The sequence below is a fragment of the Shewanella sp. 10N.286.48.B5 genome, assembly GCF_002874355.2.
Taxonomy (GTDB): domain Bacteria; phylum Pseudomonadota; class Gammaproteobacteria; order Enterobacterales; family Shewanellaceae; genus Shewanella.
The window spans coordinates 2,479,874-2,710,559 of sequence record NZ_MCVG02000001.1; the positions used below are offsets into that span (position 1 = coordinate 2,479,874).

Annotated in this window: 207 protein-coding genes, 5 tRNA genes, 1 pseudogene and 1 other annotated feature (2 of these 214 cut by a window edge); of the genes and pseudogenes, 84 read left to right on the plus strand and 129 right to left on the minus strand. The window is 40.8% G+C overall.

Going from position 1 to position 230,686, the window contains the following annotated elements:
* The 17 genes from BCU57_RS10575 to BCU57_RS10655 form a co-directional block, all read right to left on the minus strand.
* Positions 1 to 949: the 5' portion of a glycosyltransferase family 4 protein gene (locus BCU57_RS10575; RefSeq protein ID WP_102437588.1), read on the minus strand. It extends 218 nt beyond the left edge of the window; only the first 949 of its 1,167 coding nucleotides appear in the window; its start codon is at positions 947 to 949; its stop codon lies beyond the left edge, outside the window.
* A gap of 38 nt (positions 950 to 987) precedes the next feature.
* Entirely contained in the window at positions 988 to 2,616 is a 1,629-nt protein-coding gene (locus tag BCU57_RS10580) for a heparinase II/III family protein (protein WP_198589915.1), read from the minus strand.
* A 181-nt stretch (positions 2,617 to 2,797) separates the two neighbouring features.
* A complete protein-coding gene (locus tag BCU57_RS10585; RefSeq protein WP_102435840.1) occupies positions 2,798 to 3,256 on the minus strand; it encodes a serine O-acetyltransferase in 459 nt (152 codons plus the stop codon).
* Positions 3,240 to 4,376: a glycosyltransferase gene (locus tag BCU57_RS10590; protein WP_102435842.1), complete on the minus strand. Its 1,137-nt coding sequence runs from the start codon at positions 4,374 to 4,376 to the stop codon at positions 3,240 to 3,242. Before BCU57_RS10590 ends, BCU57_RS10585 begins: the two co-directional genes overlap by 17 nt.
* A complete protein-coding gene (locus tag BCU57_RS10595; RefSeq protein ID WP_133149348.1) occupies positions 4,373 to 5,521 on the minus strand; it encodes a hypothetical protein in 1,149 nt (382 codons plus the stop codon). Before BCU57_RS10595 ends, BCU57_RS10590 begins: the two co-directional genes overlap by 4 nt.
* A gap of 8 nt (positions 5,522 to 5,529) precedes the next feature.
* A complete protein-coding gene (locus BCU57_RS10600; RefSeq protein ID WP_102435846.1) occupies positions 5,530 to 6,834 on the minus strand; it encodes a hypothetical protein in 1,305 nt (434 codons plus the stop codon).
* 298 nt (positions 6,835 to 7,132) lie between these two features.
* Positions 7,133 to 8,293 carry a TDP-N-acetylfucosamine:lipid II N-acetylfucosaminyltransferase gene (locus tag BCU57_RS10605; RefSeq protein ID WP_102440719.1) on the minus strand — a complete coding sequence of 387 codons (1,161 nt, stop codon included), beginning with the start codon at positions 8,291 to 8,293 and terminating at the stop codon, positions 7,133 to 7,135.
* Positions 8,280 to 8,846: an acyltransferase gene (locus BCU57_RS10610; RefSeq protein WP_102440720.1), complete on the minus strand. Its 567-nt coding sequence runs from the start codon at positions 8,844 to 8,846 to the stop codon at positions 8,280 to 8,282. The genes BCU57_RS10605 and BCU57_RS10610 overlap by 14 nt, the downstream gene beginning before the upstream one ends.
* A complete protein-coding gene (locus BCU57_RS10615; RefSeq protein WP_102440721.1) occupies positions 8,846 to 9,922 on the minus strand; it encodes a DegT/DnrJ/EryC1/StrS family aminotransferase in 1,077 nt (358 codons plus the stop codon). Before BCU57_RS10615 ends, BCU57_RS10610 begins: the two co-directional genes overlap by 1 nt.
* A gap of 1 nt (position 9,923) precedes the next feature.
* On the minus strand, positions 9,924 to 11,354 hold the full coding sequence (locus BCU57_RS10620; protein WP_102440722.1) for a lipopolysaccharide biosynthesis protein: 1,431 nt from the start codon (positions 11,352 to 11,354) through the stop codon (positions 9,924 to 9,926).
* Positions 11,354 to 12,259, minus strand: coding sequence for a glucose-1-phosphate thymidylyltransferase RfbA (rfbA, locus tag BCU57_RS10625; protein ID WP_102440723.1), 906 nt, complete (start codon positions 12,257 to 12,259; stop codon positions 11,354 to 11,356). Before rfbA ends, BCU57_RS10620 begins: the two co-directional genes overlap by 1 nt.
* A 10-nt stretch (positions 12,260 to 12,269) precedes the next feature.
* Positions 12,270 to 13,358, minus strand: coding sequence for a dTDP-glucose 4,6-dehydratase (gene rfbB / locus BCU57_RS10630; RefSeq protein ID WP_102440724.1), 1,089 nt, complete (start codon positions 13,356 to 13,358; stop codon positions 12,270 to 12,272).
* The gene (gene wecC, locus BCU57_RS10635) at positions 13,358 to 14,623 is read right to left on the minus strand and encodes a UDP-N-acetyl-D-mannosamine dehydrogenase (protein ID WP_102440725.1); all 1,266 of its coding nucleotides are present in this window, start codon (positions 14,621 to 14,623) and stop codon (positions 13,358 to 13,360) included. The genes rfbB and wecC overlap by 1 nt, the downstream gene beginning before the upstream one ends.
* 15 nt (positions 14,624 to 14,638) lie before the next feature.
* A complete protein-coding gene (gene wecB, locus BCU57_RS10640) occupies positions 14,639 to 15,763 on the minus strand; it encodes a non-hydrolyzing UDP-N-acetylglucosamine 2-epimerase (protein ID WP_102440726.1) in 1,125 nt (374 codons plus the stop codon).
* 222 nt (positions 15,764 to 15,985) lie between these two features.
* Complete coding sequence (locus tag BCU57_RS10645; RefSeq protein WP_102440727.1) at positions 15,986 to 18,139, minus strand: polysaccharide biosynthesis tyrosine autokinase; 2,154 nt, start codon at positions 18,137 to 18,139, stop codon at positions 15,986 to 15,988.
* Positions 18,140 to 18,255: 116 nt separating this feature from the next.
* Positions 18,256 to 18,699, minus strand: coding sequence for a phosphotyrosine protein phosphatase (locus BCU57_RS10650; protein WP_102440728.1), 444 nt, complete (start codon positions 18,697 to 18,699; stop codon positions 18,256 to 18,258).
* A 35-nt stretch (positions 18,700 to 18,734) separates the two neighbouring features.
* A complete protein-coding gene (locus tag BCU57_RS10655; protein WP_102440729.1) occupies positions 18,735 to 19,856 on the minus strand; it encodes a polysaccharide export protein in 1,122 nt (373 codons plus the stop codon).
* 700 nt (positions 19,857 to 20,556) lie between these two features.
* Here BCU57_RS10655 and BCU57_RS10660 point away from each other — a divergent pair.
* A pseudogene (locus BCU57_RS10660) lies at positions 20,557 to 20,939 on the plus strand (transposase); the annotation flags it as partial.
* A gap of 17 nt (positions 20,940 to 20,956) precedes the next feature.
* On the opposite strand, the gene BCU57_RS10665 reads toward BCU57_RS10660, so the two are convergent.
* The 5 genes from BCU57_RS10665 to BCU57_RS10685 form a co-directional block, all read right to left on the minus strand.
* Positions 20,957 to 22,168, minus strand: a complete 1,212-nt coding sequence (locus BCU57_RS10665; RefSeq protein WP_413211429.1) for an IS256 family transposase — start codon at positions 22,166 to 22,168, stop codon at positions 20,957 to 20,959.
* A 142-nt stretch (positions 22,169 to 22,310) separates the two neighbouring features.
* A complete protein-coding gene (locus BCU57_RS10670) occupies positions 22,311 to 23,285 on the minus strand; it encodes a Wzz/FepE/Etk N-terminal domain-containing protein (RefSeq protein ID WP_102440611.1) in 975 nt (324 codons plus the stop codon).
* A gap of 115 nt (positions 23,286 to 23,400) precedes the next feature.
* Positions 23,401 to 26,157, minus strand: coding sequence for an SLBB domain-containing protein (locus BCU57_RS10675; RefSeq protein ID WP_198589991.1), 2,757 nt, complete (start codon positions 26,155 to 26,157; stop codon positions 23,401 to 23,403).
* Between the two features lie 421 nt (positions 26,158 to 26,578).
* Positions 26,579 to 27,070 carry a transcription/translation regulatory transformer protein RfaH gene (rfaH, locus tag BCU57_RS10680; protein WP_102440613.1) on the minus strand — a complete coding sequence of 164 codons (492 nt, stop codon included), beginning with the start codon at positions 27,068 to 27,070 and terminating at the stop codon, positions 26,579 to 26,581.
* A 265-nt stretch (positions 27,071 to 27,335) separates the two neighbouring features.
* Positions 27,336 to 27,896, minus strand: a complete 561-nt coding sequence (locus tag BCU57_RS10685; protein ID WP_102440614.1) for a DUF4136 domain-containing protein — start codon at positions 27,894 to 27,896, stop codon at positions 27,336 to 27,338.
* Between the two features lie 389 nt (positions 27,897 to 28,285).
* On the opposite strand from BCU57_RS10685, the gene yciH reads away from it, so the two are divergent.
* The 3 genes from yciH (at position 28,286) to ruvX (ending at position 29,874) form a co-directional block, all read left to right on the plus strand.
* Positions 28,286 to 28,615, plus strand: a complete 330-nt coding sequence (gene yciH / locus BCU57_RS10690; RefSeq protein ID WP_102440615.1) for a stress response translation initiation inhibitor YciH — start codon at positions 28,286 to 28,288, stop codon at positions 28,613 to 28,615.
* Between the two features lie 147 nt (positions 28,616 to 28,762).
* Positions 28,763 to 29,323, plus strand: a complete 561-nt coding sequence (locus BCU57_RS10695) for a YqgE/AlgH family protein (RefSeq protein WP_102440616.1) — start codon at positions 28,763 to 28,765, stop codon at positions 29,321 to 29,323.
* 128 nt (positions 29,324 to 29,451) lie between these two features.
* Complete coding sequence (gene ruvX, locus BCU57_RS10700; protein ID WP_102440617.1) at positions 29,452 to 29,874, plus strand: Holliday junction resolvase RuvX; 423 nt, start codon at positions 29,452 to 29,454, stop codon at positions 29,872 to 29,874.
* 69 nt (positions 29,875 to 29,943) lie between these two features.
* On the opposite strand, the gene hemH is transcribed toward ruvX, so the two are convergent.
* The 5 genes from hemH to BCU57_RS10725 all read right to left on the minus strand — a co-directional run bounded on the left by hemH (position 29,944) and on the right by BCU57_RS10725 (position 35,279).
* Positions 29,944 to 30,957 (minus strand): ferrochelatase, encoded by a 1,014-nt coding sequence (gene hemH, locus BCU57_RS10705; protein WP_102440618.1) that lies wholly within the window; start codon positions 30,955 to 30,957, stop codon positions 29,944 to 29,946.
* 145 nt (positions 30,958 to 31,102) lie between these two features.
* Positions 31,103 to 31,582 carry a glutathione peroxidase gene (locus tag BCU57_RS10710; protein WP_372000042.1) on the minus strand — a complete coding sequence of 160 codons (480 nt, stop codon included), beginning with the start codon at positions 31,580 to 31,582 and terminating at the stop codon, positions 31,103 to 31,105.
* Positions 31,583 to 31,807: 225 nt separating this feature from the next.
* On the minus strand, positions 31,808 to 32,929 hold the full coding sequence (locus BCU57_RS10715) for a hypothetical protein (protein WP_102440620.1): 1,122 nt from the start codon (positions 32,927 to 32,929) through the stop codon (positions 31,808 to 31,810).
* Between the two features lie 188 nt (positions 32,930 to 33,117).
* Entirely contained in the window at positions 33,118 to 34,230 is a 1,113-nt protein-coding gene (locus tag BCU57_RS10720) for a PilT/PilU family type 4a pilus ATPase (protein ID WP_102440621.1), read from the minus strand.
* Positions 34,231 to 34,241: 11 nt separating this feature from the next.
* A complete protein-coding gene (locus BCU57_RS10725; RefSeq protein WP_076542380.1) occupies positions 34,242 to 35,279 on the minus strand; it encodes a type IV pilus twitching motility protein PilT in 1,038 nt (345 codons plus the stop codon).
* Between the two features lie 35 nt (positions 35,280 to 35,314).
* Here BCU57_RS10725 and BCU57_RS10730 point away from each other — a divergent pair, with 35 nt between their 5' ends.
* The 8 genes from BCU57_RS10730 to BCU57_RS10765 all read left to right on the plus strand — a co-directional run bounded on the left by BCU57_RS10730 (position 35,315) and on the right by BCU57_RS10765 (position 42,903).
* The gene (locus BCU57_RS10730; RefSeq protein ID WP_102440640.1) at positions 35,315 to 36,010 is read left to right on the plus strand and encodes a YggS family pyridoxal phosphate-dependent enzyme; all 696 of its coding nucleotides are present in this window, start codon (positions 35,315 to 35,317) and stop codon (positions 36,008 to 36,010) included.
* Between the two features lie 138 nt (positions 36,011 to 36,148).
* Entirely contained in the window at positions 36,149 to 36,967 is an 819-nt protein-coding gene (gene proC, locus BCU57_RS10735; RefSeq protein WP_102440622.1) for a pyrroline-5-carboxylate reductase, read from the plus strand.
* 86 nt (positions 36,968 to 37,053) lie between these two features.
* Complete coding sequence (locus BCU57_RS10740) at positions 37,054 to 37,605, plus strand: YggT family protein (RefSeq protein ID WP_102440623.1); 552 nt, start codon at positions 37,054 to 37,056, stop codon at positions 37,603 to 37,605.
* A gap of 42 nt (positions 37,606 to 37,647) precedes the next feature.
* Complete coding sequence (gene yggU / locus BCU57_RS10745) at positions 37,648 to 37,947, plus strand: DUF167 family protein YggU (RefSeq protein WP_102440624.1); 300 nt, start codon at positions 37,648 to 37,650, stop codon at positions 37,945 to 37,947.
* 213 nt (positions 37,948 to 38,160) lie between these two features.
* Complete coding sequence (locus tag BCU57_RS10750) at positions 38,161 to 38,595, plus strand: DUF4426 domain-containing protein (RefSeq protein ID WP_102440625.1); 435 nt, start codon at positions 38,161 to 38,163, stop codon at positions 38,593 to 38,595.
* 308 nt (positions 38,596 to 38,903) lie between these two features.
* A complete protein-coding gene (gene rdgB / locus BCU57_RS10755; protein WP_102440626.1) occupies positions 38,904 to 39,503 on the plus strand; it encodes an RdgB/HAM1 family non-canonical purine NTP pyrophosphatase in 600 nt (199 codons plus the stop codon).
* Positions 39,504 to 39,508: 5 nt separating this feature from the next.
* Positions 39,509 to 40,660 (plus strand): radical SAM family heme chaperone HemW, encoded by a 1,152-nt coding sequence (gene hemW / locus BCU57_RS10760; RefSeq protein WP_102440627.1) that lies wholly within the window; start codon positions 39,509 to 39,511, stop codon positions 40,658 to 40,660.
* A gap of 353 nt (positions 40,661 to 41,013) precedes the next feature.
* Positions 41,014 to 42,903 carry a DUF885 domain-containing protein gene (locus BCU57_RS10765; protein ID WP_102440628.1) on the plus strand — a complete coding sequence of 630 codons (1,890 nt, stop codon included), beginning with the start codon at positions 41,014 to 41,016 and terminating at the stop codon, positions 42,901 to 42,903.
* A 673-nt stretch (positions 42,904 to 43,576) separates the two neighbouring features.
* Here BCU57_RS10765 and BCU57_RS10770 read toward each other — a convergent pair.
* The 5 genes from BCU57_RS10770 to trmB form a co-directional block, all read right to left on the minus strand.
* The gene (locus tag BCU57_RS10770; protein WP_102440629.1) at positions 43,577 to 44,518 is read right to left on the minus strand and encodes a LysR family transcriptional regulator; all 942 of its coding nucleotides are present in this window, start codon (positions 44,516 to 44,518) and stop codon (positions 43,577 to 43,579) included.
* 546 nt (positions 44,519 to 45,064) lie between these two features.
* Positions 45,065 to 45,874: a YggN family protein gene (locus tag BCU57_RS10775; RefSeq protein WP_102440630.1), complete on the minus strand. Its 810-nt coding sequence runs from the start codon at positions 45,872 to 45,874 to the stop codon at positions 45,065 to 45,067.
* Between the two features lie 398 nt (positions 45,875 to 46,272).
* Entirely contained in the window at positions 46,273 to 47,187 is a 915-nt protein-coding gene (gene glsB, locus BCU57_RS10780; RefSeq protein ID WP_102440631.1) for a glutaminase B, read from the minus strand.
* 8 nt (positions 47,188 to 47,195) lie between these two features.
* Positions 47,196 to 47,522 carry a 50S ribosome-binding protein YggL gene (locus tag BCU57_RS10785; protein WP_102440632.1) on the minus strand — a complete coding sequence of 109 codons (327 nt, stop codon included), beginning with the start codon at positions 47,520 to 47,522 and terminating at the stop codon, positions 47,196 to 47,198.
* 55 nt (positions 47,523 to 47,577) lie between these two features.
* Positions 47,578 to 48,294 carry a tRNA (guanosine(46)-N7)-methyltransferase TrmB gene (gene trmB, locus BCU57_RS10790; protein WP_102440641.1) on the minus strand — a complete coding sequence of 239 codons (717 nt, stop codon included), beginning with the start codon at positions 48,292 to 48,294 and terminating at the stop codon, positions 47,578 to 47,580.
* 163 nt (positions 48,295 to 48,457) lie between these two features.
* Here trmB and mutY point away from each other — a divergent pair, with 163 nt between their 5' ends.
* From mutY to BCU57_RS10820, 6 genes are all read left to right on the plus strand, one after another.
* Complete coding sequence (gene mutY / locus BCU57_RS10795) at positions 48,458 to 49,594, plus strand: A/G-specific adenine glycosylase (RefSeq protein ID WP_102440633.1); 1,137 nt, start codon at positions 48,458 to 48,460, stop codon at positions 49,592 to 49,594.
* Between the two features lie 9 nt (positions 49,595 to 49,603).
* Positions 49,604 to 49,882 carry an oxidative damage protection protein gene (locus BCU57_RS10800; RefSeq protein WP_102440634.1) on the plus strand — a complete coding sequence of 93 codons (279 nt, stop codon included), beginning with the start codon at positions 49,604 to 49,606 and terminating at the stop codon, positions 49,880 to 49,882.
* Between the two features lie 321 nt (positions 49,883 to 50,203).
* Positions 50,204 to 52,006, plus strand: a complete 1,803-nt coding sequence (locus tag BCU57_RS10805) for an aryl-sulfate sulfotransferase (RefSeq protein WP_102440635.1) — start codon at positions 50,204 to 50,206, stop codon at positions 52,004 to 52,006.
* A 388-nt stretch (positions 52,007 to 52,394) separates the two neighbouring features.
* Positions 52,395 to 53,792 (plus strand): MFS transporter, encoded by a 1,398-nt coding sequence (locus tag BCU57_RS10810; RefSeq protein ID WP_102440636.1) that lies wholly within the window; start codon positions 52,395 to 52,397, stop codon positions 53,790 to 53,792.
* Positions 53,793 to 53,808: 16 nt separating this feature from the next.
* Positions 53,809 to 56,208, plus strand: coding sequence for a GH36-type glycosyl hydrolase domain-containing protein (locus BCU57_RS10815; RefSeq protein WP_198589990.1), 2,400 nt, complete (start codon positions 53,809 to 53,811; stop codon positions 56,206 to 56,208).
* A gap of 140 nt (positions 56,209 to 56,348) precedes the next feature.
* The gene (locus BCU57_RS10820; RefSeq protein WP_241903597.1) at positions 56,349 to 57,221 is read left to right on the plus strand and encodes a CBM9 family sugar-binding protein; all 873 of its coding nucleotides are present in this window, start codon (positions 56,349 to 56,351) and stop codon (positions 57,219 to 57,221) included.
* A 73-nt stretch (positions 57,222 to 57,294) separates the two neighbouring features.
* Here the strand turns inward: BCU57_RS10820 and BCU57_RS10825 are convergent, their stop codons facing one another.
* Positions 57,295 to 57,882 (minus strand): YceI family protein, encoded by a 588-nt coding sequence (locus BCU57_RS10825; protein WP_102440637.1) that lies wholly within the window; start codon positions 57,880 to 57,882, stop codon positions 57,295 to 57,297.
* A gap of 129 nt (positions 57,883 to 58,011) precedes the next feature.
* Complete coding sequence (locus BCU57_RS10830; protein WP_102440638.1) at positions 58,012 to 58,563, minus strand: cytochrome b; 552 nt, start codon at positions 58,561 to 58,563, stop codon at positions 58,012 to 58,014.
* A 384-nt stretch (positions 58,564 to 58,947) separates the two neighbouring features.
* On the opposite strand from BCU57_RS10830, the gene BCU57_RS10835 reads away from it, so the two are divergent.
* The 4 genes from BCU57_RS10835 to BCU57_RS10850 all read left to right on the plus strand — a co-directional run bounded on the left by BCU57_RS10835 (position 58,948) and on the right by BCU57_RS10850 (position 59,392).
* Positions 58,948 to 59,023, plus strand: a tRNA-Phe gene (locus BCU57_RS10835).
* A gap of 39 nt (positions 59,024 to 59,062) precedes the next feature.
* A tRNA-Thr gene (locus BCU57_RS10840) sits at positions 59,063 to 59,138 on the plus strand.
* Positions 59,139 to 59,202: 64 nt separating this feature from the next.
* Positions 59,203 to 59,278: transfer RNA gene (locus BCU57_RS10845), tRNA-Phe, on the plus strand.
* A gap of 38 nt (positions 59,279 to 59,316) precedes the next feature.
* A tRNA-Thr gene (locus tag BCU57_RS10850) sits at positions 59,317 to 59,392 on the plus strand.
* 358 nt (positions 59,393 to 59,750) lie between these two features.
* Here the strand turns inward: BCU57_RS10850 and BCU57_RS10855 are convergent.
* The 13 genes from BCU57_RS10855 to BCU57_RS10915 form a co-directional block, all read right to left on the minus strand.
* Positions 59,751 to 60,134: a hypothetical protein gene (locus BCU57_RS10855; RefSeq protein ID WP_102440639.1), complete on the minus strand. Its 384-nt coding sequence runs from the start codon at positions 60,132 to 60,134 to the stop codon at positions 59,751 to 59,753.
* 322 nt (positions 60,135 to 60,456) lie between these two features.
* Positions 60,457 to 61,434, minus strand: a complete 978-nt coding sequence (locus BCU57_RS10860) for a transposase (protein ID WP_413211455.1) — start codon at positions 61,432 to 61,434, stop codon at positions 60,457 to 60,459.
* A 291-nt stretch (positions 61,435 to 61,725) separates the two neighbouring features.
* Complete coding sequence (locus tag BCU57_RS10865) at positions 61,726 to 62,271, minus strand: GNAT family N-acetyltransferase (RefSeq protein ID WP_102436172.1); 546 nt, start codon at positions 62,269 to 62,271, stop codon at positions 61,726 to 61,728.
* 131 nt (positions 62,272 to 62,402) lie between these two features.
* Positions 62,403 to 62,765 carry a hypothetical protein gene (locus BCU57_RS10870; protein WP_102436174.1) on the minus strand — a complete coding sequence of 121 codons (363 nt, stop codon included), beginning with the start codon at positions 62,763 to 62,765 and terminating at the stop codon, positions 62,403 to 62,405.
* Positions 62,766 to 64,198: 1,433 nt separating this feature from the next.
* Positions 64,199 to 65,503, minus strand: a complete 1,305-nt coding sequence (gene nagP, locus BCU57_RS10875; RefSeq protein WP_102439184.1) for an N-acetylglucosamine MFS transporter NagP — start codon at positions 65,501 to 65,503, stop codon at positions 64,199 to 64,201.
* Positions 65,504 to 65,820: 317 nt separating this feature from the next.
* Positions 65,821 to 67,032 (minus strand): acyltransferase family protein, encoded by a 1,212-nt coding sequence (locus tag BCU57_RS10880; RefSeq protein WP_102439185.1) that lies wholly within the window; start codon positions 67,030 to 67,032, stop codon positions 65,821 to 65,823.
* Positions 67,033 to 67,035: 3 nt separating this feature from the next.
* Positions 67,036 to 68,196 carry an N-acetylglucosamine-6-phosphate deacetylase gene (gene nagA, locus BCU57_RS10885; RefSeq protein ID WP_102439186.1) on the minus strand — a complete coding sequence of 387 codons (1,161 nt, stop codon included), beginning with the start codon at positions 68,194 to 68,196 and terminating at the stop codon, positions 67,036 to 67,038.
* 66 nt (positions 68,197 to 68,262) lie between these two features.
* Complete coding sequence (gene nagB-II, locus BCU57_RS10890) at positions 68,263 to 69,261, minus strand: glucosamine-6-phosphate deaminase NagB-II (protein WP_102439187.1); 999 nt, start codon at positions 69,259 to 69,261, stop codon at positions 68,263 to 68,265.
* A gap of 122 nt (positions 69,262 to 69,383) precedes the next feature.
* The gene (nagK, locus tag BCU57_RS10895) at positions 69,384 to 70,295 is read right to left on the minus strand and encodes an N-acetylglucosamine kinase (protein WP_102439188.1); all 912 of its coding nucleotides are present in this window, start codon (positions 70,293 to 70,295) and stop codon (positions 69,384 to 69,386) included.
* Between the two features lie 287 nt (positions 70,296 to 70,582).
* Positions 70,583 to 73,321, minus strand: a complete 2,739-nt coding sequence (locus BCU57_RS10900; RefSeq protein WP_102439189.1) for a family 20 glycosylhydrolase — start codon at positions 73,319 to 73,321, stop codon at positions 70,583 to 70,585.
* A gap of 674 nt (positions 73,322 to 73,995) precedes the next feature.
* The gene (locus BCU57_RS10905; RefSeq protein ID WP_102439190.1) at positions 73,996 to 74,700 is read right to left on the minus strand and encodes a SapC family protein; all 705 of its coding nucleotides are present in this window, start codon (positions 74,698 to 74,700) and stop codon (positions 73,996 to 73,998) included.
* A 284-nt stretch (positions 74,701 to 74,984) separates the two neighbouring features.
* Positions 74,985 to 76,517, minus strand: coding sequence for a tryptophan halogenase family protein (locus BCU57_RS10910; RefSeq protein ID WP_102439191.1), 1,533 nt, complete (start codon positions 76,515 to 76,517; stop codon positions 74,985 to 74,987).
* A gap of 122 nt (positions 76,518 to 76,639) precedes the next feature.
* Complete coding sequence (locus BCU57_RS10915; RefSeq protein WP_102439280.1) at positions 76,640 to 79,237, minus strand: TonB-dependent receptor; 2,598 nt, start codon at positions 79,235 to 79,237, stop codon at positions 76,640 to 76,642.
* A 438-nt stretch (positions 79,238 to 79,675) separates the two neighbouring features.
* On the opposite strand from BCU57_RS10915, the gene BCU57_RS10920 reads away from it, so the two are divergent.
* Positions 79,676 to 80,686: a LacI family DNA-binding transcriptional regulator gene (locus BCU57_RS10920; protein WP_102439192.1), complete on the plus strand. Its 1,011-nt coding sequence runs from the start codon at positions 79,676 to 79,678 to the stop codon at positions 80,684 to 80,686.
* A gap of 87 nt (positions 80,687 to 80,773) precedes the next feature.
* Here BCU57_RS10920 and BCU57_RS10925 read toward each other — a convergent pair whose 3' ends face one another.
* Entirely contained in the window at positions 80,774 to 81,112 is a 339-nt protein-coding gene (locus BCU57_RS10925) for a P-II family nitrogen regulator (RefSeq protein WP_102439193.1), read from the minus strand.
* Between the two features lie 233 nt (positions 81,113 to 81,345).
* Here BCU57_RS10925 and BCU57_RS10930 point away from each other — a divergent pair, with 233 nt between their 5' ends.
* On the plus strand, positions 81,346 to 81,870 hold the full coding sequence (locus BCU57_RS10930; protein WP_102439194.1) for a GspH/FimT family pseudopilin: 525 nt from the start codon (positions 81,346 to 81,348) through the stop codon (positions 81,868 to 81,870).
* Between the two features lie 138 nt (positions 81,871 to 82,008).
* A complete protein-coding gene (locus BCU57_RS10935; protein ID WP_102439195.1) occupies positions 82,009 to 82,533 on the plus strand; it encodes a GspH/FimT family pseudopilin in 525 nt (174 codons plus the stop codon).
* 78 nt (positions 82,534 to 82,611) lie between these two features.
* On the opposite strand, the gene BCU57_RS10940 is transcribed toward BCU57_RS10935, so the two are convergent.
* The 12 genes from BCU57_RS10940 to murJ all read right to left on the minus strand — a co-directional run bounded on the left by BCU57_RS10940 (position 82,612) and on the right by murJ (position 96,446).
* Positions 82,612 to 82,920: a TapY2 family type IVa secretion system protein gene (locus BCU57_RS10940; protein WP_102439196.1), complete on the minus strand. Its 309-nt coding sequence runs from the start codon at positions 82,918 to 82,920 to the stop codon at positions 82,612 to 82,614.
* Positions 82,917 to 83,312 carry a type IV pilin protein gene (locus tag BCU57_RS10945; RefSeq protein WP_102439197.1) on the minus strand — a complete coding sequence of 132 codons (396 nt, stop codon included), beginning with the start codon at positions 83,310 to 83,312 and terminating at the stop codon, positions 82,917 to 82,919. The genes BCU57_RS10940 and BCU57_RS10945 overlap by 4 nt, the downstream gene beginning before the upstream one ends.
* A gap of 13 nt (positions 83,313 to 83,325) precedes the next feature.
* Positions 83,326 to 86,838 carry a pilus assembly protein gene (locus tag BCU57_RS10950; RefSeq protein WP_102439198.1) on the minus strand — a complete coding sequence of 1,171 codons (3,513 nt, stop codon included), beginning with the start codon at positions 86,836 to 86,838 and terminating at the stop codon, positions 83,326 to 83,328.
* Between the two features lie 2 nt (positions 86,839 to 86,840).
* Positions 86,841 to 87,266 carry a PilX N-terminal domain-containing pilus assembly protein gene (locus BCU57_RS10955; RefSeq protein ID WP_102439281.1) on the minus strand — a complete coding sequence of 142 codons (426 nt, stop codon included), beginning with the start codon at positions 87,264 to 87,266 and terminating at the stop codon, positions 86,841 to 86,843.
* Between the two features lie 63 nt (positions 87,267 to 87,329).
* Positions 87,330 to 88,292 (minus strand): PilW family protein, encoded by a 963-nt coding sequence (locus BCU57_RS10960; RefSeq protein WP_102439199.1) that lies wholly within the window; start codon positions 88,290 to 88,292, stop codon positions 87,330 to 87,332.
* A complete protein-coding gene (gene pilV / locus BCU57_RS10965) occupies positions 88,289 to 88,846 on the minus strand; it encodes a type IV pilus modification protein PilV (RefSeq protein ID WP_102439200.1) in 558 nt (185 codons plus the stop codon). Before pilV ends, BCU57_RS10960 begins: the two co-directional genes overlap by 4 nt.
* Before the next feature lie 272 nt (positions 88,847 to 89,118).
* On the minus strand, positions 89,119 to 90,048 hold the full coding sequence (gene ispH, locus BCU57_RS10970) for a 4-hydroxy-3-methylbut-2-enyl diphosphate reductase (protein ID WP_198589266.1): 930 nt from the start codon (positions 90,046 to 90,048) through the stop codon (positions 89,119 to 89,121).
* A 31-nt stretch (positions 90,049 to 90,079) separates the two neighbouring features.
* Entirely contained in the window at positions 90,080 to 90,511 is a 432-nt protein-coding gene (gene fkpB / locus BCU57_RS10975) for an FKBP-type peptidyl-prolyl cis-trans isomerase (protein ID WP_277869093.1), read from the minus strand.
* 10 nt (positions 90,512 to 90,521) lie between these two features.
* Positions 90,522 to 91,019: a signal peptidase II gene (lspA, locus tag BCU57_RS10980; protein ID WP_102439203.1), complete on the minus strand. Its 498-nt coding sequence runs from the start codon at positions 91,017 to 91,019 to the stop codon at positions 90,522 to 90,524.
* Positions 91,020 to 91,031: 12 nt separating this feature from the next.
* Entirely contained in the window at positions 91,032 to 93,854 is a 2,823-nt protein-coding gene (ileS, locus tag BCU57_RS10985; protein ID WP_102439204.1) for an isoleucine--tRNA ligase, read from the minus strand.
* Positions 93,855 to 93,886: 32 nt separating this feature from the next.
* Complete coding sequence (gene ribF / locus BCU57_RS10990) at positions 93,887 to 94,822, minus strand: bifunctional riboflavin kinase/FAD synthetase (RefSeq protein ID WP_102439205.1); 936 nt, start codon at positions 94,820 to 94,822, stop codon at positions 93,887 to 93,889.
* 64 nt (positions 94,823 to 94,886) lie between these two features.
* Positions 94,887 to 96,446: a murein biosynthesis integral membrane protein MurJ gene (murJ, locus tag BCU57_RS10995; RefSeq protein WP_102439206.1), complete on the minus strand. Its 1,560-nt coding sequence runs from the start codon at positions 96,444 to 96,446 to the stop codon at positions 94,887 to 94,889.
* Positions 96,447 to 96,702: 256 nt separating this feature from the next.
* On the opposite strand from murJ, the gene rpsT reads away from it, so the two are divergent.
* Complete coding sequence (gene rpsT / locus BCU57_RS11000; RefSeq protein ID WP_076542960.1) at positions 96,703 to 96,969, plus strand: 30S ribosomal protein S20; 267 nt, start codon at positions 96,703 to 96,705, stop codon at positions 96,967 to 96,969.
* A 230-nt stretch (positions 96,970 to 97,199) separates the two neighbouring features.
* Here the strand turns inward: rpsT and BCU57_RS11005 are convergent, their stop codons facing one another.
* Positions 97,200 to 97,496 carry an ArsR/SmtB family transcription factor gene (locus BCU57_RS11005; RefSeq protein WP_076542961.1) on the minus strand — a complete coding sequence of 99 codons (297 nt, stop codon included), beginning with the start codon at positions 97,494 to 97,496 and terminating at the stop codon, positions 97,200 to 97,202.
* Positions 97,497 to 97,630: 134 nt separating this feature from the next.
* On the opposite strand from BCU57_RS11005, the gene BCU57_RS11010 reads away from it, so the two are divergent.
* Positions 97,631 to 99,067, plus strand: a complete 1,437-nt coding sequence (locus BCU57_RS11010) for a M20/M25/M40 family metallo-hydrolase (RefSeq protein ID WP_102439207.1) — start codon at positions 97,631 to 97,633, stop codon at positions 99,065 to 99,067.
* Between the two features lie 105 nt (positions 99,068 to 99,172).
* Here the strand turns inward: BCU57_RS11010 and yaaA are convergent, their stop codons facing one another.
* Both yaaA and BCU57_RS11020 read right to left on the minus strand, forming a co-directional pair.
* The gene (gene yaaA / locus BCU57_RS11015; protein WP_102439208.1) at positions 99,173 to 99,952 is read right to left on the minus strand and encodes a peroxide stress protein YaaA; all 780 of its coding nucleotides are present in this window, start codon (positions 99,950 to 99,952) and stop codon (positions 99,173 to 99,175) included.
* 165 nt (positions 99,953 to 100,117) lie between these two features.
* Positions 100,118 to 101,554 (minus strand): alanine/glycine:cation symporter family protein, encoded by a 1,437-nt coding sequence (locus BCU57_RS11020; protein ID WP_076542978.1) that lies wholly within the window; start codon positions 101,552 to 101,554, stop codon positions 100,118 to 100,120.
* A gap of 575 nt (positions 101,555 to 102,129) precedes the next feature.
* Here BCU57_RS11020 and BCU57_RS11025 point away from each other — a divergent pair.
* From BCU57_RS11025 to BCU57_RS11045, 5 genes are all read left to right on the plus strand, one after another.
* Positions 102,130 to 104,496, plus strand: a complete 2,367-nt coding sequence (locus BCU57_RS11025; RefSeq protein ID WP_102439209.1) for a phosphoketolase family protein — start codon at positions 102,130 to 102,132, stop codon at positions 104,494 to 104,496.
* 327 nt (positions 104,497 to 104,823) lie between these two features.
* Entirely contained in the window at positions 104,824 to 105,927 is a 1,104-nt protein-coding gene (locus BCU57_RS11030; protein WP_102439210.1) for an OmpA family protein, read from the plus strand.
* A gap of 305 nt (positions 105,928 to 106,232) precedes the next feature.
* The gene (gene tal, locus BCU57_RS11035) at positions 106,233 to 107,186 is read left to right on the plus strand and encodes a transaldolase (protein WP_102439211.1); all 954 of its coding nucleotides are present in this window, start codon (positions 106,233 to 106,235) and stop codon (positions 107,184 to 107,186) included.
* A 17-nt stretch (positions 107,187 to 107,203) separates the two neighbouring features.
* A complete protein-coding gene (pgi, locus tag BCU57_RS11040; RefSeq protein WP_102439212.1) occupies positions 107,204 to 108,841 on the plus strand; it encodes a glucose-6-phosphate isomerase in 1,638 nt (545 codons plus the stop codon).
* Positions 108,842 to 109,050: 209 nt separating this feature from the next.
* Positions 109,051 to 109,236, plus strand: coding sequence for a DUF3545 family protein (locus tag BCU57_RS11045; RefSeq protein WP_076542968.1), 186 nt, complete (start codon positions 109,051 to 109,053; stop codon positions 109,234 to 109,236).
* Between the two features lie 133 nt (positions 109,237 to 109,369).
* Here BCU57_RS11045 and BCU57_RS11050 read toward each other — a convergent pair whose 3' ends face one another.
* From BCU57_RS11050 to thrA, 4 genes are all read right to left on the minus strand, one after another.
* Positions 109,370 to 109,912 (minus strand): hemerythrin domain-containing protein, encoded by a 543-nt coding sequence (locus BCU57_RS11050; RefSeq protein WP_102439282.1) that lies wholly within the window; start codon positions 109,910 to 109,912, stop codon positions 109,370 to 109,372.
* Between the two features lie 186 nt (positions 109,913 to 110,098).
* On the minus strand, positions 110,099 to 111,382 hold the full coding sequence (gene thrC / locus BCU57_RS11055) for a threonine synthase (RefSeq protein ID WP_102439213.1): 1,284 nt from the start codon (positions 111,380 to 111,382) through the stop codon (positions 110,099 to 110,101).
* A 32-nt stretch (positions 111,383 to 111,414) separates the two neighbouring features.
* The gene (thrB, locus tag BCU57_RS11060) at positions 111,415 to 112,371 is read right to left on the minus strand and encodes a homoserine kinase (protein WP_102439214.1); all 957 of its coding nucleotides are present in this window, start codon (positions 112,369 to 112,371) and stop codon (positions 111,415 to 111,417) included.
* Positions 112,368 to 114,836, minus strand: a complete 2,469-nt coding sequence (gene thrA, locus BCU57_RS11065) for a bifunctional aspartate kinase/homoserine dehydrogenase I (RefSeq protein WP_102439215.1) — start codon at positions 114,834 to 114,836, stop codon at positions 112,368 to 112,370. The genes thrB and thrA overlap by 4 nt, the downstream gene beginning before the upstream one ends.
* Before the next feature lie 801 nt (positions 114,837 to 115,637).
* On the opposite strand from thrA, the gene BCU57_RS11070 reads away from it, so the two are divergent.
* Positions 115,638 to 116,189, plus strand: a complete 552-nt coding sequence (locus BCU57_RS11070) for an FKBP-type peptidyl-prolyl cis-trans isomerase (protein ID WP_102439216.1) — start codon at positions 115,638 to 115,640, stop codon at positions 116,187 to 116,189.
* A gap of 289 nt (positions 116,190 to 116,478) precedes the next feature.
* Positions 116,479 to 116,868, plus strand: a complete 390-nt coding sequence (locus tag BCU57_RS11075; protein ID WP_102439217.1) for a hypothetical protein — start codon at positions 116,479 to 116,481, stop codon at positions 116,866 to 116,868.
* 18 nt (positions 116,869 to 116,886) lie between these two features.
* Here BCU57_RS11075 and trpR read toward each other — a convergent pair whose 3' ends face one another.
* Complete coding sequence (trpR, locus tag BCU57_RS11080; protein WP_102439218.1) at positions 116,887 to 117,165, minus strand: trp operon repressor; 279 nt, start codon at positions 117,163 to 117,165, stop codon at positions 116,887 to 116,889.
* Positions 117,166 to 117,369: 204 nt separating this feature from the next.
* Between trpR and BCU57_RS11085 the strand changes: the two genes are divergently transcribed.
* The gene (locus BCU57_RS11085) at positions 117,370 to 117,819 is read left to right on the plus strand and encodes a c-type cytochrome (protein ID WP_102439219.1); all 450 of its coding nucleotides are present in this window, start codon (positions 117,370 to 117,372) and stop codon (positions 117,817 to 117,819) included.
* Positions 117,820 to 117,933: 114 nt separating this feature from the next.
* Here BCU57_RS11085 and BCU57_RS11090 read toward each other — a convergent pair whose 3' ends face one another.
* Complete coding sequence (locus BCU57_RS11090; RefSeq protein WP_102439220.1) at positions 117,934 to 118,614, minus strand: cytochrome b/b6 domain-containing protein; 681 nt, start codon at positions 118,612 to 118,614, stop codon at positions 117,934 to 117,936.
* 296 nt (positions 118,615 to 118,910) lie between these two features.
* Here BCU57_RS11090 and BCU57_RS11095 point away from each other — a divergent pair, with 296 nt between their 5' ends.
* From BCU57_RS11095 to pheA, 3 genes are all read left to right on the plus strand, one after another.
* On the plus strand, positions 118,911 to 119,051 hold the full coding sequence (locus BCU57_RS11095; RefSeq protein WP_157936440.1) for a hypothetical protein: 141 nt from the start codon (positions 118,911 to 118,913) through the stop codon (positions 119,049 to 119,051).
* Between the two features lie 162 nt (positions 119,052 to 119,213).
* The gene (gene hpf / locus BCU57_RS11100; RefSeq protein WP_102439283.1) at positions 119,214 to 119,567 is read left to right on the plus strand and encodes a ribosome hibernation-promoting factor, HPF/YfiA family; all 354 of its coding nucleotides are present in this window, start codon (positions 119,214 to 119,216) and stop codon (positions 119,565 to 119,567) included.
* Positions 119,568 to 119,698: 131 nt separating this feature from the next.
* Positions 119,699 to 119,814 (plus strand) — a sequence feature (Phe leader region).
* A gap of 62 nt (positions 119,815 to 119,876) precedes the next feature.
* A complete protein-coding gene (gene pheA / locus BCU57_RS11105) occupies positions 119,877 to 121,832 on the plus strand; it encodes a prephenate dehydratase (RefSeq protein ID WP_102439221.1) in 1,956 nt (651 codons plus the stop codon).
* A gap of 100 nt (positions 121,833 to 121,932) precedes the next feature.
* On the opposite strand, the gene BCU57_RS11110 is transcribed toward pheA, so the two are convergent.
* From BCU57_RS11110 to ffh, 8 genes are all read right to left on the minus strand, one after another.
* On the minus strand, positions 121,933 to 122,265 hold the full coding sequence (locus BCU57_RS11110; RefSeq protein ID WP_102439222.1) for a hypothetical protein: 333 nt from the start codon (positions 122,263 to 122,265) through the stop codon (positions 121,933 to 121,935).
* Between the two features lie 108 nt (positions 122,266 to 122,373).
* A complete protein-coding gene (tyrA, locus tag BCU57_RS11115; RefSeq protein WP_102439223.1) occupies positions 122,374 to 123,513 on the minus strand; it encodes a bifunctional chorismate mutase/prephenate dehydrogenase in 1,140 nt (379 codons plus the stop codon).
* A 25-nt stretch (positions 123,514 to 123,538) separates the two neighbouring features.
* Positions 123,539 to 124,612 carry a 3-deoxy-7-phosphoheptulonate synthase gene (locus tag BCU57_RS11120; RefSeq protein ID WP_076542582.1) on the minus strand — a complete coding sequence of 358 codons (1,074 nt, stop codon included), beginning with the start codon at positions 124,610 to 124,612 and terminating at the stop codon, positions 123,539 to 123,541.
* Positions 124,613 to 124,860: 248 nt separating this feature from the next.
* The gene (rplS, locus tag BCU57_RS11125) at positions 124,861 to 125,214 is read right to left on the minus strand and encodes a 50S ribosomal protein L19 (protein WP_076542580.1); all 354 of its coding nucleotides are present in this window, start codon (positions 125,212 to 125,214) and stop codon (positions 124,861 to 124,863) included.
* Positions 125,215 to 125,249: 35 nt separating this feature from the next.
* On the minus strand, positions 125,250 to 125,996 hold the full coding sequence (trmD, locus tag BCU57_RS11130; protein ID WP_102439224.1) for a tRNA (guanosine(37)-N1)-methyltransferase TrmD: 747 nt from the start codon (positions 125,994 to 125,996) through the stop codon (positions 125,250 to 125,252).
* A 15-nt stretch (positions 125,997 to 126,011) separates the two neighbouring features.
* A complete protein-coding gene (rimM, locus tag BCU57_RS11135; protein WP_076542574.1) occupies positions 126,012 to 126,542 on the minus strand; it encodes a ribosome maturation factor RimM in 531 nt (176 codons plus the stop codon).
* Between the two features lie 18 nt (positions 126,543 to 126,560).
* The gene (rpsP, locus tag BCU57_RS11140) at positions 126,561 to 126,812 is read right to left on the minus strand and encodes a 30S ribosomal protein S16 (RefSeq protein WP_102439225.1); all 252 of its coding nucleotides are present in this window, start codon (positions 126,810 to 126,812) and stop codon (positions 126,561 to 126,563) included.
* 216 nt (positions 126,813 to 127,028) lie between these two features.
* Entirely contained in the window at positions 127,029 to 128,402 is a 1,374-nt protein-coding gene (gene ffh / locus BCU57_RS11145; protein WP_102439226.1) for a signal recognition particle protein, read from the minus strand.
* A gap of 266 nt (positions 128,403 to 128,668) precedes the next feature.
* On the opposite strand from ffh, the gene BCU57_RS11150 reads away from it, so the two are divergent.
* Both BCU57_RS11150 and BCU57_RS11155 read left to right on the plus strand, forming a co-directional pair.
* Positions 128,669 to 129,457 carry an inner membrane protein YpjD gene (locus BCU57_RS11150; RefSeq protein WP_102439227.1) on the plus strand — a complete coding sequence of 263 codons (789 nt, stop codon included), beginning with the start codon at positions 128,669 to 128,671 and terminating at the stop codon, positions 129,455 to 129,457.
* 101 nt (positions 129,458 to 129,558) lie between these two features.
* Positions 129,559 to 130,842, plus strand: a complete 1,284-nt coding sequence (locus BCU57_RS11155) for an HlyC/CorC family transporter (protein ID WP_102439228.1) — start codon at positions 129,559 to 129,561, stop codon at positions 130,840 to 130,842.
* 78 nt (positions 130,843 to 130,920) lie between these two features.
* On the opposite strand, the gene BCU57_RS11160 is transcribed toward BCU57_RS11155, so the two are convergent.
* The 12 genes from BCU57_RS11160 to rpoE form a co-directional block, all read right to left on the minus strand.
* Positions 130,921 to 131,463: a DUF962 domain-containing protein gene (locus BCU57_RS11160; protein WP_102439229.1), complete on the minus strand. Its 543-nt coding sequence runs from the start codon at positions 131,461 to 131,463 to the stop codon at positions 130,921 to 130,923.
* A 158-nt stretch (positions 131,464 to 131,621) separates the two neighbouring features.
* Positions 131,622 to 132,002 (minus strand): holo-ACP synthase, encoded by a 381-nt coding sequence (gene acpS / locus BCU57_RS11165; RefSeq protein WP_102439230.1) that lies wholly within the window; start codon positions 132,000 to 132,002, stop codon positions 131,622 to 131,624.
* Complete coding sequence (pdxJ, locus tag BCU57_RS11170) at positions 132,002 to 132,739, minus strand: pyridoxine 5'-phosphate synthase (RefSeq protein ID WP_102439231.1); 738 nt, start codon at positions 132,737 to 132,739, stop codon at positions 132,002 to 132,004. Before pdxJ ends, acpS begins: the two co-directional genes overlap by 1 nt.
* A gap of 113 nt (positions 132,740 to 132,852) precedes the next feature.
* The gene (recO, locus tag BCU57_RS11175) at positions 132,853 to 133,560 is read right to left on the minus strand and encodes a DNA repair protein RecO (protein WP_102439232.1); all 708 of its coding nucleotides are present in this window, start codon (positions 133,558 to 133,560) and stop codon (positions 132,853 to 132,855) included.
* A 47-nt stretch (positions 133,561 to 133,607) separates the two neighbouring features.
* The gene (gene era / locus BCU57_RS11180; RefSeq protein ID WP_102439233.1) at positions 133,608 to 134,612 is read right to left on the minus strand and encodes a GTPase Era; all 1,005 of its coding nucleotides are present in this window, start codon (positions 134,610 to 134,612) and stop codon (positions 133,608 to 133,610) included.
* The gene (rnc, locus tag BCU57_RS11185) at positions 134,609 to 135,289 is read right to left on the minus strand and encodes a ribonuclease III (RefSeq protein WP_102439234.1); all 681 of its coding nucleotides are present in this window, start codon (positions 135,287 to 135,289) and stop codon (positions 134,609 to 134,611) included. Before rnc ends, era begins: the two co-directional genes overlap by 4 nt.
* The gene (gene lepB / locus BCU57_RS11190) at positions 135,289 to 136,203 is read right to left on the minus strand and encodes a signal peptidase I (protein ID WP_102439235.1); all 915 of its coding nucleotides are present in this window, start codon (positions 136,201 to 136,203) and stop codon (positions 135,289 to 135,291) included. Before lepB ends, rnc begins: the two co-directional genes overlap by 1 nt.
* Before the next feature lie 208 nt (positions 136,204 to 136,411).
* Entirely contained in the window at positions 136,412 to 138,202 is a 1,791-nt protein-coding gene (gene lepA, locus BCU57_RS11195) for a translation elongation factor 4 (RefSeq protein ID WP_102439236.1), read from the minus strand.
* A gap of 141 nt (positions 138,203 to 138,343) precedes the next feature.
* The gene (locus BCU57_RS11200) at positions 138,344 to 138,811 is read right to left on the minus strand and encodes a SoxR reducing system RseC family protein (RefSeq protein ID WP_102439284.1); all 468 of its coding nucleotides are present in this window, start codon (positions 138,809 to 138,811) and stop codon (positions 138,344 to 138,346) included.
* Positions 138,812 to 139,007: 196 nt separating this feature from the next.
* Positions 139,008 to 139,940, minus strand: a complete 933-nt coding sequence (locus BCU57_RS11205; RefSeq protein ID WP_102439237.1) for a MucB/RseB C-terminal domain-containing protein — start codon at positions 139,938 to 139,940, stop codon at positions 139,008 to 139,010.
* A 12-nt stretch (positions 139,941 to 139,952) separates the two neighbouring features.
* A complete protein-coding gene (locus tag BCU57_RS11210) occupies positions 139,953 to 140,567 on the minus strand; it encodes a sigma-E factor negative regulatory protein (RefSeq protein ID WP_102439238.1) in 615 nt (204 codons plus the stop codon).
* 24 nt (positions 140,568 to 140,591) lie between these two features.
* Positions 140,592 to 141,170, minus strand: coding sequence for an RNA polymerase sigma factor RpoE (gene rpoE, locus BCU57_RS11215; RefSeq protein WP_102439239.1), 579 nt, complete (start codon positions 141,168 to 141,170; stop codon positions 140,592 to 140,594).
* Positions 141,171 to 141,394: 224 nt separating this feature from the next.
* On the opposite strand from rpoE, the gene nadB reads away from it, so the two are divergent.
* Positions 141,395 to 143,005, plus strand: coding sequence for an L-aspartate oxidase (gene nadB / locus BCU57_RS11220; RefSeq protein ID WP_102439240.1), 1,611 nt, complete (start codon positions 141,395 to 141,397; stop codon positions 143,003 to 143,005).
* Positions 143,006 to 143,016: 11 nt separating this feature from the next.
* Here nadB and BCU57_RS11225 read toward each other — a convergent pair whose 3' ends face one another.
* The 9 genes from BCU57_RS11225 to rppH form a co-directional block, all read right to left on the minus strand.
* Complete coding sequence (locus tag BCU57_RS11225) at positions 143,017 to 143,448, minus strand: protein YgfX (protein ID WP_102439241.1); 432 nt, start codon at positions 143,446 to 143,448, stop codon at positions 143,017 to 143,019.
* 51 nt (positions 143,449 to 143,499) lie between these two features.
* Entirely contained in the window at positions 143,500 to 143,748 is a 249-nt protein-coding gene (locus tag BCU57_RS11230; RefSeq protein ID WP_102439242.1) for a succinate dehydrogenase assembly factor 2, read from the minus strand.
* 30 nt (positions 143,749 to 143,778) lie between these two features.
* Positions 143,779 to 144,711, minus strand: a complete 933-nt coding sequence (nhaR, locus tag BCU57_RS11235) for a transcriptional activator NhaR (protein WP_076542538.1) — start codon at positions 144,709 to 144,711, stop codon at positions 143,779 to 143,781.
* A gap of 28 nt (positions 144,712 to 144,739) precedes the next feature.
* Positions 144,740 to 145,126, minus strand: a complete 387-nt coding sequence (locus BCU57_RS11240; protein WP_102439243.1) for a hypothetical protein — start codon at positions 145,124 to 145,126, stop codon at positions 144,740 to 144,742.
* Positions 145,127 to 145,140: 14 nt separating this feature from the next.
* Positions 145,141 to 146,313 (minus strand): Na+/H+ antiporter NhaA, encoded by a 1,173-nt coding sequence (nhaA, locus tag BCU57_RS11245; RefSeq protein ID WP_102439244.1) that lies wholly within the window; start codon positions 146,311 to 146,313, stop codon positions 145,141 to 145,143.
* Between the two features lie 501 nt (positions 146,314 to 146,814).
* On the minus strand, positions 146,815 to 147,666 hold the full coding sequence (locus tag BCU57_RS11250; RefSeq protein WP_102439245.1) for a thymidylate synthase: 852 nt from the start codon (positions 147,664 to 147,666) through the stop codon (positions 146,815 to 146,817).
* 75 nt (positions 147,667 to 147,741) lie between these two features.
* Positions 147,742 to 148,545: a sulfite exporter TauE/SafE family protein gene (locus tag BCU57_RS11255; RefSeq protein ID WP_102439246.1), complete on the minus strand. Its 804-nt coding sequence runs from the start codon at positions 148,543 to 148,545 to the stop codon at positions 147,742 to 147,744.
* Between the two features lie 160 nt (positions 148,546 to 148,705).
* The gene (gene ptsP / locus BCU57_RS11260; RefSeq protein ID WP_102439247.1) at positions 148,706 to 150,940 is read right to left on the minus strand and encodes a phosphoenolpyruvate--protein phosphotransferase; all 2,235 of its coding nucleotides are present in this window, start codon (positions 150,938 to 150,940) and stop codon (positions 148,706 to 148,708) included.
* Positions 150,941 to 150,964: 24 nt separating this feature from the next.
* Positions 150,965 to 151,483 carry an RNA pyrophosphohydrolase gene (rppH, locus tag BCU57_RS11265; RefSeq protein ID WP_076542529.1) on the minus strand — a complete coding sequence of 173 codons (519 nt, stop codon included), beginning with the start codon at positions 151,481 to 151,483 and terminating at the stop codon, positions 150,965 to 150,967.
* A gap of 733 nt (positions 151,484 to 152,216) precedes the next feature.
* On the opposite strand from rppH, the gene mutH reads away from it, so the two are divergent.
* Together mutH and BCU57_RS11275 are read left to right on the plus strand one after the other, a co-directional pair.
* Positions 152,217 to 152,882, plus strand: coding sequence for a DNA mismatch repair endonuclease MutH (gene mutH / locus BCU57_RS11270; protein ID WP_102439285.1), 666 nt, complete (start codon positions 152,217 to 152,219; stop codon positions 152,880 to 152,882).
* Between the two features lie 181 nt (positions 152,883 to 153,063).
* A complete protein-coding gene (locus BCU57_RS11275) occupies positions 153,064 to 154,080 on the plus strand; it encodes an adenylate/guanylate cyclase domain-containing protein (RefSeq protein WP_198589262.1) in 1,017 nt (338 codons plus the stop codon).
* 39 nt (positions 154,081 to 154,119) lie between these two features.
* On the opposite strand, the gene oxyR is transcribed toward BCU57_RS11275, so the two are convergent.
* The 3 genes from oxyR to BCU57_RS11290 form a co-directional block, all read right to left on the minus strand.
* Positions 154,120 to 155,025: a hydrogen peroxide-inducible genes transcriptional activator OxyR gene (gene oxyR / locus BCU57_RS11280; protein WP_102439249.1), complete on the minus strand. Its 906-nt coding sequence runs from the start codon at positions 155,023 to 155,025 to the stop codon at positions 154,120 to 154,122.
* A gap of 164 nt (positions 155,026 to 155,189) precedes the next feature.
* On the minus strand, positions 155,190 to 155,555 hold the full coding sequence (locus BCU57_RS11285) for an Hpt domain-containing protein (RefSeq protein ID WP_076542524.1): 366 nt from the start codon (positions 155,553 to 155,555) through the stop codon (positions 155,190 to 155,192).
* 190 nt (positions 155,556 to 155,745) lie between these two features.
* The gene (locus BCU57_RS11290) at positions 155,746 to 156,666 is read right to left on the minus strand and encodes a TIGR01212 family radical SAM protein (protein ID WP_102439250.1); all 921 of its coding nucleotides are present in this window, start codon (positions 156,664 to 156,666) and stop codon (positions 155,746 to 155,748) included.
* A 515-nt stretch (positions 156,667 to 157,181) separates the two neighbouring features.
* On the opposite strand from BCU57_RS11290, the gene gltB reads away from it, so the two are divergent.
* From gltB to BCU57_RS11325, 7 genes are all read left to right on the plus strand, one after another.
* Positions 157,182 to 161,630: a glutamate synthase large subunit gene (gltB, locus tag BCU57_RS11295; RefSeq protein ID WP_102439251.1), complete on the plus strand. Its 4,449-nt coding sequence runs from the start codon at positions 157,182 to 157,184 to the stop codon at positions 161,628 to 161,630.
* A gap of 6 nt (positions 161,631 to 161,636) precedes the next feature.
* A complete protein-coding gene (locus BCU57_RS11300; RefSeq protein ID WP_102439252.1) occupies positions 161,637 to 163,049 on the plus strand; it encodes an FAD-dependent oxidoreductase in 1,413 nt (470 codons plus the stop codon).
* Positions 163,050 to 163,254: 205 nt separating this feature from the next.
* Entirely contained in the window at positions 163,255 to 163,947 is a 693-nt protein-coding gene (locus BCU57_RS11305; protein WP_102439253.1) for a 5'-methylthioadenosine/adenosylhomocysteine nucleosidase, read from the plus strand.
* A 97-nt stretch (positions 163,948 to 164,044) separates the two neighbouring features.
* Positions 164,045 to 165,052 (plus strand): cobalamin biosynthesis protein, encoded by a 1,008-nt coding sequence (locus BCU57_RS11310; RefSeq protein ID WP_102439254.1) that lies wholly within the window; start codon positions 164,045 to 164,047, stop codon positions 165,050 to 165,052.
* Positions 165,053 to 165,132: 80 nt separating this feature from the next.
* Positions 165,133 to 165,513, plus strand: a complete 381-nt coding sequence (locus BCU57_RS11315; protein ID WP_102439286.1) for a DUF2721 domain-containing protein — start codon at positions 165,133 to 165,135, stop codon at positions 165,511 to 165,513.
* Positions 165,506 to 166,132 (plus strand): trimeric intracellular cation channel family protein, encoded by a 627-nt coding sequence (locus BCU57_RS11320; RefSeq protein ID WP_102439255.1) that lies wholly within the window; start codon positions 165,506 to 165,508, stop codon positions 166,130 to 166,132. The genes BCU57_RS11315 and BCU57_RS11320 overlap by 8 nt, the downstream gene beginning before the upstream one ends.
* Positions 166,133 to 166,618, plus strand: a complete 486-nt coding sequence (locus BCU57_RS11325; protein ID WP_102439256.1) for a nuclear transport factor 2 family protein — start codon at positions 166,133 to 166,135, stop codon at positions 166,616 to 166,618.
* 124 nt (positions 166,619 to 166,742) lie between these two features.
* On the opposite strand, the gene tyrS is transcribed toward BCU57_RS11325, so the two are convergent.
* Positions 166,743 to 167,939, minus strand: a complete 1,197-nt coding sequence (gene tyrS / locus BCU57_RS11330; protein WP_102439257.1) for a tyrosine--tRNA ligase — start codon at positions 167,937 to 167,939, stop codon at positions 166,743 to 166,745.
* 123 nt (positions 167,940 to 168,062) lie between these two features.
* Between tyrS and BCU57_RS11335 the strand changes: the two genes are divergently transcribed.
* From BCU57_RS11335 to BCU57_RS11355, 5 genes are all read left to right on the plus strand, one after another.
* On the plus strand, positions 168,063 to 169,577 hold the full coding sequence (locus BCU57_RS11335; protein WP_102439258.1) for a peptidoglycan DD-metalloendopeptidase family protein: 1,515 nt from the start codon (positions 168,063 to 168,065) through the stop codon (positions 169,575 to 169,577).
* Positions 169,578 to 169,678: 101 nt separating this feature from the next.
* The gene (locus BCU57_RS11340; RefSeq protein WP_102439259.1) at positions 169,679 to 170,791 is read left to right on the plus strand and encodes an anhydro-N-acetylmuramic acid kinase; all 1,113 of its coding nucleotides are present in this window, start codon (positions 169,679 to 169,681) and stop codon (positions 170,789 to 170,791) included.
* A 247-nt stretch (positions 170,792 to 171,038) separates the two neighbouring features.
* Positions 171,039 to 171,743, plus strand: a complete 705-nt coding sequence (gene aqpZ / locus BCU57_RS11345; RefSeq protein ID WP_102439260.1) for an aquaporin Z — start codon at positions 171,039 to 171,041, stop codon at positions 171,741 to 171,743.
* A gap of 182 nt (positions 171,744 to 171,925) precedes the next feature.
* A complete protein-coding gene (locus tag BCU57_RS11350; protein ID WP_102439261.1) occupies positions 171,926 to 172,312 on the plus strand; it encodes a DUF2750 domain-containing protein in 387 nt (128 codons plus the stop codon).
* A gap of 119 nt (positions 172,313 to 172,431) precedes the next feature.
* Positions 172,432 to 172,857 (plus strand): hypothetical protein, encoded by a 426-nt coding sequence (locus BCU57_RS11355; protein ID WP_102439287.1) that lies wholly within the window; start codon positions 172,432 to 172,434, stop codon positions 172,855 to 172,857.
* Positions 172,858 to 172,926: 69 nt separating this feature from the next.
* On the opposite strand, the gene erpA is transcribed toward BCU57_RS11355, so the two are convergent.
* Together erpA and BCU57_RS11365 are read right to left on the minus strand one after the other, a co-directional pair.
* On the minus strand, positions 172,927 to 173,277 hold the full coding sequence (gene erpA / locus BCU57_RS11360) for an iron-sulfur cluster insertion protein ErpA (protein WP_055024237.1): 351 nt from the start codon (positions 173,275 to 173,277) through the stop codon (positions 172,927 to 172,929).
* 79 nt (positions 173,278 to 173,356) lie between these two features.
* On the minus strand, positions 173,357 to 174,070 hold the full coding sequence (locus BCU57_RS11365) for a DUF6776 family protein (RefSeq protein WP_102439262.1): 714 nt from the start codon (positions 174,068 to 174,070) through the stop codon (positions 173,357 to 173,359).
* A 67-nt stretch (positions 174,071 to 174,137) separates the two neighbouring features.
* Here BCU57_RS11365 and BCU57_RS11370 point away from each other — a divergent pair, with 67 nt between their 5' ends.
* The 4 genes from BCU57_RS11370 (at position 174,138) to nhaD (ending at position 179,786) form a co-directional block, all read left to right on the plus strand.
* Positions 174,138 to 175,862, plus strand: coding sequence for a chloride channel protein (locus BCU57_RS11370; RefSeq protein ID WP_102439263.1), 1,725 nt, complete (start codon positions 174,138 to 174,140; stop codon positions 175,860 to 175,862).
* A gap of 145 nt (positions 175,863 to 176,007) precedes the next feature.
* The gene (locus BCU57_RS11375) at positions 176,008 to 177,027 is read left to right on the plus strand and encodes an aspartate carbamoyltransferase (RefSeq protein WP_102439264.1); all 1,020 of its coding nucleotides are present in this window, start codon (positions 176,008 to 176,010) and stop codon (positions 177,025 to 177,027) included.
* A 27-nt stretch (positions 177,028 to 177,054) separates the two neighbouring features.
* A complete protein-coding gene (hemL, locus tag BCU57_RS11380) occupies positions 177,055 to 178,347 on the plus strand; it encodes a glutamate-1-semialdehyde 2,1-aminomutase (RefSeq protein ID WP_102439265.1) in 1,293 nt (430 codons plus the stop codon).
* 191 nt (positions 178,348 to 178,538) lie between these two features.
* Positions 178,539 to 179,786 carry a sodium:proton antiporter NhaD gene (gene nhaD, locus BCU57_RS11385; RefSeq protein ID WP_102439266.1) on the plus strand — a complete coding sequence of 416 codons (1,248 nt, stop codon included), beginning with the start codon at positions 178,539 to 178,541 and terminating at the stop codon, positions 179,784 to 179,786.
* A gap of 162 nt (positions 179,787 to 179,948) precedes the next feature.
* Here nhaD and BCU57_RS11390 read toward each other — a convergent pair whose 3' ends face one another.
* Both BCU57_RS11390 and BCU57_RS11395 read right to left on the minus strand, forming a co-directional pair.
* On the minus strand, positions 179,949 to 181,100 hold the full coding sequence (locus BCU57_RS11390; RefSeq protein WP_102439267.1) for a general secretion pathway protein GspB: 1,152 nt from the start codon (positions 181,098 to 181,100) through the stop codon (positions 179,949 to 179,951).
* On the minus strand, positions 181,100 to 182,716 hold the full coding sequence (locus BCU57_RS11395; RefSeq protein WP_102439268.1) for an ExeA family protein: 1,617 nt from the start codon (positions 182,714 to 182,716) through the stop codon (positions 181,100 to 181,102). Before BCU57_RS11395 ends, BCU57_RS11390 begins: the two co-directional genes overlap by 1 nt.
* Positions 182,717 to 182,858: 142 nt before the next feature.
* On the opposite strand from BCU57_RS11395, the gene BCU57_RS11400 reads away from it, so the two are divergent.
* Positions 182,859 to 184,088: a multifunctional CCA addition/repair protein gene (locus tag BCU57_RS11400; protein WP_102439269.1), complete on the plus strand. Its 1,230-nt coding sequence runs from the start codon at positions 182,859 to 182,861 to the stop codon at positions 184,086 to 184,088.
* Positions 184,089 to 184,364: 276 nt separating this feature from the next.
* Entirely contained in the window at positions 184,365 to 184,631 is a 267-nt protein-coding gene (locus BCU57_RS11405; RefSeq protein WP_076542485.1) for an Lpp/OprI family alanine-zipper lipoprotein, read from the plus strand.
* A 155-nt stretch (positions 184,632 to 184,786) separates the two neighbouring features.
* On the opposite strand, the gene BCU57_RS11410 is transcribed toward BCU57_RS11405, so the two are convergent.
* The 4 genes from BCU57_RS11410 to folB all read right to left on the minus strand — a co-directional run bounded on the left by BCU57_RS11410 (position 184,787) and on the right by folB (position 187,481).
* A complete protein-coding gene (locus tag BCU57_RS11410; RefSeq protein ID WP_102439270.1) occupies positions 184,787 to 185,614 on the minus strand; it encodes a methyltransferase domain-containing protein in 828 nt (275 codons plus the stop codon).
* A gap of 127 nt (positions 185,615 to 185,741) precedes the next feature.
* Positions 185,742 to 186,542 (minus strand): undecaprenyl-diphosphate phosphatase, encoded by an 801-nt coding sequence (locus BCU57_RS11415; RefSeq protein ID WP_102439271.1) that lies wholly within the window; start codon positions 186,540 to 186,542, stop codon positions 185,742 to 185,744.
* 17 nt (positions 186,543 to 186,559) lie between these two features.
* On the minus strand, positions 186,560 to 187,063 hold the full coding sequence (gene folK / locus BCU57_RS11420; protein ID WP_102439272.1) for a 2-amino-4-hydroxy-6-hydroxymethyldihydropteridine diphosphokinase: 504 nt from the start codon (positions 187,061 to 187,063) through the stop codon (positions 186,560 to 186,562).
* A 64-nt stretch (positions 187,064 to 187,127) separates the two neighbouring features.
* Positions 187,128 to 187,481, minus strand: a complete 354-nt coding sequence (gene folB, locus BCU57_RS11425) for a dihydroneopterin aldolase (protein WP_102439273.1) — start codon at positions 187,479 to 187,481, stop codon at positions 187,128 to 187,130.
* 241 nt (positions 187,482 to 187,722) lie between these two features.
* Here folB and plsY point away from each other — a divergent pair, with 241 nt between their 5' ends.
* Complete coding sequence (gene plsY, locus BCU57_RS11430; protein WP_102439274.1) at positions 187,723 to 188,331, plus strand: glycerol-3-phosphate 1-O-acyltransferase PlsY; 609 nt, start codon at positions 187,723 to 187,725, stop codon at positions 188,329 to 188,331.
* A gap of 89 nt (positions 188,332 to 188,420) precedes the next feature.
* Here plsY and tsaD read toward each other — a convergent pair whose 3' ends face one another.
* Positions 188,421 to 189,434 carry a tRNA (adenosine(37)-N6)-threonylcarbamoyltransferase complex transferase subunit TsaD gene (gene tsaD / locus BCU57_RS11435; RefSeq protein ID WP_102439275.1) on the minus strand — a complete coding sequence of 338 codons (1,014 nt, stop codon included), beginning with the start codon at positions 189,432 to 189,434 and terminating at the stop codon, positions 188,421 to 188,423.
* A 237-nt stretch (positions 189,435 to 189,671) separates the two neighbouring features.
* Between tsaD and rpsU the strand changes: the two genes are divergently transcribed.
* The 11 genes from rpsU to BCU57_RS11490 all read left to right on the plus strand — a co-directional run bounded on the left by rpsU (position 189,672) and on the right by BCU57_RS11490 (position 200,888).
* Complete coding sequence (gene rpsU / locus BCU57_RS11440; protein WP_055024252.1) at positions 189,672 to 189,887, plus strand: 30S ribosomal protein S21; 216 nt, start codon at positions 189,672 to 189,674, stop codon at positions 189,885 to 189,887.
* Between the two features lie 7 nt (positions 189,888 to 189,894).
* Entirely contained in the window at positions 189,895 to 190,338 is a 444-nt protein-coding gene (locus tag BCU57_RS11445; protein ID WP_102439276.1) for a GatB/YqeY domain-containing protein, read from the plus strand.
* An 84-nt stretch (positions 190,339 to 190,422) separates the two neighbouring features.
* A complete protein-coding gene (dnaG, locus tag BCU57_RS11450; RefSeq protein WP_102439277.1) occupies positions 190,423 to 192,150 on the plus strand; it encodes a DNA primase in 1,728 nt (575 codons plus the stop codon).
* A 144-nt stretch (positions 192,151 to 192,294) separates the two neighbouring features.
* Positions 192,295 to 194,124 (plus strand): RNA polymerase sigma factor RpoD, encoded by a 1,830-nt coding sequence (gene rpoD, locus BCU57_RS11455; RefSeq protein WP_102439278.1) that lies wholly within the window; start codon positions 192,295 to 192,297, stop codon positions 194,122 to 194,124.
* A 215-nt stretch (positions 194,125 to 194,339) separates the two neighbouring features.
* A tRNA-Ile gene (locus tag BCU57_RS11460) sits at positions 194,340 to 194,416 on the plus strand.
* Between the two features lie 880 nt (positions 194,417 to 195,296).
* Entirely contained in the window at positions 195,297 to 195,755 is a 459-nt protein-coding gene (locus BCU57_RS11465) for a hypothetical protein (protein WP_102439279.1), read from the plus strand.
* A 93-nt stretch (positions 195,756 to 195,848) separates the two neighbouring features.
* Positions 195,849 to 197,060 (plus strand): IS256 family transposase, encoded by a 1,212-nt coding sequence (locus BCU57_RS11470; RefSeq protein ID WP_102440683.1) that lies wholly within the window; start codon positions 195,849 to 195,851, stop codon positions 197,058 to 197,060.
* A gap of 147 nt (positions 197,061 to 197,207) precedes the next feature.
* Positions 197,208 to 197,594, plus strand: coding sequence for a hypothetical protein (locus BCU57_RS11475; protein ID WP_102437058.1), 387 nt, complete (start codon positions 197,208 to 197,210; stop codon positions 197,592 to 197,594).
* A gap of 421 nt (positions 197,595 to 198,015) precedes the next feature.
* Positions 198,016 to 199,193 (plus strand): IS3 family transposase gene (locus BCU57_RS11480; protein WP_413211430.1). Its coding sequence is split into 2 segments (ribosomal slippage): positions 198,016 to 198,283 and positions 198,283 to 199,193, totalling 1,179 coding nucleotides; the frame shifts between segments, so codons are not numbered across the junction.
* 53 nt (positions 199,194 to 199,246) lie between these two features.
* Positions 199,247 to 199,372, plus strand: coding sequence for a hypothetical protein (locus tag BCU57_RS11485; RefSeq protein WP_277869090.1), 126 nt, complete (start codon positions 199,247 to 199,249; stop codon positions 199,370 to 199,372).
* A gap of 622 nt (positions 199,373 to 199,994) precedes the next feature.
* Complete coding sequence (locus BCU57_RS11490; protein ID WP_241900957.1) at positions 199,995 to 200,888, plus strand: polysaccharide lyase family 7 protein; 894 nt, start codon at positions 199,995 to 199,997, stop codon at positions 200,886 to 200,888.
* A 132-nt stretch (positions 200,889 to 201,020) separates the two neighbouring features.
* Here the strand turns inward: BCU57_RS11490 and BCU57_RS11495 are convergent, their stop codons facing one another.
* Positions 201,021 to 201,746 carry a DUF599 domain-containing protein gene (locus BCU57_RS11495; protein ID WP_102438751.1) on the minus strand — a complete coding sequence of 242 codons (726 nt, stop codon included), beginning with the start codon at positions 201,744 to 201,746 and terminating at the stop codon, positions 201,021 to 201,023.
* A gap of 156 nt (positions 201,747 to 201,902) precedes the next feature.
* The gene (locus BCU57_RS11500) at positions 201,903 to 203,351 is read right to left on the minus strand and encodes an NAD-dependent succinate-semialdehyde dehydrogenase (RefSeq protein WP_102438753.1); all 1,449 of its coding nucleotides are present in this window, start codon (positions 203,349 to 203,351) and stop codon (positions 201,903 to 201,905) included.
* A gap of 298 nt (positions 203,352 to 203,649) precedes the next feature.
* On the opposite strand from BCU57_RS11500, the gene BCU57_RS11505 reads away from it, so the two are divergent.
* A complete protein-coding gene (locus BCU57_RS11505) occupies positions 203,650 to 203,994 on the plus strand; it encodes a DUF3634 family protein (protein ID WP_102438755.1) in 345 nt (114 codons plus the stop codon).
* A 91-nt stretch (positions 203,995 to 204,085) separates the two neighbouring features.
* On the opposite strand, the gene BCU57_RS11510 is transcribed toward BCU57_RS11505, so the two are convergent.
* From BCU57_RS11510 to BCU57_RS11570, 13 genes are all read right to left on the minus strand, one after another.
* A complete protein-coding gene (locus tag BCU57_RS11510; protein WP_102439149.1) occupies positions 204,086 to 204,613 on the minus strand; it encodes a DUF3833 domain-containing protein in 528 nt (175 codons plus the stop codon).
* A 65-nt stretch (positions 204,614 to 204,678) separates the two neighbouring features.
* Entirely contained in the window at positions 204,679 to 205,371 is a 693-nt protein-coding gene (locus BCU57_RS11515) for a chalcone isomerase family protein (RefSeq protein ID WP_102438757.1), read from the minus strand.
* Between the two features lie 84 nt (positions 205,372 to 205,455).
* Positions 205,456 to 205,980 (minus strand): DUF2878 domain-containing protein, encoded by a 525-nt coding sequence (locus BCU57_RS11520; RefSeq protein WP_102438759.1) that lies wholly within the window; start codon positions 205,978 to 205,980, stop codon positions 205,456 to 205,458.
* Between the two features lie 5 nt (positions 205,981 to 205,985).
* A complete protein-coding gene (locus tag BCU57_RS11525; RefSeq protein ID WP_102438761.1) occupies positions 205,986 to 207,263 on the minus strand; it encodes an SAM-dependent methyltransferase in 1,278 nt (425 codons plus the stop codon).
* Positions 207,264 to 207,453: 190 nt separating this feature from the next.
* Positions 207,454 to 208,242 carry a DUF1365 domain-containing protein gene (locus tag BCU57_RS11530; protein WP_102438763.1) on the minus strand — a complete coding sequence of 263 codons (789 nt, stop codon included), beginning with the start codon at positions 208,240 to 208,242 and terminating at the stop codon, positions 207,454 to 207,456.
* A complete protein-coding gene (locus BCU57_RS11535) occupies positions 208,239 to 209,507 on the minus strand; it encodes an NAD(P)/FAD-dependent oxidoreductase (protein WP_102438765.1) in 1,269 nt (422 codons plus the stop codon). Before BCU57_RS11535 ends, BCU57_RS11530 begins: the two co-directional genes overlap by 4 nt.
* Positions 209,508 to 209,590: 83 nt before the next feature.
* The gene (locus BCU57_RS11540; protein ID WP_102438767.1) at positions 209,591 to 210,373 is read right to left on the minus strand and encodes an SDR family NAD(P)-dependent oxidoreductase; all 783 of its coding nucleotides are present in this window, start codon (positions 210,371 to 210,373) and stop codon (positions 209,591 to 209,593) included.
* Positions 210,373 to 210,858: a nuclear transport factor 2 family protein gene (locus BCU57_RS11545; protein ID WP_102438769.1), complete on the minus strand. Its 486-nt coding sequence runs from the start codon at positions 210,856 to 210,858 to the stop codon at positions 210,373 to 210,375. The genes BCU57_RS11540 and BCU57_RS11545 overlap by 1 nt, the downstream gene beginning before the upstream one ends.
* Before the next feature lie 365 nt (positions 210,859 to 211,223).
* Positions 211,224 to 212,543, minus strand: coding sequence for an ammonia-forming cytochrome c nitrite reductase subunit c552 (locus tag BCU57_RS11550; protein ID WP_241903534.1), 1,320 nt, complete (start codon positions 212,541 to 212,543; stop codon positions 211,224 to 211,226).
* Positions 212,544 to 212,730: 187 nt separating this feature from the next.
* Positions 212,731 to 213,942, minus strand: coding sequence for an NnrS family protein (locus BCU57_RS11555; RefSeq protein WP_102438773.1), 1,212 nt, complete (start codon positions 213,940 to 213,942; stop codon positions 212,731 to 212,733).
* A 320-nt stretch (positions 213,943 to 214,262) separates the two neighbouring features.
* The gene (locus BCU57_RS11560; RefSeq protein ID WP_102438775.1) at positions 214,263 to 215,759 is read right to left on the minus strand and encodes a cryptochrome/photolyase family protein; all 1,497 of its coding nucleotides are present in this window, start codon (positions 215,757 to 215,759) and stop codon (positions 214,263 to 214,265) included.
* Between the two features lie 75 nt (positions 215,760 to 215,834).
* The gene (locus tag BCU57_RS11565; protein WP_241903528.1) at positions 215,835 to 216,794 is read right to left on the minus strand and encodes a YbgA family protein; all 960 of its coding nucleotides are present in this window, start codon (positions 216,792 to 216,794) and stop codon (positions 215,835 to 215,837) included.
* 265 nt (positions 216,795 to 217,059) lie between these two features.
* Entirely contained in the window at positions 217,060 to 217,980 is a 921-nt protein-coding gene (locus BCU57_RS11570) for a DUF368 domain-containing protein (RefSeq protein WP_102438777.1), read from the minus strand.
* 342 nt (positions 217,981 to 218,322) lie between these two features.
* On the opposite strand from BCU57_RS11570, the gene BCU57_RS11575 reads away from it, so the two are divergent.
* From BCU57_RS11575 to BCU57_RS11590, 4 genes are all read left to right on the plus strand, one after another.
* Positions 218,323 to 218,799 (plus strand): hotdog fold domain-containing protein, encoded by a 477-nt coding sequence (locus tag BCU57_RS11575; protein WP_102438779.1) that lies wholly within the window; start codon positions 218,323 to 218,325, stop codon positions 218,797 to 218,799.
* Positions 218,800 to 218,884: 85 nt separating this feature from the next.
* Positions 218,885 to 220,084 (plus strand): DUF418 domain-containing protein, encoded by a 1,200-nt coding sequence (locus tag BCU57_RS11580; protein WP_241903529.1) that lies wholly within the window; start codon positions 218,885 to 218,887, stop codon positions 220,082 to 220,084.
* A gap of 76 nt (positions 220,085 to 220,160) precedes the next feature.
* Entirely contained in the window at positions 220,161 to 220,496 is a 336-nt protein-coding gene (locus BCU57_RS11585) for a DUF1294 domain-containing protein (protein ID WP_157936436.1), read from the plus strand.
* A 154-nt stretch (positions 220,497 to 220,650) separates the two neighbouring features.
* Positions 220,651 to 221,121, plus strand: coding sequence for an FKBP-type peptidyl-prolyl cis-trans isomerase (locus tag BCU57_RS11590; RefSeq protein WP_102438783.1), 471 nt, complete (start codon positions 220,651 to 220,653; stop codon positions 221,119 to 221,121).
* 245 nt (positions 221,122 to 221,366) lie between these two features.
* Here the strand turns inward: BCU57_RS11590 and BCU57_RS11595 are convergent, their stop codons facing one another.
* Complete coding sequence (locus tag BCU57_RS11595) at positions 221,367 to 222,581, minus strand: M24 family metallopeptidase (protein WP_102438784.1); 1,215 nt, start codon at positions 222,579 to 222,581, stop codon at positions 221,367 to 221,369.
* Positions 222,582 to 222,833: 252 nt separating this feature from the next.
* Between BCU57_RS11595 and BCU57_RS11600 the strand changes: the two genes are divergently transcribed.
* The 4 genes from BCU57_RS11600 (at position 222,834) to BCU57_RS11615 (ending at position 227,871) form a co-directional block, all read left to right on the plus strand.
* Complete coding sequence (locus BCU57_RS11600; protein ID WP_102438786.1) at positions 222,834 to 224,621, plus strand: aminopeptidase P family protein; 1,788 nt, start codon at positions 222,834 to 222,836, stop codon at positions 224,619 to 224,621.
* Positions 224,622 to 224,955: 334 nt separating this feature from the next.
* Positions 224,956 to 226,257, plus strand: coding sequence for a DEAD/DEAH box helicase (locus BCU57_RS11605; protein ID WP_076541129.1), 1,302 nt, complete (start codon positions 224,956 to 224,958; stop codon positions 226,255 to 226,257).
* A gap of 235 nt (positions 226,258 to 226,492) precedes the next feature.
* A complete protein-coding gene (locus tag BCU57_RS11610) occupies positions 226,493 to 227,128 on the plus strand; it encodes a peroxiredoxin-like family protein (RefSeq protein WP_102438788.1) in 636 nt (211 codons plus the stop codon).
* Between the two features lie 74 nt (positions 227,129 to 227,202).
* Positions 227,203 to 227,871: a DUF2913 family protein gene (locus tag BCU57_RS11615; protein WP_102438790.1), complete on the plus strand. Its 669-nt coding sequence runs from the start codon at positions 227,203 to 227,205 to the stop codon at positions 227,869 to 227,871.
* 132 nt (positions 227,872 to 228,003) lie between these two features.
* Here BCU57_RS11615 and BCU57_RS11620 read toward each other — a convergent pair whose 3' ends face one another.
* Positions 228,004 to 228,567: a DsrE family protein gene (locus BCU57_RS11620; protein ID WP_102438792.1), complete on the minus strand. Its 564-nt coding sequence runs from the start codon at positions 228,565 to 228,567 to the stop codon at positions 228,004 to 228,006.
* A 214-nt stretch (positions 228,568 to 228,781) separates the two neighbouring features.
* Here BCU57_RS11620 and BCU57_RS11625 point away from each other — a divergent pair, with 214 nt between their 5' ends.
* Positions 228,782 to 229,039, plus strand: coding sequence for a DUF2960 domain-containing protein (locus BCU57_RS11625; protein WP_102438794.1), 258 nt, complete (start codon positions 228,782 to 228,784; stop codon positions 229,037 to 229,039).
* A 94-nt stretch (positions 229,040 to 229,133) separates the two neighbouring features.
* The gene (locus BCU57_RS11630) at positions 229,134 to 229,643 is read left to right on the plus strand and encodes an RDD family protein (protein ID WP_102438796.1); all 510 of its coding nucleotides are present in this window, start codon (positions 229,134 to 229,136) and stop codon (positions 229,641 to 229,643) included.
* 348 nt (positions 229,644 to 229,991) lie between these two features.
* On the opposite strand, the gene lptG is transcribed toward BCU57_RS11630, so the two are convergent.
* On the minus strand, positions 229,992 to 230,686 hold the 3' portion of the coding sequence (lptG, locus tag BCU57_RS11635; RefSeq protein WP_102438797.1) for an LPS export ABC transporter permease LptG. 364 nt of this gene lie beyond the right edge of the window; only the last 695 of its 1,059 coding nucleotides appear in the window; its start codon lies beyond the right edge, outside the window; the stop codon is at positions 229,992 to 229,994.

The following is a 230,686-nucleotide window of genomic DNA, read 5'->3' on the forward strand; positions in this document are numbered from 1 at the left end:
AAATAGGTTTTCCTATCGCTGCATATTCGAATATCTTCGAAGGTAGCACTTTTTCAAACGCGGGATAGTCATTAAGGTGTAAAAATAGAATGTCTGCATCTAAATACTTTTCAACCAACTCATGACGCTTAACCGGAGGAAGCAATATTACATTAGACATACCAGCAACACTATCTCTTAATAGAGAATGTCTGCCTCCATCACCTATTATTGTTATTTGGTATTTCGAAGCAAGATTCTCAGCAAGTGCAGGAATTATATTGTGTAATCCTTGCCCTTCACCACAATTTCCAGCATAAAGAATATTAACTTTGTCAGCTATTACTTTTACGCTCGATTTATCAAGCTCTAAAAACTCTTTATCGATACCGTTTGTGAACCATGAATAACTAGGCTGACGAAATCTAGACCTAAAGTACTCTTCAAAACCTTTAGACACTAAGTTAATATGTGATGCATTTTTAAAGGCGTAATCTTCTACAAGTGTTAAAAAAGGTTTAGTTACTTTTGCCTGAGTCGAAGGTAACAAATCTTTAATTGTATCAACAAAGATATCTCTAATATCTAAATATAATGGTATTTTTTTAGACTTAGAGATTCTGGCTCCTAAAAAAGCGGTAAATAAACGAGAACTAGTTGCAAAAACCATATCATAATTTTCGTTTCTAACTAGCTTTTTAACTGCTTTATAATAGGCGTAGAATGATCGGATTTGATCAAGCATTCCACTTTTATGATGTGGTAACTGAATACGCCGAATTTTCGCTTGCCCATCGAATTCTTTACCTAGAGCACCAACTTCAAATGAAGCATAACGATTAGGCATTGTAGTTATAACATCCAACTCCACACCTTTTATCTCTTTAAGCTGATTTACCAATGATGTAGTACGAAATGATCCTGCACATAAATCAGGAGCATAATAAAAAGAAAGAACTAAAATTTTCATAAACGTTCCTGGCTTTATACACTTAGTAATAAAACCTATTAATTAACCATATTAATACTGAGTTTTACTTCAGATTTTTTAAAGTTTAAAACAATCTTTTTGTTAACAATAGAAACCCCAAATTCGGGGTGCCAAGTGCTATCACATATTTTAATATCAGCTCCAATAACTTCAATCATAAAATGTGTTCCATCAGGAGAGTATAAATTAAGCTGATTTTTACTACCATTAGATTGTTCTAGCTGAATGTCAGGGTGAAAATGATAGTGAGCCTGTGCAGAATTAAAACTGCCAAGTAATTTATCAGTGACAGAAAAGCCACTATCATTAATCATCCATTTTCGAGTATGTGTCACTTTGCCTCGCAAACGCATGTAACCATCATGCGAACATTCCACAAAGATTGAACCGCCACTTTCGGTGATAATTGGTTTACTTGGATAAGCTCGTCTAGCAACCCTAAAACCGCTCCAAACTTCTGAAGAATCTTCGTCATCTATTACTACTGTATTATGTGATTCAGTTTTACGCTGGCGCAAACGTTCTGAACCTAAACCATATACTGACGTACCACTATTAACAAAAACACGTTGCTTATCATAATTCCATTCAAAAGATAGTGTATCTGCGTGCGCGTGCCCCGGGATATAATCTGGGCCTACCTTTGCAACATCTAAAATTGTGCTTTCTTTTCCGTTAACCAATTTTATATAACCGGAATCTTTTAAATAGGTTACATTTTCTTCCTGTTTCATTTTCGAAAATATCCCTAACATATCTGCATAGTTACAAATTCTTTCTGCTGAAGGAGATATGTAAAAAGCGGAGTCATTGAAAAATGAAACCTCACCATCTGGATGAGTCATAGCCTCTCTCCATTTAAGCATTTTAATTATTACTTGACTCCAACGTTGTACGAGGTGAGGTGGAATAGAATTTGAATATGTATTGCCTAAATTAACCAAATCCAGCATATCTGACAAAATAATGTTGTGATACATGGGGCTAAGTTCAAAGTGCCCACCATCAGGTAATATTTGTTCTGGGATTTCTTTTTCTAGAATTTTTAACCCTTTAATCAACCAAATGTTTGCTTGCTCACCTTTAAAGTAACAACCTGAAAATACTAATGCTTTAGCATTTGCGAAGATATGATTCCCTAGTAAATGATATTCTAATTGCTGCTGAAGAGCTTGTGTCTGCAACGTAAGGCTAGCAAACCATTTCTCTTGAGCTGCATTACCAGATAAAAACCATTTTATCCAATTAACAATACGTAAAGACAAAGGATAAGGCTCCCAGCCATTACCGTGCATTAATGGGTTTTCTTCAATCCAGGTATTGATTAACGAAATATGCTTAACATTACGCTCTTGCCAATCAAGTCTATTTAGATCATCAAAATAATGTAGATTATAATTCCACAATTTAGATTTTTTTTCATCATTCCAATTGCTAATAACATCAATAACATTTAAAAATTTATATTGATTCCCGCCGATATAACAAGATTCAGATAGTGGGTAACTTAACCAATTCCTAGATAACTCTCTCTTATCTATTGGCTTTGCATCAAGTTTAATTTTTTTTATGACTCTATAAAAGCGATTAAAAATTTGAACAGGCCTAAGATATTTAACAGTATGATACAGTTTTAATATTTGCATTATAACTTTGCTGCTTATTAACTTTACTGATGAGATGTTTACAATAAACATCTTACGATTGAATCTCTAAATAGATTACTGTTCAATTACTAAAAATAAAGTAAGAAACAGAAGGGTAACCTATTAAAAATTAAATAAAATAAAATAAATACTATAAGAGTATAAAAAAACCAAAAAAAATTTAATATACATTTTCAAGCAAATCGTAAATACTACCATCCAAATTCCGAACAATTTTAGCTGGATTACCTGCCACAATGGTATTATCAGGTACATCAATTAAAACTACTGAATTTGCGCCTATAATGACATTATTACCAATTGTTATCCCACCCAAAATACGTGCGCCAGCACCAATATAAACATCATTTGCAATTATCGGCACCCCCTCAGGCGACAACTTCCTGCCTATGGTAGTATTTTGCCCAATAATAACGCGCTCCCCTATTACAGCTTTAGAGTGGATAACAACTCCAATACCGCCATAAGCCAGCTTAGATTTATAACCTATACGAGCGGAACCTGGTACGACACTATTAAAAATTAAAAAATTTATACCATCAAAAATTTTTGAAATAAATCCTATGTTTTTCCTATGGAAATAATTTGAGATCCTATACAAACTAATTGCATTCTTCACTTTTATACTCCTGCAAACTATAACGACTTAAAGGACCTACTTCCGGAGGAATAAAAGTATTATCACTTAATAAATTAGCCAAATTAAATGCAATACACTCCGCAGACCATAACTTACTAACTTCACGTGATGCTTTTGCCATCAATTGCAATTCCTCGCTACCCATAGTGACAAAATCATATAATGCGTTTGTTAGCTCATCTTTAGAAACGATTCTTCCGTTTTGGTTCTGGGCAATCAAAAAATCATTACCACTTCGAACTGAATCCAAACATAAACAAGGTAAACAGTAATGGATAGCGTTATTTAATACGACGCCCCAACCTTCATACAATGAAGGTAAAACGAATAAATGAGCCTTCTTGTAAAGTGTAGTCAATCCCGAGCTATCAATATGCCCGTGAAGTATTAACTCCACTTTAGGTTCTTTTTCGGCTTCACGTTTCAGTAGTTCTAAATCTTCTCCTTCTCCTGCAACATGAATGGTAATATTTCTATGGACACCTCTTTTTTTGGCAATTTCATTACATGAAGCGATAACTTGAGCAAAGTTTTTCCTAGAAATAAGTCTTCCAACAAGAAGTACATTAAAATCTGTAGAATTAAATTTAGCTAGTCCCCTTACAAACTCTTCTGTTGGATAAGGTAAATAATTTTCTGCAAATGCGAACTTGTAAAAATTACTCCTTTTAAAACCAGCATTAAAATAATCTTTATTACTATTATGGCCAATACATAAAATATTTACTTCTGTAAATATGGATAAACAACGAAATAAAGGAGAAAATAACTTCCTGAATCTAGAGTTATTTTTAAACCCTTCACTGGCTATAAAAACGCGTTTTTTTAAAATACAAGCCAAAGAAAACAATATCATCATTTTCGGTAATGGTGAGAAAACCCCTAAAAACACAGTTACATCGTTATTTAAAATCGATAACAAACTTTTAAAAAAACTAATAGGTTTATGTCTACTTGAATCTTCCCAATCACTTCCTTTTCTGAAGCTAGGTACTTTTTTGAAACAAACCATTTCAATGCTATAATTGTCTTTGTCAAATTCGTTAAAAATTGACCGGAAATGATAATTTGGATATGGCTCTATAATAAGGATCTTCATTTACTTTTTACATCTTTAATAAGTTCAACCAAAATATTATCGATTGAAAAAAAATTCAAGTCATCAAAGTTAAACTTAAACTTGAAATCTATATCCATTATGCTTTGCAAAGCATCTTGTATGTCTCTTTGATTATTGTTCACCACTATAAACCGGTTCGAACAAGGAATATCGCTTACTGAAAACTCTCCATCTAAAACTAAAATAACTACTCTATCAGACAGCATAACATCAAAAACCTTCCCAGGTAATTGACCACCACTGGAATTCATAATAACAACTTCAACATCTATACAACTCCGAAGCTTATTGAGTTCTACAGTTGAAATTCGCCCAAACTCTTTTACACAGCTATCAATATTAGCTCTTTCATAATCACCATTACCAGCAATGGCTAAATTAACTTTTAATTCACTACAAGCATTAATTAAAGCTTGAATAGAGCGATAATCACTTCGGTAATCTCCAGCATACAAAATTCTAATATTGTTCGTAAGAGTACATATTTTTATAGGAATTTCGGCTTGCGAAAGGTCTAAACCTCTAGGAAGGTAAAACATTTTACTTGATTCATTTTTAAAAAGGTTCTTTTGTCTTTTTAAAGTCAATTTTGAATTGTAAACCAGGTAGTCGGCTTTGCATATTAAACGTTGCTCAAGTATTTTTGTAATAAAGTTTGTAGGCCTAGAAATATCATCAAACCATGGGTCGCCCCAGTACTGTAGATACTTAAACTCCCGTTCCCCATAATAAGAAACATTCTTTTCTATTAATTTATGTAAACCCTTTGGCTCTGACGAGCTAATAATCAGGTCATAATAATTAAAATCGACCAAATCTGCTAGAGACATGTTTTTAACATAGAAGAAATCAGGAATATAAGGCTTGATCGCCATTTTCACTAACTTCTTAAACTTTGATAGAAAGCTAACCTCAGAGTTACTTTCGAAAGACTGAACGAATCCATCAACTTTGATGTGCTTATTAAATATATCGCTGCAATCCTTATCTTTTTCTATGCTCATTGGAAATTCTAAAACATCTAAGGTAGATATTCGGTTCAATCCAGAAAGCAAAATTCTATTTCTGATAGCTGCAGAGCTAGTGGAGTACTGTAATTCACTTGTGCAATATAAAATTTTCATCTAACACTCTAATATAAATATTTAACTGTAATGAGCAAGGCGAACAAACTTGATAACATAGAGAAACAAATAAATTTCTTTGTTTTTACATGAGAAACTATAGGGAAAAATGAAATAACCCCCAACCACAATATATACTTAACATACTCAACTTTATAATGTCTGATACCAAAAAACTTTATTGCATATATGAAGAAAACTGAGAACAGAACAAAAAACAATATAAAATGAAATTTAGATTTCTTGAATAACAACAGCTTTAATTTAGATATACTAGTCAGCAACGTCACTGTAATAGGTAAAATAAAAACTATATAAACAAATGAATAAACCAACTGAAAGCTATTTTCAATTACTTGAAAACCACTCCCTTTCGCTCCAAGAATATCCTTTAAAATAAACGCTGGTTGAGGAGTTACTATCATAGTAAAAAAGCCTAATATTATACGCTTTAAAATAGTAATCGGCGATATAGTATCAATATCATCAATTTCTACACTCAAGCTATTTCCTCCTAATCTTGCAGCATCATCTCCATGTAAAACTAAAATCCTTATTAAAATAGGTTTCAAATCAATAAAGACGATAACTAGAAGTAGAGATAAAAGGGACCAAAACATAGCGAACTTGAACTTAAAGCTGTTGAATAACAATCCAGTAAGTATAGCAAACAAGTAGAAACTTCTAGTGTAATAAAGCAATAAAGATAACAACAAAATGAGTAACGTATTAAATAAGCTCGTACGCCAAACATGAATTAAAAAAACAATTTCCACAACTAAAAAAATGGCGAATATGTCCCTTAAATAAGAAACCATCAACATTGCAGTTAACGGGCAGAGGACTATTAAACATTGAACAGCAACTCTATCATTACTATTAGATAAAGATACAATTCTTTTAGCAATCATAGCTACGAATAATAAATTCAACAGCAACATTAAACTTATGGCAAGCAAACTACCTGGTTCAATAACAATAAAAATTGGACTAATTATATTCAAAAATCCATTTTTATTATCTTCGGAAAATATCTCATAGTGGTAAGAGGTTTGTCCAGAGCTTATAATCTTTAAAAATTCAATAAACAAATCTGAATCACTTCCAGGACTATAGTACAAAAAACTATTTATTTCTCCTGATAAATAAACAAAAAATAATGATAAACAAGCTAAGAATAGGAAGCTTACTCCGGAGAAACGACCCATACTTTTTGTGTTACGTCTAAATCTAGCATCTATTAATAAATTAAAATTAATATAGGCAAGGACAAACATTAATACAAAAAGATAAAGAAATGCATTCAAACCCAAAGTTATACCTATACTTTAATTAAACACTACAGAAATTAATATAAAATAACGCCGACTAAAATTACATACCTTTAATATGTAAAAAAGGTAAGTGCTAAGCTATGTTACCTATGTTACCTATGTAATAATGTAATAATGTAATAATGTAAATTATTATCAAATTTATTTATAAAACATAAACAGTACCAATGTTAAACATTGTGCATCATATGGCTCGATTGTCGAGGCTCATCCGTAATTTTTAGCTTTACATCCAAAATTGAAAAAAAGCCACCACCAACCTTGTATAGCAAGAGTGTTAGGAATGAACCTCTCTAATAATCGTATTAATAAGGGTCTTTGTTTTAGAATCAATAACTTTCCGTGACCAAATGCTAGATAGAAGACGTCGATTTAATGAAACTTCATCATAGCTAAGCCTAGACTTTAAACTTTCAGTTGAGACATCATCCACTGAGTAAATAATAAAGCCTAAGTTCGTAAGGTAATAAAAAATAGGATTACGCTTTTGCAAGAATACCTTAGCACCCAAAAATAACCCAATAATAATATTCCCCAATGCCTGCTGCCTCAGATGATTCATTATTAATACAGAACAGCTTTGTATTACTTCTATGTAATCATCAATCGGCATAAAATCAGTTAATGGTATAAAGTCGATACTCAACTTCTTTTTACCAAAATCGCAAATATGTTCTTTATACTCTCGATTACCATAACTTAGTGGTGCCACGACTTTAACATCAAAACCCTTAACTTCAGCAATTAACTCGATAGCCTCAATATGATTATTACTCTCTGACGCACTATTTCCCAATAAAATATTATCACCAATTATATCTAGACCTTCAAACCCTCTAATGAAGTCATCTTCTAACGTTCCATAATTCCAGTCTACGACCTTACTTGGGAAGTTTTTAATTTTTATAAGACTGAACTCGTTTACTAACACCGGACAAAAATATTCAACTTTTGATATTACCTTTTGAACACCGAATTTAAAACTTATTCTATCAGCCAGATTTAGTAATAACCATTGAACATCAGACTTTAAAATAGGGATCCTTCCAAACGATTTCATTTCTAGCACATAATTTAAAGTTTTATTTAACAACAGGTTTCTTGAGTTACAAATATACGGATAATAATCAAAACCAAACCCAACCCATACCACTTTGACACTTTTAGGAAAACAAAATCTACTTGTAAACATAGAGTGAATAATAATTATATCAAACTCCGTCATTCTTCTTTTTAATAACTCAGCATCAAATGAACCCAATGGTAAAACTACTTTGCAATTGTGTTTAACAAATTTCACCTTGCCATCACTAAATACAATTAATTCATTTGCGACTCCAACACGCTGAAAACTGGCTAGTCCCATATCGATAAACTTTTCATCAGGCGCTAAATGTAGCACTCTAACTTTTGCCATAGAATCTTTATTTCTTACCATCCACTAAAGTCTCTTCAAGTTTCTCGCAACCACGTTTACGTTTATATAATTTTTGTGCTGGATTACCAATATATATATAACCCGGTTCAATTGACTTCTTAATAAGTGATAGCGAACCTACAGCAGAACACTTTCCAATTTCAACACCTGGTAAGATGACAGTTCCAGCCCCCACTAAACTATGCTTTCGTATAGTAACAGGTGCATGTGTTACATTTGTAAACTCTTCTGGTACAGTCGGGTTAGTCATAAAGTCACCTGAGTAATCGTCGTTGCTTGAATATATTGAGCACCTGCCAGATATACAAGTGTAATCTTCCAGTACAATCCTACCGCCTCCAATTATCGAGCAATATACAGCAATGTGAACATGTTTCCCTATTGAAATACCGCCTTCACCAGCAGATAAAACACAAAAATCATCTATACGGCTATTATCGCCTATTGAAATATTCTCAGCTCTGTAGATTGATGCTAATTTTGATAGCTGTACATTTGTACCTAAGTATTTAAACCCTAATGCTTTCAACTCATCACTAGTATAGAAGGCCATTAAACACACCCTTTTACATTTAATACCACGCGTTTAACATTTTCCCTTGTCAAATGGGCGTGCATTGGTAAACATAAAATACGCTTCGATGTAGCTACACTATTACGGCTGCCATAATTATGACTGTCAATAAACAGTTCATCTAGAGACGGCTCAAAATAATGCCGAGACTGAATTTTTTGAGCGGCTAATTTCTCAGCAACTAGTCTCATTTGTTTTTCATCTTTAAGTAATATAGGCATATAAGCCCCATTACTATTTGCTTGAGAGTGCCATAAAGGTAACTCCACAACATCTTTTAAATCTTCACGGTATTGATAGAACAGCGCTTCGCGATGTTGCAAAATATTGTCTATTTCTTCAAGATTCACTAGGCCTACAGCGGCTTGATATTCATTGAGTTTTGCATTTATACCTACATCAACCACGCCACGTCCTGGTCTAATTCCAAAGTTGATGATCTCTTCAGCTTTTTCAAAGTTAGCCCTATCTTTAAATACAATTGCCCCGCCCTCAACTGTGTGAAAGACTTTCGTAGCATGGAAGCTTAGGGTACTCGCATCACCATAGTTAAGAACAGAATTACTGCCAACTTTAACACCAAAAGCATGAGCAGCATCGTAGATAATTTGAAAATTATTATTTTGACTAAGTTTATCTAAGGCGTCAACATCGCAAGGATTTCCATAAACATGTGTGGCGACCAATGTATCGGCTTTACATCCCTTACGGTAAGCAAGGTTTACAGCTTCAGGTGACAAGTTTAGTGATTTATTATCAATATCAGCAAAAGCGACTTCATCTTTTTGCCATTTAAACGCACTTACCGTTGCGACGAAGCTAAAAGGGGTTGATATAATTGAACGAGAGCCAATGGTTCTACCTGCAACCTGTAATGCTGATGTGCCATTATTTGTTAATAGTAAGTTTTGTACACCTAAATAGTCTTCTAGCTTTTCCGTAAGCTCTTTATGCATAGGGCCAAAATTAGTGAACCAGCCATTGTCGTTTACTTTCTCTAGTAAATTAGCTAATTTTTTTATGTTCGGCTTAACCGGGCTATTTAATGCAATCAATTTATGCCCCTCTTAATAATTTTTTTGTCTCAAGGACTAGTGATTTTTGTAGTATGAACATCAATGTAGCATAGCAAGTTAACGCTACGGTTAGCATTAAAATAATACTTGCTATGTTTGAGCTGAATTCTGAACCCACTACATAACCAACCGTTGCTGATATTAGGGTAATAATAGCTATGGGTAATAAAGCTGCAAGTTGATTTAGTTGTGAAACACTAGATAATTGCCCTGCGTAATACGTGTTTACTATTAAGGCTAAATATGATGTAACTACCATACCAATACACATTTCAACAATTCCCATTGGGACCGTTATAACTAAAGAAATTGTAATAATTGCCTTTTTTATTATTTCTAGTTTTAAAAATAAGTCTGAACGGCCTTTAACTTGCAACATGTTTAAGTTAATTGCATGAATAGGATATAATGCAAGTGCCATTGTTAATATGCTAATAAGCTGTGCACTGTCCTGCCATTGTTCACCTAGTAATATCGCTATTAATGGCTTTGCTATGATACAAATACCAAACATAATTGGAAAAATAAGCATTGTCGCAATTTTCAAGGTTAACAAATATGCTTTATCCAACTGATTAGTATCACCCTGCATATTACTTAACATTGGATAGGTTACCTTTTGAATAACCCCTGTTATCATTGTTGCAGGCATCGTAGAAAGTGAATTGGCTTGGTTGAATATGCCTAATTGAGCCGCACTAAATTGCTTACCAATAATCAAACCATATAGATTGTTATAAATGGTATCAAGTAAACCAGCGGCAAGTAATTTAGACCCAAACCCGAATAACTCTTTAAACGCCTGTTTGCAAAATTTCTCTACCGGTTTCCATGGTGACAACAGGTTAAGCATAGCAACACTAATAATTGCATTCGTAAGTTGTTGGAATACAAGTGACCATACGCCATAACCGTTGAATGCCATGATTAAACCAACCGTACCGCTGCATACAAGGGCAACTACATTAGCTTTTGCTTGACTTTTAAAATTAATTTCTACCGTAAGCTTAGTTCTCGGAATAACTGCAAGCGTCTGAATAATAATGACTAATGCAATAACTCGAGTTAATAATGTTAATTCAGGTTGTTCATAAAAATCAGCTATTAATGGTGCACAAAAGAACAAGAGCAGATAACAGATAATGGATACTGCAAATGAGAAATAGAATGTCGTTGAGTAATCCTTTTCATTTCTATCTACTTTTCGTATTAACGCTGAGTTAAAACCACTGTTAACAAACACTGCTGCAATAGCGATGAAGATAGTCAGCATTGCTACTAAGCCATAAGCAGAGGGCCCTAAAAGGTTGGCAAGGGTTAAACTAATTACCAAACCAATAGCTTGATTACCAAAACTGTCTAAGGCGCTCCAAATAAAACCTGATTTTATTTGCTGGCTGCTGTGTCCCATTACTTAGTAACTAACTCTAATAAGTACTGCCCATATTCATTTTTAGACATAGGCTTGGCTAAATTAAGCACATCATCTTTAGTTAGCCAACCATTGCGCCATGCAATCTCTTCTAAGCAAGCGATTTTTAATCCTTGAACATGCTGTATTGTTTGAACAAAATTTGATGCCTCATGAAGGCTTTCATGTGTCCCAGTATCAAGCCAAGCAAAGCCGCGACCTAATAATTCAACACTTAATGCATTTTCTTCTAAATACATTTGGTTGATGCTAGTGATCTCAAGCTCACCACGATGGGATAGTTCTACTTTTTTGGCTTTTTCTACAACACTATTATCATAGAAATATAAACCTGTCACAGCATAGTTAGATTTAGGTTTAATCGGTTTTTCTTCTATAGATAATGCTTTAAGATCACGATCAAACTCGACCACACCAAAGCGCTCAGGATCTTTAACATGATAGCCAAAAACCGTTGCCCCGACTTCTCGTTTACTTGCCTCAGCTAAGGTTTCGGGGAAACCTTGACCATAAAAAATATTATCGCCAAGTACTAAGCAAACTTTACTATCACCGATAAACTCTTCGCCGATTAAAAATGCTTGTGCTAAGCCTTCTGGTTTCGGTTGTATGGCATAATCGATTGAAATGCCGAAGTCTGAACCATCGCCTAATATACGAATAAAACCAGCTTGATCCTCCGGAGTTGTAATAATTAAGACTTCTTTAATTCCAGCTAGCATTAGTGTCGATAATGGGTAATACACCATTGGCTTATCGTACAATGGTAATAACTGTTTAGATACACCGCGTGTTAGAGGATACAGCCTGGTTCCACTCCCGCCCGCGAGTATGATACCTTTCGTATTAGTTGTACTGACTTTATTTTTTGAAAATGATGGCATAATTAACCTCTTAAACACCTAAACGTTCACGCTGATATGAACCGTCTTGTACATTGCTACACCACTCTGAATTATCCAGATACCATTGAACTGTTTTTTGTAAACCCGTTTCAAAAGTCTCTAGGGGCGTCCAACCTAGTTCACGTTGCATTTTGCTTGAGTCGATTGCATAACGACGATCATGACCTGGGCGATCTTGTACATAGGTTATTTGTTCACTATATGGCGTTTCTTTTGGCACCAAGGTATCTAAAATATTACAAATCGTTTGAACCACTTCGATGTTTTTCTTTTCATTGTGGCCACCTATGTTATAGGTTTCGCCTACTTTGCCTTCTGTAACAACTTTATACAGCGCTCGAGCATGATCTTCTACATACAGCCAGTCACGAATTTGATCGCCTCTCCCGTAAATAGGGAGGCCTTTCTCCTCAAGTGCGTTTAGAATAACTAACGGGATCAACTTTTCAGGGAAATGATATGGACCGTAGTTGTTAGAGCAATTGGTCACGATCGTTGGCAAACCATAAGTTCGCAGCCATGCGCGAACTAGGTGATCGCTAGATGCTTTTGAAGCCGAATATGGGCTTGATGGTTCATATGAGCTAGTTTCCAAAAACATTGGCAGCTTTTCATTCACTGAAGGTTCCGTACCTTCCTCAATATCATCAGGGTGCGGCAAGTCGCCATATACTTCATCTGTAGAGATATGGTGGAAACGAAATGCAGCTTTACGTTCACCTTCTAATGAATTCCAGTAGTTACGCGCCGCTTCAAGCAAGATATATGTACCCACAATATTCGTTTGAATAAATTCTGCAGGGCCGGTAATAGAACGATCAACATGAGATTCAGCTGCAAGATGCATGATTGCATCAGGTTTATGCTCCACAAAAACTCTATCTAATTCTGCTCGATCACAAATATCCACTTTTTCGAATGCATAGCGCTGACTGTCCTGAACTTGTACTAGCGATTCAAGGTTTCCAGCATAAGTTAGCTTATCAACATTAACGACTGAATCTTGGGTATTATCTATGATATGGCGAACAACCGCAGAACCAATAAACCCTGCACCCCCAGTTACAAGAATTTTCACTACCAAATACCTTTTGTATCAATTAAAAGACCTTGTTGTGGTTTAGATTCTTTGAACTGTTTATGATCAACAAGCATGACATGAATATTTGCACTATCGAATGCCACTTGAGTAGATACAAGCTCAATTCCATTGGGCGATTTAGTTAGTGCTTCGATATTTGGTTCTACGGCCCAAATCGATCCTGTATGCATTTCTCTAATTTGCTTGGTTATACTCAAAGCTGGACTTTCACGTAAATCATCAATATCCGGTTTAAAAGCCAAGCCGTAACAAGCAATTGTCACATCCTTAGCTGTTTTAGTTGGATTAGCTTGTAAATAATCTGCAATAGCTAGCTTAACTTTATTAATAACCCATTCAGGTTTTGAATCATTCACTTTACGAGCAGTGTGTATCAATTGGGCTTCATTTGGTGTTTTAGATACTATAAACCAAGGATCTACCGCAATACAGTGGCCACCGACACCTGGACCTGGTTGTAAAATATTGATACGTGGGTGACGATTGGCTAAAGAGATCAATTCCCATACGTTGATGTCTAATTTGTCACAAATTACTGATAACTCATTGGCAAACGCAATCTGAACATCTCTACAACTATTCTCTGTCAGTTTGGCCATTTCTGCGGTACGAGCATTGGTAATAACACAATCACCTTGAACAAATGTTTTATATAGTTCAACAGAACGATCTGAACAGCTAGTTGACATACCACCAATAACACGGTCGTTTTCTACTAATTCACGCACAACATGACCAGGTAACACTCGCTCTGGGCAATGTGCAACATTCACATCTGCATTATCACCTGCTAATTGAGGAAAAGTTAAGTCTGGTCGAGCAGCAGAAAGCCACTCTGCAACCTGCTCAGTGGCGCCAACTGGAGATGTTGACTCTAGAATGACTAAATCACCTTTTTTCAATACAGGCGCTATACCATTACAAGCAGATTCAATGTAACTTAAATCTGGTTCTGGAATGGCACCTTCAGCGCAAGGCTTAAATGGTGTTGGTACAGCGATTAAAAAAGCATCCGCAGGCTCTGGTTTAGTCACGGCCTTTAAATAACCTTCAGTAACAGCCGCATGTACGATCATATCCAAATCAGGCTCAACAATATGAATTTTACCTTGATTGATTGTATCTACTGCATGTTGATTAACATCAACACCAATGACTTTCTTTTTGCGGGATGCAAACATAGCCGCAGTTGGTAATCCAATATAACCAAGACCGATTACTGAAATTGTTTCAAATGACATCTTACTTTCCTAATCTTATTTAACTAATTCGTTTAAAATTCTTTGGCAAGCCTCACCATCACCATATGGATTATGTGCGAAACTCATTTCTTTATAGGCTAACTCACTCGTAAGTAACTCATGCAAGTTAGATACAATTACGTCTACATCGGTGCCGACTAATTTAACTGTTCCCGCTTCTACAGCTTCTGGTCGTTCTGTTGTATCACGCATCACTAATACAGGCTTTCCTAGAGATGGTGCTTCCTCCTGAATACCACCAGAGTCCGTTAAGATAATATGTGCACGACTCATCAAGTAAATGAAAGGTAAATACTGCTGAGGCTCAATCAAATGAATATTTGAAACATCGCCTAAGATACGATTTACAGGCTCACGTACATTAGGGTTTAAATGCATTGGGTATAATATTTGGGATTCTGGGTGTGCTTTGGCTGTAATTGCAAGTGCTTCACAAATTCGTTCAAACCCACCACCAAAACTCTCCCTTCGATGACCTGTCACTAAAATCAATTTTTTAGATTCATCTAAAATTGGAAATTGATTTTTTAGTGCCGTGTTTAAATCTTCATCATTTTCAATTTTATCTTTAACCATCAATAAAGCATCGATAACGGTATTGCCCGTTACAATTATATTTGCTGGGTCAAAGTTTTCTTTAAGAAGGTTTTCTTTTGATGTTTCTGTTGGTGCGAAGTGATATTTAGTGAGTACACCTGTTAAACGACGGTTTGCTTCTTCTGGCCAAGGAGAATAAATATTACCTGTACGAAGCCCCGCTTCGACATGCCCTACTTCAATTTGTTCGTAATAAGCAGCTAGGCTTGCTGCAAAAGTTGTGGCTGTATCACCATGTACTAGCACCACATCAGGTTTAAAATCCTGTAAAACCGGTTTTAACTCTTGTACAATTCTTGATGTTACGTCATTTAATGTTTGACCTGCCTTCATTAAATTCAAATCATAATCTGGTGTTATTTCAAATAACTCTAATACTTGGTCAAGCATTTCCCTGTGCTGTGCTGTAACACAACACTTTGCTTCAAATCGTTCATCAGATGCTAAAGCGTGAACCAAAGGTGCCATTTTAATTGCTTCTGGTCTCGTACCAAAAACAGTAAGAACTTTCTTTTTCTTCATTACTTTCTGACCTAATATTGAACAATTTCTAGAACTAGAAATTGAATTATTGCACATATTCAACTCAGCCTTTAAAACCAAGCTGAGACACTTTTTATTCATTTTGAGACAGCGGCATTACCGCTATCCCCTATAAAACCTCGGTTTTACTGTTTTCTTGAAAACAGTCCCAATAGGCTCTTTTTTTTTCTTAAAATATTTTATTACCGAAAAATTCATAACTTACTTATAGCTATAATTGTAGTAGCCGTAGTTGTTATATCCTGAACCGGTTTTTTCAACCATATTAAGAATGCTACCAGCGACTTTAATACCGTCATTGTTAAAACGGTTATTGGCGACTTCAATTTCTTTGACTGAATTACCATCATATTTAATGACTATTAATGTCGTGCCTGATTGACTGGCAATAATTGAAGCATCGGTAACCGCTAAAATAGGTGGTGTATCCACAATTACAAAGTCGTAATTATCATTAGCCCAGTTTAAAAACTCAGTAAAGCGATTATGCATTAACAACTCTGATGGATTTGGCGGTATTAGCCCTCGCGTTACCACATCAAGGTTCTCAATCACATTTCTATCAATGACTTGCTCAATTGGTAACTTACCTGATAGGTATTCAGACAAGCCATTTTCGTATTTAATACCAAAGTGGCGCTGCATATAGCCCTTTCGCATATCGGCATCGACCACTAGTACTTTTTGGCCTGACTGGGCAATAATTGCCGCTAAGTTGGCAGATACAAATGACTTGCCAATACTCGGTGACGGGCCTGAAATTGAAATGATATTGTTTTTAGCTTCCATCATCGCAAAGTGTAGGCTAGTACGTAAGCCACGTAGTGCCTCAATGCTTAAATCTTCAGGGTTAGAGTAAGCGAGTAAGTTTTCTTCTAAGCCTTGTCTTGGGCCTTTCTTCATTTTGCTATTTCTAATATCACGCTTTGCTTGAATGTCTGATTTAGGCACTGTGGCATAAACCGCTAAGCCTAATGCTTCAATGTCATCGGGTGATTTAACACCGCGATTAAAGGCAGCTTTTACCAACACGCCAGCAATTGATAGCATAGCTCCTAGCATAGTGGCTAACACTACAATTAATGGTTTTTTAGGTTTGATAGGTAATAATGCAGATTGTGCATTATCCAAAATACGCACGTTACCCACCGTACCTGCTTTTAAGATATTCAACTCTTGTACTTTATTGAGTAACTGAATATAAATTTGCTGATTAACCTCAACATCACGAGTCATACGTAATACTTCACGCTGGGTTTTAGGTAGTTCTTGTATTTGACGATTTAAGCGTTCGCGCTCGCCTTCTAAGGTCAGTCGTTTATCAAGCAACGACAGGTAAGCGGGATGTTCTTTGGTAAATCTTTGGCTAATTTCGCTTTCTTTGAATGTTAGCTCGTTCATTTGTGCTTCAAGCTCAACCATTACTTTTAAAATTGATTGTGCTTCTAAGCCTAAATCAATTGAGTCGTTGTCTTGTCTAAATCCGTTTAACGTGTCTTCAGCGACGGTTAATTCACCTTTAATACCGGGTAAATGCTCATTCAAGAAAGTTAAGCTTTTTTCAGCCTCTGCAGAGTTACGGGCAATATTTTGTAAAAAATATCGCTGACTAATGTCATTTAAAATAGCTTCAATTTGGGCTCTGTCTTCACCGCTGTAAGATAATGATAAAATGCCACTTTGGTTACCACGTTCAGAAATCGCAAGATTACTGTTTAACTCTTGGATAACTTGCAAGCGATTACGCAGTGACAAAGTGAATTCATCTCCGCCTTTAGCTGATAAGTCACGGACAAATAATTTAAACCCATTATTTTCAGCTAGCTCACCAATAACGCCTGATAGCACTTTTTCTTGCAGTTCATCAAATACGTCATAAGCTTTATTATCAGCAGTGATTTTAACGATAAAGCTAGTACCTTGATGACTGCCTGGTATTTCAAAGCGTGCCACATTGATGCTATGTTGCTCACTGGTTAGTCTTGCTAAACCTTTGCCTATTACCGGTAAGTAGTTAGGCGTCGCATTAACGGTTAAGTTTAATTTATCAACCGTTTCACCAATAATCATCCGTGATTTAATAATCTCAATTTCAGTAGTTGCTGATGACTCTGAAGAAAACATATCCCCCATGTCACCCACTAACGCCGACATACCACTTTGCTTTTGTTCAACCTGTAATAACGCATCGGCTTTATAGATAGGTGTTGCTAACAACGCATAGACAATACCCAATAATGCAAAAACACCCGTAACCAAAATAATGGTCCATTTTGCACTTAGTAAGATATGCAATAATTTACCTAAATCTATTTCATCGTCGCTTTGTGGTTTACGGTTTTCGTTTGAACTCATTTTACAACCCTAATTTAATACTGACAGTACGGCGGACATTGAATATGTCGTCAGATGAAGTTTTTCAATCATTAGCTGGGGCTAATTTTTAGATGGGACAGTTTTCAGTTTTAATGCTATTTCAATTTCGTTGCCCAACCTTGGGCTGCTATATCAATGGCTTTAAACACTATTTCAAACAATTCTTTACTTTGCCTGTAAGGGTCTGGAATATCTTTTTGATTTTGCCAATGGCCAAATAACATGGTTTTACCTCTCGCCTCAGGTATCATGTCTGTTACTGCACGAATATGCCCTTTTTCCATCACCAGTATTAAATCATACTGCTGTGCAAGCTCTCGCGTTAACTGTTGTGACTGATGAGTAGATAAATCAAGGTCATAATTTTTAGCAATCTCGATTGCTGTTGCATCTGCAGGTTTACCCACTAGCTCACTTTTAAGTGACGCGATGCCAGCTGACGCCACGGTTTTATTGGGTAATAACTTTTTAAGTGCGGCTTCACCGGTTGGTGACCGACAAATGTTGCCAACACACACCACTAAGATTTTTTCAAACATAATTATTTATATCCATCGTTAGAGTGGTTAGGCCATTACCATGACCGTACGCGGTTAACACCTTCAGTTAGATCATTAAAGCCAGATATTGTTGGAATTAAAGTACTTATAACCCGATTCCAGCGGCTTATTGGCGCTGCTGTTACATAGACAATATCGTAAGGCTGTAAATCAAACTCTGTACCTAGGGCAAGTGAGGTAGCCTCAGTAACATCTAATTGATAAACATTGGCCATAGCGCCGTCATCAGAATCTGGTGTGCTGCGTATAACAAACACCCCTGTCGCATCAGCTTGGTATTCGTTTATACCACCCACTTCAGCTAATGCTTCGGTTAAGCTCATGCCCACACGTTCAATTTTAAGCATTTTCGGGTCGTTAACTTCGCCCAATACAAAAACTTTTTGATTGTCATCACGTGGTATATGTAAAATATCACCTTCACGCAGCAAACGGTTTTGCGTTAAGTCGCCTTGCTGCATTAATGCATAAAGCGATATTTGTTCTGTAGTGCCATTACGGGTTAACGATGCCTCAGCCCATGCAGCATTATCAGTAATACCACCTGATTGGTTAACGGCATCTAATAAGGTTAACGGAATATTGGTTACTGGCAGTACGCCGGATTTGTTCACTTCACCGGTGATGTAGACTTTTTGAGAACGAAATGCCGCCAAATTAACATCGACTTGCGGCGATTCAATAAACTTAGTTAATTTGTCAGTAATGTCTGCACGCACTTCACGTACTGTTTTCCCCTGGACTTTAACTATGCCTATATAAGGGTAAAATATTGTGCCGTCAGCATGTACCCAGTTACCTGATTCAGCTGAACTACGGTATGACCCCGCTGGAATAGTCAGTTCAGGATGGTCCCAAATAGTAATATTGAGTACATCACCTACCCCGACTCGGTATTCATACTGTTGAATTTCAGTATCAAGTAAGTCGTTTGACTGAGACGTGATTTCTTTTTGTTTGAATTGCGCAATGGTACCCGGTAGTAAAGGATAAACATTCACTTTTGCTTCTAGGTTGTCTTGTGATTGATTGCTTTCATCGTCATCAACTGAAATGTGGCTACCGGGGATCGCACAACCACTCAATAAAACAGTTAATAGTAGTGTTTTTATGATTGTTTTATTTGAGGGATACATATTTTTCTCGTTGGGGGGTATTGGTTTCAACAGTTACGAATTTGAAAGGTAGACAAACTCAATCTAAATGCATTGTAAATTAATGGCGAAAATCTGGATGTTATAACGGGAAGGTCATTTTTTATTTTATGATTATATAGATAAAACTTCTGACCTACATTAAACCAGTGAGCTTTTGTTTAAGACAAGCTACCGCCCTTGGATTGCGGCTTCCAAAGCGCCTTAAAAAAGTAAAATTTTATGCCTCACAAATATTGCACGCTATAATACAGACTAGGAGTGAGCTTTCACACCCTTTTTATATCAAATGACTAATAATGCTTTAAAGCTCACATTTTTGCTAAATATAAAAAATGCAACAATATAGATTATTACAAACTACAAATCAACATATTACGGCATTTAATTAACAATTTTAGCTGTCATTTTTTCATATTTATTCATCAATAAGCGTTTAAAAAGGCGCCAATATGTCAAAAAATAGTCTTAAGGCTTATTTCTGTATATAAATCAATTACCCTCTTAAGAGTACTCCTCTATTTAGTTAAGTAATCACGTGTTAAATACGCTTTAATAGATTGGTACTTCATTGTGTCTCTCCAAAATTTTGAGGAACACAATCCCTAGAGGGTGTGTTCTGGTCTAATTCCATCGAACACTTAATTTTGAGACAGTATGGTCAATAAATTAAGAGGTCTATATGAGTCAAAAAAAATCACATAAGAGTTATCCGCAAGCATATAAAGATGAAGCCGTCTTGATGGTGCTAGAGCAAGGTTATAGCGTTGCTGATGCAGCAAAGTCTCTTGGGGTTAGCACCAGTTTGCTTTACAACTGGAAGGAAAAATACCAAGCCCTACAACAAGGTATCGCTTTAGAAGAGTCAGAACGTGATGAGTTGAAGAGATTGCGTAGAGAAAACAAAGAATTACGCATGGAGAAAGAAATCCTAAAAATACCCAAGGGGCACACCGAGGCAAGTGCCTTCTTTGCGAGAGAAATGAAGTAAAATTTCGCTTCATCAAACAGCAATCAAACCTGTTTCCTGTAGCACTGTTATGTCGAGTAAGAGGGTGTAACAGATTCTGTGTAACTGCAATTTAGTTAATATGCTTCACAATTCTGTCTTCGAACTCAATAATAAATCGGCTCATCGCAGTACGCCAGTTTCGGATGGGCATGGTCCATTTTTTACTGGCTTCTTTTATCGCAAGGTAAATCATTTTCTTGGCCGAGTCATCATTAGGAAATACCTTACGTTTTTTCAACGCTCGTCTAATCACGCTATTTAACGACTCTATAGCATTGGTTGTGTAAATGGCCTTACGAATATCCTGAGGATAATTGAAAAACGTATTTAAGTTGTGCCAATGATTATGCCATGACTTGCTGATTTGGGGGTATTGCTCATCCCAGGTATCGCTGAAACGGTCTAATTCAAGTAAAGCTTCCTCCTCCGTTGTTGATTGGTAGATGCTTTTAAGGTCCGCAGTGACTGCCTTGTAGTCTTTCCACGATACGTACTTTAATGAATTTCTGACCATATGTACGATACAGAGCTGTACATGAGTATCTGGATAAACGGTATTGATAGCATCAGGGAAGCCTTTTAAGCCATCAACACAAGCGATGAGAATATCCTCAACGCCTCGTTGCTGTAGTTCAGTGAGGACACCTAACCAAAATTTAGCCCCTTCATTTTCAGCTATCCAAAGCCCCATTAGCTCTTTGTGACCTTCAAGGTTAATGCCTAACGCTAAGAAAATAGATTTGTTAATAACGCGCTTATCCTGACGGATTTTTACGACGATACAATCAAGGTAAACGATTGGGTAAATGGCATCTAAAGGTCGACTTTGCCATTCAATAACTTGCTCTAGAACGGCGTTGGTAACGCGAGAAACTAACGTGGGTGATATCTCTGCGCCGTACCATTCATCAAAGGCTTGAACGATATCACGAGTACTCATGCCTTGAGCGTAGAGCCACAATATTTTATCGTCCATAGAGGTAAATCTGGACTGGTGTTTTTTAACTAACTGAGGTTCGAAACTGCCTTCACGGTCTCGCGGCGTATCAAGCTCAAATTGACCATCTTCAGTTTGAATGCGCTTGCTGGTTTTACCGTTACGGCTATTAGCAGAAGTCGATTTATGGTGTTTCTCATAGCCCAGGTGGTCATCCATTTCGGCATTAAGAGCGGCTTCGACCGCTATCTTTTTGAGCATCTGACTGAATTGGTTTAAGTCTTCTGGTGTTTTAATGCTTTTAGCAGCTTCTTTAGCAAAAGCTTCAATATCTTTTTTGTTCATGAGTATCTGCCTATCCTTGACTCTCTATAGAGTACGTGTTGATAAGCAGTTACACAAAATTAGTTACAGTCTCTCGAGTAATGAGTGTGAGTAAGTCAGACTATTACGATTGGCTCTCTTTTTTCTTTTTTCTTTTCTTTGTTTAATATTCTTTTCTAACGAAATGCCTGATTAAAACAATCATTACCGCTAACATGCCGCCTAGCATTGTGCCTAATACACAAATCAAGGCTCGTTTAGGACCTGCTTTTTCTTCTGGGACTAATGCTGGGTCAATGGTTTTAAATACGTATTCTTCACGTACTTCAGCAAACATAATAGTTTTAGTTTGCTCTTCAATTAGCTGGTAAAGTATCGTGCGAATATCTGCAACATTAGTTTGGGCTATCTGAGTTTCTAGAAATGCGGTACTGCGCTGAGCTTCTGCCACATCGCGCTGTTTCATTTCTAAGTTGATATCTTCTACTAACCATTTAACCCACTGTTGGGCAACTGATGGTGATAAATGCTCTACCGACACTTTCACCATGCCGGTTTCTTTATCACTATTAATCGCTATCACTTTACTAAACGCTTTATATGCTTCCTGCATTGAAGGCTCTGGCTTAAATGGGGCTTTAACCTCACGAATCCATTTGTTGTTTTTAACATCAAACATATCTACATCATAAGCGAGTGTATCTGAAGCCATATCCCACTTTTCCGCAGCCATGAGGTCGGCAAGAATATTATGCTTTTGAATAAACTCACTGGTAAATTGACGTGATTTAACCACTTCTATCGCCATTTGAGTTTTGTCAACACCACCGCCACCACCAAGGTTGATGCCAGCCATACTTGCAAGACCGCCAAACTGTCCAGCAAGTGCGGCTAAACCACCGCCACCTTGTTCCCCGTCTGCCGGTGAAAGTAGCGCTTCTGATTTATAAGTATTTGGTTGACTAAGTGCAAACAAAACAGAACCAACAGCGAAGACAGCAGTTACTGCAATGATCAACCATTTGCCTTTCCAAATTACTGAAAATAGCTCTCGTAAATCGATTTCATCATCTGCTACTGATTGCGGATTCGAAGTGAAATTAGCATCTGTGTAATTCTGTGGTATTTGGTTATTCATTGTTTGTTGTTACTAGATTTACAGCGATGTTTTCATTGCATTAACTCAAGCTGTAAATCTAGTCTTATCCCTATTATTAATTTGTTTTACAAGGTTCTAGGATTAAAAACTAATTTTATAATCCAGAAATCGTCGCTAAGGCAACTGCTGAGTTATAAACAATTTGAGTAACTTGGGTCCATAGAGTTAGGTTGTCTTTGTATTCAGTATCAAGCGGTACAATAACAGTATCTCCGGCACTTAAAGCGGCCTTGCTGCTAAACCAGAAGCTTTGTTTTGGCAACATTACCGAGCCATCTGCTTTAATGATATAGGTTCTATCGTCATCAGCACGTTCTCTTGGGCCACCCGACATAGATAAGTATTGGTCAAGGGTTATACCTTCTTTAAATCTATGAGTCGATGGGTGCTGTACTTCCCCCATAACAGACACGATTTGTTTCGTGGTAGGCACATACAAAATATCTTTATCTTCAAGTTGTATATCTGCTTGCTCTATTCCCACTTGAATTGCATTTAGATCTACAACTAAACGGCCAACTGCTTGAATATTTTCTAAGTCCGTAAGCATTAGCTGTGCTTCAGAGTAATTAACTACCGTGCCGTCTTTCGACACACCACGGGTTGCAATATCACGACGTAATTGGTCAGCAAGCTTCTTAATTTCAAGTTGCTCTTGTTGCTTTACTGATTCTCTAACAAAAACCGCAGCAGTAGGGAAAGCGAAGTCAGTAAACCCACCTGCGCGTTGCATAACATCGGCAAGCGTTTCGCCTCTACGAATGTTATACATCCCAGGAAATTTCACTTCACCTCGGATTTCAATCGATTTACGCTCTTGCCATTCTGGAGTTGTTAGTACGACCAACATATCACGGCCTTCTAATAACAAATCATCAGATGGAAGGTGATTTATGGCATTATTAATATTGACGTGTATATGGTTGATGTCTGAAAGCGAATCAGAATTTTCAGTTCGGGTTAATTCAGCTCTATTTGTATAAGCACCTTCAACTAAACCACCTGCAGCAACAAGTAAATCACTGACTTTTGCATTAGTTGCTAATGGGTATATACCGCCATTTTTAACTTTGCCAGAAATGGCAACTACTTGAGCTTTTTCTAAAGGGCTACTTTGCTGTGATAACTTGCTAATAATAGGAAATAACAACTCTTCACGACTCATTGAGCCACTTAATTTAATTAAGTCTCTGTCATCAAATAAATTTGATAGCATTTTACTTACTTCATCACCGATAAGTTGCTCTTCTTCATCCAATTCATTATTAGAACCCGGCAGTACCACACCACCAATTGAAGCCTGTTGCATCATTGAACTGGCATTACCGATATTCATTGATTTAAAACCGGCTTTAAATAAGTCGGAGCCAATTAATGAGTCACTGCTTAAAGATTTTATCTTTTCAGCTCTTTTTTGAACTAATTTATTTAGTTCATAGCGATTTATCGATGAATCATCATAGTTGAATAAAATGACTTTATCTCTTGGACTTAAAGCAATATTTTCTGACTGAACCTGCTGTGAGATGGCTTTACCTGGTGAAAATTGTAGTACTTCAATTTTACCGAACTTATTCACTTCACGAATGATTAATGCATAGTTCAAGTCTGCCGATATGGCTAAGTCGCCCCAAATGGTAGGTAACAGATCGTTAACTTTTTGGCCTTGATACCACTGATATTTGCCCGGCCTTACTACTGCACCAACGAGAGTGATCGCATCTTCATATTGCGTTGATGCACTTTTAACCCGAATATGATCCCCTGCTTTCGCAAGTTTTTCAGCCGCTTCTGCAGTCGTTAAGTCCACATTGACAATGTTTTTCAAACCATTGTTATTATAACGCTCAATGCTGCTACGCTTTGGGTATGCTCCAGGGTTAACACCTGCAGCCATTTTGACCACATCATCAATAGTTTCATTGCTCTTAATTTCATAAATGGCCGGACGTCTAATTTCACCGGTAATACTTACTCGTCCACCGACTGATGGAATGAAAACTACATCTCCAGAACGTAAATTAATATCTTTTGATGCATCACCTTTTAGCAGCAGATCATATAAATCAAAGCTACCAACTAACTGCCCCTGACGTTTTACTTGAATATTACGTAAACTACCTATTTCATTTACGCCACCAGCTGCAAACAGAGCTTGTGTAATGGTAGATAAACTAGAGACAGTATACGAACCAGGTTTATAGGCATCACCAGCGATAAAAATGCGAATAGAACGTAATTCACCTAGGGTAATATTTGATTCAATACCGATCATTTGTTTTTGAATTCGCTCGCCTAGATACTCGCGTAATTCAGAAAACGTTAGCCCCACAACCGATATAGGCCCCAATTCTGGGAATTGAATATTGCCATCACGACCTATTGTTAAACTGTATTCTCGGTTGTCTTTACCATAAAGCTGTACATTTAATGTATCTCCAGGACCAACCATATAATCACTGGGGACCGGAATATCTGAAATAGGCGAAAATGTCATTGGCTCGCCAGCAAACATGTCATAACCAAAAAATGTTAATTCATCTTTTTTACTATCTTCTTCAAAGTTCAGGTTATTTTTTTCGTTTTCTTTAGCACTTAATTGCTCTTTGCTACTGGTATAGCGTTCAGGCATTTCGGTTGCTTGTTGAAACTGGTTTGATTGACTTGTTTGACCAGAAAGTGCAGAAGGGTCTATGCCGTATTGTTTAGCAAGCCTTTGTTGCTCAGAGGCAGGTAAGGTTTTAAATTGCTCTATCATTTGTGGAGAGGGAGTTACAGCTTGAACTGGCACACTGGTATATAACGCAGCATTCAACGCCACTATCGCGAGTAATTTAATCTTCTGTAACACCATGACTCTCCTGAGAAAATAGCAAAATAATATTTGAGCCAATTAAACACCTAACATACAGATAACATTCATATTCTGTTAGTGTTTTTGTTATTGGTTGATTTTAATTATGATTTGTTATGTTTCAGACACGCTACCGCCCATAGATTACGGCTTCTATAGTGCCCTTCAAGTAAATGAAATTCTATTTTTTATTTAAAGTCAGCACTAGGCTACGGCGGACTTCTTTCATATTTAGTAATGTTGTAGCTAAATGCAACGACGTTCAAGTCATCACCTTTGCATAACAGCATTGCATATTACCTTATTAATTCTCGCCATGAGCCAATCAATCCTGAAAAGCTAATCACCTGCAACAAAAAACGAGTCACTAAAACAAAATGCCAACACTATCACGCTAAATTTTAACGAATGAAACTCATTAAACTTTCTTAATAGCACTACTATCTACACACATTCTTTTTTGTTGCCCCATGATATTAAACAATACAAAACAGCGTTTTTGAGCATTTTTTTCTTCAAAAATCGCTTCTAAATCTACAAAAGGACCGTCAGTAAACTGCACTTTATCACCTGCGACTAAGTCGGTTTCGACAACGGGTTTATGGACTGAAACTCTGTTTTTAATTGCTTGTATAATTCGCTCATCAATAGGTGTCATGGTTTCACTACAACCAATGATACGACTGGCGCCACGGGTTGAATGTATACGGCTCACACTGACTTCTAATGGGTCAAAGTAAATGAATAGATAGCATGGGAATAGCGGGATATCGACGAGCTTGGTTTTTCCGTGTGAGGTTTTCTCTTCCTGGATGATAGGTAAGTAACTTTCGACTTGTTGTAATGCTAAGTTTTGTTGCGCTCTAACTTCACCGCGCGGCTTACAATATAACAAATACCATGACTTCATTTTACCCTCACTTAATATCACCCGAGGTGACGTCCGTTATCACCAAGCGGGGCATTTTATCAAAGCTAGTATACTAAGTGAAAGGTTTTTAGATTTATCTAATTCATTAGCTGTAAATTGATACAAAACATCTTATTTGTATGACTTTTTAAAGCGTGCTATGACATACGTCTCTCATCACTTTCCAATAAAAGCACATAAAAAAGCCGTATCAAAATACGATACGGCTCATTTTACAGCCTAACGTGCCCATATAAAAAAGGACTTATTTTGTTTCAGGCTGTGGCGGGAAATTGATCATCACTTCTGCAATCGCAGAATTAACGATTTGCTCGCGTTCTTCTGGAGTATTTTTACTGCGGATAGTATCTGCAACACTGCCGCGCCATACTAAATTGCCGGTTTTGTTATCGATTAAATCAACAATTAAGGTGCCGACTTCGTATTCACGTACTGTGGTTTGGGTGTTCATCCCTGCTCCGCCCCAGCCACGACGACCATAATATGGGTAGTAACCAAAACTGGTATTGAAGGTGTCGACATTAATTTTTTTATCGACTTTAGTTAAGTAGTTAACCAGTAAGTCAGCTTCAGTAATGTCTGCTTTTGTTAAGCCTTTTTGCCCAAGTTCGTTGTTAACAGCATCGCGAACACGTTGGTCCATTAAGCCATCCAGATGATAACTTGCATCTTGGTTTTTCTTTTCGACCCAAGAGTAGGTTTTATATTGGTCAAATGAAACGGCTGGATCAAAATCGGTATTGGTTTTTAAGGTACTACATGCACTTAATGCTAAAACCGCTGCAGCAACAAATAACTTTTTCATAATAACTCCGAATAACAACCCAAACTGGCTGTTTCTGTATTAAATACATTTTAATGAGGCTAATAAATAGCTTACCTAGCTAAACTATAATCATCAACTGATAATATTAACAATAGTCGCTTTAGCCAGTTTTCTAAATGTTTAACAGCAAGCTTTAGCCTTAACCACCGCGAAAATGATTCTTACCTAGTGAATGGGCTTAGTTAATGAGCTTAGTTAATGCGCTTAGTGAATGGACTTAATGAGTGAGCTTAGTGAATTCACTTAGTGCTCGCCAATAAGATAACAGCTAGATTATCCGCTAGAGGGGTCGTTTGCTGCTTTAGCCAACTCAGTTAGTTTGTTAAACTGTGTGTATTGATTATTTATTTTAAAGTACAAGTGAACCTATGCGTATTGATCCTAATGTTTCTTTAGTTTATAGCACCGATGGCGGTAAAATTGCTCAAGAAAAGCCAACAGAGCAAATTCCAGTAGGTGACGGCATTGTCCGCATCCATAAAGACAGTAAAGGCCGTAAAGGAAAAGGCGTTAGTATCATTAAAGGGCTTGGGCTTGATGCTAAAGCGTTAAAAGCCTTAGCGCAAAAACTTAAAAAACAATGTGGTTGTGGGGGTACGGTAAAAGAGTTCAATATTGAAGTGCAAACTGATGACCGTGAAAAAATCAAAACCTTGCTAGAGAAAATGAACTATACGGTCAAACTCGCTGGTGGTTAAGCCTACGCTAATACTTACATTCAATATTAGTATTTGCCTAAGTCTAAGTATTAGCAATCGCCAATCAAGCTTAAATCATAACCTCGGGTTTAAGGGCATTTAAGTATGTATGTTAAATTGACATGTAGTTTTTCAAAAGGATAAATAATGGACAGTTTACAAGGTCATCTGTTAATTGCTATGCCCTCTTTAGATGAGTCTTTTTTTGAGCGTGCTGTCATTTATATTTGCGAGCATAACGATAAAGGCGCCATGGGCGTAATGATCAATCGGCCAACCAATATCGTTATTGATGAGCTGCTAGAGCAAATTGGCTTAGCTAAAAAAGTGCAATTAAGCCTACCCCTTGAAGAATCGGTAGTTTTAGGCGGCCCAGTTGATACCGACAGAGGCTTTGTATTGCATACGCCACAAACTGATTGGGTCAATAGTGAGCCCGTAAGTGAATTTTGCATGCTAACCACATCACGAGATGTGCTTAATGCCCTAGGCACTGAAGAGTCGCCAAAACAATTTATTGTCGCTCTAGGCTATGCTGGTTGGAGCAAAAACCAGTTAGAAGAAGAGTTAGCTGAAAACACCTGGTTAACTATTGAAGCCACACCCGAACTCGTTTTTAACCAAGACTATAATCAGCTTTGGACTCAAGCCACCAAACAATTAGGCTTTGATATTTGGCAAATATCATCACAAGTTGGTCACTCTTAAGCTTTTAAAACTCGCTAATACACCAATTTATGTTTATAAACGCCAAGTATTTATCTTCAATTGCTGTCAGTTAATCAATTGGCTTTGCAACTGTCGATACTCATTATTACGATTATCCAGAGAACAACATGCAATCTAAAACAGTATTAGGCTTTGATTTTGGCACCAAAAGTATCGGTGTTGCGGTTGGCCAGGAAATCACGTCAAGTGCGGCACCAATTTCGGCCATAAAAGCCAATGATGGCATCCCTAATTGGGATGAAATTGAAGCGGTACTAAAAGAGTGGCAACCTGATTTAGTCGTTGTTGGTTTACCGCTTAATATGGACGGTACCGAACAAGAGATGACTCAGCGGGCGCGAAAATTTGCCAATCGCATTAGTGGCCGCTTTGGGGTAAAAGTGGTCACTCAAGATGAGCGCCTCACCACCACAGACGCCAAAGCAAGACTATTTGAATTAGGCGGCTATAAAAAGCTCACCAAAGGCCAAGTTGATGCAGTATCTGCAGTCCTGATTATCGAAAGCTATTTCGAAAACCAGTATTCATAACTAGCTTTAAATTCTAGACACAAAAAAGGAGTCAACTGACTCCTTTTTTATTGTTCACCATTGCATTAATTAAAGATAAGGCTTCACCAGATTGGCCATCATATTGATATGCTCATCATTATCATTTAAACATTCAATGTAGCGGAATTTTTTACCACCGGCATGTTCAAATACTTCGCGGTTCTCACCTTTTATTTCTTCTAATGTTTCTAAGCAGTCTGCGCTAAATGCAGGGCAAACAACTGCGATATCGGTAATGCCTTGGCCTGGTAACGCTTCCATGGTGGCATCGGTATAAGGCTGTAACCACTTGGCTTTACCAAAACGTGATTGGAAGGTCATCACATATTCGTCTTCCGTCAAACCTAGTTTTTCGACCACTAAGCGAGTACTTTTAACGCAAAAACAATAGTAAGGATCGCCTAAATGCAGATTACGTTCTGGCATACCGTGATAAGACAACACTAGCTTTTCCGGTTTTCCATTTGCGTCAAAATCCGCTTGAATTGATTTAGCTAATGCATCAATAAAGTTAGGATCGTCATGGTAGGTATTAATAAAATGCAGCGCTGGAATATAGCGCCATTTACATAGCTCTTTGGCAATAGCATCAAAGGCTGACGCAGTGGTAGGTGCGGCATATTGAGGATAAAGCGGTAAAACAATAATCTTATCAATTCCGTCTTTGTGCATTTGCTGTAACACACTTGGGGTTGATGGGTTACCGTAACGCATGGATAAATGCACTGATGCATCGACATCGTGCTGCTTAAACAAGGCATCAAGCTTGGCCTGTTGACGTAAGCTAATATCCATTAAAGGCGAACCATCTTTGGTCCACACTTCTTTGTAAAGTGCTGCAGATTTTGCTGGGCGCACTCTTAAAATAATCCCGTGTAAGATACACATCCACACTAATTTAGGGATTTCGACTACCCGAGGATCAGATAAAAATTCTGCGAGGTAGCGACGAACGGCTGAGGCGGTAGGTTCATCAGGGGTGCCTAAATTCATTAACAGCACACCGGTTTTGCCACGGGTTTTGTGGCCGACTTCTTTACTTAATCCAGAAAATTTGAACAAGTTTGACTCCGAGAAAAGTGATTATTGATGATGCCCGATTAAATATTTATTACTTAAGGCATCATCCAATAACGGCTATTTGTCATGCTAATAATAGCCACGCAAATTTATCTGCAAGCTTATGCTTTATTAGCAATATTATTATTTATAGCACTGACTCTATCGCTTTTTTCAACTCTTCGCTATCTGGTTTTACTCGAGAGTTGAATTGCTGCACACTTTCACCGTCTGCGCTAACAAGGTATTTATAAAAATTCCATTTAGGCGCTGCTGATTTTTCACCTAAATAAGAAAATACCGAGTTAACATCGCTGCCTCTGACTGCAGAGGTCGACACCATGGTGAATGTCACGCCGTAATTTAAAAAACACACATCTGCGGTTTTGGCTTCATCATCTTCTTCTTGAAAGAAATCATCCGATGGAAAACCAATGACCACTAAATCATCTTTATATTGCTGATGCAGCGCTTCAAGTGCTTTAAATTGCGGTGTAAAACCGCAGTTACTGGCGGTATTAACAATTAATACTGGTTTACCTGCGGTTAACTCACATAAATCGACCGTATCTTCAGAATGTAATTTTCTGGCTTCTACATTAAGGTATTCAGGACAGCTATTAGCCATTGAATTCGTTGAAAAAGTGCTAAAGCTTAAACCGATTAAGCCTGCTGATAATAAGAGTTTGTTCATTTTGATTCCTTTCCAACATATATCTAAAATAATCTATTTAAGGTAAATCATACTTGCGGCTTTTGCTTTAACGCCACTTTGACAAAAAGTTTTGACTACACAGGCCACAAGTACATATACGTTTTAATAAGCGTATCAGATCAAACTGATACACTGGGCTTAGAAATAAAAGCCAACATTAATATTGAGCCGTGAATGCCAAGCGGTATCACCATTATCAATGCCAATCCCATCGCCACCAGCAAACCACATATTCTTGCCAGCAATCCAGTCGACATATGAATAAAACTTACCGGCAGCAATCATACAACCGGTGACATTTTGAATAGAGTCATCTAAGCCTTCACCAGAAGCGACCACCTGACTGTAATCGTTGTAACAGTTTAATTGGCTAATCGGGCCCCAATCCACATCAATTTGACGCGATAAGTTCAACGTTACCACATCGGCTTTAGCGGCAATTTCAAACGGCGCGGCAAAAGCAGCTAAGGTGATGCGGTTGCTGTTGTCTAAATCATAGTCATAATGAATATACTGAGTTTGTAATTGCCATTGCTGCCAATCTAACTGCCAATGTACAGCTGCAGTAATACTTGTGGTATCTTCGCCTTCAGCTGCATTTTCAAAGCCATCTGGTACATATTCTAAATTACTATATTGAAATGACGCGCCAAGTTTACTCTTAAACTCATCACCTATGGTTTTTTCAATGCGTAAGTTTAATTGGCCGGCTTCTTGATAAGGAGACTCTTTTGTTGTGCCAACATCAAATGAGTAACGATCGAAGCGACTGCCATCACCATACTCATCATTAACAAAGTATGCGGCATCATAACGCCAGCCATTGCCTTGGTATTGATAATGAATACCGGCATCATAATCATCTTCTAAGCCTAGATAATAAGTCGCCCCAAACCAAAATGAGTGAGAAGCCACTGGCATAACGCCAAATGGCACTTGCGTGACGCCCACTTGCACCTTTTGGTTTTCATCAAATTGATAACCCATATAAGCATGGTGTACCACATCCATATACTCATACCAGCGGTATTGGGCTGAGGCAAATAAGCCACTGTCTGATTTGTAATTTACATCAGCTCTAAACAGTTCAAACTCAAGCGTGCCATTACCATCAGCGTAATCTTGCCAACCATAATTTACCCTTACTGCCCCACCAATATCGAGCTCATCATTAATACTGACAGCCTGAGCCGAAGATGACATAAGTGTAAATGCCGCTATTAGCGATGTTGCTAATACGTTTTTTTTGAAACAAAACATGGGATCCCTAGGGGGGTAGTTGGTTGGATTGTTATTATAGCAAATTAGCAGACTGTAAATGGTAAGTATTTGTAACGTTAAAAAAGGCCAAGGCTTACGCCTTGGCCTTTTTATAAAATATTTAATAATATCAATGGAGATTAACACTAATGTGAACACATAGTTAAAAGCACAACCAACATTAGCCGTTAATTCATATCAAATGTCACCCCATCCATCATGCCTGACGAGTTAGCTTCATTACTTTGCAGTTTAATCATTAAGCGTAAATCATTGGGTGAATCAGCGTGATGTAATGCATCGGCATAGCTAATCTCTTTTTCAAGATATAAATCCAACAAGGCTTGGTCGAATGTTTGCATGCCCTGCTCTCTTGATTTAGCCATGGTTTCTTTGAGTAAATGCAGCTCATTGTTAGCAATCAAACTGGCTATACGTGGAGTATTAATTAACACTTCGATTGCTGCCCTACGGCCACTACCATCAGATTTTGCCACTAATTGCTGCGCCACAATACCGCGAAGGTTTAATGATAAATCAAACAATAGCTGGTTATGCTTGCTCTCAGGCACTAAATGCATAATACGGTCTAACGCTTGGTTAGCGTTGTTAGCATGCAAGGTCGCCATACATAAGTGACCTGTTTCAGCAAATGTTAAGGCAAATTCCATGGTTTCTTGAGTACGAATTTCACCAATCAAAATCACATCGGGCGCTTGACGCAGCGAACTTTTAAGCGCGGCATCAAATGAATCAGTATCAATACCGACTTCTCGCTGGGTGATAATACTTTTGCGATGGTCATGAACAAATTCTACTGGGTCTTCTATGGTCAAAATATGCCCACGAGCATGGGCATTACGATAACCCACTAATGCTGCCAGCGAAGTTGATTTACCAGTACCAGTGCCACCCACCATGATGATCAAACCACGTTTACTCATCACTAAGTCTTTAAGGATCGGCGGTAGTTTTAAGTCATCAACTTCAGGAATTTTGGTTTCAATTCGGCGCATCACGCAGCCGGGTGATTCACGTTGCCAAAAAGCACTGACACGGAAACGGCCTAAATCTTTTGCAGCAAAAGCAAAGTTACATTCACGAGACTCGTGAAACTCCTTCTTTTGCACCTCTGTCATTAAGGATTCAACAAACTCTAATGACTGCTCAGGGTTAAAGCTATTATCCGATAGTGGTCTTAGCTCACCATCAATTTTGGCGCTGGGCGGAAAGCCTGCAGTAATAAATAAATCTGAAGCCTTTCTGTCAACCATTACCTTTAAAAAAGGATGCACATCCATTTTACTTTCCTTTAAAAGTTAGCTTGTTTGTTAGAGCTTTTTGACATGGCATCATCACGGCTAATAAGGCCGCGATTGACTAGGTTTTGTAGACACTGTTCAAGGGTTTGCATTCCATGAGACATACCCGTTTGAATAGCTGAATACATTTGTGCGACTTTATCTTCACGAATAAGGTTACGAATAGCTGGCGTGCCCATCATAATTTCGTGAGCTGCCACTCGGCCGCCGCCAACCTTTTTAATTAAGGTTTGCGATATAACCGCCTGCAAAGATTCAGACAACATAGTACGTACCATGTCCTTTTCGCCTGCAGGGAATACATCAACAATACGGTCAACGGTTTTAGCCGCTGAAGTGGTATGCAAGGTACCAAAAACTAAATGACCGGTTTCTGCTGCTGTCATTGCTAAGCGAATGGTTTCAAGGTCACGCATCTCACCCACAAGAATAACATCGGGATCTTCACGCAGTGCACTTCGAAGCGCCGCTTCAAAACTATGGGTATGTTTATGCACTTCACGTTGGTTGACCAAACATTGCTTATTTTGGTGCACAAATTCTATTGGGTCTTCAATGGTCAGAATATGGTCATGGCGTTCATTATTAATATAATCCACCATCGCCGCTAGTGTTGTAGACTTACCAGAACCTGTCGGCCCTGTTACTAAGACTAATCCACGAGGGAAGCTTGAAATCTTTTTGAAAATTTCAGGAGCGCCTAACTGCTCAAGTGATAATATATCGCTGGGAATGGTACGGAAAACGGCACCAGCCCCACGGGATTGGTTAAATGCGTTAACACGAAAACGGGCAAGGTTTGGCACTTCGAACGAGAAATCGATTTCTAAATGTTCTTCGAAGTCCTTACGCTGTTTATCATTCATGATGTCATAGACTAATCCATGAACAGCTTGATGGTCTAATGCGGGTAAGTTGATTTTTCTCACTTCACCATCAACGCGAATCATCGGAGAAACACCGGCAGAAAGGTGTAGATCTGATGCATTGTGCTTTACACTAAAGGCAAGTAACTCAGTTATTTCCATGACTAATGACATCCATTCAAACAAATCAAAACAATATGACAACAATAGCAGACCGAATATCAATCGCCCAGAGCCAAATTGCACAAGCGACGCAAAATTGTTCACGTAATAGTGAAGAAGTCACCTTACTTGCCGTCAGTAAAACTAAGCCAATATCGGCTATTATTGAGGCTTATCAAGCGGGCCAGCGCTGCTTTGGTGAAAATTATGTCCAAGAGGGCGAAGAAAAAGTCCTCGCACTAAAAGATGACTATTGTGATATTGAGTGGCATTTTATCGGCCCTTTGCAGTCCAACAAGTCGCGTATTGTTGCCGAGCATTTTGATTGGATGCACACTTTAAGTCGTGAAAAAATCGCTAAGCGCCTCAATGACCAAAGACCAGCAGGTAAAGCGCCGTTGCAAGTGTGTATTCAAGTTAATATCAGTGAAGAGGCATCAAAGTCAGGGGTGATAGCGACCGAGGTTAGCGCTTTAGCTAAGGTGATAGCATCGCTCCCTAATTTGACTTTAAGAGGCTTAATGGCCATACCGACTGCCACCAGCGATATCGCTCTGCAACGCCAAGAATTTGCCAAACTGCAACAGCTTTTTGCGCAGCTAAAAAGCCAATACCCTGACATTGACACCCTATCAATGGGCATGAGTAATGATCTGGCGGTGGCGATTGAGCATGGCTCTACCATGGTCAGAATTGGCACCGCAATATTTGGCGCTCGAGATTACCCATAAACCCTAAAGGCCAAAAACGCCAAATCATTAATTAAAATTTATTCGCTACTGCTTGTATTAGTAGGCATTAGCCCAAACATTAGTAAATAAGCAATTAGCAAATAACAGCCGACATAAAAATTAAAAGTGATCCTTAATATGACTCAAGCAAAAGTATGTTTTATCGGTGCAGGCAATATGCCCCGCTCAATTATCAGTGGTTTAGTCAGTAATGGTTACCCAGCAGATCGTATTCACGCCACCAATCCCAGTGTTGGTAAATTAGATGCGTTAAAAGCCGATTTTAATATTGGTGTATCTCACGACAATATTGCTGCTGCAGATGATGCAGATGTGATTGTACTCAGCGTAAAACCGCAGTTAATGCAAATGGTGTGTGAACAACTAAGTCAGTTAGATTTATCAAAAAAGTTATTAATCACTATCGCTGCAGGCATTCCTGCGGCGCGCTATGTCGATTATTTTAAGCAACCGATTAACCTTATTCGCACTATGCCTAATACACCAACGCAAATTGGCGTGGGTATGACAGGCTTATACGCCGATGAATCCATTTCAGCAGAACATAAACAAATTTGCGAAACCTTAATGATAAGTGGTGGCAAAATAGTTTGGGTTGAAAAAGAAGACGAGCTTAACCAAGTGATTGCATTAGCTGGCAGTTCACCGGCTTATTTTTTCTTGTTTATTGAGTCTATGATTGACCATGGCATTAAATCTGGCATGGATGAAACCACAGCAAGAGCGCTTGCCCAGCAGGCGGCATTAGGCGCGGCGCAAATGGTGATTCAAAATCCACAACTTTCATTAGCAACCTTGCGTAATAATGTTACCTCAAAAGGCGGCACTACAGCTCAAGCGGTTGAAACCTTCGAACAAGGCGATTTACGCGGTTTAGTGGATAAAGCTATGACAAACTGCATAAAACGGGCACAAGAAATGGCAAAAACATTTTAAACAAACGATATTTAATGGAAAATAGCCCGTGAAGATAATTTTCAGTTCAATTTTAGATCAACTTCAGATCAACTAAGGCACACTCAATGAATGCACTACATTTCTTAATCGATACCGTTTTTGGTCTTTATCTTATGATAGTCCTGCTGCGCTTTTGGCTACAATTAGCCAGAGCTGATTTTTACAATCCATTTAGCCAGTTTGTGATTAAAGCCACTCAACCTATCATAGCCCCAATGCGCCGTGTATTGCCGTCTATGGGCAGTATTGATACCGCATCAATCGTACTGGCCTTATTGGTGGTATTTATAAAATATTCAATACTTACCGCTATGACACCTGCTGCGCTATTTGACCCATTAATGCTTGGTGTTCTTACTGTGGTTTCAGTATTAAAAGAAGCTGGAGTATTACTGTTTTGGGTACTCATTCTGCGCGCACTGCTTAGCTGGTTTAACCAAGGTCACAACCCGATTGTGATGGTAATGGATCAACTTACCGAACCCTTTTTAGCCCCTGTTCGTCGTATCCTGCCTCCTATGGGTGGTTTAGACTTATCGGTGATGTTAGTGCTGATTGCAATGAACTTCCTTAATATTTTGTTAGCGCAATACATTCCATTTTGGGCTCAGGTTTAAATTTCATGTTTTCCGTTTTAACCTCCGAGCGAGCTTAAGCTGATGCCTGTCGTTATTCAGCAACAGAGTAACCTGTTGCTGAACCTTTATATTCAGCCTAAGGCCAGCCGTGATAAAATTGTGGGCTTACATGGTGATGAAATAAAAATCGCCATCACAGCCCCGCCAATCGACGGTAAAGCCAATAGCCACCTGATAAAGTATTTAGCCAAAGCCTTTAAAGTGCCAAAGTCTGATGTGATGCTTCTAAAAGGGCTTCAAGGCCGTCATAAGCAAGTGAAGATACTTAGCCCGTTAAAGATCCCGCCTGAAATATCGCAGATAATAGCCCAATGCAACTAAGCATCGATTAGTGAAATCATCCATTATTGAAATCATCCATCAAAATGATCCAATTACGGGTGATCTGGCTAAAAATTCTCTATACTTAAGTCTACATTCCAATTAGTGAATCAACTCTTTCGTCGCGACGATTAACTAACCTAGGGCTAAACTAACCCGCTAGGTCAATTAAGCCAGTTGTTAGCAACACAGAGTCGATCAAGGATTTAGATTATGTTTCGCACCCTTTTATGTAGCTTTGTCATTTTAATGAGTACCCTAACGACCGTTCAAGCAGAACAAAAACAGACTGTCGGTAATTATGATATTCATTATATGGCATTAGGTAGTACCTTTATTACCCCTGCTATTGCCAAAACCTATGGTATTGAACGCAGTAATTACAACGGTATTGTCAATATTGCAGTGTTAGATACCAGTCAAGAAGGTAATCCCGCCGTTGCTGTTGAAATCGCTGGCGTAGCCAACAACTTACTTGATGCACGAATGGATTTAGAGTTTAAAGAAATCCGTGAAGGCGATGCTATTTATTATATCGCCCAAGTGCCATACCGAGACGATCAACAAATCAACTTTAACCTGACGATAAAGTACGGCAATAAGCTCAATACATCGTTAAAGTTCAAACAAAAATTTTATGTGGAATAAGGCTAAACAGCGGCTTATTTCAAATGATTTTGCACTTTTAACAAGCTAAACCTCAAGGTTTAGCTTTTTATTTAGTTGCGCAAACCATAGCTATTTTATCCTTTGCTGCTGTCTATCAACTCAGTGCTTAGGTATCATTAGGCCAATTTCATTGATGAAAATTTAAATAGCCAGTCAAGGCGAAAACTAAGCCTTTTTTAAGGCTAGATGCCACTTATTTGATGTGAGTTTTAGTTTACTGCAAAGCCTGCTCACCCCATAAGCACTATTTAAAACATCAGCCCCCTTATTTAATAAAAAGGTATTCCATGCAACAGATTGTTTTAGCAAGCGGTAACAAAGGTAAACTAACAGAGTTTGATCAGATGCTAGCCCAATTTGATATTGAGGTTTTACCGCAAAACCAATTTAACGTTCCAGAAGTGGCTGAAACAGGCACCACCTTTATTGAAAATGCCATTATTAAAGCCCGCCACGCTGCAGAAATCACTGGTAAAGCCGCAATCGCAGATGATTCTGGTTTAGAAGTTGATGCCCTTCAAGGCGCACCGGGGATTTATTCAGCCCGTTACGGCGGCGAAGGCGCCAGCGAGCAAGACAATTACCTTAAATTACTTGCTGCATTAGCAAACAAAACACAGCGCAAAGCACGCTTTCAGTGTGTATTGGTTTATATGCGCCATGCTAAAGACCCAACCCCAATAGTTTGCCAAGCGGCATGGGAAGGCACTATAGGATTGAGCCCTCAAGGTGAGCAAGGCCATGGCTACGACCCTATCTTTATTCCACAGGGGTTTGATATTTCGGCTGCCGAGCTTTCAAGTGAGCAAAAAAACCAGTTGAGCCACCGTGGGTTAGCACTTACTTTGCTTGTAGACGCTATGAAAGCCAAAGGGATTATTAAGTAACTATCATGCAATCAGCGAAATTATCTCTGCCACCACTGAGCTTATATATCCATATCCCTTGGTGCGTTCAAAAGTGCCCATATTGTGATTTTAACTCCCATGGTCAGCATGGAGTATTACCGCAACAAGCTTATGTTGATGCACTTTTAGCCGATCTCAATCACGACCTTCACTATGTACAAGGGCGAAAACTTCACAGCATTTTTATTGGTGGCGGCACGCCATCTTTATTTGAAGCCACCCAAATACAGCGCATTCTAGCCGGTGCTGAAGCCGCCATTGGTTTTGAAGATGATATTGAAATTACCATGGAAGCCAATCCGGGTACGTTAGAGCATGATGACTTTGCCGCATATCGCGCTGCAGGGGTGACGCGCTTGTCCATTGGGGTGCAAAGTTTCTCAAAAGATAAACTCAACCTTCTTGGCCGTATCCATGATGAGGATGAAGCCGTTACCGCTGCTAATACAGCCCGTAATGCAGGTTACAACAGCTTTAACTTAGATTTAATGCACGGCTTACCTAATCAGTCATTTGATGAAGCCATGGCCGATATCGATACTGCTGCTGGGTTAATGCCACCGCATTTATCTTGGTATCAACTGACCATAGAGCCAAATACTTTATTTCATTCCAAACCGCCACAATTGCCTGACGATGAAAACTTGTGGCATATCTATGAGCAAGGACAGAAGAAGCTAGCAGCACTTGGCTATGTGCAATATGAAATATCTGCTTATGCCAAAGACGGATTTCAGTGCAAACATAATCTCAATTATTGGCAATTTGGCGATTACTTGGGGATTGGCTGCGGCGCCCATGGCAAGATTACTCAACCTGAGCTCAATAAGATTATTCGCACCGTCAAAATTAAGCATCCGAAGGGTTATCTAGCAACGTCAGATTACACCAGTGAAACTACTGAAGTGCTAGCTGAAGATCGCGCCCTTGAATATTTAATGAATCGACTCAGGTTAATGACGGCTATCCCTAAAACTGAATTTGAACTGCGCACCGGCTTACCTATGTCAGAGCTTGATGAAGGTATTGCCAAGTCTATTAAAAGAGGCTTATTAACCGAAACTGAGACCCATTGGCAATTAACCGCCAAAGGCCATATGTTTGTTAATGATATTTTGTCGCAGTTTTTAGATTAGCTACTTTATAGCTAGCTGATTTATTAAAGTTATTACTAGCCTATATAACTAGTCTACTTATTACTGGCATATTTATTACTAGCCTATTTATTACTAGCCTATATAAAAGCCTGATGGATTACCTTTATAAAACAAGGTTAATGCATTAGGCTTTTTTTGACTTCCTTTGCCCATTAAGCTTGGCGCTTTAAGCAAAGTACCTGCAAGTCACTAAATAAATCATTTCGCATTTACCCTGTAAATTCAGCAACATTTAAGACACAATTGCTAACATTTCACGTTATACATTTATGCTTGTGTCATTTAGGATATCAATCGATCTCCTGTTCTATTACTTTGCTAACGGAAACCCTATGCGACTAACAACAAAAACGACATTAATAGCCGTTGCTTTAACCAGCTTATTATCAAACGCCGCAATCGCCCACACTGCAGGGCACCAACCTTTAACCAATACAGTAGCCTCCACTAAAACAGCCACCACCGAGTCAGAAAAAGCCAATGAGCTGTTTGAAAGTATGTTCATGGAAAATGTAATGGCTAGCCCGATTTCCCAAACCTATTTACGCATCAAAACTGATTATGACAAATGGGGTGATTTTAGTGATAAATCTGCTGACGAAGACTTAGCCAGAGCTAAAAAGCATTTAAAACAACTTGAAACTATTAATGTTGCTAAGTTAGACAAGCAAACGGCACTTAGCTACAAATTAATGAAACAAGGCTTAGAGCAGCAAATCAGCGATGATAAATGGCGTTACCATAATTACCCTGTAAACCAGATGCGTGGTAGTCATTCGTTTATTGCTACCTTCCTTATCAATCAACATCAAGTTGAAAATGTCAGTGATGCACAGGCTTACATTAGCCGTTTAAACGGTGTAAAGCATGTAACTGAGCAAGTGATCGATGCATTAAAAATTCGCGCCGATAAAAATATTATCGCGCCAAAGTTTGTCTTCCCTTATGTGATTTCAGACAGCGAAAATATTATCAAGGGTGCACCTTTTACTGATACTGAAGTTAAAAGCACCCTATGGGGTGATATTAACCGTAAAATCGAGAAGCTAGATATTACCCAAGCTCAAAAAGATGAATTATTGGCGGCAGCTAAAACAGCCTTAATTAAAAGTGTAAAACCTGGGTATGACAATTTAATCAGCTATTTACATGAATTAGAAGCCAAAGCTGATAGCCGTGATGGGGTGTGGAAGTTACCTTTAGGCGAAGATTTTTATAATACTCGTCTAAATCGTATTACGACGACTGATATGAGCTCTGAAACAATTCATCAGTTAGGTTTAGCAGAAGTTGAACGTATTCATAATGAAATGCGTGCGATCATGAAAAAAGTAAATTATACCGGCAACTTAGCCGAGTTTATGGCTTTCATGCGTGATGATGAACAATTTTATTACCCCAACACCGATGAAGGTAAAACTCGTTACATTACCGAAGCTAAAGACCTAATTGATAATATGGAGTCACGCTTAGGTGAAGTGTTTAATATTAAACCTAAAGCCGGATTAATCGTTAAACCTGTTGAAGCCTTTCGCGAAAAGTCTGCTGGTAAAGCATTCTATGATCAACCCGCTCCCGATGGTTCACGCCCTGGTACTTACTACGCCAACTTGTATGACATGAAAGCAATGCCCACTTACCAAATGGAAGCCTTGGCTTATCATGAGGGGATCCCTGGGCATCACATGCAAATTGCCATTGCCCAAGAGCTGGAAGGTATTCCTAAATTTAGAAAATTCGGTGGCTATACTGCCTATATTGAAGGCTGGGGTCTTTATACTGAATACTTCCCTAAAGAAATGGGCTTGTATGCTGATCCCTACTCTGACTTTGGCCGCTTAGCGATGGAGCTATGGCGTGCTTGTCGTCTGGTTGTAGACACAGGGATCCACACTCAACAATGGACTCGTGAGCAAGGTATCCAATACTACGTAGACAACACCCCAAATGCTAAGTCTGATGCCATTAAAATGGTAGAACGCCACGTGGTGATGCCTGGCCAAGCTACTGCCTATAAAGTCGGTATGATTAAAGTGTTAGAGCTACGTGAAAACGCCAAGCTTAAATTAGGTGACAAGTTTGATATTCGTCAGTTCCATACCCTAGTACTGCAAAATGGCCCTGTACCATTAGATGTATTAGAAGCTGAAGTGGACAATTGGATTAATCAAACCAATAAACCTGAGCTATTAAGCCAATCAGCAGACTCAAATCGCGGTTAATCAACCAATCGATTAAGTTATCTAAGGCCACTTTTTAGTGGCCTTCTTTTTGGCTCGTACTAAAGCCTAAGTAATGAAATCTAAGTAATGAAATCTAAGTAATGAGCGCCACTCTATAAATTACCAAGGCAATAACAAGTTCAATAACGAGTGCATTAACAAATGCTATACCCGACAAATATATTCAATTGGCAGCTTAAAAGAGAACAAAAGTACAAAGGCGAGAGAGTAAACAAATTAAGCGGATATTATAGGGCAGAAAAAATAACCCCAGCACAATGTCTGGGGTAAACCAATTAAAACTAGGATGATGGTTTCAAAGCCGGCATTGTTCTGATTTTAAAACCTCTGCCAGCAGTGATTCAAAACTTGCGAAGTTGCTGATTTGCACAAAAAGCTGAAAAGGGGTCATTTCTCAACAAGATGCGTGACTCAAATCATTCCGAATCAACTGAAATCTATTGTATTGATTTAAGAACAGAGTTCAAGCAGCTTTTTATACTCCATTAATAACTCAGCACAGAAACAACCTGAGCGTTTTTCAAGCACAAGACAATCAAGTTATTGTTTTTATTGTGCAAATAAAAAAGCCGCAACTTAAGTTGCGACTTTGTTTTAAAATTCGAACAATGTTTCCAGTTTTAGTTACTGACTTAGAAACCCCATTGAATGGCTATTTACGTAATTTGTATAAATGATCAAACTTACCATCCCAATAAGGTGTAGTACCAATATGACCTTTAATAAATTCAATAAATGCACTTACTTTAGGGGCAAGGTGCTTACGTCTTGGGTAAACAGCCTGTAGCGGTAAGTTGTTGGTCAATTGCCAATCAGGTAATAACGGCACTAATGTACCTTGTTCGATTTCATCTTCAAGTAAATAACTTGCTAGGTAGGCAATACCTAAACCGCTAACCGCGGCCGATTTTAATGCTGGTGCATTATCAACCCGGAAGTTACCAGAAACACCAATTTCACAGTAATCATCAGCTTTCTTAAACTGCCACATGCTGTGCTCATGCCACTCACCTTGGTAGACTAGACAGTTATGATCAACAAGTTGTTCAGGTCGAGAAATATTGCCATGTTGGGCAATATATTCTGGCGATGCCACTAATAAGAACTGACACTTCATTAATGGTCTTGCAACCATACCTAATGGTAGCTGCTCAGACATAGTCAAAAGTAAATCTAAACCTTCACTAACCACATCGACTTTATGATCCAGTAAGCTAACTTGTAGCTCAAGCTCTGGATGTCGTGCCATAAACTCAGGTAATGCAGGAATAATATGCATGGTACCAAAAGACTGAGAAATACCGACTTTAAGTACACCACGGGTGGCATCATTTAGATTATGCACACTAGCAACGGCCTGCTCTGCATCACGTAATAACTCCTCACCTTGTATGTAAAGCAAGTTACCCGCTTCAGTTAAACTTAAACTACGTGTAGTACGTTGGATGAGTTGAACCCCAAGTTTATGTTCAAGATCAGCAACCTGAGTACTTACTTTGGACTTAGATATACTCAACCTTCTGGCAGCGGCACTGAAGCTCCCGGCTCTAGCAACATGAGTAAAAATAGCAATAGGTTCTAATAGTTCTAACATTGGAGTCGCCTTAAGCTGTTTACGACATTAAAAATATTTTTTGAGTTCCAAGTAATGTCGCTTATTACAGACAATGCTGCATAAACGCCACCTACTTTATATGGTTCTTTAAACGTTGCGCCACTCACCCAAAAAGAAATTAAATTTCGATAGTCCATTATCATGAATAGCCAACCAAAACTAAAACAACAAGTTAATTGGTTAACGCCATACAGTTTTATAGTTTTAGGAGTATACCAAAAATTGTATAAATGGCTCTATATTTATAATATACAATTTTTTTATCAGAACAAATCTACGATAAACTGTAATATTAATGACATTTTCTCAACTTGAACGGTGGCAATTAGACAAAAAACGACTAGCTCGGCTAGCATATCTCGCTACAAAGTAGCGCAAATAACAGATAGTTAACTAGAGCTTGATTGGCGGGTGAAGTTTTTGATTGGTAATTTAAGCGGGAATGGTTTAACCAAAAAGCCCCTGCACAAGGTACAGGGGAAGGTCAGGTGCATTTTGACAATGCTAGAACTTACAAGGTTACCGCTACTCAGTATCTGATAATGTCGCTAATTCATAAGAAGATAGCTGTGGGATGGATTGACGTAATTCACTTTCAAGCACCATTAACTGCTCAAAGTTACCGCAGACTTTTTTGGCTTTAGCTTCTATGGCCTCTGATTGCTCAGAAATCTGCAATTCAACATCTTCACCGATTCTTTCCATTTTGCTTGAAAAGGCAGTCATTTTTTCATCAAAGCTTCCGCCTTCTGAAGACATCATTTCAGCCCCTAGCGCCATCATAAAACTGCCCATGGAGTTTTTAATCATTTGCTCCATTTCTTGTTCAAACTCTTCATTAAATGCTTCTTCTAACGAAGACTCTGTCGCGCCAAGATAAAACTTATCCCCTTGTTGATATGCTGCTTGGTCAACACGGCTTTGAATTCCAGCTAAAAGCTCATCCAATTTAGCCGCGGTGGCATCGCCAAAAATAGGGGTTAATGCCATGCTCACTGCATCTGTTGCCAAAATAACAGCATCATCAACTAAATCAATTACCTCTGGGATCTGTTTAGATACTTGCTCCGAATAATCAGCTAACAAAGCTGCTTGCTTATCATTTAGTGCAACTTGGTTGCCATCAATATATAACTTTCCAAGTTCGACTCGGTAAACCTCAGCGCCTTTTTCGCTAAAGGATAATTTTTGTGGCTCAACGGTAACATCATAGTTTAGGGTCACGTTGCATTGATTATCTTCAAGGGACATTTTGGCCACCGCAGGCGTCATAGCCCCTGCGGTAAAAATTAAACCAGTTAGTGCAATACTTTTAAATAAACCTTGGGTATTCATTAGCTCTATCCTTGCTGTTAATCGTTATGTAGATAATCAATGGGGCGAGTGGCTAAACTGCTCACTAAGCTACTGCCAACGTTTTGATATCTAGTTTCAATGTTAATTAGACTGATACCAAGTTATTGCACAGGCTGTGCCAAAAACATAAATAAGCTTTTTATCAATAACTTAAAGCAGGTAATAACTAATAGGTTTAGCTTTTAGATTTGGATTTATATTAACTATGTGTGAAATAAGCCAAATGTTGGTAATTTTCATCATCGCTATTATATGGGTAGATTTAAGAATAGATGATTTTCAAACTCGTGGATGAGGATACTAAAAAGACAATGGATGATTTCAAGCTTAACATTTGAAAATGGGCATAAAAAACTTGCCCAGCAACATAAGCGAGTTTAAAAAATTGAGCGACCTAATGATTGTGATAAATGCTCAAGCATGCGAGTGCCTGCCAGTGAGTTGCCATTTTGATCAAGTTCAGGCGACCATACGCAAATAGACATGTCCCCAGGGATCACCGCAATAATGCCGCCGCCAACACCACTTTTACCTGGCATACCAACCCGATAAGCAAACTCACCTGCGCCATCATATAAACCTGAGGTAGCAAGCAGTGCATTTAGCTGTCTGGTTTGTACTGGGGTAACGATTTGATCCCCTGCTAGGCTTTTACCGCGATTGGCGAGATAAAACATCGCTTTTGATAAGTCAGCGCAATTCATTTTTAATGAGCAGTAATGAAAATAGCTCTTTAATACTGTATCAACATCGCCGTTAAAATTACCAAATGACTTCATTAAATAGGCAATAGAGGCATTACGGGCACTAAACTGAAATTCTGAATTAGCCACCACTTTATCAAAAAGTATGTGAGGGTTTTCGCTCAGGTTTCTAACCACTTCAAGCAAGTGATGCTTAGGTGCACCAAGGCGCGCTTGAATTAAATCTGCTATCACTAATGCACCAGCATTAATAAATGGATTTCTTGGAATGCCTCGTTCAAGCTCAACTTGAACCAATGAGTTAAACGACTGACCTGAAGGCTCTTTACCTACCCTGCTCCAAAGTTCATCTTCGGAGTACAAACTTAGCGCTAAAGTAAGGCTGAATACTTTGGAGATAGATTGAATGGAAAACGGCTCAAGATAATCCCCAGCGCCAATGGTGTGACCATCTGCGCCAGTGACTGCTATTGCTATTTTGTTTGGATCTACGTCAGCCAATGCTGGAATATAATCTGCGACTTTCCCTAAACCAATAAGTGGCCGAACCTTGTCGACCACTTCATCAAGCAATATTTGCTCAGGCATTAGCTATATTAGCCCCACCAGATGTCGTACAGTGCACTAACTTCAAGTTGTGGCACTTTTTTCGCTTCCCAGAAGGCTTTAACAGCAGCAACATCTTCTTCGGTACATTTACCGATCTCTTGTGTTGCAATAATGCCTTCCCACATTTTATGACCGCCGCCATGGAAACCTAGCTTACGAGGTTCAATGACTTGTTCAATGAACTCATCAACAGCTTTATCAATATCTGCTTCAGAAATTGACTCATCAAAAGTCCAGTTGATATCAAAACCAAATTCTTGGAATTCATCAACGCGTAGTTTCTTACGTAAACGGCGAGTTCGGGTCTTAGCCATGGTTATTTCCTAGTTAGTTGATTAAATAGCTTATTTTAACAATATTTTATTATAATTATGCAATACGTTCGAACATTATGTCCCAAACGCCATGACCTAAACGATGGCCGCGGGCTTCGAACTTAGTTAGCGGGCGATGATCTGGACGTTCAACTACAGTATTGGTTGCTGATTGGTTTTTATAACCTTCAGCCACAGACATCACTTCTAACATGTGCTCGCTGTAGTTTTCCCAATCTGTTGCCATATGGAAAACACCGCCAATCTTAAGCTTACGACGAATTAATTGCGCAAATTCAGCTTGCACAATACGGCGTTTGTGATGACGTTTTTTGTGCCAAGGATCTGGGAAAAATAATTGTACTCGGGCAAGTGAGCCATCAGCAATGCTGTTTTCAAGCACTTCCATCGCGTCATGATGATAAACACGTAAATTAGTAATTTCAGCTTCACCGGCATCAACTAAACATGCGCCAACACCTGGTTTATGTACTTCGATACCAATGTAGTTTAACTCAGGAGCCGCTTTAGCCATTTCAACTAAAGATGCACCCATACCAAAACCAATTTCTAATACGGTATCAGCATCACGCTTAAACACTTCAGCTAAATTAATCGCTTCTGGTGTGTAATCTAAACCCATTGCAGGCCAATGTGCTTCAATTGCGTTTGCTTGGCCTTTGGTTAAACGGCCTTCTCTTAATACAAAACTTCTGATTTTACGAATATATTTGCCATCTTCGTTAAATTCAGCGGTGGTAACGTCGCTCATGTATGCCTCATCATTTGAATAGCGTTTAAATTGCCGACTATTCAAAGTTTCATCTTTGTTCCAATAATAGTGGCTAAGTATATCTTAAAATCACCATGACTAAAGTATTTATCAGTTAACAGGCTCCCTTGTTTATAGAATATTCTCCATATACACTGCGCTGATGAAAAAAGTTAACTCCTTTTCTGAGCGGATCACCGCTTGGTACGATTTACACGGACGCAAGACCTTACCGTGGCAAATCAATAAAACCCCATATAGAGTGTGGATTTCAGAGATCATGCTGCAACAAACTCAAGTTGCCACTGTTATCCCCTACTATGAAAAATTCATGCAAAGCTTTCCCGACATTAAAGCCCTTGCCAATGCCAGCGAAGATGATGTACTGCATCATTGGACGGGGTTAGGCTATTATGCCCGCGCCCGTAATCTGCATAAAGCGGCTAAAACAGTTTGTGAGCAACATGCAGGCAAGTTTCCTGAAGCGCTAGATGAAGTCATAGCCTTACCGGGTATTGGCCGCTCGACTGCTGGGGCCATTTTGTCATTGTCCCTTGGTCAGCATCATTCAATATTAGATGGAAACGTTAAACGGGTACTTGCCCGTCACGGCGCAATTGAAGGTTGGCCAGGTCAAAAAGCAGTTGAACAACAATTATGGCACTTAACGGATAAGTTAACCCCGCAAAAAGATGTGGTTAAATTTAACCAAGCCATGATGGATATTGGCTCTGCGGTTTGCACTCGCAGTAAACCCAATTGTGCTCAATGCCCTGTTGCAATTGATTGTAAAGCGCAGCTTGCTGGCCGACAGACAGAATTCCCCGGTAAAAAGCCTAAAAAAACCATTCCTGTAAAATCTGCATGGATGCTAGTACTGCATAAAGATGGTGAAGTCATTCTTAATAAAAGACCACCAGCAGGCATTTGGGGCGGCTTATGGTGTTTTCCTCAATTTGATACTGAGGCGGCGCTGCTTGCACATATCAGTGCTAATGGGTTTAATCACAGCAGCAATGAATATGCCGCAGCAAAAAACAACAATAATGAACAATCACAATGGCTTGCAGGATTTAGACATACTTTTAGTCATTTTCATTTAGATATTCAGCCTATCTTAGTTAATCTCGGCGAAAATCAACAATCGCCTCAAATTGACTCAAGTGTAATGGAACAAAATCAGACACTCTGGTATAACATACATCATCCCGCGAAAGTTGGATTAGCCGCAGCAACTGAGCGGATTTTATCTAACTTAGCCGCTCTTTTAGCAGTAGATCCCGTCAAGGAATCCCTTTAAGGAATAATCATGGCTCGTAATGTTAATTGCGTATATTTAAAGAAAGAAGCTCCAGGTTTAGATTTTCAACTTTACCCTGGCGATCTAGGCAAGCGTATCTTTGATTCAATCAGTAAAGAAGCGTGGGCACTTTGGCAGAAAAAACAAACCATGCTAATCAATGAAAACAAACTTAACATGATGAATGTTGATGACCGTAAACTACTTGAAGAGAATATGGTTAGCTTTTTATTTGAAGGCAAAGATGTTGCCGTTGAAGGTTATGTACCTCCAAGTGAAGACGAGTAACTAAATAGCTAACCCCTTAGCTAGCTGAATAGCTTAAGAGCCTACTTTAAAACCGCTAACGGCGTGTTGATATAAAGTAGGCTTTTTTATTCGCATCAATTACCAATCACTTTTGAGACAATTGTAATAAGCTTCCCATCGGTTTTAAACAGTTGTTACTCCACAGCCTATTCACAAAAGTTCCCTAAATTTAGTTAAAAATCTTATTTCGTGAGCTATTAATCAAAAGTAAAAAATTATAACACTTTCTGTTAGTTACACTGCATTATTATCGATTATGCCAAGGTATACTGCCGCTATAACTAATTTCAGAGTGTGCCCATGCTAAAGCCAATACTTTATACAACATTGACCTTGTCACTGCTTTGTTCAATCAATAATGTTAATGCAGACCCCATGGGGATGAAGCCAATGCCAGTGGCAGATGCGCCATTGGGTTATATCATTCATAATCCCTATGAAAATGCCCCACTAACGGCTTTAGTGACTCTTAATGGCCATAAAATTTCCAATGTGGATGTCACCATACATGCCAAAGGTGAAACTGGTGTCAGCATAAACTATCAAGTTGATGATATGCGGGTAATGGATGAAGGTGGCGTACCCATTTTTGGTCTCTACCCTGCCTTTATGAACACCTTTACAATTAAATGGACTGAAAACGGCAAGCAGCGCAGCCACGAGTATCAAATGCTAACCCCAGACATTGATATGGGCTTTTCAGAAAGCCAGTGGGCTAAAGCGCCCATCGTCGAAGTAGAACATGTTGACGCTGACTTTAAAGACCGCCTTTATTTTGTAAACTGGACCAATCCAGACGGAAAGTCGGGTCAGTTATCCCACAATAATCCTGATGCACCTGGGGCGTTTTCTTGGGATGGGAAACCAGGGTTTTTCATTATCGATACCGCTGGTGATATTCGTTGGTACCTGAATCCTTACACCACCCATAACTCAAAAAATTATGACAGCGCAGGTTACGCCATGGGCATGAACGTCACTAAAGACGGCAACATGGTGTGGGTACAGGGGCAAGGCTGGAAAAAAATGTCACTGATGGGCAGAATGATTTCAGAGCACAATTTACCGGGTAATTTTATTGATGCGTCACACGAAGGGATTGAAGCTGCCAACGGCAATATCTTTATTCGCGCCGCCGCCAAAGATTATCGCCGCGCTGATGGCATGTTAGTCAACACCATACGCGATCAAATCATTGAGGTTGATAACACAGGTAAGTTAGTGGATTACTGGGACCTTAATAGTATTTTAGACCCACTGCGTGATGCAGCCTTATTATCCCTTGATGCTGGCGCAGTTTGCTTGAATATGAATATTGACCAAGCAGGTCATCAAACGACTCTGGAAGATTTAAAGAATGCCCCTTATGGCGACATTCATGGGGTTGAAACCGGCCGTAATTGGGTCCATGTAAACTCTATTGATTATGACCCTAAAGATGACAGCATCATTATTAGCTCACGTCATCAATCTGCGGTAATCAAAATTGGCCGCGATAAACAAGTTAAATGGATATTAGGCCCTGAAAAAGGCTGGAGTGACAAGTTCCAAGATAAGCTACTCTCGCCAGTTGATGCTACAGGTAACAAACTTAGCTGTAATGAAAAGGGTCGTTGCCGAGGCAGTGATTTTGACTTCTCATACACCTCCCATACCGCTTATCTTGTTCCTGAAAAGGGCACTTTAACGGTATTTGATAATGGCGATGGACGTCAGCTAGGTCAGCCGATGTTTGCCAGTGAAAAATATTCCCGCGCGGTTGAATACAAAATTGATGAGGCCAATAAAACCGTTACCCAAGTATGGCAATACGGTAAAGACGAGTTGGGTTATCAAGGCTACTCGCCAGTAACATCTATCGTTAAATATCAGCAAGATAAAGACAGCATGATGAGCTACTTTGCCTCAGCTGGTTTATTTGGTTTAGGTGGCGGTTATGGCAACTTAAAAATGGATGACACCACAGGTAAAGTTAAATCTATTTTAGTTGAGCATCGCTATGGTGAAACCAAACCCGCTGTGCGCATTAATATCAATAGTCACGATATGTTCGCAACGGGTTACCGCGCTCAGGTTATACGAGTAAACGAGATGCTTAAATAGTGAGTCGCTTCTTATTCAATAACAGTTACCCAGTAACAATTATCCAATAAGAATTATTTAGTAAATGTTATTCAGCCCTTTGATGGAAAAGGGCTGAATACCTTAGCCTCTTTATCCCAGATCAATAAAACGCTTCTACCCGCCTCTTTTCAAAAAATCATATTCAGTTTATTTAAATTAATACTGGTCAAAAAATGATTAATAATTTACATTAAAATCACAATGTAAGCGCTTACACTTAGGCGTGACTTAGGCGTGCTAAATATTAAAGCCTTACACTTTATCAGGTATCAACCCAGCGAAGATGTTGTAAATACAAGTGAATAGTGGGTTAGTTGTAAGTAATACCTTCAAGTTAGATTGCAACAATCAAGGTATAAAAACGATTATGGAACAATCAGCAACCAGCGTAAAAAACACATCGGTCACATTCGATAAGTTATCCTTTAAAGAAAAAGTCGGTTACGCCCTTGGGGATGTGGCATCTAACTTTTATTGGCGTGTTTTTGATGTGTTCTTATTTATTTTCTACACAGATGCATTTGGTATATCAGCTGCAGCTGTTGGCACCATGATGTTAGTGACTCGCATAATCGATGCGGTATCAGACCCATTAATGGGCGCCCTCGCAGATAGAACTAACACCCGCTTTGGCAAATTTCGCCCTTACCTCATATTAGGCATTATTCCCATTGCTGCAGCTGGTGTACTCACCTTCACAGTGCCCGATTTAGGTGATGATGGTAAATTGATTTGGGCTTATGGCACTTACATTTTCATGATGCTGGCGTACACCTTTATTAACGTGCCCTACGGCGCGCTATTAGGTGTGGTCACCAGTAATAGTCAGGAAAGAACCACATTAACCAGTTTTAGATTTATCGGTGCTTTTTCTGGCGGTACTTTAGTTGCTTATATGACGCCTGAATTAGTTACTTATCTTGGCGCGGGTAATGAGGCATTAGGCTGGCAACTGACCATGGCCTGTTATGGACTTATTTCAGCGGTGCTGTTTTGCCTTACTTTTTTTGCAACTAAAGAGCGCATAGCGCCACCAGCGAATCAACAAACCTCAATCAAACAAGACATAATCGATTTAACCAACAACAAGCCATGGCTGATTTTATTCTCTTTAGCGTTAATCATCATGTTTACCATTACTTTACGCGCCAGTACCGGCACCTTTTACTTTAAATACTATGTAAACCGAGAAGATCTTATAGGCACCTTTACTGCGGTTTATATGATCTCACTTGCCCTAGGCGCCGCCTCTACGCCTCTATTAACAAAATACTTTGATAAACGCAGCTTATTGATAGGTTTGATGACTTCTGTCGCCATATTGTCAGCAGCCTTTTACTTTATTCCTGCTCACAACCTTACCTTGATGTTTGTATTGCAGGCCTTAATTGGATTTTGCTTAGGGCCTAAATCGCCGTTGGTGTTTTCTATGTATGCCGATACTGCTGATTACTCACAATATAAAAATGGCCGCCGCGCCACCGCAATGATTTTTTCAGCAGCAGCCTTTTCGCAAAAATTAGGCGGCGCTTTTGCAGGCGCGATGATCGGTTGGATGCTGTCATCCATGGGTTATGTGGCAAATCAGCAGCAATCACCCGACTCGTTAATGGGGATTTTACTGCTCAATACCATCATCCCTGCAGGCTTTGCCTTATTAGCGGTTTGGGTTGTTAAACACTACAGCTTAGATGAACAAAAAATGCGCCAAATTAACCAGTCGCTTTATCAAGCTATTGATAAATCAGAGCCTGCAAGCGAGTAGTTAAGGAGTTTAAATAGTGATTACTTACCATCATAAAAATGGCAACGTCAGCTTGCATAGTCCAACCATTATGCCAAAAGCCTGTGGTTTTTTATGGAATAAAAACATGATGATTCAAATGAATTGTCGGGGTTTTGCGACTGCGCAATTTATGCAGCCAGAACCTGCTAAATATGCCCATGGGCCAGCATTAGAGGCCAAAACCTTTATGCAGCCAGAACATGCCTATTTTAGCCATCATCCTGGGCGATTTTTTTATATAAAAGATAACCTCACTAACGAACTATTCTCATTGCCCTATGAGCCAGTAAGGCAATCATTGGCATCATTTGAGTTTATCGTTAGCCAGCATCAAGTCAGTTGGCAAGTTAAGCACCTCAACCTACACTGCAAACTAAGCTTAACCTTAGCCACTGAAGATACCGCAGAGCTATGGCAGTTATCCATTGATAACCTAAGTCAAACGGCGCGAGATATCAGCGTTTATAGCTACTTTCCTGTGGGCTATATGTCGTGGATGAATCAATCAGCAAAATTTGATCGTTCACTTAATGCAATTTTATGTCACTCAATCACCCCCTATCAAAAAGTCGATCAATACTTTGTTCAACAAGACTTTAAAGACACCACAGTATTTCTAACTGACACAACCCCTGATAGTTACGAAACCCGTCAAAGTGTTTTTGAAGGCGAAGGCGGTTTACATAACCCAACGGCTATCAGTAATAACCGCTTAGAAAACATGCCCGCTCATTACCAAACCCCTGCAGCGATAATGCAATTTAATCGTAAGCTTGCCGCTTATGATGACGCTAGCAATAACATCAAGCCAGCAGTGGCATTAAAGTTTGTTTTTGCGCCGGTAAAAGATGCTCACGAAGCCAGTGAGTTAAAACAACGCTATTTGAGTTCAACAGCACAATTTACTCAAGCTCAAAATAAATACAAAGCGTATCTCAGTAGAGAAACTGGCTGTTTAAGCCTTTTATCCTCAACCCCTAAGCTTGATAACTTCATCAATCATTGGCTACCTAGACAGGTTTTTTACCATGGCGATGTCAATCGATTAAGCACCGATCCACAAACCAGAAACTACCTTCAAGACGCTATGGGGATGATTTATATCAACCCTAACAAGGCCAAAGCCGCCTTCGAAGCCGCCCTCGCCCAACAACATCGCAATGGTGAAATGCCGGATGGCATTTTATTGCACCCTGAATCTGAGCTTAAATACATCAATCAAATCCCCCACACGGATCATTGTGTCTGGCTAGTGATTTGTATTGAGGCTTACTTAAATGAAACCGCCGACTTTGATTTCTTAAATCAAACCATTGGTTTTGCTGACAGTGAAGAAAACCGTTCGGTGATGGAACACGTTTGTTTAGCGCTGGAGTTCTTATACTCTCAACGTGATAACCGCGGCCTTAACTTTATCAACCAAGGCGATTGGTGCGATCCGATGAACATGGTGGGCTATAAAGGCTTGGGTGTTTCAAGCTGGTTGACGTTAGCAAGTGCTTACAGCATGACACTGTGGGCAAAAGTTTGCCAGCAAATGGCCTGTGACAATAAAGCATCAAAATTTAGCCAACTTGCAACGCAATTAAATGATGCCGTAATTGAACATTGCTGGGATGGTGAATGGTTTGCCCGCGGTATTACCGATGCAGGTCACTGTTTTGGTGTAAGCGATAATCATCAAGGCCGCATTTATCTTAACCCGCAAACTTTTGCCATGTTGTCTGGCGCAGTTAATGATCAGCGCTGGTCACTGATGCAGCCGCAAATCAAGCAGCAATTACAAACACCTTTTGGGATGATGATGCTAGCTCCCGCTTATACCCAAATGGATGAGCAAGTGGGCAGATTAACCCAAAAGTTTCCTGGCACCGCTGAAAATGGTTCAGTTTATAATCATGCTGGGGCATTTTATATATACGCCCTATTTGAACAAGGCGAAACAGAGCAAGCATTTGAACTATTACAAACCATGATAACTGCTGAAGATGTGCAAAATGAGCTCACCCGAGGTCAATTACCCGTGTTTATTCCCAACTATTACCGCGGGGCTTATTTTCAATATCCTGATGATGTGGGTAAATCGAGCCAGTTATTTAATACTGGAACCGTCGCTTGGATTTACCGAATTATCATCGAGCAACTTTGTGGCCTAAAAGGCTGCAGCGACGGCTTAAAAATTAAACCGCAACTACCAAAGCACTGGCCTAGCCTAAAGGTAAGCAGACGTTTTCGCGGCGCAACTGTGGATGTATCAATACAAAGGCGAGCAGACATCATATCCCAGCAGGTTTTAGTTAACGGTAAAAGCTTACAGACTAATGCTGCAGGTGAGCATATTTTAGCTATCAGCACTAATACAAGCTATAGCATCAGCGTGTTGCTGGCTGAATAACGCAAGTTGAAAAATCAGTATCCTAGCTACTGATTAAGATAACGCTTTCGACTAATGTCAAAGCGTGTGAATATGCCCAATAATAAATGATTCTATAAGATACTGACTTTAAGACTTAAACATTAGGAGTTTACTGGACAATGGACTGCACTGAAAAACCAACTAATAAAGCGAGCCATAAACATAAGGCCAACGCCTCACTTAAAGGCCTAATACTGCCCTGCCTGTTGGCATTAAATTGCACCGCAATTGCTTCAATGGCGAATGCTGATACGTCTTCAAGCACAAACAAAACATCTGCCGAATATGTGCATGCCCCTATTGAAGTTAACTACGCTAATAAAGCCATTACCCTTGATGGCATTGCTGATGAATCTGATTGGCAACAAGCTAAGTGGCTACCGATTGATCAAATGATCATCGGCGATGCTATAACTGCCGATGATTTTAGTGGCCAATATAAACTGCTTTGGCGCGAAAATAAGCTCTATCTACTGACTGAAGTGATTGATGATGTGCTATTTGATCAAAGCGCTGATCCCACAGTGCGGTATTGGGATGATGACACCGTAGAGGTGTTTATTGATGAAGATGGCTCAGGTGGCGAGCATCAATATAGCCATAATGCTTTTGCCTATCATGTGGCATTAGATAAACAAGTGGCTGATTTTACCACGCAAAAAAAGGCCGCCACCTTTAATGAGCATATCACCACAGCATGGTCGAGAGACCCAGTTAACCCTCAAAAAATCTATTGGGAAATGGCGATAACGGTATTCCCTGACAGTTACAATGACAGCTTAAGCGCTTTTGATAAGCAGCAGGTTGCAGCCGTTAGCTTACAAGCCAACAAACAAATGGGTTTTATGCTGGCCTATTGTGATAATGATGGCTCCAAACAAAGAGAGAACTTTATTGGCTCCCACCCGATAAAGCCGCTAAATGGCGACATGAATCGCGGCTATAAACACGCTGATGTTTTTGGCAGTATTATTCTAAAAGCGGCACAATAATCATCATAAAAAGCCGCCAATGACTAATATCATTGACGGCTTTGTTGTTTTTAGTAAACCTGTTCAATAGGCGTTATTGCTTAATCCCTTCAATAACCAAATCTAGGCTAACATTGGCAGACGCTGGGCCTAAATCCATTTTAAAACCGAAGTCTTTCATGGCAAATTCTGTGGTACCAATAAAGCCAGCACGATAACCACCCCAAGGATCTTGGCCTTCACCAACAAATTCAGCGGCAATAGCCACAGGCTTAGTCACCCCATTTAAGGTCAAATTACCGTTAACCAATATCTTGCCATTGCCTTGGTCTTCAACACTAGTCGAGGTGTACTGCGCCTGAGGAAACGCGCCAGTATTTAAAAAGTCAGCACTGCGTAAATGTTTATCACGCTCGGCATGGTTTGAGTCAACACTCGTTGTATTGATGGTGACATTCAAATTAGTGTCAGCAATTTTTGCCGCATCGTAACTAAAATCACCACTGAAATCATTAAAACGACCAGCTACAAAGCTATAGCCTAAATGATTTACTTTAAATTGAATTGATGCGTGGGCACCTTGAGTATCTATCTTATAATCGGCCGCATTAGCGACTGATGGTAGTAACATTGCAGCGCCGATAACGCTAGATAATACTGTGGCTAAAAGTTGCTTTTTCATTGGTCATTCCCTTTATTATAAATTCAATATTATTGATATGTTCAAGTACTAATAAGTGTTGCTAGCTAATAATTAGCGTTCTCAGCTCGTCGAGTTACAGGCTCGATTCAAGTGCTGTAGGTGTTAAAACTATTTTGTGGCAGGTTTTATCATTCTTGATAAAGTGCCATCCTTATCAATCAATTGGTGTTTTACCGCGCCTGCAGCATGAATAATCACTAGGGCTATTAATGTATAGGCTGCATATTGATGAACTAAGCCAGCAATATCAGCTTGGTTGTTAATAAAGCTGCCCAGTGACGGCACTTCAAACCAATCAAATACCCAAATTCCGCGGCCATCAGCCGTTGAAATTAAAAAGCCTGTCGCCATAATGGCCAACATTAATAGATAAAGCATTCCATGAGCCCACTTAGCCGCCGTTTGCTCCCAAGCCTTGTGATTATTCTTTGCATGAGGTTTCGCAGAGCCTAAGCGCCACACTAATCGCACTAGCGTTGCCAGTAACAATAAAATGCCAACACTTTTGTGAATATCCGGCGCGGTTTTATACCAACTACTGTAATAAGTGAGATCAACCATCCAAAAACCTAAGCCGAATAAGCCAATAACGGTTAATGCACTTAACCAATGGAGACTAATACTCACTAAACCATAGCCATTTTTTGTATTTGCTAACATCAAGCTGTCCTTGTCAAAATCTATGTGAATGATTATATCGACACAAAACAAAAAGAATATCGCTAAAAATCGCCAAAATCATTCGATAAAATAGAACAATAAAACTAATTGAGTCCTAACTAAACCCAGCCAGTCTTACTCAAATAAGCATTCAATTTGAGATATCGATTAAACTCTCTAAAACCACTATCATTGGGCTTTAAACCAATTAAAGGTAAAAAATCGCTCAGTTTGGCCATTTACTAGCCGAACGATTAAAATCATTTAAAAAAGCACTTGCAGGATTAAAACCATCGCTATACTATGTGCGCACTCCAAACGACACAGGCTCTAACGATTAAGTTAGCACCCAGTTTGAAGTAGTAAACTAACGCTTAGTTAGTTGCCCGAATAGCTCAGTCGGTAGAGCAGAGGATTGAAAATCCTCGTGTCCCTGGTTCGATTCCGGGTTCGGGCACCATATTTAATTTAATAGTGTTATCACTGTTAAGAAAGATAAGCCGGCATAGCTCAGTTGGTAGAGCAACTGACTTGTAATCAGTAGGTCCCGAGTTCGACTCTTGGTGCCGGCACCATATACAGAGAAACCACTCAGTGAGTGGTTTTTTCTTGTAAGTTTCAAGCTAACGATAGTTAGTCGCCCGAATAGCTCAGTCGGTAGAGCAGAGGATTGAAAATCCTCGTGTCCCTGGTTCGATTCCGGGTTCGGGCACCATATTTAATTTAATGGTTTTTCACCGTTAAAGAAGATAAGCCGGCATAGCTCAGTTGGTAGAGCAACTGACTTGTAATCAGTAGGTCCCGAGTTCGACTCTTGGTGCCGGCACCATAAAAACAAAAAAGCCACTCAATGAGTGGCTTTTTTGTGTCTGAAATTTGTGGTCTTTATTAGTAACTAATCAAGGCTACTTGTTATTCGCCCTACTTTGGTCATAGCTGCGTACTAGATTTGAAGAATTTATTGATTCCCGACACCATAAGATGAGTAGGTATAACACGTAATTGGACAGAAATCATTTAGAGCTGAAACTCTGAAAGCAACGACTTCCATTAGGTAAAGTATGGCGACCTGATATGTGGTAACGCCTGCATTTGCGGCTTGGGTGAACTGTCACCTTTTTTTGCCGCGCAGCGCGAAAAAGGTGACAGTTTGCCCAAGTCCGACAAGATGCACTGGTTATGAGTTTTTAATGCTTTTTTGTATGCCAAAATGCAGTACCAAAAGTTGTGTAGTCCATTGCACGACTAGTAAGTGCGTAAAGCTCTTTGTCTTCTCGATCAAAAACTTTACCGAAGCCATTATCCATAAACTCTACCCATGACAAATTACTTGAATAAGAATTAAAAAGGTGTCGCAACTTTCTTTTTCTTGTCCACGGGAACCAACTCGGATTTTGATAAATCACTTCGTGAAGCAAACCTTCATAGACAGTTAGCAATGTATCGCCTGTGCCAACTTCCAGAGTATATACGACAGCCCCTTTTACTTTTTCATGGGGCGCTTCCGTAAACTCATAACTTTCCAATATTTGCGGATCAAATTTTGACCCTAATTCAAATATAGGCAACATATAAAACCCTTTTGACTCATAACAGCTTATTCAATAGCAGCACAATAATGTTCCAGGCTGCTCAATTCAAACTTCAAAGGTACCACTGAAAAATACATAGAAAAATACATAGCCACCCATTATTTTGAAGTTATAACATAACGCCTTTCATTTTGAGTTGCCAACACCAACATTCATTTACTGATGGGATTATTCCTGCCAAAGGACTGAATATTTCATCATTAATCACCAAAATTCACTCATAAACTAAATTCAACACAGCAAAAAAGCTTGATATCTATCAAGTGGAAAATGCTTTTATTTGAAATTAAGAAATGGTGTATTAAGCGCACAACCAGCGCTGACAGTTAGCTGCACCTTGTCGTCGTTTTAGGTCTAAATGCTCACAATAATCTGTTAATGCAGGCAACGCCCCCACCGCACCTTTGAATAAAGCGCCAAACTCAGTGGTGATTTTAAGCCAATTCTCTGCGGGAATGTTCAGCCTATTGAGGATATCCTGACTACTCGCGCTAATGACGCCGCGTTTATCTTCTCGAATAATCCGCCCTGTATCTTCAACCAGCACAATGTAGTCTTTAACACTAAACATCAGTCCATTAGGCATATCTAAACGTTCATTTCCTACAAATGGTAGTAACTCTTTTGGTTGCTCACCTTTAATCGCTGAATTTATGCGTCGTTGAATACTTGTGTAATCTGAAGTTTCAGGTGTTGCAGCCATTTGTGCGCGAATTGGATTCAAATCAACATACGCCATACAGGCGAGTACGGCCGCATCATCTAACAAGGCTTGAGATTTAAACCGCCCTTCCCAAAAACGGCCTGTACACTTGTCTTCTTTATTGGCCATTCTAGCAATCGGTTCACTCAAGGAACGCATAAACCAACTAATATCGGTTAAACGTTCTCGATATAGCCCAATACAATCATTAACCGTCTTTAATTCAAACTCATTAAGGACTTCAGCTTTAACAAATTTATGCGTCAACAGGGTGCCTTTAAAGCCTTTATGCCATTGGGTAAGCACATCTATATCAGACCATTCTTTGGCTTTATCCACATCGACTTTAAGCACCACATGTAAATGATTACTCATCACGGCATAAGCACAAATATCAATCGCAAAAATCGTCGCTAATTCAATAATACGCGAATCAACCCACTCTCGGCGATGTTCATAGTTATCACCAGTCGACTTATCAAATCCACACAAAAATGCTTTGCGCACCACCCGCGTACAGCAGTGATAGTAAGGGGTGTCTTCTAAGCTCACGAGTGTTTTTCTAGGTCTGGCCATCATCAACTACCTAATATTAAGTAATGACCAAAGCCTAGTAGAGTGTTTGATATTTAGCCACCTGGAATGGGTGGCCATGTTAATTTAGGAGGTGCTAAGGCATTGATATTTTAGGTAAAGAAATTAGCTGACGATGCTAAGGGATCTATGCGGCTAGTAAAAAATGTAACTGCTCTGCACACATCGAAAAAGCGTAAGATCTTACGCCGATATTTACACTATAAAGGTATCACTCGGGCTTGTTCAACACTTGGGATAAGGACGCGGCTACGCGCGGCCTATCCTTATCTGTTATGCGTAATTTTTGACGTACTTTGTCATTGCTGTTTCCGAGACTGACAAACCGTCGATTCTATATTGATCTTTGAACTCTCCAACAACATTGAACCCTGCTTTTAGGTAGAGGTTCTTTGCTGGGAAATTCTCTGATAATACACAAAGATCAAGCCAGTCAATTTCAGCTTTTTCTTGGCAGAAATTTATAACAGCATCAATGAGTCTTTGACCAAGACCTTGCTTCCGGCAAGAAACATCTACACCCATACCTAATAGAACTCTGTGAGAACGGTTTTCATCACTGTGGTGGCGAAGATCAATATGACCTTTAATATTTCCAGAGGTGTCTTTTACAACCCAAAGTTTTCTCCAACCTAAGTCGCCAAACTGATGAGAAAAGCCTTGGATAAACTTATCTTTTGTTGCTTCTGGAATTTCACTTTGCTCTCTGGACATTGGCTGGAAAAGAGGAACTTCTCCATTACCATTTTCAGACAGCTGATTTTCTAGATACACAAAGAATGAATCTAAATCCGATTTTTCCGCTTCTACTACTTCCATCTAATTCTCGGTACTCCATCGATTACGCATAACGCCCTGCTAATAAGTGAACCAAGTGCTGGCGGGCGATTTGCACAGAAAATGGCATGACAGCCTTGGTGAATCTGGATTTAGCAGCTTGTTAGGTATCCTTACGCTATATACCTACCCATGACTAAAATCGGCAACCATATTGAACTTGACACAAATAGTGAGCTTGTTAATAGGAGTGTTAAAGAAAAGGCAAAATAATGACCTGCAAACACTCGCGCATCACTTACGGGGTGCTGCTTTACAGCAAGTATCATCACACGGCTGAACTCTTTAATTTTAACTATCTGGCACTCAACCCAAAGCTTCATGGGCTTAATCATGATGAGGAGGCATGTAAAGGCTACTTCTACACCAGCAACATCCATAAACAAGAGTAATTCAGGTGCAAATGGAGTAAGGGCTAATATAACTAGCAGCATCAAAATTTTTTTGCTTTTGGGACTAAATTTAAAACCTTCCATAAGACTCCCTTCCTTGGCTACCTAACAGCTTATTCAATAGCAGCACAATAATGTTCCAGGCTGCTCAATTCAAACTTCAAAGGTACCACCGCTAAGTCCTTGTTGTAAATTGAATATTTTCGTGAAAACGTAAGTAATGCTCAAAATTCTGCCGCAGAAAGAATGCGTCTTTGTTTACGAGGTCTATACAACACTTTAAAAAATTTCGCAGTAGATTGATATGTATGGGTTTTCTCGAATGTTACAAAATTATCGATGCGTAAAAAGCTCATTTTACGCATCCTTTGCCGCCAGAATTATCTCAATTTGGAGAAAATCAGTTATACCTGTATAGGCAACCAGTCATTTGGACGACAAGTAAGGCGGTCATAATCGATTAGAAAAAGTAAGGTTATGCTGATTATCCCATTGCTAGCACCAACTCGTTTTGAGGCATGGACGTGTTACTGGCACCAAATTTATACTTCATTTTAATTGGCTCAGTTATGCTAGATCATCACTTCAATCTAATCCATTGTCTGCCGCAGGTAATGTATAGGATATACAAATGTCGCGATCACATGGTCAATGATGTTCCCGACATCATCATGACATTTCCCAAATCCCTATGGGTCAGATGTGAAAGAGCGACCTTATGTGCAGATACAACTGCGAGACGCTGCATTCTTTATATAAATCAAAAGGTCCCTGTAAGCTCTGCCAAAACAAATAACATCCATGTTAAACGGCCAGTTCGGCATCCATGCCTCTCGCTCAGAGCGCTTCACACTGTGAAACTTCGCCATGTTTTGGTCAAATTTGTTCCAGACAAATAATGACATTCCCACCATCCTTGGCGGTCAGAAGCTCGCTGCTGCATCTACACCGGGATTATTATCTCTTCGATTTGACTTTATTCGTGGGAATAAAAAAGCTAAAAAGCAGAAAATCTATTTGCCTCCGACTCAATATGAATTGAGGTCATCGAGAAAAGACCGTGAGCTTGGCATGGATGTCAAGCTAGCTTTCGTTAGGCCACGGACGGCCTATCGGAAGCGTTAGGGCTTTTCGACAATGACCGAAGCGGTCTACAAACGAAGTCCAAAGCTGGATCAATCCCCATCGAAAATTATGCGCTTTTCAGCATTTTTCGTTAGGGGCGCTGAGGGATATCCAAAAGGGGAACAAGCGCTTTTCCCCTTTTGGTCTGGTGTGGGCGAAGCACCACGACTTTGATTTTTCACATGCAAAATAAATTGAGGGCAAGCGTGAGTGTGGAAAGACACAATGTTAATCCAAACGGAGTTTGGAAATACACAAAGGAAACTGACGGTTTAAATCTGATCTGGGCGAAGCACCATGACCTTGATTTGTTCAAAATGGCAGTCTAGATTTGGGCATAAAAAAAGAGAGCCTATTGGCTCTCTTGATAATCCTGAAGGGGAGTAACAGGATTATTTCCAGCTTTTCATCTTATGGCCTTTAACGGCATAAAATAAAATGAATAGATAACATGGGATCATCACTAAGTAGCCGCCTTGCATGCCAAGGGAGGTTGCTGAGCTGGTTAAGCCCCAGAATACTGGGCCAAATGCGCCACCAGCAATACCCATGATGAGTAGTGCTGAACCTGTGCTGGTTAGTTTACCCATACCAGATAAGGCTAACGGCCAAACTGCTGGCCAAACAATTGCGTTAGCCAAGCCTAAAAAGGCAATTAACAGTAAGGTATCTGGCAGTTGTGCGCCGCCAAATGGCACCAATACAGTGTCAGAAATAGCCGTTGAGCTGCTATCACCAAATACAATACCAAAGGACAACACCACCCCAAGTATGGCGCTAATAAGTAGCGCATTAGGCTGAGATATAAACCGTGGAATACAAATAATCCCTAAGGTGTAACCCACTACCATGCATATCATGGTGTATGAGGTCATCACCCCATAGTTTTCAACCCCTAAGGTGAGTGCATACGTACCAATAGTATCACCAGCGATTACCTCAACAGCCACATAAACAAACAAGGCCACCACCCCAAGGGCTAAGTTGGGTTTTGCTAGTGCCTGTTTAATTTGACCTTTACTGGTGCCCTCTTCTGCTTCGTCTTGTTCAAGCTCTGGTAGCGGTGATTTCTTAACAGCATAGGCTAAAATACCAATGAAGATTGCCATGCCTAAATACGGCAGAATTAAGCTGTTAGCCATTTCATCAATTTGAACCTGACTTAGGGTGGTGCCGACGCGATCTTTAAAGCTATCAAGGATTAATGCGGTAAACACCATAGGAGCAATAACACCCGCGCCTTTATTCAAAATCCCCATAACACTAACGCGTGCTGCAGCAGACTCTTCAGGGCCTAAGCGAACCACATAAGGGTTAACAGCGGTTTGTAATAATGTTTGTCCGGTGCCCATAACCAGTTGCGCGAGTAAGAACAAAGCAAACACTTGGGTTTTAGCGGCTGGAATAAAGAGTAAACCCGCCACCATCATCACGCCCATACCCAGCGCCATACCGTTTTTATAGCCCACTTTACGGATGACCCAAGCTGAAGGTAGTGCGGTAAAAGTTACTGCAATATAAAAAGAGAATAGAATTAGTGACGCTTGAAAAGGGCTTAACTGAAGGATTTGCTTTAGATATGGCATTAACGAACCATTAAGCCAAGTCGCAAACCCTAATACGAAAAAGAGTATTGCCACAATGGCCATGGGCACTATGCTGCTTTTTTGCTGACTATTATTCATTGTTGTTTCCATAAACCCTGCTTCTTATTATCATTGATATTTCAGCACTGACTTCCTACTAGTGCCCCATATGAGTCTTATTATTATTGAGTTTTTATCAACAATTTGACCTAGCAATGTTGCTGCAGATCATAATCGTTGTGCATTTCATGTTAAAACATAAACACAGCAAAGACAACGCTGTCATTTCATTAACAACTAAACATCATTGATCACACCACAAGCCCCAAAATAAATCTTGCATGCAGTTCTTAGTGACAGTCCATAGTGACAGTTCTAATAAACAGCTCTTATAAACAGTTCTTAGTGACAGCTCTTATAAACAGCCTTTAGATGCGAATAAAAATTTTACGTTGATAAAGCCACAATAAAATTAGCCATTGCACTGTCAGTAAGCTCAGTACAAAGAGTAATGGTTGCCAGTCTGCTGAGGTGGCGCGAATAAAGCCGCCCAATAAACTATTGGCTAAGTATTGCCAATTAACCAGACTAGATGCGATATAGATGATGATGGCATTAGTGCCAATCACCACAAAAACAAAGGCCCATTTGTGCCATTTAAGTACGTCGATAATGGCGTAAAAAATGGCGAGTAAGATGATGCTCCAACCACTGGTTACCAACACAAAACTGCTGGTCCATAAGTCTTTATTGACCGGAATAATCAAGTCTAATAGCCAGCCTAATGACAATAACGCCGCACCAATAATCACCATACTCAAGACTTTTAGCCATTCACCCCTAAGCCCCCATAAGGGCGGCTTGGCTTTAACAATATAGTGACCGACAAACACACCGATTAAGCCATTTACCACCGCAGGCAGTGTGGATAGCACCCCTTCAGGATCTACGGCTCTATTTTGATATGCGCTACCAGGTAGCAGTATTGAATCCACGTAAGCGTTAATACTATTTTCGGCGCTAAAGCGGGCAAAGGTTTGGCTTGTTTGATTAACAGCTGCTTGAGCTAATTCTGGGTTTTGAACTAGCCCAGAATATAGCGTGAGATCGGGATAAGGAAGATATAACTGAATAAGCCCATAGCCAATTAATAGACTAATGGCGACAATAATTTGGGTTCTAAGGCTGGTATGCCACACCAACATCGCGCCTATAAACCATGCAAAACCAATACGTGCCAACACACTGGCATAACGCACACTGTCGGGATCTGCAGGCATACCAACGCCCCAACCATGATTATAAAGTACCCCTAAAAAAATAAGTAAACCAAGGCGCTTTATAGCATGACGATACAAGGGCAGCCGCTGCTGCATTGGTAGTTTATCTAAGCGTTTTGGTGACAGGCCTAAAGCCACACCGGAGAGGAAAATAAACAGCGGGAATATAACATCATAAAAGGTAAATCCATGCCATTGACTGTGATGCATTTGGCCGTCAAACCAATTCCACCCAGCCCAGCCGGTTAATATAAATAATCCAGCAAATAGGCCCTCACCGCCAAGGATCCAAAACATGTCAAAACCGCGCAGGGCGTCCAATGACATTAATCTTGGCTTCAAAGCGGTTTTAGTCGACATACATTAGCCTTTATCGCATCGGCTAAAAACCACATCGCCATTAATATAGGTTTGGTTAACTTGATAACGCGAGTTATCGTTTGCATTAGCAGCTAACAACACTAAGTCTGCGCGCTGACCTACGGCTATGGTGCCAAGATTAGCTTGCTGTAGATACTGCGCTGGATATAACGATGCCATTCTAAGGGCTTCTTCATAACTGAGGCCAAGCATGCTAACCGTATTGTTAACTGCGCCAACCATATCAAGTACGCAACCTGCTAGCTCACCTGATTTGGCATTGAGCCTATCACCTTGACGTATGACCTCGGTGCCAAACAGTTCAAAGCTGGCATCATCATCCAGTCCCACCGGTGGCATAGCATCGGTTACTAACATGATTTTGCCTTGGGGCTTAGCTTTAAGGGCAACTTTTGCAGTCGCACTGTGAACATGGTGGCCATCGACAATCAATCCGCACCATGCTGCATCACTTTCTAGCGCTGCGCCCACCATGCCCGGCTCACGAGAGCCAAAGCCTGACATGGCATTAAACAAATGTGTAAAACCGTTAGCGCCAGCATTTAACGCCGCCAGCACAGTGTCATAATCGGCATTTGAGTGACCTAAGCACACCTTTACGTCGTTAGCGATTAAGGTTTTTATCACCTCAACTGAGACATTTTCAGGGGCTAAAGTGACCACTTTTATACCAAGATCTTGTCGTGAAAATATCGCCAGTTCTTCATCTGAAATACTGCGAATAAACGATTGTGGATGCACGCCTTTTTTAGGCACACTTAAATGTGGCCCTTCAAAGTGAATCCCTAACACGCCTGCAGATTGCAGCTTAATAGCCTCGGCAACGGCATCAGCGGCTTGCGCCATCACCTCAACTTTATCGGTAATGAGCGTCGGCAGAAAACCGGTCGTACCAAATTGAGCATGTGCTCGACCTATGGTCTCAATACAATCAAGGGTTGGTGCGCTATTAAACAGTGCCCCGCCGCCGCCATTAACTTGAACATCAACAAACCCTGGCACTAACGTGCCTTGTAAACGCACTTCTTTCGCATTCGATACTGAATCTAAGGCGATGATGTGGCCGTCTTCAATAGAGATCACCGCATCTTGATGAAATTGCTGTCCATCAAAAAAACCGTCTGCTATTAGGGTTTGTCTCATAATGTTCTCTTTATATTGCGTTAATCTTTAACTGCTTACTTCTTAATGCTCACAGTCGAGTCAAACTTATAGTGTTTGGGTGACTTTTTTCAAACCTTCTGGCTGATCTGGGTCAATACCACGGGCAACAGCGACGGCGGCGACATCGATATAAAAACGTTGTAGCAATGCTAATGGCGCAACACGCGGGTGTATTTCAGATGATGTTTGATTTAAATGCACCAAGTCTGCGCCACGTTGTTTTACGTTTTCTATTTGCTCGATATGGCTTTCATAAGACTTATCATTAATGCAGGCATCGACAATAGCCAGTTTCTTTTCAACTAAAGTCACCGGCCCATGTAAAAACTCAGCGCTACTGAATGATTCGGCATGAATAGAACAAACCTCTTTCATTTTAAGGGCGATTTCTTTGGTTACCGCATAACCTAAACCACGGCCAAGCACCACAAGGTTATTAACCCCAGCTAAAGACTCGGCGGTTAATTGCGGCGCTGCGTCAACGGCGGTTTGTAATGCAGCAGGCATTGAATCAACGGCTGCAGCTAACGACTCACTTTGGGTCCACTCAGCAGTTAACTGCACAATGGCTGATAAAGTCGCTAAGTAGCTTTTGGTCGCTGCGACGGCTTTTTCTTCACCCGCTCTAAGCGGTAATACCACATCGACAATATCTTTAATTGGTGCTGTTTCATCGTTGACTAATGCGACACAAAAAGCGCCTGCTTCTTTAGCCATTCTCGCTTGAGCCAATATATCTGGGCTACGGCCTGATTGTGAAATAACAATTACTAATCCGCCTTCAAGTTGTAAGCTTTTACCATAAACACTGGCAACTGATGGCGCTGCAGCAAAAGTTGGAATGCCCACTTCAATTTCAAATAAGTATTTAGCAAATACCCCTGCGTGATCTGATGAGCCACGACCAACAATCATCACAAACTTTGGCTTAAAACTACGTAGTTTTTCACCAAGCTCTTTGGTTAAGCCAGCATTAGCAGCCAGTTGCTCAGCGATTTTCTGCGGTGCTGAACGCGCTTCACGTTCCATAATTGTATTTGTCATCGAGTTAACCTTAATTTATGTTCAAGTTGATCCATTGAGGTATCAAGTTACTGAGCAGTGCATGGCGATGAATTTATCGTTGACACTGAAAATTTTAAGCAAGTTCAAGATAATTTGGCGAGTTACAGACTCTTGCCGTTATCTGCGGCAAACTGTTGCTGCGCAAACAAGATAGCGCCGATTTCTGGTGGTGATAGCGCTTCAGCCACTTTGCTAGCCACATCAATGTCTAACCAATGTAATAATGGCTCTGCTAGGCCGCCAATCATCGAAAAACGACTAGGATGAATGGCAAATAACTTTCTGGCCATTTCACTAATATAACCCGCTCCCTGTTGCACAATATCAGTGGCAACCTCATCACCATTGTCGGCGCATAACAGCACAATACGGGCTAATTTGGCGTAGGTGCTTGAAGACTGTCCGGCAAGATGCTCGACAATGCCCATGGCATCATCAACATTAAAGTGTGCTAGTAATAATTGTGTTAGTGCGGTGTCGGCGGCAAAGCCGTCTAAATTCAGTAATACATGCTCAGCGGCTTTTTGGCCTAACCATGCGCCACTGCCTTTGTCACCTAATGCAAAGCCATGGCCGCCAATTAATAAACTTTGCTCGCCTACATGGGCAAAGCCACAAGAGCCAGTACCGGTAATAATCACGGCACCATCATCGCCGTTATGGGCACCAATACAGGCAGTATGTAAGTCTGTGGTGAGGTACATTTTGGCAAACGGGTGCTGCCAGTTGTTCACTTGGTCAAACAAACGCGGCACATTCACGCCAGCGAGGCCGACACCGGCGATTAACTGCTGAGCGTAGCTTGGTGCTAAGTTTGCATCTGCCAAGGCAAGCTTGGTTGATTCGATAATTGAATTAAAAGTTTGTTCTAGTCCGTGAAGAGGATTAGCTCTACCTGCTACACCAGTGCCAATTACACCTTTTTGTGGGCAAAATATGCTGGCGCGGCACTTACTGCCACCACCGTCAATTCCGATATAAAGCTGTGATTCATTTTGCTGATTAACGCTCATGACATCCCTCTTGTCTCTATTACCCAAGCCTTTTATAACTGATTTTTATAGGCTCTTTTGTAAGTTAACTTTATGTTACACCACAAATGACAGCGTTGTCATTTACTTTTTGTGGTGTTTATAAAACAAACAGCGAAGTAACTATTAAAGCTCTGATTTATATTGATTTTAGCTAGGTAATTAAATTGAAAGTTTTGGATGTTTTGCTGATTTTCTTTTAAAAAAGGACGTTAACCATTCGATTAACGTCCTTTGTATTTAGTTAACTGCACAGCAATAAAAGCCAGCTATAAAAACAACGAGCGCCCTTTGCGTTTTCCTGATGCGGAAATTGCTCTTATCTCAATATTACCTGATACCTTTACCGGAGCTTGGTATTCAAGCCATGATGCTGTTTCAGCAGCGTTATTGTCACTCTCTTCACTGAGTTGACGATACTCAATCTTAAGCCCTGGAAAGGCAATATTGGCATAAAGCAGTCCAGCTTCAATTTTTGCCCCAACGGTTGGCACCCGATATTCAATGTTAGCCACATCTAACTTAGCCAGCTCTTTATGGCCTAAGGTATTAGCGATGTCATTCCATTGCTGTTGCTGCTGCTTACGCATATCAGCAGTAAAGTAACCTGAGTTTTGATGATAAACCGCGCCTTGATACTGATATGGCACTTCCCACTTTGCTTTATGCCAAGCTTTTTCAGCTAGCATTAGCAGCCGTGGAAACATCATATATTCAGCGACTTCATCACTGCGAATAGTTTCACTCCAGATTTGACCTTGAATACCACTAAAGCCTTTACCTTGTTGTAATGGCGCTGAGGTCACCTTACCTTGCTCATCTTTTTTAACGCTATCGTCGGCAGTAAAGGGGTTATTTTCGATATCATTCCATTGTTCCGCATTCGCAGGTAAGTTATCTGGCATAAAACTAAACAATTTTTGGCTGTTTAGCGCTCGGGTCGCCCAGTAGTAACCATGCTCTTTAGGATCAGCCTCATAGGGGAAATCAAAGTACAACACTTCAGGGTTTGAAAGCACAGTATCCCAACCTAAATTGGCTTGGTTGTGGGCTCTTTGATAACCATGGTGTGAAATCACATCCCAAATGTTGGTTTGTGATTTAGCCGGCATATTGTCTGCATTAGTATGGCTCATACCATCGCTCCAACCTGCAGGTTCAATACCTTTAGCGCTGACCATATTGGCGACGCGCTCAATAAAATAAGCACCTAAATCATCGATCGATTTAACCCCTTTGTCATTGTTAGCAACAAAGTCTACGCATTGTGGTGATTGCTTCCACGCCCCTGCCGTTTCATCAGCGCCAATGTGGTAGCGTTTTAGCGGATGGCCTGCTTGTTGGTGCAATTTAGCAATTTCATCAATGACTTTATCGACAAAGTGATAGGTCGACTCCAAGCACACATTTAGGGTGTTATCGTTATAATACTGCACCGATGAATACACTGTGGTGTCGTTAGCATCTGTCAGTAAGTACTCATTGGCAGCATTATTTTCGCCACTTGCCATAAACTTACGGTAGCGGGCATCCATAGATTTTATCGCAGCACGTGAGTGACCAGGCATATCCATTGACGGGATAACCTCTACTTGGCGGGCGCTGGCATACTGCAAAATGTCTATATAATCGGCTTTGCTATAAAAACCATTTACACTGGCATCAGCAAAAGGGCCACTGCCCAGCTGGGGAATTAAGCAGGTGCTTTCGGTTAAATCATGGCAACGCTTACTACCAATATCAGTAAGCTCAGGTAAGCCATCAATTTCTAAGCGCCATGCTTCATCATCGGCCATATGTAGGTGTAATTTATTGAGCTTATAAGCTGCCATTTGATCGATTAAATCAAATATCAGTTGTTTACTGTGAAAGTTACGCGCGACATCAATGTGCATACCACGAAAATCATAACGCGGTGCATCATCAACAACCATAGTATTTATACTGAGTTCTCGAGTATCGATTAACGCTGCAAGTGACGAAAGACCATATGAAAAACCACTGTCGGTGGCGGCGGTAATGGTAATGCCGTCAATGGCCACCTTGAGCTGATAAGCGCCATCAATCCCTTGCTCGTCTGCTGTAACCTTGCTGTTTTTAACAAACGCTAACGACAAGCCTGTATCTGATTGCTTAACCCCAAGTCTCGCTAATCTCGACAAAGCTGCGGCAACTGCTGCTGAGTCAACTTGCTGGTAATTAACCTCAATACCTTGAGACAAATCTACCGGTGTATTACTTGATGTAACGCTAGCACTGAGCGGCGTTGGAATAATGCGATTAATGGCAGCCTCGCGATTAACTACAAGGGCATTATTGGCTTCAAATAACACCTCAGCACGGCTCCACGCTAAGTTATCGGTTGCGGTTCTGCGATATTGCCTTTTTTCATCCGTAAAGGCTTCAACATAGGGTCTAACTTCCATGCCGGTTTCTGCGTCAATACTTAATTGAGTGCTAGCTATCACGACAGGCTCTAAACCATCCACCACAATGTAATAGTTTGGCATTGGGTCAGTTTCAGATAATTGCCATAACTCGCCTCTAAAACCAATGCGTTGGGTTACGCCAGCGCTAAAGCCAGTGAATTGTTCGGTGGGGGCAATTTTATGTAAATCACCTTGTACTCGAGTGATACTAAACTGCGGATTTAACACCGCTTGTACTGGGCGCATTTGACTGAAATAAATTGCCCAGTCGGCATGGGGAATATTAACTGAACTGGTTAAATCAATTTCAGCGATAAAACATTGCTCATCAGGCTGTGTTGCTGAGCAACTTTCTTCAGGGACATTGGTCACCATGCGATAAGTGACTTTTAGATCTGCGGCAAATTGTTTTAGGCTTGCTTGAGTCCAAGCGCTATCAGCGGCTTGATTAGCCTTATGTTGCAGATCTGAACCATTAGCTGATTGAGCATCATCAGACGTAGAAGGAGCTGAAGAATACTGGCAACCCACTACGCCTATTGATAGTAATAATGCTGATGCAATGATGGTCTTTTTCATATATTCCTCAATTTATCCCTAAATGATCATCTGATGAGATGCCGCGCGTTGACTGACTACTGACGTTAGCCTATTTTAGCTAAATTACCGCAGCTAATTTTTAGCGGCAACAGTATTTAATTGATTCAATTTATTAGTGTATTTAGCCTGTTCAATATCTATGTCTCGTTAACTGCTAGGTTTTATCCTTACTAAGAAACCGGCAAAAAAATAGCTGGGAACAAAAATTGTACCCAGCTTATACTCGTTTCTGGGGAGAGACTAAAAGTATAAATTAATGCTATTTCGCCCGACCGAAATAGCATTAAGGCATGGATAATAGGGACCTATAAATTATCCATGTCGACCTTAAAACAACGATTCACACACAAGCAATGACAACGCTGTCATTCAATAATCTACCGAATATAGAACGAGATTTCTACATTTTTTTATGTTTTGACACAGGTTTGCAACAATAGACATTAAAAACAAATAATAACAGTGGCTTAATTGCTTAAATTAAGCTTAATTGGCTTAGTAATAACCAAGAATATTGGCATCTAGTGCTAAAGAAAGGATTGAATGAAGTAAAAAGCTTTAAGCAAAAGAATCTTATGCTAAATATGCTACTAATAAAAAAGGCATTATTTCAATATATGAAATAATGCCTTAATACGCGCGATACAATAAGATTAAGCTTTAGCCATGATCTCAGTGCGTGCTAGACGGTTAACTTGGTTTAACGATGCTAAATGACCATAGATAGGACCTAGTAAGCCGCGCTTTCTAAGTTCTAAGTAATCTTCATCTGACAATTCATTTAATTTAGCTTCATCAATTAAGTATAAGCCATTGATGTTGCGCTTCTCACCCGCTACATCAACCGTTAATGTTTGGGTTGTTAGTAACTCTTTTTCAGCCAAGAAACCAAGAATGTTGCGGCTTGCTTGATCTTGCTCAAAATGCGCGATTAAGGCTTTTTTGCGGTTTTCTAAGTAAGCAGACTCTTGCTCACCTTCAAATAATGCTTGGCCTTCAGTCTTGCTGACTTCAGCAGCAGATTCGCGAATACCAATCCATACTTTGTCTTTTACTTCTGGGTTAAGTACTAATCCAAGTGGATAGTCACGGACAACAGCAGGGATATATAGTCCTTGCCACTTGCCGTCTTTAATACTCAGGTTTTGACCAGGCTTAAGACCTAACATAGCAACAGCTTGGAATTCACCGCTATCAGTGTTTTTAACGAATACAATTGGGTATTCTGTAGCTGCACGAGCAATCTCATGCAAAGTTACTGGAACAATATGTTGATCTGCAACGTGTGCAAAATTAGTTGCGGTAATTTTTAAATCACCGTGCTTTGCGTGTTCAAGTAACGTAATTTGGTTAGACATCTTGGCTCCTTCAGGCGCTTCTAATCAATAATGATATACATAAAAATAGGGATTCAAATCCCTTTTGTTTTAAACTTTTGCTAGTAGATTAAAATAAAAAATCCCAAAATCTTTAGCTGATGACTTATTATAAAGCCCACTATCATTTAATCTGCAGCTTACGTTACCGTATCAAGCAATAAAGTACCACTAGCTATTCGCTGATATTTCACCTAAATCGTGCCAACTTTCATCTATAAGTATAAATTTCACTCAACTGGGTTCTAAGTTTATTAATCCTGTAGCTAAACCTTTTGTAAACCGTAACGGTTAATTTTATCAAGCAGTGCTCGATGCTCTGGTAAGTCTAGCGCCAGCTTGTGGCCTATTTGCTGTATTTTATTGGCCTGCTGCTGGGCACTTTTAAGGTACTGCGCCTCGAGCGACACGTTTTTTGTTTGATAATGCATCCCGTATAAGACATACAGGTAATTATCAATATTAAACACTTCGTAGCGTGAGAATAGATCATCGGTTATCGGGCTAAAGCTCTGCCATAATTGCAATTTTTGTTGCAAGGATTCAGGTATCGTTTCAGGCTTTTGATTATCTAACCAAAAATCACTGTCAGTTCTATCTGAAATGCAATAATGCAACTTAGCAAACTCCACTACTCGCTCCCACGCGTAACCTATAGTGTGATTAAAGCGCTCAGACAATGCTGGCATTTGCGCCAGTGTCTGCGGTAGTCGCTTAGCTAAGTAACCGGCGGCAAAATCAGTTAATAGTATTGAGGTTGCCTCGATTGGCTCTAAAAAGCCTTGTGCTAGGCCTAATGCTACACAGTTTTTTGCCCAAAATTGTTCGCGGTAGCCCACTTTCATGGGGATTTCACGATGGTGTAACTGGTTTAGTTTTCCGCCCAAATAACGGTTAAACTTTTGCTCAGCTTGTGCGCTTGTCATGTGGTTATCAGAATACACAAAACCAGTACCGCGGCGCTCTGGCAAAGCGATATCCCAAATCCAGCCTGCTTGATGCGCTGTGGCAATGGTAAAAGGGGCAATCGCTTCAGTAATGTCTGTCGGCACTTGGGCAACAATGGCTTTATTCACCAATAACTGATGGGATTTATCCACAAAGCCGACGTTAAGCTTTTTGGCTAACAAAATGGACTCAAAGCCACTGCAGTCGATATAAAAATCAAAAGCTAACTCGCCGAGCTTATCAGTTTTTAAGCGGCTGATATTGCCTACATCATCTATTGCGGCATCTAACACATTGGCTTTGATATGCTCAACGGCATATTTACTTGTGGCGTTAGTGGCTAATAATTGGGCAAATTTTGCCGCATTTAAATGATAAGCATAACTCACCGAGCCAGCGTATTCGGGGGTGGTGATGGATTTAGGTGCCTTTAATGCCTCACAAATATAATGCTGAGGTGAAACCATTGCACTATAAGCCATATCCTCAGTGGCGGTTTGGTTCCAAAAGGCGCTTAAGTCATCGCCTAATGGGCTTGGTACATCAAATAAGTGATGGTAGCGATTATCTGCGCCATGTTTGGTTTTATCGAGCCAGTTTCGAAATTGGATAGACTGCTTGAAGCTCACATCACACTGCTGAATAAACTCGGTTTCGCTTATTCCAAAGCTTTGTAATGACTGCCTAATCGCAGGTACAGTGCCTTCACCAACACCAATGGGCGGAATATCAGGAGACTCGATTAACGTAACGGACACATCAGCCAATGATTGCACCGCTTTACCAATATGATTTGCAGCAAGCCAACCTGCTGTGCCACCACCGATAATAACAATCTTCTGCACTTTCATATTACGCCTCTTAACTGTTAACTGTAGATAAGTCGCTAATTGGATTTTAACCGTATTTACCAGTGGAAAGTTAAAATCAAAAAGCCTAGCAAGTGCTAGGCTTTTTATGCTTCTAAATCAGATTAAAAACGTAAGTTTAAACCTAACTTATAACGAGCTTCACCTTCAAAGCTCCATGCTGGGTAACCACCTTTTAGCTCAGGCTTAACGTCAGCATCATCAGGTGCAACACCTAATTGAACACTGTCTTCTTCAAGTAAGTTAACTACTTCAAATGTGATACCTAAGTAATCAGTGATATTGTAGTTAGCACTTAAATCAAGTGTACCGAAGTCTTGATGTTCACGGTTACCGTAGAAACCTGGTAACTCACGCATCATGTATTCACTACGCCAGTTATAAGCAACACGTGCTGAGAAGTCATCCATCTCGTAGTAACCAACTAAGTTAACAGTGTGCTTAGAAGAGTCAGAAAATACGCTAACTTGATCAGGGTAGTTCTCAGCTGCAGCATCAGAATCAGCAAAGGTATAGTTAGCAGAGTAACCAAAGCCGTTGTCAAAACCATCTTGGATTTGCAGCTCTATACCTTGGATTTGACCGCCAGTACCATTTTTCTTCGTTGAAACAGTCCAGTTATCTTCACCTGAATTAGGATCAACAATACCAATGCTTTGATCTAGCTTCTGCTCTGAGGTGATAAAAGAGCTGATATCTTTGATAAAGTAAGAAGCACTCATTAACCCGTCAGGACTGAAATACCATTCCACACCTAAATCAGCTTGAGTCGCTTTAAATGGCTCAAGGGCGATATTACCGGTACTAACCACTTGGTTACCTGCAACGTCATCGTTGTAACCTTGCAGTGCCGAAGCTGCAAACATATCAGCATAATTAGGACGTGAAATCACTTGTGATGCTGAAGTACGGATAATGACATCTGGCGCCACATCAAATGCAACGTTGATACTTGGCAATACGTCATTATAACTTGCATCTTTAGTGCTTAAGTTATCGGCATAAGTACCATCAGCTTGCAGCGCGAAATAATCAGATGATGCATCTGTTGATATATAACGTAAGCCGAAGTTACCGCGCATACCGTCTGACTCAAAATTAGCCATTAAATATAACGATAGGTTTTCTTCGTTAATGGTGCCGTAGCCAGCCTTATATACGGTCCCTTCTGTCGAGAAACCATTAATTGCAGCCTTAGCATCACGTAACATGGCATCCATATCTGGCTTAGGTAAGGTATAACCTGCACCCGATGAAATTTGACCACTGTAATATGCTGATGCATCTTTTGCTGCTATATCAGCATTAACGATTGCAGGTAAAGTTAACATGCTAACATCATGATCTGCATAACGAACACCTGTTTTGAATGAGGTAATCGCACCTAAATCAGTCGGAATAGTAAAGTCTAATTGTGCGTAAGTTTCTTCATCTGAGTTTGGCTGCTTTTTAAGTGCCCAACCTGCAGGGGACAATTGACCACCAAAGTCATCTGCGGTGAAGTTTTTATTAGCAACATCTATTTTGATGATTTCACCAGTCGCATCATAAGTACCAGCATAATCAGCAGCGGTACCTAACCAGAAACCATAGTTAGAAGTTAAATCAGTACCACCTTCAGACTTGGTGTTACCCACACGACCTTCTACTTTAAACATGTCATTTTCGTAATCGAAATTGAAATCGTAAGTATTTGAGTCCATGCTAGCTTGGCGCGCCCAAGTTTGTGCCCAACCTGGGTTTTCACCATTACCATCACGGCGATAGAAAGTACAAGTGCCTAAAGAGTTACGCTGTTCACACGCTTCGTCTTTATCATCTGGGAACATCACGAATAATGAGGTATTTGCGTTGTTCGCTTTCATGTCCAGACTCATAATGTCTAAACCGAAATTTAAATTATCTGTTGGACTGTATTGGAATGAACCGTTAATAGCAGTACGTTCACGCTCTTGTTCAAAAGTCGTTGGAACAATATCACCCCAACCAATTAATGACTCAATACCATTGCGTTGATAAGTTGTTTCTGAGCCAGCTGCAGAAATTAAGAAACCAAAGTTCTCATCTTCATTTTTCCAGCTGTATAGGCCTGATAATTCAGGATCTGTTTCTTCAGAAATTGTACCGTAGTCGCCTTTAGCACTAAGGAATACAGTATTGGCATCTAAATCTAATGGCTTGCGGGTTTTAACGATAACGGTACCGCCAACACCACCTTCAGGTAAATCAGCCTGAGACGATTTATATACTTCAATTCCACCGACCATTTCTGATGGTAGTAAACTGTAGTTAAAGCTTCTGTCAATTGACTGTTGATCGTACCAACCGGTAGATGCAACTGAATGGCCGTTTAATAATGTACGAGTCAAGCTGCTAGAAGCACCACGAATCGAAACACCTTGGCCTTGACCAAATTGACGGCTCACAGCCACACCTGGTATACGCCCTAATGACTCACCCACGTCACCATCAGGAAATTTACCGATATCTTCAGCCGTTACCGCATCAACAACAGAGTTAGAAAAACGTTTATCATTAACTGAAGCCTTCATCGAGGCACGCATGCCTTTTACTTCAATTTTTTCGATATTTTCTTCTGTAGTTTCAGCATCTGCTGCAAACGCAGCAACTGAAACCATACTGCCAAGTAGGATAGCAATGTTAGTTGCTAAAACATTTTTCTTAAAATTAATAGGTCGCATCTTCATTTCCCTTCCATAACTTTATTATCGTTTTTGGATACATAACCATTCCAATCGGAATGACAACGCTGTCATGTCTAGAGCAAACATTACACAATATTTAACAGTCTTGCCACAACAAAATAACTTTATTGCAGACAAAATGTGCAAAGCCGGCTTATACAAAACAGATGCAAACACAATTAATAACTAAAAATCAAACACTTAAATGTTGACGATGTTTGTATCAAATTAAGAACAAATAGACTTTAAAGTGAACTCATCCAACCAGAAAAGTAATTCGAGATTGCCTATTAGGATAAAAATCAGCACTATTAGAGTTAAATCGGCTTAGCTTTTGTTTTTACCTACAATATTGATAACCTTCATTTGGGGATGATGGTTATCAATATAAATACAATGCTAAGTTCATCGCCTGAGTTTAAGAGTTAACAAATAATGAAAGTAACCATAAATGATGTTGCCAAACATGCTGGCGTATCAATTAAAACCGTTTCACGGGTCACCAATAACGAATCGTCAGTCAGACAAACCACGGTCGACAAGGTCAATGCAGCAATTAATGAGCTAAATTATCAACCTAACTTAGCAGCAAGAAATCTAGCAAGCACAAAATCCTATGTTATTGGTTTTATTTATGATAACCCCAATGCTTATTATATTATTGATATGCAGAACGGTATTCTTTCTGCCTGCCAAGATAAAGGCTACGAGTTGTTGATCCACCCTTGTAATGCTACCTCTGACACAATTTGTGATGAACTAACCAAAATGGTCAAACACTCTCGGCTATCGGGTTTAGTGCTCACCCCGCCAATGTCAGAAGACCCGAAGATACTTGCAGCACTTGATGAAATAGATGCTAATTATGTAAGAATTATTGCAGGCGAAAGCACTGATGCAGAAAATGGGCTTACTGTACTTGTCAATGATAAACATGGCGCTTTAGAAATCACCCAACACTTAATTAATATGGGTCATAGTGATATTGGATTTTTAAGTGGCGATCAGCAGCATGAATCAACCAAAGAGCGTTTAGCTGGTTTTAAAGATGCCCTTGAGCACAATAATCTTAACGTGAATAACACCTGGGTTTTAGATGGTAAATACTCTTTCGAATCTGGGGTAGAAGGTGCCAATAAATTGATTAACTTAACCAAACGGCCTACGGCAATCGTCGCCTGTAACGATGAAATAGCTGCAGGGGCTTTATTTGCTGCGCGTTTAGCTGGGCTTGATATACCAAAAGATTTATCCATTGTAGGATTTGAGGATAGCCCCTTCTCCCGACAGACGTGGCCCAAATTAACCACAGTGCATCAACCAAACGTGAAAATTGCCAAAGTCGCCACTGAACTGTTAATCGCCAATAGCAAAGAAACGACTGAGAAAAAATCGATGGTATTTACGCCTGAGCCGGTTATTCGGGACTCATCAAGCAAACCATGATGGCAATAGTGAGCTTATAATTTATCCCCAATAAAAAAGCCTCAATAAATTATTTATTGAGGCTTTTTTAATTTAATCTATTGTAAATTAAACAGCATCTTCGTTTTCTTCGCCAGTACGGATACGAATAACACGTTCAATATCGGTTACAAATATTTTTCCATCGCCGATTTTACCCGTACGAGCAGTATCAACAATAACCTCAATGGCTTGGTCTAATTGCTCATCTTGAATAACAAGCTCGATTTTTACTTTCGGTAAAAAATCGACCATATACTCAGCACCACGATATAATTCAGTGTGACCTTTTTGACGCCCAAAGCCTTTCACTTCAGAAACCGTCATGCCTGTTATACCTATTTCAGCTAATGTTTCACGCACATCATCTAACTTAAAAGGTTTAATAACGGCTTCTACTTTTTTCATTTATCCACTCCATTCACAGGCAATATGGTATATAAGCTAATCTACGAGTTAATAGATTTTAAGCTATATCGTTAAAATACAATACTATTTATTATACTACGCTAAAGCGCTTTAAGTTTCTGTAGCTATTTTACGTTAATTTTAAAACGTGCTTTTCGTGCAATAAATCAATCCCTGTCTATACTCAATATGCGCTGCAGGATGCAGCACTTAATAAACAAGGATTGTTAGATATGAATATTCACTATTATCGTCGTGGCTTTAATTTAGTCGAGTTAATGACAACAGTAACCGTTGCCAGCATATTATTGGCCATTGGTGTACCCGCCTTAAACTCAGTTCAACTTCAAATTAGAGCTAAAAGTAATATCAGCACTATTCAACACTCACTTAAATTTGCTAGAAACATGGCCATTAACTACGGTGCAAGGGTAACTGTGTGCCCATTACTTGATGGAAAATGCCATAAAAACTGGCAGGATGGCTACGCCATCTTTGTTGATACAGGCAGCGTTAATCAATTTAACTCTGGTGACATTCTCTTAAAGCAGATTGGCGCTTTTCATCGTGAAGATATCATTCAATATAATCGTAACGGAGTACGTTTTTTGCCTGATGGTTTAGCTTCAGGTACTAATGGCACGCTGACATATTGCCCTAAAAGCATTGATAGTGAGCATTCCAAAGCGGTTATCGTTAATCAAGCGGGACGAGCCAGAATGTCAAAGAAGAAAAATATTAAATGTAAGGCCATGTAAATCGTTTTATCTCTAATGATAATAGTGAGATACACAGTTTTAAGGGAATTTAATAACTAAACAATTAATAGACAATTAAACACTGTAATTCACATTGTACTTCGTTATACTCTTCTTTATATAGTTGAGGGCACACACATGAAAAAGTTACAGTCAGGATTTACCTTAGTTGAAGTTATGGTTACGGTTACTGTAGCGGCTATTCTTCTTGCAGTTGCAGTGCCGTCATTCCAATCTCTCTACGAAGGGTTTAGAGCAAAAAGTGCAATCAGCACAATAGAATCATCATTAGTTTTTGCTAGAAGCCAAGCTGTGAGTTATGGCAGTAGAGTATCTGTTTGCCCAATGACATCGACAACATGCGGCAGTGACTGGACACAAGGCTTTAGTGTATTTATTGACAACGGTACTATTGGTTCAATGGACACAACTAATGGCATAGCAGACATTGTCTTGCGGAAGGTTGATGGGTTCAATAGTAACGACTTTATTAAATCAGACCTTTCTAGATATAGTTTTAACCCTGATGGTATGGGCACCAATGGTGGTAGTGGCGTGTTTAGATATTGCCCAGGTAAAGTAACGAGCAGCTCTTCCGAAGCATTAAATATCAATTCCTCAGGGCGTATTTCAAAAGTCGCTACCACAGTGACATGTAGCTAACCGAAGTTTGGGTAACGCGAAAAAAGGCTTACTTATTTAAATAAGTAAGCCTTTTTGATCTACCTTCTTAATACAAGGTTAATAGGCTCTTTTTGCGTCAAGATCACGTACTAATATATCTTTAAATACTTTATCTTCCGTTAAACATTCAACCACTTTTTTGACGATCAGGCGCTCGTTTGAGATGGTTGGAACATACTCTGCAAGTAAAGCGCTTTGCTCTTGTATAAGGCGAGCTTTATCCCACTCAAATACTGCGATATTAGATCCATTAGGTGTTTCTATATGACACTTATAAGTTGTTAATGTCACTACATCCTCATCCACTGCAGAAGCATTAGAAGACATAAACATTGATAATAGGACCAAAGGTATTACTGTTTTCATTTCCAACACTCCGTAGGGGTTTTACTGCCTGTTGAGGTTAATGATATTGCAGCACAAGCACTATCACGAGTCGCTTGAACACCCACAGCAGTGGCTGTAACAGTGTAATCATCCCCACTTAATGTGGTATCAACTTTATAGTAAGTATTTTCTACAACCCAAGGATCTGCATTTAAACCAAGTTTAGTCATATCAGTTGTAAAAGTGCGATGGTCCAGATAATACTGCTCCTGTAAATTCGCCACATGCATAACCCCCGCTAAACCGTCACCTCTCGCACCTTTGGCGACAAATTGAGTATAACTAGGATAAGCAATTGAAGCTAAGATACCCACTATCACGACTGTGATCATTACTTCAATTAATGTAAATCCGAACTGTAACTGCTTCATTATTTACTCATTCCTACTCATCAATATGATAATAAATTTTATTCACACCTAAACCGCCACCAATACATTTATCATCACCAGCTGCACAGCCGTCACTTTCATCATCATCCACTTTCTCCATATCATCACCAGCAGAACCAATACCAATTAAATACATATAACTATCTGATGTACCATTTGGCGGTATAACTAACTGAGGAGTATCAGGAACTCGCGCGCCCATTTCCAAATACTCTTGAGTATATGAACGGGTACCTTTATGTAAATCAAATCCATATAATCTACCTTGACCAATGGCTAAACATTGATTTGCTGAGGTATTGTCCCCAGGGACATAAGAAGTAAAGTAAACTCTCCCCTGAATGATTGTAGAAGCGGATAAGCTTTTCTCTCCTTTCGCAGTAAAGCTATAGTACCAGCCTCGCTTAGCGCCAAAGGTAATATTATCTGCTTCAGTTGTTGGTGGTGCCGAAGAGACATCGTACAAATTAGACAACTCAAGTGTTGCTGGGATTTCCTTCCCTGTTGCGCCAGTAAATGACTTAGTGACAACATTTCGGTCCTGTAGCACAAAAAACTTATCTGAACGGGTTGTATCTAAAGGATGTGGTCGATGACCACTGCCCACAGTAACGGCATCATAAGGGACATTCTGATACGTCAAACTAGTCGTCGTATTACCACCAGTATCCGTCACTGAAACTTTAGATGTATTTGTGAATACAGTTTGTACAACTGCTGCCTCAGCAAAAAAACGTCTATCAGTTGCTTGTGTGGTTCCACCTAAGCTCGCAAACTTAAACGCCGTCCACGGACTGGTAGAGCTCGTCGGTGAAGCACTGGGTAAATCCATACGCCAAATATTACCGCCCGTATCTGTTGCATACAACCTGTCGGTTAATTTATCGCTATTGCTGTCTAATATTGCAATACTATTTGGAATGCTATCAACAATACCTGGTAGTTGTGTACCACTAGAGCCTGTACCAAATCGATACACAAGGGCTCCTGTTTCGGCATTTAATATGTAAACACTGCGACCCGTTGTGTCATCGGTGCCGACCCCAGCGCCATCTTTTGTTGAAGGGTTATATCCGCCGCCAATAATTACCACCGGAGATGCACTACTAGCTGAGGTATTTCCTGCGGGTACACCAGGTATATACGTGACCACAGGTTCAGACCAAGATTGGCCCATATCACTCATGCCTGTGGAACTCGGGTCAACTTTCCACATAAATTGTGGAGAATCCGGATTAGTAATATTAAAGGCATAATACGATTTTCCCCCACGACGCATACCCACAAATAACCAGGCTTTATCAATAGCACCTGAGGCATGACGTTTCACATATGCTACTGGCGGACTATCCATTCCATATACAGAATGAACGCCTGTTGGCACGTTTGCCCTTAATTCGCGAAGGTTGGGTAATAGCTCTTGCGGCATAAAGGCCCAAGACTCTTCAACACTCGCCCCCTTGTCTTTAAACATGTGTAAAAAGCCTGCATTGGTACCCAATAAAATTCGTATATCTGGGGAGGCATCAGTACCATAGTTAATGGCTAGCGGTTTAGAATGCAGTGGATCGCCCATAATATCTGATCGCTTATCGGTTATTGAGCCGTCTTTATCTTCATCATCGACATCGATACCAATCGTCCAATCAAATAATTTAGTTAGCTCCGTTTTATCAACCCCCATAAAAGTCGCTAACGCCGCTTCGCTACCAAGACTGGTTGCAGCATTTGACTTGGTGAATGGTTTTAGTGCACCGCCGGTACCAAAATTACCGTATAGAGTGCGACTTGACGTTGATTGAAGTTTGGTTAATGCACCACCGATTTCAACGTTATTACCATCACCGCCACCACTAGTTGCATTACAGACTGAATCATCTGTCCAATAAGAGCATGCCGACGATGCTAAATTACCATCATCACCAATGGCATCATTGCCGTTTTTATCGACTATATCCCCAGTTCCAGTCACCTTAAACTTTTTCAAATTCCCTACCCAACGAGGGCCCTCATTAGGTAAAAACATTGCGTAGTAAACTGAATCTAATGTTTGAGTTCTATCAAAATTGTTACTTGCAATAGATGGAGAAGTAAAACTAGAGTTTGTTTCTAAAATATTAGAGAAGATCGTTTGCAATGCTTCTTGTAATTTTTGAGCATCAATAGCTGAGTAATATTTACCACCGCCCCTAGATGCCGTTTCTTTCAAAATGGGGGCTGCACTAGCAGCACCTTCACTAAACCCAATAGTATAAGTTGAAACAGTCTGAGTACCATCTAGACTGGTATTGACATCATTTTTATTAAGCCAGCCAGCAAGTGCCGGTAAATAGTTACTTGAGTATCTATCTGCTTTGGTAATCCCCGAAAGAGCCAATACTTTATTATCAGCGTCTGTGTCCCTAGTAGGTTCTCCGTCAGTGATGTATATAACATAGGCTTTATCCTGACATTGTTTGCCTACAAAAGGAGAAATATAGTTTTGATCCTTTTCTATTGTTTTATCTCGTTCAGGGTCACGGTTATCGTCATCATCACCAAACCAAACCCCTTGGCCAGAAAAATAGCGATATGCCTCATAAAGATTTTCACATAGAGGAGTCCACCCATCGGCATTTAGTGAGTTAATTGTTGACAATAAATTAGTCTTATTAGACACATTATTTGTTGTTATACCGTAAACAATACGCCCACCACTATTTGAACTACCCGAGTTGCTATTAAAAACTGATAAGCCAAAGTCAACACCGGGAGTGGTAACAATGGTGTCTTCAATTACACGTTGTGCAATAGATAATCTAGAGTAATTTGCTTTAGACTTTGTACTGTAATACCAATTTATATAGTTTTCTGTGTAGATTGTAATTGGTTGCCCTATACCCAAATTAGTCAACTTAGCTTTATCTACCGCGGCTTCAATTTCATCAGTCGTTGATTTATTATTAATGGCAGAATAACGGATAGGATTGGAACTCGAACCTAAACCATCTACAGGGAAACCATTTGTTTCTTTCCTGTTCTTATAATTCAATTCAACTATGTCTTCATAACAATCTACATATTGGATACTACTTCCGTCTGTTAAAGGGAGTTCTGACCATTCACCATTTTCACCAATGTATTTGTGTTCACGCAAGTACCCTGTAAACATGCCATAATCTTTTAAATACTCATCACTAACACCGCAGCCATTGAGCTTAGCAAGAAAATATTGATCACTTGATGCTGATGGAATGTTACTACTGCTTCGAGTAAAAAATAATTTAGTAGAGCCTGTTAAGCGACCATTATTTAGAACATTTTCATTGCCTCTGGTATAAGGCTCGTCGGTTTTAAAACTGGTACTCATACTTCCGGACGTATCAAAAATAATCAATACTTGCGGTTTAGAACCTGTACGAGCAGTGGATTCAAGCACATACAACTCAGTGTCATCGGCGAAGCTGATGGATGAGTAAGCCAAAATTGCAAATAGCAATATGGATAATAATTGTTTCAAAAACATGACTAACTCCCTGTTAACACTTCTTGTTCAATACCTGCAACGACGGTGACAACCCCCATGTTGCTGCGGCCAAATGTTGCAGAACTCGATATTTCGACTCTACGACAACTGATTCCTGAACTTGCTTTTGTGCTGCGTTGACAACTCACATCGCCAACTACCATGGGTGTAATCGTATTAGACACACCGAGCGCGGCATCTACAGTTGTTGAAGGAGCAATCATTGTCGCCATCGTAGTGCCTTGATTAGCTAAAATAGCTTTATCTTGACCACCTTGAGCTGAAGCCATGGCTTCAATTCTTTCTGAACCTGCGCCAGACATTCTCAATGACTGTGTAGAGTTCACTGCCAGTGCCACACCGATCAAGGTCATTAGCACGAGAATAATTAATGAAAAAAACAACACGATTCCTTGCTGCTTCTTTATTGATTTGATCATTTTCCTGCCTTTTGATGCATCAACTCAAAAATTACGTAATGAGTTGCTAAATTATAGATTTATTAAAATTGGATTTTCTAAAACGATAGTACTCGATACGACTTTGCGTCGAAACTTGTCATTAAGAGGCCCAATAGTTTTGTCACCAAGGGTATAGGTATTGTCATTGGTATAGCTTCTGTCTTCCTCACTTGAACGAACCAATAAAAACACCCTTAAAGACACTAAACGTTGGAATAATTCATTATCCCACATTAACGTTGTTACATTTTGTGCTGGCATATAACTATCGGCAGTACCATCGCCATCACTATCAAAACCATACAAAATACGCATATTTTCTATGCCTTCTACTAGCTGTTCTTCATTATTCATTCCATTGTTTATTGATAGTGTGCGACGCCTTAAAACGGGTGTAGTACCGTCATCACTAATAAAGTAAACATGGTGTTGATACTCCCAAATCCGGCTATTGGCTAAACTGGGCACGGCTGCACTACCATTAAAAAATACAATCTCAGTTGACGTGGATGCTGCATAATAACGTGTTGCGGTAAGCACTGTGACTGAAGGCGCCATCAATCGCTTTATTTGAATCACATCTGTGCCATTATTAGGTGAAACACACGCTAATGATTCTGCACTTTTGCCTTGCTCATATCCCCATAGGCGTCTGAAATGAGAAGGTTGCGCGTTAGGAAAACTGGCATTATTCAACCCTGCACCCACACAATCAGCCGTGACAGCCGTGGCTGATAATGTTGTATTACTACCAACAATAAAATCAGTACCCGTAATATCGCCCATAAAACCAAGTTGGCTTAAGTCACGCTCCATAATAGCTAATGCAATACGACCATTTTCTTGTAATTGATTAAATTGACTTGTCGTTGTGACATTACTTGAAGACATGCTAAACATAGTAAAAAGACCAGCAGTTAAAAACAAACTGATCAACATCGCCACCATCAACTCTACCAGTGACATACCTTGTTGTTTTGTTAGTTTAATCATAATCTTATAATCGCCGTATCTACCTCTAATACACGCCGTCTATCACTACTGCTTCCACAACCTTTTACGAAAGTAGATTTAGCTTCAGCACCATCAGAGGTCGCGCGGATCCCTTTCCAGGTCATCACCACTGTGACATCTGTCCCAACAACACGGATACAAGCTGTTGCCGAATCGAGTCCACCAACATTTTGGCTATCTGATGACTTTTCATTTTCACCAGAAAAGGCACGTTCCCATTGAAATAAATCCCAATTACGGGTTTCTATATTTGTACACGTTGTATTTACACCCAAGGCAACATCACACGCTTTTGCTGAAGTAATAGATGTGCCAGTATAAGTGCCTGCATAACTCGCAAGTTGACCACTATTAATTCGCATACGATTAATAATATCATTAGCATAATATGAGGCTTGGGTTTGCTGAAAGGACTCAAAGCTACCTCTTTTGGCAACAATGTGAAGATTAAAAATACCAATAAGTCCTATCACCAGAATCACTAGTGATACCATAACTTCAATTAAAGAAAATCCATTCCTTTTAACAGGCATGAGTGTCAAATCTCCATTATTTGCCAATACATTGACGAATGTTAAATCACTATCTTTTTATAAATCCATCACTTAGCGGTTAATAATATCTGTTTACCTACACTTGAGCAAGATGTAACCGAAAGGTGTCTAGTTGTTTGCCAAATATAACTAAATCGTTAACTTAGACTGTTTCAAGAGTATAGTCTATTAGTTGCAGATATAAAAAAACCGTAAACCTTTACAGATTTACGGTTTTTTAGCTTTTAGTTAGTTTGCGTGTTTATTTAGTGCTAGCGCAATTCAGCGGGTACAGCGAAGACAGTATCTTCTTTACGACCTTCAACCTCAGTGATTACCGATGGCTCAAATTTAGCTATCGCGTCAACAACTTGTTGAACCAGCACTTCAGGCGCTGAAGCGCCAGCAGTCACTGCTACTTTTTTTACATCTTTAAACCAAGCTTCATCAACATCGGCAGCGGTATCAACTAAATAGGCTTCTGTACCAGTTTTCTCAGCGAGTTCACGCAGTCGATTGGAGTTAGAGCTATTTTTTGAGCCTACAACAATCATTAAGTCTGCATCTGATGACATATTGCGCACTGCATCTTGACGATTTTGAGTGGCATAACAAATATCATCTTTACGCGGCCCTTCAATGGAAGGAAAACGTTGTTGCAAGGCCGCAATAATATCTAGCGTGTCATCAACTGATAATGTGGTCTGCGTGACGAAACATAGGTTATCTGGGTTATTAACCTTTAAAGACGCTACATCTTCCGGGGATTCAATCAAATAAACCCCACCTTCAGTGTTGTCGTATTGACCCATAGTGCCTTCAACCTCTGGATGGCCTTCATGGCCAATCAGAATACACTCCACGCCTTTACGGCTTGCACGAGTAACTTGAAGATGCACTTTAGTGACCAAAGGACACGTGGCATCAAATACTTTTAAACCACGCACTTTTGCTTCTTTGCGAACAGCCTGAGAAACACCATGAGCACTAAAAATCACAATACTGTTATCAGGCACTTGCTCTAACTCATCAACAAATATAGCGCCGCGGTCTTTTAGGTTTTGTACCACATAACGGTTATGTACGACTTCATGGCGGACATAAATCGGTGGTTCAAATAACTCTAAAGCACGTTCGACAATGCTAATCGCCCGATCAACACCAGCACAAAAACCGCGCGGATTTGCCAGTAAGATGTTCAGTTCTGGCGATGTAGGATCAACTTTAAGCATTTTAAAGTACCTCTACCACTTCAAGTTCGAAAGTTAATTTCTGACCAGCTAGAGGATGATTCAAGTCTATAGTCACTGAATCACCAGCAACTTCGCGGATCATACCTGGGATTTCACTGCCGCCTGGACCACCGAAACTAACAATGACACCAGGTTCTAATGCCATATCAGCAGGGAATTTACTTCTGTCCATATGATGCACAGCATCAGGATTAGACTCACCAAAAGTATCAATCGCATCTAAGGTAAAGCTGTGCTTATCACCTTTATTCAGGCTTGAAATTTCTGATTCAAATGCAGGGCTTAAGCTCTCATCACCAACATTAAAACGCGCTGGTTTTCCTGATGCTTTGGTGCTTTCTGCCGTTGAGCCATCTTCTAAAATGATATTCATATGACACACTATGGAACGTGCAAGTTGTTGCTCAGACAAAATAGACTCCCTAACTTTCTGCCGCTTGGGTTTCGGGTTTAAACGCTTCCCAAATAATCAATGCTGCACCGATAAAAATAGCTGAATCAGCAATATTAAATGCTGGATAGTGGCTGGTTTTCCAATAGAAATCGATAAAGTCCACTACGTAACCATGCATTAAACGATCAACTAAATTACCAATGGCGCCACCAATAATGAGCGTATACGCAAGGTTGGTGCGCCACAGCGACGCTGACTGTTTACGCAGCCATATCGTCAGCAGTGTGCTAAAACCAACGGCTATGATGGTAAAAAACCACCTCTGCCAGCCACCGGCTTCACTTAAAAAGCTAAACGCGGCGCCGTAATTACGCACATAGGTGAAATTAAAAATAGGTAACAGCTGTATTGATTCAGACAGCTCAAAATTGGCTAACACCCATTGCTTAGATAGCTGATCGGCAATAAATACCAATACAGCTACCCAATACCAACGAATGCCGCTTTCTTTCCATGTTAGTGGCATCAAGCAAGTCCTTTATGCAAAGTCGCGATGTTCGCCATCGCCTTCGATGTTAGTTACGCAGCGGCCACATAATGTCGCATGAGACTCGACAGTGCCAACATCTTCGCTGTAGTGCCAGCAACGCTCACACTTCTGAGCTTCACTTGCTGCAACAACAAGCTTTAATGCAGCAAGCTCTGTTTCAATTGCATCAGCTGGCGCATCACTTAATGGGGCAACAATCGCTTTAGATGTTAACAATACAAAACGTAGCTCATCATTCACTTGAGCCAGTTTTGCCGCTAACTCTTCATCAGCATATAAAGTCGCTTCAGCTTGCAGTGAGCCACCAATACGCTTATCACGACGGGCTTGCTCTAATACTTTATTGACTTCGTTACGAACAGCTAAAAGTTGCTGCCAGTATTCATCATTTAAATCGTCAGCTAAGGTCACTGACTCTAGGCCTTGGTACCATTCTTGAGTAAACACGTATTGCTCACGTTCACCAGGAAGTAGCTGCCAGATTTCATCAGCGGTAAAGCTTAAGATTGGTGCAATCCAACGTACCATTGCTTCAGCAATATGGTATAAAGCAGTTTGGCAACTACGACGAGCGTGACCATCTGATTTAGCAGTATACTGGCGATCTTTAATGATATCTAAGTAGAAGCTACCAAGCTCAACAGAACAGAACTGCATTAGTTTTTGGGTCACTAAGTGGAAATTATATTGCTCGTAAGCTTCAATGATTTCTTCTTGTAGTGCTACAGCGCGGCGTACTGCCCAGCGATCCAGTGACACCATATCTTCAGTAGCAATCATATCCGTTTCTGGATTAAAGCCACTTAAGTTAGCAAGTAAAAAGCGCGCGGTGTTACGAATACGGCGATATGAATCAGCGCTGCGATTTAAGATTTCATCAGAAACCGTCATCTCACCACTGTAATCAGTTGCTGCAACCCATAAGCGTAAGATGTCAGCGCCAAGCTTATTAATAACTTGTAGCGGTGCAATCACGTTACCTACTGATTTAGACATCTTACGGCCTTTACCATCAACGGTGAAACCGTGTGTTAGTACTTGCTTGTAAGGTGCTTTACCATTCATTGCCGTTGAAATCATCAATGAAGACATGAACCAGCCGCGATGCTGATCGCTACCTTCAAGGTATAAGTCAATCTCGTGGCCTTGGAATTCAGGGCGTGATGCAACAACTGATGAGAAAGTAGAACCTGAGTCATACCAAACATCTAAAGTATCAGTCACTTTACGGTATTGATCGGCTTCATCGCCAATCAGTTCACTGATCTCAAGATCCCACCAAGCTTGAATACCTTGTTGCTCGATACGGTGCGCAACGCGCTCCATGATAGAAACGCTATCAGGGTGTAATTCTTCAGTTTCACGGTTAACTAATAACGTGATTGGTACGCCCCAGGTACGTTGGCGTGAAATACACCAGTCAGGACGGTTCTCAACCATTTTTTCAATACGGCTTTGGCCCCAGTCAGGGATCCACTGCGTTTGTTCAATTTCAGATAACGCCTGCTTACGCAAGCCATGGTTATCCATTGAGATAAACCATTGTGGCGTTGCACGGAAGATAATGGGCGTTTTGTGTCTCCAGCAATGTGGGTAGCTGTGACGATATGCCACATGACACAACAGCTGGCCTTTCTCTTCTAATAAATCAACAACACTCTTATTGGCTTTGAATACGTGTTGACCAGCAAAAAACTCAGTGTCAGCTTTATAGACACCATTGTCACCAACAGGGTTTGCGACTTCTAAGCCGTACTTTTGACCAACCACGAAATCGTCTTGACCATGACCTGGTGCAGTATGAACTACGCCAGTACCAGCTTCAGTTGTTACGTGGTCACCAAGAATGGCAGGCACATCAAATGCAGAAAGAGGATGCTTGAAACGCATTAGCTCAAGCTCAGCGCCTTTTGTAGTACCGATAACCTGATGTGACTCAGCTTCAAAGCGGGTTAAACAGCCTTCAACTAGCACTTCAGCTAAAATAACGGTTTTAGTTACGCCATCTTTAACGAGCTCAACTAGGCTGTAATCAAGCTCTGGGCTTAATGATAATGCACGGTTAGCAGGGATAGTCCAAGGCGTCGTGGTCCAAATAACCGCTGAAACCGTGTTTGTGTAACCTTCAACGCCAAATTTCGCTGCAACCGCTGCGCTATCAACGGCATTAAATGCCACATCAATAGCGGGTGAGGTTTTATCTTCGTATTCAACTTCTGCTTCTGCTAACGCTGAACCACAGTCAGTACACCAATGAACAGGTTTAACACCTTTGTGCAGGTGACCGCTTTCAATCACTTTAGATAAAGAACGTACGATGTTAGCTTCAGTGCTGTAATCCATGGTTAAGTAAGGATTATGCCAATCACCAAATACACCTAAACGAATAAAGTCTTCACGTTGACCGTCAACTTGCTTAGCGGCGTATTTACGGCATTCTTCGCGAAAATCAGCAGCTGAAATCTTTTGACCTGGTTTGCCAACTTTTTTCTCTACCATTAATTCAATTGGTAAGCCGTGACAATCCCATCCAGGAATATAAGGCGCATCAAAACCTGCCATTGTTTTAGACTTAACAATGATATCTTTTAATATTTTGTTTACCGAGTGACCAATATGGATATTGCCATTCGCATACGGGGGGCCGTCATGCAAAATAAACGGTTTGCGACCAATTCGACTGTCACGAATTTTTTGATAAAGTTCGTCTTGAGTCCAACGGTCTAACATAGCTGGCTCACGATTAGCCAGATTACCGCGCATCGGAAAATCGGTTTCCGGCAAATTCAAAGTAGATTTATAGTCGGTCATTGATCCTATACCATTATTTGGGCTGATTAATCTCAACCTGCATCATTGCTAAATAAAGCTTTTGCTTCATTTACATCATTCAAAATTTGTTTTTTTAACGCATCCAGTGACTCGAACGGATGTTCATCACGGATTTTTGCCACTAATTCAACTTCCACTCTTTTACCGTATAAGTCACCAGAGTAGTCGAATAAGTGCACTTCTAATTGACAGACTTGCCCTTCAACAGTTGGCCTAAAACCAACATTAGCAACGCCTTCATAAATATCACTGCCATCCCAATACATTTTTACCGCAAACACCCCTCTAACAGGTGATACTTTGCGCTTTAATGCAATGTTGGCAGTTGGAAAACCAATGGTTCGCCCAATTTTTTGGCCGTGGGCCACTTTACCTGACAGTAACACTGGGTGCCCGAGTAAACGCCTTGCTTGCTCTAAGTTCCCTAATGCTAACTGCTCACGAACCGCAGTGGAGCTCACTCTGGTCGAACCTAAGATAAAGCTTTGGGTACTGACCACAGTAAAACCGAACTTTTTACCCGCTTCAAGTAACATATCAAAGGTGCCAGTTCTGTTTTTACCAAAACAAAAATCATCACCAACCACTAGATACTTCACCCCTAATTTATTGACTAATAAATCTTCAATAAATTGCTCTGCCGGTTGATTAGCAAAACGAGTATTAAAATTAGCACACAGAAGACGATCAATATTGAGCTCTTCTAGCAAACTAATTTTATCTCTTAATAAGCTAATTCTTGCAGGGGCATCTTGTTGGCGAAATAACTCTTGCGGTTGTGGCTCAAAGGTCATTACTACAGCAGGTAGCTGAAAGTGTTTAGCTTTATTAACTAAATTATTAATCACTTGCGCATGACCACGATGCACACCATCAAAGTTACCAATAGTGAGCACGCATCCATTATGCGAAGGTAAAATATTATGTATACCGCGAATTAGTTCCATTACGCCAAACAACTGCTACTGTAAATCGGCTGATTATATACTAGATAGAATGGATAATCAGCATTCATGATCGACGTTTCATTGTCCAAGGTTTTAGCCCCATTAGCACTAAGCTGAATAAATAGGCTAATGCACCTAATATGATGAGTTTTAACAGGCTGTAAACCTTAACTTGCATTGCCATATCTAACCACATTTGCTGCTCTGGTAATAAGTAAACTAAAAGCGCTGCCATCACGAGTGTCGCAATGACCACTTTAGCGAAAAATACCATGGTTGAACGATTGACTTTATAGACACCAGCTAGGTGTAAGCCTCGATATAACAGGCCGGCATTAAGAAAGGCTGACATAGAAGTGGCAATTGCAAGTCCTACGTAGCCAAATGGAATGGCAAAAATGATATTGAACACCATATTGCTTACCATGGCGATAATACCGAATTTAACTGGGGTTTTAGTATCTTGGCGTGAGTAATACCCCGGCGCCAATACTTTAATCATCATAAAACTCAGTAAGCCACAACCATAAGCCACTAAACTGTACGATGCCATCTCAACATCAGATACTGTAAATGCGCCGCGCATAAAAAGCACCATTAACATCGGCTGAGCAAGAATGATTAATCCCAGCATGGCTGGCATGCCCAATAATAAAATGGCTCTTACTCCCCAGTCCATAGTGTCACTAAAACCACTGCCTTTATCATCAATATGCTTTCTAGATAAAGCTGGCAAAATAACCGTCGCAATGGCAATACCAAACAATCCTAAAGGGAACTCAAGTAAGCGGTCTGAGTAGTAAAGCCAACTAATAGAGCCTGTCATTAAAAAACTGGCAATAAAGGTATCGAACAGTAAATTGATTTGCGAAACAGAAACGCCAAATAATGCAGGGATCATTAAGGTTCTGATTTTCACGACCCCACTGTGGTTCCAGCCCCATGACGGTTTTACTAAGGCATTTTCACGTAGTAAAAACGGAATTTGAAACAAAAACTGCACTAAACCACCAAAAAACACCCCTAAAGCTAAAGCGATTTCAGGTTGTTCCATCTTGGGGGCAAACACTAAAGCGGCAATAATAATGGTAATATTCAAAAATACCGGCGTAAAGGCAGAAACTGCAAACTTACCGCGGGTATTTAATATTGAGCCAGCCAGTGCGGTTAAGGTAATAAACCATAAATAAGGGAAGGTAATTTTGAGCATCATAGAGGCAAGTTCAAACTTTGCCGCATCCGGCCCATCGTTCATCCAATCATAAAACCAGCCACCAGCAAATAATGCAGCAAGTATCGGTGAGCCGATAACACCAATTAAGGTTACAACGCTCACTATGCCGCCCAAAGTACCGGCCACTTTACCTATAAGCTCACGGGTTTCAGCTGGGGTTTTGTTTTGTTGGTATTCTGTCAACACCGGCACGAATGCCTGTGCGAAAGCACCTTCAGCAAATAATCGACGTAAAAAATTGGGAATTTTATTGGCAAAGATAAACACATCGGCACTACTACCTGCACCCATTAAGTTGGCAATGACTACATCTCTAACCAAGCCAAGCACCCGAGATATCAAGGTCATAACACTGACGATAGCACCTGATTTTAATAACGATTTACTCAAGCATCACTCCAAAGCCGCACACAAGCGTTTAAATTAAGTCTGATATATCTCAAATTTTCGATTCTAATGCTGTCTATGGGGTATAAGAACTGATAGAATTGCGCCACATCTTACACGAGTTGGGTTGAAGATAACCGAGCCAGGTAGTTTTATTTGTCTTTTCGACGTTATTTCTATCATATTCATTGACAAAATGAATAAAAGCAGGCATATTCCTCGCCCTCAAAGTATTAAACCCAGTTTTAGGAGTTGCACCTTGGCTAATAGCAAGTCTGCAAAGAAGCGCGCGCTTCAGTCTGAAAAACGTCGTCAGCATAACGCTAGTCGTCGTTCAATGTTACGTACATACGTTAAAAGAGTTATCGCTGCTATCCAGAGCGGTGACCACAAAGCGGCTACCGAAGCATTCGCAGCAGCACAACCAATTGTTGACCGTATGGCGACTAAAGGCCTTATTCACAAGAATAAAGCTGCTCGTCAAAAGGCACGTATAAACGCAAAAATCAAAGCACTAGCTGCTTAATTTTAGCGATTTATATTACAAAAACCGACTTAGGTCGGTTTTTTTATACCTGCAATAAAATAACTCACAAAAAATACTCTCTCCACTTGCCCTGCCTTCAAGCTTTTACGGACATTTTTGCGCTAAATATCAAATCCATATTTAAGACATAAAAAAACGCCTTAACTCGATCTTACTGTCATCAGTAGCAAGATATTGTTAAGACGTTATAGGTATCAAAATTATTGCCATTAATGGCAGTATAAATTATCCAATACTTTTATTAGCTCACGAACTTCATCACTTTTAAGTGAATAAAACACAGTTTGCGCTTCTTTACGTGTACAAACGAGATTGTCTTTTCTCAGCCAAGCTAAATGCTGCGATAACGCAGATTGGCTTAGACCTAGTTTTTTATTCATCTCACCGACACACATTTCGCCTTCATTCAGCAAATGGCACAAAATAAATAAACGGCGTTCATTTGCCAGTGCCTTTAGCATTACCACAGCATGATCTGCTCGCTGCTGCATCATTTCTATATTCATCACGCGTTAGCTCTCCTTAATCATCACTGAGACTAATATAGCCTTCCCTAACAAATCGGGCAGCGACATGAAGCACACTTTTTGGTAGATTGTTTTTAAAAATGAGACTTAGCTAATAAAAATGAAGGAAACTCATGAAAAACTATAAGAAATCAATTTTTACAGGGATAGTTTTAGCCGCTATATCAGGCTGTCAAAGCCAGACAAATGATACCCAAGTAACACAATTACCACAGTCTGCTAACGATGTAATTAGCCAGCAACTAGCCACAAAGGCGTTATCTTCTACTTTAGGTTATGACATTGTTGAATCATTGACAGTGGAAGTCGGCCCTCGACTCGCCGGTTCCGAGAAAGATCTCATCGCAGTCGAATGGGCGATGAATAAACTCAAAAGCTTAGGTTTTGATAAGGTCTATAAGGAATCTGTCCAAGTCCCAGCTTGGTCACGAGGCCATGCTCAGGCATCAATCGTCTCACCGTTTGAGCAACCGCTGGTCATTAGCGCTCTAGGTGGCAGCGTGGCAACGCCTGAGTCAGGTTTACAAGCCCAGATAGTGCGCTTTGACACCCTTGCTGCACTACAAGTCGCCGATCCAGCATTAGTCGAAGGCAAAATTGTCTTTATTGATCATAAAACCGAGCGCCATATTAGTGGTAAAGGCTATGGTCAGTCTGTTGGCGGCCGCTCAAGAGGCGCGGTTGCTGCAGCAGAAAAAGGCGCTGTCGCTGTGGTCATTCGCTCAATAGGTACCGATCATGACCGCATGGCCCATACCGGCATGATGCGTTACAAAGATGGAGTGGCAAAAATTCCAGCTGCTGCATTGTCTGCACCAGATGCTGATATGATTAATGCCATGTTAAAAAGAGATAAGAACATCAGCTTATCACTTAACCTCTCTTCAAAGAATTTAGGGGTCGCAACATCCTACAATGTTATTGCCGAGGTAACTGGCAGTAGTAAGGCTGAAGAAGTGGTGCTGATTGGCGCTCACCTTGACTCTTGGGATGAAGGCACGGGTGCAATTGATGATGGTGCAGGCGTTGCGATTGTGACTGCAGCGGCGAAATTGATTCAAGATTTACCTCAAAAACCAGCGAGAACCATTCGAGTGGTATTATATGCCGCAGAAGAAGTGGGATTAGTTGGCGGTAAGGCTTATGCAAAGCAACATGCTGACGAGCTGGTTAATCATTATATTGCCGCAGAATCTGATTTTGGCGCAGGCAAGATTTACCAAATTGATTTCAACGTTAATCCACACGTATTTGAGCAAGTTAAAACTGAGCACAGTTCAATGACCATCAACGGGGTTAAGTTAGGGAACAATAACGCTTCTGGTGGCCCTGACGTGTCTATGATGCCCTCTCTAGGTGTCCCTGTGGCGTCCCTTCGACAAGATGGTACTGATTACTTTGATTATCACCACACCCCTAACGACACTTTAGATAAAATCGACCCTACCGCATTAGCGCAAAATGTCGCTGCTTATGCGCAATTTGCTTATATCATGGCGCAATCAGAACTTAACTTACGCCCATTAGCTAAAAAGGCCGATAAGAAATAATCTATCAGCCTTTTATCGCAAAAAAGCAGTTAAGGAGTTCAAACCTTAGCTGCTTTTTTATTAAGTATTTTTTTACCCGTTACATTACACTGAAACTTGTAGTGGTTACTTAATTTGCTCTTCTCTTAAAAACACTGGCGCTGCAGGTGTCGATAAGTCTTCACTGTAATAATAGCCATCTAAGTCAAATTGCTGCAATTGTGCCAATGACGTCACATCGTTTTGGATAATGTAACGCGCCATCAAGCCGCGGGCTCTTTTGGCATAAAAACTGATCACCTTGTATTGACCATTTTTGCAGTCTTTAAATACCGGGGTGATTAAAGTGGCCTTAAGTAGTTTGGGTTTAACCGCTTTAAAATACTCATTTGAGGCTAAATTAATGACGATATCATCGCTTTGATTAGCAACAGCTGCGTTAACTTCATTGGTGATTGTCTCGCCCCAAAATGCATAAAGATTTTTACCTGCGGGGTTTACCAAGCTGGTGCCCATTTCTAAACGGTAGGCTTGCATCAAATCCAGCGGCTTCAGTAAGCCATACAAACCAGATAAAATTCGTAGGTGCTTTTGAGCCTTATCGATTTCAATATCAGACAGTGAGTCAGCATCAAGGCCGGTATATACATCGCCCCTAAAGGCAAACATACCTTGCTTGGCATTATCTAGAGTAAAACGTGGTTGCCACTGTGCAAATCGAGCCGCATTCAAACCTGCTATTTTATCGCTCACTTTCATTAAAGAGGCAATATCCATTGGCGTCAATTCACGACATACGTCAATCAATTGTTGGCTGTAATCTAGCAAAGTCGGTTGAGTAAACTTCTTGGTTGATGCAGGCGTTTCAAAATCAAGTGTTTTGGCAGGAGAAACTAATACTAGCATTGCTGATAATCCTATTTTATAAAATGGACTCTAATTCATGCTATCTATCATACTGAGCTTCATAAAAAAAACCATGCAATTACTGCATGGTTTTTTAGATTGTGCTAAATGCTTTTTTCAGATTTGATTAATCTGCAATTAACATTCGCGATTAAGTAAAGTGAGTTACTTGGTCACTTCAACTTCTTTATTGATCCAAATCCCATCTTCTATCTGACCTTCAAGCTCTGGGAACTTAGTCGTATCAAATACAGGATCTTCACCCTTATTAACTTGTTGGCGGTAATCATTAATAATTCTCACCGCTAAACCTGACAATAACAGCAGGGCAATCATATTAACTAACGCCATCAAGCCCATAGAAACGTCGGCTAAATCCCAAACGATGCCAATCTTAGCCACTGCGCCAAACATAACCATACCTAATACTGCGATACGGAAGATTGGTAGTGCACCTTTTTTATTGCCAGATAGAAACATCACGTTAGTTTCTGCATACGAATAGTTAGCAATAATTGACGTGAAACAGAAAAGTAAAATAGCAAAGGCAATAAATGCCCCACCCCAGTCACCCACATGATGCGTTAATGCATTAATGGTTCTTGCAATACCATCACCAGAGCCGCCACCATCACCAGACAATAAGATAATTGCCGCAGTAGCAGTACAGATAACAATAGTGTCCACAAACACACCCATCATTTGCACAAAACCTTGTGACGCTGGGTGATTAGGATTCGGTGAAGCACTTGCTGCAATATTGGCGGCACTACCCATACCTGCTTCATTAGAGAACAAGCCGCGAGCAATACCCGCCTGCATTGCTTGAGCAACACTGTATGCTACACCACCAGCAGCGGCCTCTTGCCAGCCAAATGCACTGTTAATCACCAACATAAATACGGCAGGCAATTGCTCAACATTCATTAAAACAACAACCAAGGCAATCGCAATGTAGGCTAATGCCATAATCGGAACGATAATTTCTGACACTCTAGCGACCTTTTTAAGACCGCCCATAATCACGAGGCCACTCAATAGCGCAATCCCAAGACCGACATAAATTGGATTTAAATCAAATACGGCAGTCATTGCACCAGAGATAGTATTTGCTTGAACAGCATTAAACACTAAGCCAAAACAAATAATCAGTAGGATTGAAAATAGAATCCCCATCCAGCGTTGGCCAAGGCCTTTTTCCATATAATATGAAGGGCCACCACGATACTGCCCGTCAACGTCTTTAACTTTATAAACTTGCGCTAACGTTGACTCGATCATTGCCGTCGCCATACCGAGCATGGCAATGGCCCACATCCAAAATACTGCCCCAGGACCTGCGGCACCGATTGCAACCGCAACACCAGCCATATTTCCGGCTCCGACACGGGCAGCCATACTGGTACAAAAAACTTGAAATGAAGATAAGCCATGCTTACCAGGGCGGCGGCTAATCGCTAATACTTTAACGCCGTGTACGAAATGAGTAATTTGAATACAGCCAAGACGAACAGTAAAAAAGATACCTGCGCCTACCAGCCCATAAACTAACAATTTACCCCAGAGTAAATTGTTCATGAAACCAACAATTGTTTCTAACATTGCCATTTGCTTAATCTATTCCTTGGAATAACTTTATTTTGTAAAAATATGCTTAAACCGAGCAACACCTTCAGACAAAATAAAATTATCGAATTATTATAATGAGCTCATCAAAATCTAAGTTCGCAGCCTCAGCATGTATTCGTAAATAGCCAAGCTGTTACTGTTTATTAAATTCAGTGAGCGAATATATTAGTTAATTATTATTTAGCATTATTCAAGTTAACTTTACTGACTTTAACCAGTAAAGCCCAGCAAACATTACCACTCTTTACCACTTATCGCTTAGTTATAGGTGTTCTCAAAAAAATGCGAGAAAAAACTAGCATAGAAAAACTTCAAGCATAGGTGACAGTGATCACATTTATTTAAATAGCCGCCTAAAGCCCCATCTAGAATAACAATTGCAAATCGCCTAACACCAAGTGACTCAACAATTTCTTAACCTAACATCATTTTATTAATGATTTTTTTTAATACAAAGTTAGATCAATAACACATTATTGGTTCAATTTAGGGGATACAGTGTTCTCATTAAAAGCTAAATCAATCTTATCTTTCATAATGAGGTCACTATGACACAGCAAAATGAAATCACTGCTCTTAAAAAATATGTTAGAGCAACTAACTTCCTCGCTACCTCACAAATCTATCTTAAGCAAAATGTGCTTTTTAAAAGAGAGCTACAACATACAGACATTAAACCTCGACTTTTAGGTCATTGGGGTACCTGTCCAGGTATCAATTTTGTGTATGCAAACGTTAATCGCTTAATCGTTAAGCATGAAAGAGAATTCATTTATTTAGTCGGTCCTGGTCACGGCTTCCCAGCAGTTCAAGCTAACCTGTTTGTTGAAGGTTCTTTAAGCCATTTTTATCCAGAAACCATCCCCTATAACGAATCAGGTATTGAAGATATCTGTAAAAAGTTCTCAGCAGCATATGGCTACCCTTCTCATGCAAACCCTGAAGCCCCCGGCCAAATTTTAGAAGGTGGCGAATTAGGTTATTCATTATCCGTTGCTTGGGGCGCCGTTCTTGATAATCCAAACTTAATCGCAGCTTGTTTAGTTGGTGATGGTGAGTCTGAAACAGGGCCATTAGCTGCATCATGGTATGCCAACCGGTTAGTCGACCCTGCAACCAATGGTGCGGTACTGCCCATTGTGCATATTAATGGCTATAAAATCTCAGGCCCGACTCGTATGGGACGCATGAGTCATGAAGAGTTAGATCTTGAATTTCGTGGTTTAGGTTATCATCCCATTATTGTTGATGATCAACTTGAAGAGGATGTGTTTGTTCAAATGAAAGAGGCTATGGACTTAGCTTACGAGATGATCAATGATATCCAAACTCGTGCCCGTCGCGGCGAAGATGTTTGTAAGCCTCGCTGGCCGGTTATTCTTATGCGAACAGCTAAAGGCTGGACAGGTACATCTGAGTTTGGCGGTAAGAAGCTAGCTGGCAACTGCGAATCTCATCAAGTCATCGTCAATAAGTGTGCAACAGATGCAGGTCACCTAAAAGCGCTTAATGACTGGTTAGCAAGTTACAAATTTGATGAACTGTGCAGTATCAATGCGCAAGGTGAAATTACCTTTGATGAAGAAATTCAATCTTTGATTCCACCTAAGCAGTTATGTTGTGGTCGCCAACACTTAAGTTATGGCGGTGAAGTAGTCCGTGCACTTGCTCAACCAGATCTTAAAAAACTAAGTTATGGTCCAGAAACCCCACGTGGTACTCGCGGCGTATCAATGTACAAAATGGGCGAGTGGATGCGTGACGCATTCAAATTAAATCGAGATCAACGTAACTTACGTATCTTCAGCCCAGATGAAACATACTCAAATCAACTGCAAGCGGTATTTGAAGAAACAGATCGTGCATGGCAATGGCCGATTGAAAGCTGGGATCAAGATATGGCGCGTGATGGCCGTGTTATTGAACTGCTATCGGAAAACTTACTTTTCGGTATGATGCACGGTTACACAGTAACAGGTCGGCATGCCATGTTCCCAACCTATGAAGCCTTCTCTCAAGTAGTTTCATCAATGGCTGATCAGTACTGTAAATATGTGTATGCCAGTCAAGGGGTTCACTTCCGTAAACCTGTACCTTCTTGTAATGTTGTTTTGTCTTCTTTATTAGAGCGTCAAGATCATAATGGTTATTCGCATCAAAACCCTTCATTTCTAGGTGCTATGTTAGAAAAGCATCCAGATATTATTTCTGCATATTTACCTGCTGATGGTAACAGTACACTCACTTATACAGAGCGTGCATATGAAGACCGCGACAAACTCAACATTTTAGTTGCAGGTAAAAAAGAGTTACCTCAATGGCTATCACTAGATGAAGCCCGTAAGCAAACTAAAGATGGCGTGATGGTATGGGATTTTGCATCAGATGATAATCCTGATGTAGTACTTGCAGGTTGTGGTGATTATGTCACTCAAGAATGTATGGCGTCATTAGTACTCATTAGAGAACTACTGCCAAGAGTGCGTATTCGTTATGTCAGTGTAACTGAACTTAATAGTAACGGTTTAGGTAGTCGTAAATTCCAAAATAAGCCTTGGTTAATGGATGAAATATTTACTGAAGATAAAGGCGTGGTATTTAACTACCATGGTTATCCAAATACCATCAAGAAATTGGTATTTGATTATAAAGGCAGTAAACGTTTCCGCATTAAAGGCTATGAAGAAGAAGGTTCAACTACAACACCATTTGATATGGGCGTTCGTAATGGCACATCACGTTATCACCTTGTGATTGATATGGCATACAAACTATTCCAACAAGGTGTTATTGATGAAACTCAGCATGTTCAAATCACAACGGATATGCTCCAAAGATTAGTAGAACACCGTAACTACATTAAGGCCAACGGTGTTGACCCAGTAGACATTGAAAATTGGGTTTGGACTCGGTAATTAGATTAGAGTTCAAAAAACAAACTACAATCGTTTATAACGAGTTAAAGCGCCTTTGGGCGCTTTTTCTTTATACCACGGACAACAAAGCCCATCGTCAATTCATTAGAAAAAACCAACACTGCAACATCTTGCGCGGATTCGTTAGGTATTTGTTGGTAATATTTTAAAAATATTCGTAACTACTATGGAAAACCATTGAATTTAAGACGATAATTAGCTTGCCAGCTAAATCATAATAGGAACGCCAAATAAGTGCTGGTGACACTTAAGGTAAACAATCGGTTTACATGTGTTTTGGTGACATAAAATAACAATGGACTATATATGATGAAAAACACCTTAAAAGTAGTATTACTCACCTCAATGTTGCCTTTTGCCGCTGTCGCAGAACAAGAGTTAACGCCATGGTATGTCGGTGGTGGTTTAGGGATTAATAATTACGAACCACATTGCGACCTTAAAACAATGACCCAATGTGAAGATGATGACCCTTATGCTTGGGATGTCTTCGGTGGTTACTTATTTAATGACTATTTTGGTATTGAACTCGGTTATAGAGACTTAGGTCGTATTCAATGGACAGATTTCAGTAATAAACGTAATGATGTCGGCGCTAGAGGCATGGCATTAGGTTTAGTCGGTTTTTATCCTTTCGCTGACAAGTGGAGTTTGTCTGCTGAGGCTGGCGGAATGAACTACCTTTTAAAGAACATAAAAAATTATGGCACTGAGTATTACAGTGACAGCGGTATTGCGCCCTATATCGGTGCTGGTATCGGTTATAATTTTACCGAAAACTTAAAACTGCAGGCTAAATATCGTCGCTACGAAAACTTAGACGATGATAAATATAATACCCTTGAAATGGAAAGTAACTATTGGGGCTTAGAATTAAGCTACCGCTTTGGTAAAGCTAAAGCAGCAGCTCCTGTTGTTGCAGCTGCTGTTGCACCAATTGATTCCGACAACGATGGCGTAATGGATGATCAAGATAGCTGTCCAGATACACCAGCAACTCACAAAGTTGATGCCAATGGTTGTACTGTCTACGAATTTGTAACAGAAAATCATGACTTAGGTGGTATTTTATTTGATAACAACTCTTCTGTTATTAAGTCAGCTTCTTATGCTGACATTGAAAAATTAGCTAATTACTTGAAGAAAAATCCTGAGCATACCGTATCAATCGAAGGTCACGCTTCTAATGTTGGCAAGCCTGCATATAATATGACCCTTTCTGAGAGTCGTGCTAAATCAGTCGCTGAAGCTTTAGCAGCTAAATATGATATTGAAGCAAGTCGTATTCAAGCTATTGGCTATGGTATTACTAAACCTATTATGGAAGGCAATACCGCTGAAGCCCATAAGCAAAATCGTCGTATTGAAGCTATCGTAACCGGCACAGAAAAACGTGCGGTTCTAAAATAATCAACTAATTAAGCTGGTAATAAAAAGTCGCTGCTTGCAGCGACTTTTTTGTTTTTGTAGCCATCAGCTAAAAAATAAAAACCCTTACCAATAAAGAGATGTTATCGGTAACACTTTTATTTCAACAATAAAAACAACTTAAACAACTAATAAATCAGGCATTAAATTACACAATTAGTTGCTTATGAGCTCATTTCACGTTTATTTGCGTTATTTTTTTACAAATGTTGTTGGAAAATACAGTAAGATCGCATTTAATAACTGTATTGAACAAAATAACTTTGTTACTTGAGAGGGAAATTTCCATGGCGAACACGTTAGCTCAACTAAAAGCACTAACCACAATCGTTGCTGATACCGGCGACATTGAAGCAATTAAACGCTACCAACCAGAAGACGCAACCACCAACCCTTCTCTAATTTTAAAAGCGGCGCAAATTCCTGAATATGCCCCATTAATTGATGATGCTATTGCTTGGGCAAAACAGCAGTCAAATGACACAGCTCAGCAAGTTGAAGACGCAGGTGATAAATTAGCCGTCAACATCGGTGTAGAAATTCTTAAGATTGTTCCAGGCCGCATCTCAACAGAAGTCGATGCCAGACTTTCTTTTGATAAAGCAGGCTCTATCGAAAAAGCCCATAAGCTAATTAACCTATATCAAGCAGCCGGTATTGATAAATCTCGCATTCTGATCAAGTTAGCATCTACTTGGGAAGGGATCTGCGCAGCAAAAGAGCTTGAGCAACAAGGCATCAACTGTAACCTAACGCTATTATTTAACTTTGCTCAAGCCCGAGCTTGTGCTGAAGCAGGTGTTTACCTTATTTCGCCATTTGTTGGTCGTATTTTAGATTGGTATAAGAAAGACACAGGTCTTGATTACACCGCTGAAACCGATCCTGGTGTGGTATCAGTAACCGATATCTATAACTACTATAAGCTTCACGGCTATAACACTGTGGTAATGGGTGCAAGTTTCCGTAACACTGGCGAAATTATCGAGCTTGCGGGCTGTGACCGCCTAACGATAGGCCCTGCGCTATTAGAAGAGTTAGCCAATAGCGATACTGTTATTAGCCAAAAGCTAAAACCTGCAACAACAACGGTTGCCGCGCCAGCACCATTAACCGAAGCACAGTTCCGTTGGGAATATAACCAAGACCCAATGGCTGTTGATAAACTTGCTGAAGGCATTCGCAACTTTGCCATCGACCAAGGTAAACTTGAGGTTATGCTAAACGCAAAACTTAGCTAATCAACGGAGTGATTTGCATGACTAATTTAACTCAGAGTAATACTTGGCAGCAGCTAAAGAAAAATACAGCAACGCTTCCCCATATGCGGGAGCTATTTGCTAATGACCCTAAACGTTTTGAGAAGATGAGCCTCAAAAGCTGCGGTTTATTATTAGATTATTCTAAAAACCGTATCGATAAGGAAGGCTTAGGATTATTGTTTGCATTAGCTGAAGAAACCCAGTTATCAGCTAAAATTTCTGCCATGTTTAATGGCGATATTATCAATAACACCGAAGGCCGTGCAGTATTACACACAGCGCTGAGAAGTAATCCTGAGCAAGTAATTATGGCTGAAGGGGCGAATATCGTCCCTGAAGTGCAGCAAACACTAGCAAAGATGACTCAGTTTGTGGCGTCTGTATCTCAAGGTGAATGGAAAGGTTATACCGGCAAAACCATTACTGATATTGTCAGTATTGGCATTGGTGGCTCATTCCTGGGGCCGAAGATTGTGTCTCAAGCATTACGACCTTATTGGCAAAAAGGCCTTAATTGCCATTTTGTGGCTAACGTTGATGCAAGCTCAATCTGTGAGAAGCTTAAAAACTTAGATGCTGAAACAACCTTATTTGTTATGTCATCTAAGTCATTTGGCACCCAAGAAACACTGACCAATACCCTAAGCGCTAAAGACTGGTTCCTCGAGCAAGGTGGTAGCCAAGCCGATGTCGCCAAGCACTTTGTCGCAGTAACATCAAACGTTGCTAAAGCGACTGAGTTTGGTATTGATGCTGACAATATTTTCCCGATGTGGGATTGGGTGGGTGGACGTTATTCATTATGGTCAGCCATTGGCTTACCCATAGCGTTATTAGTGGGTATGGATAACTTCAAGCAACTGCTTGATGGTGCCAACCAAATGGATCAACATTTTGCCCAAGCGCCACTTGAACAAAATATGCCTGTGATTATGGGCATGTTGTCAGTGCTTTATAGCAATTTTCATGATGCACAATCCCATGTAGTTTTGACCTATGATCATTATTTACGTGGTTTACCCGCTTACTTCCAGCAACTTGATATGGAAAGTAATGGTAAGTCGGTCATGCTTGATGGAACTCAGGTAGATTTCAATACCGGCCCAGTGATCTGGGGTGGTGAAGGCACCAATGGTCAGCATGCATATCACCAGTTGTTACATCAAGGTACAGCACTTATCCCAGCTGACTTTATTATGCCACTGCAAAGTCACAATCCATTAGGTGAACATCATAACCAGCTTGCTTCAAACTGCTTTGGCCAAACCCAAGCATTAATGCAAGGTCGCACTTATGAAGAAGCTTTAGCGGAATTGGCAGGCAAAGATACGCCTGATGCTGATAAAGCCCTTATTGCTAAGCACAAGACAATGGCAGGTAATAAGCCAAGTAATACCTTATTAATGGATAAGCTAACTCCAACGACCTTAGGTTCGTTAATTGCCTTATATGAACACCGCACGTTTGTTCAAGGCGCTATTTGGCAAATTAACTCTTTTGATCAATGGGGTGTGGAATTAGGTAAAGTCCTTGGCAACGATGTCCTAGACCGCATCGGCGCCAAAAATGATGCCACAGAGCTTGATAGCTCCAGTAATTCATTAATTAATTTATACCGTCAAGGTCAGATTTAAACACTAAAAAAGCCAGCTAAAGCTGGCTTTTTTATATACACTTTCATTTCCTCATAGCACAAGCCTCTAAATACGCCAGCAAAACACCACTTGAACATCACTTAAACATCACCTCCCATTAACAATATTGAAACATAACTATTGCACTATAGTGACGGAATATGATATTTATTTGAATAGAGACATCATAATAACAAGGGAGGTTTACCATGGATCGTTTAGACTATGGTGGTGCGCTAGACCAAGTTGTTGAAAGACCAACTCGCTCAAAAAGCTCAAATAAAAAACGTAAATGGCGAGAAATAGAAGCGTTAAAGGATAAACAGCGCTTACTTAAGGAACTTCAAGACATTGACACAAGTTTCGATTTTGATTTCGATGCGATGCCATTGTAAGCAAGATAACTAACTGAATAGTTATTCAAAGGTCTATATATAAAAAGAGCGCTTATAGCGCTCTTTTTAATTGCAATGCTTTTAACTGTAACTCGTTATCATTAATCCTTTAGGGGAGATAACACAGAGTCAGCTACTGTGGTTCAACTTCAGCAATATGCTCTTTAAGCTCTTCAAAGATATTATCATCACTATCGTTAAATAACGGATCATCAACTAAACGCTGCTCACATTGTTGCCATATTTTATCCCAATCACTGCCCTGCATGTGCTTAGCAAACAGAGGAAATAGCTCTTTTTCTTCATATTGCATATGAGCCGTTTGGATTTCAACATACGCTTTTAAGTCGGAAACCAACTTTTCTCGGGAAATCACCACATCTGAAAGTATCAAATTCAGACTATACATCAATGCACCAGATGACTCTGCTAGACTGCTATGTTCATCATGAAGCCTGGTCGTACTAGGGCTAGGAAAGTGCTTAATAAAGTAATCAAAAGTAATATCTTCTACCGGATGGTGACTATGCTCAGCATAAACCTGCATATATTCGACGACATCACGAATAAGCGCAAAATTAACTGATTCACCCTGAGAAAGTTTGTGATTTTTCTTGGCTAGAATATTCAATAATATGGCTATGTGTTTGTGATCATTCATTAGCCTTTTAAGTATCATCTTCTCCATTACCACAATTCCTTCATGTCTAAAAAGTTTAAACCTCTAGTATTATTAATCTACACTATGGATTGCGCAGATGTTATGACCGAGATCATAAAATACAAATCTGAAACATTCAGATGAGTTTAAATAACAAAAAAGCACCCTAAGGTGCTTTAGTAAGCTGATATTAAAGCTTTATTATTTAAGAATGTTAAATAAGTGCTCTTTCAGCTTGGTAAAATCAGCGCTCAGTTCTGCAGATAAAATCGGCTTATTCACTACAGCTTCAAGCTCTTGGGGTAATGGTAAATCGATTTGTAATTGCACATCGACCACATCTTTAAATTTCGCTGGATGCGCCGTTCCTAAGAAAATACCGGTTTCACCACTTTTAAGCTCATCAGATAAAGCTTGTGCGGCAATTGCGGCATGAGGCTCAGATTGATAACCCAGCTGATATAACTCTTTTAACGCCGCAGTTGTTTGCGCTTCATTAAGCGCCACCCCTGTAATAGACGATAACGGCCAATTTAACGCCTCACAAATGGCTTCGACTCTTGGCCAGTTTGATGGCTCGGACACATCCATCGCATTAGACATAGTCGCAACGGTAGTATTTGGCGCCCAATCACCTGCAGCAAGGTAACGTGGCACAGTATCGTTTGAGTTAGTCGCCGCAATAAAGCGCTTAATAGGTAAGCCCATCGCCTTGGCAAATAAACCTGCGGTTAAATTACCAAAGTTACCGCTAGGCACTGACAGCACAATCTCAGCATTGCTGGTTTGCTTCATTTGAGCTACCGCTTCAAAGTAGTAACAAATTTGCGCCAATAACCGACTAATATTGATTGAATTAGCCGAGTTTAAGTGCAGCCCATCACGAACATCACTATCATCAAATGCCTGCTTAACCAGTGTTTGGCAAGCATCAAAATCTGACGCAACAGCGACAGTATGAATATTCTTACCTAGAGTCGTGAACATCTTCTCTTGCAGCTCACTGATTTTTCCTTTGGGGTACATCACCATCACTTGTACAGATTCAAGCCCGAAGAAAGCATCAGCAACAGCGGCGCCGGTATCACCAGATGTCGCCGTCAAAATAGTGAGCTTTTCATCTCCTGCTAATAAATTAACGCATTGCGCCATAAAGCGCGCGCCAAAGTCTTTAAATGCCAATGTAGGCCCATGAAATAACTCTAAACACGCACGTTTATCATCAGCTTTCACTAAAGGCACATCAAAAGTGAATGCTGCATTAACTAACTCATTAACTTTATCTTGACCAATTTCATCAGCAAGCCAAGCCCCTAAAATACGCTGACTTCTTGCAACAAAAGGTAACGCGAGTAGCTCATCGATATTATCAAGCACAGGAATAGATTTTGGAAAAAAAAGCCCTCTATCTTTACCTAAACCTAATTTTACCGCTTCACTAAAACTGACCACTTGTGATGGGTGCTTTAAATTATATAATTCCATTTCTAAACGCCTTTAAAATTAAAATGTGGTGACTAAACTCGACGCGTACCTTGCTCATCAAGTTGACAGACATGGGCAAACCCACCAGCCTGTGATAAATAATGCTGCTCTAACCATGCTTTAGCAGCTTTAGCAGTTTCTAGATTATCGGTTACAGAAAACAGCGTTGGGCCACTTCCTGATATGCCGGTGGTTAACATGCCTAACGTTTCAAGTTCTGCGCGCGCATGGCTATAACCCGGAATCGCATCGGCTCGATAAGGCTCAGCCATCACATCCTTTAAAACGCTAATAGCAAGCTTTGGATCTTGCTGATAGCTTGCATGCACAAATGCACTTAAATGACGGCCAAAATCGATGGCTACCGCTTTATCGTATTGCTGTGGTAATAAGTCGCGCATCTTGGCCGTTGACAGTGAGATCCCCGGATAGGCCACCACCCAATACCATTGCTTAAACGTAGGAATACCAGCGCACACCTTATTGGGAGTATTTAGCATCAACTGCATGCCGCCTAAATAACAAGGGGCAACATTATCAAAATGAACACTGCCTGAAATCATTCCTTCAAACTCGCCCATTAAAAGCAATAATGCTTGTTCATCAAAAGGCTGCTCAAAATGCTCATTTAATGCATAAAGTGCTGCAACCACAGAGCTTGCACTAGAACCAAGCCCACTGCCAACTGGTAAATTTTTCTCTAAACAAATAGCCACACCTTGTTTAGCATTAAGTTTTTCAAGAAAAAACACAGCACATTGATAGACGATATTCTGTTTACCATCTTCTGGTAACTTATGCGCCCATGGACCCGTTTGAGAATAATGAACACCAGCATCAGCCGCTTCAATCATCACTCTGTCACCCAGTAAACTGCCATCAATTGGCGCAAGCGCAGCGCCGAGTAGATCAAATCCAACACCGACATTACCCATTGAAGCAGGAGCATAAACAGTTATCGCTTTATCCGAAGTGACTTGTTTGCTCATAGCCCCACCTCGCGAGTCCAGTTTAAAGTTCTTAATACATCCGCAAACGCGCCAGCTGCAGTCACATCAGTACCCGCACCATAACCGCGTAATACAAATGGAATAGGCTGATAATAACGGCTGTAAAATGCCAGTGCATTCTCGCCGCCTTTTACGCTGTATAACGGATCTGATGAATCAACCTCTACAATACGTACATGACACTTACCTGCTTCAATCTGACCCACATAACGCAGTACTTTACCTTGCGCTTTTGCCGATTCAACTCGCGCACTGACTTGCGCATCAAGTTGTGGTAAACGATTCATAAAGGTGTCTACATCGCCTGAATCATCAAACGAGCTTGGCAGAACTGATTCAACATTAATATCATCAAGTTCTAATGGCATGCCCACTTCACGAGCAAGAATTAGTACTTTTCGCGCCACATCCAAACCACTTAAATCTTCACGAGGATCCGGCTCTGTAAAACACTTATCACGAGCGATTGAGGTGGCCTCTGATAAGCTCATGCCTTCATCTAACATGCCGAATATATAAGATAATGAACCAGATAAGATCCCATTAAATCGCTGTAACTTATCACCGGCATATAGCAGTTTCTTTAAGTTATCAATCACTGGCAGGCCAGCACCTACGGTTGTTTCATACAAGAATTGTCTGCGCTGCAATAACGCCGTTGTGCGCAATTGTTGGTAGTAAGCATAATCACGAGTGTTGGCTTTCTTATTCGGGGTGACGACATGGTAGCCAGCATTCATCACATCAAGATAACGATCTGAAACCAACTCACTTGAAGTGCAATCAACTAAAACAGGGTTTAGCAGTTGCTGTTCTTTACCCCAGGCCAGCATCTCTGCGAGATCATAGCTTGTATCGCTATCAGCCAATAAAGCCTGCCAATTATTTAAATCTAGCCCAGCACTGCTCAGAAGCATTTTACGAGAATTGGCAATACCACATACTCGCATGGTTATATGCTGCTCTTTAAGCATCGAGGCTTGTTGTTTGATTTGCTCTAATAGCCCTGCCCCCACATTACCACTGCCTACTAAAAACACATCTAAATACTGCTGAACATCAAAGAAGGCTTGATGACAGGCGGCAATGGCATGCTTAGTTTTACGTTGCTCAATTACAGTAGAAATCGAACGTTCTGACGAGCCTTGGGCGATGGCGATAATATTAACGCTGGCTTTAGCCAGGGCGCTGAAAAACTTAGCAGCGGCGCCTTTATGGGTTTTCATGCCATCACCAATAAGCGACACAATTGCTAAATCTTGTCTTAATTCGATAGGCTCGAGTAACTCAGACTGGATTTCTAACTCAAATTCAACTTCTAATGCTTGTTTTGCTTTATAAGCTTCATTAGAGCTAACACAAAAGCTAATACTGTATTCAGACGAGCTTTGAGTGATTAATGAAACTGAAATACCACTGCGAGAAATCGCTTCAAGGGTACGACTGGCCATGCCCACCATGCCTTTCATGCCAGGACCTGAAATGTTAAACATGGTTTGTTCATCAAGGTTAGAAATGGCCTTGACCTGCAAGCCTGTTTTGTCAGGCTGATTAGACACTAATGTGCCAGGCGCTGATGGGTTAAAACTATTTTTGATATAGCAAGGAATGTGATACTGAGCAATCGGTGCAATGGTTTTAGGGTGCAACACCTTAGCACCAAAATAAGAAAGCTCCATAGCTTCTTGATAGCTAAGTTGTTCAAGTAATTTAGCGTCTAATACCACGCGTGGATCCGTGTTATAAACCCCATCGACATCAGTCCAAATTTCACAGCTTGAGGCATCAAGACAAGCTGCTAAAACCGCTGCAGAGTAATCTGAGCCATTTCGCCCTAAAGTCACTGTTTTACCTTGCTCATTAGCAGCAGTAAAACCTGGCATAATCCATACCCGTGCTTCATTTAATGAAAGCGCAGCAAAACGCGGTTTGCTTTCATTGATATCAACAATAGATTCAAGTGGCTTACCATGGGCTAAGAATAATTTTCTTGGGTCAAATTGCGCTGCGGTAAGTGATTTTGCTAGCATCACTTGTTCCATTAAGGCTGCCGATAAACGCTCGCCAGAGACGATAACCTGCGCTTGAACATGATCGGGGCATTCGTTAAGCAGCTTTATTCCAGTGACTTTGTCATTCCAGTCAGTTAATTGCAGCGCCAGCTTTTCATCCAGTAGCGCTTTTTGCTGCGGTGAAATTAACGCTTGTTCAGCGTCACTAAAAAGGCCACTAAAAACCGACTCAATATGGGCTAATACCGCTGCATAGTCTTGATTGGTTTGTGCGAGACTTACTAACTCTAACAAGGCATTGGTAACAGTTGCAGGCGCTGATAACACAGTCGCAATAGCCTCTTCAGCTGCAGCTTGTTCAATAATGTCTGCTGCCATCAAAAAACGTTGCCAATTGGCTAACGAGGTTCCACCAAACTTCATCACTTTCATATTCTTCTCCCTTAACTCGCTAGCACTAAATATTAATTTTAAATCTGAAAACAAAAAGCCCGCTTCTTTGTGGGAAGCGGGCTTGTCGTTATAAATCTTTAGGGTGTAATCAGCCCGCCCCCACAATGTTAATTGTGGTGGTTGTAATAATGGTAACTACAACATGGTTAACGGATTTCATCATTACACTCGATTTAATATGTGTTTGTTTTGAATTGATAACAGAATTGCTTTTTTTAAGGTAGGTTGTCAACCCCTAATTAGTGGTTTATTTTTAAGCACTCTATTGATAACAAGCTAAATCACTGCTGAAATCACAATAATCGCAGCTATCACACTAAAAAACGCCTCCAAAACAAGTTTTTAGTATGTTTACGTAAACGTAACCCAAAAAAAGATATACAAGAATAAATACTTACAAGTCAGAGACTTACTATTATTATGATTTTTATATGGTTATTCAAAAGCGCCAAAAGTCATCTTGCATTAAATTTCAGTGCCTAAGCACTAAAATTAGCATTTTCATAAACATGGCAGCGCAAATCACCATGAAAATGATTCATCTAATCTATTTAAAAACAGTGACCTGTGTACTGCGCGTAAATTTAGTCACAGCAACAATGGTAAAAACATCCATTGTCAAAGGATAAGTAACCGGATGCGCCACGATTTAAAGCAAATGTCAGCCAGCGAGATACTTGATTTAAAAACATGTGATTGAATAAGCAAAAGCTGATACAAATTATCGCGACTTTGTAAAAACAATAGTATTATGCCGCCACATTCAGAATTGGAGTCGTTATGAAAATCACAAAACATGCAGCAGTAACTATTCACTACAGTTTAACCGATCAAGAAGGTCGATTAATCGAAAGCTCATTTGAAGCTGAACCTATGGTTTATCTACACGGAACTGAAGGCTTAATTCCAGGCTTAGAAACTGAGCTAGAAGGTAAAGTTGTTGGTGACAAATTTGACGCGAATATTCCAACTGAACAAGCATATGGTGAATACCATGACGGCCTAAAACAAGAAGTCCCTCTTGAAGCATTCGGCGATATCGAAGACATCGTGCCAGGTATGCGTTTTATTGCTGAAACTGAAATGGGTCAACGCCCAGTTCAAGTTACTGAAGTAAAAGATACTGTAGTCGTTGTTGATGGCAACCACCCTTTAGCTGGTCAAGCATTAAACTTCAGCGTTGAAGTGATGGATGTACGTGAAGCAACTGCCGAAGAAATTGCCCATGGTCATATTCATGCTGCTGGTGGTTGTGGCAGCGAGCACGCCCATGAAGCTTGTGGTACTGACAAACCGGGTTGTGATGGCAATGGCGGTTGTGGCTGCCACTAAAGTCTAATAAACAATTTTTGTCCTAGACATTGATTCAATAACTTAGACTGGATTAACTCAGCCTAAAGTTTGAATTATTAAATACGTTAGCCTTTTTTAGGTTGACGTATTTTTTTTACGTTATTATTAATCATAGATAGATTGTCTGTGAAACTTAACCACAAGCATTACTGGGCACAGGTTTTGTTTCTTTCTCTGTGCTTTGGTAACTAGAAAGCAGCTGGGTTTGAAGGTTATAGAGTTAACCTTTGTTGCTGTTTGAAAATTAATTTAAAGCGAAGGAGTGCTTATGTTAATTAAACCGCTATACGAAATCTTACCTTACGCCTATATGATTGTCGGCGCAGCTAGCGTACCTTTCATTGAACAACCCTATATTGTCGTTGCTTCAATATTAGTCTTTTTTTACGGCGCTCATGTCTGGAACCTACGCTCTAGAAACCGCCGAACGGATAAGAAAAGAAAACGAGTCGAGGGTTACCTACCCGATTCAATATATGGCTTTATGCCATTCATTTACATTATTTCGGCCGTAATCACCTTTCGTTTTTTCCCTCAAGATTCAGCACAGTTACTGTCGATAGGGCTTTTTACATACGGAGGCTATATATTACTGCGCCGTATCAGCTATCGATGCCATAAGCATCCCTCAACGAACATTAAAGCTAAATTTAGATAGCTAGCGCGACATAAGTAACTAGTCCAGTATCAGCTGCTGGACTTTGTCTTTTTGCGCCTGAGGCATATTTTTTAAATAGTTTGAACAGCGAGTAATGGTCGCAATGCTCACTTGATATTCTGCAGATATTTGACGCTGACTTAGCTCACCTTGCAATAAAAGTTGAAAAACCTTTAACCTACCAGCAACTGCACTACGCTCTTCTTCTGTCATTAATAACTGAAATAAAATGCCTAATTCGTCAGAATTTGGATAGCTTAGTACCTTTTCTACAACTGAATCCCAATTAGCTCGCATAACGCTCTCTTTTAGTAATGCCTCGACAGTACAAAGTGTAGCAACAATTCAGCTTTTACAGAAATCATATATGCAAAATATGCCTGATAATTATTGTAAAAATCAAATTTACAATTAAACACAAAACTAGACTCGCACTTGGTTCAAATTTATGCTTAAAATGTGACAAACACCTATAAATCAATAAATAAAAAGAGATCTGTCATGAAAAATAAAATATTGGCCTTAGCTGTCAGCGCATTGCTTATTCCAACTGTCAACGCACATAACTTTGAAGATGCCAATGACGCTATCGATTATCGTAAAGCAGGTTTTAGTTTAATCCGCTACCAATTTGGCGATATGGCTGCAATGATGAAAGGCAAAAAAGAGTTTGAATTAACAGTATTTCAAACTCGCGCTGCTAATTTAGCGGCACTAGCTAAAATCCCTCATGAAGGTTTTATTGCAGGCTCTGATAACGGCGATACAGAAGCTTTAGCAAAGATCTGGTCAAATAAAGCAGACTTTGATACTAAGATGACCGAATTCCAAGAAAATGCGGTTAAGTTAGACTTGGCAGCCCAAACAGGTGATAAAAAGCAAATCAAGCAAGCATTTGGTAATACAGGCAAAAGCTGTAAAGGCTGCCATGACATGTACAAGAAAGACTAACCATAAAACATTGTTAAAAATTCAGCGCCTTAAATATGCTATTCATATTTTAGCTCGCTAATAAAAAGCCCACTGAAGTGGGCTTTTTTCTGACAGTCTCTTGAATTAATTCAATCACATAAACGCAATGATAGGTGCAATAAGCCATACCCAGACACCTGAACCAAGTATCATGACAATCCCAAAAGCAAGTAACGGTGATTTCATTTTAGGCTCAGCGCTCAGTAATTTATGTTCCTCATGGGTTAAGGTTTTTTTACCCGAAATCATCGCACCTACTAACTTGTGTCCTTTAATGGCATAAATCGTAATCGCGCAAAGATGCAATGCGATGCACCCAAGGATAAAATTGAAGTTCATTTTGTGTAACCATGTCATAAATGAAGCAGTATCAGAAGACACCATGGCGTAAAGCGGTCCTTCGGTAAAGATATCATCTGTAGCGAATAGGCCCGTTAGCAACTGCAATGTGAGCACAAATAGCATTAGCATCACCATATAACCACCCATAGGGTTATGGCCAACAACAGGCTCTTTTAACGGCTCACGTAAATAACCAATAACTTTTTTAGGTCCAGCGACAAAGTCTTTGAATTTTGCGGTATCACTACCTACAACCCCCCACAGTAACCTAAAGACAATCAGCACTAAAAAGCTATAAGCACAAACTTGGTGCCACTCCATCTCTCCTGCATCTGCTGTCCACCACAAACAAATCAGCAACGCCACCGTAAACCAGTGGAATAATCGAGTGGGTATATCCCATACCTTAATTTTTTTTTGTTCTATACTCATAGATGTGCCTTAAGCTTAGTTCTTTTAATATGCTTGATTATAAAGAGCAAATTCTTGCACTCATAGACCCTTAAGGTAAAGAAAAGTAATTAAGTATTACAGCGTTTCATCAAACAAGTGCAAACTCTAGCACTTGTGGAGCAATTAGCATCAACAGCTTACATGTTTCTGTATTATTGGATTAAAACACAAGACTTGGGTTTATTTAATCAGCTCTGAAAATAGGGCTTTGCCTATAAGTGCGGCCTTAAATCTGGATATGAGTGTCAAACTTAGAAAGATATTTGGAGCCAGTGATGACAAGCAGTATAAACGTTGGCAGCAAACATGGTTTCAATGACGTTGAACCGCTGCATAGAATGGAGTTGGTGAACAAAAATCGTTCAAAAATGGGAGGTAAGCTAGGTTGTTATCCATTCAAATATGCGCCTATTTAGATTGAGTTTCAAGACTTTTTAAGCGGTTTTTTAGCTAAATTGTCTAAGCGATCAAATATGAATCAAACAGTCTAAAAAGGCCTATAAAATGTGATTCAGATCACGATTTTTCTTTCAGAGCTTGGTAATCTGAACTTAAGCAAACAACAGAAGGTTCGAAATATGCTGAAAATCACTAGCAAGCAACTTGAAGTAACTGCACCGATTCTTGAACGTATCGAAGGACAAATTGAAAAACTCGCAAGACATGATCTACAACTCATTAACCCGCATGTAATTATCACTCAGGAAAAGCAGCTCTTTAAGATAGAAGCGTCAGTAGGCTTGCCAAGTGGAGAACTATTCGCCCAGGCGAAAAATGAAAACCTTTACGCAGCAATAACTGCAATGGGTAAAAAGCTGGAAAAACAGCTAAATCGCCTGACTCATAAACCCCAGGCTCAACGTCACGTTTCACCAACAACTGAAACCGATAATGATTTTGAGTATGTCTACAAGGAGGAAACCGCAGCTTGATGTTTTTTATTACTCTTAAACCAAAGCGCGCCCTCGGGTGCGCTTTTTTATGCAAACCATAAACAATGGGCAAACTTGATCATTATTTGATTGACACTGATAGCTTAGCGCTTTAATTTTACAGTATGAAAAATATCACTAGCCGCAATTTTATTTTCTTTTTTATTCAGCCCCCATATTGAGGCCGATTTTTTGTGTAAAAACGAAAATGAAATTTAGAGCCTCCCAACTGGGGGGCTTTTTATTATTAAATATTTAATGCTCGCTGTTCAACACCACGTCAGCTAAGCAGTCGTCATTGAGGCTATTATGAAAAAAGCGCCAGAATTGAGTCAGACCAGAGAACAAATTACCTCACTAGATAAGGACTTATTAGCCTTACTAGCCAAAAGGCGTGAATTAAGCCTTGATGTCGCCAGAAGTAAAGAAGTCGATGTTAGGCCCATCAGAGATACGCAGCGGGAAAAAGAATTATTAGAACGCTTAGTTCAACAAGGTAGAGAGCAAGGTTTAGATGCTCACTTTGTTATCTCACTTTATCAAAGCATTATTGAAGATTCAGTCTTGAATCAACAAGCCTTTTTACATGGCCGTGCTAACCCTGAAATCCAGCAACAACAATCGACCATCGCCTACCTAGGTGCTAGAGGCTCATACTCTTATCTCGCCGCCAGCCGTTTTTGTCAGCGCCGCCAAGTAGAAATGATTGATTTAGGCTGCCAAAGTTTTGATGAAATTATCAGTTCAGTTGAACTCGGCCATGCTGACTTAGGTTTTTTACCTATTGAAAATACCTCATCGGGTTCAATTAATGAAGTGTATGACGTGCTGCAACACACCTCTCTTTCAATTGTCGGAGAAACAACCATTGAAGTGGGCCATTGCTTACTCACCAAAAATAATGCTGAATTAGAACAAATCAAAACCGTATTTGCTCACCCACAGCCCATTAGCCAATGCAGTCAGTGGTTATCACAACATCCAAACTTAACGCTGGCCTATTGCTCAAGCAGTGCTGAAGCCATGCAGCAAGTCATTGACGCAGATGATGACAGTGTTGCCGCTATTGGCAGTGCTGAAGGCGGCGCCTTATATCAATTAAGTGCCACAGAAAAAGGGTTAGCCAACCAAAAAATTAATCAAAGCCGCTTTATTGTGGTTGCACGCAAAGCTGTAGCAGTGCCGTCACAACTGCCGGCAAAAACCACCTTGATTATGGCTACAGGACAAAAGCCCGGCGCGCTAGTTGAGGCGCTACTCGTATTAAAAGCCCATAACATTAATATGAGTAAGTTAGAGTCTCGCCCAATCCCTGGCACCCCGTGGGAAGAAATGTTCTACCTTGATGTTGATGAAAATCTTGCAAACCATGATATGCAGCAAGCCTTAAAAGAATTAGAAAGACTGACACGCTTTATAAAAGTGCTGGGCTGTTACCCTTGTGAAACCGTCAAACCAACTCAACTTAATAGTAGTCAGCTAGTGATTGAGCCAAATAGCTCTAAAGCCCCCAATAAAACTGCCAGTGACAATCTTGATGCCCCTAAGCATTCGAAGTTGTATCGACAAGAGCAGACCATTATTGAAACCAAACAGTGTGCCATTGGTGAAAAGGACTTAGTTGCGCTGCAACAAATGACCCTTACAGACACCGATGACTTATTTGCCGCTAAGGTGAAGCAGGTGAAAGAGTCTGGTTATCAAGGGGTATTGCTACAAGCTCCATCTACAGATAACTTATCGCCGTTAAACCTTAAAAACTATTGTCATATCGTTGAGCAAGCAGGCTTGTTCAGTGCCATTGAAGTTGACTCAGTAAGCAGCTTCGATATCGCAGTAAAGTCGGCCGATATGGTTTATCTTGCCGGTAAGGCGATGTTTGATAAAGAACTGTTAGATGCAGTTGGCGCTATCAGTAAACCGGTATTGCTTGAGCGCAATACTATGGCAAGTACCTCTGACTGGCTTACTGCTGCAGATAGAGTTTTAACCACGGGTAATCAACAACTGATCTTGGTTGAAGCAGGCATTAGAAGCTTTACTAATCCTGAGCAACTGTCATTGGATTTAGCCGGATTAATTGCAATAAAGCATCAATGCCACTTGCCAGTTATTGTTAATACCAGTTACGCGGTTAACAGCCCACTTTTACATCAGCAAGCCATAGCGGTTAAGCAACTACAGGCCAACGGGCTGATTCTGAATGAGCAACAACTGGCAGAGGCAGATGACCAACATCACTTGCTACACGAGCTTCATCAATAAAACCAGCAACCAACCGCATCATTTATCCAAACCATGCGGTTGCTTTTACCCCAATAAAAAACCGAACTTTAAGTTCGGTTTTTTATTGGTTAATCAACAATTAATACATGCTGACATTATCATTTAACCCAAGCCATCCTTTAAAAATACGATAACTAAACCAGCCTAAAGCTAATACAAATATCGGGACACTAAGCCATAATTGAGGAGTAAAATAGCCTAAGATCAATAATGGCATCAAACCTGTCATGCTATTACGTTGCCATCTTAAATGAGAGCCCAGCAAAGAGCTTGCTGGAATACGGTTTTGGGAAATATTAATTAATAAACTAAAAAACACTGGTAAAAAAAAGAGTGGAAAGGCGCTCATTAGTGCATATAAAAAATGCCCAAGCGATAAATCTTCTGCGGTGTAAACCTCAGTATTTGTCATTAGATTATCACTCCTATTAGTCCGAAAAAAAGAGCTACTTAAAAGCAGCTCCCTTTAACCTTAATCCCTGTTTGATGATTTCGCAATATTATTCAGCGTTAACTCGGCTTAATTGGTCTTCATATCATTGACAGACTGTAGCATAGCGCGGCTTTCTTGCTGAAATTGTGGCGCAAAATCCCCAAACCATTTTGCAACTTGCTCAAATTGAGACACGAATTCATCTCGATTGCCGGTCTTAAGTAGTTGAAGCGCTTGACCATAGTTATCGAGATAATCACTAATGGCGACTTGGCTACCTTCTTGGGCAAAAATAATATCAGCATACAGCTTTGGATCTTGAGCAAACAAACGCCCCACCATAGCCAACTCTAAACGATAAATAGGCGAACTAAATTGTAAAAGCGTCTCAATATCGGCCTGCTCTTTACATAAGTTCAAACCATAAACAAAAGTTGAAAAGTGACGCATGGCTTGCACTAGTTGCATGGCTTTATCATGCTTTTGTGCATCTTCGTTAACAATGCGTGCACCCCAAATAATAATTTGATCGAGCAACCATTGATAAGCTTGGGGTTCACGGCCATCACACACCACCACAACCTGTTTTGCTAAACTGCCCACATCAGGGCCAAACATTGGGTGTAAACCCACTACAGGGCCATTGTGAGCGGCAAGCATGGCATTTAAAGGCTCAGTTTTAATTGAGGTCAAATCAGCAAGAATACAATCATCAGCTAAATTGTTTAATTGATTGCTGATCACCTCGCAAGTGACATTAATTGGCACGGTAACGATCACCATGCCAGCGCCATCAAATAACTCGTCTGCGCGATGCCAGTCGTTTTTATCAAGGCTTTTTACAGTATAGCCAGACAGCGTCAGCATTTGACTAAATAAACCACCAAGTTGGCCTTCACCACCAACAATGACAATATGACCAAGATCCGTTTTTACTTGCTTAAATCCGACATCTTTTTCATTCAAATAGGACTCACGCATTAAACGACGTAAAATATCTTCAATAAGTTGCGGTGAAACATCCATCTCACTGGCTTCTTTACGGCGTTTCGCCAACATTGACGCTTCACGCTGCGGTGCGTAAATCGGCACCCCAGCAGCATGCTTAACCGCCCCGACTTGAGCAACAAGATCTAATCGCTTACGTAATAAATGCAGTAGTTGCTGATCAACGCCGTCAATGAGCTCACGCAAATTGTCTAAATCTAAAGTGGTTTTTTCATTCATCGCTTAAATCCATCCATCGCCGCGTTTATGCTGCGAATCGATTAGGTAATACTGTTTTAAGTAAATTAGCATTGCTACGCAACAATGTCTCAGTAGTTTGCCAATTTATACAAGAATCGGTTACCGATACCCCATAAGCCAGTTCTGACAGAGGCTTATTACTGGATTGATTACCTTCATTTAAGTGACTTTCAAGCATCACCCCAATAATTGAACGGTTACCTGCATGTATTTGTTTAAATACATCCTCGCAAACTAGTGTCTGTCTTGTATAGTCTTTTGATGAATTGCCATGACTACAATCAATAATCAATCTGGCATTTAATTTGGCTTGATGTAACTGCGCTTCACACTCTGCCACACTGTCAGCATCATAATTAGGTGTTTTGCCACCACGTAAAATCACATGGCCATCGGGGTTACCTGCAGTTTGCAGTAATGACACTTGCCCTTGCTGGTTAATGCCCATAAAGCGGTGACTGCTTGCCGCAGATTGCAGTGCATTAATCGCCACTCCAAGTTTACCGTCAGTGCCGTTTTTAAATCCTACTGGCATGGATAAGCCAGATGCCATTTCACGGTGAGTTTGCGACTCTGTGGTTCTGGCACCTATGGCCGACCAAGTCACCAGCTCTGACATATATTGTGGGCTAATGGGGTCTAACGCTTCAGTCGCTACCGGCAGCTCGAGCTCTGCAAGCCAAATCATCAACTCACGCGCCATTCTCAGTCCCTTTTCAACATCGAATGACTCGTCCATATCAGGATCGTTGATAAGGCCTTTCCAACCTACTGTCGTGCGTGGTTTTTCAAAGTAAACCCTCATCAAGATATAAAACTCATCACTGAGATCATCATGTAATTTTTTAAGCTTTAGGGCGTATTCTTTGGCAGCATCGATATCGTGAATAGAACATGGGCCAGTAACGATTAATACTCGATTGTCACGTTTGTGGACAATATCGGCAACGGTTTTACGTGCGTCAAGAATGTACTGATAAGCGTGATCAGACAGCGGCAATGCTTTTTTTAATTCTGCTGGGGTGACCAGTACTTTCTCTGAACTAATATGAACGTTATTAATCGTATCTTGCTGCATGATATTTCTCACTTCTTAAAAAATTATTTCTGTCTTGGGGCTATCGCGTAAACCATGACTGCACTAACTGACCTTACCAAAAAGTAACACCGTACCGCTACACCATTACAAGGTTGAGCTAACTATGCCTTGGATTAAGCCACTAATCAACCACTAAATTTAATTTTCTCCAAAAACACAAAAACCCGCCATAAAGGCGGGCTATTGTGCGAACACTGCATCTAATTTTTTTAAGCGGGTAACTAGTCTTACTTAGTTGCCAACTTTTCACGGATACGTGCAGATTTACCTGAACGATCACGTAAGTAGTAAAGCTTAGCACGACGAACACGACCGCGACGCTTAACTTCGATGCTAGCTACTAGTTTACTGTGCGTTTGGAAACCACGCTCAACACCTTCGCCATTAGAGATTTTACGTACTGTAAATGCAGAATGAAGACCACGGTTACGCTTAGCGATAACCACACCTTCAAACGCTTGAAGACGTTCTTTGTTGCCTTCAACTACACGTACCTTAACTACTACTGTATCACCAGCACCAAATTCAGGTACATCTGTTTTCATTTGCTCTTCGTTGAGCATTTTAATGATGTTGTTCATAACTTACTCCGTTCTAGAAATAACTGGGCTTATGACTACACAGGTTTGTCTAAATTTTTGACAAACTCCGCTAAAAGAGTCTTTTGTTCGCCAGTCAGAGCTAGATTTTCAAATAATTCTGGTCGTCTTAAAAAAGTCCTACCAAGACTTTGTTGCAACCGCCAGAGTCTAATTTTTTTGTGGTCACCGCTTAAAAGCACTGCTGGTACACCGACACCATCTAAAGTTTCAGGGCGTGTATAGTGTGGACAATCCAATAAGCCATCAGAGAAAGAGTCTTGCTCTGCTGACGCTTGCTTACCTAGTACACCAGGTACTAACCTTGCAACTGAATCAATTAAGGTCATCGCCGGTAATTCTCCGCCCGAAAGCACATAATCACCAATTGACCACTCTTCATCAATTTCAGATTGAATAATACGTTCGTCAACACCTTCGTATCGACCACATACCAACACTAAACTTGTTGATTTACTTAACTCAGAAACGCCTTGCTGATCCAGCTTACGTCCCTGAGGTGATAAATAAATCACCTTTGCACCGTCACCTGCCGCAGCTTTCGCTGCATGAATAGCATCGCGTAACGGTTGCACCATCATCAACATGCCTGGACCACCACCGTAAGGTCGGTCATCAACAGTGTTATGTCGATCATAGGTGAAATCACGAGGATTCCACGTTTGCAACTCTAACAGGCCGTTTTTAACGGCTCGACCCGTGACTCCAAAGTCTGTAACGGCACGAAACATCTCAGGAAACAGGGTTACTACCCCTAACCGCATATGATGTACCTCGACTTAAAAGTCTGGATCCCAATCCACTAATATCTGTTTGCTTTGCAAGTTCACCTCAAGGACGAACTGCTCAGGGACAAAGGGAATCATTCGTTCCGCTTTGCCAAAAGCATCTTTTACGTTAGCTTTAACAAGGAGTACGTCGTTCGATCCTGTTTCCACGATCTGATCAACTTCACCCATGTTGTAACCTTTGGTGTTAGTCACAGTACAACCAATCAAATCTCGCCAGTAGAATTCATCTTCTGACAAGTTTTTCATTTGGTCTGACTGAATGGCAATCTCACAATTTGTAAGTGCTTGCGCATCCTCTCGTGTATTTACGCCTTCTAAGCAAGCCACGAGTGCTTTACCTTGAAAACGCCACTGAGAGACCTTAACCTCACGCCATTCACCTTGTTCTTTTATGTACCAAGGGGAATATTCAAAAATACCTTCAACAGAATCGGTATAAGAGGTGATTTTCATCCAACCTTTAATACCATGACTAGAACCTATTTTGCCTAGTACGATGGGTTGTTGATTACTACTCATCTTTATACCTTAACGCTATTAAGCAACAGCTTTACGAGCGTCTTTGATCAATTTTGCTACGCGATCTGAAGTTGCAGCACCAGTTGCAACCCAATGATCAACACGATCTAAATCTAAACGTAAAGTTTCTTCTTGACCTTTAGCTAAAGGGTTGAAAAAACCAACACGTTCGATGAAACGACCGTCACGTGCATTGCGGCTATCTGCTACAACGATACTGTAAAATGGACGCTTTTTTGCGCCGCCACGAGCTAAACGAATGGTAACCATGCGTTTTATTCCTCTAATGATTTGCTAGAAGCAAAAATAAAAAACTGGGACTCCGTGTTCGCGAAGGGCCCCAGTAGAAAGCCGGAAGATTTTACCTGACTTTTCAACTATTGCAACCAAATCCGACGATTTTTACATCGAAGGCTAATGCCTGCAATAGGTCAAAATAAATCTAACCGGCGGTATTTGAATAGATATCCATGAAAAACTTAGGCATTAACGTCCTGGAAACTTCATTCCCGGAGGCATCATACCGCCCATACTGCGCATCATTTTTTTCATGCCACCTTTACCTGACATTTTTTTCATCATTTTTTGCATTTGAGTAAACTGCTTCAAAAGACGATTAACATCCTGAATTTGAGTGCCAGAACCTAAGGCAATACGACGTTTTCGTGAACCTTTAATGATATCAGGACGCTTGCGCTCACCTGGTGTCATTGAATTAATAATAGCTTCCATTTGGCCGGTCATCTTGCCATCTTGAACTTGGGCTAACGCTTCGGGTGGTAATTGGCCTACACCTGGCAGCTTTTCAATCATGTTCATCATGCCGCCCATATTCTTCATTTGCAGCAGTTGTTCGCGAAAATCCTCTAAATCAAAGCCGCCACCTGATTTCACTTTTGAAGCAAGCTTCATGGCTTTGTCTTTATCAACGCCACGTTCTACTTCTTCAATGAGTGAAAGCACATCGCCCATACCAAGAATACGTGAAGCAATACGCTCAGGGTGGAATGGCTCAAGGGCATCAATTTTTTCACCGACACCTAAGAATTTAATCGGTTTTCCAGTAATATTACGAATCGATAACGCCGCGCCGCCACGTGCATCACCATCAATCTTTGTCAGGATCACACCGGTTAACGGTAATGCTTCATTAAATGATTTTGCAGTATTAGCTGCATCTTGGCCAGTCATAGCATCGACAACAAAGAGCGTCTCTACAGGATTAACGGCTGCATGAAGGTCTTTAATTTCATCCATCATCGCTTCATCAACATGCAAGCGACCTGCAGTATCGACAATCACAACATCAATGAACTTAAGCTTGGCATGGGCAATCGCGGCAGTAGCAATATCTACTGGCTTTTGGCTCACATCCGATGGGAAAAACTCAACTTCTACTTCGGTGGCTAAGGTTTCTAGCTGTTTGATCGCTGCAGGGCGATAAACATCGGCACTCACTACCAGTACTGATTTCTTTTCGCGTTCACGTAAAAATTTAGCCAGTTTGGCAACACTGGTGGTTTTACCCGCACCTTGTAAACCTGCCATCATTAATACTGCTGGCGGTTGACTAGCGAGGTCTAAGGCTTCATTGGCCTCACCCATTGCAATTTCAAGTTCATTTTGGACAATTTTAATGAATGCTTGTCCTGGACTTAAACTTTTTGACACCTCTTGACCAACAGCGCGTTCTTTTACACTGTTAACAAATTGGCGTACCACTGGCAAAGCAACATCAGCCTCAAGCAGCGCCATGCGCACTTCACGTAAGGTATCTTTAATGTTGTCTTCGGTTAAGCGACCACGACCACTAATATTCTTGAGGGTGCGTGACAGTCTGTCAGATAGATTCTCAAACATGCGCTGCTGTATACCTTAAACGATTCCATAATTGGCGCCCATTATACCCAAACTACTTCAAGATGCGACATCAGCCTGCGCTATCAGATTTGATATTCATCATCTTTCGTAAAGAATTTGCAGTTAAATGATGGAAACTGTTAAATTTTGAGTCTTAGGTCACTCCACTATTGGGGGGCGTTCGTGTTAATCTTAACTAACTAAAGATGTGCTGATTTTATATTGTAAAAAACAACGGCACTCATAACTTGATAGGTTTATTCCAGATGGTCATTTTCCCAGCTTCGGCGATGTTGTTTTATTGCATTGCACTTATTTTAGTGACAAGCCGACTTTTCCACGTAGAAGGTCCCAATCGCAAGCTCGTTGCTATCTTTGCATCCATTGCCGTTGTGCTTCATGGCATTGCATTATCACAAACCATTTTTACCGCTGATGGGCAAAACTTTAGTTTAACCAATGTGATTTCACTGGTTAATTGGATTATTGCCTTTAGCTTTACCATTATCATGCACCGCTTAAAAGTGATTGTTGTGGTGCCTGTGGTTTATGCTTGCTCAGTTATTTCGGTTGCTGTGCTGTGGCTCATCCCCCCTCAATACATCATCCACTTTGATGTTCACCCAGAAATCCTAGCACATATTGTATTATCGCTTATGGCCTACAGTGCCTTGATGATTGCAGCTTTGTACGCTATTCAGTTGTGGCTAATCCAAAATAAATTGAAAAACAAGAAAACCATGATGAGCCCCGGCATGCCGCCATTAATGACAGTTGAAAAACAGCTGTACCATTTGGTGACTATCGGAGTGATGCTACTAACATTATCACTGGCGACAGGGTTTATCTTCTTGGAAGATATGTTTGAAGATGGCAAAGGTCACAAGGCTATTTTATCAATTATGGCCTGGGTGGTTTACTGTGTGATGCTTTGGCAGCATTACAGCATCGGTTGTCGTGTTCGTACAGCTGTAATATATACCTTATCTGGGGCAACGTTACTTTCTCTGGCTTATTTTGGCGCACGAATCGTTACTGAAATTATTTTACGATAACCGTATATTTGGTTGAATAGTATTAACCAAGCTTGACACTCATGACGAATGATTGATACTCATCATTCGTCTTTTTTTTACTACAATAACTGGAGCCATTTTTGGACGCTATTTCTACCAGCGCACTCCTCTTCTCTCTGTTGGTGTTAATTTGTATCTCAGCCTATTTTTCGGGTAGTGAGACCGCCATGATGACCTTAAATCGCTATCGCTTACGTCATTTAGCAGCTAGCGGCCACAAAGGTGCTATTCGTGCACTAAAAATGTTAGAGCGACCCGACCGCTTAATCGGCCTGATTTTAATTGGTAATAATCTGGTTAATATCTTAGCCTCTGCTATAGCAACCATTATTGGCATGCGCTTATTTGGTGACATGGGCGTAGCTATTGCCACAGGTGTTTTGACTTTGGTGGTTCTCATCTTTGCCGAGGTCACCCCAAAAACCATTGCCGCCTTACACCCTGAACGTATTGCCTTTCCGTCAAGCTTGCTATTAAAAGCCTTACTGTCGATATTATGGCCGCTAGTGAAAGTAATTAACTTAATCACTTCTGGTTTTTTACGGGTATTAGGAATTAAAAATGTCAGTGTTAATGATGCCCTTAGTCAAGAAGAATTACGCACGGTTGTTCATGAAGCTGGGGCATTGATCCCGCAGCGACATCAAGAAATGCTTTTGTCGATTCTAGATTTAGAAAAAGTCACGGTTGAAGACATTATGATCCCGCGCTCAGACATTTATGCCATTAACGTTAATGACGAATTCAAACTGATTAATAAACAGGTGACTCAAAGCCCGCACACACGAGTGTTAGTGTATCGCGATAATATCGATGATGCCGTCGGTTTTATCCACCTGCGTGATGCCTTAAGACTGCAGTCAAAAGAAGAATTTAGTAAGTCGACATTATTAAGAGCCGTAAAAGAATTGTACTTCATTCCAGAAGGCACGCCGTTAACGGTACAACTGTCTAACTTTCAGCAGAATAAAGAACGTTTTGGCTTAGTAGTGGATGAATATGGTGATATTCAAGGTTTGGTGACGTTAGAAGATATTCTTGAAGAAATTGTCGGTGATTTCACCACTTCAATGATCACCACTGCCAGTGAAGATATTGATATTCAACAAGATGGCAGTTTCATTATCGAAGCCAGCATCACCATACGTGACTTAAATAAAGAAATGAAATGGGATTTTGCCATCGATGGACCTAAAACCTTAAATGGGTTGATCATCGAACACCTTGAAGAGATACCATCAGCCAGTACTCGCCTTAAAATAGGCCGCTATGACATTGAGGTTTTAGAGGTATCAGATAACATGATTAAAACGGTAAAAGTCATACCGGATGCTGCGCTTACTGAAGTTGAGCAGGATGACTAACATTAGTTAGTTTTAAGCTATTAAAAAGCTAAAAAGGCGCATTGAGCGCCTTTTTTAATACCAAAAATTCAATCAAACTTATGCGGTTTGACGCTTTTTAGCCTCTAACGCTCTGCGTTTATCCCGCGCTATTGGGGTGATTTCTTCTTCAAGTTCTTTGCCAAAGCCAAGCATAAAATACAACTCTGCCATTAAAAAAAACGGCCCTATCAAAAGTTGATTTAAATCGTCAATAAAAGCTGGTTTGGCTTTTTCGTATTTATGGCCGATAAACTGAATCGCCCAACCAACAACAAATACAGCAATGGCCACAAGCCAGCCCGCCCCATGCTGCGCTGCCAGCGTAGTGGTGATAAGCACTGGAACAATAAAAATCGTTAATCCTAACGCTAAACCTTTATGCAAGATGAAGTAGTAAATTAAAGTACCGATAGCAAACGCGGATGCCACATTCACATTGATATACAAATTTGGCAAAGACAGCAAATTCACCGGTATAAAATTTAACATCAAAAATACTGACCAGATAATCAGCGGTACGCCGATGAAATGGGTGCGAATATTATTCGGGTTTAAGTGCACACTTTTATAAGTTGCTAACTGCTCGACCGCTGATTTCATATCACCACCTTTAGTTGTTAGTTTTTTGTGAGTAATGGTTAACTCACGTTAACTTACCCTATCGATATCAGCAAACTCAAGTTTCGCCCTAAAAAGACTCAACCACAAAAAAAGCGCATTAAGCGCCTTTAGATATTTAATATTAACAATTTCAGTCACTAAGACTCAATAATCACAGTTGCAACGGCATAATGCTGCTCATCAGCAATAGTAATATGGCCGCGGGTTGCGCCAAGTTGCTCAAGCCTTGCTAATGCACCATCAGTAAAGCTAATTAGTGGCGCACCATTGTCATCATTACTGATATGAATATGCTGAAATGAAACTCCGCGGCCAATACCAGTGCCTAAGGCTTTCGCTGCGGCTTCTTTTGCAGCAAAACGTTTTGCTAGGTATCGATGGGCTATTTTTGAAGATTGGTAAATTTCAAGCTCTGTAGGCGTGAGTACACGCTTAGCTAACTTATCCCCTAAACGGGCATATTGCAGCTCAATGCGGTTTATCTCAATAATGTCTGTACCAATACCCACAATGGCCATTATTCGCCTCTACGCCCTTCTAGCATTAATGTTTTCATATCTTTTACTGCAGTCGCTAAACCGTCAATGGCTGCTCTAGCGATAACAGCATGCCCAATATTTAACTCATACAACTCAGGGATAGCTGCAATAGCTTTGACGTTATGGTAATGCAATCCATGTCCTGCATTAACAATCAAGCCTTTACTGTGAGCATATTTGGCCATTTCAGTAATGCGCGCCAACTCTATAGCCTGCTCAGCATCCGTTTCAGCATCGGCATAACAACCGGTATGGATTTCAATATAAGGTGCGCCCGATGCTACAGCAGCATCTATTTGGCTTTTGTCGGCATCAATAAATAAAGATACCTTGATGCCTTCTGCAGCTAACGTCGTGACAGCTTGAGTGATTTTATCAAGTTGACCTGCCACATCTAAGCCACCTTCTGTGGTCAGCTCTTCACGCTTTTCTGGCACTAGGCAGGCATAGGCGGGCTTGACTTCACAGGCTATCGCAATCATTTCATCGGTAACGGCAAACTCAAAATTCATCCGCGTTTTAAGGGTTTTAGCCAACAAATACACATCACGGTCTTGTATATGGCGGCGATCTTCTCGTAAATGAATAGTGATGCCATCTGCGCCAGCATGTTCTGCAACCGCTGCGGCATGGATAGGATCAGGGTAACTGGTTCCACGAGCTTGACGAAGAGTGGCAATGTGATCGATGTTAATTCCTAATAAAATTCCACTCATTGTGGCTCCTTAATTGGCAAAACTGACTCGCTAACTAGCAAATCTAAAAAGTAATATTACAAACTAGTGGGCCTATTCTAATGTAAACCACTGGCTGCTCATATATTAAAAAGTTATTGTTTAATAAATAACTTACGGCTAAGTAATGGCTTACCGCCTAATAGCGGCGTTAACAGATAGCGCATGAGCCCTTTGGCTTGATTTAGGTGCTCTGGGGTTAATTGTTTTTGCTTGAGCTGAATGAGCATCTCACCAGCGAGCAAGTTACGACTGCTTGTAAAATGCTCTGATGCGGCTTGATTTACGACAGCAAAACCGGCATCAGTAACAAAACGATAGCTGCAACCTGCCATGATCATCTCACCTAAGGTGTCGTAGTCCAGTGATGGCAAAGCACCTAATTCTAAAAGTAGCTCCATCTCAAAATAGCGTAAATGACTGGAACTAAATTGCTGCGCCAAGCCCATTAAACTGCGGTGATAATGCAGGAATAACCCTTCAGCATGTTGGCCTGAATTAAGTACCCTAACCAGCAGCTCATTAAGATACATAGCAGAATATAAACTTTCAGCTTTAAGGGGTAATGCCGGCGCTGCGGGTTCAACTTGGGTAATAAATTTAAGCGAAGAATCAGTAGAGCCTGATTTGCTATTGAACTGGAATATCAGCGGCTGAAATGGCTGAATGATACTTTTAAGGGATTTTTTTCCGCTACCTACTCTGACTAAGGCATCGACCCTTCCTACATCATCAACTAACAGGTTAACGATCACACTGGATTCTCTGTATGGTCGATGATGTAGTATGTACCCCCTTAACATAACAGGGTTACACAGTCGCTAAAGTCGGTATTAAGTAAAGCATCGGCTTAGTCTTCACCATAGCCTAAGCTTCGTAAAGCACGTTCGTCATCTGCCCAGCCTGACTTAACCTTAACCCAAACTTCTAAGAAAACTTTATTATCAAACAAGGTTTCCATATCAAGTCGAGCTTGGGTGGCGATAGTGCGGATACGCTCACCTTTATTACCGATAACCATACGTTTTTGGCCCGTACGCTCGACCAAAATCAAAGCGTTGATTTGATAAACGCCGTTTTCCATCATTTTGAACTGTTCAATCTCAACGGTGGCATCATAAGGCAATTCATCACCTAAGAAGCGCATTAGCTTTTCACGGACAATTTCTGATGCCATAAAGCGTTGCGAACGGTCAGTGACGTAATCTTCTGGGAAATAAAATCCAGCTTCAGGTAACGACTCACTGGCTAAATCTAAAATTCGTTGAATATTCGTGCCTTTAGTAGCCGAGATAGGCAGAATTTCATCAAATTTAAACTTAGCAGATAACTTTTCAAGATAAGGGAATAAAGACTCTTTATCTTTAATATTATCGACTTTATTGATAGCTAAAACCGTTTTACGCTGACCACTGCCTTGCTCTAATTTCTTGAGCACCATCTCATCATCTTCAGTCCACGTCATGCCATCAACCACAAACACAACCATGCAGACATCAGCAAGCGAACTTGCTGCAGCACGGTTCATGAGGCGGTTAATCGCACGCTTTTCTTCAATATGTAAGCCTGGAGTATCAACAAAAACAATTTGCCTAGCTTCATCGGTATGGATACCCATAATGCGATGACGAGTGGTTTGCGGTTTTTTAGAGGTAATACTGACCTTCTGCCCAAGTAACTTGTTCAGTAAGGTCGATTTACCCACATTAGGGCGGCCGACAATAGCAACCATGCCACAATAGGTGATCTCGTATTTTGCTGTAGCGGCTGGCGCAGCGCCATTCATCCTTGCCAATAATTCATCTAAACTCGGCTCAACTGGTGAGTTCTCTGGCAAGTCTGTTTTTTTGGTCATTTATTAATAAGCTCCAATACCTGAGCGGCAGCTAGCTGCTCAGCTTTTCTTCTTGAAGTACTGACGCCTGTCACTACTTTATTGATTTCTGCTACGCGACATTCAACTGTAAATGTCTGGTCATGGGCCTCACCTTTTACATCAACAACATGGTATTCAGGTAAGGGCTTTTTATAACCTTGCAGATATTCTTGTAAAATCGTTTTCGGATCTTTTTGATTGATGCCAGGTTTGATTTCAGCCAAACGCTGCTGGTACCAGGTCAGTAATAACTTACGACAGGTCTCTATGTCAGCATCTAAATAAATCGCCCCGATAATTGCTTCAACCGCATCAGCTAAAATAGACTCACGTCTAAATCCACCACTTTTAAGCTCGCCAGGGCCTAAGTAGAGGTAATCGCCTAGCTTAAATTCTTTTGCGATAACCGTTAAGGTTTCACCTTTGACTAAGGTGGAACGCATACGGCTTAAATCACCTTCAGTAGCCTTAGGGAACTGATGATAAAGGGCATCAGAAATAATGATTGATAAAATCGAGTCACCTAGAAACTCTAGGCGCTCATTATGTTTTGATGCAGCACTACGATGAGTTAATGCCTGAGTTAATAAATCAACATTAGTAAACTCATAACCCAGCGTACGACACAGTCGCGGTAAGTTTTTAATTGGTTCCATTACTTGATCGCACCTACTCTGTCAAAACGCACCCCGGTTGGTACCCATGTTGGTAACCAACTACTTGCAGGTCGTTCAAATTCAAAACTAATCCAAATCGCTACCGCTTTACCTACTAAGTTAGCTTCAGGGACAAAGCCCCAAAAGCGGCTATCAGTGCTGTTGTCACGGTTATCACCAATGGCAAAGTACTGACCTTCTGGCACAATAAATTCACCCACTGCCGTACCCGGTTGCTCAAAGAAATGTGAGCTAAAATCAGGGCGAGATGGGTTGATTAAAATATCATGTTCTACATCAGTTAACTGCTCGGTATAGCGAGATAACGACACACCTTCATGGGTAAACTCACCACGATTAACTGGCGTTAGCTTAATTGCTTTTGCTGGCGGACAATTTGTTGCTGCATCACATTTAGGCTGAATAAGAAATTGCTTATTTTGGTAAATAATACGGTCACCGGGTAAACCAACCACTCTTTTAATATAGTCTATTTCAGGCTGCTTAGGATATTTGAACACAAACACATCGCCACGCTCAGGCTCACCTGTTTCAATTAGCTTGCTGCGAAAGACGGGGTCACGTAAACCATAACTGAATTTTTCTACCAGAATAAAATCACCTACCAGTAAAGTCGGTTTCATTGAGCCTGATGGTATTTGAAATGGCTCATAAATAAATGAACGCAATATCAATACAAATGCGATAACCGGAAAAATTGAATGGGCAAATTCAACCAAGGTTGATTCACGCGTAATGCTGTATTTTGCATCATCACTCAAATCAGGTTGCTTTGCTTCTGCAAGGGCTAAGCTTTCACGACGTTTAGGGGCAAATATCGTTGCATCGATTAACCAAATTAACCCACTCACAAGGGTTATTATGGTTAAAATAAGAGAAAAATGGGCTGCCATTGAAATTTAAGCTCCTGCCTTTAACACTTTCAAATAATAGTTTAATGAATAAACCGCTGAATAATGAGTATCCTATGGAATACATCGTTAAGCACTAACTGTAATGTTACAAATTATACGAATAAACCGTTGTTGCAAAATTAACTTTTGCTAATGACAACGCCGCAAACTGCGGCGTTATCTGAACTCTAATGAAACCTATGCAGGATTAATCATTAAGTTTCAATACAGCTAAGAACGCTTCTTGAGGCACTTCAACGTTACCGACTTGCTTCATGCGCTTCTTACCTTCTTTTTGCTTATTTAGTAGTTTCTTCTTACGCGAGACATCACCACCATAACATTTAGCGGTAACGTCTTTACGCATTGCTTTAATGTTTGAGCGGGCAATAATCTGACTACCCACCGCAGCTTGAATCGCGATATCAAACATCTGTCTTGGGATCAGCTCTTTCATTTTATCAACTAAAGCTAAGCCGCGATGACGAATGTTTGAACGATGAATAACCATTGCTAGCGCATCAACTCTGTCACCATTGATCAAGATATCTAAACGCACCATATCCGCTTCTTCAAAACGAATAAAGTTATACTCTAATGAGGCATAACCACGACTGGTTGATTTCAATCTATCAAAGAAATCCATGACGACTTCAGCCATTGGCAATTCGTAAGTCACAGAAACTTGATTACCGTGATAAACCATATTGGTTTGTACGCCACGCTTCTCGACACATAAAGTGATAACGTTACCCAAGTACTCTTTAGGCACCAACATGTTTGCTTCAACAATAGGTTCACGGATCATGTCGATGTTATTGATTGGCGGTAAATCTGATGGGTTATCTACATACACCACCTCACCATTGTTCAATTGAACTTCATAAACAACAGTCGGTGCTGTGGTAATCAAATCAAGGTTGTATTCACGCTCAAGACGCTCTTGAATGATTTCCATGTGCAATAAGCCAAGGTAACCAATACGGAAACCAAAACCTAATGCTGAAGATGATTCAGGCTCGAAAAACAGCGATGCATCGTTCAAGCTTAGCTTGTTTAATGCATCACGGAAGCTTTCAAACTCATCTGTCGAAATTGGGAATACACCGGCATAAACTTGCGGTGTAACCTTTTTAAACCCAGGTAAAGGCTCTTCGGCACCATGTTTAGCGTGAGTTAAGGTATCACCTACTGGTGCGCCGTGAATTTCTTTAATGCCCGAAATAACAAAGCCAACTTCACCGGCTTTAAGCTCAGGTGTATCTGTTTGTTTAGGCGTAAAGATACCAACACGGTCAGCATTGTAGTTTTGACCGGTAGACATAACTTTAAACTTGTCACCTTTTTTCAAGACGCCATGCTTAATACGTACTAACGAGACAACACCAAGGTAACTATCAAACCATGAATCAATAATCAGCGCTTGAAGTGGTGCATCGATATCACCTTCTGGTGGTGGGATATCCGATACGATGACTTCTAGTACATCTTTAATACCGATACCCGTTTTAGCTGAGCAGCGCACAGCTTCCATAGCATCGATACCAACAATATCTTCGATTTCTGCAGCGACACGCTCAGGATCGGCTTGAGGTAAATCGATTTTATTTAAAATCGGTACCACATCAAGATTCATTTCTAAGGCGGTGTAACAGTTTGCAAGTGTCTGTGCTTCAACGCCTTGACCGGCATCAACTACTAGCAATGCACCTTCACACGCAGCAAGTGAACGGGATACTTCATAAGAGAAGTCAACGTGGCCGGGTGTATCAATGAAGTTCAGCTGATAAGTTTCACCATCATCGGCTTTATAGTCGAGGGTAACACTCTGCGCTTTAATGGTAATGCCGCGCTCACGTTCGATATCCATAGAATCGAGAACTTGAACGTCCATTTCACGGTCTGATAAACCACCACAAAATTGGATAAGGCGATCAGACAATGTTGATTTGCCATGGTCGATATGGGCAATAATTGAGAAGTTTCTAATGTGTTTCATGTGGGTGAAATGGCTACTACTAAAATGGTGGATATAATGAGGTCGAATTGTACCTGATAAAGGGGTTAATACCAATCACAATCAATAACTGGACAAAAAACAATAATAAAATCGCCCTTCATATCTGATAAATAATGCTATCTACCCCCGCGAAAGGCTGATCCCTTGGCCTAAATACGCTGTAATGATGGGCGTCGAGGCTTTTTCAAGCGTTAGCGCTTTGCTTTTACCGGCTTTCCAAGCCATGAAACTGCCTATCGCTGCAAGCATCATTGCGCCATGGTCAGTGTTGATATCCAAAAGACCAGCTAAGCCCTGCCCCATAATAGCGCCTAAAAATAACCCAACTAAAGGAGTGATATAAACCAGCATTGCTGCTTTTAATATCACGGATTCAGGCAGAGCAAGTTTCAGTAAATCACCCGCTTCGCAGGCTTGTTCTGCCATCAGAGAGAATTGCTGCTTTTTAATCGAAAAGGCTTTAGCAACCGTTGAGGTGCCACAATTGTCACTGCTTGAACAATGATTACAAGCACTCTTAAGTTCAATCTCAACGGTGACCCACCCTTTGGGATCGTAAGCGATTACCGTCGCCACCTCCTCCAACATCGATTGCGATAATGCTGGAGGTGATTGAGGTTTTTGCGCTGATGTTGAGTCTACTTGTTGAGTCATAGCGAAAGGCGCCCTGTAGGTTAAGTGCTAGTGATTCTAGCACTTATTTTAACGCTTGTTTTATGGCTAGTTACTTTAATACTCGTTATTTCAAGACCATTTATTTCAAGACCATTTATTTCAAGAATCTTTATTTCAACACTAGGCTTTTAGCAATACGATTAAGCGTATCTGCAGGCACTTTACCCACAGCAACTACTTCAACATTGCCCACTTGCTCAACCACCATTGAAAGGCCGTTGCGGGTAATTAGCTCATCAGGCATTGGACTATCACCCATTCTGGCCACATACACTGAAATGTTAACTAAGCCATCGGTTAAAGCGATATATTCAACTGATTCATCACTGCCAAGTAAGCGGTGATGATCTTTTACTACTAAATGAAACCCTGCAGGTAACCAAGTAAATTGCCAATTCTGTCCTTCAATCCGTTCAGCTGGGTTCATCACAGGCGGCAGTTCTTGCTTTTCAGCTTCGACTAAAATGCTCGCTGGCTCACCAAGCTCTATTAGCTCAATGACCATCATTTGCTCAATAAGCTGTTTGTCTTGGTTAATCATGTCATAACGCAGTGGTAAATGGGTTTCCATGTCCACCCAAACTTGTGACATAAAGCGGTGTTCATCAACCGGAATAATGCGGATCATTTGCCCAGGGCGCCCAGCTATACGGCTTCTTCCACCTAAAACAAATTGATACCCCTGCTCTAAAGAATTGATATTAGATGCAAAAATAGCAGGCCAAAGACCTTGAATACGGGGAGCGCTGATGCTGTATGCCGGTTGGTCATGCTCAATAAATGTTACCGTATCAGCAACTCTGACCGCATTTTTAGGGGGGCCATTGAGGTACTCTAGAAAAGCGACTTCTTTATCATTGACCGTACCATGCAGATAAACCAGTGGTCGTATGTGGTCGGCTTGCAGTTGAATAATAGAAGATTTGAATTGTTTGGTTTGTAATGCTTGGCTCATACTTTCAAGCCAAGCTTTCGCTGATTTTTCTTCTTCGGCAATACTAGGGAAAGCCAATACAGCAAGTACTAACAGGATTAGACGCAAGCTAACTCCGAATTAATGATTAAAATCGTTTAGTTCAATTTCGCTATTGTTGTCCACAACCGCACCTGAATTCAACCTTTGTTGTAGCATATGGTCTTGGATATAAGAATTTATACGGCGACGTTGCTCAACCATATTATCGTTACTGATATTAGATTGATTTTGTACAGCCCCAGTTTGGAGACTAACAGGTGACGCAGTCCCAATTAAAGGACGAGTATTTAACACAGGTAATGGTGAGTCGACACTTGGGTCTTGCTCATAATTTTGCACACCAACAATTGCTACCATAGCCACAGTTGCAGCAATTGCATATTGACCAAACTGTTTGAAAAACGGTACCACATTATCTTTCTTAGTCTCGTTCACGGTTTCAGTATCATGTACTGAAGTTGTTTGAGTCTGAGGTGCAATAATGGCTGGCTCTAATTCTATTGCCGCTGCAATATTAGCAGAAAGATCCAAATCAATTGTCTGTGGTAACTCGCCGCGCATTGCATCGCCTATCATGTGATAGTTTTGCCATTTGCTATGTGAGCCTTCGTCTGCTGACAATTCCGCTAATGTTTTTGCATCAACTTCGCCGTCAACTGCTGATGAAACCCATTCTTGACCTGATTTTAGCATTTTTCACCCATGTCATAAAGACTGTTACTGTTCCAGCAAAGGCTGGAGTTTTTTATCGATTGATTCCCGTGCGCGGAAGATCCTTGATCTCACCGTCCCAACAGGACAATCCATGATATTGGCAATATCCTCGTAACTCATACCATCGAGTTCTCGTAATGATATTGCAATTTTCAATTCTTCTGGCAACGTTTCTAACGTTTCAAAAATCACCCGATTAATTTCATCTGATAACACCAAGCGTTCTGGTGAAGCAAATTCCTTTAATGCATCGCTGCCTTCGTAGTATTCAGCTTCTTCGGCGTCAACACTGTTAGCCGGTGTTTTTCTGCTCTGAGAAACCAAATGATTTTTTGCAGTGTTTACTGCAATGCGGTAAAGCCAAGTATAAAAAGCACTTTCACCCCGAAAGTTGGGTAATGCACGGTAAGCTTTAATAAAGGCTTCTTGTGCAACATCTGCTATGTCCGCTTGGTTTCGTATGTATCTCGAAATTAAGCTCATTACCTTATTTTGGTATTTTTGGACTAGCAAATTGAAGGCGTTTTTATCACCACGCTGAACACGTTCAACTAACTGTTGATCACTTATTTGTCCACTCATCCGAGCCGACTACTCCTAAATCTATAATACTGATTTCTCAGTCGCTCGAATCATATTCACATTAAAGTAGACTCGCATGCTTTGAAAAAGTTCGATATTGAATGAAAAAAAATTAATTTAATTAAAAAATTAGCGATTACCCCATCTAATAGTAATGTCTAAGTACCCAAAAAAGCGTAATTGATTTACCATTGAGGAACATATTAAGTACTCCATGATACCTTATGAAACAAGCAGTTGAACACCAGTCTGATATTTTGGTTATAGGTAGCGGTGCAGCAGGATTAACACTTGCCCTGCATCTAGCTGAAAAGTCTAAAGTTATTTTACTTTCTAAAGGCCCTTTGGCGGAAGGTTCGACTTATTATGCCCAAGGTGGAATCGCATCTGTATTCGATGAATCGGACACTATTGAATCACATGTTAATGACACGCTCATTGCTGGCGCAGGACTTTGTGACAAAGAAGTGGTGACTTACACGGCTGAAAATGCCAAAAAGTCGATGCAATGGTTAATTCAATGCGGTGTTGCATTTGATAAAGAAGAAACTGACGGCGATCAAAGCGCAGCACCTTATCATTTGACCCGTGAAGGTGGTCACAGCCATCGACGTATTTTGCACTCTGCCGATGCAACAGGAAAAGCCGTACAAACAACCTTGCAAGAACGCGCAATCGCGCACCCGAATATTAAAGTACTTGAGCGATATAACGCCATTGACCTAATCACCACTCGCAAATTAAACCGCCCCGGTAATCGTGTAGTGGGTGCTTATATTTGGAACCGCGATGCTGAGCACGTTGAAACGGTAACAGCCAAATTTGTTGCTATCGCGACAGGTGGCTGTTCAAAGGTATATCAATATACTTCTAATCCGGATATTGCTAGTGGTGACGGAATCGCCATGGCTTGGCGAGCGGGTTGCCGTATTGCCAACATGGAGTTTAATCAATTTCATCCAACTTGCTTGTATCATGCTGATGCTAGAAATTATCTGCTCACTGAAGCATTACGTGGTGAGGGCGCATATTTAAAACGACCTGATGGTAGCCGTTTTATGCCTGAATTTGATGAACGCGCGGAACTTGCTCCCCGTGATATTGTGGCAAGGGCAATCGATTATGAAATGAAGCGCTTGGGTGCTGATTGTCTGTATTTAGATATCAGCCATAAACCCGCTGAATTTGTCATCAAACATTTTCCCACGATTTACAGTCGCTGTTTAGAATTTGGTATTGATATCACCACCGATCCCATCCCTGTGGTGCCTGCAGCCCATTACACCTGCGGCGGCGTCATGACAGATTTGCATGGTCAAACTGATATCAATGGCCTATATGCCATTGGTGAAGTAGCCTACACCGGCTTACATGGTGCCAACCGACTGGCCAGTAACTCCTTATTAGAGTGCTTGGTTTTTGCTAGAGCTGCTGCTCAAGATATTGAAAGCTTGCTTGAAAAAGTGCCGACACCCGGGCCTGTGCCACTCTGGGATGAAAGTCAGGTTAGTAACTCAGATGAAGAAGTGGTCATTGCCCATAACTGGCATGAACTGCGTTTATTCATGTGGGATTATGTAGGAATTGTTAGAACCGATAAACGCTTGGAGCGCGCGCTACGCCGCTGCGCATTGTTACAACAAGAAATTCAAGAATATTATACTAACTTCAGAGTCAGTAACAATTTACTGGAATTGAGAAACTTGGTTCAAGTAGCTGAGTTAATCATTCGCTGCGCCATGGAAAGAAAAGAAAGTCGTGGCCTACACTATAATGCCGATTACCCAGAGCAAGTCGATAATCCAAAGCCAACTATTTTACAACCTAAACGATAGCGTTAAGATTATTAACGCTTTTGATATGCGATTAATTGACGACACAGGTTTCGGTAACTGCTGTCGTCAAGCATGTCGCTCCAGACAATTAATAACTGCCTTTTTCCCCGAGTTGCAACTCCCCGCTCATCTAAAACGTCAAGTTCAATAAACATCACTGTAGCAAATACAGTGACTATTGAACTGCGCCATAATTGAAATTCTTGCCCTTGGGATAACTTACCTTTACTTGCATCAAGTAAAGAAAATTGGCAACGCCAATGCCTTAACGCCAACAGATGAGCGACAAAAAAAGCCAGATACGAGATAAGAATAAAATAGAATGCCAGTTGATAAGCCCAGTGGCGATAATCTGGCCAAAGAATAAAGCTGCTTAAACACACACAGAGCAATACAATATGTGATAAAAATTGATTAAATGAAGCGCTTAAGCTGAAATGCATCAGTTAAGCACCTTCATCTTTTGCAGTAAGCTCATATCGCTATAAACTAGCTTATGGTTGAGGGCGACCACGAACCGTAACTATCATGTCAGCCATAGCAGCATCAGGGCAAACTTCATGCCCCATAAACCAAGCAAATAACTCAGGGTCTTCACAGGCTAATAAATCAATGAAGGTTTGCTTATCTTTATCAGCTAAAGCTTGGTAATGTTGCTCTACAAAAGGTTGAAAAAGAACATCTAACTCAAGCATCCCTCTTCGACAAGCCCAGCGCACTCTTGCTATATTCATTAATTCCAATGTACTTCTCCTAACATCTCTTCGGATACTTTATAGATGTTGCAAACTTCGATGCTCAACATCTTGAACTTGTGGATCAACACCAGCAAACAAATCATTAAAGTCTGTTTCTAACAAGCGTTGAACCGCAGGGTGTTGAATCATCCTCTCAGCAAACATGACATGATACTCTTCTTTAATATCAGTGGTTTCACCCAGTAATACCATGCCTTGGGAGAGTATATCATGACGATAAATAGAGGGAGCAACAAATATACCGCGCTTAAACAAACCAAATGCTTTCATCATAGCTGCATCATCAAACTCACCTAAAATACTCACATTAAGATTTTTTTCAGCAAACCAGCGATGTAACTGTTGCCCAAGGGAAGTACGCTTGCCTGGGATCAGTAATTTCTCTTGCTCAAGACATGCTGGAAAGTCAGCAGAGGGCTTTGATGAAGAGAAAAAGCTAATACCGCACTCGCCTAACTTTTTGGATAAGATTTCAGGGTATTTAAGTGATACGCCAGCACAATCAGATAAAATCATATCTAATTTATGTTCACGTAACCTTGCTATCAGGCTTTCATGGGTTGATTCATAACAGCTCAAATGCATTGAACCGTCACTTGGGATCACTGTCAGTAAAACGCGACTGGCTAAGGCTTTAGACAGGGCATCAGCAATACCCACTTCAAATAACACTGAGTCATCTTTTTGATAAGAGAGTAAATCGATCATTTCGTAGCTTAGACTAAACATCTTATCAGCATAACGAAATACGATTTCACCAAGTTCGGTGGATTCAAGGTTGCGGCCGACACGTTTAAATAGACTGCCATTGAGGCGTTCTTCTAAAGCGCGAATTTGACCTGTGATAGTTTGCGGGGCTAAACATAAAGCGACGGCAGCCTTGGCTACCGTCCCTTTCTTTCTAACCATCCAAAAATAATATAGATGGTTATAATTTAAATGTTGCATTCATATAAGCCAGCTAATGAAAGATGACTTATTTTAGTCTCTGACAGTTCAACAAGCTATCAATTAATATCGACAACTCATTTAGGTCATTGATGTTTTTATTGGCCGTTTGTTCTTGAATGGCCAAAACAATATCTGCCTTGTCAGGGACTCTTTCTGCACAAAAACTGCGGTTAGCCTCTTGATAGCGTTTACCTGCACGGTATTTAAGCGCTCGAGACTCATAGCCACTATCAGCGTCTAATCGGCTAGCAGAAGCGTCGTCGTGGTACATCAATGCACCATCAACCACACCATCTAAGTAACTTTTACACTCGCTTGATTCAACATCCTTTTGACAAACATTGAATGACGTTGCTTGGGCAGGAACAACGGCCCCAATAGCAAAGGCTAACATTAGCAGTTTAAGTTTCATTTAATCACTCCAGCTTATTTTGCTTCAGTTTTAGGAAGCACCTTGTTTAACCAGAAATAACCCACTAATGCAGCTAGCATTGAACCGGTTAAAATACCTAATCTTGCAAAATCACCATATTGATCAGGTGCACCATCAAAGGCAAGCGACGAAATAAATACTGACATAGTGAAACCAATACCAGTCATCACTGCCACAGGGATAATTTGACTCCAGCCAATTCCTGGTGGTAATTCAGCTAATTTTAGTTTTACCGCAACATAACTAAACAGTAATACACCTACAGGCTTACCTAATAGTAGGCCTAAGATAATACCGATAGTTACTGGCTCAACTAACGAGGTTACGCTCATACCTGCAAGTGATAAGCCTGCATTGGCAAAGGCGAATACGGGTAGAATGAAGAAGGTGCTCCAAGGGTGTAGGCTATGCTCTAAATGCTCAGATGGTGATGAGCCGTCTTTAGCCCGCAATGGAATACAGAACGCAATAATCACACCTGCTAATGTGGCATGTACGCCAGATTTAAGCACTGCAACCCATAAGATCAGACCAAGTAAACCGTAAGGGATCAGTGAGCTGACACCTTTGCGGTTCAGAGCAACCATTAATACAATTGAAATAGCTGCAACAATCAAGCTTACCATCGATAAATCAGCACTGTAAAATAGTGCGATAATGACGATTACGCCCAAGTCATCGATAATGGCTAATGCAAGTAAAAAGACTTTCAATGCCACCGGAACACGGCTACCAAGTAGCGCCATGATACCGAGTGCAAAGGCAATATCAGTCGCAGCTGGAATTGCCCAGCCCACTTGAGTCACAGGATCTGAGTAGTTGAACGCTAAATAAAATAACGCTGGGAACAACATACCACCAATAGCAGCAAAGGTAGGTAATGATGCTTTTGAAACGCTTGAAAGCGCACCTTCTAGCAGTTCACGTTTAACTTCTAAACCAATTAGTAGGAAGAATAACGCCATAAGACCATCATTAATCCACAACAGTAATGGCTTATCTATATCCAGTGAACCGATACGCACTTGGACTTCTGTATCAAGAAAACCACTGTATAAACCCGCTAATGGCGAATTTGCCATTAACATCGCCAGCACTACAGAGATCATCAAAATGATACCCCCTGCAGATTCTTGACTTAAGAAATTCTTAATTGCACGTTCCATAATTTTCTCCACAAAAAACAATTAATTCGAGTCTAGCGGAATTATTCAAACAATCATAATCGTTAGTTTGGGTCTTATATGTCGGGATTTCCGAGGTATTAAACAAAATAACACGAACAAGATCACATTTAAGTGTATTAACGTGAGCCCAAATTGCCAACATATCGCTTTTTTAAGCTAATCAATTACCAACAAGCTTCTTGAAAAAAATATCAACTGCTGAATAAAAATACAATCAGCTAAATTAATTAATCTTTTATTTACAATACTCTGCAAAATTATTATCACAAGCATTATTAACTAACATTGTCTTTTTAGTCTTAAAAAGCAACTTAGCAATGAGGCTGTTTTGCATACACTGTCCCCATAAAATCATTAAAGGTTAGCTGTTATTTTCATTATCGGGTTTAAAAATCGTCGATACTTTGCGCAGTAGAAGACAATCGCTTTGGTTTAGATGTAAACCAAAGCCATTGGGTGAAATGATGGCTGAAATGTGATTTATACGGAGAAGGGATACTTAATTGCTTCGTGATGTTGGTAACCAATCACTTCAAAGTCATCCATGGTGACCCAAGTTTCCAAGTCACGTAAACTTTTTATATCAGGATTAATATTCAACTGTGGCGATGGGAATGGATCACGGACAAGTTGCTCAGTTTTCATCAATTCAAGTTGATCTTCATAAATGTGCGCATTAATGATCTTGTGATAAGCCAGACCTGGCTTATTTCCAGTGATCTGCGCCATTAGTGCTAAAAAGGTGTACACCTGAATTTGATTAAAGTTAAGCCCCAAAGGCACATCACATGAACGCTGATAGCTTGTTAGGTAAAGGGTATCACCGAGAAGCGAAAAAGTATGAGTATGCATACAAGGTCTTAAGCAGCCCATGTCAAACTCACCAGGATTATAGAAAGTGATAATCTCACCACGATCGTCAACCCCTTTAGATAAGTTATCGACAATTTTAGCAAGCTGATCAACGCTTCCACCACAAGGTTTTTGCCAGCGTCTTCCTTGCACTCCGTATACTCGGCCCATATCATCCTCACCTTTGCGGTGTGGATTGTTTAACCAACTTTGGTTGTCATTGGCGTTCATATCCCAGGTTTTAGTGCCGATGGCGCGAAAATCTGCGGCATTATCGTAACCACGAATGTAGCCAATAAGCTCAGCAATTGCAGCCTTCCAGAAGCTTTTACGAGTCGTAATAATGGGAAATTGATTATTGGCAACATCGTATTGTAAATCTGCATTGATCACCGTTAAACAGCGCTTACCTGTACGTTTATTTTCAATCCAGTGGCCGTTTTCAACGATGTGGTTGCAGAGATCTAAATACTGACGCATTTTATTGTCCTATTATTAAAACGTTTGTTATTTGCAGAATATTAATTATCAAAACTCGTGGCTAGTGTAATTTTTTTAAGCAGAAAGCGCGAGCTTTAAACCTATTACCATCAGCAAAACTGCGAATATCTTTTTCAGTATCGGCGTTGGCCAAATACTGGCGGCCTTTACCCCTAAAGGTGCAATAAGCATAGAGGTAATGATGATCCCCACTAATGCGGGAATATAAATATAACCGACTGTCCAAGTGGGTAAGTCAGTGGCATTTAATCCGGCAATAACATAGCCCGCAGTACCCGCTATCGCGATTAAAAAACCTGTTACCGACGCAAAGCCAACCGCTTGACGCATTTGTAAACCGCAATAGCACAAGAAAGGCACCAGCAGTACCCCGCCGCCAATGCCCATTAAGCCGGCAACAACAGCTATTAGCATTGAAACGATAAACATCAGCTTAAAACTTGGCACTTTCGCTACGGCTTTGGGTTTTAATGGAAATGCCATTTGTATTGCCATCACTGTGACAAATATCGAGAAAGCCTGCTGTAATACATTGGCTGCTATTTGTTCTGAGATAAAAGCCGATGCTAACGCACCAACCACAATACCCGGCAACATGGGCTTAAAAAGCTCCCAAGGGATATTACCGTGTCTATGATGGGCAATAGCAGAGCTAAACGAGGTCATAATAATTGAGGCTAACGAGGTGGCAATGGCTACATGGGTGAGTTGGCTGGACTCTATGCCTATCCAGGGCAGTAAATAAATCAGTGCCGGTACAATAATAAGCCCGCCACCTATGCCTAACAAACCAGCAAAAAATCCAACCACTGCGCCTAATAACAAGCAAAGTGAAAAAACTAACAATATATTGTCCAACGTACAGCCCTAACAATGAAAAATGTGTAAATTGACTTAGCCAAGTTGCTTTTATCAACTTGTTTAATTAACTAACTTTGCTTCAGTATTTTTATTTCAACTTGCTGATTTTAAATTGCTGATTTGAAATTACTGCAATAAGCGTCACGTTGGCCTGTCATTAGTCTAAAATCGACAGCAAATTACGCTGTTGCAAATATTGATTCAATAATTGCCTGACTTGCTCACCATTAGACAAGCTTAATACCTGGTCTAGTAATCGCTCAAGTTCAGCTTTGTTAATCCGTCTAAGTAGATAGTTTATCCGCGCAATACTGCCTTGGTTCATACTGAGTTTTTCGTAGCCCATAGCCACTAACAATAAGGCGCCCATGGGCTCGCCAGCAAGTTCACCGCAAATACTGGCATCAAGCTGAAAACGGTTACAGTCAGTAATAGTCCATTTTAGCGCCCTTAATACGCCAGGGTGAAAACTATCAAATAATGAACTGACACTGGGGTTATTTCTATCCACCGCAAGCAAATACTGGGTTAAGTCATTACTACCTACAGAAACAAAATCAACTCTTTTAGCCACATCTTCTAATTGGAAAAGCAAAGATGGGACTTCAAGCATTACCCCTATTTTAGGTTTGGGTATTTCTCTTGCGAGCTCTTCAGTCAGCTCTGAATATGCCTGTTCTAGGTAAAGTAATGTTCGATCGATTTCGTCTAAATTACTGACCATAGGCAACAATATCTGCAATTGTGAAGAGTCAGCATTGGCTGTCAACATCGCGCGTAATTGCATTAAAAACAGTTCTGGATGATCTAAAGATAAGCGGATGCCACGCCAGCCTAAAAAAGGATTATCTTCTGTGATAGGAAAATAAGGCAATGGTTTATCACCGCCCACATCAAGGGTGCGCATCACCACAGGTCTGTCTCGCGCTGCCGATAGCACTTGTTTATAAACTTGAACTTGCTCAAGTTCACTGGGAAAGCGTTGATGCAGCATAAAGGGAATTTCAGTGCGGTACAGTCCAATACCATCAGCGCCTTCTGCCATATCGGTGCTTAAACCACTTAATAAACCGGCATTCAAATAAAGCTGTATTCTTTGACCGTCTAAGGTTTCAGCGGGTAAGGATATTTCAGCAGAAAATTGTCGTTGCTGAGCTTTACTCTCAGAAATTAAGCAAAGATATTCATGAATAATGGCATCAGATGGCGAAATTAATAATTGGCCGCTATTGGCATTTAGCACTAACTTTTTATTGTCAACATCTGCAGATAAAACCTGATCAACACCAACAATTGCTGGCACACCCAAGGCTCTTGCCAATATTGCTGCGTGGGCATTTACCCCGCCAAGTTCTGTGACTATTCCTGCAAGTTTTCCTCGAGGAAACTCTGCTAATAATGTGGCATCAACCTCTTTCGCCACCAGTATGACCGATTTATCAGGTGCGAGTTCTATTTTGTCTGGTTCGATTAATTGGCGTAAAACTTTTTGGCCTAATTCACGAATATCACTGGCCCGCTCTTTTAAATACGGGTCTTCCATCGCGATAAACTGCTCAATATAGCGTTTAGACACCCGGCTAACGGCAGATTCGGCTTGCCAACCTAAATTCACTTCCCGTAGATACTCGCCACCAAGACTGGCTTCACCTAACAGTAATTGTAAAGCAGAAAAAATAGAGGCCACATCATCTACATTTTCACGATCAAAACGTTGGGATAAAGTGCTGATAATATCACTACAGCGTTGCATAGCAGCTTTTAGACGCTGAATTTCTGTTGCTAAGTCTGTGGCTTGTTCTTCGGGCTGATCGAGAGAGATAGCACCACCAAGCACAAAGCCATCAGCAATGGCGATACCTTTTGACGCTGAAGTACCTTTGAAGACGACTTGTTGTTGAACATTACTGATCGCAGCTTTGTTTTTCAAATTACGTACCACAACCGCTAGTTGGGCCGCCAAAGTCATCAAAAAGGCTTCTTCATTTTCACTAAACTGTCTCGGCTGCGGTTGCTGCACCACAATGACGCCGACAACCTGTTTTTGAAAGATTATAGGTACTGCCAGAAATGCGCGGTACTCTTCTTCTTCAACTTCAGGAAATAGTTTAAATCTGGGGTGTGATTTTGCATCGGCAAGGTTAACAGCTTCTTCTTTTTCTGCCGCTAAGCCCACTAAGCCTTCAGATAAAGGCATTTTGACACGATTGATGGAATTAGGTGCAAGGCCCTCTGTAGCAGAAAGCACCAATTGTTGCTGTTCAAGAATATAAATAGAACAGCAGTGCGTTTGCATTGCCAACTTGGTTTGGGAAACCAATAATGACAATGCCGTCTCTAAGCTATTAGCACTGGCGACAGACTGTGTAATATCCCTAAGCGTATTTAGCACTGCTTCACATCCTTTTTTGATCAGCTAATTTCTATAACGGCCTCTTTTTCGGCTAGGCTCGCGGCCTTGAAATGCCAATGTAATAGAGGAAAACTCCTTCATAACTTTACGGTAAACATCACGCTTAAAAGAAACGACTTGTCTGACTGGATACCAATAATTCACCCAACGCCAATCATCAAACTCTGGATGACCACAGGAATTCAAATTAATCGTGTCGTCACTGCCTTTCAGTTGTAATAGATACCACTTTTGTTTTTGACCAATACAAACTGGTTTACTTTCTTGCCTAATTAACCTCTTAGGCAAACGATATCTCAGCCATGAACGTGTTGACGTTAAAATTTGCACATTTTCAGGTTTAAGACCGACTTCTTCATACAATTCTCGGTACATGGCTTGTTCTGGGGTTTCACCATCATCTACACCGCCTTGAGGAAATTGCCATGAATGTTGTCCAAACCGTCTGGCCCACATTACTTGACCATATTTGTTACAGATAATAATGCCCACATTTGCGCGAAAGCCGTCGCTATCAATCACATGGACTCCAATTTCACTACAAATTAATGACTAGATTGTTTCATAAAGCTCGCCTACGGGCAAACGACTATTTCAATAGAACACTTGGATAAAATAAGCCCTTAGCAACTTTTATCAACAGATGATGACCTTAGTTATCATTATTATCCACAAAATCTGTGGATATCTCTGTTTGAAACTCTAAAATAACTCTAAACAGGCCAAATTACAGTGACAACCACTGTCGTTAACAAAACCAAATCAACAGTAAAAAAACAAACCAATACAACAACTTGACCTTTTGCAGCATTGTTAACTTATAATTAAACCACACAAGAGGTCACTTTTTAAACAGCAAAGGTAATTATTAATTGTGGCCATACAGGCGAAATAAGTTATACACAAAAAACAACATATTTATTTTATAAATATCAAAATAAAGCTATTTTTCACCATTGACTGTCAAAAAAATATCCGCTAAGCATAAACAAATTAAAGTTATTCATTCATTCTGTGGATAAGTGTGTGTGAAATAGTGGAGCAAAAGGAGTGTAACTTTATAAAATGGTCAAACAAACTCACCAGCATTCATAAAAGTCGTTAATAAACAAAGCAATATATTACTGCAAAACCTTGGATAACTTTAACCTGTCAAGGCGCTCAAAAAACAACCAGTAGTTGTCATTTTAAAATAATCGATAAAACAGTACACTTTAATACACGCGAACTTTTAAAAGTAAGACATTGCTCCATGATGAATACCCCACCAAACTCAATCGATGAATTGATGCAAAGAGCCTATGACATGGCTGGTGTCAGTTTAGGTGACATAGCAAAAGAGCATGGCGTAAACGTGCCAGAAAACTTAAGAAGAGACAAAGGCTGGGTAGGACAACTGATTGAAATGGAGCTAGGGGCAACGGCAGGCTCAAAACCACAGCAAGACTTTCTTCATTTGGGGATTGAGTTAAAAACCATTCCAATTGATAAACAGGGTAAACCAATAGAAACAACCTATGTCACCGTTGCCCCACTGACCAATATTCAAGGGCTCACTTGGGAAGACAGTGTGGTTTATCATAAATTACAACACGTGCTGTGGATCCCCATTCAGGGTGAAAGAAGTATCCCTGTCGCTGAGCGAAAAATAGGCTCACCAGTATTATGGCAACCCAATCAACAACAATATGTCCAGTTAAAGCAAGACTGGGAAGAGATAATGGAATTAATTGCCATAGGAAAAGTAGAGCAAATCACCGCTCGTCATGGTGAAGTATTACAACTAAGACCAAAGGCAGCCAATAGCCAAGCATTAACTGAGTCAATTGCCGAAGACGGTCTGATTAAGCTCTCTAATCCCCGAGGTTTCTATTTAAAGATCAACTTTACCCACCAAATACTAACAAATGCATTTAGTTAGCGTTACAAACTGTAAATATAAAGGCTTTTTATTAAAACTATTGTAAATACCACTATGACAAGTATGGGAATTTTCTATAAACTAGCCTGTCTTAAAATATCAACGGACTCGATATAATCCTGTGAAAGTACGTCGTCAGACAAGAAAGCTATTATTTGCGATTTTAGCATGGTGTATTGCCATGAGCGCATTTGTCTTTTTCCGATATTCACAAACTCCTGATTTACCTCAATGGGCCATCGGAAAAATAGACTTAGCAACGCTAGCTATTTTTATGGGCTTCGTATTCGGCTGCCTGCATTGGATGTCTAACCTTATTGCCGATTTTAGCGCCATCAGCCGCCTGCCCTATATTTTTTCAGTCATATTTAAAGGCCTATTTTTACTACTCGGTGCCATGACGCTGGCTTATGTCACCCAATTTTTAAACATGTGGGCCATAGAAAACCATTTAGTATCACTAAGGCAAATGCTTACTGCGCATATTTTATACAGCCCAGCATTTCAGGCCTTAGTGATTTATCTCGCCGTGGTACGCGTCGGCTTAGCCTTTATTGAACAAATGGCGCTACTTGTAGGCCCAAGAGTGTTACTTAACATAGGTTTAGGTAAATACCACCAGCCACGTTATGAACACCGACTATTTTTATTTGTGGATATGGTGTCATCTACCGCTCATGCAGAAACATTAGGTGATTACCGTTTCAGTCGTCTAATCCAAGATAGTTTTAGCATGCTGGCAGATACAGTAACCAATAATGAAGCCGAAATTTACCGTTATATGGGTGATGCCGTATTAATTCATTGGCCGTTAGATGAAGGTGTTAAAGAAGATCGCTGTATGAATATCTATTATGAATTCAGCCAACAGTTAAACTGGCATCGCGCTTACTTTGAAGAACATTATGGTTTTGTACCCAAATTTAAAGCTGCTGCCCATTGTGGTCAGGTTGTCGCTGCCGTAGTTGGCGTTCATAAGCAAGAAATTAGCTACTTTAGCGATGTACTCAATACCCTCGCAAGGCTTCAAGATCAGTGTAACCCTTTAGGTCAGAGAATGTTGATCTCCGGTGAAGTCGCCCACCGTTTAGAACGTCAAACCAGCCAATACGATTTAACTGATTTAGGTGCAATGATGCTAAAAGGTAAAAAACACGAAATTGAAGTATTTGGTGTAGCTCCGAAAATAACCCCTTAATGAAACAACACCAAACAAGATAAACCGTTGCCAGCTTGATTACTGCTTTTGCAATAAGCCTTCTAGCATCAAGCCTAAGGTTCTAAAGGTTGAAATACGACTAGTGGTTTGTCGCCAAACCAATCCAATATCACGATATGGCGCTTCACCAGGCGGTGTCATAATCTGAAGTTCAGTGTCATTCAAAATACCAGCATCAATGGCCATTTGCGGTAAAAAGGTCGTTCCTAACTTACTATCCACCATTTGCACCAGAGTATGTAAACTCGTGGCGGCAAAGGGGTTAATCTTAGCACTATTGCCTAATTGGCAAGCCGTAATCGCATGGCCAGTAATACAATGCTCACTTTGCAGTAAGAAAATACTTTCATCGGGCATTTGTTGATAATCAATAGGCACATGGATCCCATTAGATAGTTCCTGATGAACCACCATTTTGAACGGGTCAATGCCCACTTTCATACTATGAAAACCTGTAGTATCCACAGGCAAAGCTAAAATAAGTAAATCCAGCTCACCTTTTCCCAGTGATGCTAACAAACTTTCTGTGGTGTCTTCCCTTAGCAATAAACTCAATTGGGGATAATCAGCTTGGCACTGTTTTACCACTCGACTCAATAAAAAAGGCGCTATGGTCGGAATACAACCTAAGCGGATTTCACCTGTCATTGGTTCACCTTGGTTTTTGACTAATTCGACAAGATCATCAACATCCGTCAATAATTTTCTCGCTCTATCAACCACCTCTTCACCAATGGCTGTGAACATAAATGATTTATGATCACGCTCGATAAGCTGATATCCCAATTGCTCTTCAAGGTTTTGAATCCCACTTGAAAGAGTCGACTGACTAACAAAGCAAGACTTTGCCGCTCGGTTAAAGTTTTGCTCTTGATGCAAATTCACTAAATAAAATAGATTTTTAAGGCTTGGCAGGTTTTTCATTTAATCGATTACCATAAGATGATGTCATTCAAATAATGAATTAACTAAACATAAATAACAATAAATTAAGCTGGATCTAGTCCGCATAATCAGCAAATTTAATGCTGTTACTTTTTTAAAGGCAAAAAAAAGCCCCTTGCGGGGCTTTTAAAAGTCAAAAGCAATTAAGCTTTTGCTTCTAAAAATTCTTTTAATTGCTGTAGATCTGAACCTGCATGCTCAACGATTTGACCTAACCATTTATCATGCTCAGTATCCCAAGCTGGCTCTTCGCCATGTTGAACAAGCTGTGCAAATTGCTGAATACGCTTTAATCCAACAGAACCTGCAGCACCTTTAAATTTATGCGCTTCAGCACAAAGGGTATCTTTGTCATTCGCTTCATTCGCTTTAATGAGGCTTCCTAAATATTCAGGCATTAGCTGCTCAAATAACACGACACTTTTTAATAAAGTTCCAGCACCAATAGCACTACAATATTGCTCTAACGTATTGAGATCCAATACAGACTCTAACTCAACTGTGGCCATCTCGGCACCTCTTAATCAATTCATAACTTTAAAATTGAATTTATAATACTCGCTAAAATCCCCTATGCAACTAAACAAAGCTTTTCAAGTCTAATTTCTGGCAATTGAGCACAGTATTTTAACAAGCTGTTAAAAAAACTTTATAAAGTAAGTGAATAAACTTTCATAAATTGCAGTTAAAGATTGAGTTTTAGTTTTTTTGGGCTGACAAATAGTGCCCTTGTCCACCGTTAGCCGCTAAATTTTGCACGATAGCCACTAAGCCTTCCCATCGATAACCGCACCAATCAGGCGCCAGTAATAGCGGTTTTTTAGCATAAGCTGTGACTCTGTGAAAAATAATATCTTTAGGTGTATGACGAATAAGCTCACTGGCATAGTTGGCGTAGTCTTCTTTTGTGAGTAATGCCATCCCTTTATGACGCCATGTCTTAGCCATTACACTCCCTTCTACTATATGTAATGGATGCAGTTTAATGCCATCAACTCCGGTTTCAATGACACTGTTCAAACTGCGCAAGTAATCACTATAGTCTTCACCGGGCAAGCCAAGGATCAAATGAGCACAGACTTTAATGCCACGTTTTCGAGCGCGCTGCACTGTATCTTGATAACAAGCAAAGTCATGACCACGGTTAATGCGCTTTAAGGTGTCATTGTTTGAAGTTTGTAAGCCAAGCTCAAGCCAGACTTCAGTCCCCTTATCTTGATAACTGACTAACAAATCTAAAATATCATCTGGTACACAATCCGGGCGGGTACCAATATGTAAGCCAACAATATCTGAATCTTTAATGGCCTCATCATACTTCGTCTTTAGCACCTGATACTCATCATAGGTACTCGTATAAGCCTGAAAATAAGCAATATATTTGGCACTATCATTTAGCGAGCGCTGCTTACCTTGCTTTAATTGCTCAGAGATACTGGCTTCAGTGCCTTGCTCATAACTAAAGGACGACACATTACAGAAAGTGCAGCCGCCTTTACCTAAGGTTCCATCTCGATTTGGGCAAGTGAACTTAGCATCAATTGTCAGCTTTTTAATTCTGCCGCCATATTGCTGCTTACATACTGCACCGAAGGTATTTACAAAATCATCTAAACCCACAATTGCTCCTGACGGCAAAAAGTGGCAGACAATACAGGCTCTGACAGATAAAAACTTAGTGCCACATCAAAAAAACAGTAAATAAATCGATTAATTTATATTCACACAGTGACAAAGGGCACATTTTTGAACTTGGCAGTTACAACTCTTAGTCAAATTAATTGAATAAATAATCATTTAAGGCAATTTACCTGTTCAAACTGTACTTGAAAATAAATTCACTATCCATAAATCAATATCAATCAACACCAAATGTTAACCAAAAGTAAAAGTGACAATTTTGTAATTTTAAAATTCTTTTTATTCATAAGGTTATACGAACAAAAAAACATCTTACGTTAACGTAAGGTAGCTTTTTTATAACATTTGTAATAACAGTAACAATTCATTTTGTTGAGTAATTTAAGTTTGACCTTTATCCATTATCAAGCTAATTTGGGTGGTTCGGGTGCATATCTATGAGAACTTCTCCGCATTATCCGAGTCGTATTAAGTTAGGTTTAGGGAGTTTTTGTATGAGCTTATATCATCCCAGTTTTGAGCGGGACAATTGTGGATTTGGTTTAATAGCCCAAATGGATGGCGATGCTAGCCATCGTATTGTCCGTACTGCTATTCACGGTTTGGATAGAATGAAACACCGTGGTGGGATAGCATCAGACGGTCGCACAGGTGATGGCTGTGGACTATTAATGTCGATGCCGAAAGACTTTTTTGCAGCCATTGCAACTGAAAATGATTGGCACCTTAGCCGCAAGTTTGCAGTGGGCATGCTATTTCTCAGCCAAGATCCAGTCAAAGCTGAAACCGCAAAAGCCATTTTAGAAAAAGAACTCCAGCGTGAAACCTTAAGTGTTGCCGGTTGGAGAAAGGTGCCTGTAAACCCTGATGTACTGGGTGAGATTGGCCGCAAAAGCCTGCCACAAATTTACCAAGTGTTAATTAATGCCCCTGTGGGCTGGCGTGAAAAAGATTTAGAACGTCGGCTTTATATGGCCAGACGCCGTCTTGAACAGCAAATCATCGATGATAGCGACTTCTATGTTGCCAGCTTATCGGGTGAGGTTATTGTCTATAAAGGCTTAATGATGCCTGCAGACTTGCCAGCATTTTATTCTGACTTAGCCGATATTCGTCTCAAAAGCACCATTTGCTTATTCCATCAGCGCTTTTCAACTAACACCTCGCCGAAGTGGCCATTAGCGCAGCCATTTAGATTTTTAGCACATAATGGTGAAATCAATACCATTACCGGTAACCGCCAATGGGCCAGAGCCCGTGCTTATAAATTTAATTCACCGCTATTGCCTGATTTACAACAAGCCGCGCCTTTTGTTAATGAAACTGGCTCTGATTCATCATCATTGGATAATATGCTGGAAATGCTATTAGCCGGTGGCATGGATTTATACCGTGCTATGCGCTTACTTATACCACCAGCCTGGCAAAGTAATCCTGAAATGGATGATGAGTTGAAAGCATTTTATGATTTCAACTCGATGCATATGGAGCCGTGGGACGGCCCTGCTGGCATCGTAATGAGCAATGGCCGCCATGCTGCCTGCGCCGTAGACCGGAACGGCCTACGCCCTTCTCGCTACGTTATAACCAAGGATCGCATCCTAACACTGGCATCAGAAGTGGGTATTTGGGATTATTCTGCCGATGAAGTGGTAGAAAAAGGCCGTGTTGGCCCTGGCGAATTATTAGTACTCGATACCATGAATGGCCGTTTGTATTCGTCATTTGAAATCGATAATGACTTAAAACGTCGCCACCCATACAAAGAATGGATGGCTAAAAATAGCCGCACCTTAAAACCTGCGACCAAAATTGATGCCGCTCAACAAGGCGCCAGTAATTTTAGTGCTGATGTGTTACTTCAGTATCAAAAGCAATTTGGTTACAGCCGTGAAGAGTTAGAGCAAGTTATTTGGGTGCTAGCAAGTAAAGGTGAAGAAGCTACTGGCTCAATGGGTGATGATACTCCAATGGCGGTATTGTCGAAAAAATCTCGCTCACTGTATGACTATTTCCGTCAAAAGTTTGCACAAGTCACCAACCCGCCTATTGATCCATTACGTGAAAAACATGTGATGTCGTTAACCACCTGTATTGGGCGCGAGCAAAACTTATTTTGCGAAACAACCGGCGTGGCTTATCGAGTGATGTTTGAATCACCCGTTTTACTTTTTAGTGATTTTAATCAGTTACTTGGTCTTGATAGCAGTTACTACCGTGCGAATACTATTGATTTAAACTACGACGCCCACGAAAACTTAAAGCAAGCTATCGAGCGCATTACCGATGAAGCTGAGCGTTTAGCAAGAAGTGGCACAACCTTACTAATCCTGTCAGACAGAGCCGCCGCTAAAAATGTTCAAGTGATCCCTGCCGCTATGGCTGTGGGCGCGGTGCAGCAACGCCTTGTTGATCAAAGCTTACGTTGTGACACCAACATTATTGTTGAAACTGCATCAGCGCGCGACCCACATCACTTTGCCGTGCTATTAGGTTTTGGCGCGACAGCGATTTACCCTTATCTGGCTTATGAGTCTATTTCAGCCATGGCAAAGAAACATCAAGTAGAAGATGACAGTATCTTGATGTTGAACTTCCGCCAAGGTATTGAAAAAGGCCTGCGTAAAATCATGTCGAAAATGGGGATCAGTACTGTAGGCTCTTACCGTTGTAGCCAGCAATTTGAAGCCATTGGTTTATCTTCAGATGTAATTGAATTGTGCTTTAAAGGCGTGATTAGCCGTATTGAAGGTGCAAGCTTTGAACATTTAGCTACCGATCAAAAAGTGCTTCATACTGCAGCGTTTCGCGCTCACATACCACTGCCACAAGGCGGTTTATTAAAGTATGTTGAAGGCGGCGAGTATCATAGTTTCAACCCCGATGTCGTCAATACGTTACAGCAAAGTCTTAAAGATCAGGATTACCCTAAATATAAGAAATTTGCAGCGTTAGTCGATGACCGCCCTATTGCGACCTTACGTGACTTAATTGGCATTAAAGGCACAAATGCGGCCATTGACGAGTCAAATGTTGAAGCTGCCGGAAACTTATTCCCACGTTTTGATAGCGCTGCAATGAGTATCGGCGCATTAAGTCCGGAAGCCCATGAAGCCTTAGCCGTTGCTATGAACCGCATTGGTGGCCGTTCAAATTCTGGTGAAGGTGGTGAAGACCCAAGTCGTTTCAATAGCGAACGTAACTCAGCGATTAAGCAAATTGCCTCTGGCCGTTTTGGCGTTACAGCCCACTACCTTGTTAATGCTGATGTATTGCAAATTAAAGTCGCTCAAGGGGCAAAACCCGGTGAAGGTGGTCAGTTACCTGGCCATAAAGTGAGTGTTGAAATCGCTGGTCTTCGTCATGCGCGCCCTGGGGTTACCTTAATTTCGCCACCGCCGCATCATGACATTTATTCTATCGAAGATTTAGCCCAGCTGATTTTCGATTTAAAGCAAATCAACCCTAAAGCTTTAGTGTCAGTGAAACTGGTATCTGAGCCGGGCGTTGGCACCATCGCAACGGGTGTTGCGAAAGCTTACGCCGATATGATCACCATATCAGGTTACGATGGCGGTACTGGTGCCAGTCCAATTACGTCAGTTAAATATGCTGGCTCACCATGGGAGCTTGGCCTTGCGGAAGTGCATCAATCACTGGTTGAGAATGGTTTGCGTCATAAAATTCGCTTACAGGTCGATGGCGGCTTAAAAACCGGTCAAGACATCATTAAAGCCGCGTTGTTAGGTGCAGAAAGCTTTGGCTTTGGTACCGTACCTATGATTGCTTTAGGTTGTAAATATCTGCGTATTTGTCATCTAAACAACTGCGCTACCGGTGTAGCAACCCAAGATAAAAACTTACGTGACAAGCATTATCATGGCTTGCCAGAGCGAGTAATTACTTACTTTGAGTTTGTCGCTCAAGAAGTCCGTGAATGGATGGCAAAATTAGGCGTTGCTAAATTTAAAGATTTAGTCGGCCGTACTGATTGGTTATATGCCCTTGAAGGCCAAACAGCCAAGCAGTTAGGACTCGATTTAGCGCCAATTTTATATCAGCCAAAAGTCGCTGACGGAAGTGCTATAACTTGGAAAGAGTTAAACCCGCCTTCTGATAAAGGTGAGTTAAATCTACAAATTGTTTCAGACACAGCCCAAGCGGTATTAGCCGGTGAGGCGTTAACCAAGCAATATGCCATTAACAATACCGACCGCTCAATCGGCGCGACATTATCAGGTTTTATTGCCACCAACATTGGTAAAGAAGGCACTAAATCACCTATCACACTGCAATTTAACGGCAGTGCAGGTCAAAGCTTTGGGGTATGGAATAGCCCGGGGTTAGATTTAGAGCTAATTGGTGATGCTAATGACTATGTCGGTAAAGGCATGTCTGGCGGTAAGATTATTATCCATCCTCCTGTTGGCAGCCCATTCCAAAGTGAGCGCAGTGCCATTATGGGTAATACCTGTCTATATGGTGCAACTGGCGGCCGAGTTTATGCTGCAGGTCAAGCTGGCGAGCGTTTTGGGGTTCGTAACTCTGGCGCCGTAGCTGTGGTTGAAGGTGTGGGTGACAACGGTTGTGAGTACATGACTGGCGGCATCGTAGTTGTTCTTGGTAAAACAGGGGTTAACTTCGGCGCAGGTATGACGGGTGGTTTTGCTTATATCTTTGATCGCTTTAATCACTTTAGTCGCCGAGTTAATACTGAGCTTGTTGATACCCAAAAACTAGAATCAACAATACAGCAGCAACACCTTAAAGGCTTGATTGAAGAGCATGCAAGCGCCACTGGCAGTGAGCATGCCAAAATGATCTTAAGTGATTTTGAGAACTGGTTAGATTGTTTTGTATTAGTGAAGCCGAAGAACATTGCCGTTGCTGACTTGCTCAAAATTGAGCAAAAAAGCCCGGAACTTGCAGTAAAGGCGGGGTAAATTAAGATGAGTAATGATTTTCAATTTATAGAAGTCGATCGTAAAGATCCAACTAAACACGCCGCTTCGAAACGTTCAACTCAATTTATTGAGATTTATCAGCCGTTTTCTCAGCCTCAAGTGGCTGAGCAGGCAGACCGTTGTTTAGATTGTGGTAATCCTTATTGCGAGTGGAAGTGTCCACTGCATAACTACATTCCTAATTGGCTAAAACTGGCCGAACAAGGTCGTATTCTAGAAGCGGCAGATTTGGTTCATGAAACCAATACCTTGCCAGAAATATGTGGCAGAGTGTGCCCTCAAGATCGTCTATGTGAAGGGGCTTGCACCCTCAATGATGATTTCGGCGCAGTCACCATTGGTAATGTTGAAAAATACATTACCGATACTGCAATCAGCCAGGGATGGCGACCCGATATGACAAAAGTGAAGCCACGCAAAGAGCGCGTGGCAATTATTGGTGCAGGGCCAGCGGGCCTTGGTTGTGCTGATATCTTAAGTCGTAACGGTGTTAAAGCTGTGGTATATGATAAATACCCACAGATTGGTGGTTTGCTGACTTATGGCATTCCATCTTTCAAGCTTGATAAAGAGGTTATGGCCACCCGACGTAGTGTACTTGAAGGTATGGGCATTGAATTTAAAATGGGCGTTACCGTTGGTAAAGACATTCCCTTTCAAAGCCTGCTAGATGGTTATGATGCTGTGTTCCTCGGCATGGGTACCTACACAGCAATGAAAGCTCGCCTACCCGGTGAAGACAGTCAAGGTGTCATTCAAGCACTGCCTTACTTGATTGGTAATACTCATCATTTAATGGGCACTGAATGCTCTGAAAACCCATATTTAAGCCTTGAAGGTAAAAACGTGGTGGTATTAGGCGGTGGTGATACAGCTATGGATTGTGTCCGCACTGCTGTGCGCCAAGGGGCTAAAAGCGTCACTTGTGCTTATCGTCGTGATGAAGCAAACATGCCAGGCTCTCGCCGTGAAGTGCAAAATGCCCGCGAAGAAGGCGTCAACTTCTTATTTAACCGTCAACCGGTGGCAATCAAAGAGCAAGATGGCATAGTCACAGGCATTGAGTGTGTAGAAACTCAAATGGGCGAAGCCGATGAATCTGGTCGTCAAAAAGCTGAAGTCATTGCCGGTAGTGAGCAAACCCTTGAAGCTGATGCCATTATCATTGCCTTTGGTTTCCAAGCCAGCCCTGCAGCTTGGTTTAGCGACTTTGGCATTGAAACCAATGAATGGGGTTTAGTAAAAGCCAGTAAGTTTGACGATAACCCTTTCCAAACAACCAACCCGAAAGTGTTTGCCGGTGGTGATATGGTACGTGGTTCAGACTTAGTCGTTACCGCTATTGCTGAAGGCCGCGATGCAGCTCAAGGGATTTTAAACGCTTTTGAAGACGCATAACTCACTTTTGCAGCCACTGACAAGCCGCGGTCAATAACACAGCTTGGGCTGATTAATAGCAAAACTTGTGATAGAAAAGCTCTTAAAGCGCATCTTTTGATGCGCTTTTTTATTTGCTGAAATTGCTACTACACTGCTCATTCCCTGTTTGCTTTTGTGCTATATTAGCCGCCATTATTTAAATGAACTGTTTGAGACGCTAATTATGAAAATCGCTATTATCGGTGCAATGGAACCTGAAGTTGCTCACCTAATTGAATCAATGACCAATCCAGTACACTCAACTGTAGCGGGAATCGAATTCGTTGAAGGACAACTTTCAGGTAAAGATGTTGTCGTCACCCGTTCAGGCATTGGTAAAGTCGCAGCCAGCGTTGCAACCACATTAGTTATCAACAACTTTAAGGTTGACGCTGTGATTAACACTGGCTCTGCAGGTGGATTTGTTGACAGTTTAAATATTGGCGATATTGTTATTTCATCTGAAGTACGTCATCACGATGTTGATGTAACCGCCTTTGGTTATGAAATTGGTCAAATGGCATCGCAGCCTGCTGCTTTCATCCCTGATGAAAAGTTAGTCACTGCTGCAAAAGCGGCTATTTCATCATTAGGTGAAGCTAAGGTGATTGAAGGTTTAATCGCCACGGGTGATAGCTTTATTTGCGATCCTGAACGCACAAAAGTGATGCTGGCTAACTTCCCAACTATGGCGGCATGTGAAATGGAAGCCGCTGCGATTGCGCAAGTTTGTCATCAATTTAAGGTGCCGTTTGTTGTCATCCGCTCATTATCAGATAATGCTAACAACGACTCGCCTGTTGATTTTGATTCCTACATTGTAAAAGCAGGTCATTACTCAGCACTAATGGTCATTGCATTACTAAAAAACCTATAAAGAAGCCCAAGGTAATTTAATTTAGCCGTTATTGGCAGCAAAATGATGTCGTTCTGCCAATAGGGTTAACACTGTGGATGTGGACTAATAAGGTGCTATGACATTGTTTGATAGTTCTTTTTACCAACAGCTCATTACGGTTGATGGTAGTTTTCTAGCCAACTGTCTGGTGCTTTTTATGGCGTTGCTCATTTCTAGAGTGGCGCCAATACCTAGACATTTGCAGCCAATTGTTTTTTTTCAGCTACTGGCTAATAAATTAAGCGCGAAAGTTAACCATCCACAGCGTTCTTCTCAACAGCAAGTTACCGCCGGCCTACTCGCAACACTGTTACTGATTTTACCACTGTGGTTTAGCGTCTACTTTATCTTGTCGCTGGCAGTGTACCCTTGGTTTTTTGACTTTTTATTAGTGTATTTTTGCATCAGTGACGCAGGCTTTAGACCCGTCGCGAATGACGTTGTAAACTCCCTAAAGCTTAATGATAAACAACGAGCCAAAAAGTTACTGAGCCCATGGCTAATTCAGCAAACTGATAGTTTGTCAGAAGTCGGTATTTGTAAAGCCACCATTGAAAGGCTATTAATCAGCCCAAGTTATGGCACTGTCGCCACCATCTTATTTTTTGCCATTGGCGGTGCCCCCTTGGTGTTATTTATCCATTTGCTACGTCAATTAGAACATTGCTGGCCTAATTACGTGCCGCAATACCGCTACTTCAGCGCCCCTATTTATGCCCTCAACCAAATAATTTTTGCTATCCCCAGTTTACTGTGGAATCTGACTTTAATTTTGCAAGGCAAATTAAAAAACGTATCAGCATTAGTTAAACAGCCAGCTCATACAGCTGGAGTGTTCGGTTACTCAAGCTTATACATTGGCAGTAAAGTGTTGGAAGTGGAGTTAGGCGGGCCGCAAAAATTTATCTTAAAACACCAATTGCAACGAGTTGAATTAAGCAAGATAAACCCATCAAGAATGCCGCTTACTCAAGATATCCGCAACGCGATCAGCTTGACATCATGGGCAATCAGCTTTTGGATTTGTTTTACCATTGCCATTCCGATTTTGTGGACCGCATTAAGGTGGTTTCAAGCGATGTAACTTTATTATAAAAAGGTTATTATACCCAGCTTAGTCATTTTTGTTGTTTGATGTAGAGGCGACTCCTTTTGTTAGATAATCTGCAAATATCTTTAACGACCCCAGGTTTGTTATTCCCAGCTATTTCATTATTGTTGTTAGCTTACACTAACCGTTTTTTCGCATTAGCAGCTTTAATCAGAAACTTAAGCTCCTCAGGTAAGCCAATTAATAGCGAACAAATTAAAAACCTTCGTCAGCGCATTAAGATTATTAGACGCATGCAAGAAGCAGGCGTCATCAGTTTTGCCATCTGTGTCATTAGCATGATTTTTATTTATTTGGGGCTGTTTGATATCGGCTCAATGGTATTTGGGGTGAGTTTATTATTTTTACTTTATTCACTGATTTTATCTGTAGTTGAAATCCGTATTTCGGTCGATGCACTCAATATCCACTTAAAAGAGCTTAGCAATGATTGAGTGGATTTACTTTTTTGACTTGTGTGGCACCGCGGTCTTTGCCTTATCAGGCGCATTAGCCGCAGGTAAGCATAAAATGGACCCATTTGGGGTAATTGTTTTGGCCTCAGTGACCGCCATTGGTGGCGGCAGTATTCGTGATGCGCTTATTGGCTCAACACCGGTGTTTTGGATCAGTAACCCCAGTTATGTGGTGGTCATTTTGGCAACCGTGATTGCCTGTTTCATTTTAGTTCGTAAACCTCATAAATTACCTAAGTTAACCCTCCCCATAGCCGATGCCTTTGGCTTGGCTCTGTTTACCGTGATTGGTGCAGAAAAAGCATTGCAACTAGGGTTATCTGGCATGTCTGCGGTGATCTTAGGTTTAATCACCGGTGTCGGTGGTGGTATTATCCGAGACTTATTATGCCAGCAAGTGCCTATGGTACTGCGCACCGAAATATATGCCACTGCCTCTATTGTTGGCGGTATCTGTTATACCTTGAGTATTGCAGTTGGCATGGATAGCACTTACGCGCTGTTTTTGGCCATGTTTAGCACCTTGATTATTCGCTTAAGTGCAATTCGCTGGCATTTATCATTACCTGCATTCGATTTAAAAACTAAGGGCCATTAGATGCGACTCATTTTATTAGTATGCTGTTTATTGAGTAGTATTTGGAGCACTTCAAGCCTGGCTAATAGCGGCGAAATGCCAAAACAGCAGCAGCTTGCAGTGCAATACATGCAAGCATTAACCAGCCATGATTACCGCACTTTAAAGAAGTTTTATAATCGTGAAAGCGTCTTTTTTGATAAAACCGCCAATGTAAAATACACCGGCGGTCGTCATATTATCGAGTTTTTCCAGCGCGCCCATGATGGCGTTCTTGAGTATAAATTGAATATTGAGCACATGTTTAATACTGGCTCTTTAGTGGTACTCATTGGTAACTACCACCTTAGAGGCCCAGGTGATCAATTTGGCAAACCCGGCAAGATTATTGAAATCGCCGTGCCTGGTGTTACCACCTTAAAGTTCGATATGAAAACCGAGCGGGTGACAGAACAAGTTGACTTAATGGACTATCAAACCATGTCCGATCAACTTGAGTCACAATAAAGTTAACTCGCGCTAAAAACCTGTGTAGATTGCCATTATTTGGTAAATTTTACCCATAAAAAAACGGCTCATTGAGCCGTTTTTTGCTTTTAGGGATTAAGCCCCATCAGAATTTATTGTCTGCCTATACAAGCGAAACTTTAGCAAACTTGCGCTTACCTACTTGGAATACCGCGGTCATACCCGCAGTAAATACCTGACGCGTATCAGTGAGCTTTTCGCCATCCATTTTAACCGCGCCTTGCTTGATCATGCGCATGCCATCAGATGTTGAAGCAACCAGTGCCGCACTCTTAAGTAAGTTAGCAATCGCTAAGCCTTCGCCAGCTTCAAGCTCAACTTCTTCGATATCATCAGGAATAGCGCCCTTCTGGAAACGATCAATAAAGGCTTGATGTGCTGAGTCTGCTTGAGCTTGATCATGAAAACGAGCGATGATTTCTTTTGCTAAGGCAATTTTGATATCACGTGGGTTCTGACCGTTTTCAACATCTTGCTTAAATTGTGCAATTTCAGCCAATGGGCGGAATGACAACAATTCAAAGTAGCTCCACATTAGGTCATCTGAGATTGACATAATTTTGCCAAACATCTCATTTGCAGGCTCGCTAACACCAATGTAGTTATGTGCCGATTTAGACATTTTCTTCACGCCGTCTAAACCCACTAATAAAGGCATCATGATCACGGTTTGTGGCTTTTGCCCTTCCGCTTTTTGTAACTCACGACCCATTAATAGGTTGAACTTTTGATCGGTTCCGCCTAATTCAACGTCAGCTTTTAATGCAACTGAATCGTAGCCTTGCAGTAATGGATACATAAACTCATGAATTGCAATTGATTGACCACCAGCATAACGCTTTTTAAAGTCATCACGTTCCATCATGCGTGCAACGGTTTGTTGTGATGCTAAACGGATCATACCAGCAGCGCCCAGTGACTCTAACCACGATGAGTTAAACTCAATGCGGGTTTTTGCCGGGTCAAGAATTTTAAATACCTGCTCTTTGTATGTTTCAGCATTGGCCAGTACATCTTCACGAGTTAATGGCGGGCGCGTGGTGTTTTTACCACTAGGATCACCAACCATACCGGTAAAGTCACCAATAAGGAAAATCACCTCATGACCTAACTCTTGGAAGGTACGTAGCTTATTTAAGATCACCGTGTGACCTAAATGAATATCTGGAGCGGTTGGGTCTGCACCTAGTTTAATTCTTAAAGGACGACCTTCTTTAAGTTTTTCTAGCAGATCAGACTCAACTAAAATCTCGTCAGTACCGCGTTTAATTTCTGCTAACACTTGGTCTAAATCAGCCATTTCGCACCTACTCCTGCAGCTTGGATAAAAAATAAGACGCCTATGTTACTTGTTAGCCACAGTAATTGAAAGTGTGTACACTAAGGGGATTACAACGAAAAAGAGAAATTGGTACCTAGGTCAATGGCAAAGTTTATCACTTTATTTAAATTGCTCCCTAAAGTGCACCAAATTGCACTGTGTTCATTAGTTATTCTCACGATAGTTATCGTGTTATTCCCATCTGATAATGCCCAAGCATCCAAACAAGCTAACACTGGTACAGTTGATATTTCCGATAGAATTGGCATCCAAGACCCTTTGTCTGAAGAAGGTCATGTCAGCAACAATGACAAACAAAGCCAATACTCTGTACCGCTGGCCTTTAGAACCCCTACCCCGCCTGGAGGCAGCGCCCCAGCAAACACTATAACGGCAAGCAATAATGATGCTCAGCTTCGCCCTTCGCAAGAAAGTAATCCTATTGCTGATTTAAACCCATTAATGACAGCCTCAGACGGCTTATTAGCCACCCAAGCAGATGTTGAAAATGCCGTACCCTATCGTGAAGCAGATTTACTGTCACATAAAACCTTTAAAGTCGCTAAAGGTGACACTTTTGGTGGCTTAGCCAATAGAGCAGGCTTAAGTCCAAAAGATGTTTATCAAATTACCCGTTTGCCTGTATCTAAGAAAAATTTACTCAAAATCATGCCCGGTGAAGAGATTATTGTCTCTAAAGATGCCCAAGATGAAGTGACTCAAATTAGTTATCAAATGGACAAAGTCTCTACCCTATTGATTTCAAAGTTTGATGATAAATTCGAAGAAAAGGTCAATGTTAAGTCCATTACCTTAGAAACGAAGTTCATCACCGCCAATATTAGTACTAATTTTTGGAGCGCTGCAGCCAGCGCCGGTTTATCAGCTAACCATATTATGCAACTTGCCAACATTTTTGGTTGGGATATCGATTTCGCTCTAGATATACGTAAAGACGATCATTTCTCATTGATGTTTGAAGAAGAGTTTGTTGATGGCCAATTTATTGGTACCGGCAACATTTTAGCCGCCGAATTTGTTAACCAAGGTGAGCGCTACACAGCTGTACGTTATACCGATGGCGAATATTACTCAGAAACAGGCAGTAGCATGCGAAAAGCCTTCCTTCGCTCACCTGTTGACTTTAAATATGTCAGCTCAAGCTTTAATCCGCGTCGCTTACACCCAGTCACAGGCCAGGTTAGAGCACACCGTGGCGTAGATTATGTGGCTGCTATTGGTACCCCTATTAAAGCTGCAGGTCGCGGTAAAGTGATTGAGTCAAGTTATAACAAATACAATGGTAACTATGTCTTTATCAAGCATAACGATACCTACACCACTAAATATCTGCATCTAACAAAACGCAAAGTAAAACGTGGCGAAACCGTTAAGCAAGGGCAGATTATTGGTACTTTAGGAAAAACAGGTCGCGTTACTGGCGCTCACTTACATTACGAATTTATCGTTAATGGCGTGCATCGCAATCCAAGAACCATCAAGTTACCGCAATCTAAGCCAATTGATAAAAAAGAAAAAGCGCAGTTTGATATACTCAGCAAGCAAATAATGGCTAAAATTGAGCAAAACAAGCAGCAGCATTACGCCAGTAATTAACCTATGATGCCGCGATTGAACTAGCGTTTCTCTAGTCACCCATTCCTTTGTTGGGCTAGTTTCATACAGAATCTAGCCCGCTTCATAAATGAGCCAATACCATGGATAAACCTCAGTATTATATCGGTTTAATGTCAGGCACCAGTATGGATGGTGTCGATGCTGTTTTAGTTGATTTTAGCAATAACCAAACCCGCTTAATCGCTACCTATACGGTAGCAATTCCAGAGCATGTTCTGCATCAATTACACCGTCTATGTAGTCCTAATAATGATGAACTGAACATTATGGGCCGCATGGACAGAAGTATGGGCTTACTGTTTGCACAGGCGGTCAACGAATTATTAGCAACCACCACTATTAATAAAGCCGATGTCATAGCCATTGGTAGTCACGGCCAAACCATTCGCCACATGCCCAATCTTGAGCATGGTTTCAGCTTACAAATTGGTGATGCGGATACCATAGCGGTTACCACGGGTATTAACGTCATTGCAGACTTTAGGCGCAAAGATATTGCCTTAGGCGGTCAAGGGGCGCCGTTAGTACCAGCATTTCATCAAGCGTTATTTGCTAAAGCTCACACACCACGGATTATTTTAAATATTGGCGGCATTGCTAATATCACTTACTTGCCAGGGGAATCTGATCAGGTTATTGGATTTGATACAGGCCCAGGTAACACCCTCATGGATGCATTCATTCTGCAACAGCAGCAGCTCAGTTTTGATGAATCAGGTCAATGGGCCGCATCAGGTAGCACCAATGCCGAGTTATTAACTCACCTGTTAACTCACCCGTACTTTGCCATGGCCTATCCTAAAAGCACTGGTAGAGAGCTATTTAATCATGCTTGGCTTGAGCAGCAATTGGCTAATTTTTCTCATCTAGCACTAGAGGATATTCAATCCACGCTACTTGATCTTAGCTGTCAGACAATCGCCAATGATATTAATCAACTCACGGATACTGGCGATATTTTTGTTTGTGGCGGCGGCGCTTTTAACACTGAGTTGATGCAGCGTTTAGCCATGCTGGTGCCTAACTTTACCCTGTCAAGTACCACAGCAATCGGTATGGACCCCAAATGGGTTGAAGCCATCGCCTTTGCCTGGCTTGCTATGAGACATCACCACGGCTTAACGGCCAACTTACCCGCTGTGACTGGCGCAAGTAGAGCGGCGATCCTTGGCAGCTTTTACAGCGCTATTTAGTAAGTGAATAGATAGCAATACTAGTACCTAAACTCGCTATCAAAACTCGATATCAAAGCGATGCATATAACTGAACAAAAGTGAGTAGGGTTTCACCCACAAGCTTTGTTCAGCGTTAATACTTTTTCTTTAAATTCCCTCTCTTGTACAAAGTCACATTGTAATAACGGTAAATTACTGCTTAACTCTTTGTAGTGATTAATTTTTGTTCGCACAGCAGTATTCAATTTAAATTAAGGAAGGTTAAATGAGTATTTCGCAAAAAATGTTTGCAGAGTTTCTAGGAACCTTATGGTTAGTGTTAGGCGGCTGTGGTAGTGCGGTATTGGCCGCGGCTTTTCCTGAAGTAGGTATTGGGCTATTGGGCGTATCCTTAGCTTTTGGTTTAACCGTACTCACCATGGCATTTGCCATTGGTCATATTTCTGGCTGCCATCTAAATCCAGCAGTTTCATTTGGTTTATGGGCTGGGGGTCGCTTCCCCGCATCTGAGCTAGCGCCCTATATTATTGCCCAAGTGGCTGGCGGTATTGCTGGCGCAGGTATTTTATACCTTATTGCCACAGGTCAAGATGGCTTTAGTTTAGCAGGCGGTTTTGCCTCAAATGGTTTTGGTGAGCACTCTCCTGGTGGCTACAGTTTAACGGCGGTATTAATTACTGAAGTGGTAATGACGTTATTCTTTTTATTAATCATCTTAGGTGCCACAGACTCTCGTGCTCCTACGGGGTTTGCCCCGATTGCGATTGGTTTAGGGCTAACGTTAATTCATTTGATCAGTATTCCAGTATCAAATACCTCAGTTAACCCTGCTCGTAGCACTGGGCCTGCATTATTTGTCGGCGATTGGGCGGTATCTCAGCTGTGGTTATTTTGGCTTGCACCCATTGCAGGGGCGATTATTGCAGGTTTGATTTATCGCTTTTTTGAAAAGCCAGCTGACAATGCATAAGCACACTCATTAGCCATTGAGTCACGAATAAAAGAGCACCTTGAGTGCTCTTTTCTTTTTCAATCTAAAAGTCGATGTTATCATGAGCCACCGACGGGATTTGGTAACGCTAAAGCTTGCTCTTTAGCTGCTCAATTTAGCCAATACCGCAACCTATTTACTTATTTTATTGAGAATACACCATGAGTAGCAAACCAAAATCTATTGCCGACCAATTAAACATGACCCCAGAAGCAAGATACGATTACCTTGTTGAGCAAGTTAAGCAAGAGCAGCAAATCTGGAGCCTACAAGATCAAGATGGCTGCGTGATGCTCACCACTGAAGATGAAGATTGTATTCCAATGTGGCCTTCTGAAGATGCGGCAAAATTATGGGCTGTTGATGAATGGAGTGATTGTGAACCATTATCAATTCCACTTAATGAATTTCAACAGCGTTGGGTAAGCGGTATGGAAGAAGATGATTTATTCATTGCCGTATTCCCAGTTCATGAAGATTTGGGTGTAGTGATCCCACCATTTGAACTTGATTCACGTTTAACGCCGAAAAAGCAATCAAAGCACTAACTCTTAAGCAAAACATAATTCTTAAGCACAAACATAATACTTTAATACAGATATAAACCATGACAGATAAAAATGTGACCACAAGCGAGATATGCCCTGATAAAGATAATACTCCCGCAATGGAGCAAAGCGCTGAAAGCCAAACTAAAGCTGTTTTCCCTAAAAGGTTAATGGCTTTATTGGCGGTCTACGTTATCTCGTCCGTCAGCGGTTTAATGGCCCAGCAAGGTGTATTGCTCTGTATATTGACCTTAATGATGGTGCTCGGTATTACAGGACGTCAAAAAGCGGCTTTATACATGCTTCGTGGCTACGGGATCTTGCAGCTGGCCTTATATAGCATGCTACCTGTCATTATGTATGATCCTGACAACTTAGTCGCTGGGCCGACTACTTTTGATTTTGGCTTTATGCAAATGGTACTGCCTGATTGGATTATCTTTACAGCGCTAATTATTTTGGCATTAATCCAAGTGTGGATTAGCTTTAATGCAAAAGTGCTGAAGTGGTTTAAGCCGCGGATGAACTTCAATATTATTAGTTGATTTGATAGTCAATTTAAGACACAAAAAAGCCGTCACATGACGGCTTTTTTATTGGTCTCAGTTTAGCTATTAAACTGAGAAACTGGCCCCACAACCACAGGTTGTTGTTGCATTTGGGTTTTTCACGAAGAAACGTGACCCTTCTAAGCCTGAAGTGTAGTCAACTTCACCGCCAACAAGATATTGAAGACTCATAGGATCAACAACCAGTTGTACCCCTTGCTTTTCAATAGTGAAGTCACCTTCATTCACTTTTTCATCAAAAGTAAAACCATACTGGAAACCTGAACAACCGCCTCCAGTTACGTATACTCGAAGTTTTAATTCAGGATTCTGCTCTTCTTCTAGCAGCCCTTTAACTTTAGTTGCCGCAGCATCGGTAAATTGGATTGGCATTGCTGCATCTGTTTGTTCAGTCATTACTACCTCTAACTTCAGTTTCAGATCGGGATTATCTATTACCTGACTAATTTGTTCAAGTATTACCCTTAGTTCTTTTTTAGCTTTCTAGTAACTCTGCGATATCGAACGTTTGCTCAATACGTCCACCTCGTACCCCGCGGGCAGCTGAGACTAGCACTACCGCTTTTACACGTTGTAAAGCAAAGCCTTCTGGCAGGTTCATTTCAGTATCAAATATTTGAAAGTAGCGAAAACCAAATGCAAATTTTTCAATATCAATGTCAGATAATGAAATTTCAACTTGCTGTTCATGTTGTAAACCCACCAACACAATATCTGCAACCCCTTTAACGCTGGTTTTACGCTTTTGGTTTTGGGTCAAAATTAATCTTAATTGATAACTATTGGCGACTAAGCCTTTTGACAGTTCGAGACCATGGATAGCAATGCCATCCACCTCTTTTTCTGGTGACACTAAGCTGCGATAAAATGCTAACTCTTGTTCGATAGTTTTTTGCTGTTGCAGTTGTTCTTTGAACATGGTTTGCATGTTGCTATTGGCTTTTTCAGCAATTGATACTGCCATTTCAAGCCGTGAAATCACCAGAGATTGTTTCTGGTAAGCCGTTTGTAATGCCTGAATTTCTTCCGCATTAAGCTCGGGTTCTATCACTTCTGACATAACAAAATGTTGGCTCAGCACCCCAATGGTGAAACTAATCACAATCAGCCCAAATAAATACAGACCTGAAGTGCGCTTTTTTCGTTCTAAAACTTGCAAGCGGTTCAGCAAGCGACGATAATTTAACATTAGGTAACAAGCCTTTAATAAAATACAATGCTAACAATATGCCCACAGATGGAAGTTAGGCAATAAAGTGCAATTCAAGTTTAGTAAAGCCGCTATTATTCACACCAAAGCAGTTACACGCAAATATCTTCGTAACGATTTGAGAGATAAACTTTCTCAAGCGAAAATTAGTGTGCAACTTTGTGCGTTAGCGCTTCTATTTGCTCTCATTACCTCCGGTGTGATCATCTTATTTCGCTTAACCTTGAACTGGGCACAAGTGTATACCCTTGCTGAAGCCACCCATTTCACTGACACAGTCAGTGATTGGCGCACTTACTTACCCATTTTAGGCGCATTACTTATTTGGTTGGTGGCTGGTATTGGTTCCAAACGCTATCGCCGTATGGGCATTGCCTATGTCTTACACCGATTCAAATTACATTACGGCAAAGTGCCGTTACCATCGGCTGCGGGTCAGTTTTTTCAAGCATTAATTGCGCTAGTGGCAAATTTTTCAGTGGGTAAAGAAGGCCCAGCTATTCACCTTGGCGCGGTGAGCGCGAGCTTTTTAGCTGAAAAATTTAAATTGCCTGACAACAGTGTGCGCATTATGTGTGCCAGTGGCATTGCTGCAGGTATCGCCGCCATTTTTAACGCGCCATTAGCCGCTGTATTATTTGTATTTGAAGTGATTGTGCGCGAATACAAGATTCATTACTTCTTTCCGATCATGCTTTCAGCCATATGTGGTGCATTATCAAGCCAGTTAGTTTTCGGCAATATTCATGAATATGACTTAATCAACGTCACTCGTATTCCGTTAGATCAATACCCAATTCTTGCCATAGGCGGTATCGTTTTAGGCTGCACTGCGGCGCTGTTTAATCACTCATTACTTAAAATGACCGCCATTGGTCAGCATTGGCCTTTAATTTATCGATTAATGATTGCCGCGGTCATCACCACCTTAATCGGCTTAATACTGCCACAAGCACTAGGCTCTGGTGATTTAGCCATTGAAGCCGCCATTAGCGAGCATCCAAGTTTATGGTTTTTAGGCGCATTGCTTGTGGCTAAAATAATCGCCACCATTGCTGCAATCAGTTTTGGCATTCCTGGTGGCTTAATTGGCCCCTTGTACGGAATAGGGGCATTAATTGGCGCCATGTTAGCCCTTGTTAGTGCGATTTTTTTCCCGTCAATTGCGCCTTATGTTGGCCTTTATACCGTGATCGGAATGACGGCGATGATGGGGGTGTGTTTAAGTGCGCCACTAGCCGCATTAGTGGCACTATTAGAGCTCACCAATGACGCTGCGATTATTTTACCTGCCATGTTTGTCACTATCCCCGCCTTTTTGATTGCCTATCAGGGCTTTAATACCAATTCGGTTTTTTTAAAACAATTGGACATTATGGGACTTGGCTATAAAGTGCCGCCGGTTAATCTTGGGCTGCAAAAGAAAGGCGTACGGGCGCTGATGGATAAACGCTTTGTGATCGTTAATGACGATAATGACTTACTGCTTGAAGTCATGAAACGTGCGCAAGGCCGCCCAGTGATGGTACGTAATGCTGATAACCAAATTGAAATGCTCAGCCTTGAGATGCAGTCCTTTGAAGATAAAACCACCCTTTCACGGCATTTGATGCACGGCGTTGCTGATACCGCAACCTTAAATGAAGTGTACGAGCTATTGTCACTAAAACGCAGTGGTGAAGTGTATATTTATCAGAATAATACCAATAATGTCGTTGGGGTCATTAGCTGGGCAAACCTATGGCAAGAAATCCGTTCTGGGCAAGTATAATTGGCGTGAGATCTTAAATAACAGAAATAATCATTAGCATGATTTAATATTGGTTCACTCTCTGTTAAAATCTCGCCTCAGCCACCCTACATAACCACTGAGTAGATAGTTCTATTTACTCGCCTAATAATTGGAAATCAGGCTGATGACACAGTTTACAGGTTCTCACATCCTTTCAGTTAACCAACTGAATATTGATTCAATCAACACTATTTTCAACGTTGCCAATGATATGACCCCTTATGCACTTCGTGAAAAACGAACCAAAGTGCTTGATGGCGCCATTTTAGGTAATTTATTTTTCGAACCTAGTACTCGCACTCGAGTCAGCTTCGGTTGCGCATTTAATTTACTTGGTGGCAACGTAAGAGAAACCGTCGGCATGGGCTCATCCTCATTGTCTAAAGGTGAATCACTTTACGATACAGCAAGAGTATTATCGACTTATTCAGATGTTATCGCTATGCGCCACCCGGACGCTTTTTCAGTTAAAGAATTCGCACAAGGCAGCCGCGTTCCTGTGATAAATGGCGGTGATGGCGCTAACGAGCACCCGACACAGGCTTTATTGGATTTATTTACCATTCAAAAAGAATTGGGGCATCACGGACAAGATATCAGCGGCATGCACATTGCCATGGTCGGTGATTTAAAACATGGTCGCACGGTACATTCCTTGTCACGTTTGTTATGCATGTATAAAGATGTGAAGTTCACATTAATTTCACCAACTGACTTAGCAATGCCTGACTATGTGATCAGTGACATTGAAAATGCTGGTCATCAGATCACAATTACAGATCAGCTAGAAGGTAATTTACATCAGGCTGATATACTCTATTTAACTCGCATTCAGGAAGAGCGATTCCCTTCACAAGATGAAGCGGATAAATATCGCGGAAAATTCCGTTTAAATCACAGTATTTACACCAAACACTGTAAATCTAACACTGTGATAATGCATCCATTGCCAAGAGACTCTCGTGCTCAAGCCAATGAATTAGATAATGATTTAAATAGCCATCCTAGTCTGGCAATTTTCAGACAAGCTGATAATGGCTTACTTATAAGAATGGCACTTTTTGCTCTAACACTTGGGGTTGAAAATCAACTACAACAATACGAGTGCCCCGTTAATTGGTATTCACGCAAAGCCGATAAATAATTGGCTAACGACTTAAAAGGATTACACATGACCCGCTCAGAAGCGCTTTTTGAACAGGCTAAACAAACCATCCCTGGTGGCGTTAACTCTCCAGTCCGTGCATTTAATGGTGTCGGTGGCTCGCCACTGTTTATCGAAAAAGCCGATGGTGCATATATCTTTGACGCTGATGGTAAAAAATACATCGATTACGTTGGTTCTTGGGGCCCAATGATCCTTGGCCACAATCACCCACAAATTCGCCAAGCAGTATTAGACGCTGTGGAAAATGGCCTTTCATTTGGTGCGCCGACTGAACTTGAAGTCAAAATGGCTGAAAAAGTGATTGAGATGGTGCCATCAATTGAACAAGTTCGTATGGTAAGTTCTGGTACTGAAGCGACCATGAGTGCGATTCGTTTAGCACGTGGCTTCACTAACCGTGACAAAATCCTTAAATTTGAGGGTTGTTACCATGGCCATGCTGACTGTTTATTAGTAAAAGCAGGTTCTGGCGCGTTAACTTTAGGTCAACCTAGCTCACCAGGTATCCCTGAAGATTTTGCAAAGCACACACTTACCGCGGTTTATAACGACCTAGATTCAGTACGTGCTATCTTCGAGCAACACCCTGAAGCGATTTCTTGTATTATTCTTGAGCCAGTTGCTGGCAACATGAACTGTATTCCTCCGGTTGCCGGCTTCTTAGAAGGCCTGCGAGCAATTTGTGATGAATTCGGCGCATTGATGATCATTGATGAAGTAATGACAGGCTTCCGCGTGTCTAAAAGCGGCGCTCAAGGTCACTACAATGTGAAACCAGATCTTACTACCCTAGGTAAAGTAATCGGTGGCGGCATGCCAGTGGGCGCTTTTGGTGGTCGTAAAGATGTGATGCAGTTTATTGCACCTACTGGCCCAGTTTACCAAGCAGGTACTTTATCAGGTAACCCAATTGCGATGACTGCAGGTCTTGCACAAATGGAAGCCCTTTGCCAAGACGGTCTTTATGACGAGTTAGCAGCAAAAACTAAACGTATTGCAGAAGGCTTTAAAGCCGCTGCAGACAAGCACGGTATACCACTTAACATTAACTATGTTGGCGGCATGTTTGGCTTCTTCTTCACTGAAGACACCAGCCCTATTACTAGTTTTGATCAAGTGACTAAGTGCAACATGGAGCATTTCCGTAACTTCTATCACCTTATGCTAGATGAAGGCGTTTACTTAGCACCAAGTGCTTATGAAGCAGGCTTCTTATCAATGGCTCATGGCGAAGAAGAACTTGAAATGACCCTAGCGGCAGCAGATAAAGCTTTTGCGGCGTTAAAAGCACTGTAATCGCCCGATAAAATAAAAGGGGTTGATAGCATTGCTATTAATCCCTTTTTTTGTAACTAAATAAGAACGAAGTTGCAACAACCCTGTTTGTGTGATGAAATTCCGCGCACTGAAACAAACCAATATTAACTTGGTTTGCCTACTTTCATTTTAGCAATCTAGCTTTGCTAAGCAGCAATGGAAATATCAATATGTTTGAAGTCTTTCTCATATCGCTGGCAGTACTTGCCTTACTCAGTATTGTGTTTGAAGAAGTCACTCATATTAACAAAGCCAAAACCACGCTATTTCTTGGCTGTATTGCTTGGATTAGTTTATTCATCTCTGCTGCTGGCACCGACAAAACCCCATTCATTGCCGCAGAGTTAAACGACAATTTACTGGAAATTGCCACCTTGTGGTTATTTCTCATGTCGACAATGACCTTTGTGGCTTATCTCAACGCCAAAGGCATGATCCAGCTGTTAGTACAAAAAATCTTTCCGCAGCAAGTTTCTGTCAGAATGCTGATGCTGCAAGTCGGCCTTTTTGCACTGGTACTATCCACCTTCTGTGACAATGTCACTGCCACCTTGGTGTCCTTAGGCTTATTAACCACATTTAATTTAGCAAGTCGAATGCGTCGCCGTATGGCAGTATTAATTATCTTCGCGGTTAACTCAGGCGGAGTAGCCTTGATAACGGGTGATGTCACCACCTTAATGATATTTCTTGCCGGTAAAGTGCAAATGTCACAACTACTGATTTTGTTTTTACCTGCCGGCATTAGTGTGATGCTATTAGCGCTGTTGTTCTCTCTAAACGCTGAAGGTCATGTCAGTACCACACCGGTAGATAAACAACTAAACCCTATTGATATCATTATCGGACTGATTTTCTTAGTCACGATTGTTCTGACAATGCTATTTAATATCTTATTTGATATTCCGCCCGTGCTTACCTTTCTTGCTGGATTATCGGTGATGTTTTTAGTTGGGCGTACCAGTCACACTAAAAAAGAAGAAATTCAAATTTTAGAGTACATTCGCCAAGTAGAATTTGACACTTTACTATTCTTTTTAGGGATTTTATTGCTTGTAGGCATGCTCAAGGAAATTGGCACTTTGGAGCTACTGACGCAGGCTTATGGGCTGTATAACCCAGCGATATCGAACTATTTTGCCGGAGTTGGCTCAGCAATTTTAGATAACGTACCACTGACTGCGGCGCTACTTAAAGCAGAGCCAGTACTCACCACAGCCCAATGGTTAGGTTTAACCTATTCTGTCGGTGTCGGAGGCTCACTACTAGTCATTGGCTCTGCTGCGGGGATTATTGCCATGAGTAAGATAAAAGAGCTCACCTTTGTGAGTTACTTAAAATACTTTCCTGCATTATTACTGTGTTACTCCGTGGGTTATGGCTTAACGATTTTAATCGCTAATCAGATCCATAGCTAAGGTGTTAGCTTTCAGACTAAGCGCTAAAATAATCAGAGCTAATAACTAAGCGCTAATAGTCTGTGCAGGCCCGATACTCTGCGCTAGTAGCACACATAAAACAATAAAGGCGCCATTGGCGCCTTTATTAAAATCAGAGATTAACTAAAGAAGTTACCCAAACTAAATTGCTGGCACTTTAAACTCTGAGCCATCGATTTCAAGTACCACATCTCTGGGTCTAATTTCGATAATTTTAAGCTTACCACTGATCACATCGCCTTCTTGAAGCTCTGCACCATCAATGTTTAACCAGCGATTATTTGCATCAGAAGAATAGACATGAGCCTGAATATTAAACTCTGGTACTTGTAATTGCACACTGGCAGGTAGCTCACCGTATTTAGGGATGCTATCTGATTTCGGAGTAGGGATTGGGTCAAACTCAGCTTCAGTCACAGGTTTATTGGCTGATTCTTCATATTCAACATCTTTAAGAGCGGCTTGAAAAGCGGCCATTAAATTATTCGATTGCTCAGCAGTTAACTGATTTTTTTCTGGGGTGTTTTGGGTAGCGGTCACTTCATTGCTCACGCCTTGCTGCTCAAAATTGACGTTTTCAGCTGCGGTTGCCACTTTCATCTGCAGTGCAGTTAAATCCGATGTTTGCTTGTAGTTAGAATTGGCCCCTAAAATAATCGCATCTTCGCCATAGAGCGCGGTTAACTCAGCGGCAGTTAACTGCCTTTGGGAGTTATTCGAGCTAGCATTTGCAGTACCTGTTGAACTTACAGCGGTGGCTGCAAGCTCATTTTGCGATAGTGAGCTTACTTGACCTCGATTACTCTCATTCAAGCGATATTCATACTGGGTATTATCACCACTATTTGATGGACTCTTTGCAGGTGAATCACTTGAAGATAAGCTATTTAAAGACGAGTTATTTGAAGATAAGTCATAGCCAGCAACAGCTTGTGGTTTTGCCAAGGGCAAAGCCACTTTATTAGCAATCCTTATTTCTGCTGTGCCCGCTTGAACGGTATTTAAACTCAGGCTTTGTTGCGATGTGGCTTGCTTAACAGCTTCATTTTCCTGACTAGAACTTACCCCTGAATTCGCCGTTAAAGTCGGTTTCACTAATCTCGCTAAGCCCCAAGCAGATAACACACCTAATAAGATCACTGAGATTAACACCAGCGCCTTGCCCCAAAGCTGACGTAACCAATGCTGGTTAGTCGCTGGTTTATAACCAGCCCTTGGGGTTAATACCGCATCAGGTAATTCGCCCATCTGTTGCTGTTTTTCTTTGGTCACGGCATCTAATAAAATAGACATTAGCTGCGCCCTACTTTAGTTAATCTTGGGCCTTGCTTGCTGAGGTATAAGTTAAGCTGCACCAAGGTTTGGTTCCCTGCTATGCCATCAGATTTAAGTCCATGTTGACGCTGAAAGGCCATTAAATCTTGCTCTAAGGTATCATCGAAACGGTTTAATAATCTCGGCGCTCGTTGTTGCACCAAGGCTAAGTTATTTTCTAACCATTGAATTTGCGACAAACTGGATGTTTGACCAATTTCACTTGGCATTACTCCATCGGTTTGCCATAAAATTTCAAAGGTGCCGCTAAAATGACGGTTAAACCAATCCTTGCTGACCCAAAGCTGCTGCTCATTTAATTGCAGTAATACTTGCTCACCTTCGCGAGCTACCACAACCCCATAGAATTGCTTAGCTTGCTGATCTTCTAAATACACCACCGCCGGGTAATTAAGCCTTGCAATACTGTTCCAGTTCCCCTGCTGCTGATGGCACAACAGCCCTTGCTCAGTCGCTGCTTGGCAAGAAGATAAACCAATAATGGGTTGTTTTCCCCATAAGGCAAACAGTCCAGCAAATGCATTATCAATGCTGCGACTTTGCGCCATTGCGGCGCGGACAATGCTTTGATTGCGATTAACTTGTGTTAATGCCACAGGGACAACATCTTCAATAACAGCTACTTTATCAACCGCTTGTTTATTGACTAAAGCACTCGCCTGCTCTGAGCCGACCTGTTGAGGAAAAAAGCCATAAAAAGACACCCCAAAGGTAATCACTAATGTCGCAGCAATGGTTAAAGGCCAATGGGAGCGAGTCTCAACCGGCATTTCACCTAATACTTCAGCAGCAGCTTGCTTAACCATATGCTGATCGATTGGCACTTTTGATTGGCCATAACCGGCCATTAAGGCTCGTTCACACAACAGGTTAGTTAAGCGTGGAATACCGCCACTGTACTTATGTAATGCTTTGCAGGCTTTTTTAGAAAATAACGGCTCAAAACGCCCAGCGACTTGTAATCGATGTTGCACATACAAGGCTATCTCTTCAACGGTCAAAGGCAACAAATGATATCTTGCGGTAATTCGCTGGGCTAACTGACGTAGCTCTTGACGCTTAAGCAGTTGCTGTAATTCTGGCTGGCCAATAAGAATCACTTGCAGCAGTTTTTTGGTATCTGTTTCAAGGTTAGTCAGTAATCTTAGTTGCTCTAACACCTCAGGGCGCAAATGCTGCGCTTCATCGATAATTAATACGGTATTGCGGCCATTTTTATGATTATTGAGTAAATACTGGCTGATTAAGTCGGTCAGTTGTTTAATTGAAGGAGCATCACCATAGCTAATGGCAAGTTCATCACACAAGGTTGCCAGTAACTCTTGTTCAGTTAATGAAGGATTAAGTATAAAAGCAGTATCCGTGTGCTCAGGTAATTGCTTTAATAAACAACGTGACACAGTGGTTTTGCCAGTGCCAACCTCACCAGTTAATAACACGAAGCCACCGGTCTCGCCCAGACCATAGGTTAAATGCGCTAATGCTTCTCGGTGACGGTCGCTTAAGAACAAATAATGTGGGTTTGGTGCGATTGAAAATGGATTATCATTTAATCCATAAAATGCTTTATACATCTGGCCAAAAATCCTTATCTATAACTGACGGCTCAAGTTATATCTTGCCGTACTGCTTGTCAAAATTTAGCAGCAGAAATGTTAGTCGTGCTAAGATTTATCTTAAGATACTTAAGATAAAGCTCCTTAGGCAAAAACATTTATGAAAATCTATTTAGTGGGTGGCGCTGTACGTGACGGCATTTTATCACTTCCAGTCAAAGATAAAGACTATGTGGTAGTGGGCGGTTCAACCGAGGAGATGTTCGCCCTTGGCTATAGTCAAGTTGGCCGTGATTTCCCCGTTTTTTTGCACCCTAAAACCCAACAAGAATATGCCTTAGCACGTACCGAAAGAAAAAGCGGCCAGGGGTATTCTGGTTTTAGCTGCGATGCCAATAAAGAGGTAACACTGGAACAGGATTTACTGCGTCGCGATCTAACCATTAATGCCATGGCCCAAGATGACCAAGGCAATCTATACGATCCCTATGGCGGCATGGCGGATATTGAAAGTCGCCAATTACGCCATGTGTCGGATGCATTCATTGAAGATCCATTACGGGTTCTGCGGGTTGCCCGATTCGCGGCGCGTTTTGCCCACCTTGGTTTTACTATCGCCCAAGAAACAATAGCACTGATGCAAAGTATCTGTGACTCAGGCGAGTTAGCGTATTTAACGCCTGAGCGCGTGTGGCAAGAGCTAGATAAAGCTTTAAGTAGTCAGAACCCTGAAGTCTTTTTTGAGCAGCTGCGTAGTTGTGGGGCGCTTAAGGTGCTATTTCCAGAGATAGATGCCTTGTTCGGCGTACCTCAACCTGAAAAATGGCATCCAGAAATTGACTCAGGCATTCATACCATGATGGTATTGCAAGCCTCGGCTAAGCTCACTGATAAAAAAACCATTCGTTTTGCCGCTTTGCTTCATGATTTAGGTAAGGCCATCACCCCTGCAGAGCTTTGGCCAAAACATCATGGGCACGGCCAAAAGGGCTTACCGATAATCAAAAAGCTAGTACAAAGAATTAAAGCCCCAAATGAATACAAGGAATTGGCACTGCTGTGCAGCGACCAACATCAAAATATCCATAATGCGCTAGAGTTACGCGCTGAAACCATTATAAAGATTTTTGATAAGGGTGATTTTTGGCGCAAACCGCAACGCTTAACAGACTTACTATTATGTTGTCAGGCCGATATTCAAGGTCGAACAGGTTTTGAGCAAGCGCAGTATCCTCAAAGCGAGTTTTTAACCCATTGCTTTAACATTGCTAAAGAGGTCGATGTGCAACAGGTGATTAGTGATGGGTTTAAGGGCGCAGAAATTAAACAGCAGTTGAGCATACGCAGAGCTGAGGCCATTAGCCTGTATAAAAAAAGCCAAGTACAATAAGCGTTGCAATTGTAACGTTTAAGCATTCGTGATGCACTAAACGAAACCTTAGCACTACTTCAATATCAGAGTGATTAACCTAATACTAACGCCGTAGATTATGCCTTTTTATAAATTTCTACAGATGAATATCCTTATATTAATTGGGTTTACGCTGTTTTTTATGATTTTTTTTGCCCATTTGTGTAGCAAAATACAATAGCTGTGACATAATTAAAAGGCTGTTGGGTATTACTCCTCAGCAACTTATTACAACCTATAATGAAGGGATTTTCCATGAACAAGAAAGTATTAATGATTGCTGGTGTTGCTATGACTGCTCTTATCGGTGGTTGTGCAAACACTACTGCTTTAGAAGAAAGTGTTGCTAACCTAGGTAACAAAGTTGATCAACTATCTTCTGAAGTTAGCTCTTTAAAATCAGAGCAAAGCAAATTATCTGCTGATGTGAAAGATTCTAAAGCAGCTTCTATGGACGCTCAAGCTGAAGCTAAGCGTGCAAACGATCGCATCGATAACATGGCTTCTTCTTACAAAAAGTAAGAAACCATGAAAATTAGCTTATTTTTATAGGTTGATTATTAAGGCTTGAACATAGTAAACAGACTTAAGTCGTTTACCATTTCAAGCCTTAATTGTATCTGCAGGATTAAATCAACATAAGGGCATGCCGCGCAAACGTTAACTCTGTAATAAACTTACTTGGCTTCTGCTAGCTTTGCAGTAATCAATACATAATCAAATTCTAACCCTGTCACAGGATGACTCTTAATTTGATGCTTTAATTGATCATTAACCCGCCATGCAAGGTGGTTCATCTCCAACAGTGTCATCGCTTGTTCGCCGCTCACATCACCAGTAAAGCTAATCGATTTTGTATTAACCACTTCAATCTGCTTGGGTAAATTCAACTGCAATGGCTTTTCCGCTAAATTGTCATATACCTGCTGCTTCAGTTGCCATAAATGCCGAGGACCGGGCACTAACATTAATAATCGACCGCTGTCTTTTAACACCCTTAGGCACTCTTTACCTTTTAAAGCCACGTCAAATAGCGACACGATATCTAAACTGTTATCAGCAAAAGGTAACTTCTTATAAGGGGTAAGGATTAGACTAGCTGGGGTATTTTCTTTGCTGGCTGCAAATAGTGCGTTCTCAGCTTCAGAAACGCCCCAATGGCTAACATCAACATTAGTGCTGGTAGCAAGGTGTCGCAAATATAGACCATCTGCACAGCTAAAATTCAGGTGCTGTAGTTCGGTGCGCCCATCAATCAATTGATTAAATGACTCACTCAGTTTATCCATTAACGGTTTAAATAAGTCTTCAGCCATAAGAAAGCGTTTCGAGCGCAGTTGCTGACGTGACTCATTCGCGCCCTTGAACTTGGTTGAGGTAACAAAGGATAAATAGCCTTGGGCATTTTTATCAATATGATGCTTATTATCACAATAGTAGCCTGCTGAGGCCTGATGATAATGCAATGCTGTCGCACACTTAGGGCAGATCAAAATTGAGTTCATTACAGAAAACGTCCTAGACTTTACAGCTAAATTTAAGGAATAAAAAACGGGTGATAACACCCGTTTTTTATTTTATTAATCATTGATGATTTTGTCTCTCATAATGATTAATCTATTGTGGTTTATATTACAGGAATATAAAGCCACATAATACTGCGCCAAGAGTTAGGCGATACAGCACAAATGGGGTCATGCCAATCTTGCTGATAATTTTCAAGAAAAAGTAAATACAAGTATAGGCTGCAAAAAACGAAACCACGATACCCAGTAGCACCTCACCGTAATTAATCACCAAGTCACTTGAAACGGCATCTTTAGTCATTAAAATCGCCGCACCTAAAATCACCGGTATTGACATTAAAAATGAAAAGCGTGCTGCAGCTTCTTTGTTTAGACCTAACATCAAAGCGGCGGTGATGGTAATACCTGAACGTGACGTGCCTGGAATAATCGCCAACGCTTGAGCAAAACCAATTAATAGCGCCTTTCTCCAACCGGTTTGATACTCGGTTAGCTCATTACGGGCCATTTTATCACCGACCCACAACAGCAAACCAAATATAACTGTAGTGATAGCAATTACCCCAGGGCCACGAAGGTAGGTTTCGATTAAATCTTTTGCCATAAAGCCAAAGAACACCGCCGGTAATGTCGCTAAAATGATCCACCAAGCTAATTTACTGTCTTGGGTATGAACACCTTTAACCATGCTCGCTATCCACGCATTGAGCATGAGCCATATTTCTTTTCTAAAATAGATCACTACCGCTAATAATGAACCAATATGAACAGCGACATCAAAGAAAAGACCTTGATCTTGCCAGCCTAAAACTTGCGCCGGCAAAATCAGGTGAGCGGAGCTTGAAATCGGTAAAAACTCTGTTAGCCCTTGAATGATGGCAAGTATAATAACCTGAATGGTTTCCATGATTGTCCTTTATAATATTAACGTGTCAGTGTTGCAGGGAAGTCAAACTCAATCGGCCAAATATGCTGGCTAGATTTATCGTAATTATCCCAAAGTAATTGATAGGGTTGATGCGTTATTGGGTGAGTTAATTGCGGCGCAATTTCTGCCAGCGGCCACAATACAAAAGCATTAAATAAAATCTCACCTCGAGGCAGTTCAACCGGTTGCTGACAAATTTCATTATCATAAAGCAGTAAGTCGATATCTAAACTTCGTGGACTAAATTTTTTTTCACCGCGAATGCGGCCATTTTGCTTTTCTATTCGTTTAAAGCTGGCAACCACCTCAGCAATACTCATATCGGTATCAGCTGCGGCCACCATATTTAAAAAATTGGTACCTTGAAACCCAACTGCTTCACTTTCAAACATCCTTGATAACTGTAATGGGCCAAATTGCTGCTGCAAATCAATTAATCCTGACTGCATGTGTGCAACAGGGTCAATATTAGTGCCTAGACTGATATAAATACGTGCCATTAACTCACTCTGTAATATAAAGAACAAACATGAAAAGATGATTAAATAGTGCTAAAACATGTTACTAAAATTGACCGCGCTCAATAACCACACCAACAGAGACTGCAGTAGGTACCGCACCAGGTTTCATCACTGTCACTTTAACGCCTTCAACCTTAAATTCAGTCATCAAACACTCGGCAATCATTTCTGCGACAGTTTCAATTAGCTCAACGGGTTTTTGAGTGATTAATGCAGTGAGGCGATTAGACACACTTTCGTAGCACAAGGCATGTTGATAATCATCAGTGGCAGCAGCCATTTTATTGTCCCAAGCCATATCTAAATCGATGAGCAATATTTGCTGTATTTGTTTTTCCCACTCGTAGATCCCTATTACAGTTTCAATTTTCAGCTCGCGAATAAGTACTTTATCCATGCTTTCTCCGAGTTTTACTCATTTTTTTAAAAAAACAGCCTAAAAAAGCTGATAATGACATCAATTAACCGTTATCATGATTTTTGTCTTTTTCCTGAGCAACTAAAGCAGTAGGATAATGGCTAGCTATTTATGAATGATAACCATTCTAAATAGCGTTTTAAAAGCTGATAATAACCATTAAGATCAAGTGATATAAATTAATGGGCGATGATACCCTAAGAAGACTAAGGACACCAATTTGAGCGCTGTTACAATCACAATATTGATGATTATAACCGCCTACCTAGCCGGTTCTATTTCAAGTGCCATTTTGGTTTGTAAATTAAGAGGTTTACCCGACCCTCGCACTGAAGGCTCAGGCAACCCTGGGGCAACCAACGTACTTCGTATCGGTGGCGCAAGCTCTGCTGCCTTAGTTTTATTTTTCGACATGCTTAAAGGCGCCGCGCCCAGCTATTGCAGCTACTTACTCGGTCAAGATGCGGTGTCATTAGGGCTCATTGCCATCGCAGCTTGTTTAGGCCACATCTACCCGCTCTTTTTTAACTTTCAAGGCGGCAAAGGCGTAGCGACTGCCTTTGGCGCGATGGCTCCTATTGGCGGCGATTTAGCCGCCATGTTAATTATTACTTGGTTAGTATTTGTAATTATTACTCGCTATTCATCATTAGCCGCCATTTTAACTGCAATACTTGCACCAGTTTACACATGGTGGTTAGACGAGCGCTTTGTCATTCCAGTGGCAATGCTCTCTTTATTAATTGTCATTCGCCATAAAGATAATATTAAGCGCTTGAGAGTGGGCGAAGAAAGCAAGCTTTCCCGTAAGAAAAAACAAGCTAACTAGTTTTAACTCAAACTATCTAACTGATTATATTATTGATATAAAAAAACTAAGCCATGGCTTAGGTTTTTTCATATCAGGTAATGACTTAATTACACAGCAGACAAGGTATCTAATGGCCAGCGCGGCTTGCCTTCTACCTCTAACGACTCCACCTGCCCAGCTTTTAAGCGCTGTAAGCCAGCAAAAGCGATCATTGCACCATTATCGGTACAAAACTCACCTCTTGGATAAAACACCTCACCATTTAACTTAGCCATCATGGTCGCTAAATTTTCTCTTAACCGAGTATTAGCGCTCACTCCACCTGCTACAACTAAGCGATTATAACCTGTTTGTTTTAATGCGCGTTGACACTTAATCGCTAAAGTATCCACCACTGCCTCTTCAAAAGCGCGGGCAATATTGGCTCTTGTTTGCTCATCATCAGGCTCTTTAGCGATGGTATTCGCGGTAAAGGTTTTTAAGCCTGAAAAGCTAAAATTAAGCCCTGGTTTATCTGTCATTGGTCGAGGGAATTTATAACCTGCCTCAACACCTTTTGCTGCTAACTTAGCTAAACGTGGCCCACCAGGGTAATCAAGCCCCATCAGCTTAGCGGTTTTATCAAATGCTTCACCAGCAGCGTCATCAACCGATTCACCTAACACCTGATAACGGCCAATGCCTTCTACTTGCACTAACATTGAGTGACCGCCAGATACCAGCAGAGCAAGAAAAGGGAACTCAGGCGCATCACCTTCAAGCATTGGCGCTAATAAATGCCCTTCCATATGGTGAACTCCAATTGCAGGCTTGTCCCACGAATATGCCAATGAACGCCCAACACAAGCGCCGACTAATAGCGCGCCAATTAATCCAGGTCCTTTAGTAAAAGCGATGCCATCAATATCATCAACAGTAGAGTTAGCCTCTTTAAGCGCCTGCTTAATCAATGGAATAATTTTACGCACATGATCACGAGATGCTAATTCAGGCACAACACCACCATAATCTGCATGTAATTTCACTTGGCTATATAAAGCATGGGATAATAGTCCCTGCTCATCATCATAAACAGCGATTCCAGTTTCATCGCATGATGTTTCAATACCTAAAACCCGCATAGCATCTCGTCTTGATAAATTTGTAAGGGCGGCAATTCTACCTGTTGAGAAGATTTTATTCCACCAAGCATAATCATCAGTCTCAAAAAAATGACACCTTGATTGTCATTTGCGATTAACAAAGGGGTTTACAAAAGCATCGTAATCGATGTAGAATTCGGCACCATTTTAAATAGCCTTGGTTAATCTACCAAAACAGGTAGTGCCAAATTAACTACACCTAAGGGGTGATGGCGTATGCCAATTATTAAAGTACGTGAAAACGAACCATTCGACGTAGCTCTTCGTCGTTTCAAGCGCTCTTGTGAAAAAGCAGGTATCTTAGCTGATGTTCGCGCTCGTGAATTCTACGAGAAGCCAACTTCTGCACGTAAGCGCGCAAAAGCTGCCGCTGTTAAGCGTCTAGCTAAGAAGCTTTCTCGCGAAAACGCACGTCGCGTACGTTTATACTAATCTCACTATGAGCCTAGTCGAACAGCTAAAAGACCAAATGAAAGAAGCTATGCGTGCCAAAGATAAGGCGCGTTTGGGGACAATTCGTATGGCACTGTCTGCCATTAAACAGATTGAAGTGGATACCCGCGAAACTCTGACTGATGAACAGACAATAGCCGTTTTAACCAAAATGGTAAAACAACGTCGCGATTCTATAACTCAGTATGAGTCAGCAAATCGCCCGGAGTTAGCAGCAGCTGAAGCAGCAGAGATTCAAGTCATTGAAACTTTCTTGCCTTCTCCTTTAACAGAAGAAGAAGTTGCCGCAATCATTGATGAAGCTATCTCTCAGGTAGGTGCATCAACCATGGCGGATATGGGCAAAGTAATGGGAGCATTAAAATCTAAGGTTCAAGGTCGTGCAGATATGGGTGCCATTGGCAGTCTAATCCGTGCTAAATTAAACTAACAGATCGTTAATGTGTGAATAAGCCGTGCACCTTGCACGGCTTGTTTGTTTTATCTATTTGGTAATGCGAGACCTATAGCATTTATGGCGATACCTCGTGACTTTATCAATGAGCTAATAGCTCGAACTGACATTGTTGATCTAATTGATCACCGTGTACCTTTGAAAAAAGCAGGGAAAAATCACTCTGCATGTTGTCCTTTTCATAGCGAAAAATCACCTTCTTTTACCGTCAGTCAAGACAAGCAATTTTACCACTGCTTTGGTTGTGGTGCTCATGGCAACGCCATTGATTTTATCATGGAATATGATCGACTAGAATTTGTCGATGCCATTGAAGAGCTTGCCGGTAAACTCGGACTCGAGGTACCAAGAGAGCAAGGTACTGGTCCTAAAAAAGATCAAAGTTTAAGTCGTGACTTATACCAATTGATGGAAGAAGCGAATCTTTATTATCAAAATCAATTGCGTCAACACAGCGACAAACAAAAAGTTGTAGATTATTTAGAATTCAGAGGGCTCTCCAGTGATGTTGTAGAGCATTTTGGAATCGGTTTTGCGCCAGATGGTTGGGATGGACTATTAAGTCGATATCGCCAAAACCCTGCAGCACAAGACAAATTACTCACCGCCGGAATGCTAATTGCCAACGATAATGGCAAGCGATATGACCGCTTTCGCGATCGGTTAATGTTTCCTATTCGCGACCGCAGAGGCCGAGTTGTTGGCTTTGGTGGTCGAGTTTTAGGCGATGGAACACCAAAGTACTTGAATTCGCCAGAAACGCCCATATTTCATAAGGGAAATGAGCTTTACGGTCTTTACGAACTCAAGCAAACCCATAGAGACCCACAACAAGTATTAATTGTTGAAGGCTATATGGACGTTGTGGCGCTTGCCCAATTTGGTGTTGATTATGCCGTTGCATCACTTGGCACAGCAACAACCGCTGAACAATTTCAGCTGTTAGTGCGTAGTGCTAAAGAAGTCATTTGTTGTTACGACGGTGACCGAGCAGGTAAAGAAGCCGCTTGGCGTGCACTAGAAACCGCACTGCCTTTATTAAAGCCTGGTGATGTCGTTAGGTTTATGTTTTTACCTCAAGGCGAAGATCCAGATACCATGGTTCGCCAAGTAGGCAAAGACGGTTTTGAAGAGTTAATGGTCAGCGCCCTCGACTTACCGGCGTTTTTATTTGAGACCTTAACCAGTAAATTCGGTAGTGATAAAAGCTCATTGGCTAAACAAGCTATGTCGCTAATCGAACGTGTTCAAGACACTGTGTTACAGAATTTATTATTAGAAAATCTCGCCCATAAAATTGGTATGAATAGCGCAGATGATCTAAAGAAAAAGTTAGGTTTTGCAGTAAAACAGCAACAACCTATGAATAAAAAAGGTTTACAAGGGCGTGGTACCCCACTGCGATTAGCCATTGCATTATTAGTACAACGTCCAGAGTTAGGATATGGCTTAGCTGTACAACCCTCACTTGCACATTTAAAGATTGCTGGCATCGAATTGCTCAGTGATTTATTGAATTTAACTCGAGACCGAAAGTTAAACAGCGCACAACTACTTGAGATTTATCGTCAGCATGAACAAAAAAATGCGTTGATAAAATTGGCCCAATGGGACCACCAAGTGGCGGATGAAAACCTAGTTCAAGAGTTTAAACAATCCCTGATCTGGTTGAACAATCAATATATTGAACAACGCTATCAGGAACTGAGTCTTAAACAAACTCTAAATAAAGCTGAAAAAATTCAGCTCACGAAGCTTATTTCTATAATGAAAGGCATTGCTAAATAACATCTTTTATTAAAAAAATGTTCCCTTAAGTCATGTCATGGACTAGCGTACTTTAGTTCATAGAGCTATAATTGACGATTTGCTTGACACTTTGCCTCGGCAGGTGTCCAGTCGTTATTTCAGTTACCAACTTGGATGATATCTATGGAGCATACTCCGCAGTCGCAACTTAAATTGTTGCTTGCTAAAGGTAAAGAGCAAGGTTATTTAACCTATGCTGAAGTCAATGACCACTTGCCAGCTGACATGGTCGATTCTGATCAGATTGAAGATATTGTCCAGATGATCAATGACATGGGCATCCGCGTGTTTGAACAAGCGCCAGATGCCGATGACATGATGATGTCTGAGGACAACACCGACGAAGATGCAGCAGAAGAAGCTGCAGCAGCGCTTGCAACGGTAGAAAGTGAATTAGGTCGTACCACTGACCCAGTACGTATGTATATGCGTGAAATGGGTACAGTTGAGTTATTGACTCGCGAAGGCGAAATCGTCATCGCAAAACGTATTGAAGAAGGCATTAATACGGTTCAAAGTTCTGTCTCTGAATATCCGCAAGCGATTGCGATGATTTTAGAGCAGTTTGATAAGTATGAAGCTGACGAAATACGTTTAACTGACATTATCGCAGGTTTTGTTAACCCTGATGATGATGACGTAGCACCAACAGCAACACACGTTGGTTCTGAGTTATCAGAAGAAGAGTTAGAAGACGAAGATGATGCCGAAGATGCTGAAGACGAAGAGGAAGGCCCAAAAGGTCCAGATCCTGAAGAAGCTAAAGAGAAGTTTACCCAATTACGCGAAGTGTTTGAAAAAGGCTTAGCTGTTATTGAGAAAAAAGGCCGTGATCACCCTGAAGCCATCGGTGCTTTATTTGTCATTGGCGAGCTTTTCAAAGAATTCCGTTTAGTACCAAAGCAATTTGATCGCTTAGTAAAAAGCATGCGTTCTATGATGGACCGCGTACGTGTACAAGAGCGTTTAATCCTTAAGCTTTGTGTTGAACAAGCTAAAATGCCAAAGAAAAACTTTGTTAAGTTCTTCACCGGTAATGAAACTGACTTAACTTGGTTCCATGCTGAAATGAGCAGTAATAAGCCTTATGCTGAAGGCTTACGTATGGTTAAAGACGATGTGATTCGTTGTAGCACTAAACTTGCTGCTATCGAAGAAGAAACCGGCTTAGTCATTCGCGCAATTAAAGACATCAACCGTCGTATGTCAATCGGTGAAGCAAGAGCTCGTCGTGCGAAGAAAGAAATGGTTGAAGCGAACTTACGTCTAGTAATTTCTATTGCTAAAAAGTACACCAACCGTGGCTTACAGTTCTTGGATTTGATTCAAGAAGGTAACATTGGTTTGATGAAAGCAGTAGATAAGTTCGAATACCGTCGTGGTTATAAGTTCTCAACTTATGCTACTTGGTGGATCCGTCAGGCGATTACTCGTTCAATTGCTGACCAAGCACGTACCATTCGTATTCCAGTACACATGATTGAAACGATTAATAAACTTAACCGTATTTCACGTCAAATGTTACAAGAAATGGGCCGCGAACCAACACCTGAAGAATTATCAGAGCGCATGTTAATGCCAGAAGATAAGATCCTTAAAGTGCTGAAAATCGCTAAAGAGCCTATTTCAATGGAAACACCTATTGGTGATGATGAAGATTCGCACTTAGGTGACTTCATTGAAGATAACACGCTTGAGCTACCATTAGACTCAGCAACAAGCGAAAGTCTTAAAAATGCCACTCATGAAGTGCTAGCAGGCCTAACAGCCCGAGAAGCTAAAGTGTTACGTATGCGTTTTGGTATTGATATGAATACCGACCATACCCTTGAAGAAGTGGGTAAACAGTTTGATGTAACCCGTGAACGTATTCGTCAAATTGAAGCAAAAGCACTACGTAAATTGCGTCACCCTTCTCGCTCAGAAATCTTGAAGTCTTTCTTAGACGAATAGAGTCTCACTAAGAAGTTGCAACAATAATGAAAGCCCGTTAATTCGGGCTTTTTTTTGCCTCAAAATTACTTTATTTAATATAAAAAACCTCATGATTGCTTAACAGATAACCAATTGAATCTTTTAGTCACAATTCTCAGCAATTGGCGGGTGACAACCGTGAATAAACTTCGTATACTTCTTTCCGCTTTCGATAGTGACGACTATCTTAAGTCGGCCCCTTAGCTCAGTTGGTTAGAGCATACGACTCATAATCGTCAGGTCCCCAGTTCGAGTCTGGGAGGGGCCACCAATTTATTGATAGGCCGCTTGGATTTATTCAAGCGGCTTTTTCATGTCTATAAGATCCACCCTGTCTATCTCCGGTATTCTACAATATCAATCCACTTCAAAATCACCAGTTAAACCAATCACCCAAAATTCACTAATAGCCAGATGCTTAATCCCATTCAGGTATTCAAAAGACCCAAGATTGATGTAATGGGTAGTCAATTACAGCATCAGAATCTTACTCATTAAAACCAATGTCATTCATCCATAAATGCTGGCAACTATCGTCAGCGTCGTCGAACTACAGCAATCTAGTTTTTGAGGTTGAATCCTAGCCATTAGATAAATAGATAAGTCGATAGGTTCAGTGAATACTTCAGTCCTCAATAGTAGAACCCAATCAACTAGGCCGTAACGAACGGTATCGACTAGCAATGTAATTACACTCAATACTGAGACTCTAATGTTATATAGGGCGTGATGGACTAGCAGGATGCTTCAGGGAGATAGTTCAGGCTAATAGTTAACTGGATTAGATGAAGTTAGCTCAACCGTCGACGCCGACAGCAAATCACTTCAAAAAAATAATGATTGGACGCTAAATTGAAGGTGAAAGACCGGAATAGGACCGGAGCGTCGTCACCGTCGAGGAATGGAGTGAAACTAGGATTGATTCAGTTCAGTGATACCAAGGGCTAGAGGTAGATGGATGGGCCAATCTAAGTAGAAAGGCCCAGCGACTTAGGATTTAGGTTAAGGTGGTTTTCGTGATTAATGATCGTTTAATACATTGATTTGTTGTGATAAAGTGATTTGATAGAGAAGTGTAAGATAGCATTTGATGTTAATGGGGTAATTGCTAGTTACATTACAAGCAAACATTTTTTTAAAGGATTATTAATATGAGTTTTCTTAAACATACATTGATACCAGATCAGCTTACTACTGCAAGGATAATGAAAAAAATAAGTGACTCTAATAAGCGACAAGGTCAAAAGACTATCACATTTCAGGAAACAGAAGAGTTCTATTCAGATCTTGACGAGTTGGTGAAAAACAAGAAAAAGGTAATCATTAAATTTAGTGGCGATAAAATGGATAAAGATTCACCACTTTGGGAACGTCTTTCTAAATGTAACGGTTGGGATGCTGTAGCAAATACCATTCAGAATGATTCAAAGGTAGCATCTAAAATTGTACAACCAAATCTAGTAAGCTCCTTAACTGGTGGTGAGTTATTATTGCTTGCGTACTTTGCTACATTAATTTTTGGGCTTTGTGCATATGCTGTCTATAAAGGAAGAAAAGTTAGAGTAAAAGGTAAAGAAGGTGAATCTGAAGGTGAGATCATCATTGAGTAAATAGTTTAAGCGTCAGTGCTGAGACTGTAACTAATTTTGTGTAACTGCTTATCAACACGTACTCTATAGAGAGTCAAGGATAGGCAGATACTCATGAACAAAAAAGATATTGAAGCTTTTGCTAAAGAAGCTGCTAAAAGCATTAAAACACCAGAAGACTTAAACCAATTCAGTCAGATGCTCAAAAAGATAACGGTCGAAGCCGCTCTTAATGCCGAAATGGATGACCACCTGGGCTATGAGAAACACCATAAATCGACTTCTGCTAATAGCCGTAACGGTAAAACCAGCAAGCGCATTCAAACTGAAGATGGTCAATTTGAGCTTGATACGCCGCGAGACCGTGAAGGCAGTTTCGAACCTCAGTTAGTTAAAAAACACCAGTCCAGATTTACCTCTATGGACGATAAAATATTGTGGCTCTACGCTCAAGGCATGAGTACTCGTGATATCGTTCAAGCCTTTGATGAATGGTACGGCGCAGAGATATCACCCACGTTAGTTTCTCGCGTTACCAACGCCGTTCTAGAGCAAGTTATTGAATGGCAAAGTCGACCTTTAGATGCCATTTACCCAATCGTTTACCTTGATTGTATCGTCGTAAAAATCCGTCAGGATAAGCGCGTTATTAACAAATCTATTTTCTTAGCGTTAGGCATTAACCTTGAAGGTCACAAAGAGCTAATGGGGCTTTGGATAGCTGAAAATGAAGGGGCTAAATTTTGGTTAGGTGTCCTCACTGAACTACAGCAACGAGGCGTTGAGGATATTCTCATCGCTTGTGTTGATGGCTTAAAAGGCTTCCCTGATGCTATCAATACCGTTTATCCAGATACTCATGTACAGCTCTGTATCGTACATATGGTCAGAAATTCATTAAAGTACGTATCGTGGAAAGACTACAAGGCAGTCACTGCGGACCTTAAAAGCATCTACCAATCAACAACGGAGGAGGAAGCTTTACTTGAATTAGACCGTTTCAGCGATACCTGGGATGAGCAATACCCCCAAATCAGCAAGTCATGGCATAATCATTGGCACAACTTAAATACGTTTTTCAATTATCCTCAGGATATTCGTAAGGCCATTTACACAACCAATGCTATAGAGTCGTTAAATAGCGTGATTAGACGAGCGTTGAAAAAACGTAAGGTATTTCCTAATGATGACTCGGCCAAGAAAATGATTTACCTTGCGATAAAAGAAGCCAGTAAAAAATGGACCATGCCCATCCGAAACTGGCGTACTGCGATGAGCCGATTTATTATTGAGTTCGAAGACAGAATTGTGAAGCATATTAACTAAATTGCAGTTACACAGAATCTGTTACACCCTCTCAGTGCTTTTTTATGTGATTTTGGTAAAGGGTTCAGCTTTCTTCTATTTCTTCCCGTAACATATTAAATCTTAAACATATATTAACTTTATGATATCAAATTCATAGGGTTAATCATGCTGAAAATCACAAACTGGCAAAACATACGGACACTACCAATCAATCCTGCCTTATTAAATCAACTTAAACAACATCTTCAATCACCATTTAGCTATGAAAATGAAGCTCAATCCATATGGTCTGAACTGGAATGCGAGCTGTGGATGATTTCATCACTTTCAGACATTTCTAGCGTCGGCGTCGACGGGAATTCAATAACAATCAACTGTAGGGACCGACTTACTTTTGCTCTAGAGAACATCGAATTTGAAGATGAGCTAGAACAAGATTACTTACTGACGTTGGCCATCTTAAATAGCTCTGGTCAAGGCCTATACCTACTGATGCCTAAATCACTAAAGTCTGAGTTAATGGATGCACTAGGAGTTAATCATGAGCTCTAAAACGAATAAGAAACAGGATACGAAAGGTTCTAAGATCTCTAAGGACATGACTCCTCAAGATAGCAATGTCATATCAGCTAAAGAGAAAACTAAGCCTGAACTGATCTGTATACGTAAAGGGTCAGCCCCTAAGATCAGGAGCAGTACCCAACTCATTCACTATGTCATCGGTAAAAGCAACGATACTGATGTACTACAGCTCATATCCAACACTAACAACGGACTGTTTTCTGATGAGCTGATAGCTATTGAATCAATCCAAAAATGCCTCTCTGGTCTAGCTAATGAGTCAACATTCACTTCTCGCATATTCCATTCACTATTTATGAAAAAAAGTAATAACAATGGGTGTAGTGGCATAGTTAATTTGGCCACCTAGTTAGAGGTGATATCATCACCTCATAAGTTAACAGGTCACACTATGAAAAAACGTACAAGAAGACTTTTTAGTGCAGAGTTCAAACTTGAATCTGCACAACTCGTGCTAGATCAGAATTACTCAATTGTTGAAGCTGCTCAAGCTATGAATGTGGGCAAATCAACCATGGATAAGTGGGTACGACAATTAAGAGAAGAGCGACAAGGTAAGCAGCATAAAGCATCACCTATATCACCAGAACAAGTTGAAATTCGAGAGTTAAAAAAGCAACTAGCTCGCCTCCAGGAACACAACGAAATATTAAAAAAGGCCACAGCTCTGTTGATGTCGGACTCACTGAACAATTCTTAATAATTGAGAAACTCAGGCAGAGCTATAGCATAAAAACATTATGCGAAGTGTTCAGTATTCATCGTAGTAGTTACAAGTATTGGAGAAAGAGACCAATAACCATTAACGCAGATAAGGTTAAGCTTCGCAGCCTAGTCAGCGAAGTACACACTGCAAGTAATGGATCGGCAGGTGCTAGAACGATTGCAGATATGGTTAGCCAGCAGGGTGTCTCGCTAAGCCGTTATCGTGCCACTAAGTTGATGAAAGAGCTTGGTATAGTTAGCTGCCAGGTACCTAGGCACAAATACCGAAAAGCGACACTAGAACATATTGAAATCCCTAATCACCTAGGTCGACAATTCGCTGTCACAGCTCCGAATGAAGTCTGGGTTGGTGATGTTACCTACGTGTGGGCTGGTAACCGTTGGATGTACTTAGCTGTGGTGATTGATCTATTTGCACGTAAAGTGATTGGCTGGGCTATGTCGTTATCACCTGATAGTCGTTTAACTGGCAAAGCGCTTTCGATGGCCTATGAAGGTCGTGGTAAACCTAAAGATGTTATGTTCCATGGCGATCAAGGGACTCACTATACAAGCAGAAGATATCGGCAACTATTATGGCGATACCAGCTCAAACAAAGTTTATCTCGACGTGGGAATTGTTGGGATAATAGTCCTATGGAACGTTTTTTTAGGAGCCTTAAGACAGAATGGATACCAACTACAGGGTATCGTAATTTTACTGAAGCGCAGAATGAAATTACACGATACATTATTGGATATTATTGTCAGCTTCGGCCGCATCAATATAACGGCGGGCTGACGCCCAATGAGTCAGAACGATTGTTCTGGTTAAACTCTAAGACTGTGACCAATATTTCTTGACCACTACAGCTGGATTCCTCGGTGCTGTACTTAGACAAGAGGGAATACTGAAAGTGGCAGATAAGAAGCTATTCATGCATCTACTGGTGGTTCAGGCTGATGATATAGCAGCAAGTCTAATCGAAGGTAATTTAGTTGTTGATCCTGAATCCAATACTACTGAGGAACCAGCAAAGTAATACCTGCTCATTAGCCCCAGTAATTCCTGCACTACCCATTGTCGGCGTCGGCGAACTAGATCCGTCAACGTCGTCAGCAGTGGCATCAGTTTATGAAATTCTGTAGGTGATCTACTGGGAGATTAGGCTAGAAGATAGCTAGGTATATTCGGTTTTGCTAAAACTCATAATCGTCAGGTCCCCAGTTCGAGTCTGGGAGGGGCCACCAATTTATTGATAGGCCGCTTGGATTTATTCAAGCGGCTTTTTCATGTTTAAAATTTTAACTTTAGCGAAATACCAACAAATATCAACATCATCATTCCACGTAGATAGCGGCTGAAAACTCACAAATGATGTAAGTTACTAAATAGTTCTAGCAGCTTTATCATGACTTTAATTCCACTGCTAGCCTAAAGACATCAAACTAACATTCCATTGATTGCAAATAACACTAAAAGCGTTTTTATATTTGGCTGCCTTACTGAAATTTAACAAAAACACATACCCCAAATGATAACTTCACAAAAAATTGATCTAAAACACAGTTTATTTGTATTATTATATTAAATTAAACCTACTACTGTTACATCGCTGTTTGCCATGACATTTTGGCTCAAGGTTTTCGTTAAAAGGAATAAAAATGAAAAAAATAAAACTGTTACCCTTAGCGCTTATTGTTAGTAGTTTACTGGGTGGTTGTGCATCAAGCTCCGAAACGCCAACACCTTCAAATATCGAGATGAAACCAGCAACAGGTGAGCAAGTAGCGCCTGCTGATTATGCAAAATTTTCATCAATATTAAGTGCCTCAAAACTGCAAATATCAACACCAAACGCAAAACCCGGCAGTAAATATGAATTAGCTCAAGACAGCAATTTTAGCGGTATCGTTAATGAGCACTTTTATGTAGATAAAGGCTCTGAAGCCCTGGTCATGAATATGGAAGGTTATAAGTTACGTAACGAACTACGCGTCTTAGAAAACTTCAAATCTGATGAAAGCCAAACTTTTTATCGTCTATCTGCTGATTTAATGCCTATCAATCCACGAGAAGCCGTAGAAAACAGCCCTTCGAAAAATGATGCGATGACCTTCTTACAGGTACACAACAAAGGTACTTTTGACGATGGCAAGCATGGTGTGGGTTATATCCCTCACCCATTACTGCGTGTCGTTTACGAAGCCGACCGAAAAGGCATAAAAGATCATTACTGGGCTATCATCAAAAATAACAATGTGAATTGTGGTAAAGACAGTGGAAACCGCGATACGCCTGTTTGTAAAAATTCGTATGTGAGAATGAATTTAGGGAAGTTTACCCCTGATGTGCCAACGCATTTTGACATCATTGTTGGCGATCAAAAGCTGGTCATTAAAGTTGATGGTGTCACTAAAGTGAAGCATGACATTAGCTACTGGAAAGACATGCTAAGCTACTTCAAAGCTGGGGTTTATAACCAGTTCGAAAACGGTAAAAGCGAAGCTCATTTCTACAATTTAGAATACGCCATAGACACAAAACAAGCGCAATAAGCTCTCTTTAATTGCTGAGTAATACACCGCATTACAAACCAATGTAAACCGTTCTTATAAACACACGGATTACATTGGTTTTTCCATCTTACCTTGCCATTGAAATAGCTCTAACGGCCCTTAAACAGGTACTTAGTTCTTACTTTCACGTTCCTGTTGAGCGATTTCCAAATAATTTTGCGCCGCAGTAATGGCTTTAACAGCCCGAGAGTTAAACTCTCGATGATAGAGAATATAAACCACCAGCAAGCTGGCTATTATCAGTAAGATGGGGTTCCAAAACCAACAAAGCGCTGCCATGGAAAAGTAATAACTTCGTAAGCCATAATTGTAAGAGTGAGCGGCCTGATCGCCCACCGTGGCCATTTGGCGCGAATACTTTGCCAAGTTTTTATTGCTTCGTGTGCGATCAATGGGCGCTGCGCCAATCATCACATTTAAAAAGCCATATTGACGCATTGACCAAGTAAATTGAAAAAAGGCTAATACAAAAATACTTGCCAGCATAGCCAACTTCACCTGCACTAAGGCATGATTAGGTTCAGCGGCAAAGGGAATAGAGCTGATCACTTCTTCAAGGCGCTCAACTTGAGCAAATAAGGTCAATACACCCGCCAACACCAGTAAGGTGGTTGAGGCAAAAAAAGCGATATTACGTTCTAAGTTTGCCAACAATGCTGCCTCACCCACACGGATCTCCTTGGTCATCACTTCGGCCATCCAATAGATACGATGCTGATGCAAACAGCGGGCGATACAGTTCGTTGTTTTGGCCTTTTTACGGGCAAAAAAAGTGTAACCCACCCAGCATGAGAAGAAACACGCTAAAGCGATAAAATCGATAAAAGAGAAAAGCATAAGACTCAAGCTATTATGGAATTAATGGTTAATTATGCAACACATTACTCTTGCCTTAAATAGCCTTCATGTTATTAACCGCTAAATAATCAAGTTTAATATCAGCTAGGCAGTTATCAGCTTGATTGAAGCGTATATTTACGACCAAGGCAGCCTTTAAACCGCTAAGCAAATATATTTCATTTCAAGATACTCATCGATACCATGATGGGAGCCTTCGCGGCCAAGCCCTGAAGACTTCACTCCGCCAAAGGGGGCGACTTCATTCGAAATTAACCCGGTATTAACCCCGACCATACCGTACTCAAGGGCTTCTGATACTTGATATACGGTAGAGATATCTTTGGCGTAAAAGTAAGCCGCTAAACCAAACTCGGTATCGTTGGCTTGTTTGATCACTTGTTCAACTGAATCAAATTCAAAAATCGCCGCTAACGGCCCAAAGGTTTCTTCTTTGGCCACTTTCATCGACTGCTTTAGATTAACCAATACTGTCGGCTTAAAAAAGTTAGCGCCTAAAGCATCGCCCTTACCACCCAATACAATTTGACCGCCTTGTTGTAGCGCATCATCAATATGAGCTTGCACCTTTGCTACTGCGGCTTGGTTTATTAGTGGTCCAATAGTGACGCCATCATCTAAGCCGTTACCCACTTTGAGCTGCGCTGCTGCTTGGGTAAACTTTGCCACAAATTGCTGATATAAGCCTTTTTGAACATAGATACGATTAGCGCAAACACAGGTTTGTCCGGCATTACGATATTTGGCTTGAATAGCCCCTTCAACTGCCGCGTCAATATCAGCATCATCAAAGACAATAAACGGCGCATTACCACCAAGCTCAAGGGATAGCTTTTTAATACTTGGCGCGCATTGCTGCATCAGCTTTACGCCTACAGCGGTTGAGCCAGTAAAGGACAACTTTCTCACTATGGGGTTAGCACAAAGCTCTGCACCGATGGCGATGGCATCGCCGCTGATCACGTTAAATACCCCAGCAGGAACACCGGCTCGACTTGCAAGCTCAGCTAAGGCTAAGGCGCTAAAGGGGGTTTGCGGCGCAGGTTTAAGCACCATAGTGCAACCCGCTGCTAATGCAGGTGCAGCTTTACGGGTTATCATCGCAAGCGGGAAATTCCACGGCGTAATAGCAGCGGTAACGCCTACGGCCTGCTTAATCACCATAATACGTTTATCAGTTTGATGGGCTGGAATGGTCTCACCATAAACCCGTTTGGCCTCTTCAGCGAACCATTGCACAAAGGAGGCGGCATAAGCGACTTCAGCTTTGGCTTCGGCTAATGGCTTACCTTGCTCTAAGGTCATAATCAGCGCTAAATCATCGCTATGGGCTAATATCAGCTCAAACCAAGTCATTAATATTATTTGGCGCTGTTTAGCTGTGAGTGCTTGCCATGCTGCTAAGGCACTATTGGCGCTTTCAATGGCTTGCTGGGTTTCAGTCTGGCCCATTCTTGGCACTGTACCTAGCTCTTTATTGGTGGCAGGATTAATAATCGTGTCGCAATGAGTCGATATGGCATCACGCCATTGCCCATTGATATAACATTGATGACGTAACAAACTGGGGTCTTGTAAATGCACAATCGTATCCTTTAGCAGCAAAATAGCAGACACTACTATCTTAGCTAAGTTTGCGAAGGTTAACGAGCTAACGATTTAGCAACTGGCTGACAACCAAGCTGTGCCCCCATTTCGCCCTTTATAATCGCCGCTTAAATGCCCTGTAAATGTGAGCTAGATTACAAAGCGTTAAAAATAATTGCATTCCTCAACTAGCAGAGTATTTTAATCAGTAAGACATTGAAAATTTTGATTTAACCTACTGAGTCATTTCAATTAATATTCAAGGCACTCAGGCTGTAAATACAAGGATATTGTTATGGTAGATACACTATTTAAAATATTATTTGTGCTGTTATTTCTGGTTATCGCTTACAAGCTCATTTTTTCAGGCAGCAGAGGATTGAAAGTCTTTGAAATGCATTTTAAAAACGGCAAACTCGATAAGCACTCGGGGAAAATCCCTGAAGCATTTCTGCGGGAATGTAAAAATATAGCCAAACACGAAAAGCTCACTTGTACTGTCAGAGCTGAAAAACTGAACGGGGTAAGATTACATGTCTCTGCCAATGTCGGTGACAAAATCACCCAACGGATCAGAAACGTTTTTCCATTTGAGTATTATGATAAGAAGCAACAGGACAATTCAAAGCTAAAGGGTTAAGGAAGCCAGAGGCTTTAGCGGTCAATATAAGTTGTATTAGTTGACCGCTACTGTAATGCCTTCAATCTGCCTTCAGCCATTGATATTTGAGTTACTCTTTGCTGATGACTAACGTAACCTGAGCAACCGTAACCCCAAATTTGATGATATCGCTTTTGTTTATAATGGTGCTTTCATCCACTAAAAACATCCAGTCATCAAAATGCACCTCATATTCTGAGTCATCAACCTCTAAAATCATGTCATAAGCCCAGCGCAGCGCACTGCCTCTGGCCTCACCGGTCGCAGTGCCTAAAATATCATTCGCCGTACCTTCATATTGGCCATTACCTAAATCGGTTATATGCCAAATTCGGGTTTGCTTTTCGCCATCATCATAAATAAACCACTCGTTAATAACCCCTTTATTACCTTGCCAACTGGCTTCCATAGTGACGGTAAATTTTCGGGTCACTGTGCCAGAGAAGTCTTGTACGATACCCGCCGCAGTTAACTTGCCGTCAAAAAAGCTACGTAAATTAAGTTCCGGAGTGGTTTTATCATAATCTTCAATAGATGCTGATGAACACGCTGTCAATAACACTAACGAAATGACCAGCAAAGATGACTTCTTAGCCATAGCGTAAGCGCATTGCAACTGTCGCCACGTACTGTTTAATGCCGTTAACGCTAAACTTGCTTTAATCATTTCTTAACTCCAATTAACTGCTGACGTAATTTAGGCCTGCTGGTGTTTTCTGATAACCAAATGCCAAGAAATGCGTCTGCAAACCCCGGTTCTAAGATCATCGCCAAAGGCTGTTCGTTATAAAAAAACTGGCCTTTATTTTGCTCGTGCATCATAAAGCTTAGAGTGTCACCTTGCTTAACATCAGGCCATATACCTTCTAGATGAGCCTGCAGTTGAGGGATGCGACTTTGCTCGATACCAATGTGCTGCCACTGCTCTACGGTAGCTTCAATTAAATCTTCTGCATCAATATCTCTATGGTATTGGATTTCAAGTTTCAGTGGATATTGCTGATTTTTGTATTCACCATCTACTGACATTAGCTTGGCGCTGTAAACCGAAAACCACAATAAATCCAGATCGGCTTGGCCTACCAGTTTAAAATCTGTCGTGGCTAATGCTGTCGAAGCTGGTGTCGTTGGCACTGACGAAGATTGCACTGATGAAATTAGTTCTGCTGCGGGAGTTGGCTCAGTATTTAACTCTTGTGCGTTAGCCAATACGTTTGTACTCATAACAGCTAAGATACAGGCACTAAAAAAAAACCTAACTAAGCTCAAAACAACTAAGTGAAAAATTGCACGTGTATTTACACCAAGCGCATTAGGAACTGCTAACGAGCCTATCCGAGAATAACTATTCATCATATTGAGTTCCTCTATTGAGCCAATATAATCAGCCAACCACAGCCTGATAATTGCACCGCCGTTAGGTACACAAAGCTGGGTTAATTAAATAAGCTGGGCAATTTGTTTCACTTCGTGTTTGTGGCGAATGAACTTGGCAATGTGAAAAAATAACGGCATCAACAAGGCCCAAATAATGGCTAGAATTGCAGTGGTAAACAAATCGCCGTGAGGGAAATTGACCGCGCCAAAGTTGGCTCCAGCAAGGTAACTTAAACTACCAAATACGCCACCAACTAACACTTGAACAATAATGGGTAAGCCGCTAAAAATGCTTAAACTGTAATTAAGTGAAATCGCAAAATAACACCACAGCAGTAATAACCATATAGGCACAACCGTAAAATCAAAAAGCCCCGTTAAGGTAAGCGTTAAGTCAACTAGTACCCCGATAATGGTGCAACTGAGCATCACTTTGATATCTAAAACCCGTTGACGGCTGACGATAAAGTGCCAAATCAACAATAATCCTGGGATATATAGCAGCTGATTGCCAGCTAATACCCCTGCCCACCAGATAATCTGAAAGGCAATAACATTGATGATGATATTATGATTAACCCAGAGCATATACGTTATGCGCCACTGGCTAATGCAGTACGATATTGCGGCCTTACTGCCACTAAATGAACTGTGCTGGTAGTTCTTTCTAAAAATCCACCTTCACAATAACTCAGGTAAAACTTCCACATTCTGATAAAGTCTTCGCCATAGCCCATCTCTTTGATTCGGTCTTGGGCTTTATCAAATTTTTCATGCCAATGGTTTAAGGTTTGAGCATAATCTTTACCCATATCATTGATGGACCACACCACCATGTCGGTTTTATTGGCTATATGCTTATTCATTTCACTGATAGACGGTAAACAACCACCAGGGAAAATATAGCGCTGAATAAAGTCGACACTTTTGCGGTAGCTGTCATAACGCTGATCAGCTATGGTAATGGCTTGAATTAACATGCGCCCATTTGGCTTAAGTAAACTTTCTAACTTCTTAAAGAAGCCCGGTAAATATTCATGACCTACCGCTTCAATCATTTCAATGGACACCACGCGGTCATACTCACCGGTCAAAATACGGTAATCGTCTTTTAACAAAGTTATTTTGTCAGTTAAGCCTTCTTGCTCTACCCGCTCTAGTGCGTAATCATATTGGGCATCAGAGATAGTTGTCGTGGTCACGGTGACATCAAAGTGCTTGGCCGCATATATCGCCAACGCCCCCCAACCAGTACCGACCTCAAGAACGGTTTGCCCCGCTTGTAAATCAAGACGCTCACAAATGGTTTGCAGCTTATGCTGCTGGGCTTGTTCTAAACTGGCATCGTGGTGCGGGTATAGCGCGCTTGAATAGAGCATTTCTTTATCTAGAAACTGCTCATACATCGGGTTGCCTAAATCATAATGCGCCAGAATATTGCGCTTTGAACCCGTTGATGAATTGCGGTTAAACAAATGACCGATACGATTAATACCAACACTAAACCATGAAAAGTAACGCTCAATTTTATCCAGTAATGAGAGGTTTCGGGCAAAAAGCTGCACCACTTTAGTTAAATCAGGGCTCGACCAATGACCTTGAATGTAGGCTTCGCCAGCGCCAATTGAACCACCCCAAATGATCTGCTTGTAAAAACTGGGGTGAGACACCTGCATAGTGGCATGCAAGTCAGAATCGACATTACCAAAGCTTAAGCTTTGCTCTGAGCTGCCAATTGCAGAGTTATCAGAACTAACAATGGTAAGATGGCCATCTGACAAGTGGGCTAATGCCTTAAGCAAAATCTTCTTCGCAAAGCTGTCAGAAATAGTCTCTTGCACTAAGCTGGTGTTGGTTGCCGCATTTTCCATAACTCTCTCCGCTGACTACTTTTTATATGCTATTTTTTGTGCGCTATTAGTATTTTAGCTGTAAATTTTATTTTTACTCATAAACAACAGGTTAGATTTCAATACACTAAAACTCTCGCTAGGCAAAAATTATTTGTTATGAGTTGAACATTACTAAACCAATACGCATCATTTCATGATTTGGTTTAATTTAAGTTTGTGGATGAGAGATAAAAGGGATCCGTTTAATAAATAACTTCAGCGCTTGCCAATAAATTCCAAACATAATTTTCAATGTCATTAGCGGAAAACTGAGCAACATACTGCGAATATTTTTGGCGGTAAAATCCTTTTTATTGAGCAACAAACTGGCATCGAACAGCTTATTGTCGGCATCATCCCTGTTTTGTATGGTCACATTTAAGCGCTTGCTTGGCGCGATGACCTTCCAAAAATAATGCATCTCAAGATCCATAAATGGCGAAACATGAAACACTTTATCTGTGGTGGTGGTTTTAGTGAGATTGACTAAGTAACAATGGCGCTGATCCCATGGCGTATTACTTACCTCCGCCAGCATATAAACCGCTTCGTCACCTTGATAGCAAAAATAGAAGTTAACCGGGCTAAAATAAAAACCAAAATGCCTCACTTGGCCAGCAAACATGACTCTGTCACACTGCGTCTGAGCCCCAAGCTTTGCTATCGTCCATAACACCCGCTGTTTCAGCGCTTGCGGCGGGCTCATTTTATCTATCAATGCTGCATCAACAGGGGAGCAATTAAACTGGCTTTCAAGGGCATTTAAATAATCATCAGGATTAAATCGTAGTACTGAGCGCTCAACTGCGCTAAATAAACGGCTAACCTTAGATAGCTGCGCGACTTCATCTAAGTCTATTGCCAGTAAGGCAATCTGATAACTGAAGCTGTGCAGCTTCGGCGTAAAGCGCCGGTGAATAATATCGCCACTGTATATTCCACTGGTGAATTCACTCATAGGCTAATGCCAAAATCATTGCACACATCAAGTGCACTGTGGACACCATCTTCATGAAAACCGTTATACCAATAGGCGCCAGCAAAATGAGTATGGTTAACGCCGCAAATACGTTTACGTTCGCCTTGGGCTTTCATACTCGACTCATTAAACACTGGATGGGCATAATTGAATTTTCTGAGAATTTTAGACTCATCAATTAAATCTGTTTGATTTAAAGTCACACAAAACGTCGGCGCATCTTTGGGTAAGCGCTGCAAAATGTTCATGTTATAAGTCACGCTGGCAGGTCTGTCAGCAATTTCAGCTGCATCCTTGCCTTCTAGGCGGTAATTCCAACTGGCCCATGCCGCTTTGCGTTTTGGCAGTAGATTAGTATCTGTATGCAAAACTACTTCATTATTTTGATATGCCATCGCCCCAAGTACTTGTTTTTCATCCTCAGTTGCATCGGTAAGCATCGCCAACGCTTGGTCGCTATGGCAAGCTAGAATGACTTCATCAAAGCGTTGAACTTCGCCATCATTAATACGTAAGTTAACCCCATCGTCGCTGCGTTCAATGGAGGTCACTGCAGAGTTTAAAAACAATCGCTGTTTGAAAGGAGCAATAAGCGCAGGAATATAACTGCGAGAGCCACCTTTTAATACGTACCATTGTGGGCGGTCACTAATATTAAGTAAGCCATGGTTATGGAAAAATTGAATAAAAAATCGCAATGAGAATTTGCGCATATCATTGATACTGGCAGACCAAATGGCCGCGCCCATTGGCAAGATGTAATGCTCGCTAAAAAAGTCAGAGAAACCTTCAGCATCTAAAAACTGCCCTAAACTGTCACTCGGGTAGTTTTCCGCTTCAAAGATAGCCTTGCATTGATTATTAAAACGCACTATCTCGGCTAAAAACTTATAGAAATCTGGTTTTAACAAGTTACGTCTTTGGGCAAACATGCTCCACAAGGTATGGCCATTGTATTCTAATCCGGTTTGCACATTACGCACACTAAAGCTCATCTCAGTGGGTAATGATTCAATGTTCATTTTTGCCATTAGCTTTTGAAAACGTGGGTAAGTGCGGTCATTAAAGACAATAAAGCCACTGTCGATAGCATAGGGCTTACCGCCTACTTCAACATCAATGGTCGCGGTATGGCCGCCTATATAATCATTAGCTTCAAATACGCTAACTTGATGAAGTTCACTGAGCAAATGCCCACAGGTCAGCCCTGATATACCCGAACCCACAATTGCTATTTTTTTCATATTATTCCTTCAACTCATTATTATTATTTTTGCTATGACTACAGTTAATGGCATTTCAATTATTGTTAATTTTTCAAGCAGGCTTAACTTATTTTCGGCGCTAAAATTTTATTAATCAGTGCCGATGGTAAACATGATAAGCCCTTAAGCAATAAGGTAAATCGCTTCGGAAAATGAATTTCATCCTTAGCTTTTTTTAATTCTGTAAATATTGTTATTGCCGCTTTTTCAGCAGTAATTTGCATGGGCATAGCAAAGTCATTTTTATCGGTCAAAGGCGTTTTAACAAAGCCTGGGCAAATAACACTGACTCCAATACCAAATGCTTTTAAATCAAGGCGAAGACTGCTAGCGAGGTAATTTACCGCCGCTTTTGAGGCGCCATAAGCTTCCGCTTTTGGGAAAGGCAGGTATGTCGCACTTGAGCTCATTAATGCCACTCTGCCGTTAATGGCCACTAGCGGTAAAAAATGCTCTAAACAATAACCCATCGAGATGACATTAGTTTGAATCACTCGCTCAAATAAAGCGCCATCAAAACGCAGCGGATTTTCAATGTATTCACAACTACCCGCATTAAGAATAACCAGCTGTAATTTCGCGTTAGATGCGGCTAATTTATCTGATAATGTTTGCGCTGCGGTTTGAATTTGCTCTTTAACGTTAATATCAAAAGCAAGCGGCACAACGCCACTTATGGCATTTAAACGCTGCTCATTACGGCCACAAGCAAATACCATGTAGCCTTTTTCAACATAAAGCATCGCTAGTGCTAAACCGATACCAGAACTGGCCCCGGTGATTAACACTGCAGGTCTTGCTACTGATTGATGAAGGTTTCCCTGATGAGAGTTAGCTTGTTCCATTATGCTGACGCCTTGTTTTTGATGAAATTAATCAACCGACCTACTAACGGGAGTTGTTCATACAGCATACTGCCAAGATCAAAATAATCGCGATGGGCTGTAATTTTATCGCTAAATTTAAGCTGGCTCATTCCTTCAACAGTGATGAGTTGGCCGTTGTTTAATTTAGAGTGACGATAGTGCATTGCCCAGAAAACGGCGGCCTGCTGATGGCTACAGCTCACCTCTTTAATATCAAATTCAATATGGTCAACGTTGGCATATAGGTTAGCAAAGTACAGGCTAAGGTTTTCAATACCTTCAACTTTGTGTAATGGATCTTGAAAGATAATCTCATCGCTATACACCTGATTAAGCAAGTGTAAGCTGTCTTTATTAAGCAGCTGGTACATGCCGATAAAGTCATCAATTATTTGTGGTCTAGCAAGATCATTATTGCTGGCTGGCTCAGTTAAATGACTTACGGTATTGGCAGTACTTGGCATTATGTCTCCTTTACCACCTCAAATAACGATTAGCTGATTAACTAATAGCAATCTAGGTGGCGCTTAGCTAAACCTTGCAAACTTTGGTAATCGAATCGAGCTGTCATATTGCGACTGCAAGATTAATAGTAAGCTTAGTTGCACGTTTTGTCCTATGTTTAACCGATAAATAACTTAAATAATCATTGATTTTCAATAAGTAAATAATGCTACTTAATCGGATTGTTAATGATTAATACGCAACGATAGTCGCTGCAGATCACAATAAAAAAGGCGCTTAGTTTTCACTAAGCGCCTTTAATAAACACAATAATCAGCTTTGGCGATATCAGTCTCTATCGCTATTTTAAGCTAATAAATTTAGCTCACTGGTAACCTCTTGCAGCAATTGGGTCCCAGTTTTTCTCAACTTCTTCTTTGATGAATTTTTGCTTCTCTTCGCTTAACTTAACTTCATCAATTCCAACCGCAGCATGAGCAGATTCTTTACTGCTAATGTCAGGGTATTGCACCTCGGTAACCTTAAGCAATCTAAGGACTCCCGCAATAGACTCACGCGCAGCGGTTGCTTGCTCAATAGCTTTAGTTAATAACTCACGACCTTCATCTGGGTTATGGGCATATAAACCATGTGAAGCCATGGCAAAATCCCAGCGCCACTGTCCGTGACGAATCCCCATGATGCCTTCATTCATTTGATGCCAATTTGCACCAGCATCCCAAGCCGCTTTAGCTTCGTAATGAGCTTTAACTAATAAGCCCTCAACCTTACGCGCCATGGCATCAATTTCTTGCTTATCACTGTTAAGCTTTGCGGTGATGTCATCTTTACTTTGATGACAGCCTTTACAGGTTTGATCAAAATACGGTAATGCTTTATCAACCTTATGGCTGGTAAATGTCTCACCTTGTTCATTTTCTTCCGCAGGCATATGACAAGTAATACAGGTTACGTTATGTTCAGCATGCTTACTTCGGCTCCAATGCTCAAATTCTGGATGACGCGCTTTGAGTATTGGCGTTTTAGAAATAGGGTGAATCCACTCGAAAAAACGGCGGGTATCATAGTACTTCTCAATATCATCAGCTGTACTACCGAAGATCCAAGGCATGTTTACTACGTTACTTTTTTCAGGCTGGAAATAATAAGTCACGTGGCACTGGCCACAAACTTGTGCACCCTGCATAGAAACTGATTGTTCCGCAAATGGCAGACCCACTTTATTCATCGCATTCTGAGCATGAGGCCTTGGTAGGGCTAATTTTTCAGAACCGTTTTCATGGCAATCACTACAATAAACCACGCTGTTAATTTCAGTACCTAAATCGGTAAAGTTTTTTGCTGAATAACCTTCAAAGCCTAACTCATTAATTAGTCTTGGTGCATCAGGGGTTTTACAAGTCCAACAACTGGCAGAGGTGCCTTTCTCGCCTTCTTTTGGTGGCACACCAGTACGTAATGTTTGCGTCACATCCGCAACAGCAAATTGATGCCCCCTTGGGCTGTGATATTCTTTGGCAAATGATGAACCAGCCCATAAGATGATGTTAGCTGGATACTGGGCTAACATATCTTCACGTTCAGACTGCTCTTCAGTTGCCGCCCATGACTCATAATGTTCAGGAAATTTAGTTTCAAAAATATCCTTGGTTTCAGACGCAACTGCGCCGCCAAAAAAACTCAGGCTTAATAATACCGATACTGCTTTTACTGCCTTTGATTTAACGACTAAATCTCGGGCAACTAGGGATAAACGTTTGTTCACTATGCTTCCTTAATATTGCAAATTGACATAACTGACTAGTATAAATTCTATAGTTTTAACGACTTAAATTGCTTAAAACGGTGACTTCACTTTTAGCTGACCCAGCTTAGCCAGGCCTGCCATCAATACGAGGTCGAGTAAGTATTGGGCTGTAATGCAGCACAAATAACCCAAATGCCATAAACCAAAAACCACCAGCTAACCACAACCACATCTGGGTTTGAGCGGGTAAAAGCAAAGGCATAATGGCACGAAATATTGCAGCTATGGGTAAACAGGCAAACGCCAATACCATGCTAGGCCCTTGATAAATATTTCTACTGGTGTGGCCCAGTGACACTCTTGAAATCATGGCTAAACATAGAGATGCGACACAACCCACAGCAAATAAGTGCAACATGCTTCGATAAGCATAGTCATCATTGATAAACCAACCTAACCCCAGTAGCGATAGTGGCAGTGACAAATAAGACACATGTAATGACCACAACATCGGCTCAGACAGGGTTTTGTGGGGTAACCAACGGCTAAATCGAACTAAATGCAGCGTACCTGCTAGCAATAACAACACTTGCTCAACAGCTACAGGCAGTAACTTAAATATAGCTTGAACCACCAAAAGTACCATTATTACTAATAAGCTCTTTTCCAGCATGTTAATTGGCTGAGCTTTGGTGACCTTTAAACGCATGGCGGTAAAAAACGGAATAACCCGTCCACCAACTATGGTAATCAGTAGCGCCAGCCAAAATATCATTCCCTGCCAAATTTGATTAGCTAAAATAAAATTGCGTTCGTTTAATGCGTAATAACTCACAAGATTAACTATAAGCGCAACAGTTAACATGATTGAAAAACCAATGTTTTGCCATTGCCTCACTCGATAAACACAACGCCACATGGTGAACGCTGCAATCCCTAAAAACACGCTATCAAAAAATGCCGGTAACAGCAGTGGAATATCCATCGGCAATAACAACAATAATCGAGCTATTAGCCAACTGATAAAAGTAATCGCCAGAGGGATGCCTTTAAGGCTAGGTTGATTGGTCCAAGTTTGCACTGCCGTGAGTAAAAAACCACAGACAATAGCTAAAATAAAACCAAATAACATTTCATGGGGGTGCCACCATAAAGGTAATACGTTCGCCCAAAAGTTACTATTAAACAGACTATATTGCGGGGTAAACCAGCCCATTAACCATAATGGAATATACAGCATGGCAATCACTGCGCCACCCAAGAAAAAAGGCCTAAAAGCTAAACGCCAAATAGCAGCGGTTTTTTCCGTTTCTGCTGGGTCGTCAATATTGAGCATAGTAATCAAGCCTTTTTTGGTGAACACATAACATGCATTTTATATACATATTATATTATGCTGTTCTGAGCCAAGCAGCAATAGCGATTAGCCATTCTGTTACAAACCTAATTGAAACTGTGAACTCAGGCAAACAATCATAGCGTGCTTGGAGCAAATAAGCTCAAAACCAAGTCACTGCATTAGCAATGACTATTGGGGAGATGGTTAAGTTAACTCACTCGTTTCGCCAGCTTTAATCGGCAAACAAAGGGGAAGCAAGGACTAAATAAGAATGGAGATATGATTAAAATATACTGCTCATAAAAGGCCAGAAAGCCCTAGCGCTTTAGCGCGCTTAGGACTTCAATGGCACGCTTTCTCGCCATGGCATGTTCAACTATCGGACTGGGGTAGTGCAATTTAGCAGACGAAAACTCACGTTCAAAAGCAAATAACTCGCCGTTAGCATTGATATCTTGCTCACTTATTTCATTGCTGTTTATACCATCACAACTCAAAGTATCACCACTGAATATAGGCTGATGAATTTGCTTTAAACTCACCGAGGCCAACTCTGGAATATAATGCTTGATAAAACTGGCATCGGGGTCAAATTTACTACTTTGATTCATCGGATTAAAAACCCGAAAATAAGGCTGGGCGTCACAGCCCGTACCAGCAGACCATTGCCAACCGCCATTGTTGGCAGCCAAGTCACCATCGATAAGGTGCTGTCGAAAATAGCGCTCGCCCCTACGCCAATCCACCAACAAATGCTTAGTTAAAAAGCTCGCCACCACCATGCGCAAACGATTATGCATCCAACCGGTTTGATTTAACTGCCTCATTGCGGCATCAACAATGGGAAAGCCGGTTACGCCGTCACACCAAGCTTTGAACTCTTGGGGATGATTACGCCAATTTACTTTGCTGCCATTTTCATTAAAGTTTTTGCCTTTAGACAAATCAGGAAATGCCACTAACAGGTGCCGATAAAACTCACGCCAAGCCAACTCATTCACCCAGGTTTTAGCAGGACTAGTATCATCCACTAATGCATCTGGAAAACGGTTCAATACTGAGGCGAGACATTGGTTAGCACTAATCACCCCGATGGCTAAATAAGGCGATAAACGGCTGGTACTGTCTAAGGCAGGAAAGTCTCTTTCTGCTAAATAATCCTGTAAATTATTAGCGCAGAAACGGTCTAAAATGCCTTTAGCGGCAGCCTCGCCTGCAAGCCAATGCTGACTAGAGACTTTGGGGTAATCAAATGCAATTGTCTTTGGAGCCTTAAGCGCAGGCCCCATAGCCGCTGGCACTGCCACAGGGGCAATTCGCCTAGATGACACTATCTCACGCCAGGTTTTAGAAAAAGGGGTAAACACCTTGTACATCTTGCCTGCAAGATTAGTGACCTCCCCTGCAGCAACAATGCAATCTTGAGCGATAAACTGGATAGGTACACCAATATCAATAAGCTGTTGATCGCGTTTACGTTCATTAAACTCGGGTTCCTGGGTGGCAAATACCTGATCTATTTGATTATCGATTAGGTATTGCGGCATCCAGTCCATAACATCGTCGAACCAAGGTAAGGTTATCACCTCCAACTCAACCCCTAATGCAGCTAGACTTTGGGCTAAAAGGTTGACATGGCGCTCAATAAAATCCACTTGAATCGGCGCGACATCATGACTTTTCCACTGCTCAGTACTGGCAATAAAAATCGCTTTAACTTGACCATTTGTTTGACGAGCCAGCTCAAAAGCTTCAACAACACTATGGTTATCAGCAAGACGCAAGTCTTGCCTAAACCAAATTAAGCTATTCATTAATACAACCTCTTAGCTAAAGTCTTATCTGGTTTACGCCAACCGCAGGGTTAATACGACCACGTTTATTACAACTTAGTAAGCGTAGCGTAACCTGAGTTCTTCTGGATGCGGATTTAAATACACCTGCCCTTCAATATAAGGGGTTGGGTGTTCGCGTAAATAATGGTTAATTAAGGTTATTGGTACCAATAATGGTAATAGCCCTTCACGGTATTTCATTATCGACTCGGTAAGCTCTTCTTTTTGATCTTTAGACAGATGCTTTTTGAAATAGCCCTGAATGTGCTGCAAGGTACTAGTATGGTTTTTTCGGGTCGCTTTAATTTTTAAGGCGGTCATAAAGCCTTCAAAGTAACTTTGAGCAGTAGCTTCAATGTCATCAATCTGCGCCAATATTGGCCCTAAATCACGATACCACTGTGGGCTATGAGCCATAAGCAGATACTTATAACGAGCATGAAATTGTTGTAGTTTGTTTTTAGTCCACCCTTGCGCTTGAAGCGTGTGCCATTCGTGATAAGCGTAAACTCGGGTAATAAAGTTCTCTTTTATCAGAGGGTCATGTAAACGACCTTCCTCTTCCACTGGCAAATGCGGATAGGTGTCCATTAATTTTTTAGCAAACACACCCACACCAGTTTTGGTGCCGTTGTTGGTGCCATACTTGTATTCAATCACCCGCTCCATACCGCAGGTTGGCGATTTAGCACAAAGAATATAGCCGCCAATGAAGTTCAGTTCATTAACGCGCCTTTGACTAAATTCAGCGAGTTTTTCGGTAACATCGATACTGCCATCAGCACTTTTAACGAATATTTTATCGCCATCAAGTTCTTGGCGAATACTTTTGCGTGGCGCGCCCATACCTATGGCCATTTCAGGGCACACACTGATGTAATCGAAAAATGGCGCCAAATCTTTATTACAATAATTAGAATTTTTATGGCCGCCATCAAATCTTACTTTTTGCCCTAACAAGCAACTACTAATACCTATTTGGATTTTCTCTGAGTTAAAGATTTCTGTATTCACTATACAACTCCTTGTGGCGACTACTTATGGCGTAGAAATATTTACGATTACTATCATTAAATAGATCATCTTTTTTTATTGATATTAGTCCTGAACTCAATTTAAGCAATCACTCTTTTGCAGTTAATTTTCAAGAAGTTCTGACTAAGGTTAACAATGCTAAGGTAAACATAGAAGTATTGTCCCACCCCATAAAAAAAAGGGCTACGCAATATCTGCATAGCCCTTCTAAAAATGTTTTTCGCTTGAGTTAATGCGCCTCGCTTTAAGCCGAGTGTTTTTGCCCAAACTTCTCTAAGCCCCAAACTAAGCTGATACCAACAATTAGACAAATAATCGCAGCGGTTAATTGAGATGGCTCACCAGTTATTTGCTCAAACTGCATTGGTGATAAGTTTTGCTCTGTGAGTGCCACCAGCTCACCACTGGAATTTTCACGCCAGGTGAGGACTTCTTTCCATGGCCAGATTTTACCTAAGGTGCCTAACATTAACCCAGTTAAAAACATCAGTGTTTGATCATGAAACTTACGTAGCATGGCTGAAAGCACATGACTAAAGCTCAGTAAGCCCACAACACAACCACAGGCAAAACAAGCCAGCATTAAAATATCAAAGCCTTTGGCTGCAGCTAATACGGCTGGATACATACCTAATAGCAACAGAATAAAACTACCTGAAATACCTGGTAAAATCATCGCGCAAATGGCAATGCAGCCAGATATAAAGAAGGTAAAATAACTCACTTCAAGCTCGATGGGGTTAAGTATCGTGATAGCCCAAGCAAAGGCGACACCTAAGATAAATAATGCCACTTGGAGCAAGTTAATCCCTTTCACTTGCTTAAGCATATGAACAACAGAAAATAAAATCAGCCCGAAAAAGAACGACCATACCGGTATAGGATGATTAGTTAACAACCAAGAAATGAGTTTTGCCAGCGTGAAGATACTGGTTAGGATCCCGCCAAACACACAAACCAAAAAAGGGCCATTAATGTGCATGAAAGCCGCTTTAAAACCTTGCTGCTTAATAATGCCAAAAAGTGAAGGATTAATTTTACGAATCGCATCTAATAACGGGTCTAAAATGCCCGTAATAAAAGCAATTGTGCCGCCAGAAACGCCAGGTACAACATCGGCTGCGCCCATCGCCATGCCTTTGAAGTAATTTAATAAATGATGCAAAACCAATCCTTATTAATAAAATGAACACACCTTAGAGGTGAGAAATACAAGCTTAAATACCTGATAAAACCTTATCTTAAAGCCAGCCGATAAACATCTTATGTTGGACGTTTATAAACTGAAAGTCATGTGACTTGGTTAGCAGTAAGACAATATAAAACAAATTATACCTGCACTAAGCTCAGTGAAGGAATATATCTTTTATCAATATCATTCGCTTATGTGCAAGCCGTTACAAGGATGTTAAACTCAACCCCCAAAAACTCATCTGACCAGATAAAAATAAAACCAGATGGCTGAAAACAACATTAATCCTACGTTTAGAATCATTAAAGGACTGCTATGAGTCACGATAAACCCAATCACGTATTAGCCTTGTATCACAAAGTCACTAAATACCCTTTCGGTAATAAAATATTCTCAATGATGGTATCAAGAACAGCGCCCTACTTTGCTACCGTGCGCCCTCTCGTGACCGCATTAAGAGTGAACCACTGTGCTGTTTTAGTTAAAAAACGTCGCGCGGTACACAACCACATAAAAACCGTGCACGTTATTGCTATTTGTAATGGTTTAGAGATGGCCATGGGCGTGATGGCAGAAGCGTCTATTCCAAAGCATTTACGCTGGATCCCAAAAGGCATGTCGGTTGATTACAGCGCCAAAGCAGGCACAGATATTTTATGTGTTGCCGAAGTCACCCCAGAGCAATGGCAAGTGGGCGATATGTTAGTACCGGTTAATGCCTATGATACTGAAGGCAAAGTGGTTGTTCGTGGCAGCATCAAATTATGGATTTCAGAAAAACCCGCTAAGTAGTCTCAGCTAACAGTCTGTATCAATTTTAACCGCAGGCTGTTAGTCTTTTATTACAATAATTAATCAACAAAGATATGAACTCGAAATGGATCCTTCAACTCATATTAATCGCCCTAATGCATTAACCTCAGATACACTTCAACAGCCACCACCAGCGTCATTAACCATTAATGAAAGTCACGGTAATCGCAATGCCAATATGGATGCCCTCAGAGGCATCGCCATTATTGGTATTTTGTTCATGAACATTTTTTTTATGAACAATAGCTTTTATGGCTATGCGCAGCATTACCCTCAAATTCAATCAGACATCATTTTAGAAGTCTTTAGTAATTTCTTCCTTGAAGGGCGCTTTATTTCGCTGCTATCTATCCTATTTGGCGCTGGATTATATATTCAATATAAGCGCTACGAGGCGGCTAGTTTAGTGGCCTACCCATTATTAAAACGGCGCATAATATGGCTTGCAGTATTTGGTTTACTCCATGGCATTTTTATTTGGGGCGGCGATATATTACTCAGTTATGCCTTTAGTGCATTTTTAGCCCTGAATTACCTCAACGGCGATATCACCCAGTTAAAAAAACGGGCTAATCAATTTATTGTTGGCTCGCTGCTCGTTATGGCCTTGCTGAGCTTGTCAGTAGAGCCAGAGTATTATTATCGCGGCTCTGAATTCCACCTTCAGCAGCTGCAAGCATGGTCTGCAAATTATAGTGACATAGTGTTATTACAACTTAACCAAGTCGGTTACATGTTACTGATTATACCGTTAACCTTAATGTGGTTTTTAGGGGGGCTAATGATGTGGGGAATGGCACTTTATCAACAAGGGGCATTTGAACATGGATTAGAGCGGACAACCTTAATAAAATGCGCTATGGCAACAATCATATTATCAAGCCTAGATAGCCTGTTAAGCTTCAGTTCAAGCGCTATTTTAGTTGAATTTTCAGCAATAGTGATGATGCTAAGCGCGATTCCTATGACATTGATTTACTTACACCTCATAGTAAAAGTTTGTCAAAATTCAGCTCAAGTGCTCGCGCCTTTTCAAGCAGTGGGAAAATTGGCTTTCAGTTGCTATATCTTACAGTCCATCATAGGTGTCAGCCTATTTAGATATCTTATGCCTGAGCTTAACGCCAGCCTTGATAGAGTTGACTATATCTTAATTGCACTTGGCTTAAGTGGCTTGCAATTACTGTTAGCCCCGCTTTATTTGCGCTACTTGAACCAAGGCCCGTTAGAGTCACTTTGGCGTAAGCTGGTTTCAAAAAACTGACTGGGTAAAAACTAGCTGTTAAGCTGATATTTAAAATGAAAGTTGATACTTTGGAATAAAAGGATTCATGACACTGATGAAAATATTTGCACTAATCAGCTTATGCTTGATGGCACTCTTTAGTTATAGCATTTGGCCATTTTTGGCGATTTATGTTGCCGCTACAAACCTGTTGAGCTTTTTGATTACATGGCTTGATAAACGCGCTGCTGCAAATCAAACATGGCGAACACAAGAGCGCACTTTACACCTCTTTGCCTTACTCGGTGGCTGGCCAGCAGGGCTTTTGGCTCAACAAACATTTAGGCACAAAACCCAAAAAACACCTTTTAAGTGGATTTACCTCTGTAGCATATTGGTTAACATTTTGGCTTTTTCAGGATTAGCCTACCTGCAATATCAAGGGTTTTAACAGCGCTGCAAGCTTATATCGTATGTTTGTAAACAGCCAACTAACCTGTAGCTGTTAAAAACATGATTTAGCCGTAAAAATACCTAGCTGCACTTTACCTGCTGCGCTTGTGTGAGTACCATTCATCTATTGCTAGCAACCATAAGAATATATTATGAAAATCATTTTAGCCGTTTGCGTGATCGCAGGGATCATCTTTTACTTTTACACTCAATCAAGCAATGAAAAAGCCTCGAAAGAGAACATCATTAAAGGCAATGCTTTCTTATTAGAAAATGAAAAAAATCCAGATGTCGTTACCACCTTGTCAGGGCTTCAATATGAAGTAATGCACAAAGGTGAAGCAACTGAGCATCCAAAAGCGACTGACACAGTGACAGTTCATTATCACGGCACACTTATCGACGGTACGGTATTTGATAGTTCGGTTGAACGTGGTGAAAGTATCGACTTCCCACTAAATCGGGTTATTCCTGGCTGGACTGAAGGGGTGCAATTAATGTCAGTGGGCGATAAGTTCCGCTTTTTTGTTCCTAGCAGCTTAGCTTATGGCAATCGCTCGGCAGGTAAAATCCAAGGCGGTTCAGTACTCATTTTTGAAGTTGAGCTATTAGCAATAAACTAAGAATGAAATCAGCTAAAAATCTACTCTGACTAAAGATCACAATTTAAGTGGCTAAGTTTAGACGGCTAAGTTTAGACAACTAAGTTTTAGCCTCTAGGTTTAAGGTTTAAGGTTTAAGGTTTAAGGTTTAAGGTTTAAGGTTTAAGCGCCAGAAAATAAAAATCCCTTATAGCCAAGCTACAAGGGATTTTTTATTGGTTCATCTATATTGTTTATCGCAACTCACTAAATAGTGATGTCGATATCTAGCTTAGCCCAAATGGATCATCAATTGATTTAGCCGGCTGGGTGAACCACACAGCGCCAGATTCAGTCATATAAAAATGATCTTCGTGTCTAACGCCAAACTCACCTGGTACACATAACATCGGCTCGTTACTAAAGCACATTCCTGCTGCTAGCTGGGTGTGATCGTTTAGCACTAAATAGGGCCATTCATGAATATCTAAGCCAATTCCGTGTCCGGTGCGATGGGGTAAACCTGGCACATCATAACCTGGGCCAAAACCTGCATTAACGATTACTTCTCGAGCCGCTTTATCAACACTTGCACACGTTGCGCCAATAGTCGCAGCAGCAAACGCCGCCAGTTGCGCTTGTTGCTCTAAATTCCATAATTCACGTTGGCGCTCACTTGGCTCACCAAATACATAAGTGCGGGTAATATCTGAGTTATAGCCGCCTAGCTGACAACCGGTATCAATCAATACCGTGTCGTTTAAATCCAGTGTTTTAGGCGACTTAACCCCATGGGGGTAAGCGGTATCTTCGCCAAACAATACAATGCAAAAATATGAACCTGCTGGCGCGCCAACCTTGATGTGGGCTTGATGGATAAAATCTTCCACTTCTTTGGTGCTAATGCCTTCACGTAAGATACTGGCGGCAGCAATATGAACCGCTAAGGTCATGTCCTTAGCTCGTTGCAACAAGGCCAGCTCCGCTGGCGATTTAATCATTCTACAACCGGCAGTGATGCTTTTGGCATTCACATAATTGAGTTGATCATTGGCGCTGCGAATACCATCAAAAATAAAGAAAGCGCTGGCTTCATCGATGCCCACCTTGCCAGCATTAATGCCTTTATTTGCTAGCATGTCGGCAAATAACTGAAAAGGGCTTTCATCTTCTTGCCAGGTATTCACCTTGCCCTTGACGGCCATATAACCTTGTAAGGTATCAAGCTCAAATGCAGGGGCAATATATTCAAGCTCACCGCAGGCAGGAATAATCGCCCCAACCATACGCTCGCTAGCATACCAGCGAGTACCGGTAAAATAGTACAGGTTAGTGCCAGCATTAATGTAGATGGCTTCAATGCCTTGTTGCTGCATTAATTGCTGTGCTTGGCTAATTCGCTGTTCAAACTCTCCTACCCCAATAGCAGCCACATCATGGGTCATATCTGACAAACTCGCTAATGCTTGTTGTGGGGTTTGGGTTCCGACTCCGACTGTCATAGTACGCTCCGATAATTAATGCTAGATAAGCAAATTTTATTCTATTAGTGATCCGATAATCCGCATAGTGTAAACTTCAACCACAAAATGTATACAATATAAATTATCAATTGTATTTCAACATTACACTCGCTGCGGTTACCCTGCAGATGATGACTATCGTCAGCGCTTTGTTTGAAAATAAACCGCCGTTGCGATAATCGCTTTACCTTAATAAGACTGAATCAATCAGCCACCTCCAATGGAGCAACCATGCCAGATACGATCACTCAGCGCCTTGACGCCATTCGCCAAACCATGTCGCAACAAAATCTCGATGCTTTTATTATTCCCCGAGCAGATGAATACCTCGGTGAATATGTCCCTGAGCGCAATGAAAGGCTGCATTGGGCTACTGGTTTTACCGGCTCGGCGGGCATGGCTATTATTTTAAAAGACACGGCCGCTATTTTTGTTGACGGTCGTTACACAGTGCAAGTGGCACTGCAAGTTGATGCGCAGTTGTTTAGTTATGAAAGCCTAACGGATACGCCGCAAATTCAATGGCTGATTGATAAGTTAGCTCAAGGTAAACGTGTTGGCATAGATAGCCGATTACATACCTTAGCTTGGTATCAACAAGCACAGCATCAATTAACAAAAGCTGATATTAGCTTAGTGTCAGTTGCTGAAAACCCAATTGATATCCATTGGCTGCAACGCCCAATGCTACCAACAGAGCCCATTACCTTATTTAGCCATGAGGGCGCAGGCCGTAATAGCCTTGATAAACGTCAACAAATTGGTGACATCATTGCCAAGCAAGGCGCCGATATGGCATTAATTGCCGCTTTAGACTCATTCTGTTGGTTACTTAATATTCGTGGCAACGATGTGCCAAGATTACCCGTCACCTTAGGCTGCGCGTTACTCAATGCCAACGGTGATATGACCTTATTTGCTGATAGCAACAAACTGCCCCAAGGCTTTGCTGAGCATGTGGGCGCTGGCGTTGAATTTAAAGATGAATCATTATTAGCTGAAGCGCTTAAGCAACTTAACGGTGTAAAACTGCTGGCAGACCCTAATACCAGCAATGCTTGGACCCAGCTAACCGCAGAGCAAGCGGGCGCCATATTAGTTGCGGGCTCAGATCCTGTCGCGCTGCCAAAAGCACAAAAGAATGCCGCCGAGCTTAGTGGTATGCGAGCATGTCATATCCGTGATGGTGCAGCAGTAAGCCGTTTTCTTGCTTGGCTTGATATGGAAGTTGCCGCCAACCGTCTTTATGATGAAGCCCAGCTTGCCGATAAACTGGAATCATTCAGATTAATTGACCCGCTTTATCGTGAGCCAAGCTTTGATACCATTTCAGCCACCGGTGCTAACGCCGCTATGTGTCATTACAATCATAATGACGCCACGCCAAGTCAAATGACCATGAACAGCATTTACTTGGTAGATTCTGGGGCGCAATACCTTGATGGCACCACAGATGTCACCCGTACTATTGCCATTGGTGACGTCAGCGCTGAGCAACAAAAAATGGTCACCTTAGTATTAAAAGGTCATATTGCCCTTGATCAAGCCAAATTCCCTAAAGGCACATCAGGCCAGCAGTTAGATGGCTTTGCTCGTCAGTACTTGTGGCAACATGGTTTTGATTATGACCATGGCACAGGCCATGGCGTAGGACATTTTTTAAGTGTTCATGAAGGCCCGCAGCGCATTGGTAAAAACGTGAATGGCGTGCCATTATTGCCAGGTATGGTGTTATCCAATGAGCCGGGGTATTACCGCGCTAATGAATTTGGTATTCGCATTGAAAACCTAGTGGCTGTGCTCCCATCACCAAGCCTAGTTAATGCTGAGCGTGAAATGCTGGAGTTTGATGCCTTAACACTAATCCCTATTGATAAGCGTTTAATTGATAAATCCTTACTCACTCAAGCTGAAATTGATTGGTTAAATCGCTACCATCAAAAAGTGTTTACCACCTTATCAACTATGCTCACAGGTGATGACCTTGCATGGTTAACTGAGGTAACGACTGAGCTTTAATATAACTCAGTCATTATCCCCATACTTGCCCAATTTTAAGCCATTTAAATTGGGCATTTTTGTTTTCAGAGCCCGTTTCTAATTGCCATAACGTCGCCATAATCATGCCCTAAAAACTGACCACAAAACTTAGTTAAGAATTAATCAAAAAACTTTGTTATACTCCGCCGCCGCTGATCCATTAGCGAACTTTAAAACCCATGTTAAAATGACATGCTAAGTCGTTTTGGTACTAGCACGATGAACTATACTCAGGCAGGTTGAAAACTAATATTTTTAGTTAACTAGCCACTGAACTGTTGAATGACGTGATAATGATAGGAACAAGATACCAATGAAATTTGAATCTTTTAGCTTCGCCCCAGAAATATTAAGTGCGATCGCTGATTGCGGGTATAAAACTATGACACCCGTTCAACAACAAGCTATTCCAGCAATTCGTCGTGGCCAAGATGTACTTGCCAGCGCCCAAACCGGTACTGGTAAAACAGCCGCATTTGCATTACCTATGCTGCAAAAAATGGTTGAAAACCCACGTGAGTTACAGCATTCAAATACCCGCGCGTTAATCTTAACCCCGACGCGCGAGCTAGCTGCTCAGGTTGCTGACAATATTGCTGATTACAGCAAGAACATCAACATGGAAGTACTGACCATTTATGGCGGCGTAAAGCTGACTAGCCAAGCGCAAAAGCTTAAACGTGGTGCTGACATTATTGTAGCAACCCCAGGGCGTTTACTTGAGCATTTAAACGCATGTAACTTAAGCCTTTCAAATGTTGAGTTTTTAGTCCTTGATGAAGCTGACCGTATGCTGGATATGGGCTTTAGCACCGACATTCAAAAAATTCTTCAAGCCGTGAATAAGCAGCGTCAAAACTTATTATTCTCAGCCACCTTCTCAACCTCAGTTAAGAAGCTTGCTAACGAAATGCTTGAAAAGCCAGTGGTCATTACTGCTGACAAACAAAACACCACCGCAGATACCGTAAGCCAAGTGGTTTATCCCGTTGAGCAGCGCCGTAAGCGTGAATTACTATCTGAATTGATTGGCACTAAAAACTGGCAACAGGTGTTAGTCTTCACTGCCACCCGTGATGCTGCAGATAAGCTAGTGAAAGAACTTAACCTTGATGGTATTCCGTCAGCTGTGGTTCATGGCGAAAAAGCCCAGGGCAGTCGACGCCGTGCATTACGTGAATTTGTTGAAGGTAAAGTACGTGTGCTAGTTGCAACCGAAGTTGCCGCTCGTGGATTGGATATTCAAGATTTAGGCTATGTTGTTAACTATGACTTACCATTTCTTGCTGAAGATTATGTGCACCGTATCGGCCGCACCGGACGTGCAGGTAAATCAGGTACCGCAATTTCATTTGTGAGCCGCGAAGAAGAGCGCACCTTACATGATATTGAAAAATTAATCGGTCAACCAATTCGCCGAATTACTGCGCCAGGTTATGAAGTTGGCAGCCGTGAATTACTGTTAAAGCAAATTCAAAAGCGTCGTAGCTTTGCGAAGAAACAACAACGTGCTGATAGCGCGGGTGAGCAAGTTGTCGGTGAGCGTAACATGCAAGGTCGCCGCGTAACGGTAGGTAAATCAACCAGTACCGTTAAGTACAAAAAACTGAAGTAATCATCCCTTTATTATTTCAATATTAAGGCGCTATTAGCGCCTTTTTTTATGCCTAAAAACCAATAAGTAACTCATTATTCGCTTTAAGTAAGTTCGATGAAATAAAAACTGTGGTGATCAGGTCTAATCATTGTCGCCGTAACAGCGAATATTATAACCAGTATAACTCGGCGATAAGAAGTGCCAATTAGGGCGCTCACTAAGATCATCACTTTAATTGAATATGGATTTCAGCATGTTAAAAAAACTTATATTAGTCGTCGCAATGGCCTTATTTAGCTTACCTTCAATGGCTAAACCTATTGCTAGCGATGAATACCACGTCATGCCATTAATGAATGGACAACAAATCCCGAACCTTGACCTTAAAGATGTTGCCGGCAATAAGGTTAACCTACTAGCATTAACCGCAGCTAAGCCCACTATCTTCTTTTTCTATCGTGGCGGTTGGTGCCCATTTTGTAATGTTCAAATGGGCCAACTTAAAGCTATTGAGCCTAAATTAATTGAAATGGGTTTTCAGTTAGTGGGGATTTCACCTGACTCACCCGCTAAACTTAAAGCCTCAATGAATGACAATAAACTGGATTACCTATTGCTATCAGATGAAAATATGACCGCATCCCAAGCATTTGGTATTGCCTTTTATACCAGTGAAAAAGTCACTAGTATGTACCGCGCCAAGCTCAGTGTTGAAAATACTCTTTGGACCACACCTGCAGGTGAGCAGCGCTTAGTCTTACCAGTGCCTGCAGTTTATCTGGCAGATAAAACCGGCTTGGTACACTTTCAATACATAAATCCAAATTATAAAGTGCGCCCCGCACCTGAGCTTATCTTAACCGCGGCTAAATTACTGCAAGGGCAATAATTTGCAGCAGCAATAACTCGCCTTTGCTACAATAGCCTCGCCGCACTTCCCATTTTTCTGCGGCGGAGTTATTTATGCAAAATACAACACAAGCACCAACATACAACCAAGCGATTTTGGCCCTAGCTGAAGCAGGGATTAAAGCCTTGCAAGAGTCTGCATTAAAGCAAAAAGCCAAGCGAACCCCAGCCCAAGAAAGTCATTTTCTGTGTGCATGGATGGTGGAGTCATTACGGGATAAGCGCTTTCCTAAAATGGTTGCAGATGATCTCAATAGCTGGATCCGTATGGCTCGCAGCCAAGGCGCTGGCGCCATGTTACCGCAGCTACTGCAACGTATCGCAACTCAATACCAACAAGTGCTCACCACCACCTTATCTGAAAAAGGCGCAATCGATGCGCTTATCGAGCATTTAGATAGCAACGAATGGTTTGTTATTACTGATACTGCGTTTTCAGACTCAGGTGCCAAAAAGCTCAAACTGGCGGGTAATGGTCAATCGAGTATGGTGATTTGTGAACATCAGCTGTCGCACTATTTTGATGTAGATAGACTCATTAAGCCTTTAGCTATCTATGTGCGTGGTGATGAGCAATATTTTGCCGAGCAAGCGCTCAATAAAGGGCTATTGGTTAGCCAAGGTAATAAAAAAACCAGTCTTATCAAACATCATAAAACCTATTTGGTATACCCAAACAACCAGTTATCAGAGTTATGTTTATTAGTAGAGTCGCTGGCTTAACTCGCTAATTAACTGCTGTAACGAAAAGCGCTAACTTAATGTCGGCGCTTTTTTTTGTTTCTGGTTGGGTTTCTTAAAGAGTTTTAAGATGATGTTTAGCCGAACATTTTAGAAAGGGTTTTAGAAACGGCTTTAGAATGGGTTAAGGCTATAGCCTTGCTCCGCCAAAATAGCATGGGCCGTCATTGCTGATAACGCCATTTCAACTCCAGGCAATAATGCTTGATTACTAAGGTTGTAATACGCTGCGCTTTGACCACAAATATAGACCTTCACCCCATATTCAGTTAATTGCTGTACCAAGGCTTTATTGGCATTTTCGATGGGCGCAGCTAAGCCGTGTTGCTGGCGATAATAGCCATCATCAGCTAAGTCCCCAACGGCGCTGCCATGTACGACCATAGCTAAATTAATATCTTTAGATTTAACCCCTGCAGCCTCATGCATATTAATAAATCTAGCAAGGGTATTTAAACTGCGATTAACCTCACCAACCTTAGCCGCTTTGCTCATATCAAAAGCGATATTAAATTGCATGCCTTTTGGCAAGGCCAGTTGGCTGTCAATTGTCGCGATTTCGCCATAGCCTTTTATCACAGTTCCAGCTTTAAAGGCCTCTTTTCCTGCCATAGCAGCACTAGAGGTTACCAATAGTAAGCTAACCATCAGCAATTTGAGACTTGATATTTTGTGCATCTTTTATCCTTATTGATTGCATTATGACAAAGCTATCTTGAAACGCTGCATTTAGCTATAATAGCCCTCAAATTTTTACCCCTGTAAATAAATTGCTCAGGGGTATCAATCTCAAAAGCTGCGTAATCAAGTATCAATGCTTAACCGCCAGCTTATCTTAGTCGTATGTGTTGCTTAGCAAGCTAATGTTAAGCCGCCAAACTCAGGAGTTTCCATGGCTCGCCAAGTCATTTATACCTTTAAAGGTAAAACCAAAACAATCGCATTCAGTTACGATATACATCATGACCTATACGAAGCTGCGGCTGAAGCTGAAGGTATTGATTTAACCAACTTCTTGGCTATGGAACAGCAAATTGCAATGACCTCTAAAAAAGGGGCTAAAGCAGAAAAAGATTACCGTAAAACCGAGTTTGCCCGTTTCGGTTTTAGTAGCATCAAATTTGTTCGTGATGATGACGAGCAAAGCTAACAGTCAAAAACTAACCGCTAAGAGTTAAGAGTTAAGCGCATTTGTATTAGTGGCATCACCAATTATTAGTGACAACAACAATAAAAGGATTTACATGATAAATTCAGACCACGCTAATTTCCCTAGAGCCAGCTTTATCCGCCGCTGTGGCGCCATAATATATGACTCATTATTGGCTGTAGCCGTATATATGGTTGCCGGTGCCATTGGTTTTGGCCTGTTTGTCGGCCTTACCAGCAGCGGCGTTATTTCAATGGATGGTTACGAGCACATTGCAGATGCACTGCATCAAACCCCACTGTATAAAGGTATTTATCAGTTATGGGTCGTACTTTGTGTCGTCGCTTTTTATGCCTTATTTTGGAGCCGCGGCGGTCAAACATTAGGGATGAGAGCATGGCGCTTAAAAGTGCAGCACCCTAATGGACAAAACTTAAGTTTTGTTACTGCGCTTGCCCGCGTGGTGTGGTCACTGGCTGGTATTGGTAACTTATTTATTCTTATCAATCCTGATAAACAGGCCCTACAAGATAAAATGACCCAATCAGAAGTCGTAGTACTGTCGGTTGAAGCGAACCAAATGCGCAATTGGCGCGGCGCTTAAACTAGCGGCACAAACTAATGCCATAAACTAGTGCCATAAACTAGTACCATCAAAGAACACGCCGTAATCCTATGGGTTACGGCGTTTTTTATTGGTGCTGTAGAACATCAAGCCGCTAACATGGCGCAGCGATTTGGGCTAAGGCTCAAACTAAAAGCAGAACTAGAGGTAGAGGTAGAGGTAGAGGTAGAGGTAGAGGTAGAGGTAGAGGTAGAGGTAGAGGTAGAGTACAGCAATAAAGCCCTGGTTGATGTGGTCAAGTAAATATAAAAAAATCCCAACAACTAACGTCATTGGGATATTTATTATTGCAGACTTGCCAGAAGCAAGCGCCCTATCAGGCAAAGGCTATTTTCTGATGAAATATAACGCGCCAATACTAAAGAGTAGTGGTGGCATACCTGCACCTATATAGGCGGGTAAGCCATAAACAATACTCATAGGGCCAAATATCTCACTACAAATATAAAAGCTAAAGCCAGCGACCACGCCAAGCAAGACTCTTGCGCCCATTGTCACGGTTCTTAAGGGGCCAAATACAAATGACAGTGCCACTAAAATCATCACTGCTACAGTAATTGGCTGCATAATTTTACGCCACAAAGCCAGCTCATAACGACTCGGATCTTGCTGATTAGCTTCAAGGTAATCTAAATAACCCACTAGACCTTGAATGCTTAACGCTTCAGGTTTTACTGACACCACACTTAATTTATCAGGGGTTAAGGTAGAGTTCCAAATTCGCTCTTCTTGGTATTCGAAGCTAATCTTGTTATCAGTAACTATGGTATTTTTAACATCAAATAAGCGCCATACATCATTAGAAAATTTAGCGCTTTGAGCCTGAGTCATGGTGGTTAACTCTAACTGATCATTAAACTTATAAAAGGTCACTTTATTTAAGGTGTTTATGGTTTCAACTTCACCAATATTGACAAATAAGTCACCGTCTCTTGCCCACACGCCTCGATGAGATTTGATCAGGCTACCACCAGAAACTTTGGTTGCTTGTAGCTCTTTGGCCGTTCTTTCTGCAACAGGTG

Excerpts from the sequence above, each read along its gene's own strand:
- BCU57_RS10935 (WP_102439195.1), top strand. The coding sequence starts at position 82,009 with ATGAAAAAGTTACAGTCAGGATTTACCTTAGTTGAAGTTATGGTTACG.
- BCU57_RS11495 (WP_102438751.1), bottom strand. The coding sequence starts at position 201,746 with ATGCTTTTCTCTTTTATCGATTTTATCGCTTTAGCGTGTTTCTTCTCA.
- mutH (WP_102439285.1), top strand. The coding sequence starts at position 152,217 with ATGAATACCCCACCAAACTCAATCGATGAATTGATGCAAAGAGCCTAT.
- BCU57_RS11595 (WP_102438784.1), bottom strand. The coding sequence starts at position 222,581 with ATGACAGTCGGAGTCGGAACCCAAACCCCACAACAAGCATTAGCGAGT.
- BCU57_RS11225 (WP_102439241.1), bottom strand. The coding sequence starts at position 143,448 with ATGCATTTCAGCTTAAGCGCTTCATTTAATCAATTTTTATCACATATT.
- BCU57_RS10860 (WP_413211455.1), bottom strand. The coding sequence starts at position 61,434 with ATGGCCAGACCTAGAAAAACACTCGTGAGCTTAGAAGACACCCCTTAC.
- BCU57_RS11615 (WP_102438790.1), top strand. The coding sequence starts at position 227,203 with ATGCAAAATACAACACAAGCACCAACATACAACCAAGCGATTTTGGCC.
- BCU57_RS10870 (WP_102436174.1), bottom strand. The coding sequence starts at position 62,765 with ATGGAAGGTTTTAAATTTAGTCCCAAAAGCAAAAAAATTTTGATGCTG.
- pdxJ (WP_102439231.1), bottom strand. The coding sequence starts at position 132,739 with ATGAGTGGAATTTTATTAGGAATTAACATCGATCACATTGCCACTCTT.
- BCU57_RS10610 (WP_102440720.1), bottom strand. The coding sequence starts at position 8,846 with ATGGCCTTCTATACTAGTGATGAGTTGAAAGCATTAGGGTTTAAATAC.
- BCU57_RS11355 (WP_102439287.1), top strand. The coding sequence starts at position 172,432 with ATGGAGCAAAGCGCTGAAAGCCAAACTAAAGCTGTTTTCCCTAAAAGG.
- BCU57_RS11545 (WP_102438769.1), bottom strand. The coding sequence starts at position 210,858 with ATGCCAAGTACTGCCAATACCGTAAGTCATTTAACTGAGCCAGCCAGC.
- BCU57_RS11310 (WP_102439254.1), top strand. The coding sequence starts at position 164,045 with ATGACATTGTTTGATAGTTCTTTTTACCAACAGCTCATTACGGTTGAT.
- BCU57_RS11250 (WP_102439245.1), bottom strand. The coding sequence starts at position 147,666 with ATGCGTCAGTATTTAGATCTCTGCAACCACATCGTTGAAAACGGCCAC.
- BCU57_RS10580 (WP_198589915.1), bottom strand. The coding sequence starts at position 2,616 with ATGCAAATATTAAAACTGTATCATACTGTTAAATATCTTAGGCCTGTT.
- tsaD (WP_102439275.1), bottom strand. The coding sequence starts at position 189,434 with ATGCGGGTTTTAGGTATTGAAACATCATGCGATGAAACTGGAATCGCT.
- tyrA (WP_102439223.1), bottom strand. The coding sequence starts at position 123,513 with ATGAATGAAAAAACCACTTTAGATTTAGACAATTTGCGTGAGCTCATT.
- BCU57_RS10915 (WP_102439280.1), bottom strand. The coding sequence starts at position 79,237 with ATGCGACCTATTAATTTTAAGAAAAATGTTTTAGCAACTAACATTGCT.
- BCU57_RS10960 (WP_102439199.1), bottom strand. The coding sequence starts at position 88,292 with ATGATTAAACTAACAAAACAACAAGGTATGTCACTGGTAGAGTTGATG.
- wecB (WP_102440726.1), bottom strand. The coding sequence starts at position 15,763 with ATGAAGAAAAAGAAAGTTCTTACTGTTTTTGGTACGAGACCAGAAGCA.
- BCU57_RS10715 (WP_102440620.1), bottom strand. The coding sequence starts at position 32,929 with ATGTTTTGTTTCAAAAAAAACGTATTAGCAACATCGCTAATAGCGGCA.
- BCU57_RS10820 (WP_241903597.1), top strand. The coding sequence starts at position 56,349 with ATGGACTGCACTGAAAAACCAACTAATAAAGCGAGCCATAAACATAAG.
- BCU57_RS11555 (WP_102438773.1), bottom strand. The coding sequence starts at position 213,942 with ATGCTCAATATTGACGACCCAGCAGAAACGGAAAAAACCGCTGCTATT.
- BCU57_RS11335 (WP_102439258.1), top strand. The coding sequence starts at position 168,063 with ATGGCAAAGTTTATCACTTTATTTAAATTGCTCCCTAAAGTGCACCAA.
- BCU57_RS11605 (WP_076541129.1), top strand. The coding sequence starts at position 224,956 with ATGAAATTTGAATCTTTTAGCTTCGCCCCAGAAATATTAAGTGCGATC.
- BCU57_RS11320 (WP_102439255.1), top strand. The coding sequence starts at position 165,506 with ATGATTGAGTGGATTTACTTTTTTGACTTGTGTGGCACCGCGGTCTTT.
- lepB (WP_102439235.1), bottom strand. The coding sequence starts at position 136,203 with ATGGCAGCCCATTTTTCTCTTATTTTAACCATAATAACCCTTGTGAGT.
- thrC (WP_102439213.1), bottom strand. The coding sequence starts at position 111,382 with ATGGAATTATATAATTTAAAGCACCCATCACAAGTGGTCAGTTTTAGT.
- BCU57_RS11620 (WP_102438792.1), bottom strand. The coding sequence starts at position 228,567 with ATGCACAAAATATCAAGTCTCAAATTGCTGATGGTTAGCTTACTATTG.
- BCU57_RS11160 (WP_102439229.1), bottom strand. The coding sequence starts at position 131,463 with ATGAAATCAGCGGTCGAGCAGTTAGCAACTTATAAAAGTGTGCACTTA.
- BCU57_RS10685 (WP_102440614.1), bottom strand. The coding sequence starts at position 27,896 with ATGAAAAAGTTATTTGTTGCTGCAGCGGTTTTAGCATTAAGTGCATGT.
- yggU (WP_102440624.1), top strand. The coding sequence starts at position 37,648 with ATGCCTGTCGTTATTCAGCAACAGAGTAACCTGTTGCTGAACCTTTAT.
- ruvX (WP_102440617.1), top strand. The coding sequence starts at position 29,452 with ATGCAATCTAAAACAGTATTAGGCTTTGATTTTGGCACCAAAAGTATC.
- tal (WP_102439211.1), top strand. The coding sequence starts at position 106,233 with ATGGCGAACACGTTAGCTCAACTAAAAGCACTAACCACAATCGTTGCT.
- BCU57_RS11095 (WP_157936440.1), top strand. The coding sequence starts at position 118,911 with ATGACAAGCAGTATAAACGTTGGCAGCAAACATGGTTTCAATGACGTT.
- BCU57_RS10830 (WP_102440638.1), bottom strand. The coding sequence starts at position 58,563 with ATGTTAGCAAATACAAAAAATGGCTATGGTTTAGTGAGTATTAGTCTC.
- BCU57_RS10880 (WP_102439185.1), bottom strand. The coding sequence starts at position 67,032 with ATGTCGACTAAAACCGCTTTGAAGCCAAGATTAATGTCATTGGACGCC.
- BCU57_RS11200 (WP_102439284.1), bottom strand. The coding sequence starts at position 138,811 with ATGTTGGAGGAGGTGGCGACGGTAATCGCTTACGATCCCAAAGGGTGG.
- BCU57_RS11070 (WP_102439216.1), top strand. The coding sequence starts at position 115,638 with ATGAAAATCACAAAACATGCAGCAGTAACTATTCACTACAGTTTAACC.
- recO (WP_102439232.1), bottom strand. The coding sequence starts at position 133,560 with ATGTTAAGGGGGTACATACTACATCATCGACCATACAGAGAATCCAGT.
- pheA (WP_102439221.1), top strand. The coding sequence starts at position 119,877 with ATGAAAAAAGCGCCAGAATTGAGTCAGACCAGAGAACAAATTACCTCA.
- lspA (WP_102439203.1), bottom strand. The coding sequence starts at position 91,019 with ATGCCACTAACATGGAAAGAAAGCGGCATTCGTTGGTATTGGGTAGCT.
- BCU57_RS11150 (WP_102439227.1), top strand. The coding sequence starts at position 128,669 with ATGGTCATTTTCCCAGCTTCGGCGATGTTGTTTTATTGCATTGCACTT.
- BCU57_RS11585 (WP_157936436.1), top strand. The coding sequence starts at position 220,161 with ATGAAAATATTTGCACTAATCAGCTTATGCTTGATGGCACTCTTTAGT.
- folB (WP_102439273.1), bottom strand. The coding sequence starts at position 187,481 with ATGGATAAAGTACTTATTCGCGAGCTGAAAATTGAAACTGTAATAGGG.
- BCU57_RS11470 (WP_102440683.1), top strand. The coding sequence starts at position 195,849 with ATGAACAAAAAAGATATTGAAGCTTTTGCTAAAGAAGCTGCTAAAAGC.
- yciH (WP_102440615.1), top strand. The coding sequence starts at position 28,286 with ATGCGTATTGATCCTAATGTTTCTTTAGTTTATAGCACCGATGGCGGT.
- BCU57_RS11045 (WP_076542968.1), top strand. The coding sequence starts at position 109,051 with ATGGATCGTTTAGACTATGGTGGTGCGCTAGACCAAGTTGTTGAAAGA.
- BCU57_RS11390 (WP_102439267.1), bottom strand. The coding sequence starts at position 181,100 with ATGTCTATTTTATTAGATGCCGTGACCAAAGAAAAACAGCAACAGATG.
- era (WP_102439233.1), bottom strand. The coding sequence starts at position 134,612 with ATGACCAAAAAAACAGACTTGCCAGAGAACTCACCAGTTGAGCCGAGT.
- BCU57_RS11400 (WP_102439269.1), top strand. The coding sequence starts at position 182,859 with ATGAAAATCTATTTAGTGGGTGGCGCTGTACGTGACGGCATTTTATCA.
- BCU57_RS10645 (WP_102440727.1), bottom strand. The coding sequence starts at position 18,139 with ATGAGTTCAAACGAAAACCGTAAACCACAAAGCGACGATGAAATAGAT.
- BCU57_RS11600 (WP_102438786.1), top strand. The coding sequence starts at position 222,834 with ATGCCAGATACGATCACTCAGCGCCTTGACGCCATTCGCCAAACCATG.
- lepA (WP_102439236.1), bottom strand. The coding sequence starts at position 138,202 with ATGAAACACATTAGAAACTTCTCAATTATTGCCCATATCGACCATGGC.
- nagK (WP_102439188.1), bottom strand. The coding sequence starts at position 70,295 with ATGAGCGTTAATCAGCAAAATGAATCACAGCTTTATATCGGAATTGAC.
- nadB (WP_102439240.1), top strand. The coding sequence starts at position 141,395 with ATGAAACAAGCAGTTGAACACCAGTCTGATATTTTGGTTATAGGTAGC.
- BCU57_RS10770 (WP_102440629.1), bottom strand. The coding sequence starts at position 44,518 with ATGTTAGAACTATTAGAACCTATTGCTATTTTTACTCATGTTGCTAGA.
- BCU57_RS11395 (WP_102439268.1), bottom strand. The coding sequence starts at position 182,716 with ATGTATAAAGCATTTTATGGATTAAATGATAATCCATTTTCAATCGCA.
- BCU57_RS10740 (WP_102440623.1), top strand. The coding sequence starts at position 37,054 with ATGAATGCACTACATTTCTTAATCGATACCGTTTTTGGTCTTTATCTT.
- BCU57_RS11300 (WP_102439252.1), top strand. The coding sequence starts at position 161,637 with ATGAGTAATGATTTTCAATTTATAGAAGTCGATCGTAAAGATCCAACT.
- BCU57_RS11525 (WP_102438761.1), bottom strand. The coding sequence starts at position 207,263 with ATGGAAAATGCGGCAACCAACACCAGCTTAGTGCAAGAGACTATTTCT.
- pgi (WP_102439212.1), top strand. The coding sequence starts at position 107,204 with ATGACTAATTTAACTCAGAGTAATACTTGGCAGCAGCTAAAGAAAAAT.
- glsB (WP_102440631.1), bottom strand. The coding sequence starts at position 47,187 with ATGCCTGAGCAAATATTGCTTGATGAAGTGGTCGACAAGGTTCGGCCA.
- BCU57_RS11305 (WP_102439253.1), top strand. The coding sequence starts at position 163,255 with ATGAAAATCGCTATTATCGGTGCAATGGAACCTGAAGTTGCTCACCTA.
- trmB (WP_102440641.1), bottom strand. The coding sequence starts at position 48,294 with ATGAGCGACGTTACCACCGCTGAATTTAACGAAGATGGCAAATATATT.
- thrA (WP_102439215.1), bottom strand. The coding sequence starts at position 114,836 with ATGAAAGTGATGAAGTTTGGTGGAACCTCGTTAGCCAATTGGCAACGT.
- rfaH (WP_102440613.1), bottom strand. The coding sequence starts at position 27,070 with ATGAAGTCATGGTATTTGTTATATTGTAAGCCGCGCGGTGAAGTTAGA.
- BCU57_RS11410 (WP_102439270.1), bottom strand. The coding sequence starts at position 185,614 with ATGAACTCAATTTTGATCTGCCCTAAGTGTGCGACAGCATTGCATTAT.
- rnc (WP_102439234.1), bottom strand. The coding sequence starts at position 135,289 with ATGGAACCAATTAAAAACTTACCGCGACTGTGTCGTACGCTGGGTTAT.
- BCU57_RS10865 (WP_102436172.1), bottom strand. The coding sequence starts at position 62,271 with ATGGAAGTAGTAGAAGCGGAAAAATCGGATTTAGATTCATTCTTTGTG.
- BCU57_RS11020 (WP_076542978.1), bottom strand. The coding sequence starts at position 101,554 with ATGTTAGAAACAATTGTTGGTTTCATGAACAATTTACTCTGGGGTAAA.
- wecC (WP_102440725.1), bottom strand. The coding sequence starts at position 14,623 with ATGTCATTTGAAACAATTTCAGTAATCGGTCTTGGTTATATTGGATTA.
- BCU57_RS10800 (WP_102440634.1), top strand. The coding sequence starts at position 49,604 with ATGGCTCGTAATGTTAATTGCGTATATTTAAAGAAAGAAGCTCCAGGT.
- BCU57_RS10925 (WP_102439193.1), bottom strand. The coding sequence starts at position 81,112 with ATGAAAAAAGTAGAAGCCGTTATTAAACCTTTTAAGTTAGATGATGTG.
- BCU57_RS11085 (WP_102439219.1), top strand. The coding sequence starts at position 117,370 with ATGAAAAATAAAATATTGGCCTTAGCTGTCAGCGCATTGCTTATTCCA.
- yaaA (WP_102439208.1), bottom strand. The coding sequence starts at position 99,952 with ATGCTAGTATTAGTTTCTCCTGCCAAAACACTTGATTTTGAAACGCCT.
- BCU57_RS11510 (WP_102439149.1), bottom strand. The coding sequence starts at position 204,613 with ATGGCTAAGAAGTCATCTTTGCTGGTCATTTCGTTAGTGTTATTGACA.
- nhaR (WP_076542538.1), bottom strand. The coding sequence starts at position 144,711 with ATGCAACATTTAAATTATAACCATCTATATTATTTTTGGATGGTTAGA.
- BCU57_RS11575 (WP_102438779.1), top strand. The coding sequence starts at position 218,323 with ATGAGTCACGATAAACCCAATCACGTATTAGCCTTGTATCACAAAGTC.
- BCU57_RS10940 (WP_102439196.1), bottom strand. The coding sequence starts at position 82,920 with ATGAAAACAGTAATACCTTTGGTCCTATTATCAATGTTTATGTCTTCT.
- aqpZ (WP_102439260.1), top strand. The coding sequence starts at position 171,039 with ATGAGTATTTCGCAAAAAATGTTTGCAGAGTTTCTAGGAACCTTATGG.
- BCU57_RS10750 (WP_102440625.1), top strand. The coding sequence starts at position 38,161 with ATGTTTCGCACCCTTTTATGTAGCTTTGTCATTTTAATGAGTACCCTA.
- BCU57_RS11475 (WP_102437058.1), top strand. The coding sequence starts at position 197,208 with ATGCTGAAAATCACAAACTGGCAAAACATACGGACACTACCAATCAAT.
- BCU57_RS10945 (WP_102439197.1), bottom strand. The coding sequence starts at position 83,312 with ATGAAGCAGTTACAGTTCGGATTTACATTAATTGAAGTAATGATCACA.
- BCU57_RS11625 (WP_102438794.1), top strand. The coding sequence starts at position 228,782 with ATGGCTCGCCAAGTCATTTATACCTTTAAAGGTAAAACCAAAACAATC.
- BCU57_RS10810 (WP_102440636.1), top strand. The coding sequence starts at position 52,395 with ATGGAACAATCAGCAACCAGCGTAAAAAACACATCGGTCACATTCGAT.
- pilV (WP_102439200.1), bottom strand. The coding sequence starts at position 88,846 with ATGCCTGTTAAAAGGAATGGATTTTCTTTAATTGAAGTTATGGTATCA.
- BCU57_RS10605 (WP_102440719.1), bottom strand. The coding sequence starts at position 8,293 with ATGGTAAGAAATAAAGATTCTATGGCAAAAGTTAGAGTGCTACATTTA.
- hemL (WP_102439265.1), top strand. The coding sequence starts at position 177,055 with ATGACCCGCTCAGAAGCGCTTTTTGAACAGGCTAAACAAACCATCCCT.
- BCU57_RS11530 (WP_102438763.1), bottom strand. The coding sequence starts at position 208,242 with ATGAGTGAATTCACCAGTGGAATATACAGTGGCGATATTATTCACCGG.
- rfbA (WP_102440723.1), bottom strand. The coding sequence starts at position 12,259 with ATGCCATCATTTTCAAAAAATAAAGTCAGTACAACTAATACGAAAGGT.
- BCU57_RS11405 (WP_076542485.1), top strand. The coding sequence starts at position 184,365 with ATGAACAAGAAAGTATTAATGATTGCTGGTGTTGCTATGACTGCTCTT.
- BCU57_RS11030 (WP_102439210.1), top strand. The coding sequence starts at position 104,824 with ATGATGAAAAACACCTTAAAAGTAGTATTACTCACCTCAATGTTGCCT.
- BCU57_RS11490 (WP_241900957.1), top strand. The coding sequence starts at position 199,995 with ATGAAAAAAATAAAACTGTTACCCTTAGCGCTTATTGTTAGTAGTTTA.
- BCU57_RS11210 (WP_102439238.1), bottom strand. The coding sequence starts at position 140,567 with ATGCTAAAATCAGGTCAAGAATGGGTTTCATCAGCAGTTGACGGCGAA.
- BCU57_RS10725 (WP_076542380.1), bottom strand. The coding sequence starts at position 35,279 with ATGGAAATAACTGAGTTACTTGCCTTTAGTGTAAAGCACAATGCATCA.
- BCU57_RS10950 (WP_102439198.1), bottom strand. The coding sequence starts at position 86,838 with ATGTTTTTGAAACAATTATTATCCATATTGCTATTTGCAATTTTGGCT.
- BCU57_RS10710 (WP_372000042.1), bottom strand. The coding sequence starts at position 31,582 with ATGGCTAATAGCTGTCCTGAATACCTTAATGTAGAAGCCAGAAAATTA.
- BCU57_RS10825 (WP_102440637.1), bottom strand. The coding sequence starts at position 57,882 with ATGAAAAAGCAACTTTTAGCCACAGTATTATCTAGCGTTATCGGCGCT.
- ileS (WP_102439204.1), bottom strand. The coding sequence starts at position 93,854 with ATGACCGACTATAAATCTACTTTGAATTTGCCGGAAACCGATTTTCCG.
- rpsU (WP_055024252.1), top strand. The coding sequence starts at position 189,672 with ATGCCAATTATTAAAGTACGTGAAAACGAACCATTCGACGTAGCTCTT.
- BCU57_RS10650 (WP_102440728.1), bottom strand. The coding sequence starts at position 18,699 with ATGTTTGAAAAAATCTTAGTGGTGTGTGTTGGCAACATTTGTCGGTCA.
- BCU57_RS11465 (WP_102439279.1), top strand. The coding sequence starts at position 195,297 with ATGAGTTTTCTTAAACATACATTGATACCAGATCAGCTTACTACTGCA.
- BCU57_RS11580 (WP_241903529.1), top strand. The coding sequence starts at position 218,885 with ATGGATCCTTCAACTCATATTAATCGCCCTAATGCATTAACCTCAGAT.
- BCU57_RS10595 (WP_133149348.1), bottom strand. The coding sequence starts at position 5,521 with ATGAAAATTTTATATTGCACAAGTGAATTACAGTACTCCACTAGCTCT.
- BCU57_RS10900 (WP_102439189.1), bottom strand. The coding sequence starts at position 73,321 with ATGAAAAAGACCATCATTGCATCAGCATTATTACTATCAATAGGCGTA.
- acpS (WP_102439230.1), bottom strand. The coding sequence starts at position 132,002 with ATGGCCATTGTGGGTATTGGTACAGACATTATTGAGATAAACCGCATT.
- BCU57_RS10930 (WP_102439194.1), top strand. The coding sequence starts at position 81,346 with ATGAATATTCACTATTATCGTCGTGGCTTTAATTTAGTCGAGTTAATG.
- nagP (WP_102439184.1), bottom strand. The coding sequence starts at position 65,503 with ATGGAAACAACAATGAATAATAGTCAGCAAAAAAGCAGCATAGTGCCC.
- BCU57_RS10730 (WP_102440640.1), top strand. The coding sequence starts at position 35,315 with ATGACAACAATAGCAGACCGAATATCAATCGCCCAGAGCCAAATTGCA.
- BCU57_RS11590 (WP_102438783.1), top strand. The coding sequence starts at position 220,651 with ATGAAAATCATTTTAGCCGTTTGCGTGATCGCAGGGATCATCTTTTAC.
- BCU57_RS11240 (WP_102439243.1), bottom strand. The coding sequence starts at position 145,126 with ATGAAACTTAAACTGCTAATGTTAGCCTTTGCTATTGGGGCCGTTGTT.
- BCU57_RS10620 (WP_102440722.1), bottom strand. The coding sequence starts at position 11,354 with ATGGGACACAGCAGCCAGCAAATAAAATCAGGTTTTATTTGGAGCGCC.
- folK (WP_102439272.1), bottom strand. The coding sequence starts at position 187,063 with ATGGCACGTATTTATATCAGTCTAGGCACTAATATTGACCCTGTTGCA.
- rpoE (WP_102439239.1), bottom strand. The coding sequence starts at position 141,170 with ATGAGTGGACAAATAAGTGATCAACAGTTAGTTGAACGTGTTCAGCGT.
- ribF (WP_102439205.1), bottom strand. The coding sequence starts at position 94,822 with ATGGAACTAATTCGCGGTATACATAATATTTTACCTTCGCATAATGGA.
- BCU57_RS11285 (WP_076542524.1), bottom strand. The coding sequence starts at position 155,555 with ATGGCCACAGTTGAGTTAGAGTCTGTATTGGATCTCAATACGTTAGAG.
- BCU57_RS11110 (WP_102439222.1), bottom strand. The coding sequence starts at position 122,265 with ATGACAAATACTGAGGTTTACACCGCAGAAGATTTATCGCTTGGGCAT.
- BCU57_RS11535 (WP_102438765.1), bottom strand. The coding sequence starts at position 209,507 with ATGAAAAAAATAGCAATTGTGGGTTCGGGTATATCAGGGCTGACCTGT.
- BCU57_RS11340 (WP_102439259.1), top strand. The coding sequence starts at position 169,679 with ATGGATAAACCTCAGTATTATATCGGTTTAATGTCAGGCACCAGTATG.
- BCU57_RS11325 (WP_102439256.1), top strand. The coding sequence starts at position 166,133 with ATGCGACTCATTTTATTAGTATGCTGTTTATTGAGTAGTATTTGGAGC.
- BCU57_RS10855 (WP_102440639.1), bottom strand. The coding sequence starts at position 60,134 with ATGTTGCCTATATTTGAATTAGGGTCAAAATTTGATCCGCAAATATTG.
- nagA (WP_102439186.1), bottom strand. The coding sequence starts at position 68,196 with ATGAGACAAACCCTAATAGCAGACGGTTTTTTTGATGGACAGCAATTT.
- BCU57_RS10670 (WP_102440611.1), bottom strand. The coding sequence starts at position 23,285 with ATGAATAACCAAATACCACAGAATTACACAGATGCTAATTTCACTTCG.
- trmD (WP_102439224.1), bottom strand. The coding sequence starts at position 125,996 with ATGCGGTTAGGGGTAGTAACCCTGTTTCCTGAGATGTTTCGTGCCGTT.
- nhaD (WP_102439266.1), top strand. The coding sequence starts at position 178,539 with ATGTTTGAAGTCTTTCTCATATCGCTGGCAGTACTTGCCTTACTCAGT.
- tyrS (WP_102439257.1), bottom strand. The coding sequence starts at position 167,939 with ATGGCTGATTTAGACCAAGTGTTAGCAGAAATTAAACGCGGTACTGAC.
- dnaG (WP_102439277.1), top strand. The coding sequence starts at position 190,423 with ATGGCGATACCTCGTGACTTTATCAATGAGCTAATAGCTCGAACTGAC.
- BCU57_RS11025 (WP_102439209.1), top strand. The coding sequence starts at position 102,130 with ATGACACAGCAAAATGAAATCACTGCTCTTAAAAAATATGTTAGAGCA.
- BCU57_RS10910 (WP_102439191.1), bottom strand. The coding sequence starts at position 76,517 with ATGAAAGTGCAGAAGATTGTTATTATCGGTGGTGGCACAGCAGGTTGG.
- BCU57_RS10720 (WP_102440621.1), bottom strand. The coding sequence starts at position 34,230 with ATGGATGTGCATCCTTTTTTAAAGGTAATGGTTGACAGAAAGGCTTCA.
- rdgB (WP_102440626.1), top strand. The coding sequence starts at position 38,904 with ATGCAACAGATTGTTTTAGCAAGCGGTAACAAAGGTAAACTAACAGAG.
- rpoD (WP_102439278.1), top strand. The coding sequence starts at position 192,295 with ATGGAGCATACTCCGCAGTCGCAACTTAAATTGTTGCTTGCTAAAGGT.
- erpA (WP_055024237.1), bottom strand. The coding sequence starts at position 173,277 with ATGACTGAACAAACAGATGCAGCAATGCCAATCCAATTTACCGATGCT.
- gltB (WP_102439251.1), top strand. The coding sequence starts at position 157,182 with ATGAGCTTATATCATCCCAGTTTTGAGCGGGACAATTGTGGATTTGGT.
- BCU57_RS11610 (WP_102438788.1), top strand. The coding sequence starts at position 226,493 with ATGTTAAAAAAACTTATATTAGTCGTCGCAATGGCCTTATTTAGCTTA.
- BCU57_RS11120 (WP_076542582.1), bottom strand. The coding sequence starts at position 124,612 with ATGCAGCAAGATACGATTAATAACGTTCATATTAGTTCAGAGAAAGTA.
- BCU57_RS10805 (WP_102440635.1), top strand. The coding sequence starts at position 50,204 with ATGCTAAAGCCAATACTTTATACAACATTGACCTTGTCACTGCTTTGT.
- proC (WP_102440622.1), top strand. The coding sequence starts at position 36,149 with ATGACTCAAGCAAAAGTATGTTTTATCGGTGCAGGCAATATGCCCCGC.
- BCU57_RS11415 (WP_102439271.1), bottom strand. The coding sequence starts at position 186,542 with ATGGAAACCATTCAGGTTATTATACTTGCCATCATTCAAGGGCTAACA.
- BCU57_RS11075 (WP_102439217.1), top strand. The coding sequence starts at position 116,479 with ATGTTAATTAAACCGCTATACGAAATCTTACCTTACGCCTATATGATT.
- nagB-II (WP_102439187.1), bottom strand. The coding sequence starts at position 69,261 with ATGACAAATACAATTATGGAACGTGAAGCGCGTTCAGCACCGCAGAAA.
- hpf (WP_102439283.1), top strand. The coding sequence starts at position 119,214 with ATGCTGAAAATCACTAGCAAGCAACTTGAAGTAACTGCACCGATTCTT.
- mutY (WP_102440633.1), top strand. The coding sequence starts at position 48,458 with ATGAAAAAAGTTAACTCCTTTTCTGAGCGGATCACCGCTTGGTACGAT.
- rimM (WP_076542574.1), bottom strand. The coding sequence starts at position 126,542 with ATGAGTAGTAATCAACAACCCATCGTACTAGGCAAAATAGGTTCTAGT.
- BCU57_RS11445 (WP_102439276.1), top strand. The coding sequence starts at position 189,895 with ATGAGCCTAGTCGAACAGCTAAAAGACCAAATGAAAGAAGCTATGCGT.
- BCU57_RS11350 (WP_102439261.1), top strand. The coding sequence starts at position 171,926 with ATGAGTAGCAAACCAAAATCTATTGCCGACCAATTAAACATGACCCCA.
- BCU57_RS11515 (WP_102438757.1), bottom strand. The coding sequence starts at position 205,371 with ATGATGAATAGTTATTCTCGGATAGGCTCGTTAGCAGTTCCTAATGCG.
- BCU57_RS10665 (WP_413211429.1), bottom strand. The coding sequence starts at position 22,168 with ATGAACAAAAAAGATATTGAAGCTTTTGCTAAAGAAGCTGCTAAAAGC.
- BCU57_RS11520 (WP_102438759.1), bottom strand. The coding sequence starts at position 205,980 with ATGCTCTGGGTTAATCATAATATCATCATCAATGTTATTGCCTTTCAG.
- thrB (WP_102439214.1), bottom strand. The coding sequence starts at position 112,371 with ATGAGCAAACAAGTCACTTCGGATAAAGCGATAACTGTTTATGCTCCT.
- BCU57_RS10775 (WP_102440630.1), bottom strand. The coding sequence starts at position 45,874 with ATGAATACCCAAGGTTTATTTAAAAGTATTGCACTAACTGGTTTAATT.
- BCU57_RS11630 (WP_102438796.1), top strand. The coding sequence starts at position 229,134 with ATGATAAATTCAGACCACGCTAATTTCCCTAGAGCCAGCTTTATCCGC.
- nhaA (WP_102439244.1), bottom strand. The coding sequence starts at position 146,313 with ATGGAACGTGCAATTAAGAATTTCTTAAGTCAAGAATCTGCAGGGGGT.
- rplS (WP_076542580.1), bottom strand. The coding sequence starts at position 125,214 with ATGAACAACATCATTAAAATGCTCAACGAAGAGCAAATGAAAACAGAT.
- BCU57_RS10655 (WP_102440729.1), bottom strand. The coding sequence starts at position 19,856 with ATGTATCCCTCAAATAAAACAATCATAAAAACACTACTATTAACTGTT.
- BCU57_RS11090 (WP_102439220.1), bottom strand. The coding sequence starts at position 118,614 with ATGAGTATAGAACAAAAAAAAATTAAGGTATGGGATATACCCACTCGA.
- BCU57_RS11275 (WP_198589262.1), top strand. The coding sequence starts at position 153,064 with ATGAGCGCATTTGTCTTTTTCCGATATTCACAAACTCCTGATTTACCT.
- BCU57_RS10695 (WP_102440616.1), top strand. The coding sequence starts at position 28,763 with ATGGACAGTTTACAAGGTCATCTGTTAATTGCTATGCCCTCTTTAGAT.
- ffh (WP_102439226.1), bottom strand. The coding sequence starts at position 128,402 with ATGTTTGAGAATCTATCTGACAGACTGTCACGCACCCTCAAGAATATT.
- trpR (WP_102439218.1), bottom strand. The coding sequence starts at position 117,165 with ATGCGAGCTAATTGGGATTCAGTTGTAGAAAAGGTACTAAGCTATCCA.
- oxyR (WP_102439249.1), bottom strand. The coding sequence starts at position 155,025 with ATGAAAAACCTGCCAAGCCTTAAAAATCTATTTTATTTAGTGAATTTG.
- BCU57_RS10765 (WP_102440628.1), top strand. The coding sequence starts at position 41,014 with ATGCGACTAACAACAAAAACGACATTAATAGCCGTTGCTTTAACCAGC.
- BCU57_RS10590 (WP_102435842.1), bottom strand. The coding sequence starts at position 4,376 with ATGAAGATCCTTATTATAGAGCCATATCCAAATTATCATTTCCGGTCA.
- BCU57_RS10905 (WP_102439190.1), bottom strand. The coding sequence starts at position 74,700 with ATGTCTAACCAAATTACGTTACTTGAACACGCAAAGCACGGTGATTTA.
- BCU57_RS11560 (WP_102438775.1), bottom strand. The coding sequence starts at position 215,759 with ATGAATAGCTTAATTTGGTTTAGGCAAGACTTGCGTCTTGCTGATAAC.
- BCU57_RS11005 (WP_076542961.1), bottom strand. The coding sequence starts at position 97,496 with ATGAATATAGAAATGATGCAGCAGCGAGCAGATCATGCTGTGGTAATG.
- BCU57_RS10920 (WP_102439192.1), top strand. The coding sequence starts at position 79,676 with ATGAAAGTAACCATAAATGATGTTGCCAAACATGCTGGCGTATCAATT.
- BCU57_RS11010 (WP_102439207.1), top strand. The coding sequence starts at position 97,631 with ATGAAAAACTATAAGAAATCAATTTTTACAGGGATAGTTTTAGCCGCT.
- rpsP (WP_102439225.1), bottom strand. The coding sequence starts at position 126,812 with ATGGTTACCATTCGTTTAGCTCGTGGCGGCGCAAAAAAGCGTCCATTT.
- hemW (WP_102440627.1), top strand. The coding sequence starts at position 39,509 with ATGCAATCAGCGAAATTATCTCTGCCACCACTGAGCTTATATATCCAT.
- BCU57_RS11505 (WP_102438755.1), top strand. The coding sequence starts at position 203,650 with ATGGTAGATACACTATTTAAAATATTATTTGTGCTGTTATTTCTGGTT.
- BCU57_RS11375 (WP_102439264.1), top strand. The coding sequence starts at position 176,008 with ATGACACAGTTTACAGGTTCTCACATCCTTTCAGTTAACCAACTGAAT.
- BCU57_RS11365 (WP_102439262.1), bottom strand. The coding sequence starts at position 174,070 with ATGTTAAATTATCGTCGCTTGCTGAACCGCTTGCAAGTTTTAGAACGA.
- BCU57_RS10785 (WP_102440632.1), bottom strand. The coding sequence starts at position 47,522 with ATGGCTAAGACCCGAACTCGCCGTTTACGTAAGAAACTACGCGTTGAT.
- BCU57_RS11540 (WP_102438767.1), bottom strand. The coding sequence starts at position 210,373 with ATGGAACAAGCTAACTCTCATCAGGGAAACCTTCATCAATCAGTAGCA.